Annotated in this window: 198 protein-coding genes, 1 tRNA gene and 1 pseudogene (1 of these 200 only partly in view); 59 read left to right on the top strand and 141 right to left on the bottom strand. The window is 69.9% G+C overall.

Translation table 11 applies throughout. From position 1 onward, the window contains the following. Positions 1-416 precede the first annotated feature (416 nt). From ACYVJS_RS01505 to tyrS, 3 genes are read right to left on the bottom strand one after another with little or no spacing between them, the layout of a single operon-like run. Complete coding sequence (locus tag ACYVJS_RS01505) at positions 417-1,217, bottom strand: alpha/beta fold hydrolase (RefSeq protein ID WP_460737079.1); 801 nt, start codon at positions 1,215-1,217, stop codon at positions 417-419. 16 nt (positions 1,218-1,233) lie between these two features. Beyond that, positions 1,234-2,022 carry a DUF4184 family protein gene (locus ACYVJS_RS01500; protein WP_460737078.1) on the bottom strand — a complete coding sequence of 263 codons (789 nt, stop codon included), beginning with the start codon at positions 2,020-2,022 and terminating at the stop codon, positions 1,234-1,236. A 3-nt stretch (positions 2,023-2,025) separates the two neighbouring features. Further along, the gene (gene tyrS / locus ACYVJS_RS01495) at positions 2,026-3,315 is read right to left on the bottom strand and encodes a tyrosine--tRNA ligase (protein ID WP_460737093.1); all 1,290 of its coding nucleotides are present in this window, start codon (positions 3,313-3,315) and stop codon (positions 2,026-2,028) included. Between the two features lie 103 nt (positions 3,316-3,418). On the opposite strand from tyrS, the gene ACYVJS_RS01490 reads away from it, so the two are divergent. After that, positions 3,419-4,015 carry a hypothetical protein gene (locus tag ACYVJS_RS01490; RefSeq protein WP_460737076.1) on the top strand — a complete coding sequence of 199 codons (597 nt, stop codon included), beginning with the start codon at positions 3,419-3,421 and terminating at the stop codon, positions 4,013-4,015. Positions 4,016-4,021: 6 nt separating this feature from the next. Here the strand turns inward: ACYVJS_RS01490 and ACYVJS_RS01485 are convergent, their stop codons facing one another. The 19 genes from ACYVJS_RS01485 to argC form a co-directional block, all read right to left on the bottom strand. Next, positions 4,022-4,654 (bottom strand): SatD family protein, encoded by a 633-nt coding sequence (locus ACYVJS_RS01485; protein ID WP_460737074.1) that lies wholly within the window; start codon positions 4,652-4,654, stop codon positions 4,022-4,024. A gap of 56 nt (positions 4,655-4,710) precedes the next feature. Then, entirely contained in the window at positions 4,711-5,463 is a 753-nt protein-coding gene (locus tag ACYVJS_RS01480) for a phosphate ABC transporter ATP-binding protein (RefSeq protein WP_460737091.1), read from the bottom strand. 414 nt (positions 5,464-5,877) lie between these two features. Then, positions 5,878-6,726 (bottom strand): sortase, encoded by an 849-nt coding sequence (locus ACYVJS_RS01475; RefSeq protein ID WP_460737072.1) that lies wholly within the window; start codon positions 6,724-6,726, stop codon positions 5,878-5,880. 122 nt (positions 6,727-6,848) lie between these two features. Next, positions 6,849-7,577 (bottom strand): hypothetical protein, encoded by a 729-nt coding sequence (locus tag ACYVJS_RS01470; protein WP_460737070.1) that lies wholly within the window; start codon positions 7,575-7,577, stop codon positions 6,849-6,851. A 1-nt stretch (position 7,578) separates the two neighbouring features. Beyond that, positions 7,579-8,667: a hypothetical protein gene (locus tag ACYVJS_RS01465; protein WP_460737068.1), complete on the bottom strand. Its 1,089-nt coding sequence runs from the start codon at positions 8,665-8,667 to the stop codon at positions 7,579-7,581. A 144-nt stretch (positions 8,668-8,811) separates the two neighbouring features. After that, positions 8,812-9,870 carry a hypothetical protein gene (locus ACYVJS_RS01460; protein ID WP_460737066.1) on the bottom strand — a complete coding sequence of 353 codons (1,059 nt, stop codon included), beginning with the start codon at positions 9,868-9,870 and terminating at the stop codon, positions 8,812-8,814. A gap of 26 nt (positions 9,871-9,896) precedes the next feature. Then, positions 9,897-10,997 carry a hypothetical protein gene (locus ACYVJS_RS01455; RefSeq protein ID WP_460737064.1) on the bottom strand — a complete coding sequence of 367 codons (1,101 nt, stop codon included), beginning with the start codon at positions 10,995-10,997 and terminating at the stop codon, positions 9,897-9,899. A 46-nt stretch (positions 10,998-11,043) separates the two neighbouring features. After that, positions 11,044-13,521 carry a hypothetical protein gene (locus tag ACYVJS_RS01450; RefSeq protein ID WP_460737062.1) on the bottom strand — a complete coding sequence of 826 codons (2,478 nt, stop codon included), beginning with the start codon at positions 13,519-13,521 and terminating at the stop codon, positions 11,044-11,046. A gap of 142 nt (positions 13,522-13,663) precedes the next feature. After that, positions 13,664-16,390, bottom strand: a complete 2,727-nt coding sequence (gene pstS, locus ACYVJS_RS01445) for a phosphate ABC transporter substrate-binding protein PstS (protein ID WP_460737060.1) — start codon at positions 16,388-16,390, stop codon at positions 13,664-13,666. After that, positions 16,390-17,415: a phosphate ABC transporter permease subunit PstC gene (pstC, locus tag ACYVJS_RS01440; protein WP_460737058.1), complete on the bottom strand. Its 1,026-nt coding sequence runs from the start codon at positions 17,413-17,415 to the stop codon at positions 16,390-16,392. The genes pstS and pstC overlap by 1 nt, the downstream gene beginning before the upstream one ends. Before the next feature lie 133 nt (positions 17,416-17,548). Next, on the bottom strand, positions 17,549-19,192 hold the full coding sequence (locus ACYVJS_RS01435) for a protein kinase domain-containing protein (protein WP_460737089.1): 1,644 nt from the start codon (positions 19,190-19,192) through the stop codon (positions 17,549-17,551). Positions 19,193-19,197: 5 nt separating this feature from the next. Further along, complete coding sequence (locus ACYVJS_RS01430; RefSeq protein ID WP_460737056.1) at positions 19,198-19,662, bottom strand: hypothetical protein; 465 nt, start codon at positions 19,660-19,662, stop codon at positions 19,198-19,200. A gap of 135 nt (positions 19,663-19,797) precedes the next feature. Beyond that, positions 19,798-21,228 (bottom strand): argininosuccinate lyase, encoded by a 1,431-nt coding sequence (gene argH, locus ACYVJS_RS01425; protein ID WP_460737055.1) that lies wholly within the window; start codon positions 21,226-21,228, stop codon positions 19,798-19,800. 9 nt (positions 21,229-21,237) lie between these two features. Then, on the bottom strand, positions 21,238-22,326 hold the full coding sequence (locus ACYVJS_RS01420) for a heparan-alpha-glucosaminide N-acetyltransferase domain-containing protein (protein ID WP_460737053.1): 1,089 nt from the start codon (positions 22,324-22,326) through the stop codon (positions 21,238-21,240). A gap of 13 nt (positions 22,327-22,339) precedes the next feature. Next, positions 22,340-23,263 carry an ornithine carbamoyltransferase gene (argF, locus tag ACYVJS_RS01415; protein ID WP_243227244.1) on the bottom strand — a complete coding sequence of 308 codons (924 nt, stop codon included), beginning with the start codon at positions 23,261-23,263 and terminating at the stop codon, positions 22,340-22,342. Beyond that, positions 23,260-24,501, bottom strand: a complete 1,242-nt coding sequence (locus ACYVJS_RS01410) for an acetylornithine transaminase (RefSeq protein ID WP_460737051.1) — start codon at positions 24,499-24,501, stop codon at positions 23,260-23,262. The genes argF and ACYVJS_RS01410 overlap by 4 nt, the downstream gene beginning before the upstream one ends. Beyond that, positions 24,501-25,403, bottom strand: a complete 903-nt coding sequence (argB, locus tag ACYVJS_RS01405) for an acetylglutamate kinase (protein ID WP_243227242.1) — start codon at positions 25,401-25,403, stop codon at positions 24,501-24,503. The genes ACYVJS_RS01410 and argB overlap by 1 nt, the downstream gene beginning before the upstream one ends. After that, positions 25,400-26,557, bottom strand: a complete 1,158-nt coding sequence (gene argJ / locus ACYVJS_RS01400) for a bifunctional glutamate N-acetyltransferase/amino-acid acetyltransferase ArgJ (protein ID WP_460737049.1) — start codon at positions 26,555-26,557, stop codon at positions 25,400-25,402. The genes argB and argJ overlap by 4 nt, the downstream gene beginning before the upstream one ends. Further along, a complete protein-coding gene (gene argC / locus ACYVJS_RS01395) occupies positions 26,554-27,600 on the bottom strand; it encodes an N-acetyl-gamma-glutamyl-phosphate reductase (protein ID WP_460737047.1) in 1,047 nt (348 codons plus the stop codon). Before argC ends, argJ begins: the two co-directional genes overlap by 4 nt. 237 nt (positions 27,601-27,837) lie before the next feature. Between argC and ACYVJS_RS01390 the strand changes: the two genes are divergently transcribed. Then, complete coding sequence (locus tag ACYVJS_RS01390; protein ID WP_460737045.1) at positions 27,838-28,968, top strand: AAA family ATPase; 1,131 nt, start codon at positions 27,838-27,840, stop codon at positions 28,966-28,968. 15 nt (positions 28,969-28,983) lie between these two features. Here ACYVJS_RS01390 and ACYVJS_RS01385 read toward each other — a convergent pair whose 3' ends face one another. The 5 genes from ACYVJS_RS01385 to ACYVJS_RS01365 all read right to left on the bottom strand — a co-directional run bounded on the left by ACYVJS_RS01385 (position 28,984) and on the right by ACYVJS_RS01365 (position 38,020). Then, complete coding sequence (locus ACYVJS_RS01385) at positions 28,984-30,831, bottom strand: YhgE/Pip domain-containing protein (RefSeq protein WP_460737043.1); 1,848 nt, start codon at positions 30,829-30,831, stop codon at positions 28,984-28,986. Continuing rightward, on the bottom strand, positions 30,828-33,704 hold the full coding sequence (locus tag ACYVJS_RS01380; RefSeq protein WP_460737041.1) for an MMPL family transporter: 2,877 nt from the start codon (positions 33,702-33,704) through the stop codon (positions 30,828-30,830). The genes ACYVJS_RS01385 and ACYVJS_RS01380 overlap by 4 nt, the downstream gene beginning before the upstream one ends. A 106-nt stretch (positions 33,705-33,810) precedes the next feature. Then, positions 33,811-36,330 (bottom strand): phenylalanine--tRNA ligase subunit beta, encoded by a 2,520-nt coding sequence (pheT, locus tag ACYVJS_RS01375; RefSeq protein WP_460737039.1) that lies wholly within the window; start codon positions 36,328-36,330, stop codon positions 33,811-33,813. Beyond that, a complete protein-coding gene (gene pheS / locus ACYVJS_RS01370) occupies positions 36,330-37,376 on the bottom strand; it encodes a phenylalanine--tRNA ligase subunit alpha (RefSeq protein ID WP_460737037.1) in 1,047 nt (348 codons plus the stop codon). The genes pheT and pheS overlap by 1 nt, the downstream gene beginning before the upstream one ends. Positions 37,377-37,387: 11 nt before the next feature. Continuing rightward, positions 37,388-38,020 (bottom strand): TetR family transcriptional regulator, encoded by a 633-nt coding sequence (locus ACYVJS_RS01365; protein ID WP_460737035.1) that lies wholly within the window; start codon positions 38,018-38,020, stop codon positions 37,388-37,390. 51 nt (positions 38,021-38,071) lie between these two features. Between ACYVJS_RS01365 and ACYVJS_RS01360 the strand changes: the two genes are divergently transcribed. The 5 genes from ACYVJS_RS01360 to ACYVJS_RS01340 are packed head-to-tail and all read left to right on the top strand — an operon-like array spanning position 38,072 to position 42,164. Continuing rightward, on the top strand, positions 38,072-38,677 hold the full coding sequence (locus ACYVJS_RS01360) for a biotin transporter BioY (RefSeq protein WP_460737033.1): 606 nt from the start codon (positions 38,072-38,074) through the stop codon (positions 38,675-38,677). After that, positions 38,674-39,774, top strand: a complete 1,101-nt coding sequence (locus ACYVJS_RS01355; RefSeq protein ID WP_460737031.1) for an AMP-binding protein — start codon at positions 38,674-38,676, stop codon at positions 39,772-39,774. Before ACYVJS_RS01360 ends, ACYVJS_RS01355 begins: the two co-directional genes overlap by 4 nt. Continuing rightward, positions 39,767-40,891: a thiolase family protein gene (locus tag ACYVJS_RS01350; RefSeq protein ID WP_460737029.1), complete on the top strand. Its 1,125-nt coding sequence runs from the start codon at positions 39,767-39,769 to the stop codon at positions 40,889-40,891. Before ACYVJS_RS01355 ends, ACYVJS_RS01350 begins: the two co-directional genes overlap by 8 nt. Further along, the gene (locus tag ACYVJS_RS01345) at positions 40,888-41,574 is read left to right on the top strand and encodes an energy-coupling factor ABC transporter ATP-binding protein (protein WP_460737027.1); all 687 of its coding nucleotides are present in this window, start codon (positions 40,888-40,890) and stop codon (positions 41,572-41,574) included. Before ACYVJS_RS01350 ends, ACYVJS_RS01345 begins: the two co-directional genes overlap by 4 nt. Further along, entirely contained in the window at positions 41,568-42,164 is a 597-nt protein-coding gene (locus ACYVJS_RS01340) for an energy-coupling factor transporter transmembrane component T family protein (RefSeq protein WP_460737025.1), read from the top strand. Before ACYVJS_RS01345 ends, ACYVJS_RS01340 begins: the two co-directional genes overlap by 7 nt. Before the next feature lie 2 nt (positions 42,165-42,166). Here the strand turns inward: ACYVJS_RS01340 and ACYVJS_RS01335 are convergent, their stop codons facing one another. The 8 genes from ACYVJS_RS01335 to infC form a co-directional block, all read right to left on the bottom strand. After that, positions 42,167-43,078, bottom strand: coding sequence for an amino acid ABC transporter permease (locus ACYVJS_RS01335; RefSeq protein ID WP_460737023.1), 912 nt, complete (start codon positions 43,076-43,078; stop codon positions 42,167-42,169). Then, positions 43,075-43,722 (bottom strand): amino acid ABC transporter permease, encoded by a 648-nt coding sequence (locus tag ACYVJS_RS01330; protein WP_460737021.1) that lies wholly within the window; start codon positions 43,720-43,722, stop codon positions 43,075-43,077. The genes ACYVJS_RS01335 and ACYVJS_RS01330 overlap by 4 nt, the downstream gene beginning before the upstream one ends. Before the next feature lie 69 nt (positions 43,723-43,791). Then, positions 43,792-44,706 carry a glutamate ABC transporter substrate-binding protein gene (locus ACYVJS_RS01325; RefSeq protein WP_460737019.1) on the bottom strand — a complete coding sequence of 305 codons (915 nt, stop codon included), beginning with the start codon at positions 44,704-44,706 and terminating at the stop codon, positions 43,792-43,794. Positions 44,707-44,755: 49 nt separating this feature from the next. Next, positions 44,756-45,544 carry an amino acid ABC transporter ATP-binding protein gene (locus tag ACYVJS_RS01320; RefSeq protein WP_460737017.1) on the bottom strand — a complete coding sequence of 263 codons (789 nt, stop codon included), beginning with the start codon at positions 45,542-45,544 and terminating at the stop codon, positions 44,756-44,758. A gap of 91 nt (positions 45,545-45,635) precedes the next feature. Continuing rightward, positions 45,636-46,436 carry a TrmH family RNA methyltransferase gene (locus ACYVJS_RS01315; RefSeq protein WP_460737015.1) on the bottom strand — a complete coding sequence of 267 codons (801 nt, stop codon included), beginning with the start codon at positions 46,434-46,436 and terminating at the stop codon, positions 45,636-45,638. Between the two features lie 76 nt (positions 46,437-46,512). Further along, positions 46,513-46,899: a 50S ribosomal protein L20 gene (gene rplT / locus ACYVJS_RS01310; protein ID WP_137416599.1), complete on the bottom strand. Its 387-nt coding sequence runs from the start codon at positions 46,897-46,899 to the stop codon at positions 46,513-46,515. Positions 46,900-46,928: 29 nt separating this feature from the next. Beyond that, entirely contained in the window at positions 46,929-47,123 is a 195-nt protein-coding gene (rpmI, locus tag ACYVJS_RS01305) for a 50S ribosomal protein L35 (RefSeq protein WP_055968051.1), read from the bottom strand. Positions 47,124-47,175: 52 nt separating this feature from the next. Next, positions 47,176-47,829 carry a translation initiation factor IF-3 gene (infC, locus tag ACYVJS_RS01300; RefSeq protein WP_243227224.1) on the bottom strand — a complete coding sequence of 218 codons (654 nt, stop codon included), beginning with the start codon at positions 47,827-47,829 and terminating at the stop codon, positions 47,176-47,178. A 242-nt stretch (positions 47,830-48,071) separates the two neighbouring features. Between infC and ACYVJS_RS01295 the strand changes: the two genes are divergently transcribed. Next, positions 48,072-48,449, top strand: a complete 378-nt coding sequence (locus ACYVJS_RS01295; protein ID WP_309736596.1) for a DUF1844 domain-containing protein — start codon at positions 48,072-48,074, stop codon at positions 48,447-48,449. Between the two features lie 15 nt (positions 48,450-48,464). On the opposite strand, the gene ACYVJS_RS01290 is transcribed toward ACYVJS_RS01295, so the two are convergent. Genes ACYVJS_RS01290 through ACYVJS_RS01265 form a run of 6 tightly spaced genes read right to left on the bottom strand, consistent with a single transcriptional unit; the run spans position 48,465 to position 52,752 of the window. Continuing rightward, on the bottom strand, positions 48,465-49,241 hold the full coding sequence (locus ACYVJS_RS01290) for an SseB family protein (RefSeq protein ID WP_460737012.1): 777 nt from the start codon (positions 49,239-49,241) through the stop codon (positions 48,465-48,467). Then, a complete protein-coding gene (priA, locus tag ACYVJS_RS01285; RefSeq protein WP_460737010.1) occupies positions 49,225-49,971 on the bottom strand; it encodes a bifunctional 1-(5-phosphoribosyl)-5-((5-phosphoribosylamino)methylideneamino)imidazole-4-carboxamide isomerase/phosphoribosylanthranilate isomerase PriA in 747 nt (248 codons plus the stop codon). Before priA ends, ACYVJS_RS01290 begins: the two co-directional genes overlap by 17 nt. A gap of 58 nt (positions 49,972-50,029) precedes the next feature. Then, complete coding sequence (gene hisH / locus ACYVJS_RS01280; protein ID WP_460737008.1) at positions 50,030-50,674, bottom strand: imidazole glycerol phosphate synthase subunit HisH; 645 nt, start codon at positions 50,672-50,674, stop codon at positions 50,030-50,032. Then, positions 50,671-51,288 (bottom strand): imidazoleglycerol-phosphate dehydratase HisB, encoded by a 618-nt coding sequence (hisB, locus tag ACYVJS_RS01275; RefSeq protein ID WP_460737006.1) that lies wholly within the window; start codon positions 51,286-51,288, stop codon positions 50,671-50,673. The genes hisH and hisB overlap by 4 nt, the downstream gene beginning before the upstream one ends. Further along, complete coding sequence (locus tag ACYVJS_RS01270) at positions 51,285-52,379, bottom strand: histidinol-phosphate transaminase (protein ID WP_460737004.1); 1,095 nt, start codon at positions 52,377-52,379, stop codon at positions 51,285-51,287. Before ACYVJS_RS01270 ends, hisB begins: the two co-directional genes overlap by 4 nt. Positions 52,380-52,398: 19 nt before the next feature. Further along, positions 52,399-52,752 carry a LysM peptidoglycan-binding domain-containing protein gene (locus ACYVJS_RS01265; RefSeq protein WP_460737002.1) on the bottom strand — a complete coding sequence of 118 codons (354 nt, stop codon included), beginning with the start codon at positions 52,750-52,752 and terminating at the stop codon, positions 52,399-52,401. Positions 52,753-53,001: 249 nt separating this feature from the next. On the opposite strand from ACYVJS_RS01265, the gene lexA reads away from it, so the two are divergent. Together lexA and ACYVJS_RS01255 are read left to right on the top strand one after the other, a co-directional pair. Then, positions 53,002-53,673, top strand: a complete 672-nt coding sequence (gene lexA / locus ACYVJS_RS01260) for a transcriptional repressor LexA (RefSeq protein ID WP_460737000.1) — start codon at positions 53,002-53,004, stop codon at positions 53,671-53,673. 59 nt (positions 53,674-53,732) lie between these two features. Continuing rightward, entirely contained in the window at positions 53,733-55,871 is a 2,139-nt protein-coding gene (locus ACYVJS_RS01255; protein WP_460736999.1) for a dipeptidyl-peptidase 5, read from the top strand. 7 nt (positions 55,872-55,878) lie between these two features. Here ACYVJS_RS01255 and hflX read toward each other — a convergent pair whose 3' ends face one another. Continuing rightward, positions 55,879-57,393 (bottom strand): GTPase HflX, encoded by a 1,515-nt coding sequence (gene hflX, locus ACYVJS_RS01250; protein ID WP_460736997.1) that lies wholly within the window; start codon positions 57,391-57,393, stop codon positions 55,879-55,881. Positions 57,394-57,468: 75 nt separating this feature from the next. Between hflX and ACYVJS_RS01245 the strand changes: the two genes are divergently transcribed. Beyond that, positions 57,469-58,110, top strand: a complete 642-nt coding sequence (locus ACYVJS_RS01245; RefSeq protein ID WP_460736995.1) for a class I SAM-dependent methyltransferase — start codon at positions 57,469-57,471, stop codon at positions 58,108-58,110. Between the two features lie 79 nt (positions 58,111-58,189). Continuing rightward, the gene (locus tag ACYVJS_RS01240; RefSeq protein WP_460736993.1) at positions 58,190-59,404 is read left to right on the top strand and encodes an MFS transporter; all 1,215 of its coding nucleotides are present in this window, start codon (positions 58,190-58,192) and stop codon (positions 59,402-59,404) included. Here the strand turns inward: ACYVJS_RS01240 and dapF are convergent. The 15 genes from dapF to ACYVJS_RS01165 all read right to left on the bottom strand — a co-directional run bounded on the left by dapF (position 59,401) and on the right by ACYVJS_RS01165 (position 74,049). After that, the gene (dapF, locus tag ACYVJS_RS01235; protein ID WP_460736991.1) at positions 59,401-60,258 is read right to left on the bottom strand and encodes a diaminopimelate epimerase; all 858 of its coding nucleotides are present in this window, start codon (positions 60,256-60,258) and stop codon (positions 59,401-59,403) included. The genes ACYVJS_RS01240 and dapF overlap by 4 nt on opposite strands. Positions 60,259-60,267: 9 nt before the next feature. After that, a complete protein-coding gene (locus tag ACYVJS_RS01230; protein WP_460736989.1) occupies positions 60,268-60,714 on the bottom strand; it encodes a GNAT family acetyltransferase in 447 nt (148 codons plus the stop codon). Then, positions 60,711-61,622 carry a tRNA (adenosine(37)-N6)-dimethylallyltransferase MiaA gene (miaA, locus tag ACYVJS_RS01225; RefSeq protein WP_460736987.1) on the bottom strand — a complete coding sequence of 304 codons (912 nt, stop codon included), beginning with the start codon at positions 61,620-61,622 and terminating at the stop codon, positions 60,711-60,713. The genes ACYVJS_RS01230 and miaA overlap by 4 nt, the downstream gene beginning before the upstream one ends. After that, a complete protein-coding gene (miaB, locus tag ACYVJS_RS01220) occupies positions 61,622-63,166 on the bottom strand; it encodes a tRNA (N6-isopentenyl adenosine(37)-C2)-methylthiotransferase MiaB (RefSeq protein WP_460736983.1) in 1,545 nt (514 codons plus the stop codon). The genes miaA and miaB overlap by 1 nt, the downstream gene beginning before the upstream one ends. A gap of 60 nt (positions 63,167-63,226) precedes the next feature. Beyond that, positions 63,227-63,940: a regulatory protein RecX gene (locus ACYVJS_RS01215; RefSeq protein ID WP_460736981.1), complete on the bottom strand. Its 714-nt coding sequence runs from the start codon at positions 63,938-63,940 to the stop codon at positions 63,227-63,229. Beyond that, positions 63,937-64,983 (bottom strand): recombinase RecA, encoded by a 1,047-nt coding sequence (gene recA / locus ACYVJS_RS01210; RefSeq protein WP_460736979.1) that lies wholly within the window; start codon positions 64,981-64,983, stop codon positions 63,937-63,939. Before recA ends, ACYVJS_RS01215 begins: the two co-directional genes overlap by 4 nt. A 226-nt stretch (positions 64,984-65,209) precedes the next feature. Next, positions 65,210-65,431 carry a DUF3046 domain-containing protein gene (locus ACYVJS_RS01205; RefSeq protein ID WP_243227206.1) on the bottom strand — a complete coding sequence of 74 codons (222 nt, stop codon included), beginning with the start codon at positions 65,429-65,431 and terminating at the stop codon, positions 65,210-65,212. Continuing rightward, the gene (locus ACYVJS_RS01200; RefSeq protein WP_137416575.1) at positions 65,432-65,740 is read right to left on the bottom strand and encodes a helix-turn-helix domain-containing protein; all 309 of its coding nucleotides are present in this window, start codon (positions 65,738-65,740) and stop codon (positions 65,432-65,434) included. It abuts the gene before it with no gap. 140 nt (positions 65,741-65,880) lie between these two features. After that, positions 65,881-66,423 (bottom strand): CinA family protein, encoded by a 543-nt coding sequence (locus ACYVJS_RS01195; protein ID WP_460736977.1) that lies wholly within the window; start codon positions 66,421-66,423, stop codon positions 65,881-65,883. Continuing rightward, positions 66,413-66,997, bottom strand: a complete 585-nt coding sequence (pgsA, locus tag ACYVJS_RS01190; protein WP_460736975.1) for a CDP-diacylglycerol--glycerol-3-phosphate 3-phosphatidyltransferase — start codon at positions 66,995-66,997, stop codon at positions 66,413-66,415. The genes ACYVJS_RS01195 and pgsA overlap by 11 nt, the downstream gene beginning before the upstream one ends. A 27-nt stretch (positions 66,998-67,024) precedes the next feature. Beyond that, positions 67,025-69,718 (bottom strand): FtsK/SpoIIIE family DNA translocase, encoded by a 2,694-nt coding sequence (locus tag ACYVJS_RS01185; protein WP_460736973.1) that lies wholly within the window; start codon positions 69,716-69,718, stop codon positions 67,025-67,027. A gap of 56 nt (positions 69,719-69,774) precedes the next feature. After that, positions 69,775-70,269 carry a GNAT family N-acetyltransferase gene (locus ACYVJS_RS01180; protein ID WP_460736971.1) on the bottom strand — a complete coding sequence of 165 codons (495 nt, stop codon included), beginning with the start codon at positions 70,267-70,269 and terminating at the stop codon, positions 69,775-69,777. A gap of 24 nt (positions 70,270-70,293) precedes the next feature. Further along, positions 70,294-71,970, bottom strand: coding sequence for a ribonuclease J (locus tag ACYVJS_RS01175; RefSeq protein WP_243227201.1), 1,677 nt, complete (start codon positions 71,968-71,970; stop codon positions 70,294-70,296). Positions 71,971-72,066: 96 nt separating this feature from the next. After that, positions 72,067-73,044, bottom strand: coding sequence for a 4-hydroxy-tetrahydrodipicolinate synthase (dapA, locus tag ACYVJS_RS01170; protein ID WP_460736969.1), 978 nt, complete (start codon positions 73,042-73,044; stop codon positions 72,067-72,069). A 168-nt stretch (positions 73,045-73,212) separates the two neighbouring features. Next, the gene (locus ACYVJS_RS01165) at positions 73,213-74,049 is read right to left on the bottom strand and encodes an endonuclease domain-containing protein (protein WP_460736967.1); all 837 of its coding nucleotides are present in this window, start codon (positions 74,047-74,049) and stop codon (positions 73,213-73,215) included. Between the two features lie 428 nt (positions 74,050-74,477). On the opposite strand from ACYVJS_RS01165, the gene ACYVJS_RS01160 reads away from it, so the two are divergent. Next, entirely contained in the window at positions 74,478-75,017 is a 540-nt protein-coding gene (locus ACYVJS_RS01160) for an NUDIX domain-containing protein (protein WP_460736965.1), read from the top strand. A gap of 1 nt (position 75,018) precedes the next feature. Here the strand turns inward: ACYVJS_RS01160 and ACYVJS_RS01155 are convergent, their stop codons facing one another. Next, positions 75,019-75,783, bottom strand: a complete 765-nt coding sequence (locus tag ACYVJS_RS01155) for an SDR family NAD(P)-dependent oxidoreductase (RefSeq protein WP_460736962.1) — start codon at positions 75,781-75,783, stop codon at positions 75,019-75,021. A gap of 36 nt (positions 75,784-75,819) precedes the next feature. Between ACYVJS_RS01155 and ACYVJS_RS01150 the strand changes: the two genes are divergently transcribed. Next, positions 75,820-76,311, top strand: coding sequence for a DUF6578 domain-containing protein (locus tag ACYVJS_RS01150; protein WP_460736960.1), 492 nt, complete (start codon positions 75,820-75,822; stop codon positions 76,309-76,311). On the opposite strand, the gene thyX is transcribed toward ACYVJS_RS01150, so the two are convergent. Next, on the bottom strand, positions 76,312-77,052 hold the full coding sequence (gene thyX, locus ACYVJS_RS01145) for an FAD-dependent thymidylate synthase (protein WP_460736958.1): 741 nt from the start codon (positions 77,050-77,052) through the stop codon (positions 76,312-76,314). A gap of 93 nt (positions 77,053-77,145) precedes the next feature. Here thyX and ACYVJS_RS01140 point away from each other — a divergent pair, with 93 nt between their 5' ends. The 4 genes from ACYVJS_RS01140 (at position 77,146) to ACYVJS_RS01125 (ending at position 79,560) form a co-directional block, all read left to right on the top strand. Further along, complete coding sequence (locus ACYVJS_RS01140; protein ID WP_460736957.1) at positions 77,146-77,583, top strand: TlpA family protein disulfide reductase; 438 nt, start codon at positions 77,146-77,148, stop codon at positions 77,581-77,583. Beyond that, the gene (locus ACYVJS_RS01135; RefSeq protein WP_460736955.1) at positions 77,576-78,145 is read left to right on the top strand and encodes a DUF4395 domain-containing protein; all 570 of its coding nucleotides are present in this window, start codon (positions 77,576-77,578) and stop codon (positions 78,143-78,145) included. The genes ACYVJS_RS01140 and ACYVJS_RS01135 overlap by 8 nt, the downstream gene beginning before the upstream one ends. Before the next feature lie 91 nt (positions 78,146-78,236). Next, positions 78,237-78,662, top strand: a complete 426-nt coding sequence (locus tag ACYVJS_RS01130; protein ID WP_460736953.1) for an OsmC family peroxiredoxin — start codon at positions 78,237-78,239, stop codon at positions 78,660-78,662. Beyond that, positions 78,655-79,560, top strand: a complete 906-nt coding sequence (locus tag ACYVJS_RS01125; RefSeq protein ID WP_460736951.1) for a TIGR01777 family oxidoreductase — start codon at positions 78,655-78,657, stop codon at positions 79,558-79,560. Before ACYVJS_RS01130 ends, ACYVJS_RS01125 begins: the two co-directional genes overlap by 8 nt. 3 nt (positions 79,561-79,563) lie before the next feature. Here ACYVJS_RS01125 and ACYVJS_RS01120 read toward each other — a convergent pair whose 3' ends face one another. Further along, positions 79,564-80,010, bottom strand: coding sequence for a hypothetical protein (locus tag ACYVJS_RS01120; protein ID WP_460736949.1), 447 nt, complete (start codon positions 80,008-80,010; stop codon positions 79,564-79,566). Continuing rightward, positions 80,007-80,819 (bottom strand): 4-hydroxy-tetrahydrodipicolinate reductase, encoded by an 813-nt coding sequence (gene dapB, locus ACYVJS_RS01115; protein ID WP_460736947.1) that lies wholly within the window; start codon positions 80,817-80,819, stop codon positions 80,007-80,009. The genes ACYVJS_RS01120 and dapB overlap by 4 nt, the downstream gene beginning before the upstream one ends. Positions 80,820-80,856: 37 nt before the next feature. On the opposite strand from dapB, the gene ACYVJS_RS01110 reads away from it, so the two are divergent. Next, complete coding sequence (locus ACYVJS_RS01110) at positions 80,857-81,327, top strand: GNAT family N-acetyltransferase (protein ID WP_460736945.1); 471 nt, start codon at positions 80,857-80,859, stop codon at positions 81,325-81,327. A 10-nt stretch (positions 81,328-81,337) separates the two neighbouring features. Here the strand turns inward: ACYVJS_RS01110 and ACYVJS_RS01105 are convergent, their stop codons facing one another. From ACYVJS_RS01105 to ACYVJS_RS01095, 3 genes are all read right to left on the bottom strand, one after another. Then, a complete protein-coding gene (locus ACYVJS_RS01105) occupies positions 81,338-81,940 on the bottom strand; it encodes a histidine phosphatase family protein (RefSeq protein ID WP_137416556.1) in 603 nt (200 codons plus the stop codon). Positions 81,941-81,999: 59 nt separating this feature from the next. Next, positions 82,000-83,025 carry an aldo/keto reductase gene (locus tag ACYVJS_RS01100; protein WP_460736942.1) on the bottom strand — a complete coding sequence of 342 codons (1,026 nt, stop codon included), beginning with the start codon at positions 83,023-83,025 and terminating at the stop codon, positions 82,000-82,002. Positions 83,026-83,243: 218 nt separating this feature from the next. Continuing rightward, on the bottom strand, positions 83,244-85,523 hold the full coding sequence (locus ACYVJS_RS01095; RefSeq protein ID WP_460736940.1) for a polyribonucleotide nucleotidyltransferase: 2,280 nt from the start codon (positions 85,521-85,523) through the stop codon (positions 83,244-83,246). 331 nt (positions 85,524-85,854) lie between these two features. On the opposite strand from ACYVJS_RS01095, the gene ACYVJS_RS01090 reads away from it, so the two are divergent. Beyond that, positions 85,855-86,058: a hypothetical protein gene (locus ACYVJS_RS01090; protein WP_460736938.1), complete on the top strand. Its 204-nt coding sequence runs from the start codon at positions 85,855-85,857 to the stop codon at positions 86,056-86,058. Between the two features lie 73 nt (positions 86,059-86,131). Here the strand turns inward: ACYVJS_RS01090 and ACYVJS_RS01085 are convergent, their stop codons facing one another. Further along, on the bottom strand, positions 86,132-87,544 hold the full coding sequence (locus tag ACYVJS_RS01085; protein ID WP_460736936.1) for a cation:dicarboxylate symporter family transporter: 1,413 nt from the start codon (positions 87,542-87,544) through the stop codon (positions 86,132-86,134). Between the two features lie 106 nt (positions 87,545-87,650). On the opposite strand from ACYVJS_RS01085, the gene ACYVJS_RS01080 reads away from it, so the two are divergent. Genes ACYVJS_RS01080 through ACYVJS_RS01070 form a run of 3 tightly spaced genes read left to right on the top strand, consistent with a single transcriptional unit; the run spans position 87,651 to position 90,795 of the window. Then, positions 87,651-88,907, top strand: a complete 1,257-nt coding sequence (locus ACYVJS_RS01080; protein WP_460736934.1) for a sensor histidine kinase — start codon at positions 87,651-87,653, stop codon at positions 88,905-88,907. After that, positions 88,904-89,584, top strand: coding sequence for a response regulator (locus ACYVJS_RS01075; RefSeq protein WP_460736932.1), 681 nt, complete (start codon positions 88,904-88,906; stop codon positions 89,582-89,584). Before ACYVJS_RS01080 ends, ACYVJS_RS01075 begins: the two co-directional genes overlap by 4 nt. Before the next feature lie 44 nt (positions 89,585-89,628). Further along, entirely contained in the window at positions 89,629-90,795 is a 1,167-nt protein-coding gene (locus tag ACYVJS_RS01070; RefSeq protein WP_460736930.1) for an aggregation-promoting factor C-terminal-like domain-containing protein, read from the top strand. An 81-nt stretch (positions 90,796-90,876) separates the two neighbouring features. Here the strand turns inward: ACYVJS_RS01070 and ACYVJS_RS01065 are convergent, their stop codons facing one another. Beyond that, positions 90,877-92,841: a GDSL-type esterase/lipase family protein gene (locus ACYVJS_RS01065; protein ID WP_460736928.1), complete on the bottom strand. Its 1,965-nt coding sequence runs from the start codon at positions 92,839-92,841 to the stop codon at positions 90,877-90,879. A 139-nt stretch (positions 92,842-92,980) separates the two neighbouring features. On the opposite strand from ACYVJS_RS01065, the gene ACYVJS_RS01060 reads away from it, so the two are divergent. Beyond that, entirely contained in the window at positions 92,981-93,574 is a 594-nt protein-coding gene (locus ACYVJS_RS01060) for a DedA family protein (RefSeq protein WP_460736926.1), read from the top strand. Between the two features lie 28 nt (positions 93,575-93,602). Here ACYVJS_RS01060 and ACYVJS_RS01055 read toward each other — a convergent pair whose 3' ends face one another. The 3 genes from ACYVJS_RS01055 to ACYVJS_RS01045 form a co-directional block, all read right to left on the bottom strand. After that, entirely contained in the window at positions 93,603-94,247 is a 645-nt protein-coding gene (locus tag ACYVJS_RS01055) for a CE1759 family FMN reductase (protein ID WP_460736924.1), read from the bottom strand. Beyond that, positions 94,247-95,449 carry an LLM class flavin-dependent oxidoreductase gene (locus tag ACYVJS_RS01050; RefSeq protein ID WP_307325824.1) on the bottom strand — a complete coding sequence of 401 codons (1,203 nt, stop codon included), beginning with the start codon at positions 95,447-95,449 and terminating at the stop codon, positions 94,247-94,249. Before ACYVJS_RS01050 ends, ACYVJS_RS01055 begins: the two co-directional genes overlap by 1 nt. A gap of 111 nt (positions 95,450-95,560) precedes the next feature. After that, the gene (locus tag ACYVJS_RS01045) at positions 95,561-96,460 is read right to left on the bottom strand and encodes an alpha/beta fold hydrolase (RefSeq protein ID WP_460737087.1); all 900 of its coding nucleotides are present in this window, start codon (positions 96,458-96,460) and stop codon (positions 95,561-95,563) included. An 85-nt stretch (positions 96,461-96,545) separates the two neighbouring features. On the opposite strand from ACYVJS_RS01045, the gene ACYVJS_RS01040 reads away from it, so the two are divergent. Continuing rightward, entirely contained in the window at positions 96,546-97,661 is a 1,116-nt protein-coding gene (locus tag ACYVJS_RS01040; protein WP_460736922.1) for an acyltransferase family protein, read from the top strand. Between the two features lie 7 nt (positions 97,662-97,668). Here the strand turns inward: ACYVJS_RS01040 and efeB are convergent, their stop codons facing one another. Genes efeB through efeU form a run of 3 tightly spaced genes read right to left on the bottom strand, consistent with a single transcriptional unit; the run spans position 97,669 to position 101,119 of the window. Beyond that, complete coding sequence (efeB, locus tag ACYVJS_RS01035) at positions 97,669-98,970, bottom strand: iron uptake transporter deferrochelatase/peroxidase subunit (RefSeq protein WP_460736920.1); 1,302 nt, start codon at positions 98,968-98,970, stop codon at positions 97,669-97,671. Continuing rightward, positions 98,967-100,196: an iron uptake system protein EfeO gene (gene efeO, locus ACYVJS_RS01030; protein ID WP_460736918.1), complete on the bottom strand. Its 1,230-nt coding sequence runs from the start codon at positions 100,194-100,196 to the stop codon at positions 98,967-98,969. Before efeO ends, efeB begins: the two co-directional genes overlap by 4 nt. After that, positions 100,193-101,119 (bottom strand): iron uptake transporter permease EfeU, encoded by a 927-nt coding sequence (gene efeU, locus ACYVJS_RS01025; RefSeq protein WP_460737085.1) that lies wholly within the window; start codon positions 101,117-101,119, stop codon positions 100,193-100,195. Before efeU ends, efeO begins: the two co-directional genes overlap by 4 nt. Before the next feature lie 140 nt (positions 101,120-101,259). On the opposite strand from efeU, the gene ACYVJS_RS01020 reads away from it, so the two are divergent. After that, positions 101,260-102,267 carry an isopenicillin N synthase family dioxygenase gene (locus ACYVJS_RS01020; protein ID WP_460736916.1) on the top strand — a complete coding sequence of 336 codons (1,008 nt, stop codon included), beginning with the start codon at positions 101,260-101,262 and terminating at the stop codon, positions 102,265-102,267. Between the two features lie 188 nt (positions 102,268-102,455). Here the strand turns inward: ACYVJS_RS01020 and rpsO are convergent, their stop codons facing one another. Continuing rightward, positions 102,456-102,725: a 30S ribosomal protein S15 gene (gene rpsO / locus ACYVJS_RS01015; protein WP_137416542.1), complete on the bottom strand. Its 270-nt coding sequence runs from the start codon at positions 102,723-102,725 to the stop codon at positions 102,456-102,458. A 149-nt stretch (positions 102,726-102,874) separates the two neighbouring features. On the opposite strand from rpsO, the gene ACYVJS_RS01010 reads away from it, so the two are divergent. The 3 genes from ACYVJS_RS01010 to ACYVJS_RS01000 all read left to right on the top strand — a co-directional run bounded on the left by ACYVJS_RS01010 (position 102,875) and on the right by ACYVJS_RS01000 (position 105,403). Next, entirely contained in the window at positions 102,875-103,099 is a 225-nt protein-coding gene (locus ACYVJS_RS01010) for a DUF167 domain-containing protein (protein WP_460736914.1), read from the top strand. 5 nt (positions 103,100-103,104) lie between these two features. Continuing rightward, a complete protein-coding gene (locus ACYVJS_RS01005; RefSeq protein ID WP_460736912.1) occupies positions 103,105-104,391 on the top strand; it encodes an MFS transporter in 1,287 nt (428 codons plus the stop codon). An 88-nt stretch (positions 104,392-104,479) separates the two neighbouring features. Beyond that, positions 104,480-105,403 carry a DMT family transporter gene (locus ACYVJS_RS01000; protein ID WP_460736910.1) on the top strand — a complete coding sequence of 308 codons (924 nt, stop codon included), beginning with the start codon at positions 104,480-104,482 and terminating at the stop codon, positions 105,401-105,403. A gap of 43 nt (positions 105,404-105,446) precedes the next feature. Here ACYVJS_RS01000 and ACYVJS_RS00995 read toward each other — a convergent pair whose 3' ends face one another. The 5 genes from ACYVJS_RS00995 to ACYVJS_RS00975 all read right to left on the bottom strand — a co-directional run bounded on the left by ACYVJS_RS00995 (position 105,447) and on the right by ACYVJS_RS00975 (position 110,365). Then, the gene (locus tag ACYVJS_RS00995; RefSeq protein WP_460736909.1) at positions 105,447-106,007 is read right to left on the bottom strand and encodes a YceI family protein; all 561 of its coding nucleotides are present in this window, start codon (positions 106,005-106,007) and stop codon (positions 105,447-105,449) included. A 210-nt stretch (positions 106,008-106,217) separates the two neighbouring features. Beyond that, positions 106,218-106,586, bottom strand: coding sequence for an FKBP-type peptidyl-prolyl cis-trans isomerase (locus ACYVJS_RS00990; RefSeq protein WP_137416538.1), 369 nt, complete (start codon positions 106,584-106,586; stop codon positions 106,218-106,220). A 106-nt stretch (positions 106,587-106,692) separates the two neighbouring features. Then, positions 106,693-108,090: an NtaA/DmoA family FMN-dependent monooxygenase gene (locus ACYVJS_RS00985; protein ID WP_460736906.1), complete on the bottom strand. Its 1,398-nt coding sequence runs from the start codon at positions 108,088-108,090 to the stop codon at positions 106,693-106,695. After that, positions 108,087-109,085, bottom strand: a complete 999-nt coding sequence (gene add / locus ACYVJS_RS00980) for an adenosine deaminase (RefSeq protein WP_460736904.1) — start codon at positions 109,083-109,085, stop codon at positions 108,087-108,089. The genes ACYVJS_RS00985 and add overlap by 4 nt, the downstream gene beginning before the upstream one ends. Positions 109,086-109,159: 74 nt before the next feature. Further along, complete coding sequence (locus ACYVJS_RS00975; protein WP_460736902.1) at positions 109,160-110,365, bottom strand: PrsW family intramembrane metalloprotease; 1,206 nt, start codon at positions 110,363-110,365, stop codon at positions 109,160-109,162. Positions 110,366-110,403: 38 nt separating this feature from the next. Between ACYVJS_RS00975 and ACYVJS_RS00970 the strand changes: the two genes are divergently transcribed. Continuing rightward, positions 110,404-111,273, top strand: coding sequence for a fumarylacetoacetate hydrolase family protein (locus ACYVJS_RS00970; protein WP_460736900.1), 870 nt, complete (start codon positions 110,404-110,406; stop codon positions 111,271-111,273). 54 nt (positions 111,274-111,327) lie between these two features. Here ACYVJS_RS00970 and ACYVJS_RS00965 read toward each other — a convergent pair whose 3' ends face one another. From ACYVJS_RS00965 to ACYVJS_RS00920, 10 genes are all read right to left on the bottom strand, one after another. Continuing rightward, positions 111,328-111,798 carry a DUF4190 domain-containing protein gene (locus ACYVJS_RS00965; RefSeq protein WP_460736898.1) on the bottom strand — a complete coding sequence of 157 codons (471 nt, stop codon included), beginning with the start codon at positions 111,796-111,798 and terminating at the stop codon, positions 111,328-111,330. Positions 111,799-111,875: 77 nt separating this feature from the next. Next, complete coding sequence (locus tag ACYVJS_RS00960) at positions 111,876-113,339, bottom strand: aspartate ammonia-lyase (RefSeq protein WP_460736896.1); 1,464 nt, start codon at positions 113,337-113,339, stop codon at positions 111,876-111,878. A gap of 115 nt (positions 113,340-113,454) precedes the next feature. Beyond that, the gene (locus tag ACYVJS_RS00955) at positions 113,455-114,372 is read right to left on the bottom strand and encodes a phosphodiesterase (protein WP_460736894.1); all 918 of its coding nucleotides are present in this window, start codon (positions 114,370-114,372) and stop codon (positions 113,455-113,457) included. A gap of 34 nt (positions 114,373-114,406) precedes the next feature. After that, positions 114,407-114,742 carry a peptidase gene (locus tag ACYVJS_RS00950; RefSeq protein ID WP_137416530.1) on the bottom strand — a complete coding sequence of 112 codons (336 nt, stop codon included), beginning with the start codon at positions 114,740-114,742 and terminating at the stop codon, positions 114,407-114,409. Further along, a complete protein-coding gene (locus ACYVJS_RS00945; RefSeq protein WP_243227161.1) occupies positions 114,742-115,968 on the bottom strand; it encodes an inorganic phosphate transporter in 1,227 nt (408 codons plus the stop codon). The genes ACYVJS_RS00950 and ACYVJS_RS00945 overlap by 1 nt, the downstream gene beginning before the upstream one ends. Before the next feature lie 188 nt (positions 115,969-116,156). Then, positions 116,157-117,281, bottom strand: a complete 1,125-nt coding sequence (locus ACYVJS_RS00940; RefSeq protein ID WP_460736892.1) for a Gfo/Idh/MocA family protein — start codon at positions 117,279-117,281, stop codon at positions 116,157-116,159. After that, positions 117,278-118,228 (bottom strand): sugar phosphate isomerase/epimerase family protein, encoded by a 951-nt coding sequence (locus ACYVJS_RS00935; RefSeq protein WP_460736890.1) that lies wholly within the window; start codon positions 118,226-118,228, stop codon positions 117,278-117,280. Before ACYVJS_RS00935 ends, ACYVJS_RS00940 begins: the two co-directional genes overlap by 4 nt. A 31-nt stretch (positions 118,229-118,259) precedes the next feature. Continuing rightward, positions 118,260-119,084 (bottom strand): carbohydrate ABC transporter permease, encoded by an 825-nt coding sequence (locus ACYVJS_RS00930; protein ID WP_460736888.1) that lies wholly within the window; start codon positions 119,082-119,084, stop codon positions 118,260-118,262. Then, positions 119,084-120,043 carry a carbohydrate ABC transporter permease gene (locus ACYVJS_RS00925; protein ID WP_460736886.1) on the bottom strand — a complete coding sequence of 320 codons (960 nt, stop codon included), beginning with the start codon at positions 120,041-120,043 and terminating at the stop codon, positions 119,084-119,086. Before ACYVJS_RS00925 ends, ACYVJS_RS00930 begins: the two co-directional genes overlap by 1 nt. 13 nt (positions 120,044-120,056) lie before the next feature. Beyond that, a complete protein-coding gene (locus ACYVJS_RS00920) occupies positions 120,057-121,361 on the bottom strand; it encodes an extracellular solute-binding protein (RefSeq protein ID WP_460736884.1) in 1,305 nt (434 codons plus the stop codon). Positions 121,362-121,607: 246 nt separating this feature from the next. Between ACYVJS_RS00920 and ACYVJS_RS00915 the strand changes: the two genes are divergently transcribed. The 3 genes from ACYVJS_RS00915 to ACYVJS_RS00905 all read left to right on the top strand — a co-directional run bounded on the left by ACYVJS_RS00915 (position 121,608) and on the right by ACYVJS_RS00905 (position 126,378). Continuing rightward, on the top strand, positions 121,608-123,098 hold the full coding sequence (locus ACYVJS_RS00915; RefSeq protein WP_460736882.1) for a GMC oxidoreductase: 1,491 nt from the start codon (positions 121,608-121,610) through the stop codon (positions 123,096-123,098). Between the two features lie 47 nt (positions 123,099-123,145). Then, entirely contained in the window at positions 123,146-125,248 is a 2,103-nt protein-coding gene (locus ACYVJS_RS00910; protein WP_460736880.1) for a S9 family peptidase, read from the top strand. 344 nt (positions 125,249-125,592) lie between these two features. Beyond that, a complete protein-coding gene (locus ACYVJS_RS00905; protein WP_460736878.1) occupies positions 125,593-126,378 on the top strand; it encodes a DUF559 domain-containing protein in 786 nt (261 codons plus the stop codon). Positions 126,379-126,448: 70 nt separating this feature from the next. On the opposite strand, the gene ACYVJS_RS00900 is transcribed toward ACYVJS_RS00905, so the two are convergent. The 4 genes from ACYVJS_RS00900 to ACYVJS_RS00885 all read right to left on the bottom strand — a co-directional run bounded on the left by ACYVJS_RS00900 (position 126,449) and on the right by ACYVJS_RS00885 (position 132,812). After that, positions 126,449-127,477 (bottom strand): 6-phosphofructokinase, encoded by a 1,029-nt coding sequence (locus tag ACYVJS_RS00900; RefSeq protein WP_137416521.1) that lies wholly within the window; start codon positions 127,475-127,477, stop codon positions 126,449-126,451. A 118-nt stretch (positions 127,478-127,595) separates the two neighbouring features. Next, positions 127,596-129,743, bottom strand: coding sequence for a DEAD/DEAH box helicase (locus ACYVJS_RS00895; RefSeq protein ID WP_460736876.1), 2,148 nt, complete (start codon positions 129,741-129,743; stop codon positions 127,596-127,598). Between the two features lie 165 nt (positions 129,744-129,908). Continuing rightward, complete coding sequence (locus tag ACYVJS_RS00890) at positions 129,909-130,511, bottom strand: hypothetical protein (RefSeq protein ID WP_460736874.1); 603 nt, start codon at positions 130,509-130,511, stop codon at positions 129,909-129,911. A 72-nt stretch (positions 130,512-130,583) separates the two neighbouring features. Next, positions 130,584-132,812 (bottom strand): heavy metal translocating P-type ATPase, encoded by a 2,229-nt coding sequence (locus ACYVJS_RS00885; RefSeq protein ID WP_460736872.1) that lies wholly within the window; start codon positions 132,810-132,812, stop codon positions 130,584-130,586. Positions 132,813-132,906: 94 nt separating this feature from the next. Between ACYVJS_RS00885 and ACYVJS_RS00880 the strand changes: the two genes are divergently transcribed. Then, the gene (locus tag ACYVJS_RS00880; protein WP_460736870.1) at positions 132,907-134,298 is read left to right on the top strand and encodes an MFS transporter; all 1,392 of its coding nucleotides are present in this window, start codon (positions 132,907-132,909) and stop codon (positions 134,296-134,298) included. Here the strand turns inward: ACYVJS_RS00880 and ACYVJS_RS00875 are convergent. From ACYVJS_RS00875 to ACYVJS_RS00855, 5 genes are read right to left on the bottom strand one after another with little or no spacing between them, the layout of a single operon-like run. Then, entirely contained in the window at positions 134,267-135,223 is a 957-nt protein-coding gene (locus ACYVJS_RS00875; RefSeq protein WP_460736868.1) for a bifunctional riboflavin kinase/FAD synthetase, read from the bottom strand. The two genes, ACYVJS_RS00880 and ACYVJS_RS00875, sit on opposite strands and share 32 nt — an antisense overlap. Further along, complete coding sequence (locus ACYVJS_RS00870) at positions 135,220-135,672, bottom strand: hypothetical protein (RefSeq protein WP_460736866.1); 453 nt, start codon at positions 135,670-135,672, stop codon at positions 135,220-135,222. The genes ACYVJS_RS00875 and ACYVJS_RS00870 overlap by 4 nt, the downstream gene beginning before the upstream one ends. 38 nt (positions 135,673-135,710) lie before the next feature. Further along, the gene (locus tag ACYVJS_RS00865) at positions 135,711-136,079 is read right to left on the bottom strand and encodes a hypothetical protein (protein ID WP_460736865.1); all 369 of its coding nucleotides are present in this window, start codon (positions 136,077-136,079) and stop codon (positions 135,711-135,713) included. Next, complete coding sequence (gene truB, locus ACYVJS_RS00860; RefSeq protein ID WP_460736863.1) at positions 136,076-136,981, bottom strand: tRNA pseudouridine(55) synthase TruB; 906 nt, start codon at positions 136,979-136,981, stop codon at positions 136,076-136,078. The genes ACYVJS_RS00865 and truB overlap by 4 nt, the downstream gene beginning before the upstream one ends. Then, positions 136,981-137,652, bottom strand: a complete 672-nt coding sequence (locus ACYVJS_RS00855; RefSeq protein WP_460736861.1) for a nucleoside/nucleotide kinase family protein — start codon at positions 137,650-137,652, stop codon at positions 136,981-136,983. The genes truB and ACYVJS_RS00855 overlap by 1 nt, the downstream gene beginning before the upstream one ends. 22 nt (positions 137,653-137,674) lie before the next feature. Here ACYVJS_RS00855 and ACYVJS_RS00850 point away from each other — a divergent pair, with 22 nt between their 5' ends. Together ACYVJS_RS00850 and ACYVJS_RS00845 are read left to right on the top strand one after the other, a co-directional pair. Further along, positions 137,675-138,541, top strand: a complete 867-nt coding sequence (locus ACYVJS_RS00850; RefSeq protein WP_460736859.1) for an HhH-GPD family protein — start codon at positions 137,675-137,677, stop codon at positions 138,539-138,541. A 72-nt stretch (positions 138,542-138,613) separates the two neighbouring features. Then, complete coding sequence (locus ACYVJS_RS00845) at positions 138,614-139,111, top strand: flavodoxin family protein (RefSeq protein ID WP_460736857.1); 498 nt, start codon at positions 138,614-138,616, stop codon at positions 139,109-139,111. A 4-nt stretch (positions 139,112-139,115) separates the two neighbouring features. Here ACYVJS_RS00845 and rbfA read toward each other — a convergent pair whose 3' ends face one another. The 5 genes from rbfA to ACYVJS_RS00820 all read right to left on the bottom strand — a co-directional run bounded on the left by rbfA (position 139,116) and on the right by ACYVJS_RS00820 (position 145,701). Then, positions 139,116-139,544 (bottom strand): 30S ribosome-binding factor RbfA, encoded by a 429-nt coding sequence (gene rbfA, locus ACYVJS_RS00840; RefSeq protein ID WP_460736855.1) that lies wholly within the window; start codon positions 139,542-139,544, stop codon positions 139,116-139,118. A 136-nt stretch (positions 139,545-139,680) separates the two neighbouring features. Continuing rightward, the gene (gene infB, locus ACYVJS_RS00835) at positions 139,681-142,440 is read right to left on the bottom strand and encodes a translation initiation factor IF-2 (protein ID WP_460736853.1); all 2,760 of its coding nucleotides are present in this window, start codon (positions 142,438-142,440) and stop codon (positions 139,681-139,683) included. 59 nt (positions 142,441-142,499) lie between these two features. Then, entirely contained in the window at positions 142,500-142,772 is a 273-nt protein-coding gene (locus tag ACYVJS_RS00830) for a YlxR family protein (RefSeq protein WP_460736851.1), read from the bottom strand. 34 nt (positions 142,773-142,806) lie between these two features. Next, the gene (nusA, locus tag ACYVJS_RS00825) at positions 142,807-143,793 is read right to left on the bottom strand and encodes a transcription termination factor NusA (RefSeq protein ID WP_460736849.1); all 987 of its coding nucleotides are present in this window, start codon (positions 143,791-143,793) and stop codon (positions 142,807-142,809) included. A gap of 72 nt (positions 143,794-143,865) precedes the next feature. Next, positions 143,866-145,701, bottom strand: a complete 1,836-nt coding sequence (locus ACYVJS_RS00820) for a lipase family protein (protein ID WP_460736847.1) — start codon at positions 145,699-145,701, stop codon at positions 143,866-143,868. Positions 145,702-145,787: 86 nt separating this feature from the next. Between ACYVJS_RS00820 and ACYVJS_RS00815 the strand changes: the two genes are divergently transcribed. Next, positions 145,788-146,582, top strand: coding sequence for a DUF1206 domain-containing protein (locus tag ACYVJS_RS00815; RefSeq protein ID WP_460736845.1), 795 nt, complete (start codon positions 145,788-145,790; stop codon positions 146,580-146,582). An 83-nt stretch (positions 146,583-146,665) separates the two neighbouring features. After that, positions 146,666-147,277 carry an acetate uptake transporter family protein gene (locus tag ACYVJS_RS00810; RefSeq protein ID WP_460736843.1) on the top strand — a complete coding sequence of 204 codons (612 nt, stop codon included), beginning with the start codon at positions 146,666-146,668 and terminating at the stop codon, positions 147,275-147,277. Between the two features lie 3 nt (positions 147,278-147,280). Here the strand turns inward: ACYVJS_RS00810 and ACYVJS_RS00805 are convergent, their stop codons facing one another. The 3 genes from ACYVJS_RS00805 to ACYVJS_RS00795 all read right to left on the bottom strand — a co-directional run bounded on the left by ACYVJS_RS00805 (position 147,281) and on the right by ACYVJS_RS00795 (position 150,791). Next, complete coding sequence (locus ACYVJS_RS00805) at positions 147,281-149,038, bottom strand: proline--tRNA ligase (protein WP_460736841.1); 1,758 nt, start codon at positions 149,036-149,038, stop codon at positions 147,281-147,283. A gap of 71 nt (positions 149,039-149,109) precedes the next feature. Continuing rightward, complete coding sequence (locus tag ACYVJS_RS00800) at positions 149,110-150,264, bottom strand: hypothetical protein (RefSeq protein WP_460736839.1); 1,155 nt, start codon at positions 150,262-150,264, stop codon at positions 149,110-149,112. After that, a complete protein-coding gene (locus tag ACYVJS_RS00795) occupies positions 150,255-150,791 on the bottom strand; it encodes an RNA polymerase sigma factor (RefSeq protein WP_460736837.1) in 537 nt (178 codons plus the stop codon). The genes ACYVJS_RS00800 and ACYVJS_RS00795 overlap by 10 nt, the downstream gene beginning before the upstream one ends. A 198-nt stretch (positions 150,792-150,989) precedes the next feature. Here ACYVJS_RS00795 and ACYVJS_RS00790 point away from each other — a divergent pair, with 198 nt between their 5' ends. Both ACYVJS_RS00790 and ACYVJS_RS00785 read left to right on the top strand, forming a co-directional pair. Then, complete coding sequence (locus ACYVJS_RS00790; protein ID WP_460736835.1) at positions 150,990-151,676, top strand: GntR family transcriptional regulator; 687 nt, start codon at positions 150,990-150,992, stop codon at positions 151,674-151,676. Then, positions 151,673-152,692, top strand: a complete 1,020-nt coding sequence (locus ACYVJS_RS00785) for a 1-aminocyclopropane-1-carboxylate deaminase (protein ID WP_460736833.1) — start codon at positions 151,673-151,675, stop codon at positions 152,690-152,692. Before ACYVJS_RS00790 ends, ACYVJS_RS00785 begins: the two co-directional genes overlap by 4 nt. Positions 152,693-152,805: 113 nt before the next feature. Here the strand turns inward: ACYVJS_RS00785 and ispG are convergent, their stop codons facing one another. Continuing rightward, positions 152,806-153,936, bottom strand: a complete 1,131-nt coding sequence (ispG, locus tag ACYVJS_RS00780; protein WP_460737084.1) for a flavodoxin-dependent (E)-4-hydroxy-3-methylbut-2-enyl-diphosphate synthase — start codon at positions 153,934-153,936, stop codon at positions 152,806-152,808. A gap of 241 nt (positions 153,937-154,177) precedes the next feature. Between ispG and ACYVJS_RS00775 the strand changes: the two genes are divergently transcribed. After that, complete coding sequence (locus tag ACYVJS_RS00775) at positions 154,178-156,073, top strand: anthranilate synthase family protein (protein ID WP_460736831.1); 1,896 nt, start codon at positions 154,178-154,180, stop codon at positions 156,071-156,073. Between the two features lie 6 nt (positions 156,074-156,079). Here the strand turns inward: ACYVJS_RS00775 and ACYVJS_RS00770 are convergent, their stop codons facing one another. Next, on the bottom strand, positions 156,080-157,375 hold the full coding sequence (locus ACYVJS_RS00770; protein WP_460736829.1) for a M50 family metallopeptidase: 1,296 nt from the start codon (positions 157,373-157,375) through the stop codon (positions 156,080-156,082). A 90-nt stretch (positions 157,376-157,465) separates the two neighbouring features. On the opposite strand from ACYVJS_RS00770, the gene ACYVJS_RS00765 reads away from it, so the two are divergent. The 3 genes from ACYVJS_RS00765 to pflA all read left to right on the top strand — a co-directional run bounded on the left by ACYVJS_RS00765 (position 157,466) and on the right by pflA (position 162,508). Then, positions 157,466-159,076, top strand: coding sequence for a Mur ligase family protein (locus tag ACYVJS_RS00765; RefSeq protein ID WP_460736827.1), 1,611 nt, complete (start codon positions 157,466-157,468; stop codon positions 159,074-159,076). Between the two features lie 245 nt (positions 159,077-159,321). After that, complete coding sequence (pflB, locus tag ACYVJS_RS00760; protein WP_460736825.1) at positions 159,322-161,598, top strand: formate C-acetyltransferase; 2,277 nt, start codon at positions 159,322-159,324, stop codon at positions 161,596-161,598. A gap of 7 nt (positions 161,599-161,605) precedes the next feature. Beyond that, positions 161,606-162,508 carry a pyruvate formate-lyase-activating protein gene (gene pflA / locus ACYVJS_RS00755; protein ID WP_460736823.1) on the top strand — a complete coding sequence of 301 codons (903 nt, stop codon included), beginning with the start codon at positions 161,606-161,608 and terminating at the stop codon, positions 162,506-162,508. On the opposite strand, the gene dxr is transcribed toward pflA, so the two are convergent. Then, entirely contained in the window at positions 162,502-163,590 is a 1,089-nt protein-coding gene (dxr, locus tag ACYVJS_RS00750; RefSeq protein WP_460736821.1) for a 1-deoxy-D-xylulose-5-phosphate reductoisomerase, read from the bottom strand. The genes pflA and dxr overlap by 7 nt on opposite strands. A 4-nt stretch (positions 163,591-163,594) precedes the next feature. Then, positions 163,595-164,551: an FKBP-type peptidyl-prolyl cis-trans isomerase gene (locus ACYVJS_RS00745; RefSeq protein ID WP_460736819.1), complete on the bottom strand. Its 957-nt coding sequence runs from the start codon at positions 164,549-164,551 to the stop codon at positions 163,595-163,597. Positions 164,552-164,661: 110 nt separating this feature from the next. On the opposite strand from ACYVJS_RS00745, the gene ACYVJS_RS00740 reads away from it, so the two are divergent. The 4 genes from ACYVJS_RS00740 (at position 164,662) to dhaM (ending at position 167,931) form a co-directional block, all read left to right on the top strand. Then, positions 164,662-165,453 carry a lysophospholipid acyltransferase family protein gene (locus tag ACYVJS_RS00740; protein ID WP_137416489.1) on the top strand — a complete coding sequence of 264 codons (792 nt, stop codon included), beginning with the start codon at positions 164,662-164,664 and terminating at the stop codon, positions 165,451-165,453. Positions 165,454-165,549: 96 nt separating this feature from the next. Further along, the gene (dhaK, locus tag ACYVJS_RS00735) at positions 165,550-166,545 is read left to right on the top strand and encodes a dihydroxyacetone kinase subunit DhaK (RefSeq protein WP_460736817.1); all 996 of its coding nucleotides are present in this window, start codon (positions 165,550-165,552) and stop codon (positions 166,543-166,545) included. A 7-nt stretch (positions 166,546-166,552) separates the two neighbouring features. Next, positions 166,553-167,191, top strand: a complete 639-nt coding sequence (gene dhaL, locus ACYVJS_RS00730; protein ID WP_460736815.1) for a dihydroxyacetone kinase subunit DhaL — start codon at positions 166,553-166,555, stop codon at positions 167,189-167,191. Further along, a complete protein-coding gene (gene dhaM / locus ACYVJS_RS00725; RefSeq protein WP_460736813.1) occupies positions 167,188-167,931 on the top strand; it encodes a dihydroxyacetone kinase phosphoryl donor subunit DhaM in 744 nt (247 codons plus the stop codon). Before dhaL ends, dhaM begins: the two co-directional genes overlap by 4 nt. Here the strand turns inward: dhaM and ACYVJS_RS00720 are convergent. Further along, positions 167,874-168,911 carry a sugar-binding transcriptional regulator gene (locus ACYVJS_RS00720; protein ID WP_460736811.1) on the bottom strand — a complete coding sequence of 346 codons (1,038 nt, stop codon included), beginning with the start codon at positions 168,909-168,911 and terminating at the stop codon, positions 167,874-167,876. The genes dhaM and ACYVJS_RS00720 overlap by 58 nt on opposite strands. 114 nt (positions 168,912-169,025) lie before the next feature. Here ACYVJS_RS00720 and ACYVJS_RS00715 point away from each other — a divergent pair, with 114 nt between their 5' ends. The 3 genes from ACYVJS_RS00715 (at position 169,026) to glpK (ending at position 173,210) form a co-directional block, all read left to right on the top strand. Next, the gene (locus tag ACYVJS_RS00715) at positions 169,026-170,735 is read left to right on the top strand and encodes a glycerol-3-phosphate dehydrogenase/oxidase (RefSeq protein ID WP_460736809.1); all 1,710 of its coding nucleotides are present in this window, start codon (positions 169,026-169,028) and stop codon (positions 170,733-170,735) included. 119 nt (positions 170,736-170,854) lie between these two features. After that, positions 170,855-171,613: an MIP/aquaporin family protein gene (locus ACYVJS_RS00710; protein ID WP_460736807.1), complete on the top strand. Its 759-nt coding sequence runs from the start codon at positions 170,855-170,857 to the stop codon at positions 171,611-171,613. Between the two features lie 85 nt (positions 171,614-171,698). Then, the gene (gene glpK / locus ACYVJS_RS00705) at positions 171,699-173,210 is read left to right on the top strand and encodes a glycerol kinase GlpK (protein ID WP_460736805.1); all 1,512 of its coding nucleotides are present in this window, start codon (positions 171,699-171,701) and stop codon (positions 173,208-173,210) included. A 60-nt stretch (positions 173,211-173,270) separates the two neighbouring features. Here glpK and ACYVJS_RS00700 read toward each other — a convergent pair whose 3' ends face one another. Next, on the bottom strand, positions 173,271-173,744 hold the full coding sequence (locus tag ACYVJS_RS00700) for an OsmC family protein (RefSeq protein WP_460736803.1): 474 nt from the start codon (positions 173,742-173,744) through the stop codon (positions 173,271-173,273). A 47-nt stretch (positions 173,745-173,791) separates the two neighbouring features. Here ACYVJS_RS00700 and ACYVJS_RS00695 point away from each other — a divergent pair, with 47 nt between their 5' ends. Continuing rightward, complete coding sequence (locus ACYVJS_RS00695; RefSeq protein ID WP_460736801.1) at positions 173,792-174,781, top strand: asparaginase; 990 nt, start codon at positions 173,792-173,794, stop codon at positions 174,779-174,781. On the opposite strand, the pseudogene ACYVJS_RS00690 reads toward ACYVJS_RS00695, so the two are convergent. From ACYVJS_RS00690 to prmC, 18 genes and pseudogenes are all read right to left on the bottom strand, one after another. Continuing rightward, positions 174,772-175,216, bottom strand: a pseudogene (locus ACYVJS_RS00690) (saccharopine dehydrogenase family protein); the annotation flags it as partial. The gene ACYVJS_RS00695 and the pseudogene ACYVJS_RS00690 sit on opposite strands and share 10 nt — an antisense overlap. A gap of 114 nt (positions 175,217-175,330) precedes the next feature. Continuing rightward, entirely contained in the window at positions 175,331-176,869 is a 1,539-nt protein-coding gene (locus ACYVJS_RS00685) for an APC family permease (RefSeq protein ID WP_460736799.1), read from the bottom strand. Positions 176,870-176,901: 32 nt separating this feature from the next. After that, positions 176,902-179,679 (bottom strand): FtsK/SpoIIIE domain-containing protein, encoded by a 2,778-nt coding sequence (locus ACYVJS_RS00680; RefSeq protein ID WP_460736797.1) that lies wholly within the window; start codon positions 179,677-179,679, stop codon positions 176,902-176,904. A gap of 87 nt (positions 179,680-179,766) precedes the next feature. Continuing rightward, positions 179,767-180,537, bottom strand: a complete 771-nt coding sequence (locus tag ACYVJS_RS00675; protein WP_309732513.1) for a PP2C family protein-serine/threonine phosphatase — start codon at positions 180,535-180,537, stop codon at positions 179,767-179,769. A gap of 145 nt (positions 180,538-180,682) precedes the next feature. Continuing rightward, positions 180,683-181,585, bottom strand: a complete 903-nt coding sequence (locus ACYVJS_RS00670) for a DUF5684 domain-containing protein (protein WP_460736795.1) — start codon at positions 181,583-181,585, stop codon at positions 180,683-180,685. Positions 181,586-181,704: 119 nt separating this feature from the next. Continuing rightward, positions 181,705-182,454 (bottom strand): YaaA family protein, encoded by a 750-nt coding sequence (locus tag ACYVJS_RS00665; RefSeq protein WP_460736793.1) that lies wholly within the window; start codon positions 182,452-182,454, stop codon positions 181,705-181,707. A gap of 64 nt (positions 182,455-182,518) precedes the next feature. Beyond that, positions 182,519-182,779 carry a F0F1 ATP synthase subunit epsilon gene (locus ACYVJS_RS00660; protein WP_137416473.1) on the bottom strand — a complete coding sequence of 87 codons (261 nt, stop codon included), beginning with the start codon at positions 182,777-182,779 and terminating at the stop codon, positions 182,519-182,521. 2 nt (positions 182,780-182,781) lie between these two features. Next, on the bottom strand, positions 182,782-184,236 hold the full coding sequence (gene atpD / locus ACYVJS_RS00655) for a F0F1 ATP synthase subunit beta (RefSeq protein WP_460736790.1): 1,455 nt from the start codon (positions 184,234-184,236) through the stop codon (positions 182,782-182,784). A gap of 17 nt (positions 184,237-184,253) precedes the next feature. Next, positions 184,254-185,159 (bottom strand): F0F1 ATP synthase subunit gamma, encoded by a 906-nt coding sequence (locus ACYVJS_RS00650; protein ID WP_460736788.1) that lies wholly within the window; start codon positions 185,157-185,159, stop codon positions 184,254-184,256. 18 nt (positions 185,160-185,177) lie between these two features. Next, entirely contained in the window at positions 185,178-186,818 is a 1,641-nt protein-coding gene (gene atpA, locus ACYVJS_RS00645; protein ID WP_460736786.1) for a F0F1 ATP synthase subunit alpha, read from the bottom strand. Between the two features lie 63 nt (positions 186,819-186,881). Further along, the gene (locus tag ACYVJS_RS00640; RefSeq protein WP_460736784.1) at positions 186,882-187,673 is read right to left on the bottom strand and encodes a F0F1 ATP synthase subunit delta; all 792 of its coding nucleotides are present in this window, start codon (positions 187,671-187,673) and stop codon (positions 186,882-186,884) included. Continuing rightward, entirely contained in the window at positions 187,673-188,233 is a 561-nt protein-coding gene (locus ACYVJS_RS00635) for a F0F1 ATP synthase subunit B (RefSeq protein ID WP_460736782.1), read from the bottom strand. The genes ACYVJS_RS00640 and ACYVJS_RS00635 overlap by 1 nt, the downstream gene beginning before the upstream one ends. Before the next feature lie 28 nt (positions 188,234-188,261). Beyond that, positions 188,262-188,498: a F0F1 ATP synthase subunit C gene (atpE, locus tag ACYVJS_RS00630; protein WP_320435482.1), complete on the bottom strand. Its 237-nt coding sequence runs from the start codon at positions 188,496-188,498 to the stop codon at positions 188,262-188,264. A 40-nt stretch (positions 188,499-188,538) separates the two neighbouring features. Then, positions 188,539-189,363, bottom strand: a complete 825-nt coding sequence (gene atpB, locus ACYVJS_RS00625) for a F0F1 ATP synthase subunit A (protein WP_460736780.1) — start codon at positions 189,361-189,363, stop codon at positions 188,539-188,541. Between the two features lie 114 nt (positions 189,364-189,477). Continuing rightward, complete coding sequence (locus ACYVJS_RS00620) at positions 189,478-189,975, bottom strand: hypothetical protein (RefSeq protein ID WP_460736778.1); 498 nt, start codon at positions 189,973-189,975, stop codon at positions 189,478-189,480. Further along, positions 189,972-191,138 (bottom strand): MraY family glycosyltransferase, encoded by a 1,167-nt coding sequence (locus tag ACYVJS_RS00615; protein ID WP_460736776.1) that lies wholly within the window; start codon positions 191,136-191,138, stop codon positions 189,972-189,974. The genes ACYVJS_RS00620 and ACYVJS_RS00615 overlap by 4 nt, the downstream gene beginning before the upstream one ends. After that, positions 191,135-191,827 carry an L-threonylcarbamoyladenylate synthase gene (locus tag ACYVJS_RS00610; RefSeq protein WP_460736774.1) on the bottom strand — a complete coding sequence of 231 codons (693 nt, stop codon included), beginning with the start codon at positions 191,825-191,827 and terminating at the stop codon, positions 191,135-191,137. The genes ACYVJS_RS00615 and ACYVJS_RS00610 overlap by 4 nt, the downstream gene beginning before the upstream one ends. 66 nt (positions 191,828-191,893) lie before the next feature. After that, positions 191,894-192,799: a peptide chain release factor N(5)-glutamine methyltransferase gene (gene prmC, locus ACYVJS_RS00605; RefSeq protein WP_460736772.1), complete on the bottom strand. Its 906-nt coding sequence runs from the start codon at positions 192,797-192,799 to the stop codon at positions 191,894-191,896. Positions 192,800-192,896: 97 nt separating this feature from the next. Here prmC and cysK point away from each other — a divergent pair, with 97 nt between their 5' ends. The 3 genes from cysK (at position 192,897) to ACYVJS_RS00590 (ending at position 195,915) form a co-directional block, all read left to right on the top strand. Beyond that, positions 192,897-193,835 carry a cysteine synthase A gene (cysK, locus tag ACYVJS_RS00600; RefSeq protein ID WP_274287655.1) on the top strand — a complete coding sequence of 313 codons (939 nt, stop codon included), beginning with the start codon at positions 192,897-192,899 and terminating at the stop codon, positions 193,833-193,835. Further along, positions 193,835-194,410, top strand: coding sequence for a serine O-acetyltransferase EpsC (epsC, locus tag ACYVJS_RS00595; RefSeq protein ID WP_460736770.1), 576 nt, complete (start codon positions 193,835-193,837; stop codon positions 194,408-194,410). Before cysK ends, epsC begins: the two co-directional genes overlap by 1 nt. A gap of 107 nt (positions 194,411-194,517) precedes the next feature. After that, positions 194,518-195,915, top strand: coding sequence for an amidase (locus ACYVJS_RS00590; RefSeq protein ID WP_460736768.1), 1,398 nt, complete (start codon positions 194,518-194,520; stop codon positions 195,913-195,915). Positions 195,916-195,925: 10 nt separating this feature from the next. Here ACYVJS_RS00590 and prfA read toward each other — a convergent pair whose 3' ends face one another. The 9 genes from prfA to ACYVJS_RS00545 form a co-directional block, all read right to left on the bottom strand. Further along, entirely contained in the window at positions 195,926-197,002 is a 1,077-nt protein-coding gene (gene prfA / locus ACYVJS_RS00585; protein ID WP_460736766.1) for a peptide chain release factor 1, read from the bottom strand. Between the two features lie 26 nt (positions 197,003-197,028). Next, positions 197,029-198,969, bottom strand: a complete 1,941-nt coding sequence (gene rho / locus ACYVJS_RS00580; protein ID WP_460736764.1) for a transcription termination factor Rho — start codon at positions 198,967-198,969, stop codon at positions 197,029-197,031. 177 nt (positions 198,970-199,146) lie between these two features. Further along, positions 199,147-200,091: a homoserine kinase gene (gene thrB / locus ACYVJS_RS00575; protein WP_460736762.1), complete on the bottom strand. Its 945-nt coding sequence runs from the start codon at positions 200,089-200,091 to the stop codon at positions 199,147-199,149. Next, positions 200,088-201,173, bottom strand: coding sequence for a threonine synthase (gene thrC / locus ACYVJS_RS00570; protein WP_460736760.1), 1,086 nt, complete (start codon positions 201,171-201,173; stop codon positions 200,088-200,090). The genes thrB and thrC overlap by 4 nt, the downstream gene beginning before the upstream one ends. 1 nt (position 201,174) lies before the next feature. Then, positions 201,175-202,497 (bottom strand): homoserine dehydrogenase, encoded by a 1,323-nt coding sequence (locus ACYVJS_RS00565; protein ID WP_460736758.1) that lies wholly within the window; start codon positions 202,495-202,497, stop codon positions 201,175-201,177. Beyond that, complete coding sequence (gene lysA, locus ACYVJS_RS00560; RefSeq protein ID WP_460736756.1) at positions 202,494-203,891, bottom strand: diaminopimelate decarboxylase; 1,398 nt, start codon at positions 203,889-203,891, stop codon at positions 202,494-202,496. Before lysA ends, ACYVJS_RS00565 begins: the two co-directional genes overlap by 4 nt. Before the next feature lie 118 nt (positions 203,892-204,009). Next, positions 204,010-204,819, bottom strand: coding sequence for an LmeA family phospholipid-binding protein (locus ACYVJS_RS00555; protein WP_460736755.1), 810 nt, complete (start codon positions 204,817-204,819; stop codon positions 204,010-204,012). Position 204,820: 1 nt separating this feature from the next. After that, positions 204,821-206,485, bottom strand: coding sequence for an arginine--tRNA ligase (locus ACYVJS_RS00550; protein WP_460736753.1), 1,665 nt, complete (start codon positions 206,483-206,485; stop codon positions 204,821-204,823). 57 nt (positions 206,486-206,542) lie between these two features. Then, entirely contained in the window at positions 206,543-207,340 is a 798-nt protein-coding gene (locus ACYVJS_RS00545) for a transglutaminase-like domain-containing protein (protein WP_460736751.1), read from the bottom strand. Between the two features lie 91 nt (positions 207,341-207,431). Between ACYVJS_RS00545 and ACYVJS_RS00540 the strand changes: the two genes are divergently transcribed. From ACYVJS_RS00540 to ACYVJS_RS00525, 4 genes are all read left to right on the top strand, one after another. After that, positions 207,432-208,196, top strand: coding sequence for an SGNH/GDSL hydrolase family protein (locus ACYVJS_RS00540; RefSeq protein ID WP_460736749.1), 765 nt, complete (start codon positions 207,432-207,434; stop codon positions 208,194-208,196). Between the two features lie 191 nt (positions 208,197-208,387). Then, a complete protein-coding gene (locus ACYVJS_RS00535; protein WP_460736747.1) occupies positions 208,388-208,651 on the top strand; it encodes a DUF6458 family protein in 264 nt (87 codons plus the stop codon). 4 nt (positions 208,652-208,655) lie between these two features. Then, positions 208,656-209,990: a serine/threonine-protein kinase gene (locus ACYVJS_RS00530; RefSeq protein ID WP_460736745.1), complete on the top strand. Its 1,335-nt coding sequence runs from the start codon at positions 208,656-208,658 to the stop codon at positions 209,988-209,990. Between the two features lie 104 nt (positions 209,991-210,094). Next, entirely contained in the window at positions 210,095-210,703 is a 609-nt protein-coding gene (locus ACYVJS_RS00525) for an HD domain-containing protein (RefSeq protein ID WP_460736743.1), read from the top strand. 32 nt (positions 210,704-210,735) lie between these two features. Here the strand turns inward: ACYVJS_RS00525 and ACYVJS_RS00520 are convergent, their stop codons facing one another. The 3 genes from ACYVJS_RS00520 to ACYVJS_RS00510 all read right to left on the bottom strand — a co-directional run. After that, the gene (locus ACYVJS_RS00520) at positions 210,736-210,903 is read right to left on the bottom strand and encodes a hypothetical protein (RefSeq protein ID WP_460736741.1); all 168 of its coding nucleotides are present in this window, start codon (positions 210,901-210,903) and stop codon (positions 210,736-210,738) included. 486 nt (positions 210,904-211,389) lie between these two features. Continuing rightward, a tRNA-Arg gene (locus tag ACYVJS_RS00515) sits at positions 211,390-211,462 on the bottom strand. A gap of 47 nt (positions 211,463-211,509) precedes the next feature. Continuing rightward, positions 211,510-212,668 carry the 3' portion of a hypothetical protein gene (locus ACYVJS_RS00510; protein WP_460736739.1) on the bottom strand. 128 nt of this gene lie beyond the right edge of the window, so 1,159 of the gene's 1,287 nt are visible here — the last part of the coding sequence; the start codon falls outside the window, past its right edge; the stop codon is at positions 211,510-211,512.

Here is a 212,668-nt window from a genome sequence, read left to right as displayed (position 1 = left end):
AATCTCACCCAGCCGAAGCTGGAACGAGGTTATTTGGCATTTGACAAGTGCACGCTGTTGAGTTCTCAAGGAACGGATGCTCCCACCATCGGACCTCTCGGTCGTCACCATGGGGCAACTATTCGTTTCTCCCGACTCGGCGTCAGATCGGCGCTTCGCTCTTGACAGAGCAGTGGTCCCAAGATCTGGCTCGTGGAGTTCGGGATCCTCATCCTACTCGCATCTGCGACAAGATCTCAAGTCGAGATCTTCAGGATGAGGGGTGGTTCTCCGCTTGAGGGGGCGCCGGGCCTCTCGGCCTCTCCGCTCTTCCCTGTGGGGCGAACAAGTAATAAGTTACGTGGGTTCCGGGCGTCTGCCAACTCGAGCACGCACCCCGGGCGTGTCGCGCGTCTTTCCGCGGTTGCCGACGGGGATCACGCCTCCGTCAGGTACTCGATCGCCGCCGAGCGGAACACCCGCGATCCGGGTGCGTTGAAGTGGTGCCGGTCCGGGATCTCCAGGAACGTTCCGCGCGGCGCGGCGGCCGCCAGCGCGCGGGACCCCTCGATGATCGCGTCCTGCGTTCCCGTGGCGAACAGCACCGGCTGCGTCGGCGCCAGCGCGGGGTCGGGGTCCGCGGTCCCCGATGAGCGCAGTCCCTGCGCGATGGCCCAGAGCGCGCGGAGATCATTGCCCGGCACCCGCTCGGTGAGGGCGATGTAGTTCTGGGTGACGCGGTCGGTGACCGGTGTCCCGTCCTGGATGAGGGCACTCACCTGCTCCAGGTCCAGGCGCGCGAGCGGGACCCCGTCGGGAACACCGCCCAGCACTCCGCGCAGAACACGCTCGGGGAGATCGCGGAGCACCTCCCACCCCACGCGGGCGCCCAGGGAGTAGCCCACGTAGACCGCATCGTCGATCAGGTACGTGTCCATCACGGCCTCGACATCACGGGCGAGCTCGCGCAGGTCGTAGTCACGGGCTTCGTGCGGCTTGTCACTCGCGCCGTGACCGCGCTGATCCAGGCCGACGACGCGGAACCCCGCGCGCTGCAGATCCCGCACCCATCCGGTGCTCACCCAGTTGTCCCGCGTGCTCGAGGCGAAGCCGTGCACCACCACCGCGGTCGGCGCGTCCGACTCCCCCCAGGAGTACGTGGCGATGCGATGGCCCTCCCCCACCATCACGTAGCGGGGCTCGGGCATCTCGGTCAGGGCGGGCAGCGCAGCGGTCACCCCTCGATTCTGCTCCTCATCGCGCCGCGACGCCGCGAGATCGGCGCCAGACGACGACCGCGCAGAGCACGAACGTGCCCGCGGCCCACATCGCGCAGGCCGGCGGCAGCACGCGGTAGGCCAGATGGGCGAAGGTGAACTCGGCCGTGAGGGGACCGTAGACCGCGAGCCCGATCGCCCAGGCCGTCACGAGGAAGAGGGGAAGAGCAGCGATCCACACGACGCCCACCCATCGCGGGGTCCGCGACGGGTGGGGGACACGCGGTCGAGCCCGCAACCACAGCAGTGCCCACACCGCGATGATCGCGAGGCCGATCACGCTGGAGCCGTGCTGGAGCCACTTGATGCCGGCGAGGGGCCCCCAGGGCTCCTCGAGCGCCGGGAAGATGTCCGAGCCCAGCCGCCCCTCGTGCGTGAACGCGTCCCAGGCGATGTGGCTGGCGACGCCGACCGCGAGCGAGGCGACCAGCAGCAGGACCGTGCCCGCGGACGCGCCGAACGTCTCCCGCCAGATGGTACGCACCGGCGCATCCCACGCGGCGGGCAGGCGCTCCGCGAGCGGTCCTGGCGCGAGCTCCCGTGCGGCCGGACGCAGCAGTGCCCGCCACAGCAGCAAGAGCGCGAGCGCCACGAGCGTGGTCACCGGGAGCCATCGGAGGTCATGCGTGAGCCCGTAGGTCACGGGGAGCCCTCTCACGAACAGCGGCAGATCCGGTGTCATCGCCCCCACCGCGATCGCGGCGGGAACGAGCGGCGTTCGCACGAACGGCAACGCCACGACCGCGTGGCTCGGGGTGAACGGCATGGGTCAGCCTCGCGGAACGAGTCCCGCGAGTGTCTTCTTGCCGCGGCGGATGATCGATACGCCGCCGGGAAGGCCGGCACGAATCGTCACCGACTCGTCGGCGACGCGTTCGCCGTCGAGGCTCACTCCGCCCTGCGCGACGGCGCGCCGCGCCTCGCTCAACGAGGAGACGAGCCCCGTAGCTACAAGGGCCTGCGCCACGGTCATGTCCGGCTCGATCGCAGCGTTCGGCAGTTCGTCGATCGCCGCGCGCAGCGTCGACGCATCCAGCGCGGTCAGATCGCCCTGTCCGAACAGCGCCTCGGATGCGGCGACGACCGCCTCCGCCGCCTCGAGCCCGTGCACGAGCGCCGTGACCTCCAGCGCGAGGCGCTTCTGCGCCGCCCGGCGGAACGGCTCTGCCTGCACCTGCTCGGCGTAGCGGTCGATCTCCTCGCGAGTGAGAAACGTGAAGACCTTCAGCCGGTCGACCACGTCGGCGTCGTCGGTGTTCAGCCAGAACTGGTACATCCGGTACGGGCTGCACATCTCGGCATCCAGCCAGACCGCGTTGCCCTCGCTCTTACCGAACTTCGTGCCGTCGCTGTTGGTGATCAGCGGGGTTCCGATCGCGTGGACCGAGACTCCCTCCACACGGTGGATGAGGTCGGTGCCGCTGGTGAGGTTGCCCCACTGGTCGGATCCGCCGGTCTGCAGCACGCAGCCGTACTGGCGGTGCAGCTCCAGGTAGTCGAGCCCCTGCAGGATCTGGTAACTGAACTCGGTGTAGCTGATGCCCGCCTCGGAGTTCAGGCGTGCGCTGACCGCATCCTTCTTGAGCATCGTGCCGACGCGGAAGTGCTTGCCGACCTCGCGCAAGAAGTCGATCGCCGACAGCGGTGCGGTCCAGTCGAGGTTGTTGACGATCCGCGCGGCGTTCTCGCCCTCGAAACTGAGGAAGCGCTCGACCTGTGCGCGCAGGCGCAGGACCCACTCCTCGACAGTCTCGCGGGTGTTCAGCGTGCGCTCGGCCGACGGACGCGGGTCTCCGATGAGCCCGGTGGATCCTCCGACGAGCCCGAGCGGACGATGGCCGGCGAGCTGCAGCCGGCGCATCACGATCAGCTGCACGAGGTTGCCGAGGTGCAGGCTCGGTGCCGTGGGGTCGAAACCGCAGTAATACGTGATCGGCCCCTCGCCCAGCACGGCGCGCAGCGCCTCGGGATCGGTGGACACATGCACGGAGCCGCGCCAGACCAGTTCGTCCCACACGTTCGAGAACGCGGGGTCGTTGGCGGGGGCGGTCGCGCTCACGACGGGCGTAGACACGCCTGCCAGCGTAGCAACTGGCCGGGGCTGCGCCGCCCCTCGGCGCGGGAGCACGGCACGAGTCGGAGGCGACTGGAACACTGACTCCATGTTCACCCTCTCTCCCGAGCTGATCGTCGCCGGTGTCACGAGCCTCGCGCTGCTGCTCGCCCTGTCGGTGGCCCTGATCCTGGTGCTCGTCGCCCGCCGTCGTTCCGCGGACGTCGCCCTCGCCGTGGCCACGGGGCTCGTGCTCGTGGGACTGGTGAGCGTCGTCGTGCTCCCGGTGGAGATCCCCCTGGTCATCGGACTCCCCCTCGCTCTGCTCGGAACGGCCCTCGCGATGACCGGGGGCGACCCGCTGACGCGTCGCATCCTCGACATCGCCACACACGGTCAGGTTCGCGAAGGGGACGCGGGCGGCATCCTCGTCTTCCGATCGCGCACCGGCGACGGTGCGGAGCCGGCGCTCGAGGAAGTGCTGCGAGGAGGCACCACGATCGGCTACCTCGAGCGGCTCGCTGTCGCGCTGTCGTTGCTGGCGGGGTTCCCCGAGGCCGTCGCCGTCGTCGTCGCGATCAAGGGCATCGGCCGCTTCTCCGAACTCGCGACCTCCGCTGCGCGCGAGCGCTTCATCGTCGGAACGCTCGCCAGCCTGCTGTGGGCAGGTGTGGTCGGCGCACTCGTGCGCCTGGCGATCTTCTGAGGCGTCTCACCGCCACTGCGCGAAGCCCTCGACGAGTCCTGCGGCCCCGGACGCGGTCAGCAGCTGCGACACGGCGGACTGCGTGATCTGCTCGCGCTCCGCCAGCTCCCGCTGCGTGAGCCCCATGCATCGTCCGTAGACCAGACGTCGCGCGCGCTCGCCCATCGCACTCACGAGTTCGTCTCGGGCCCAGACGTACGCGTTCGCCAGACGCACCTGCTCACGCACCGCCACGTCCTCGTCCTCCGCGGCCTCGATCCAGGTGCGCACCGCCGGCATCGCGCGCACCTGCTTGGCGTGCAGGGCGTCGATCGCGGCACGGGCCGCCCACCACGCCGGCCCCTCCGCCAGCTCGCCCGCGGCCGCTTCCACGGTGTACACCTCGCCGACACCGACCCCGAAGCGACACTCGAGGCCGTCCGGGAGCGCCAGCGTGATCAGCAGGATGCCTGCCAGAGCCGCGCCGAGGTCCGGGTACTCGCCCTGGAACTCGTCGCCGACGGTCGCGCTCAGCATCCGGTCCGCCAGAGGCAAGTCGGCTTCGACCGAGGCGAAGACGGTCTCGATCCTCCGCTGCGCCCCGGTGCGGTCCGGGAGCGCGCGCGATCCGACGATGTCTGCGGTCACGACCGTTGCCATGCCCGCAACTATAAGCCAATAGCTAATTAATCGCCACAATAAGCATTTAGCTTATTTCACCCGAATCGGCCGTTCACGTAGTCGAAGGTGCGCGGGTCGAGCGGATCGGCGAACATCGCCTCCGTCTCGCCGTGCTCCACGATATGCCCGGGCTGCCCCTGCGACGCCAGGAAGAAGGCGCACTGGTCCGAGACGCGCTGCGCCTGCTGCATGTTATGAGTGACGATCACGATCGTCACCTCCTGAGCGAGCTCCAGCATCGTCTCCTCGATCACACGCGTCGAGGTCGGGTCCAACGCCGAGCAGGGCTCGTCCATGAGCAGGACACGCGGGCGCACCGCCAGCGAGCGCGCGATGCAGAGTCGCTGCTGCTGGCCGCCCGAGAGCCCGCCGCCGGGTGAGCGCAGCCGGTCCTTCAGCTCGGACCAGAGACCGGCCTTGGTCAGGCAGGTCTCCACGAGATAGTCCTTACGTTCGCGATCGGCGCGGATCCCCGTGAGCGCGAGCCCCGCAAGCACGTTGTCGTAGATGGACATCGCGGGGAAAGGGTTCGGTTTCTGGAACACCATTCCGATGCGCTTGCGCGCCTCGACCACCGGGAGTGTCGGCTCATAGATGTCGTCGCCGTCCAGGAGCACCTCCCCCGCGAGCGATGCGGAGGGAACCAGCTCGTGCATGCGGTTCAGAATGCGCAGGAAGGTCGATTTCCCGCATCCCGACGGGCCGATCAACGCGGTGATCCGTCCGGCGGGCATCGTCAGCGAGACGTCCTGCAGCACCTGATGCTCGCCGAACCATGCGGAGATCAGGCGGGCGTCGAGCTGCGCGGGGTCGGCGAACGCACCGGCCGCGAGCCGGGCGTCGGCGAACTCGAGACGCTCGCCCGTCGCGGCCGCGCCCCCGGTGAAGACGATCGCCGAGGGTGCGGGAGCCGCCGCGTTTCCTCGACCGAGCGCGCGGCCGAGGAAACGCGGCCGTTGACGCTGATCGCGACGGGATGCGGGGATCACCTCAGCGGCGAGGACGGAGTCACGGACCACCTCGGTGACCGGTTCATCCGACGCGGAGGATGTCGCTGCCGGAGAAGACGGCGCATCCGCACGATGCGCGACCGGCACGATCTCGGTGACGGTCTCGTCGTACGGCGCCGCGTGGGGCGGCGGGTCGCCCTCGGCCGAGGGCGCGGGGTCGTCGTGAGGTGTCGACATGTGGACGTGCTCCAGTCAGATGAGGTTGGGCAGAAGGACCGCGACCTGGGTTGCGGTGACGAGACCGGCGAGGCCCACGAGCGGGACGAAGACGATCCAGGTCCTGCGCCAGCCGAAACGGCGCAGCGACCAGATGGCGCCGAGCTCCGCCGCCAGGAGGAACTGAAGACCGAAGATCAGCGCCCACACCGTCCGGACGTCGGTGGCCAGCGCCCGATCCTGCAGGGGCAGCGTGACCGAGGTGGTCTGGCGTGCCCCCCGCGGTTTCCCCTCCCCCACGAGCATCGCGTCCACGTACTGCACACCCACGGGGGCGAGAGGGCCGCCGCGAGCGGTCATCAGGATGAGGCGACTCTCACCCGCTCGCGGGTTGGCGGGCGCCGGGTCGCCGGCGTAGCGCGTGCCCATGGTCTCGAAGACCAGCTCCCCCTGCCCGGTCGTCACCGTGAAGCGGTCGCCGGGAGCCAGGTGGGACAGCGACCCGAAGGGGCCGCCGTAGGCGAAGGATCGCCCCATGAGCACGCTGACGCCGACCTGTCCGGGCAGAACGGTGTCGCGCCGGTGTCCGGGCCCGGCCATCAGCGTGCCCCCCGACGTCCCCTCCACGACGACGTCGTGGAGACCGATCTCCGGGATGTCGATGATGGCGACCGGGGCTCCGTCTGCGAGCAGGACATCCTCGAAATCGCCCTCCGAGACCGGCGCCGTCCCGTCTGCGAGTTCCGCGCGGAAGCGGTCCCGCAGTTGCTGCTGACTCGCGTGATACGTGATGTTGCCGATGACGACGATGGTCAGCAGGAACGTCGCGACGACGGTTGCGATCATCACGAGGGTCGCGCGGATGACGGCCTGACGCAGCGTCAACGGAGGCCTCGGCGACCTCGGCGGTCGGCGGGGCATCCGCGGAGGTCTGCCCGGCGGCTTCGCCGGTTCCCGGGGTGGTGCCGGTGGCATCGACGGCTGCTGTGCCACGGCCGCCACCGCGCTCACGCGGCGCCCGCAGCCATGGCTGTCGGAGGAGCGATGACCGTCGTCGCGGTGATCCGCAGGAGCACGAGGGCGAGGGCGATGAGCGCGAGGCCGGTCAGGAGCAGCCACGGCAGGACGTAGACCACCGCGGCGCGGCTGACGGCCGCCGTGTCCTGTCCGTCGATCTGGGAGGGCGGAGTGAGAGTCACGCGCCCGACGACGAAGGGCCACTGCCCCGAGCCGCTCAACGTCGTGGTGACCACGCGGGTCTCCTTCGGCTTGAGCGAGTGGACGCGCACCTGGGCGCCGTCGATGCGCGTGCCGAACGCGGTAGCGAGGCTGAAGTCCGCCGTGGCATCGATCGTCTCCGACGACAGGTTGCGCAGCGTCACCCACAGCTCCGTCGCTCCCTCCAGCGGGTTGAGCGTCGGCCGCGAGGTGCCGCTGATATCGCTGAGGTAGAGACCACCGGCGATCTCCAGGTCGCCTGCTGCCGGAACCGGAGCGGGTGAGTCCGTCGCGACCGCGCTCGCCCCCGATGCCTGCGAGGATCCGGACGACGACCGGCCAACCGGCGGCGCGCTCTGGGCGGGAGCCGACGTCCCCACGACGGGCACGCTGATGCCGATGCCGTCCGCGTCCGCATCCTCTGCGTGAGCGGGGACGGCAATGAGAGAGACGGCGACGAGCGCCGCGCCCACCGCGAGAATGCTGCGCGCCCGGCGACGCAGTCGGGCCGGGGACACGTCAGATCCCCGTTCCGATTGTCTCGCGCTCGGCCGCGGCCCGTTCTGCGTCGGCACGGGTGAACGCCATCCACTCGGCGGCACGCTTGTCGTCGCGCCGACGCCTCCAGCGCAGGTACACCACGAAGAGTCCTCCGAGCACGAGGACGGCGACGAGCACCCACGGCACGGCCCAGAAGCCCGCCTCGCGGTCCACCTGCGGAGCCGGCGGCGCCTCGCCCGTCGCCCCCGTCTGATCGCCTCGCGAGTACAAGGATGCGGTCGCATCGACGTACACGTACTGACCGATCGGACCGAGGTCGTACGTGACGGTGCGGGAGGCCCCCGGCAGGAGCTCGTCGAGGTTCTCGAGCCGACGTTCGATGAGATCCGTGCCGAAGAAGCTCTTCGCCATCAGCACGAGCGTCGGCGCGAGGGCGACGTTGCCCTCGTTGGTGACCGTGAGGGTGACGCTCGCACTGCCGTCGAAGGGGTTGAGCGCCGGCTCGTAGGTCGCCGTCATCCCCGTGATGTTCAAGAGCGACTGGAGGTCGCCGGCCACCCGCACGTACATGCGCGTCCCCACGCGGCGATCCACGAGGATCTGATCGGACGGGGACTGGGATGACACGATGAGCCCGCCGGCGTGGTCGCCGGGGGGCGCGTCAGCCGGAACCTTCACCGAGAAGCGGATCGCACGCGCATCCCCGGGCGCGAGATCGAACTGCATCCGGGTGGAGCCGTCCTCGAGCACGACCCAGGAGCCGGAGTCGCTGGCGGCCGCGTTCGCATCCAGGAGGGCGAAGTCCCCGCTCTCCGTGTTGAAGGCGTCGGTGGCGTACACGGTCACGCGCTGCGCCGTCGTGCCGGTGTTCAGCACGCGATAGCAGTCCGCGACCTCCTGCCCGGGGGCGGCGTCGTAGGTGAACCGCGAGCGACCGTCGGCGGCTCCCGCGTCGTCGCACGGACCTCCGGCGATGGCGTCGGTGTCGTCGGCGTGCGCGCTCGAGGGCGCGACGACCACGAGCAGGCCTGCCGTCAGAAGCGTCGCCGACAGCGCGATGATCGCACGCAGCACAAGGGCACCCGTTCGGGTTCGGGTCTCGAACACGGATCATTTACTCCATATCTGGCTGACCGCCGCACGTCCACGGGGTGAACGCGCGGCGAACAGGGACAAGCGATCCGCCGCGCCCGGGCGAGCCCGGGCGCGGCGGGTGGGGGTGGGGCCCGTCGGCGCCCCACCCCCGGGATCTCACTTCGAGACGACGGTGACCGTCATCGTCGAGGTGTAGGTGCCCGCCGGGGTGCCCAGCGGAGCGGTCAGCGTCAGCGCGGCCGACAGGTCGGTCTTGCCGGTTCCCGCACCCGCGGCCGCCTCGGCGAACTTCGCCCCGGCCGTGGCACCGGTGAGCGCCGACACGGCTGAGACGCCGGTAGCGGTCGAGGTGCTCTTGACGGCGGGGACGATCGCCAACGCGGTGGGATCGATGGTGTTCGACCCGCTCGTGAAGGTCGCCACCGAGGTGTTCACCGTCCAGCCCGGCTTGGTCGCGTAGCGCTCGTCGCTGACCTGGAAGGTCGGCAGCGTACCGGTGGACACCGACTTGCCCGTGTTGTCCAGCGCGGCCGAGCCCAGCGTGGCCTTCTCGCCGGTGGGGATGCTCAGCGAGAGCGCCCCGTCGACGGGAGCCGCCACCGGCGCCTCGATCGCGATCTGGCCCGTGGGATCAGTCGGGTCTGTGGGCGTGGTCGCCTGCGTCGGATACTCGTACGTCCAGTCGGCCGTGCCTGCCGTGACGTGGATGTACGCGAAGGCGCCGAGCCCCACGAACGTCACGCCGTTGTTCTTCGTGTACGCGATACCCATGCTGTAGTCGCCGCCGGCGGCCTTGATGGGCGCGAACGACGCGCCGGGGAACTGGTTGAGCGCCGCAGGAGCCTGCAGGACCCGCTTCGTGCCCGGCTCGAAACCGATGTCGACGCGCGTCGCCCAGTCGGCGATGGACGACTCCTTGCCGCGCGGCGAGATGAAGATGTAGGTCGACTCCGCGTCGGCGGGCGCGTCGGCGAACCGCTGGTCGGGGTCGGTGGCGCTGGGCGCCCCCACGAGTCCGGTCGTGTACTCGAGCTGGGTACCCGAGGGCACCACCACGCCGGTGTCCAGCGAGTAGAGGAAGTAGGGCTCGGGCGTGCCGTTCGGCGTCCAGTCGCCGACGGCCGCGGATGCGGCGCTGGCGCCGAACCCGGCGACGCCGAGTCCGAGCGAGAGGGCAAGGCCGGCGGCCGCGACCTTGGTGATCGAGAGTTTCATGTCGATGTGTCCTTTGGGGTTCGGGCTCAGAGGGTCACGAATGCGAAGAGGGGCGCCGTCTGCGACGGGGCGAGGAATCCGAACTTCTCCTTGACGCGACGGGGGGTGCCCGCAAGGCCGCCGGTGAAGTTGGTGAGGCTCGTGGTCTTGCTCGGGTCGACCAGAGCGGCGAGCGAGGCGTCGTACTTCGCGTCACCGGGGGTGATGCGCGCACGCTCGACGACGAGATACGTGTCGCGACCGAACGTCGTGTTCGCGTAGTACGTGGCGTTGGGCACGGTGCTCGCGCCAGAGCCGGTCACCGCGGTGGTGCCCGACACGGCACTGCCCAGCGAGACACCGGTGGCCGCGGCCACGGTGTTCACACCGGCGGCGCCCGTCACCTGAGCGGTCCAGCTGGCCACCGAGAACGGGATGATCTCGCCCGCGGCCAGCACGGTCGCGTCGTTCTCCGCGGTGGTGTTGCCCGTGTCGATGCCGGCCTTCAGGCTCGGGTTACCGATGGCGCCGAGGAAGAACGAGCGCGTTCCCGATCCGTTCTGCGGCAGGCGGGGGTTCACGGCGACACCGTCGATCGAGGTCAGGGTGCCTTCGTAGATCTGCTTCAGCTGCGCGGCGGTGAGGTTCGCCCAGGCTGCCGTGCCGCCCTTGTAGATGTAGGACACGGCATCCCGGCCGAACGGGATGTAGGCGAGCTTGCCGTCCGCATTCTGGTTGGTGCCCGGGCCGCTCGAGGAGCGGGCGATGTCGACCTGACCCGTGATGGTCTTGCCGTTGTAGGCGGTGCCGGTGATCGAGGCACGCAGCGCCGTGACACCGTTGCCCGAGCCCGAGGGGCGCTGGAAGTAGGGCCCGCCGGACTTCGTCTGGATCTGGCTGCCCGCACCCGTGGAGGGGAACGCGTCGAACGAGCCGATCGTGTCGCCACCGGCGGTCTTGACACGAACGGTCGATCCGGTCACCGAGGTGCCGTTCGCGAGTGCGTTGGCCGCATCCTGGAGGGTGTCGGAGCCGACGAGCACGTAACTGTTGGACACGACCTCGGCGTTCGCCGAGCCCGCCACGAACCCGCCCGCGACGACGACGCCCAGCGCCGCGGTCACGGCAGCAAGCCGCTTGAACTTCATGGTGTTCTCTTTCTGTCGGGTGAAAAGGGTGATGCGGAAGAGAAGGTCAGAGGCGCCGGCGCAGACGGCCGACGAAGGGCACAGCGCCAGCGGCGGCGACGCCGGCCAGCAGACTCATCGGAAGGGCCTGCGTCAGCGCGCCCGTCTCGGGGTCGTCCGGTGTCGCCCCGGCGGACAGCGCCCCCGACGCTGCTCCGGATGCGACGGGATTCGGGGCGGATGCGGGCGGTGCGGCGGGAGCGGGAGCGGGAGCGGAAGCGGCGGCCGGAGCGGGCGCCGCCGGAGCGGGGCTGGCCGTGGGCGCCGGCGCCTTCGCGTCGATGGCATCGGCCGCGGCGAGCGCCTGCGTGCGCCACGCCTCGGGCAACGGTGCGTACCCTTCGGGGAGCTGCCCCTGGAGGTTGCCCGGTGTCTGTCCGTCCTTCACCGCGAAACGGACGAATCGCGCGTAACTGGCCGCCACCGCATCCGAGTTGAGGGACGTGTTCGTCGCCGCGTAGACCGGGATGGAGAGCGGGTATGCATCCTCGTCGGCGCGCACGGCCGCGGAGAACGGGTCGAGAGCGAGAACCTGCGGCTGCGTTGCGGAGGCGGTCATCAGCGACGCGGCCGCCAGGATGCTTGCGGTGTCGGGGGCGACGAACGTTCCCGCGGGGGTGCGCAGCTTCGCGGTGACGGTCTGATAGCGGCGGGCGGACGAGGTGTCCGTCATCGCAATGACCTTGCGGTCACCGACGAGGTCGCGCGCCTTGCGCTGCCACTTGGGCGGCTGCGCGATCGGATCCCACTCCCCCACATTCAGCCCGTCGCCGCGGAGCGCGTAGTAGGCCCCCGAGACGAGATCGTTCGTGTACGGCCGCCATGCGACGGAGTTGAGAACGCGCGGCTCGCCGGCGTAGGCCTCCTCGGGGTCGACCTTCGGGAAGTCGTCGCGCGGCAGTTCGAGCGCGTTGCCGGTCGGGTTGACGTCCGCGTCCGTGGAGGCGTAGGGGTTCACCTTCATCCCCCACGGGTCCGCTTCCCCCGCCAGGAATGCGGCGGCCTCGTCGTCCGCAAGGATGTAGTTCCACACCGCTCGCGCGTAGCCGGAGCGCCCCAGCGGCACCATGAGATCGGCGACCGCCGGGCTCACGATGGCCTGGTCCCGCCAGGTCGGATTGACCGAGAGGAATTCCGGGTCGAAAACGATGTTGCGGGGATTGCGACCGAGATGACTCGTGTCGGCGTTGGTGGGAAGCGCATCCGTGTAGCTGGAGGTGAGCAGCTTCGCCAGCAGACGCGGCGTGAGGTTCATCTCCTCGAACGGACGTCGCGCCGCATCCTGTTCCTCCGGCGGCGCCACAGCTGAGGGATAACGATCGACCGCGAAGGTCACCGCGATGCCGGTGAGCGCGATGGGCGCATACGTGAGCGCATCCACCTCGCCGTCCCGGGGCCGAACGGGCTGCGACGTCAGCGCGAGCGGCGAGTCGGAGACGGTGTTGGCGCTGGCCGCCGCATCCATGTCGGTGGTCGTGATGAGCGTGTAGGCGTCGCCGTCCTCGGCGCCGCAGAGCTCGGGCTGCCAGGACGAGACCGCATCGCTCGCGAGCTCGGAACCCGCGAGCTGCTGCTCACCGACACCGATCGCGCAGTGCGTGCCCACCGGCTGGAAGTCGAGCCGCACGGCGATCCGGTGCTTCCACTGCTCCCAGAACAGCGGAGATGCGGTGTTCGTGCCCGCACCGCGCGGAACGACGACCAGCCAGCACGGTTGTCCGGTGACCGCGCCGTCGGCGCCGGTCACCGCGGCGCCGCAGCCGAGGCCCGGCGACTGCAGGGCGGTCTGCAGCTCGAAGGTGACGGCTCCCGTTCCCGAGCTGTTCGAACCCGCCCAGGGGATCTCGTTGGTCGTGTACCGGGTGAAGTAGGCGTTCTCGTTCAGGTTGACGCCGGGGATCCGCTGATTGTGCTCGTCGATGCTGCGCACCACGTCGGAGACGCCCGTGCTGGCATCGGGAACGGTGCGGAAGGGGATGCCGGTATAGGAGCCGTCCAGCCCGCCCTTGCCGAAGTAGGAGTAGCGGGCATCTTCCGGGGCGATGGCGTCGGCCGAGGAGCGCCCGTCGTCGCGGCGCGCGCCCGGAGTGGCGAAGCCGCCGAACTGGCAGGTGGTCCGAGACGGGAGGTACTCGGCGTCGTCGTTGATGACGTCGCCCCAGCACTGCATGATCTGCAGGAAGTTCTCACCGCCGGTTTGACCGCTCGGCAGGGTGGAAGCCTTGCCGCCGGTCCACGACACCGACACGGCCTGTGCGACCAGGTCGGCGGTCTGCGAGACGGTGACCTTGAGGTCGGGCATCGGCGCGTCGCCGAGGTAGATGTCCTGGTCTCGGGCCGAGACCGTCACGACCGATGACGACGAGGTGTCCTCCGCGCGCGCTGCGCCCGTGACGGCGAGCGAGACCGACAGCACGGCCGCGCAGGTCACGACGCCCGCCGCGACGGATCGCACCCACGTGCGGACGAGTCCGTTTCGGACCACGAGAACACCCCAGTTCTGGCCGCCCCAGCGACCACACCACACGTTAGGAATCCCGTGCGAATCGGCTGTGTCCGCACTGGGAATGACCGGCTCCGCCGGCCGTCGGGTTGCCTTCCGGCAGGTGAACGGCGGGTGCCGCGACTCAGCGGCCGCGCCCCCGTGACCGCAGCAGGAGCGGCGGCGCGAGGAGGGCCACCGCCACGAGGACGACCGCGACGAGCATCCCCGTCTGCGAGGGGCCCCAGCTCTCGGACGCGAGGGTGAACGGTGTCGACACCGCCGTGCCCCCTGCTCCGGAGCCCGAGACCAGGTTGCCGTTCGCGTCGTAGACGGCGTCCGAAGCGGCACCGGCTACCGCGGTTCCTCCCGTCGCAGCCGCGGCAGCCGCACCGGACGCCCCGGCACCGTTGGTGCCCGATGGCGGCGCAGTGCCCTCTCCCGCGCCCGCATTGCTGCAGGAGTCCGCGTTGTAGGGCCCGACATTCGATCCCGGGATGCGGGAGATCTGGTCGAATGCGGCCTTCACGAGATTGTTCGGCAACGGTGAGTACCCCAGGGCGCCCGCCTGCTTCTGCCCCTCGCACACGATGTACTTGACGAATGCGCCGAGCGTGTATCCCTTGCGTTCGGTGAAGATCCCGCCCACCTGGGTCGGCACGATCATGTACGAGTAGCTGGAGAGCGGGTACGCCGAGGGGTCGGCGTTGTTGTAGACGCCGTCGAGGATCTGGGTCAGGTAGTCCGGTGAGGACTGGTCCTCGTTGATGCGCGCCTCACGCAGCGCGATCTCGACGTTCGCCGCGGTCGGCTCGACATAGTTGCCGGAGACGTTCTTGAGCTTCACGACCGGGATACCCGACTTCATGGCGTAGGAGTACTCGACGTACGTGATGGAGCCTTCGCCGTTGGTCGGGTTGCTGACATAGCCCGAGACACCGAGCGAGCCGCTCTGCGCCTTGAAGTTGAAGGACGGAGGGAACTGCGACGTCATGCCGGTTCCCCAGGTCTGCGGGTACTGCGTCGACATCCACTTCGTGAACTGCGCCGTCGAGCCCGAACCGTCCGAGCGGACGACAGGCGTGATGGCACGGTCGGGAAGCACGAGCTGCGGGTTCTCCGCCTGGATGGCCGGATCGTTCCAGCGGGTGATCTGGCCCGTGAAGATCTTCGCGACGATGTCACCGGGCAGCTGCAGATCGGTGACGAGCTTGCCGCCGATCTTCAGGTTGTACATCAGCGACGTGCCGCCGGCGACGATCGGGAGGTAGGCGTAGGGCCGCGTCGAGATCTCCGAGGGCGAACCGTCCTCCGGCTGCGCCTGGAACGGGATCTCGCTGACCGCGAAGTCGACCGTCTCCCGGATGAAGTCGTTGCGGCCCGCTGAGGAGCCCGTGCCGCTGAAGCTGATCGTCATGCCGTAGTTGTTCGCCACGTTGCGGCGCCACTGGTCCAGCGCATTCTGCGACCACGTCGAGCCGGAACCTGAGATGGCGACGTAGGTGTCGGCTCGCGCGGCGGTGGTGCCTCCGAGTGCGAAGGTGCCGACGACGAGTGCGGCGAGGGCGGCGTGCAGAGCACGGCGGCGGGGGCGGTTCACGGGTTCTCCTGCGGGCGGGTGGAGGGCGCCGGGGCGACGGCCTCGAAGTGCGGGGGGGCGACGGACGATGCGCATGAGGTCTTCGCGCGAGCGGCGTGCGGCGCGGTAGCGCTGCCCCTCGGAGAGCACGCCGGCGCCGCGACCGCCGATGAGGCGGGCGATGACGAACAGGCTGAGTACGAGCAGGATGAGCACCGCCGCCGTCCCGAACCCGCGCGCCACCATGTTGGGCTCGGGCGATTGGACGAAGGTGAAGACCTGCAGCGGGAGGGAGATCATCGGCCCCGAGAAGGGATCGGTGTTCATCTGAGCGGTGATGCCAGAGGTGAGCAGCACGGGTGACGTTTCGCCGATTCCGCGCGCCGTGCCGAGGATGACGGCGGTGGCGAGACCGGAGCGGGAGGTCGGCAGGACCACCCGCCACACCGTCCGCCACTTCGACGATCCGAGCGCGTACGACGCTTCGCGAAGCTGGTGGGGCACGAGTCGGAGCACGACGTCGGCCGAGCGGATCACGATCGGGAGCATCATCACGGTGATCGCGATGGATGCGGCGAATCCGGAGCGCTCCTTGGTGATCAGGGTGATGATGGCCGCGTAGACGAAGAGTCCCGCGACGATGGAGGGCAGCGCGGTCATCGCGTCCGAGACGGTGCGCACGAAGCGGGCGAAGCGACCGCCGATCTCGTTGAGGAACACCGCGGTCGTGATGCCCAGCGGAACGGTGATGGCCAGGGCGATGCCAATCTGGATGAGGGTTCCGACGACCGCGTGGGAGATGCCGCCGACCGAGAGCGGATCGAGCGGCCCCGCGAAGCGCATGGTCTCGACGAAGAAGTTGGCGTTCGACAGGGCGGGTACCCCGCGGGCGAGCGTGTAGACCGCGACGAACACGAGCGCGGCGAGCACGATGACGCCCGCGCTGTAGAGGAGGACGGTGACCACGCGGTTGAGGACGGCCAACCGGTCCGCGGTGAGCGAGACGAGAGCGGCGTAGGCGACGATGAACACCACGAACGCCACGGCGATCCATCCCACCGGGCCCGTCAGCGGCGCGATCCAGCCGAACAGCAGCGTCGCCACCGACACGCCGGCCAGCATCGCGCCGATCAGGTCGTAGCCGTCCGAGAGCGAGGCCCGGCCCGGCCGACGCCGCTCCGGTCGTGCCTGATCCGGCTGCGCGATCGGCACACGGGTGCGCGGCTGTCCCGCGGATCGCGCGGTCGCATTCGCCGCATCCCGCGACGCGGCGGTGTCATCGATCAGAGTCATCAGGTGCTCTCCGCTCCGGAGCGTGACCGCGCGACGATCGAGGACGCAGTGAAGTTGATCACGAGCGTGATCAGGAACAGGGCGAGGCCCGCGGCCATGAGGGCCGAGAGCCCGAACTCGCTCGACTCGCCGTACCGCAGCGCGATGAGCGCCGAGACCGAGTTCGACCCGGTCTTCAGCACCTCCCAGTTGATCGTGAAGATGGGCGAGATGATCATGTACACGGCGATCGTCTCGCCGAGCGCGCGACCGAGCCCCAGCATCATGCCGCCGATGATGCCGCCGCGACCGAACGGCAGCACGACGGTGCGGATCATGCCCCAGCGCGTCGATCCCAGCGCGAGGGCCCCTTCGCGTTCGCCGATCGGCGCCTGCGAGAAGGCCTCGCGCATGATCGAGGTCTGCGTGGGCAGCACCATCAGCGCCACCACCATGCCCGCGATGAACGCCGACGAGGTGTAGGCGCTCGCCTCCGTCAGGCGCTGCCCGTCCTCGGTGACGGCGAACACCGGGATCCAGCCGAAGTAGGTGGAGATCCACTGCGCGACGGGAACGGCGTTCTCCTGCAGGAACTGCACGCCCCACAGCCCGAAGACGACGCTCGGGACCGCGGCCATGAGGTCGACGATCGTCACCATGGCCCGCTTGACGCCGCCCGGCAGCGCCTCGCTGATCAGCAGCGCCGTACCCAGCGCCAGCGGGAACGAGAAGACCAGTGCGACGACCGCGATCGTGATCGTTCCGAACAGCACGGCCGCGATGCCGAACGAGCCAGCGACGCCCTCCTGCGGCTCCCAGCGCTGCGTCCACAGGAACGAGAGCCCCGAAGTGCCGAGGGCCTGCCCGCCGCGCGCCGTGAGGAACACGCCCACGGCGAGCATGATCGCGACCGTGGTGCCACCGGCGGCGTAGGCGACAGTGCGGAACACGCGGTCGCCCAGGACCGGTCGCGAGCGCAGCGAGCGTCGCGGAGCGGTCGAGGTGCTCGCGCTGGGCGCGATGACCTCGGTGGTGGCGTCGCTCAACTCTTCCTCCGTCTTTCGGGCAGGCGGAGCCCTCCCCAGGGCTTGGCCGCCAGCATCCCGTCGCGAGATGAATGCTGGATGCTGCGGACATGTCCTGCGGGTGTCGTGCTCCGGTGCCGCGAGTGCCGTCGGTTCACGAGACAGGCGGAGCGAGGGTGGGCGTCGCCGACGTCGACGGCGTGGGCGTGGGCGTCGGCACCGGTGTCGGAGACGGCTCGGGGCGTGCGGCGACGAGCGTGACCGCGTCGCCGAACGGCAGCAGCTCGCCCGCCGAGGGCCGGCTCGCGAGCGCGAGGCCCGCGGTCCCGCGGCCGCTGTACTCCGTGATGGGGCGGAAGCCGGCTGCGACCACCGCCGCCTGCGCATCGACGAGGGTCATTCCCGCCACGGAGGGCACCGAGTTGTTCCCCGTCGCGACGCGCAACGAGACCGGCGAGCCGATCTCGGGCGCCGAACCCTCCGCCGGGTCCGCGCCGAGCACGACGTCGGCCGCCGCGGGGGCGTCGACGCGGACGAGGTCCCCGAGCCGAAGACCTGCCGTCTCGAGCACGCGCGTGGCATCGATCAGAGCGAGCCCTGCGAGCCGAGGCACGACGACCGTCGCGGGCCGAGGCGACACCGTCTCGGTCGTCGTCGGCTCCGGCGTGGCGAGGGCGACGGCCGTGGGGGCGGGGCGCGACGGAGCCGCAGACGGCGCGGAGCCCGCTGCCGCGGAGACGGCGATCACGGCGACCACGCACAAGGAGGCAGCGGCGGCCGCGATCCACAGAGGCCACCGCCCGCGGACCGCCGCGGAGCCCGGCTGCGCGGCGGGGAGGGCGTCGCCCGTCACTGTGCTGCCGGGGGACGCCGGCACCAGGGTGCGGTAGTGGCGGGTCGGCCCTGTCGGCGCCTCGGAGAGCTCGGACACCGCGGAGGAAGCGACGGCCGCGAGGGCCTGCCGCATCCGTTCGGCATCCGGATAGCGATCGGCCGGATCCTTGAGCATCGCCGTGGCCACGACGCGATCGAGGGCCCGCGGCACCCCGCGTCGGCGGGCGGACGGTAGCGGAGGGGCAGCTGTCAGGTGCGCTCGGGCGATCGCTGCCGCATCACCGGCGTAGGGCGCGCGGCCAGTGAGCAGGAAGAACAGGACTGCGCCGACTTGATAGAGATCGCTCGCCTCCGTCACCGGAGCGCCACGGAGCTGTTCCGGCGAGGCGTACGCGACGCTCGCCACCACGCCCTCCACTGCACCCTCGGCTCCCGACAGCAATGCGTCGGTGCCGACGGTGGGCCGCCCGGGAACATCGGCGAGACCGAAGTCCAGCAGCGTGACACTCTTGCCGACGTCGGCGTCTGACGCATCCGGGTCGATCAGGATGTTGGCCGGTGTGACGTCGCGGTGCACCACCGACTGTGCGTGGGCGGCACTCAAGGCGGCGAGCACGCGGTCCGCGATCTCCCGAGCTCGGGAGGGATCCAGCGGTCCGTTCAGCTGGACATGGTCAGTGAGCGTGACCCCCTGAGCGAGCTCCATCGCGATCCAGACCACCGCGGTCCCGTCGTCGGCGACGCCCGCATCCAACACCCTGGCGATGTTCTCGTGGTCGACGGCCCGCGCGGCGTGCACCTCCTCGAAGAAGGCGTCCCAGCGCGCGGGGTCCTCGGCGAGGTGCGGATGCAGGAGCTTGAGGGCGATCATCTCGCCGGTGCGGGTGTCCTCGGCGGCGAAGACCGCCGCGGTCCCGCCGCTGCCGAGAAGCGAACGCAGCCGGAAACGCCCCGCGAGGAGCATGTCGCTCACCGCACGAACTCGGAGGCGGAACCGGAGCGGGACTCCTCCTGCATGGCCAGGAGCAGCCGCACCGCGAGCGCACCGGCATTGCGCGCGACGGAACGGTTCTCGTACCGGCGTGCACCGATCATGATGATCTCCTCGTCGAGGACGACGAACCAGCCGGTGGTACGCAGACCCGGCTCCGGATCGGAGCGGACCCTGAGCCGGTGGGCGACACCGATGAGTCGGGCGACATCGGCGCGCGCCGTCGCCTCGGACGCGGACAACCGGGCGCTGCGTCCCAGTTCGCGGTGGTTCTCCGTCAGAAGGCGCCAGCCGACGACCGTTCCGGCCACGGGGGCGACAGCGTCCGCGACGCGGACGCTGTCGCCATGCATCGCCAGTACATCCGCGACGGCACGCAACCAGTCGACCGCGGCGCGGTGGGACCGCTCCGGAAACCGCGCGTACAGGAAGTGCGCAGGCATCGTCTCTCCTTCGAAGCGCACCTGAGCGCAGGGGCGCGTCCGAAGCGTGGCGGGCGCAGGTCGACGTCCACCGTCCTGCGGGTGAACGACAGAGGTCGAGCGGGCGAGGCGCGGGTTACCGGAGCGCGATCACGCTCAGATGCCGAGCTCGCGCGCGAGCGTCTGCGTGCGAGAGACGAGCTCGCCGCGCTGCTCGGCCACTCGGCGCGGCGACGTTCCGCCGAAGCCGTCGCGGCTCGCCAGCGAGCCTGGCACCGTCAGCACCTCGCGCACGCCCGGCTCCAGGCGCGGCGAGACCGCGGCCAGCATGGCGTCGTCCGCGTCATGGAGCTCGATGCCGCGCTGCTCGCACGCCTGCACGAGCGCACCCGAGATCTCGTGCGCCTCGCGGAACGGCACACCGCGCTTGACGAGCCATTCGGCGACATCCGTCGCGAGCGAGAATCCCTGAGGTGCGAGCTCCGCCATCCGTTCGGTGTCGAAACGCGCGGTGGCGATCATGCCGGCGAACGCCGGCAGCACGAGTTCGAGGGTGGCGACCGAGTCGAAGACCGGCTCCTTATCCTCCTGCAGATCGCGGTTGTACGCCAAGGGCAGCGCCTTGAGGGTCGCGAGCAGACCCGACAGGTTGCCGATGAGACGGCCCGACTTGCCGCGCGCGAGCTCCGCGATGTCGGGGTTCTTCTTCTGCGGCATGATGCTCGAGCCCGTCGAGAAGCCGTCGTCGAGTCGCACAAAGGCGAACTCACGAGTGTTCCAGACGATGATCTCCTCCGCGAAGCGGGAGAGGTCGACACCGATCATGGCCGCGATGAAGGCGAACTCAGCCACCACGTCGCGCGAGCTCGTGCCGTCGATCGAGTTCTCCGCCGGCCGGTCGAGCCCCAGGTGCTCCGCAACCAGCTGCGGGTCGAGGCCCAGCGTGGAACCCGCGAGCGCGCCACCGCCGTACGGGGACACACGCGCGCGGACGCCCCAGTCCCGGAGCCGCTCGAGATCGCGCACGAGCGGCCAGGCGTGCGCCTGGAGATGGTGAGCGAGCAGCACGGGCTGGGCGTGTTGCAGGTGTGTGCGCCCGGGCATGGCCGCATCCGCGTGCGCCTCGGCCTGGGAGACGATCGCGTCGACGAGCCGGACGAGATCGCGGGCGATGACGGCGGCGTGATCGAGCAGGTACAGACGAACGAGGGTGGCGATCTGGTCGTTGCGGCTGCGACCGGCGCGTAGCTTGCCGCCGAGCTCGGGGCCGACCTCGGCGATCAGGGCCTGCTCGAGGGCGCCGTGGACGTCCTCATCGCCCTCGGCGGGCACCAGGCGGCCATCGGCGACGGCCGCGGCCAGAGCGTCCAGTCCCTCGTGCATGCGTCGCGCCTCATCGGCGTCGAGATACCCTGCAGCCGCCAAGGCGGCGGCATGCGCGTGCGAGCCGGCGAGGTCGTAGGGCGCGAGGATCCAGTCGAAGTGCGTGGATCGGCTGAGCGCTGCGAGCTCGGGCGAGGGGCCGGAAGCGAAGCGGCCTCCCCACAGGGAACCGCGATGAGTGGCGTCGTGGGGGGCGTCGTTCACCCGACCAGCCTACCGAGCACGCTCGGCGGCCGTGCGCACGCTGCGGCGCGCGACCCCGGCGAACAGCCGCTCCAGCGGCCCCCGCCCCATCGTCAGCGCCCATGCGGTGCAGCCGGCCACGACGGCGATCGTCAGCGGCCCGAACGGCTGGAGCTCACGGAACTCCCACAGCGCTCCGGTGTCGCCGAGTGCGACCAGAGCCCACACGGCCCAGATGAGCAGCTGGGTCGTGTACGCCGTCAACGGCATGGCCCCCGTCGCACGCAGCGGCAGCAGCAACCACGTCACCCACGTGCGTGCGATGAGCAGGCATCCCCCCAGGACCGCGACCGCGGTGGCCGCGCCACCGATGACCTCGGGCAGGCCGCCCGAGTGGGGGTACGTGCTCAGCGCGACGCTCCAGTAGTCGGACGCGACGGTCATGGGCTCGGCGAGGCCGCCGGCGCCGTACGCGAACAGGGCGGTCCCGACCCCCATCACGACGAGGATCGTCGCGACCCGGACATCGCGCAGATCGGTGCGCCCGAGCGCGAGACCGAGCACCAGAAATCCGATCCACAGCGGGAACGGGTATGCCCAGCCGATGACGAGCGCGACGCTCTCTCCTTCTGGGGTGTCCCAGAACGGCAGCAGCCCGAGCGCCGCCTGGAGGAACGGCATGACCACGAGCAGCGCCGCCGCGATCCCGAACAGAGTCCCCGCGCCGAGCCGCAGGAGCGGCAGCGCGAACAGGAACAGCACGGCGTAAGCCGGGAGGATCACATAGACGGGCACGCCCGTGAGGATCAGCAGGATGCCGAGTACCCAGATGAGTCCCGCCCGCACGAGCAGACGGCCGCGCGCTACGCGCAACCGCTCCCCCGAGACGGGGGAGGTTCCGCCCGTCGTCAGGGCGATCGACACTCCCGCGACGACGGCGAACAGGATCGACGATCGCCCGTTCACGATGTCGAGCCACGTCTGCGGGCGCGTCAGCTCGAAGGGCTCCTCGATCGTCAGCAGGTGGGCGGCGAGCATGCCGATGACCGCGAGACCGCGGGCGAGATCGATCCCGCCGAGCCGGTCGGCTCCGTTCAGCCGCGCCAGCGCCCGCCTCATCCCGCTGGTCCGATCAGCTCTGACGCAGCAGCCAGACCAGCAGCGCCTTCTGGGCGTGCAACCGGTTCTCGGCCTCGTCCCACACCACGCTCTGCGGGCCGTCGATCACGGCCGCGTCCACCTCGTAGCCGCGATCGGCGGGAAGGCAGTGGATGAAAATCGCGCCGGGATCGGCGAGGGCCATCGTCTCCTCGGTCACCTTGTAGGCGCCGAGGTCGCGAAGGCGGGCGAGCTTCTCCTCCTCCTTGCCCATCGACACCCAGGTGTCGGTCACGATGATGTCGGCACCGGCCGCGGCCTCCAGCGGATCCGTGAGCAGGGTGAGCGATCCCCCGGTCTCGGCGGCGCGACGGTCGGCGTCGGCGACGATGTCCTCACGCGGTGCGTAGGATTCCGGCGACGCGACGCGCACGTGCATCCCGGCGGTGACACCCGCAAGCGCGTACGAGTGCGCCATGTTCGAGCGGCCGTCGCCGAAGAACGCGAGGGTCAACCCCTTGAGTTCGCCCTTGTGCTCGCGGATCGTCAGCAGATCGGCGAGAAGCTGGCAGGGGTGGAAGTCGTCGCTCAGTGCGTTCACGACGGGCACGCGGGTGCCGCGCGCCATCTCCTCGAGCCCCGCCTGCGCGTAGGTGCGCCACACGATCGCCGCCACCTGACGCTCGAGCACGCGCGCCGTGTCGGAGGGCGTCTCTTTGCCGCCGAGCTGGCTGTTGGCGGTCGAGATGATCAGCGGAGAGCCGCCGAGGTCGGCGATGCCGACGGCGAACGAGACCCGCGTGCGCGTGGAGGACTTGTCGAAGATCACCGCAACGGTCTGGGGACCGGCGAGCGGCTTCGCCGCCCAGCGGTCCGCCTTCAGCTCCAGGGCCAGATCGAGGATCTCCGCCTGCTCGGCGCTGGTCAGGTCGTCGTCGCGCAGCAGATGACGGGTCATGCGTGGGCCTCCGTGTCGGGCGATGCGCTCTCCAGCAGCAGCGCGTCGGCGACCGTTGCCAGCGCGGCGGAGAAGAGCCGGGTGAACTCGTCGATCTCGACATCGCCGATCGTGAGCGGCGGTGCGATGCGGATCGTTTGATCGTTGGGCGCATTGACGACGAGCCCGTGCTGCTGCGCCGCGGCCACGACCGCCGGCGCGACGGGATGCGTGAGCGCCACGCCGAGAAGCAGCCCCTGCCCGCGCACGCCCTGGATGAGGTCGGACCCGATCCCCGCGATCGCCTCGCGCAGCTGCGCACCGCGTGCGGCCGCGGCCTCGACGAGGCCTGCACGCTCGATCTCCTCGAGCACGGCGCCGGCCACGGCGGTGCCCAGGGCATTCCCTCCGAAGGTCGAGCCGTGCGTTCCGGGGTAGAAGAGGTCGCTTGCCGCGCCGAAAGTGATCAGGGCGCCGATCGGGAAGCCGCCGCCGATGCCCTTGGCGACAGTGATCGCGTCAGGGGTGATGCCGGCGTGCTGGAATCCGAACCATGCGCCCGTGCGACCGGCGCCGGTCTGGATCTCGTCGACGATGAGCAGCGCGCCGTGGCGCTCGGTGATCTCCCGCGCGGCCTCGAGGTAGCCCTCCGGCAGCGGCAGGACGCCCGCCTCGCCCTTGATGGGCTCGACGAACAGGGCTGCGACACGGTCGTCCATCGCGGCCTCCAGCGCCTCGATCGTCGAGTCGAGGAACTCGACGCCGGGCACCATCGGCAGGAACGGCTCCTGCATGGCGGGCTTCCCGGTGAGCGCGAGGGTGCCCATCGTGCGGCCATGGAATGCGCCGTTGAGCGCCAGGATGCGGGGACGATCCGTGCCGCCGTGGAGGCGAGCGAGCTTGAACGCCGCCTCGTTGGCCTCGGCACCGGAGTTGCCGAAGTACACCCGTCCCGTCTCGCCCGCGCCGGACAGGCGCTTCAGCCGGGATGCGAGGGCGAGCTGCGGCGGCGTCGCGAAGTAATTCGAGACGTGAGCGAGACGCGCCGCCTGCGAGGCGACCGCGTCGACGAACACCGGGTGGGCGTGCCCGAGGGCATCGACGGCGATTCCGGCGAGGAAGTCGAGATAGCGTCGGCCGTCCTCGTCCCAGAGGTACGCACCCTCACCGCGGACGAAGAGCGCCATACGGTCGCCGACGTTGCGGACGAGGTCACGTCCGGCGTCGTCCTGCCACGCGGTCACAGTCTGTTCGGCCATCACGCCACCACCTCGGTTCCGATGCCTTTCTGAGTGAAGAGTTCGACGAGCACCGAGTGCGGCACCCGCCCGTCGATGATCGCCGCGGTCGGAACGCCGCCCGTGACCGCGTCGAGGCACGCCTGCATCTTCGGGATCATCCCCGACTCCAGGCGCGGGAGCATCTCGCGAAGCTCCGCCGCCGTCAGGTGCGAGACGAGGGAGTCGCGGTTCGGCCAGTCCGCATACAGGCCCGGAACGTCCGTCAGCACGACGAGCTTCACCGCGCCGAGAGCCACCGCGAGCGCCGCCGCGGCCGCATCCGCGTTCACGTTGAGCGAGTGCCCGACGTGGTCGAGATCGGGCGCGATGGAGGACACCACCGGGATGCGGCCCGCCTCGAGCTGATCGATGATCGGTTGCGGGTCGACCGAGACGACGTCGCCGACGCGTCCCAGATCGTGCTCGACGCCGTCGACGACGACACCACGACGGCGCCCGCCGAACAGGCCCGCATCCTCACCGGAGAGTCCCGTCGCGACGGGTCCGTGCGCATTGATCTTGGCGACCAGCTGCGGGTTGATCTGCCCGGTGAGCACCATGCGCACGACCGTGATCGCCTCGGTCGAGGTCACGCGGTATCCGCCCTTGAACTCGCTCGGGATCGCGAGCCGGTCCAGCATGTTGGAGATCTGCGGGCCGCCGCCGTGCACGACGACGGGCTTGACGCCGACGTAGCGGAGGTAGGCGATGTCGGCGGCGAAGGCGTCCTGCAGCTCGTCGGAGACCATCGCGTTGCCGCCGTACTTCACGACGACGATCTGCTCGCGGTAGCGCTTGAGCCACGGGAGCGACTCGATGAGCGTCTCCGCCTTGGCGCTGGCGGCCGCGGGGTCTGTGTCTTGCAGATCGATACCTGTCATGAGGAGTAGGCGCTGTTCTCGTGGACGTAGTCGTGCGTGAGGTCGTTGGTGCGGATCGTCGCCTCGACGTCGCCGACCTTCAGGTCGACGACGACCTCGGTCGCGCGCGGGGTCAGATCGACCTGCTCGCGGGGCGCGTCGGGGCCGCCGGCGGAGCAGACGCGGATGCCGTTCATCCAGACGTCGACGTCGTAGGGGTCGAAGGCGGCCTGCGTGGTGCCGATCGCCGCCAGCACCCGTCCCCAGTTCGGATCGTTGCCGAAGATCGCCGCCTTGAACAGGTTGTTGCGCGCGATGGAGCGCCCCACCTCCACCGCGTCGTCCTCGGATGCGGCGTGCACGACGCGGATCGTGATGTCATGGCTCGCGCCCTCGGCGTCGCCCTGCAGCTGACGCGCCAGGTCATCGCACAGGGCGACGAGCCCCTCGCGGAAGGCTGCCGCATCCGGCTCGACGCCGCTCGCGCCGCTGACGAGCAGACTCACCTGATCGTTGGTCGACATGCAGCCGTCGGAATCGAGGCGGTCGAAGCTCACGTGGGTCGCGGCGCGCAGGTGCGCGTCGGCGTCGGATGCGGTCAGCACGGCGTCCGTCGTGATGACCACGAGCATCGTGGCAAGACCCGGCGCGAGCATGCCCGCGCCTTTCGCGATACCGCCGATCGTCCAGCCGTCGCCGGCGTACACGCTCGTCTTCGCGACGGAGTCGGTCGTCATGATCGCCCGCGCCGCATCCAGACCGCCGTCGGCGGACAGCGCGGCGACACCGGCTTCGACGCCCTCCAGCACCTTCGCGCGGAACGTCTCGTCGCCCGTTCCGATCAGACCGGTCGAGCACACGAGGATGTCGCCGGGCGCGACACCGAGCAGCTCCGCCGCCTTCTCGGCGGTCTGGTGGGTCGTCTGGAACCCGAAGGAGCCCGTGAAGCAGTTCGCGCCGCCGGAGTTGAGCACCACGGCCTCGACGATGCCGTCGGTGATCACCTGCTCCGACCACAGGATGGGATTGGCTTTGGCCCGGTTGGAGGTGAAGACAGCGGCGCCGACCTTGAGCGGTCCGCGGTTGACGACCACGGCGACATCGGACTTGCCGGTCGATTTCAGGCCGACGGCGACACCGGCGGCCTCGAATCCTGCGGGGGCGGTGACGGTCACGGCGCGACTCCGTTCACAGTGAGCGCGCGATGTTCGGGAAGACCGAGCGCGATGTTCATGGACTGCACGGCGGCGCCCGCCGTGCCCTTGACGAGATTGTCGACGGCGGCGACGACGACGACGCGGTTCGCCGAGCGGTCGATGGCGAGCCCGAGGAGCGCCGTGTTGGCACCGAGCACGTCGGCCGTGCGTGGAAACGCGCCCTCCGGCAGCAGCTGCACGAATGTCTCGTTACCGTAGGCCGCCTCCCAGGCCTCCCGGATCTCGGCGTCGGTGACGCCGGGGGCGATGGGGGCGGTGGAGGTGGCCAGGATGCCGCGCGACATCGGGACGATGACGGGCGTGAAGGAGATGCGCACGTCGCCCAGGGCGCCGGCGCCGACGAGCGCCTGCTGGATCTCCGGGATGTGGCGGTGCGTGCCGCCGACGGCATACGGATTCGCCGTGCCGAGGATCTCGCTCGCGAGCAGGTTCGGCTTGAGGGTCTTGCCCGCGCCGGAGGGGCCCACGGCGAGGACGCTGACGATGTCGCCCGGATCGATGACGCCGGCTGCGACACCCGGAGCCAGGCTCAGCGAGACGGTGGACGCGTTGCATCCGGGAGCGGCGATGCGTGAGGCCCCGACGAGCCGCGCACGCTGCTTCTCGCCGTCGACGAGCAGCTCCGGCACACCGTAGGTCCACGGCTCGTGGAAATCGCCGCCGTAGAAGGCCGCCCATGCGTCGGCGGAGGTGAGCCGGTGATCGGCCCCGGCGTCGATGACCAGCGGCACATCGGCGAGCGCATCGGTGTACTGACCGGACTGACCGTGCGGCAGCGCGAGCACGACGATGTCGTGGCCGGCGAGCACGTCAGGAGTGGTCGGCTGGAGCTCGAGGTGCGCGAGCGAGCGCAGGTGCGGCTGCTGCGAGATCAGCGGCGTTCCGGCATTCGAATGCGCGGTGACCGTGCGGATCTCGACGTCGGGGTGCGCGGAGAGGATGCGGAGGATCTCGCCTCCTGCATAGCCGGACGCGCCGGATACGGCGACCGAATAGGGCATGGGTTCCACCTTAGAGTCTGGGAGCTGTGCGCTCGCGCGCACCGGCGGCATCGGCGACGCCCGCGCACCCGGACCGGTGCGGCACGCATCGCCTAGATTCGGCGGTCTCCCAGACGTCGGCGCACGACCACGCGCTGTGCGCTGTGGAACCGGGCCGAGGACATGCGCCGACGATAGCGGCGTGCGCACCGCATCCGCAACTCGGCGCGCGTCGGAGACTCCCGCCAGACTGGAGCGATGCTGCAGACCATCGCCGTCTCCGGGTACCGCTCGCTCCGCGACGTCGTCGTGCCGCTGGGCGGGCTGACGGTCGTCACCGGCACGAACGGCACCGGAAAATCCAACCTCTACCGGGCTCTGCGGCTCCTCGCGGGGGCCGCCACCGGCGGCATGGTCGAAGCCGTCGCGCGGGAGGGCGGGCTGTCGTCCCTGCTGTGGGCAGGGCCCGAGGACGGCGGGGGTGAGGGCACCGTGCGGCGGGATCCCGTCGCCGTGCAGTTGGGCTTCGCCTCCGACGAGCTCGGGTATCTCGTGGATCTCGGACTGCCGCAGACCGACGGCCGGAGCCTCTTCTCCCGCGACCCGGAGATCAAGCGCGAGCAGGTGTTCGCCGGCGCGGTCGCGAAGCCCTCGACTCTGCTCATCGATCGCCGCCGGGGCGCGACACGCGTGCGCGAGGATGCCTGGATCACGCTGGATCAGACGTTGTCCCCGTTCGAGAGCATCCTCGTCGACCTGGCCGACGGCGATACCGGGCCCGAGCTGCTGTCGCTGCGGCGCACGCTCGCGAACTGGCGCTTCTACGACCACTTCCGCGTGGATGCGGACGCGCCGGCGCGTATCCCGCAGGTGGGCACGCGCGCACGCGCGCTCTCCCACGGCGGGGAGAACGTCGCGGCACTGTGGGCGAGCGTGCGCGAATCGGGCGCGGGCGACGCCCTCGACGCGGAGCTCGATCGCGCCTTCCCGGGGATGCGCGTGCAGATCGACGCAGAAGACGGACGGCTGAGGATGCGGCTTCGCCAGCCCGGGCTGCTGCGCGCGCTCGACGTCGCCGAGGTCAGCGACGGCATCCTGCGATATCTGCTGCTGTGCGCTGCGCTCCTGCCGGCAGCCCCGGGACCGCTCATCGTGCTCAACGAGCCGGAGGCGAGTCTGCACGAGAGCCTCCTGGACCCGCTGGCGCAGCTCATCGTCTCCGCGTCCGCGCGCACCCAGGTGATCGTGGTGACCCACGCCGCCGAGCTCGCACACCGGCTGGCGGACGCGGGCGCCCTGGCCCACCGGCTCGCGCGCACGATCGAGGGGACGTTCGTGGAGGGACAGGGCTTCCTCGACGTGCCCGCCTGGAACTGGGGCGGCCGCTGAGCGGAGCTTGTGGGCTCAGGCGCGGGCAAGAACGGATGCGGCGAGCGCCAGTGCGCGAGCGCGGCGTATCGCGAGCACCGTCGCGAGCGCACCGACGGCACCCCACAGCGCCAACCCGATCGCGGCGTCCAGCACCGCGTGCAGCGAACCTCCCACGAGTGCCTGCGTCCCCTGCAGGGCGAGGCTCAAGGGGAGGCTCGTCAGCGGACCCGTCGCGGCGGGCGTGGTTCCCGGCGCCGACAGCGTGCCCGCCGCGATCACCTGAAGTCCCAGCAGCACGAGCGAGACGATGAGACCGGCGCGTGGAAGGAAGGCGACCAGCCCCTGGTGCACGAGCGCGAACGCGACGGCGGCGACAGCCGTCAGTCCCGCCGCCACCAGCGCACGCTCGGGCGCCACACCCGACAGCGCGACCGCGGCCCAGACGAGGACCGCTTGCGCGAGAGCGACGGTCACGATGACCACCGCCGCGGAGCGCGCGAGTCGCACCGCGGATGCGGAGGAGGTCAGCGCCGAACGAGCGAAGGGCAGCAGCGCGAGCATCACGCCGATCGCTCCGATCCACAGCGCCACCGGCCCGAAAGCGGCCATCGCCGAGGCGACGGCACTGCGGGGTCCGGTCGTCGCCGTGCTGTCGACGCCGATCGGTCTCGCGACCACCTGGGCGATCTGCTTCTGCTGGTCGGTGTCGTACCGGGGAATCGCCGCCTGCGCCGCGTCGAGTCCTGCGGCGAGCTGACCGCTCCCCTGTCCCAAGGTCGCGAGCGCACCGGCGAGCTGACCGTTTCCCTGCGCGAGTCCGTCCGCCCCGGATGCGGCGGATCCCAGCGCGTCCGACAGCCGGCCGAGGCCGTCCGCCACGGGGCCGCTGACCGCCGAGATCGCGCCCGCGCCGACGGCGACGGCGGCCGCGGTCTCCGCATCCTTGCCGAGCGCATCGGCCTGGCCGGCCAACAGTGCCGAGACGCCGTCTGCCGCATCCTTCGTGGGGGCCAACAGCGCCGCGAACTCCTGTTGCTGAGACGGCGTCAACTGCGCCGAGAAGGCGGCGAGCGCGGCGAGGCGGGTCTGCACGTCCTGTTGCGCGGCGTCGGCCACGCCCGCCTCGAGCGCGCGCTCTGCCAGACGCAGTGAGAGATCGCCCGACGCGGCGGCCCCGGCAGCCGTGAGGTCTCCGAGCCCTCGCGCGCCCCTGGGCAGCTCCGAGAGCACACCGTCCATGGTTCGCAGTCCGTCCGCCAACTGGAGCGTGTAGGTCTGCAGCGCGCTTGCACCGCTCTGCGCCTGGGTGAGCCCGCCGGTGATCGCGGAGGCGCCCTGAGCCATCTGGTCCATGCCGGAGCCGATCTGCGACATCGCCGTGAGCGTTCCGGTGACGTACTGCTGGGTGAGCTGGGCCGCGACGCCGGCGGGCAGACTCGCCGACAGCGCCTCGGCGACGATGCCGCCGAGGTAGCCGTGCTGCGTGCTGGTCTGCACCGTCAGCTCCGCCTGCTGCGGCGCGCCGGAGCCGATCGTCATCACGTGCGCCGAGAAGTCGGACGGGATCGTGACGGTCGCGAGCACGTCGCCGTCCGCGAGCGACTCGCTCGCGGTCTGCGCATCGGTGAGCACCCAGTTCACGGAGGGGACCGAGGTGATGAGGTTCTCGGTCAGGAGCTTGCCCGCCGCCACCGGCGTGGGTCCGGTCAGGATCGGGGAGTCCTGGTTGACCAGCGCCACGGGAGGGCGCTCGTCGGCCTGGGGCACGAGGGTCAGCACGATCGCCAGCGGCGCAAGCACGACCAGGATGAGCACAGCGGCGAGCTGCCAGCGCCGCTGGCCGCGAGCGGGGGCGGCGATCATGCTCCACACGGTCGTCATCGACGTCCTCCTTCGCTCGCCGCCAGCGCGAGCGCATCGACGCGGATGACGGGCCTCTCCGGCGACGCATCGAGAACGGCTCCACTGGAGCCGAGGATGATCGTGATGCCCGGCTCGATCGCGCTGACCACGATCTGCGCCAGGGCCTGCGCATCGGCGCGGTCGCCGAGGTCGATCGCCACGAGCGCGAGCCCGCTGGTCGCGGCGACGGCCACATCGGCGGCCCAGCGTTCGGCGTCACTGAGCTGTCCCATCGGCGTCCTCTCACTCACGTCCTGCGCCGACGTCCCCGACACCACCGCCAGCAGTGCGTCGAACGTCGCTGCGGCGCGGATCACCGCGTCGTGCGCCCGAAGAACACCGACGCCGTCTGCGCGGAGGCTTCGGCGCAGGTGCTCCGCCAGCGAGCTCGCGTCTGCTCGTTCGGGAGCGGCGGGCACATACGCGGCCTGGGAGGCGACCGCCGCCCGTTCGAAGGGCAGCACGCGTCCGTGGACGACGAGATCGCCCTCGAGATCCGCCGTACGGCCGGCGACGGCGGCCACGAAACGCGCGGCGACCGCGGCGGTACCCTCCACCAGCACGACCGATCCGCGCGGCGCGGCGACATCGGAGACATCCTCGCCGTCGATCCGAACGCCGTGGGCGAGCACACCGTCGCCTGCGGCCCCGCCGTCCGCACGCCCGGCCAGCCAGGTGCGCTGCGCCCGCATCCGCTCGACGGCCTCGCCCTCGATGTCGGCGTCGGGCAGCACACGGCCGAGCCACGCCGGCAGCCACCACGCCCGATGCCCCAGCAGCGCCATGACCGCCGGGATGAGGGTCATCCGCACGACGAAGGCGTCGATCAGCACACCGGCGGCGAGCGCGGTCGCCAGCGGTTGGATGATCGCGCTGCCTCCCGGCACGAACGAGAAGAACACCGAGAACATGATCAGCGCCGCGGCCGTCACGACCCGGGCCGAGGCGCTGAACCCGCCGAGGACGGCGCCGTGGGCGTCTCCCGTCGTCGCGTACTGCTCCCGCATCCGTGAGACGAGGAAGACGTGATAGTCCATCGCCAGGCCGAACAGCACCGCCATGACGAGGATCGGGAGGAAGCTGATGACGGGACCGACCTTGCCCACCCCGAGCAGATCTGCGCCCCATCCCCACTCGAACACGGCGGAGGTCACACCGAGGGCTGCGACGACCGACAGCAGATACCCCAGCGTCGCCGAGAGCGGCACCGCGATCGAGCGGAACATGATCGTCAGCAGCACGAGGCACAGCCCCACCACGACGATGCCGAAGGGCAGCAGCGCCGCGCCCAGGCGGTCGGAGATGTCGATCGCGAGGGCCGTCTGTCCCGTCACCGCGTATCCGAAGCCGTGCGCGGCGGCGAAGGCGGGCTCGCCATCGCGCAGCCTCTGCACGAGGTTCGTGGTGGCGTCGGAGGAGGGCGAGCTCGCCGGGGTGATGCTGAGGACGGCGAGGTCCACGGCCTCGTTCGTGAAAGCCTTCGAGACGACCGCGACGTCGGGGAGGTCCGAGAAGGCGTCATCGAGCGCGTCGAGCGCGTCTTGTACGTCCAGGGTGGCGGAGATGTCCGCGGTGATGAGCAACGGGCCGTTGAACCCGGGGCCGAAGCCCTCGTCGAGCAGGTCGTAGGCGATGCGCGCCGGCGACGACGGGGGGTCGTACCCCGCATCCGGCAGGGTCAGCCGCAGGCTCAGCGCCGGTGTAGCGACCACCGTCAGGGCGACCACGACGACTCCGATCGTTGCCGCCGGCACCCGGGTTGCGAGCCGCACCCAGGCAGGCGGGCGTGGGAGCCGCGTCCTCGGGCGACGCCGCTCCCGGGGACGCACCGCGCGGCCCAGAACCGCGAGCACCGCAGGCAGGAGCGTGACGGCGACCGCCAGCGCGGCCAGCACCGCGCCCGCCGCCCCCAACCCCATGACGGTGAGGAACGGGATCCCCGCCACGGCAAGACCGAGCAGCGCGATCATGACCGTGAGCCCCGCGAACACGACGGCGGTCCCTGCGGTCGCGATCGCGACGGCGATCGACTCGCGCGCATCCATCCCCTCGGCCAGCTGCGACCGGTGGCGCGAGACGATCAGCAACGCGTAGTCGATGCCGACGGCCAGCCCGAGCATGGTCGCCAGCAGCGGCGCCGTGGACGAGACGGGCGCGAAGGCCGCGACGATGAGGATCGAGCTGGACGCGACGGTCACACCGATGACCGCTGTCACCAGCGGGACGCCCGCGGCCACGACGGCGCCGAAGGTGATCGCCAGCACGATGAAGGCGATCGCCATGCCTGCGATCTCTGTCCAGTCCACACCGCCCGCCGCGCTCGCCACCAGCCCCGAGTAGGCCAGCGTCGCCCCGCCGGATGCGGCCGGCTGCGCGGCCTTCTCGATCGCCGCAACGAGGGCGTCGTCGATATCGGTGGCGGCGACGCGCAGCTGTACGGTGATGAACGCCATCCCGCCGGTGCGCGAGATCTGCGCAGGTTCTCCTGCGGATGCGGGGGTGCTCCCCGATGCCGACATCGCGACGGGACATGTGACGCCCGCCACGCCGTCGACCACGGCGAGGTCTTCGCACGCCGTCGAGATCACATCCGCCTCGGCGGTGATCGTGCTGCCGCTGGGCGCGACGATGACCACGCGCGCGCTCGCGCCGCTCAGCTGCGGCAGGCGCTGCTGCAGCTGATCCAGCGCCTGCTGCGACGGCGTGCCGGGGATCTCGAACGTCGACGCGAGCGTGCCGCCGAGCGCCTGCGCGAGCACGCCGCCCCCGATTGCGAGCACGAGCCAGGTCGCGATGACCGCCCAGCGCGCGCGCACGGCGAAGCGGCCCACGCGGAAGAGAAACGATGACATCCCCAGGCGCCCTTCCCCCGGGCACGCGCATCTCCGCGCGTGCACGTGCTCAGGGTAGCGGCACCGTCCCGGACGCCACGGCATGTGACGCCCGGAGCGACGGTGCTCAGTCGCGCAGGACGGCTCCGAACCGCTCGGCGGCGATCGCCACACCGGCAAGCTTCGCGTCGGTCGCCTCGGCGGAGGTCAGCGTGCGGTCCTCGGCGCGGAAGCGCAGCGCGAAGGTCAGGCTCTTCGATCCCTGATCCACACCCTGGCCGCGGTAGTCGTCCACGAGCCGCGCCGACTCGAGAAGAGCACCGGCTCCGTCGACGAGCGCGGTGCTCACATCCGCGGCAGCGACGTCGGCGGGAACCACGAGCGAGACGTCCTGCGTCGCCGCGGGGTACCCCGACAGCGATGCGGCGACGACGCGGGAACCCGCGATCTCGACGAGGAGGTCGAGGTCCAGTTCGGCGACCGTGATGCGACCCGGCAGATCGGCGGCCTCGGAGACGGCGGGCAGCAGCTCTCCCACATAACCGACGGCGGTGCCTTCGACCGAGACGATGCCGGTGCGACCGGGATGCAGGGCAGCGCGCTGGCCCTGCGCGATCGTCACCTCGACACCGGCTGCGGCCGCGATCACGCGCACCGCGTCGAGCGCCTCGGTCAGGCCCGCGGCCTCCGCAGCGCGGCCCGGCTGCTTGGGTGCGACGGCGCCCGCCACGAGAACGGCCACGTGGCGGCGCTGCGGCGGGATCGAGCCGTCCAGCTGAGCGAGCGTCGCCGCATCCGGGCGCACCGCCAGCGGCGGGACGAACGAGGTGCCGTACGCGACCCCCGGTTCCGGAAGGAAGACGGACCCGGCCTCGAACAGACTCAGATCCACGAGTCCGCGGGCGACGTTGCGGTGCGCGACCTGAAGCAGGCCCGGCACCAGTGAGCGGCGGAGATACGCCGCCTGCGAGTCGAGCGCGTTGGCGAGCTTGATGCTCGGCAGCGACGAGCCGTCGGGGCTGCCGTGGAGATCGTTCTGCTCGCGCGCGACGAACGGGAACGAGGGCGTCTCGACGTACCCGGCTGCGGCGAGCGCGTTGGAGACGCGCCGCCGGCCCTGCTGCGCCGCGGTCCACCCGCGCCCCGAGGGGGCGACCGGCAGCACCGAGGGGATGCGGTCGTAGCCCTCGATGCGGGCGACCTCCTCCGCGAGCGTCCACGCGTCCGTCAGGTCGGGGCGCCACGTGGGCGCATCGACGAACCAGGCCGCGCCGGTGTCGTGCACCGTGGCACCGATCAACTCGAGGGCGGCGACGATCTGCGCGCGCGTGTAGTCGACGCCGATCAGACCCGGCACGAAGTCGTACTCGAGCGCGATCGCCTCTCGCTCCAACTCCGCCCCGAGCGCGGCACCGGTCGCGTCGGCGGTGCCGCCGGCGTACTGCACCATGAGCTCGACCACGCGCTGCGCGGCCGCGTAGGGCACCGCAGGGTCGACGCCGCGCTCGAAGCGGCGTGACGCCTCCGACGGCAGCTTGTGGCGCCTCGCGGTACGGGCGATCGAGACCTGGTCGAAGATCGCCGCCTCGATCAGGACGTTCGTGGTGGCATCGCTCATCTCGGTGGCGGCGCCGCCCATGACGCCAGCGAGGCCGATGGGACCCGAGTCGTCGGTGATCAGCAGGTCCTCGGTGTCGAGCGTGCGGACCGTCCCGTCGAGGGTCTCCAGCTTCTCCCCCGCCCGCGCCCTGCGCACGGTGATCCCGCCGGTCAGCTTGTCGAGGTCGTAGCCGTGGATCGGGTTGCCGAGCTCGAGCATGACGTAGTTCGTGATGTCGATCAGGATGCCGAGCGAACGGATGCCGGCGAGCGTCAGCCGCGTGATCATCCACGGCGGCGTGGGGCGGGAGGCGTCGACGCCGCGCACGACGCGGGCGACGAACTCCGTGACGCCCGCGCGGCCGCGGATCGGGTTCTCGTCGTTCACGGCGAGCGGGAAGCCCGTTCCCGGCTCGTCGATCGGGCGATCGGCGGGATCGCGGAAGGCCGCGCCGGTGGCGTGCGAGTACTCGCGCGCCGCGCCGCGGATCGACAGCGCGTAGCCGCGATCCGGGGTCACGTTGATGTCGACGGCGATGTCGTCGAGACCCAGCAACGAGATCGCATCGGTTCCGACGGGCGCGTCGATGCCGAGCTCGACGAGGCGGAGGATGCCGGAGTGCTCGCTGCCGAGCCCCAGTTCCTTCGCGGAGGCGATCATGCCGTCGGACACGTGACCGTAGGTCTTGCGCGCCGCGATCGGGAAGGGCCCGGGAAGCACCGCACCGGGCAGTGTCACGACGACCTTGTCACCGGGGAAGAAGTTGTGCGCGCCGCAGACGATGCCGTGGATGTCGGCTCCGCCGTCGGCCGCCGTCTCGCCCGCCGGGGCGACGCGCACCTGGCACCAGCGGATCGTCTTGCCGTTGGACTGCGGCTCCTCCTCGAAGGAGAGCACCTCGCCCACGACGATCGGTCCCTGCAGCTCGAAGCGGTGGACGTCCTCCTCCTCGAAGCCGACGCGCACGAAGGCGGCCAGGACGTCCTCGGGAGAGGCCTGGGAGGGAACCTCGACGAACTCACGCAACCACGACAGCGGAACGCGCATCACACCACCATCCCGAACTGCTCGCTGAATCGCACATCGCCCTCGGCCATGTCCCGCATGTCCTGAACGTCGCTGCGGAACATCAGGGTGCGTTCGATACCCATGCCGAACGCGAACCCTGAGTACTCCTGCGGGTCGATGCCCGCGGCGCGCAGGACGTTGGGGTTGACCATGCCGCAACCGCCCCACTCGATCCATCGGGCGCCGCCTTTGAAGGTGGGGTGCCAGAGATCGAGCTCGGCGCTGGGCTCGGTGAAGGGGAAGTAGTTGGCGCGGAAGCGCGTCTTCGCCTCCGGCCCGAACAGCTGGCGCGCGACGTGGTCGAGTGTGCCCTTCAGGTGCGCCATGGTGATGCCCTTGTCGATGACGAGTCCTTCGAACTGGCTGAAGACCGGGAGGTGTGTGGCGTCGAACTCGTCCGTGCGATAGACCCGGCCGGGGCAGACGACGTAGATCGGAAGCTCGCGCTCGAGCATCGACCGCACCTGCACGGGGCTCGTGTGGGTACGCATGACCAGGTGGCGATCGACGGGGTCGACGAAGAACGTGTCCTGCATCTGGCGCGCCGGGTGATCGACGTCGAAGTTGAGCGCGTCGAAGTTGAACCACTCGTGCTCGAGCTCCGGCCCTTCCGCGATCTCCCAGCCCATTCCGACGAAGATGTCGCCGATCTGCTCCTGCAGGAGGGTCAGCGGATGCCGCGCACCGACGCGCGTGCGGACCGGGATCGCCGTGATGTCGACGCGCTCGGCTTCCAGGCGCGCCGCCGTTTCGGCCGTCTCGATCTCCGCCTCGCGGGCGGCGAGCGCCTGGTTCACGCGGCCTCGGGCCTGACCGACGAGCTTGCCGAACTCGGCCTTGCGCTCGTTCGGGACGTCGCGCAGGCGGGCGTTGAGTCGCGCGAGGGGCGAGCCGTCTCCGGCGTGGGCGCTGCGCGCGGTCTTCAGGGCGGCGGAGTCGGCAGCTGCCGCGATGGCGGCCAGGGCCTCGTCGACCGCGGCGCTCACCGCATCGGGCGTGATCTCGTTCTGGGGTGCGTCGGACACGGTGATCGAGTCTACCGGCGCGCTGAGGGCTCCGAAGCGGCAGGGAGATCCGCCCCGGCGGTGATGAGCGTGAGCGCCGCGGCGAAGGGATCCGGGCGCCGGCTCGTCACGTCGTCCGGCGCGAGCGCGGCAGCACGCGCGACGACCCCGAACGCATCGGCGGCGGTGCGCTGCTGCTCGTGGAAGGTGTAGCCGACGACGAAGTGCGTGACCGCGTCCGCCATGACGGCCGCGGCGTGGCCCGCATCCGCATACCGTTGCACGAGCACCAGGTGCAGGGGCGAGTCGACGAGACCGAGCGCAAGAGAACTGGACACGACCTCGGCACCGTCGCGATGCGCGAGCAGCCGGTCGTGGAGGCGCTCCCCCAGTACCCGGGCAGCCTCGCCCAGGCGCAATGTCGCGGCGAGGACGGCACCCTCCGCCACGGGAGCGAGGATGCGGGCACTGACGGCCGCGAGCAGCTCCTGTTTGTTCTCGACGTGCCAGTACAGGGCGCTCGGCTGGACGCCGAGCTCGTCCGCGAGCCGCCGCATCGACAGATCCGGCAGTCCCACGCGATCGAGCAGCACGAGCGCCGCATCCACGACGTCCGCCTTCGAGCGCCGCGGGGCGCGGGAGGAGTTTGAGCCGTCGGCCGTCATGCGGGTACTGTACCTGAACAGTGTTCACATGAACGGCGTTCAGGAGGAAGCATGACCGTTCTCGCCCCCACGGTGCGGCGCCCGCTCGACGCCACCGACATCGCACGCGCCGGCATCTTCGCCGCCGTGATCGCCGTTCTCGGGCTGCCCGGAGCTTTCACGATCTTCGGCGCCGTGCCCATCACCGCCCAGACGCTCGGTGTCATGCTCGCCGGCGCGATCCTCGGGCCGGCCGTCGGCGCGCTCTCGGTCACGGCCGTGATCGTTCTCGTCGCCGCGGGCCTCCCGCTCCTCGCCGGAGGGCGCGGCGGCATCGGGGTCTTCTTCAGTCCCACGGCCGGCTATCTGCTCGGCTGGCTCGTCGGCGTCGTCGTCATAGGTCTCCTCGTGCACCTCGCCGGACGTCGCCCGGTCTGGTGGCGCACCTTCCTCGGCACCCTGGTGGGAGGAGTGCTCGTCGTCTATGCCGTCGGCATCCCGGTGCAGGCTCTCGTCCTGCGCATCGGGCTCGGAGAGGCGGCACTGTCCAGCCTCGTTTTCCTGCCGGGCGATCTGATCAAGGTCGTCGCGACGACCCTGATCGTGGGCGCCCTCGTGCGCGGATACCCACGGGCCTTCCGGCGCCAATGGCGCGCACGCCCGACCGCCGCCGCGTGAGCGCCTTCATCGTTCCGGTCGAGGCACGCGATGCGCTCGCGCGGCTCGATCAGCTGAGACGGTCGGGGCGCGTTCCCCTGGTGCTCGATGAGCGCTGGCCGCCGGAGGTGCGCACCGGCATCCTTTCGCTCCTCGCTCGCACGCCCGCGCCCGCCGGCACGGAGTGGGCAGCTCTCACGTCCGGCAGCTCGGCCGCTCCCCGTGTCGTGGTGCGCACGCACACGTCATGGGCGGACTCCTTCCCGGCGGTGGAGCGGCTCCTGGGCACGCTTCCCGGAGACGTCGTGCTGCTTCCCGCGCCGCCGAGCGCGTCGCTGACGCTCTTCTCCCTCGCCCACGCGCTGGCCGGCGGCCCCGCACCCGCACTCTCCGCCGACAGCTCCCGCGCGACCCTCTTCCACGGCACCCCGACCCACTTCGCCGCGGTGCTCGCCTCGGGCGGCGCACCGATGCTGCGCGCTGCGCTCGTCGGAGGGATGACGCTGCCCGCCGACGTCCGCGCCGAAGCAGAGTCCCGCAGTATCCGCGTCGTGGAGTACTACGGGGCGGCCGAGCTGTCGTTCGTGGCCTACGACGACGACGACGGGCAAGGCCTGCGTCCCTTTCCCGGAGTCGAGGTCGCGGTGCGCGACGACACCATCTGGGCGCGCTCGCCCTACGCCGCGATCGGTTATCTGGGCGAATCCGGTCCGCTGCGGCGCGACGGGGGGTGGGCCAGCGTCGGCGATCGCGGTGCGATGGTCTCCGATCGGCTTCGCGTGTCGGCGCGGGAGGACGACGCCATCCAGACCGCGGGGGCGACCGTCATCCCGTCGGAGATCGAACGGGTCCTGCGCACCCTGGATGGCGTCGCGGACGCTGTCGTCGTCGGCGTGCCCGCGCCCGGTGTCGGTCGACTCGTGGCCGCCCTCATCGAACCCGTGCGTCCCGGCGCCGTGGACGCGGCGGCGCTTCGCGCGGCGGCACACCGCCTGTTCGCGCCGGCCCACCGGCCGCGCCTGTGGTTCGCCGGTACGATTGCCCGCACCTCGTCCGGCAAGATCGCTCGCGCCGAGGTGGAGCGACGACTGGCCTCAGGAGAGGTGCCCCGTGTCTGACGTGCTGATCGTGTCGGCGCGCCGCTCCGCGCTGACCACACGGGGACGTGCGTTGGCAGGGGTGAGCGCCGACCGCCTGGCCGCACCCGTGCTGCGCGCCGCTGCCGACGACGCCGCACGCGCGATCGGCGCACCGTTCGAGGCCGCAGATGTCATCCTCGGCAACTGTCGCGGCCCGGGCGGCAACACCGCCCGCCTCGCCGCGTTGGGCGCCGGTTTGGGCGCGCAGACTCCCGGCGCGACGGTGGACCGGCAGTGCGGCAGCGGACTGGCCGCGGTGATCGAGGCCGCGCAGGCGATCGCCGGCGGCGACGAGCGCCCTCGGCTGGCGGGCGGGGTCGAGAGCGCCTCGACCGCCCCGGAACGACGCATCGACGGCCTCTCCTTCGAGCGCGCGCCATTCGCCCCCGCCGGCTGGCCCGATCCCGACATGATCGACGCCGCCGACGCCCTCGCCCGTCTCGACGGCATCGACCGTGAGCGTCAGGATGCGGCGGCCGCCCGCAGTCACCGACGCGCGACCGCTGCCCGGGAGTCGGGACGATTCACAGCGGAGATCGTCCCGATCGACGGCGTGAGCACCGATGACGCCGTCGGGGCTGCGCTGGCGCTGCTCCCCCGGCTCACTCCCCTGCGTGACAACGGGACCGTGACGGCCGGCACGGCCACGCGGATCGGCGACGGGGCCGCCGCGGTCGCCCTCGTCAGCGCGGCGCGGCATGCACACGTGCCGGGGCTGCTCGTCCGCGCGCACGCCGTCGTCGGTGTCGACCCGGCCTACCCCGGACTCGGCGCGGCACCGGCCATCGAGGCAGCCCTGGCCGCATCCGGTACCGCGCTCGCGGAGGTCGAGGCGTTCGAGATCGTCGAGGCGTTCGCGGCGCAGTCGCTGGCGGTGCTGGGCAGGCTCGGACTCGCCGACGACGACGCCAGGGTGTGCGCCGACGGCGGGGCGCTGGCGCTCGGTCATCCGTGGGGGGCGAGCGGCGCCGTGGCGCTCGTGCGCCTGTTCTCGCGGCTCGTGCGCGCCGGACGCCCCGCCGGGAGCATCGGTGTCGCCGCCGCATCCGTGGGCGGCGGCATGGGGATCGCGATGGTCGTCGAGGTGGTGAGGTGAGCGCCATCCGCCTGGAGCGACTCGGAGTACGACTCGGCGACGTCGATGTCCTCCGCGACCTCGATCTCGACCTCGATGCCCGCACGGTCGCCGTCGTCGGCGACAACGGTTCCGGCAAGTCGACGCTCGCACGCGCGGTCGGCGGACTGGTCCCGCCGACCACCGGAACCGCTGCCGTACTGGGGCTCGACCCGGTCCGCGATGCCGCCGAACTCCGTCGCCGCGTGGCGATCGTCTTCAGCAATCCCGACGCGCAGATCGTCATGCCGACCGTCGCCGAAGACGTCGCCTTCTCGCTGCGCGGGGAGCGGACGAGTCGCGCGGAGCGGGCGGACCGGGTCGCGTCCGCGCTCGCCCGTTTCGGGCTCGCCGACCTCGGCGACCGCTCGGCGCACGACCTGTCGGGAGGGCAGAAGCAGCTGCTGGCACTGTGCGGCGCGTTCGTGCGCGAACCGGAACTCGTCGTCGCCGACGAGCCCACCGCCTATCTCGACGGCCGCAACGCCCGGATCGTGGCAGACCATCTCTTCGCGGACAGCGGGCATCGTCTGCTCCTCGTGACCCACGACCTCGCCCTCGCCGAGCGCTGCGAGGTGGCCGTCCACGTGTCCCAGGGCCGCGTGGTCGCCGTCGGACAGGCGCGGGACGTGGTGCGCTCGTACGCGACCGGCCTCGGATGCTGAGCCTGTACCGACCGGGCACCGGGCCCTGGCATCGGATGCCGGCCGGTCGCAAGACGCTCCTGCTGCTCGTCCTTGTGCTCGTGGTCTCGCTCCTGCCCGCCACGTGGCTCTCGTGCGCGGTCTCTGCCGGACTCGGCCTGCTCTGCTACGCGGTCCCCGGGACGGGATGGACGCAACTGGCGCGCCAGGTCTGGGCGCTTCGACTGCTCGTCGTGATGAGCTTCGTCGGGCAGGTCATCTTCCTCGGCCTGGAGGCGGCGACGATCGGCACGGTGCGCATCGTCTCCGCCATCGTCCTGGCAGCGCTGCTCGCCCTCACGACCCCCGTCACCGCACTGTTGGGCGTCTTCGAACGCGCGCTGGCACCTCTGCGCGTCATCGGCCGGGACCCGGGCCGGGCCGCCCTGCTTCTCGTCGTGGCGTTCGGCGCCGTTCCCACCCTCATCGGCCTGGCGCGTCAGGTTCGTGAGGCGCAGCGCGCCCGAGGCGCGGGTCGCGGCATCCGCTTCTTCGTCGTGCCGTTCCTCGTCGTCGCCCTCAAACACGCCGACGAACTCGGCGACGCGTTGAACGCGCGCGGCGTGCGCTGAGCTCAGAGGGCGCTGGAGTCGTACTTCCCTGCGCCTCGCTGCGCCGCGATGACCTCCGTGTCGGTCGTCGCTCGCCCCACCGCTCCCGCCTGCGGCCCCCGGCCCGCGCGCTGCGAGGAGCGCATGCGGACCTCGACCCACTTGGCGACGCCGGCGAGCACGAGACACAGGGTGATGTAGATCGCGGCAGCCACCATTCCCGCCTGCAGGATCGGTCGGTCGTACTGCGCCTGCGTGCCGATCAGCCGGGCGTAGTAGAGCAACTCGTTGTAGGTGATGATGTAGCCGAGCGCCGTGTCCTTCAGGGTGACGACGAGCTGCGCGACGATCACCGGGAGCATCGCCCGGACGGCCTGCGGGAGAAGGATGAGACGCATCACGCCGGCTTTGCGCAGCCCCAGCGCGTACCCCGCCTCGCTCTGTCCGCGCGGCAGCGACTCGACGCCGGCCCGGATGACCTCGGCGAGCACGGAGCCGTTGTACACGGCGAGCGCGATCACGACGGCCCAGTAGGCCTCGAGGCGCACGCCCACGACGGGAAGCCCGTAGTACAGCAGCATCATGAGGATCAGCACGGGTACCGCGCGGAACAGCTCGATGATCGCCGTGGCCGGCCAGCGCACCCAGGCGTGATCGGACATACGACCCAGCGAGAGGACGAATCCGAGGACGATGGAGGCCACGGCGGCGGCGGCGAACGCGGCCAAGGTGCGGCCCGTTGCCGCGAGGATCTGCTCCCACACCGTCGTGAAGGTGAAGATGTACCACTTCTCGGCGGAGAACTGACCGGTCTCGATGAATCGGTAGACGACGAAGCCGCCGAGGCCGAGGATGACGAGCACGGTGATGACGCCGATGATCCGGTTGCGGATGATCGCACGACGACCGGGCAGATCGTACAGAACGGAGCTCATCGCGCCACCCTCCATCGGTTCTCGAGTCGTCGCTGGACCAGCGAGAGCGCCAGCACCATCACCACGAAGATCGCCGCGACCCACAACAGGACGATGAGCGCGTTCTCGCCGCGCTCGCTGAGGTTCGCGCGGATCACCCCGAGTTCGGCCACCGAGAAGCCGGCGGCAATGGTCGTGTTCTTGAGCAGCGCGATGAGCACGCTCATCATGGGCGGCACCACCGAGCGGAACGCCTGCGGCATGATCACGAGCGTCATCACCTGCCCGAACGTCAATCCGAGAGCGCGCGCAGCCTCCGCCTGGCCGACCGGCACCGTGTTGATGCCCGAGCGCAGGACCTCGGCGACGTACGTGGCGGTGTAAATTCCGAGCGCCCAGATCGCGAGCACCGTGTAGCCGGGGTTCGGCAGATCCAACGCGGGGTATCCGAAGGCGAAGAAGAAGAAGATGACCGTGAGGGGCGTGTTGCGCACGATGTTCACGTACACCGTGCCGACGGCGCGCGCGATCGGCACCGGGGAGACGCGCATGGCACCCACGAGCGTGCCCAGCACGAGCGCGATGAGAGCGCCCGCGAAGAAGAGCAGCAACGTGTTGCGCAGCGCGATGCCCCAGATGTCGAGGTTGTCGACGATCACGTTCATCTCAGAGGTCCTTACCGTGAGCCGGTGAGGGCGGTCCCGCCGGAGAGACCGCCCTCACCTCAGGGTCTGTCAGCTGGCTGCGTCGACCGCGGGCTCCTCGACGGTGATCCCGGACGCGCCGAGGTTCTTGTCGAAGATGGCCTGCCAGATGTCGCCGCCGTCGGTGAACATCTCGTTGATGTGCTCGAGCAGAACGGTGTCGCCCTTCTCGAGACCGACGCCGTAGCGCTCCTCGCTGAACGGCTCACCGACGACCTTGAGCTCGTCCGGGTACAGGGCCGCGTAGCCGATCAGGATGGCCTGGTCGGTGGTGACCGCATCCACCTGGCCGTTCAGCAGCGCCTCGACGCAGGCCGAGTAGACGTCGAACTCGGTCGTGGGCACGCCCGGGAAGTTCGCCTTGATGTTCTGGATGGGCGTGGATCCGGTGGCCGAGCACACGTTGGTGTCAGGCCCCAGATCCGCCTCGCTGGCGATGTCGCTGTCGCTGGCGACGAGCAGACCCTGGCCCGTGATGAAGTAGGGGCCGGCGAAGTCGATCTGCTCCTTACGCTTGTCGGTGATCGAGTAGGTACCGACGTAGTAGTCGATGTCGCCGTTCACGATCGCCTGCTCGCGGTTCGCCGAGGCGATGGGCTGGAAGGTGATGTCCTCCTCGCCGTACCCGAGGGATGCGGCGATCCAGCGGGCGATGTCGATGTCGAATCCGGTGCGCTCGTTGGTCGTGACGTCCAGGAAGCCGAGCCCCGGCTGGTCCTCCTTGACTCCCACGATCACTCCGCCGCGCTCGGTGATGCGGTCGAAGGTGGGGCTGCCCTCGAGCGAGACGTCGCTGGCGGTCTCGAACCAGACCGAGCTCTCGTCGGTGCCCTCCGATCCGCCGGCAGCGCCGCCGGGGGCCGGCGAGCCGCTGTTGCAGGCGGTGAGGCCGAGGGTGGCGACGGCCGCGAGACCCAGAAGGGCGGTCAGTCGTGTGGTGCGCATTTCTCTCTCCTTGCTGTGGGGGGATTGGTGCGGGAGCAACGTGCGGGGGTCAGTGGGTGATGAGCTTCGAGAGGAAGTCCTTCGCCCTTTCGCTCTTGGGGGCGGTGAAGAAGGTGTCGGGCGCGGCCTCTTCGACGATGCGCCCGTCGGCCATGAAGACGACGCGGTCGGCGGCCTTGCGCGCGAAACCCATCTCGTGCGTCACGACGATCATGGTCATGCCCGACTCGGCGAGCGACGTCATGACGTCGAGGACCTCGTTGATCATCTCGGGGTCCAGGGCGCTGGTGGGCTCGTCGAAGAGCATGACCTTCGGCGTCATGGCCAGGGCCCGGGCGATCGCGACGCGCTGCTGCTGTCCGCCGGAGAGCTGGGCGGGGAGCTTGTTCGCCTGATGCGCGACGCCGACGCGCTCGAGAAGCGTCTTCGCCTCGCGCACGGCATCCGCCTGCTTCATGCCCTTGACCTTGATCGGGCCGAGTGTGACGTTCTCGAGGATCGTGAGGTGCGAAAAGAGGTTGAACGACTGGAACACCATGCCGACGTCCGCGCGGAGGGCGGCGAGCTGCTTGCCCTCGCTCGGCAGCTTCTCGCCGTCGATCGTGATGGTGCCGCTCGTGATCGTCTCGAGCCGGTTGATGGTGCGGCACAGCGTCGACTTGCCCGAACCGGAGGGCCCGATCACCACCACGACCTCACCGCGGTTGACGGTCAGGTCGATATCGGTGAGGGCCTGGAAGTCGCCGTAGTGCTTCTGAACGTCGCTGAGGACGACCAGCGGGTCGCCGCGACGCACGGTGATGTTCGAAGTCGGGGGCGCGGCATCCGAAGGCGTCATCTGGACAGACTATGAATCGCCTCAGCGCGCAACCCGACCTCTTGACGGATCTCTCACCGACTTCTAACGTTCGCCCGGTCCGGGCGAGGCGTCAGCTGCGCTGTGCGAAGGCGGACTCGTAGAGGCACACACTCGCGGCGGTTGCGAGGTTCAGAGACTCCGCGCTGCCGTAGATCGGCAGCCGCAGCGCCGCATCCGCGAGCTCGAGCGCCGCATCCTCCAGGCCTCGCGCCTCGTTGCCGAACAGCCAAGCCGTCGGCTGGGCGAGCAGGCCCGCCGCGCGCGCGTCGAGGAGGTCCTCCCCCTTGACGTCCGCCGCGATGACGCGGAGCCCCGCCGCGCGGATGGCGCTGACGGCGGTCTCCAGCTCGCCGGCCCGGGCGAGCGCGATGTGGAAGAGGGAGCCGGTGGTCGCGCGGACCACCTTCGGGTTGTAGGGATCGACCGTGCGCCCGGTCAGCACCACCGCGTCGGCGCCCGCCGCGTCGGCCGCGCGGACGATGGTTCCGAGGTTGCCGGGATCGCGCACCTCCTCGCAGATCGCGAGCAGGCGAGGGCCGGCTGCCAGCACATCGCGCAGCGACGTGGGGAACTGACGGGCGACGGCGACGATCCCCTGCGGTGTGACGGTATCCGCCATCGCCTCGAGCACCGGCTCGGACGTGTACTCGATCTCGAGACCCGCCTCGGCCGCGGCGTCTCGCAGATCCTGGTGCCGCTCGAGGGCGGTCGGGGTCGCGAACAGCTCGACGATGCTCTCGGGTCGGAAGGCGAGGGCTTCGCGCACCGCCTGCGGGCCCTCGAGAAGGAACAGGCCCGTCTCGTCGCGGGCAGCCCGTTTGGCGAGTTTGGCGACGGCGCGAACGCGTGGGGATCGGGGATTCTCCAGCACGTTCCCAGTCTAGGGTGACGCGAGTACACCGAAGGGGCGCCCTCCGCGAGGAGGACGCCCCTTCGGGGTGTTCTGATTACGCCGAGGCCTTGGCGGCGTTGACGTCGGTCGGCAGAGCCGCCTTCGCCGTCGCCACGAGCGACGCGAACGTGGCGGGCTCGTTCACGGCGAGCTCTGCCAGGATGCGGCGGTCGACCTGCACACCCGCGAGGCCGAGGCCCTGGATGAAGCGGTTGTAGGTGATGCCGTTCTGGCGGGCAGCGGCGTTGATGCGCTGGATCCAGAGGCGGCGGAAGTCGCCCTTGCGCTTGCGACGGTCACGGTACGCGTAGACCAGCGAGTGGGTGACCTGCTCCTTGGCCTTGCGGTACAGGCGCGAACGCTGACCGCGGTAACCGGAGGCGCGCTCGAGGATGACGCGACGCTTCTTGTGGGCGTTTACTGCCCGCTTGACTCTAGCCATTTCTTTCCCTTACTTACGTGCGTCGGCGATCAGAGGCCGAGGAGCTTCTTGGCCTGCTTGGCGTCACCGGGAGCCAGGACCTGCTCCTGGTTCAGACGACGGGTGCGACGGCTCGACTTGCCCTCGAGGTTGTGACGCATGCCCGCCTGCTGCTTCATGAGCTTGCCGCTTCCGGTCAGCTTGAAGCGCTTCTTGGCACCCGAGTGGGTCTTCTGCTTCGGCATCTTCTCTTCCTTCGTTGTGACTCCCGCGTGGCGCGGGATCAGGTGTGTGGCCTTATTCGGCCGCGTCTGCGGTGGCAGGCTCCGGGGCATCCCCAGTGCGTGCCTGACGGGCGGCTTCCTTGTTCGCCGCGCGCTGAGCGTTCTGCTCCGCCTTCGCCTCGGACTTGTTCTTGTGCGGGGCGACCACCATGACCATGTTGCGTCCGTCGATCGTGGGGTTCGACTCCACGGTGCCGAACTCGGCGACGTCCTCTGCGAACTTGCGCAGCAGACGCACACCCTGCTCGGGACGCGACTGCTCGCGACCGCGGAACAGGATCATCGCCTTGACCTTGTCGCCGGCCTGCAGGAAGCCCTCGGCGCGCTTGAGCTTGGTGATGTAGTCGTGAGCTTCGATCTTCAGGCGGAAACGCACCTCTTTGAGGACGGTGTTGGCCTGATTGCGACGCGCTTCCTTGGCCTTCTGCGCAGCCTCGTACTTGAACTTGCCGTAGTCCATGATCTTGACCACGGGGGGCTTCGAGTTCGGGGCCACCTCGACGAGATCGAGGTCGGCCTCCTGGGCCAGGCGCAGCGCCACCTCGATGCGGACGACGCCGACCTGCTCACCCGCGGGTCCGACGAGGCGGACCTCGGGAACGCGGATGCGGTCGTTGGTGCGGGGATCGCTGATGCGGAACTCCTCTGACGTAGCGGATGGGGCCACCGGGATGTCGACGACATTCCCGGGCGGAAGAAGACCACGCCACCCGACACGACGCGAAGCGCCGGCTTTCTCGCACCCTGACTGCCCCCTCAGGAGGAGGCGGAGTGCAATGACCCGGTAGCCTGGAGCGGCAAGCGCGGGTGGGATGTGATCCTCTTTCGATCGGAGCAGACGCTCCGGTGCTCGCCCACTTTAGCAGAAAGAGCAACGTGGACTCGACTCCGTACGACCAGGCCGCCGACATCGACGCGCAGGCACGCGCCAACCAGGAGCGCTGGGAGCGTCAGGAGGCCGCGGCGACGGCCGCATCCCGCGACATCGCAGACGTGCCCGCGGTGGAGGTCATCACCACCACCGCCGTGCACCTGCTCAGCGCCGCCGCCGTCAAGGTGGGCCTCGCCGACGACCCCGAGACGCAGACCGACCTCGACGAGGCGCGCAAGCTCATCAACGCCCTCGCGGGTCTGATCACGGCCGGAGCGCCGGAGATCAGCGACATGCACGCACGGTCGCTGCGCGACGGATTGCGCTCGGTCCAGCTCGCGTTCCGCGAGGCGTCGGTGATTCCGGATCCGATCGGCAAGGGTCCCGGCGAAAAGTGGACGGGTCCCGTCACCTGAGCGGATGCGGCCGGCTCAGCGCGACCGGCGGAGCTTGACCGTCAACGAGTCGACGAGCACCGCGATGCGGTCATCGACCGACCAGCGGCGCGCGAGACGGGCCAGTACCGCGTCGAGCTGCTCCTTGTCGAGACCGTCGATGAGGTGCAGCTCGACGATCAGCTCCGGCCCCCGCAGACGCGCGTCGGGGTCGCCCGCGGCGACCGAGAGGTCGAGCACGGCGAGTTCACCGCCGATGCTTTCCTGCAGCCCTGCGAAGACCTCGGGCGACACGGGGCTCGGCTCCCACGGGTGTCCCTGACCGATCGCCCAGACAGCCGGACGACGCAGCACGAACTCCGTCGGCGACCCAGGATCGATGACGATGAGATCGGTGTCGTCGCCCGCAGCCGCGAGTGCGGTGCGGATGCCGTCGGCGGGCACGGGCCTCGCGGACGGATCCCACCGGGCCATGGTCTCGACAGAGGTGAACACCGGAAGCACGCGGCGTCCGTCGGGTCCGGCCACCGTGACGATCGACAGCTCCTGCGTCTTGTCCACGCGCAACCCGCTGGGGGCTGTGCCCTCCTCTCCCTTCTCGGCGATGAGGGGGATCAGCAGGCGCGCACGGCGATAGGCGTCGACGACGGCGACGGCGTCGCCTCCGCCCGCGCGGAAGTCGGTCAGCGCGTCGAGCAGCGCCGCGTCCGCGGAACCGTCGTCACCCGCATGGGTGTTCGGCTGGAATCGGCGCCCCTCCCAGGGAACTCCTGCGGAGTCGTGTCCGCAGCTCTCGTCAGCGCCCTGCGACATCCAGCGCCTCGGCCAGCGTGAACGCGCCGGCGTAGAGGGCCTTGCCCACGATGGCGCCCTCGACGCCCAGCGGCACCAGCTCGCGGAGCGCGGCGATGTCGTCGAGGCTCGAGATCCCGCCCGAGGCGACGACCGGCTTAGGGGTGCGCGCCGTGACCTCGCGCAGCAGTTCCACGTTGGGTCCGCGCAGCGTGCCGTCCTTGGTGACGTCGGTCACGACATAGCGGCTGCAGCCCGCATCCTCGAGGCGGTCCAGCACGGCCCAGAGGTCACCGCCCTCGCGGGTCCAGCCGCGCGCGGCGAGCGTGGTGCCCCGTACGTCCAGGCCGACGGCGACGGCCTCGCCGTAGCGGCCGATGACATCCGCCGCCCACTCGGGGTTCTCCAGCGCCGCCGTGCCGAGGTTGATGCGCGAAGCCCCTGATTCGAGAGCGGCGTCGAGGCTCTCGTCGTCGCGGATGCCGCCCGACAGCTCGACCTGGACACCCTTCACCTGCTTGATGACCCGGCGCATGACGGCGGTGTTGTTGCCGCGGCCGAACGCGGCGTCGAGGTCGACGAGATGGATCCACTGCGCGCCCTGCCGCGCCCACTCGACCGCGGCATCGACAGGGTCGCCGTAGCTGGTCTCGCTACCGGCCTCGCCCTGGGTGAGACGGACGGCCTTCCCGTCGGCGACATCGACCGCCGGCAGGAGGATGAGTTCAGGGGTGGACGCGAAATCGTTCATGGCTCCTCGTGCGCTCGCGCACCCGGCGGATCCCCGGCGTGCGGCACGAGGTAAGAGACTACTGGGGTCGCAGCGTGCTGATCCAATTGGAGAGCAGACGGATGCCCGCAGCACCCGACTTCTCGGGGTGGAACTGCGTCGCGCTGAGCGGCCCGTTCTCCACGGCGGCGAGGAACGGGGAGCCGTGCGTGCTCCACGTGAGCACCGGTTCGGCGAACGGCGCCTGCGGCGGCATCGTCCACTGCTGGGCAGCAAAGGAGTGGACGAAGTAGAAGCGCTCGTCCTCCAGCCCTGCGAACAGGCGCGAGCCCGGCTCGGGCGCGACGGTGTTCCAGCCCATGTGGGGCAGAACCGGCGCGTCGAGCTCGGTGACCGTTCCTGGCCACTCCCCCAACCCGTCGGTCGCGTCCCCGCGTTCGACGCCGTGCTCGAAGAGCACCTGCATGCCGACGCAGATGCCCAGGACGGCACGTCCGCCGGCCAAGCGCCGGCCGATGAGCTCGTCGCCCTTGCTGGCGCGCAGAGCCTCTGCCACCGCTCGGAACGCCCCCACTCCCGGCACCAGCAGGCCGTCTGCATCCTGGATGAGGCCGCGGTCGGCAGTCAGCCGTGCGTCGGCGCCGGCTGCGGCCAGCGCCTTGACGGCGGAGTGGACATTGCCCGACCCGTAGTCGAGGACCGCGACGAGCGGAGCGTCGGTCACAGGGCGCCCTTGGTGCTGGGAATGCCGTCGACGAGCGGGTCGAGCGCCTTGGCCTGGCGGAAGGCACGTGCGAACGCCTTGAACTCCGCCTCGGCGATGTGGTGCGGGTCGCGACCACCGAGCACGCGGACGTGCACCGTGAGCGCGGCGTTGTAGGCGATGGCCTCGAACGAGTGCCGCACGAGGGACCCGGTGAAGTGGCCGCCGATCAGGTGGAAGGCGTACCCCTCGGGCTCACCGTCGTGGACCAGGTAGGGACGACCGCTGATGTCGACGACCGCCTGTGCGAGCGCCTCGTCGAGGGGCACGAGCGCGTCGCCGTAGCGCGCGATGCCACTCTTGTCCCTCAGCGCGGCGCGGATGGCCTGACCGAGCACGATCGAGACATCCTCCACAGTGTGGTGCGCGTCGATGTGAGTGTCGCCCGTGGCCCGCACCGTCAGATCGGTGAGGGAGTGCTTGGCGAACGCCGTCAACAGGTGGTCGAAGAACGGAACGCTCGTCGAGATCGAGCTCTTCCCGGTGCCGTCGAGGTCGAGCGAGAGCTCGATCTGCGACTCGCTCGTGGCCCGGCTGAGCTCGGCAGTGCGGTGAGGGACGGGCTGCGCGGTCATGCCTGCGAGTCTATCGACGCCATGGCAGCCAGGAACGCGGTCGTCTCGGCCTCGGTTCCCGCGGTGACACGCAGGTGGCCGGGGATACCGACGTCGCGGATGAGGACGCCGCGCTCGTAGAGCGCCTGCCAGACGGCCGCGGGGTCGGCGACGCCGCCGAAGAGCACGAAGTTGGTCCACGATTCGTGCGGGCGGTAGCCCATCGCCGCCAGCTCACGACTGATGCGATCGCGCTGGGCGACGATCTCGTCGACCATGCCGAGCATCGTGTCCGCGTGACGCAGCGCCGCCTCCGCCGCCGCCTGGGTCAGCGCACTGAGGTGGTACGGCAGCCGCACCAGACGAAGAGCGTCAACGACGGCGGGATCGGCAGCAAGGTAGCCCACACGCGCACCCGCGAAGGCGAACGCCTTGCTCATCGTGCGGGAGACGATCAGCCGCTCACGCCCGGGCAGGAGGGAGATCGCCGACACGGTGCCCCGCGGGGCAAATTCCTGATACGCCTCGTCCACGATGACGATGCCGCGGCTGGCGGCGTACACCGCCTCGATGACGTCGAGCGTCATCGGCGTGCCGGTGGGATTGTTCGGCGCACAGAGGAAGATCACGTCCGGGTCCGCCTGACGTACCTGCTCCGCAGCGGATGAGGCGCTCAGGCTGTAGTCGTCGGCACGCGTACCGGCGATCCAGCTCGCCCCCGTCGCCCGGGTGAGCAGCGGATACATCGAGTACGTGGGGGCGAAGCCGAAGGCCGTGCGCCCAGGACCCGCGAACGCCTGCAGAACGTGCTGCAGCACCTCATTGGATCCGTTCGCCGCCCAGATCTGCTCCGTCGTCAGCCCGCCGCCCAGATACCCGGCGAACGCCTCGCGCAAGTGCGTGAACTCGCGGTCGGGGTAGCGGTTCACCTGTTCGAGAGCGGCGCCGATCGACGCGAGGATGTCGGCCGCCACGTCAGCCGGGACAGGATGCGTGTTCTCGTTGACGTTCAACGCCACCGGAAGCGGCGCTTGGGGGGCGCCGTAGGGCTTGAGCCCGCGCAGGTCGTCGCGGATCGGCAGATCGTCGAGGCTGATGGTCACGCGGTCCATCGTAGAACCGCGCAGCACCTCACTCGCCCGAGCTGTACTCCGCCGGGATGGCCAGACGCTGACCGGCGCTCACCTGCGCGCCCGGCAGCGTGTTGAGCCGCATGATCGCGTCGACGACGTCACGCGGGTCGTCCTGCGGCGCGACCTCCTCCGCGATCGACCACAGCGACTCCCCCGCCATCACCGTCACCATCTCGAACGAGCCGGCAGCTGCGCCGGGCTCGCGGGAGGCGAGCGCGGATCCACCGCTGATCACACCGACGGCCACCGCCGCGACGACGGGCAGAGCAACGAGCCAGGCGAGCACCCGGCGACCGCGCGCGGTCAGGCGCAGGCGGGTGGCGACGGGGGCGGCGAACTCGATCGTGCTCATGACGACTCCTTCAGGACGGGAAGAGATTCGTACCCGACCCCCCGGCCGGGAGGACCGGGTACGAACTTCTCTTCCGAAGCTATCTTCGATTTACGGTACTGTCAAGTGATCGCACAACCCGCTGAGTTTCGAAGACGACACGCCCTGTCCAAGGACCGGATCGCCGCCGATTCCCGCTACGGTTTGGCTGAGGACACCGAATCACCGACCTCCGACATTCGAACGGAACAGACCCGACGGGAGCGCCGCATGGCCACCAACCAGAAGCCGCAGACCCGCCGGCGCAAGAGCCTCAGCGACAAGCAGCTCGCGATCCTCGAGGTCATCCAGCACTCGATCGCACGCCACGGCTACCCGCCGAGCATGCGAGAGATCGGAGACGCGGTCGGACTGAAGTCGCTCTCGAGCGTCACTCACCAGCTCAACCAGCTGGAGCTCTCCGGCTACCTGCGGCGCGACCCCGGCAAGACGCGCGCCATGGAGGTCCTGATCGATCTGCCCGGCACCGCCGCAGAGAACCCTGCCGATGCGGCACCCGCCGTGGGCGACGCCGCCCTGGTGCCTCTCGTGGGTCGGATCGCGGCGGGTGTGCCGATCACGGCCGACCAACATGTCGAAGAGATCTTCCCGCTGCCTCGCCAGCTCGTAGGCAAGGGCGATCTGTTCATGCTGAAGGTGTCGGGAGACTCGATGATCGACGCCGCGATCTGCGACGGCGACTGGGTCGTGATCCGCTCGCAGCCGACGGCGGAGAACGGCGACATCGTCGCCGCGATGCTCGACGGGGAGGCGACGGTGAAGACGTTTCGGCGCCGTGACGGGCACGTGTGGCTGCTGCCGCGCAACACGGCCTTCGAGCCGATCCTCGGCGATGATGCCGTCGTGCTCGGAAAGGTCGTCGCGCTGATGCGCGCTGTCTGACCCCTCGACTCCTCCTCGTTCGGCTGGGCTGTCGGCTGGCCGCCGCGTAGCGTGGTGACATGACCGCCTCCAGCTCTTACGGTTCCTGGCCGTCCCCCATCTCAGCTGCCGACGTCGCAGGCGCCTCAACCCGCTTCGACGGCGCGCGTTTCGTCGGCGACGAGATCTGGTGGGCCCAGTCGGTGCCCGACGAGGGCGGGCGGATGGCGGTTCGCCGCCGACAGGGCGACGGGCGGACCGGCGACGTCCTTCCCACTCCCTGGAGTGCCCGGTCGCGCGTGCACGAGTACGGCGGCGGCGCGTGGTGCGCCACGGATGACGGCCGGCTGCTGTTCGTCGAGGGCAGCGACCAGCGCGTGTACGCGCTCGATCCCGACGGCGCCCCGATGCCGCTCACGCCCGGGGAGGACGACACGGCGTTCGGCGGCCTCGTGTGGGCCGCGGGGCGTCTGCTGGCAGTGCGGGAGCGTACGGCAGCCTCCGGAGGGGAACGAGCCATCGTGGAGATCGCCCTGGACGGCTCCGGCGCGCGCGTCGTCGCCGACGGGGACGACTTCGTCGCCCAGCCCGCACTGTCTCCTGACGGTCGTCATCTCGCCTGGATCGGCTGGAACCAGCCCGACCTGCCCTGGGACCGCACGCGCGTGCACATCGGGCGGCTGCGCGACGGCGTGGTCGTCGATGCGATGAGCGTGACGGACGGTGCGGCTTCGGCCCTCCAGCCGGTGTGGACCGGTTCCGACGAACTGCTGTACCTCGACGACGCGTCGGGCCGGTGGCAGGTGCAGCGCGTGCGCCCCGACACCGGCGAGCACAGCACCCTCACTCACGACGACGCCGACACCGGCGGCGCGCTGTGGACGCTCGGGATGCGGTGGTTCGCCCCGCTCGAGGACGGACGGATCGTCGCGGTGCGCACGAACGGCGAGGACTCTGTCGTGGTGATCGATCCCGCCGACGGCGCGACTCGCGCCGTCGGTATCGACGGCGCATCCCAGAGCTTTCTCGAGGACGCGCGTGGCACGCGCTTCCTGATCACGACGGCTTCCGCATCCGCCCCGCTCGGGCTCTGGCTCGTGGACGCGGACGGCGTCGCGGCGCCGGAACGGCTAGCAGGCGACGACCTCTCAGCGCTCGAGCCGTGGCTGCCCGCGCCACGCGCGTTGACCGCTGACGGACCCCACGGACCCGTGCACGCCTACTTCTATCCGCCGACCCATCCAGAACGACGCGGACCCGACGACGAGCTCGCTCCCTGCCTCGTGTGGGTGCACGGCGGACCGACCGCCCATGTGGGCCCTGCCGCATCCCGCAAGATCGCCTTCTTCACCAGCCGGGGCATCGGAGTGCTCGACGTCAACTACTCCGGATCGACCGGCTACGGGCGCGCCTACCGTGAGCGGCTGCGCGGCCAGTGGGGCGTCGCCGACGTGGACGACGTGATCGCAGCCGCCCGACACCTCGCCGCGGCCGGTCTCGCAGACCCGGACCGCCTCGCGATCGAGGGAGGGTCGGCCGGCGGTTGGACGGTGCTGTCGGCGCTCACCCGAGGCGAGGTCTTCGCCGCGGGAGTCTCCCGCTACGGCGTCGGTGACGCACGCGCGCTCGCGGCGGATACGCACGAGTTCGAGTCGCGCTATCTCGACGGACTCATCGGTCCTCTGCCGGAGACGGAGGAGGTTTACGTCGAACGCTCGCCGCTGACGCATCCCGAGCGCTTCCGGGTGCCGTTGCTGATCCTGCAGGGCACCGAGGACCGGGTTGTCCCGCCCGCGCAGGCCGAGGCCATCCGCGACGCGCTGCGCCACCACGGCGTCCCGCACGCATACGTCCTGTACGAGGGCGAGGGACACGGGTTCCGACGCCGGGAGACGACCATCGACGCGCTCGCCTCCGAGCTCGCGTTCCTCGGCGAGGTGTTCGGCTTCGCCGCGGACGCGCCCGAGCTTGCGCTCTCGATCGGCGCGTTGCGCGTCGCCGACGGCCCGGACGGGCGGGAGGTGTTCATCGACCGCGAGAATCACACCGCGCATGCGGATCGCGACCTGGGCGTCGTCGTCTCGCGCGAGCTCGTGCGCCCCCTGTTCGCCCGCCCCCGCACCTCGGAGTGGACCGAGACCCTCCGACGGGCCGGCTTCACCGCGACGGCGGACGATCCGGCGCTGTTCGTCCTCCTGCCCGCGCTCGACGGAGAATGAGTCGGGCTCAGGCGAGGAAGTCCTCGAGCCTGCCGGCGAGCGCGGCGCCGACGCGAGCGTGCAGGGCTGTGCCCTCCGCCTCGTGCGTCTCCTCGTAGATCATCCCGTGCTCGTGCACGGCTGAGACCAGGTCGCCGCGATCGTACGGCAGCAGGACCCGCAGCTCGACCTCCGGCACGGGAAGCGCATCCTCGATGACCTGACGGAGCTCGTCGATGCCCTCGCCCGTGCGCGACGAGACGAACACCGCTGAGGGCACGAGGCCCCGCAGCAGGAGCCGCGCGTCGTCGTCGATGAGGTCGGCCTTGTTGAACACGACGATCTCATGCGTGTCGCGCGCGCCCACGTCGCCGATCACGTCGTGAACGGTTGCGAGCTGAGCGGCGGGATCGGGGTGCGAGCCGTCGACGACGTGCACGATGACGTCGGCGTCGCCGACCTCCTCGAGCGTCGAACGGAACGCCTCGACCAGCTGGTGCGGGAGGTTGCGCACGAAACCGACGGTGTCGGTCAGCGTGTAGATGCGCCCGTCCTCGGTCACCGAGCGTCGGACGGTGGCATCCAGCGTGGCGAACAGCGCGTTCTCCACAAGGACGCCCGCGCGCGTGAGGCGGTTCAGGAGGCTGGACTTGCCGGCGTTCGTGTACCCGGCGATCGCCACGGCAGGGATCGTGTTGCGCTTGCGCTCGGCACGCTTGGCGTCACGGGCCGGGGCGAAGTCCCGGATCTGACGACGCAGCTGCGCCATCCGGGTGCGGATGCGGCGGCGGTCGAGCTCGATCTTCGTCTCGCCGGGTCCGCGCGAGCCCATACCGGCGCCGCCGGCGCCGACCTGACCGCCGGCCTGCCGGCTCATCGACTCACCCCAACCGCGCAGGCGCGGCAGAAGGTACTCGAGCTGCGCGAGCTCGACCTGCGCCTTGCCCTCCCGGCTCTTCGCATGCTGGCTGAAGATGTCGAGGATCACCGTGGTGCGATCGATCACCTTGACCTTGACGACGTCTTCGAGCGCACGCCGTTGGCTCGCCGCGAGCTCGGTGTCGGCGATGACGGTGTCGGCGCCGACAGCGGCGACGATGTCGCGCAGCTCCTCCGCCTTTCCGCGGCCGATGTAGGTCGCGGGATCCGGGTGGGGCCGGCGCTGCAGCACGCCGTCGAGCACGACAGCGCCCGCGGTCTCGGCGAGTGCCGCGAGCTCGCGCAGCGAGTTCTCCGCGTCCTCGGTCGCGCCCTGCGGGTGGACGCCCACGAGCACGACGTTCTCGAGCCGCAACTGTCGGTACTCGACCTCGGTGACATCCTCGAGCTCGGTCGACAGGCCGCCGACCCGTCGCAGCGCCTGGCGCTCCTCGCGGTCGAACTGATCGCCGTCGCCGAAGCCGTCGGCGACGGTCGCCGCATCCTGCAGGGCCTGCGCTCCCGCCAGGGGGCCGCGCATCCGTGCGCGAGAGTCCGCTCGCGAGAGCACCCGGTCGACGTCGTCGAGCCGCTGCTCGTCGGTGGACGGGGGTGTTTCTGTCATCGTTTCCTTTCGGGGCGTCTCGCGCCCGATCACTCTAGCCTCCCGCCTTCGGAGACTTACCGCTACGCTTCGTGTATGGGGAGTGACCACTACTTCACCGCGTCACCCGCCAGTCCCGAGAACCTCCGCACCATCCGTGTGACCGTGGCCGGTCGCGACATCGATGTGACGACGGCCGGCGGAGTGTTCAGCCCGGATCGACTGGATGCGGGCACCGCCGTGCTGCTGAGCAACACACCGCCGCCTCCCGCCGGCGGCCACTTCCTCGACCTCGGATGCGGCTGGGGCCCGATCTCGCTCTCGCTGGCGCTTCCGTCCCCGCACGCCACGGTGTGGGCGGTCGATGTCAACCAGCGGGCGCTCGATCTCGTCCGCCGCAACGCGGAGAAGCTCGGCCTCACCAATGTGAACGCTGTGACCCCCGACGATGTTCCCGACGACATCGCCTTCCGCACGATCCGCTCGAATCCTCCGATCCGTGTCGGCAAGAACGAGCTGCACGGCATGCTCGAGCGCTGGATCCCGCGACTGGACGAACGCTCGGACGCGTGGCTCGTGGTCGCACGCAACCTCGGTGCCGATTCGCTTCAGCGCTGGCTCGCCGCTTCCTTCCCCGCGGGCTTCAGTGTGCACCGCACGGCGACGGCGCGCGGCTTCCGGGTGCTCAAGATCCGTCGCCACGGGAGCGAGGTCACCGCTCCCATCCCGTTGCCCTGACGGTGATACGCTCGGCTCACAACGACTGATGGGCTGAGGGCGCAGTTCGGGCGGGGGATGCGCCGATCGGAGTTTCCGCATGCCCTCCCCCACTTCCGTCGGCATCCGCTCGTACCGTGCCCTGCCGCGCATCGCCGGCTGGGACTACCTGGTGGCCACGAGCCTCGGGCGTCTTCCCCTGTCGATGGTTCCGCTCGCCGTGCTGACGCTCGTGACCTCCGCCACGGGGTCCATCGCCGTCGGCGGCTTCGCAGCGGCGGCCGCCGCGATCGGCGAGGCCGTCGGTGCTCCCGCCTCGGGTGCGATCGCGGACCGCATCGGGCAGCGCCCGGTCCTGCTCGCCGGTGTCGTGGTGCACGTCGCGCTTCTGGTTCTCCTGACGTGGGGCGCCGGGCGTGTGCCCGACGGTGGAGCGGTCGCTCTCGCCGCCGGAATCGGGCTGAGCCTGCCGCAGGTCGGCGCGTTCTCCCGCACCCGGTGGCTCTCCCTCGCACCGGACGATCTGCCGACCGCCTTCGCCTTCGAGGGCGTCATCGACGAGATCTCCTACATCTTCGGCCCCGCCATCGTGGGTCTGACCGCCGCGTTCGTGTCGCCGCAGGCGGCCACCCTGCTGGCGGGCGCACTCGTGGTCGCTTTCGCGACGCAGTTCGCCGTGCACCGCACGCACCGAAGCGTCCCGCGGAGGCGACAGGCACCGCCCCGCGCCGCGACCTCCGCCCGGCGCCGCACTCTGCTCGTGACCGCACTCGTCGGCATGCTGGCGATGGGCACGTTCTTCGGTGCGAGCCAGACCGGCCTCACCGCCTTCGCGGAGCGCATCGGCATCCCGGATGCGGGCGCGCTGCTCTACGCGGTCATGGCGGTCGGCTCGGCCATCACCACGCTGTCGATGGTGCTCGTCCCCGAGCGCGTCGGCACCTGGACCCGCTGGAGCGTGGCCGCCTGCGGGATGACCGTGGGCGCCTCGCTCATGCTCGTGGCCGACGACGTCGTGTGGATCGTCGGTGCCGGACTCATCGCAGGCGCCTTCCAAGGCCCACTGCTGCTGACCATCTTCCGGGTCGTGGGCGACGCCGCGGACGAAGGGCGGGCCGGCATCCTGTTGACGCTCACCACGAGCGGCATCGTCCTCGGCATCGCGGCGGGCTCCGCGCTTTCCGGGCTGCTCGCGCAGAACCTGGGTGCCGCCGCGGGCTTCGCCCCTGTGCTCAGCGCCACGCTCGTCCTGCTCATGATGGGCGTGGTCGGTGCTGCGGCCGCCAAGGGTCGAGCGGGCACCGGCTCCCGCTAGGCCAGCGTCACCTCGCCGTGGAAGACCAGCGAGGCGGGCCCCGACAGCAGCACGTGCCCGTCGTGCATGCGCACGCCCAGCGTCCCGCCGGGCACGTCCACGACCCATGCCTCGGGCGCCGCGGGCCCCGCCCAATGGCGCACCGCGAGAGCTGCGGCGGCCACACCGGTGCCGCAACTGAGCGTCTCTCCGACGCCCCGCTCGAAGACCCGCATCCGGATCCCGCCCACGCCGCCCACGACGAGGGGGTCGCTGGGGACGACGAACTCGATGTTCGCACCGGCCGGCGGCGGCGGATCGAGCACGGGCTGCACCGTCAGATCGAGCGCCTCCAACTCGGCCTCGGAGGACAGGGCCACCACGACATGGGGATTGCCGACGTCCACCGGCTGACCCGGACGCGCGACATCCAGACCGCGGGCACGCACGAGCACGTCGTTCTCGTCGACGACCCACTCTCCCAGATCCACCTCGAAGCCGCGTTCGCTGCGCGTGAGCGTCTTGACCCCGGCGCGGGTTCCGATGCGCAGCGGCGCGTCGAGCGACGCGAGGTTCTGGTCCTCGAGGAAACGCGCGAACACGCGCGTGCCGTTGCCGCACATCTCCGCCTTCGACCCGTCGGCGTTGCGGTAGTCCATGAACCACTCGGCGCCGGCTGCAGCAGCATCCGCGCCCTCGGGGATCCGAGCCGACCGCACGACACGGAGGAGTCCGTCCCCGCCGATGCCGAATCGGCGATCGCAGAGCACCGCGATCTGGTCGTCGCTGAGATCGAGCTCTCCGTCGGGATCGGTGAGGATCACGAAGTCGTTCCCGGTTCCGTGGCCCTTGGTGAACGGGAGCGTGCGCGACATTCCGCCAGTCTACGGGCGGGGCAGGGCCGGTTCGTCGGCGATGAGGCGCTTCCCGGTGGCCCAGGTGTCGAAGTCCTCGTATCCCAGGGCCTCGTAGAACCCGCGCGCACGGGAGTTCTCCGGCCGTACCATGAGCTGGACCTTCGGGCACCCCATCGCCGAGAGGCGCTCCTCGGCCTCGCGCACGAGCCGGCGACCGACTCCGCTGTCTCGGTGGGCGGCATCGACCGCCAGGTAGTACAGCCAGCCACGGTGGCCGTCGTAGCCGGCCATGACCGAGCCGCAGACGCGTTCCTCGATCGTCGCGACGAGGAACAGCTCGGGTTGCACGGCGAGCTTGCGCTCGATGTCGCGGTACGGGTCGTTCCACGGCCGGGTCAGCCCCGCCTCGCGCCACAGCGCGACGACCGGCTCGGTATCGGAGGCGGCGAAGGGCCGGATGCGGAGCGTGGTCACCCCTCGACGATATCCGCCGCCGCCGTGGCGGCGGTGACCCGACGAGCCGCCGTGTAGCGGCGGAACCAGGAGACCTGGCGACGGGCGTACCGACGGGTGAGCGCCTGGGTCTGCGCGATCGCCTCGTCGCGACTCAGGCGGCCGTCGAGCTCGCCGATGGCCTGTGCGTATCCGATGGCCCGGCGCGCCGTGACGCCCGCGTCGAGCCCCCGTTCGCGCAGGCCGACGACCTCGTCGAGCAGGCCGTCGCGCCACATCCGCTCGACGCGCGCGTCCAGACGCGGCACGAGGACGTCGCGCTCTTCGTGGGCGACCAACAGATGCGTCCGCGGGTGCCAGAGACGCGGGTCTTCGGGCAGCGCGGCGCCGTGCGTCGTGGCGCCCTGCGCCAGGATCTCGAGCGCCCGTACGATGCGTCGACCGTTGTGCGGATCGACGCGTTCCGCGGTGACCGGGTCCATGCCGCGAAGGCGCTCGTACAGCACTCCGGGGCCGAGCTCTTCCAACTCCGCTTCCAGCGCCGCACGCAGCGTCTGGTCGCGCGGAGGAAAGCGGAAGTCGTACGCGACCGCCGAGACGTACAGCCCCGAACCTCCGACGAGGATCGCGTCAGCCCCGCGGGCGTTGATCGCCTCGATCACCTGCCGGGCGCGCGACTGATAGTCCGCCACGGCGGCTTCCGCCGTCACCTCGAGCACATCGAAGAGGTGGTGCGGGATGCCGCGCCGCTCTGCGATAGGCAGCTTCGCCGTTCCGATGTCCATGCCGCGATACAGCTGCATGGCGTCCGCGTTGACGATCTCGGCCGCCCGACCCCTGGCGCGGAGCTCCTCGGCCAGTGTGAGCGAGATCCCGGTCTTTCCCGTGCCGGTGGCCCCGGCCACGATCCACAACCGGGGCGCGGGCATCACTGCTCCCGACGAAGCGAGGGAAGACCCAGGGAGACCGCCTTCGGGCCGGAGCCCGCGGGCGCGGGCACGCCGCAGGAATCGGCCTCGGCCCGATCCCACGCGTCGCCCGAACGCGTGCGCCGAATCGCGAGCGGGGCGCCGTCCGGCGCATCGGCCAGGAGATGGAAGGGCGCCGCGTGCGTCACCACGACCGAGACGACGTCACCGGGGCGCGGCACCGGCGAGCCTTCGGGGACCTCGAAATGCACGAGCCGGTTGTCTTCGGCACGCCCGGTGAGCCGTCGCGTGGCCGCATCCTTCTTGCCCTCGCCGGCGGATACGAGCACCTCGAGCCGGCGACCAACCTGCTTCTGGTTCTCTTCGAGGCTGATGCGCTCCTGGAGGGCGACGAGGCGCTCGTAGCGCTCCTGCACGATCTCCTTGGGAACCTGCTCCTCCATCGTCGCGGCCGGGGTGCCCTCGCGGATCGAGTACTGGAAGGTGAAGGCGCTCGCGAACCGCGCCTGTTCGACGACCCGCAGCGTCTCCTGGAAGTCCTCCTCGGTCTCGCCCGGGAAGCCGACGATGATGTCGGTCGAGATCGCAGCGTGCGGGATGCGAGCGCGCACTCGATCGAGGATGCCGAGGAAGCGCTCCGAACGGTACGAGCGGCGCATGGCCTTGAGGATGCGGTCGCTGCCGGACTGCAGCGGCATGTGCAGCTGCGGCATCACAGCGGGCGTCTCGGCCATCGCATCGATGACGTCGTCGGTGAAGGCGGCGGGATGAGGGCTCGTGAAGCGGATCCGCTCCAGACCCTCGATCTCGCCGGCGGCACGCAGGAGCTTGCCGAATGCCTGACGATCACCGAACTCCACCCCGTAGGAGTTCACGTTCTGGCCGAGCAACGTGACCTCGATCGCGCCGTCCTCGACGAGCAGACGGATCTCGCTGAGGATGTCGCCTGGGCGGCGGTCCTTCTCCTTGCCGCGCAGGCTCGGAACGATGCAGAACGTGCAGGTGTTGTTGCAGCCCACCGAGATGGAGACCCACCCGCTGTACACGCTGTCGCGCTTGGTCGGCAACGTCGACGGGAAGACATCGAGGGACTCGAGGATCTCGAGCTCGGCCTCTTCGTTGTGTCGCGCGCGCTCGAGGAGCTTCGGCAGCGAGCCCATGTTGTGGGTGCCGAAGACGACGTCGACCCACGGCGCCTTGTCGACGACCGTCTGCTTGTCCATCTGCGCCAGGCAACCGCCCACGGCGATCTGCATGCCGGCATGGGCGTTCTTGCGTGACTTCAGATGCCCGAGGGTGCCGTAGAGCTTTCCGGCGGCGTTATCGCGCACCGCGCACGTGTTGATCACGACGACGTCGGCTTCCGCACCGGGCTCGACGGGGACGTATCCCGCCGACTCCAGCGACCCCGAAAGGCGCTCGGAGTCGTGCACGTTCATCTGGCAGCCGAAAGTGCGCACCTCGTAGGTCCGCGCGCGGCCGTCCGCGTCGTGCGCGGCGGGCGAGGCGGCGATGAGGGTCGGAGCGCTCGAGGGGATCGTCATGATGGGAGCCATTCTACGTTCGCGCGATCGACCGGCATCGCAGCCGTAAGCGGCCTCCGCTCAGTCGAAGCGGGGACCGCCGACGGCAGGACGCCGAGCCTCAGCGAGAGCCTGCCGGGCCGCGGTCATCGCGACCGACGACGGATAGCCGCGGCGAGCGAGCTGACCGACGAGTCGGCGCAGCGCGGCGTCGTCGTCGCGACCGCCGATCGACGTGGCCTTGCGACGCGCGAACTCGAGGGCACGCTCGGCATCATCGTCGCCGACCGCGTCCAGCGCGGCATCGGCCACATCGCGCGGCACGCCGCGGCGCGCCATCGCCTGCGCGATCGCCACGCGCCCTTCGCCCTTCCGGGACACGCCGACGTGCACCAGCTGTTCCGCCAACGCGGCATCGTCGAGGTAGGACAGGCGGAGGAAGTCAGCCACGATCTCCTCGACGGCGTCGCGCGACAGATCGCGCTGAGCCAAGAAGGTGCGCGCTTCACGTTCGGAGAGCGAGCGCGACCGGAGCTTCCTCAGCAACGCGTCGGATGCCGCCTGCACCGCCTCGCCGCCATCGGCGTCGGGATCCGAGGGCGACTCCTCGTCGTCGTCCCGTGCGTCGAAGGCGGACATGCTCTCGTCGGCATCCGGTTCGGGAGTGAAGAACGGCCGCCGCACCCGGGGCGTCGACTCCTCGCGAGAACTCGCGGAGCCAGCCGAACGCTGCCCGAAGAGCGGGATCACCGGGGCGAGGGCGTCCGTCTCGCCCCGGTCGTCCTCGTGGGTCATGCCGGGCGTCGCTGAGCCAGCTCGTCTTCCACCGGCGCCTCGATGACGGGGCCGATGCCGAGCTTGGTCTTGATCTTCTGCTCGATCTCCGCGGCGACGTCGGCGTTGTTGCGCAGGAAGTTGCGGGCGTTCTCCTTACCCTGCCCCAGCTGCTCGCCGTCGTAGGTGAACCAGGAACCCGACTTCTTGACGATGCCCTGTTCGACACCGAAGTCGATGAGGCTTCCCTCGCGGGAAATGCCGGTGCCGAAGAGGATGTCGAACTCTGCCTGCTTGAAGGGCGGCGCCATCTTGTTCTTGACGACCTTGACGCGAGTGCGGTTACCGACCGCCTCCGTGCCGTCCTTCAGCGTCTCGATGCGACGGATGTCGAGGCGGACCGAGGCGTAGAACTTGAGCGCTTTTCCACCCGCGGTCGTCTCCGGCGAGCCGAAGAAGACACCGATCTTCTCGCGGAGCTGGTTGATGAAGATGGCGGTGGTCTTCGTCTGGTTCAGACCACCCGTCAGCTTGCGCAGCGCCTGCGACATGAGGCGCGCCTGGAGGCCGACGTGGCTGTCGCCCATCTCGCCCTCGATCTCCGCCTTGGGCACGAGGGCCGCGACCGAGTCGATGACGACGAGGTCGATGGCGCCGGAGCGCACCAGCATGTCGGCGATCTCGAGGGCCTGCTCACCGGTGTCGGGCTGCGACACCAGGAGCTGGTCGATGTCGACACCGAGCTTCTTGGCGTAGTCGGGGTCGAGCGCGTGTTCGGCGTCGATGAAGGCGGCGATTCCGCCCGCACGCTGCGCGTTGGCGATCGCATGCAGGGTCAGCGTGGTCTTACCGGAGGACTCCGGACCGTAGATCTCGATGATGCGTCCGCGCGGAAGACCGCCGACGCCGAGGGCGACATCCAGAGCGATGGAACCGGTCGGGATGATCTCGACCGGGGCGCGGTCTTCGCTGCCCAGTCGCATGACCGAGCCCTTTCCGAACTGCCGGTCGATCAGGGCGAGAGCCGATTCGAGGGCTTTCTCGCGGTCTGCGGGTGAGGGCATGAGGGTTCCTTCTGCTCGATGTCGGTCGCCTGTAGGCTGCCGCTCCACCCGGCACAGGGTCCGGCTTCGGCGGCAAGGCGTACGTGTCGTTGCGACATCTCCCACGGTAGGCAGGGCCTCCGACATCGCGTCGGAATGCTCCGCATCCGTGGACAGACATCCCTCGGACGCCGTCTGTGCAGAACACTACGCGCGAATCGAACAGATCTTCGACGACACGCCGACGTCACCGACGCGGTTCGAGCCGCCCGACTCCGTATCGCCGCGTCGGCGGGACATCCATCTCTGCGCACAGCGCGAGCCAGACGTCTCGCGTCGGCTCCCCCGCTGCCAACGCCTGAGCGGCCGTGCGGTCGCCGGCCCCGGCGAGCACCAGATCATCGACCAGATACGCCCCTCGCGAGCCGAACTCGTCTCGGACGGCGCGATCGAACTCGCTGCGGCGCATTCAGCGCAGCGAGAGTTCGGGAGAGGCCATCGCGACCAGCTCGTCCGGCACGACGTCCGGGAAGGAGTTGATGCCCTCCAGAACGGACAGCCGATCGGAGACCTCGCGCATGATCGTGGAGATGGGAACATCCAGCGCCTCGGCGACAGCGCCGAGGATCTCGCTCGAGGCTTCCTTCTGTCCGCGCTCGACCTCGCTCAGGTATCCGAGGGCCACACTCGCGCGGCTGGCGACCTGACGAAGGGTACGACCCTTCTGCTGACGGAGCTCACGAAGGACTTCGCCGATCTCATGACGTACCAGGATCATTTCGAGCCCTCCTTTTACCGAATCCGTCGTGCACCGGGTGCATAACGCTACAACAGTGCGTGCGGCCAATCTAATCCCGCGCCGCTGGGTGACGGATGAGAATCGCACAACGTAACCCAGTGGTAACCCGATCTGTTCCCTCAGAGCGCCTCGAGCACCATCCGGAGAGCGCGACGGGCGGTGCGCTGGCGGATCTGTTCCCGGTCACCGTCGAGCTGCAGCAGTTCCACCCGGGTGCCCAGCGGGGTGGAGACGGCGACGAACACGGTTCCGACCGGCTGCCCGTCCGACGAGGTGGGTCCCGCGATCCCCGTGGTCGCGACACCGACGTCCGCCGCGGCACCGCCGACCGCGACCGCCTCGCGCACCCCCTCCGCCATCTGTCGCGCAACCTTGGCCTGGACCGGACCGCCCAGCTCGAGCACGAGCGCATCGACGCCGAGCAGGCTCTGCTTCAGCTCGGTGGCGTATGCGACGATCCCGCCGCGCACGACCTTCGATGCGCCGGCGACCGCGACCAGCTGGCTGCACACCTCGCCGCCGGTCAGCGACTCGGCGATGCCTATGGTCCAGCCCAGCTCACCGAGACGCTGGACGATGTGCTCGGCGTCCGTACGTCGGCCGCCGACGATCGAGGTCTGCTCGTCCAGCACGCTGTCGTCCATGAATCGCTCATCCGACATGGGCGCCTCCCGAACGGCGCGCGCGGCGCCCTCTCACCTCGCTGACGACGTAGTCGATTCCGCTCGCGAGCGTGAGGATGACGGCGATCCACATGGTGATGGTATTCACGACATGGATCCACTCCCCCACGAGGGGAGCGAGCGGAGCGAGCGCCAGCGAGAGCGCCACGGCCTGAGCCACCGTCTTGAGCTTTCCCATCCAGGCCGCGGCGAGGACGTGGTCGCTGACGACCGCGAACCGGTACACGGTGATGCCGACCTCGCGCACCAGCACAACGATGGTGACCCACCAGGGCAGCTCACCGAGAATCGACAGGCCCACGAAGGCGCACCCCGTGAGTGCCTTGTCCGCGATCGGATCCAGAAGCTTGCCGAGGTCGGTGACGATCTCGTAGCGCCGGGCGAGGTAGCCGTCGATGCCGTCCGTGGCGATCGCCACGACGAACAGCACGGTCGCCGCCCATCGCAGCGCACCGCCCTCGCCCGCGTCGGCCAGCAGAAGCCAGAGGAAGACCGGCGCGCACAGGATGCGCACGATCGTGATCGCGTTGGGAAGCTGTCGGGGTACCGCCACGATGCGAGCCTAGCGAGCGGGGAGCGTTCAGTCGCGCCCGGTGAGGCTCCAGGCGTCTTCAGAGCCCTCATCACCGTCGACCACTTCGAGTCCGTCGAACTGCGAGTCGACGGCATCCGGTCCATACCGATCGTCGACGGCCCCTCCGGCGGGCGGGTCGTCGCCGCGGAGACGAGCGAGGACCCCGGGCAGCTGCTCGGGCGTCACCAGCACGTCTCGCGCCTTGGAACCCTCGGACGGACCCACGATCTCGCGCGACTCCATGAGATCCATGAGGCGTCCCGCCTTGGCGAAGCCGACGCGCAGCTTGCGCTGCAGCATCGAGGTCGACCCGAACTGCGTGCCGACGACGAGTTCCGCCGCCGCGAGCAACAGCTCGAGGTCGTCACCGATATCGGCGTCGATCTCTTTCTTCTCGGTGACGGCCGCCACATCCGCCCGGTACTCGGGGCGGGCCTGGCCGGTGACGTGCTGCACCACCTTCTCGATCTCGGGCTCGCTGACCCAGGCCCCCTGCACGCGGATGGCCTTGGACGCACCCATGGGCAGGAAGAGGCCGTCTCCCTGACCGATGAGCCGGTCGGCGCCGGGCTGGTCGAGGATGACGCGAGAGTCGGTGACGCTCGTGACGGCGAAAGCGAGACGCGAGGGCACATTGGCCTTGATGAGGCCCGTCACGACATCGACGCTCGGGCGCTGGGTCGCCAGCACCAGGTGGATGCCGCTCGCACGCGCCAGCTGCGTGATGCGCACGATGGAGTCCTCGACATCGCGCGGGGCGACCATCATGAGGTCGGCGAGCTCGTCGACGACGACGAGGAGATACGGGTACGGCTTCAGCACGCGCTCGCTGCCGGGGGGCAACTGAATCTGCCCGGTGACGACCGCCTTGTTGAAGTCGTCGATGTGGCGGAACCCGAACGACGCGAGGTCGTCGTAGCGCATGTCCATTTCCTTCACGACCCACTGCAGCGCCTCGGCCGCCTTCTTGGGGTTCGTGATGATCGGCGTGATGAGGTGCGGGACTCCGGCATAGGAGGTGAGCTCCACGCGCTTCGGGTCGATGAGCACCATCCGCACCTCGGACGGCTTCGAGCGCATGAGCAGGCTCGTGATCATCGAGTTGACGAAACTCGACTTTCCGGAGCCGGTGGAGCCGGCGACCAGGAGGTGGGGCATCTTCGCGAGGTTGGCGACGACGAATCCGCCGCCGACGTCCTTGCCGACACCGATCGTCATCGGATGCGTGGACTGCAGTGCGTTCTGCGAGCGCAGCACGTCGCCCAGCGTCACGATCTCACGGTCCGTGTTGGGGATCTCGACACCGATGGCGCTCTTGCCCGGGATCGGCGCGAGGATGCGCACCTCGTTGGAGGCGACGGCGTACGCGATGTTGTTGGTGAGCGCGGTGATGCGCTCGACCTTGACTCCCGGGCCGACCTCCACCTCGTACTGCGTGACCGTCGGCCCGCGCGAGAAGCCCGTGACCTTCGCATCGACCTTGAACTGCTCGAACACGCCCATGATGGCGCGCACGACCGCGTCATTGGCCTCGGAGCGCGTCTTCGGTGCCGATCCGGCCGCGAGGGACGCGACCGAGGGCAGAGAGTAGGAGGCCGCAGGAGGAACGCGGTCGCCGCTGCCGCCGAAGCCCTCGATGCCGTCGAGGGTGGGCTGCGGACCGGAATCCCCGTCGTCCTGGAGACCTGCAGCGGCGCGACTGTCCGCGACCGCACGTTCCGCCGCGGCGATCACCGTGGGATCGATGACCTCGGTCAGAGCGTCCGGCGCGCCAGGCAGAGGCGGCGCGGGGCGCGCGGGCTCGAGTGCGTTGTCGAACCCGCCGGGCGGAGGCGTGTCGGTGAACAGCAGCTGGGTGAGATCCTGCGAGCCCGTGTCGCCGTCCGGGTCCTGCTCGCGTCCGGTCTTGTTGCGACGCCACCAGGGCATGGCTTCCGTCGCGTCGTCGTCGCCGGAGCCCGCCGCATCCTTCGCGCGATCGGGCTTCTCGACCTGCTCGTGCCGCTCGGCGCCGAACATCCAGGCATAGAGATCGCCGAGGCGGCGACCGATGCGGTTCGGGGGCGTGCGAGTGAGGATGAGCACGCTGAGCACGGCCAGGAGGGTCAGCACGATGCCTGCTCCGACCGGCGTCAGCAGGAGCGCGAGGGGCTCCCCCGCCATCCAGCCGAAGAGCCCGCCCGCAGTGCTGAGCGCGGGCAGGCCGGACGACGGCTGCGGGCGACCGCCCAGCACATGACAGAACCCCGCGATGGTCAGGATGAACAACGCGAACCCGATACCGATGCGGCCGTTGTCGTGCACGGATGCGGGATGGCGGAACAGCCAGCCCGCCAGCAGAACGAGGAAGACCGGAAGGATGAAGGAGACCCGCCCGACGAGCCCTCCGATGGAGTACGCGCTGATGGCCGCCGACACCTCGGTGCCGATGAAGAACCACTCGATCACGGCGCCGGCGACGGCGAGCAGGACGAGCAGGAACGGGAACCCATCGCGACGCTGATCCTTTTCGAGCGTCTCGGGTCCGAACGTGCGGAACAGCCCACCCGTGAGGTGCGCGAGCCCCATCCAGGCGCGGACGGCGACCGAGGGCCGCTCATCCTCACCCACGTAGCGCTTGGGAGCGGGGTCGGGTTTGCGCGCGCGCGACGAACCGCCCTTCGCGGGGGCGCGACGCGTCGAGGCGGTACTGCGGGCCATGCTCCCACGGTAGATCCGACCCGCGACAGCGGCCGGTAGCCACGCGGCGAAGCTCCTCAGCGCAGACGACGCACCATGGTGTCGCGTCCCTGGGCGGGCGAGGTGACGGCGAAGCCCTCGGAGCGGTAGAGGGTCGCGGCGAAGTTGTCGCGCTCGACGCTGAGGCTGAGGCGCGCGTAGCCCTCGGCGCGCGCCGCCGCCACCAACTGCTGCAACAGGGCGCGCCCGACGCCGTGGGCGCGCCAGAGAGGGCGTACGCCGATCACGAGTTCGGGCACGCCGGTGCCGACGTACCCGAACCCCGGCTCGGTGCGCGGCAGCATCCGGTACCAGGCGGCGCCGATCGCGTCGCCCTCCGGGCTCACGGCGATGAAGCCCGTGTCGCCCGGGCGCTTCCACCCCGAGATGTACCGGGCGTGCTCCGGTGCTGCGAGGACCTCGTGCCGTGGGCGCGCGGCGCCGGGCCGCCAGTTCGCGGCCTCGACCACCATGTCCGCGAGGAAGACGCCGTCCGCCTGTTCGGCGGCGCGGATCCGGAAGCTCGCGGGCATGCCCGGATCATAGCGATGAAGCGCTCAGGCTTCGATCACCAGCGGCACGATCATCGGGCGCCGACGCAGACGCTGGTTGACCCAGCGACCGATCGTGCGGCGGACGACCTGCGACAGCGCGTGCGTGTCCCGCACGCCCGATCCCGCCGCCTCCGCGAGCGCCGCAGCGATCTTCGGTTTGACGTCCTCGAACACCGAGTCGTCCTCGGCGAAGCCGCGCGCGTGGATCTCCGGCCCGGTGATGATGCGGCCCGTCGAGGCGTCGACCACGACGATGACGGAGATGAAGCCCTCTTCGCCGAGGATGCGGCGGTCCTTGAGGTCCGCATCCGTGATCTCGCCCACGGTCGAGCCGTCGACGTAGACGAAACCGATGTCGCGCTGGCCCACGACACGGGCCTCGCCGTCCTTGAGGTCGATGACGGTGCCGTTCTCGGCGAGAATCGTGCGTTCGGCGGGGATACCGGTGTCCTGTGCGAGCTTCGCGTTGGCCATCAGGTGCCGGTACTCGCCGTGCACGGGCAGCACATTGCGCGGCTGAAGGATGTTGTAGCAGTACAGCAGCTCGCCCGCGGCGGCGTGACCGGAGACGTGCACCTTCGCGTTGCCCTTGTGCACGACGTTGGCGCCGAGCTTGGTCAGCCCGTCGATCACGCGGTAGATCGCGTTCTCGTTGCCGGGGATCTGGCTGGAGGCGAGGATCACCGTGTCGCCGGGGCCGGGCTCGATCTCGTGATCGAGGTTGGCCATCCGTGAGAGCACCGCCATGGGCTCGCCCTGCGAACCGGTCGACATGTAGACGATCCGATCGTCGGGCAGATCCCGTGCCTTCTTGTAGTCGATGAGGACGCCGTCCGGCACCTTGAGGTAGCCGAGGTCCTGGGCGATCGTCATGTTGCGCACCATGCTGCGGCCGAGGAAGGCGACCCGGCGCCCGTGGGCGGCCGCGGCGTCGATGACCTGCTGCACGCGGTGCACGTGGCTCGAGAAGCTCGCCACGATCACGCGGCGGGGCGCCCGGCCGATGACCTGGTCGAGCACGGGGCCGATGGAGCGCTCCAGCGGGGTGAACCCGGGAACGTCGGCGTTGGTGGAGTCGACGAGAAAGAGGTCGATCCCCTCCTCGCCCAGCCGAGCGAAGGCGCGGAGGTCGGTGAGGCGGCCGTCGAGCGGCAGCTGGTCCATCTTGAAGTCACCCGTGGCCAGCGCCATTCCGGCGGGCGTGCGGATGGCGACGGCCAGGGCGTCGGGGATGGAGTGGTTCACCGCGACGAACTCGAGATCGAAGGGCCCGACCTGCTCGCGCTGGCCCTCCGCGACCGTGAGCGTATAGGACTTGACCCGGTGCTCCTTGAGCTTGGCCTCTACGAGGGCGAGAGTCAGTCCCGATCCGATGAGGGGGATGTCGTTCTTGAGCTTCAGCAGGTACGGCACGGCGCCGATGTGGTCCTCGTGGCCGTGCGTGAGCACGATGCCGACGATGTCGTCGAGCCGGTCGCGCAGCGGCGCGAAGTCGGGGAGGATCAGGTCCACGCCCGGCTGGTGCTCCTCGGGGAAGAGCACGCCGCAGTCGACGACGAGGATCTTCCCGTCGTACTCGAAGATCGTCATGTTGCGACCGACCTCGCCGAGCCCGCCCAGGGGCGTGACACGCAGCGTCCCCTGATCGAGTGCGGGCGGATCGTAGACAGTGTTGGCCATAGGTACCTCTCCGGATGCGGCCTGCGCCGCATCCGTGTTTCCTGCCCGCTGATGTGACGGAGCGGGCGATGGGGCTCGCCTCGTGGCGAGCGGTTGTCAGCGTGTGGTTCCGTGCACCTTGGGCAGGGCGCCGCCGGCGGCGGCGTTGCGGTCGGGACGGAAGTTGGAGAAATCGGCACCGGGAACGTCGCGCACCAGGGCGAGCTCGTCCTCGATGATGGCGGCCTCCCACTCCTCCGGCCCCACGAGGGGCAGGCGGACGCGGGGGCTGGAGATGCGGCCGAGGCCGTGGAGGATGTACTTGGCGCTCACGGTGCCCGGCACATGCGTCATGACGGCCCGAACGAGCGGCTCGAGACGCTTGTGCTCGGCGGTCGCTGTGGCGAGGTCGCCGCGGTTCACGGCGTCCACGATCGTGCGATACGGCGCGGCGGCGATGTTCGCCGTGACACCGATGAGCCCCGAGGCTCCGATCGCGAGGTGCGGCAGCACGTTCGCGTCGTCGCCCGAGAAGTACATCAGGTCGGTCTGGTTGAGCACCCGGCTCACCTCGCTGAAGTCGCCCTTCGCATCCTTGATCGCCAGGATGTTGGGGTGCTTGGCGAGACGCAGGATCGTCTCGTACTTGATCGGCACCCCGGTGCGGCCGGGGATGTCGTAGAGGATGACGGGCAGATCCGTCGCATCTGCGACGAGGCGGAAGTGCGTGAGGATGCCGGCCTGGGTGGGCTTGTTGTAGTACGGCGTCACGATCATGATGCCGTCGGCGCCGGCCTTCTCGCTCGCCCGGTACAACTCGATCGCGTGAGCGGTCTCGTTCGAGCCGCCGCCGGTGATGATCTTCGCCCGACCCGACGCGACGGCCTTGCCGACCTCGACGAGGCGGAGCTTCTCGGGGTCCGTGAGCGTCGAGGTCTCCCCCGTCGTACCGGTGACCACGATGCCGTCGGCACCGGCGGTGATGACGTCGTCGATGTGCTTCTCGACGGCGGGCCAGTCGACCTCGCCGTCGGCGGTCATGGGAGTGACCAGCGCGACGAGCACCTGTCCGAAGGGGTTGCCCGTGTGCGTCATGTTCCCAGGTTATCGGTTCCCGCCGCCGCGCCCCCACCGCGTTCGTCGCCGACCCGCCTTCTGCGCGCGGCGCGCGGATGCTGCGACGTCTGCACGACCGGTGGTGCTGGTGTGACCTGGTGGCGCCTGTGGGGCGCCGGGAAACCTGCCGGTCGTGCAGACGTCGCGTCACCGTGTCGCGGCGCTCCGCATCCGTGCCAGGGTCGCACTGATCGCGCGCTGCACCCGCGGCCAGTCGTGCACGACCAGCGCATAGTCGAAGCGCAGCGTTTCGTACCCCTGCGCCGCTGCCTCGGCATCGCGCACCAGGTCCTTGTGGCGCATGCTGACCCCGTCGTGATTGAGTCGGCCGTCGACTTCGATGATGAGTCGCCCGTCGACCAGGAAATCGACCACGCCGATGCCGCGGATGAGAACCTGGCAGTCCAAGGTGATGCCGAGCAGCCGCAGACGCAACCTGAGCAGGGACTCGAGACCACTGTCGGCGTCGGGGCGCGCGAGGTCGACGAGCCAGCGGAACCTTGCGGGGAGACTCCTTCGCACCTGTTCCCGATCGGCCCGGTCGATCAGCCCCAGGCGCCACGCCGATTCGAACGCCGTGAAGAAGCTCTCTGCGCCGAGGCAGGCTGCCAACTGGACGAGCGCCTGCACGATTGAGACGACGCCGAACGCGGAGGCACCCGCATCCCGATGCACGATGCATGCGCACGACAGGTGAGGGTGCGACCGACCGTCGGGTCCAAGCCAGACGTGCAGGGTCGGGATCTCCTCCAGCACCCAGACGCCATGGACGCGAAGCGCCGCAGCGCAGGCGAGCTCACCGCCGTGGGCCGCGGCGTCCCGGACATCGGGATGCGCACCGAGCGCGTACACGCCTTTCCGCACGCGCTCGATGGCTCCGCGATCGGCGGCGCGGGCGAGGGCGCTGCGAGATGCGCCGAGCTGAGAGGCCCGGGCGATTCCCCCGAGAGTGCGCAGCCTGTCGGCGATCGTCGCGGCATCCATCCGCCCACCCTCACCGCGGTACGTGGCGCGGGTCGGGTCCCTTCCCCCGAAGCGGGATGACTCACGGGCCGCGCGCGCGTGGGGAGGTGCGGTCGCGCCCGAACTCGCCTCGGCGGGCGCCTGCGACATCTGCACGGCCGGTAGTGCTGAAGGCAACCGGTGGGGCTTCTGGGGCACTCACCGGGCGATCCGCCGTGCACACGTCGCCGCACAGCAGCCGGCACGCCGTGGACCGCGGAGCGCCCGGGGATGACACCGCGCAGCCGGCTTGTCACGCACCCCTCCCCGATGCTGCGACATCTGCACGATCCGTGGTGCTGGTGTCAGGCCATGGGGCGCACGGGGCGGCCGCCGGCCGATCCGCCGTGCAGACGTCGCGGCTCCCGCGGCGACACGGGTGAGGGCGGATGCGGCCGTAAGGTGGCGGCATGGTCTGGTACACGTCCGCAAGCCGCGTCGTCTACGAGAACCGCTGGATCCGGGTGAGGGAGGACGACGTCACGGGTCCCGACGGCGAGGGGATCTACGGCGTCGTCGAGATGCAGCATCCTTCGGTGTTCGTGGTGGCGCTCGACGAGAAGGACGCCATCTGTCTCGTGTCCATCCAGCGCTACACCACCGGACGCTCGTGGGAGCTGCCCTCGGGAGGCAGCGACGGCGAGGATCCGCTCCTGGCCGCCCAGCGCGAACTCGCCGAGGAGACGGGCCTGGTGGCGGCGGAGTGGGAGCACCTCGGCACCATGAACGCGCTGAACGGGATCGCCGTCGCACCCGAGCACGTGTTCCTCGCGCGCGGCCTCTCACCCGCCCCCGACAGCGCGCTCGCCCAGACGGAAGAAGGCATCGACGAGGTCGTCCGGGTGCCGTTCGCCGAGGCACTCGCGATGATCGCGGACGGCCGCATCAGCGATGGCGAGACCGTCGCTGCGCTCGCGTACGCCGGTATCAGGCTCGGGCGTTTCGCCTGAGTCAGCGGCCGCGCCGACCGAGTTTCGACGCGAGCCGGTCGGGGGCGATGCTCGCCAGTGCGGCGAGCGCGCGGTAGCGAAGAGTGGGCACCGACACGGCCCTGCCGCGCGCCGCATCGCGCAGCGACGGGGTGACGACATCTGCGGGGTTCAGCCACATCCAGCCGGCGATGCCCTCCTGACCGGGCGCGAGACCGAGCCGCTCGTGGAAGTTCGTGTGCGTGTAGCCGGGGCACACCGCCGTCACCGTCACACCGCGCTGCGCGTACGTCGCGTCGGCCCAGCGGCTGAACGACACGAGCCACAGCTTCGATGCTCCGTACGTGGAGCGCGGGATGAACGCGGCGATGGAGGCGACGTTCAGGATGCGGCCGCTGCCGCGCGCGAGCATCGGCCCGAGAGCCGCGTGCATGAGCCGCATCGGCACCTCGACGTGCACGGCGAGATGACGCACCTCGTCCTCGATGTCGTTGCGTTCGAAGTCGAGGGGAAGACCGAACCCCGCGTTGTTGACGAGGATCTCGATCGGCCGATCCGGATCCGTCAGCCTATCGACGACCGACTGCCGCTCCCCCGCATCCAGCAGGTCCGCGACGAGCACTTCCGCCGCGACACCGGATGCGGCGCGCACCTCGCGGGCGACCGACTCCAGCGCCTGGGCGTCGCGCCCCACCAGCACGAGGTCGGCGCCGCGCGCGGCGAGCTGCCGCGCGTACTCCGCGCCGAGTCCTGAGCTGGCACCGGTGATGAGAGCCGTCTTCGCCATGGGCCGAGCCTACGCGCCGGCGCCTATCGTGAATCCATGGTGGACGTGCTGCTCTGGGAATGGGAATGGGCGTGCTGCGGCGAGCCGTTCGCGGTGGGCGACCGCGTCGAGTTCGGCGTTGTCGCCGCCGACGACGCGATACGCGCGCTGTGCGCACCTGCGGCGGACCCCGAGTTGGTCGAGACTCACCACGAAAGGGAACCCGAGCTCCACATCTCGGGCATCGTTCGGTCGGTGTCGGGACTCACCGTGGCTCATCGGATGATGCGCGTTCCACGGCAGCCACCGGCGCCGGAGATCACGCGCTTCTCGTCGCCGGGCGCGGAATGGGCGATCGAGGTGCGGCCGACTCCGTATGTGCTGACCTCGGAGCAGCTCATCGGAACCGCGCAGTCGGAGCCTGTCGAAGGCGTCAGCCGCGCCGTCGAGGACGACGACGCCGAGCCTGCGCCCCGTGGGGAGGATCCCGCCGACGGCGACATCCGCCGCCACCTCGTCGGCTACCTCGTCACGATCGACGAGGACTGATCACGGCGCGACACGCCCGTTCGCGTTGAAGGCGGCGTGGGTGAGCGGCATGAGCTCGGTCCAGAACGCTTCCATCTTCTCCGCGCACATCTCGATCTCGCGTTGCGGGAAGGACGGGAAGTGAGTGCCCTCCACCTTGGTGCGCAACGACAGGAAGTTCATGAGCGCGCGGGCGTTCATGGTGACGTACATCGAGGAGTAGATGTTCAGCGGCAGCACGATCCGGGCAACTTCGCGGGCCACCCCGGCATCCAGCATCCGCTGGTACGCCTCAAAGGCCTGGATGCTGGCGGCACGGGTGGCCTCGTCGACCAGCTCGAACTGCTCCTCGGTGCCGGCGAGGAACTCGTACGCGCCGGGCTTGCCCACCTGGATGAGGTTGCGCTCGCGGGCCGGCACATAGAACACCGGACGCAGCTCGCGGTAACGGCCAGACTCCTCGTTGTAGGAGGCCATCCGGTGGCGCATGAACTCGCGGAAGACGAAGATGGGCGCCTGCACGTAGAACGTCATGGAATTGTGCTCGAAGGGCGAGCCGTGACGGTCGCGCATGAGGTAGTTGATGAGTCCGCGATCGCGCGCGGTCGCCTGGTCACCGGACGCGGCGGATTCGAGCGTCTGCTCCCCCTGCGTCGACACGCGTGCGGCGAAGAGCACGTCGGAGTCGGAGGCACTGGAGCGGACGAGCTCGACCGTCACGTCGCTGCGGAACTGGATCTCGGCACTGGACGCGTCACTCACCCCCTCAGCGTATCCCGGCGCTGTGTTACGTACGTGCGTCATCTTCGGCGGATTCGATGCCCTCGCATGCACGCAGGTCTAGCCTGGGATGTCGTGGACCCCCTCATCGCCGTCGCCGTGCTGGCCGCGCTCCTCGCAGCGACGGTCGGCCTCGGTCTCGCCCTGCGCTGGCGTCAGAACCGGCCGCGGCGGGTGGATCCCGACGAGGTGGTGGATCCGGCGCGTCTCGGTGCTCCCGCCCTCGGCGAGGTGGCGACCCTGCTGCAGTTCAGCACCGAGTTCTGCGCGCGCTGCCCCGGCGTGCACCGCACGCTCTCCGAGATCGCCGCCGATCGCGAGGGCGTCGTGCACCTCGACGTCGATCTCACCAACCGCACCGACATCGCCCAGCACTTCCGCGTCCTGCAGACGCCCACGACGCTGATCCTCGACCACCGCGGCACCGTGCGCACCCGGTTCGGCGGAACACCCCGCCGCGACGTGGTGGAACTGGAACTCGCCCGCGTGACCGAGGAGTCGACCCGTGTCTGATCGCTCACCCGCCCGCATCGATGTCCGGGGACCCCGCTTCGCCGCCTCCATCACCGCCGTGCTCCTGCTGATCGCGGTGCTCCTGGGCCTCACCGGGCGTGGCGTCGATCCGACCGCGCAGGCGATCGGATGGTTCGCCTACCAGCCACTGGCCGCCCAGGAGGCTTTCGTGCCGGGGCCGTGGGCGGTCCTTGCGTATCGGGCGGCCGATCCGGGCTTCATCCTGCTGGCCGTAATCGCGGCGCTCTTCCTGTGGGGCGTGCTGTCGCCGCGTACCGCACCGTGGGGCGTGCTGTACCGCAGACTCGTGCAGCCGCGTCTGCAGCCGGCGACCGAGTTCGAGGATCCGAGGCCGCCGCGCTTCGCTCAAGGCGTGGGCCTGTTCGTCACTGTCGTCGGCCTGCTGCTGTACCTCGCCGGCGTGCCGTGGGCGCTGCCGATCGCTGCGGCGGCCGCGTTCGTCGCCGCCTTCCTGAACGCCGTGTTCGGTTTGTGCCTCGGGTGCCAGCTGTACCTGCTGCTCGCCCGCGCGGGCATCATCCGCACCACTCGTCCGGTCTGAGCCCGCACGGCTGTCAAGGCCGAAGCGCACACAAAGACCAGGTGGATACGCTGAGGCCCGAGGGCCGAAACGCGGCCGGAGGGAGATGACCATGAGTGTCACCAGCGAAGCCAGCACCAGCTGGAAGGGAAGCCTCGCGGAGGGATCGGGCGAGGTCGCCCTCGAGTCCTCGAACCAGGGCCCTCTGGCCGTCAACTGGAAGGCGCGCAGCGAGGGCTCGACCTCCGTGACGACGCCGGAGGAACTGCTGGCCGCGGCGCACTCGTCGTGCTTCAGCATGGCGCTCTCCCACGCGCTGACCGAGAACGGTACGCCTCCCGAGAGCATCGAGACGACTGCATCCGTCACGTTCGTCCCGGGCACCGGGATCAGCGGCAGCCACCTCAACGTCAACGCGAGCGTGCCTGGCCTGTCGGCAGAGGATTTCGCCCGCATCGCCGGCGAGGCGAAGACGGGCTGCCCGGTGTCGCAGGCCCTCGCTGGCATCGAGATCACGCTCGAGGCGACGCTTGCCTGAGCCTCGCCACGTCGTCGTCGGCGGCGCGTCCGGCCTCATCGGCAGGGCCCTGGTGGCGTCGCTGCGCTCCGACGGCGTGCGGGTGACGACACTTGTTCGCCGCCCGACGCAGAGCCCGGACGAGGTTTCCTGGCTACAGGATTCAGAACCCCTGGATCCGGCCGCGCTCGAGGGTGCGGATGCGGTGGTGTCGCTCAGCGGCGCGAGCGTGGGCCGGTTCCCGTGGACCCGCTCCTACAAGAGCACGTTGCTGTGGTCGCGCCTCACTCCGACCCGCACGCTTGCTCGGGCGCTGCGGGCGCTGGGCTCGGACGCACCCGCCTTCGTCTCGGCCTCCGCGGTCGGCTTCTACGGGTCGGCCCCCGGGGTGCCGCAGGACGAGAGTTCGGGCCCCGGCGACGGCTTCCTCTCGCGACTCACGGTCGAATGGGAGCACGCCGCCCGAGAGGCCGGCGGCGACGCTCGCGTGACGCTGTTGCGCACGGCGCCCGTCGTGCACCAGCAGGGCGTGCTCAAGCCGTTGCTGCTGCTCACCAAGTTGGGTCTCGCGGGACCGATCGGGCGCGGCACGCAGTTCTGGCCGTGGATCTCTCTGGCCGATGAGGTGGGAGCGATCCGCCACGTCCTGGCCGAGCAGATCACGGGTCCGGTGAATCTGACGGGCCCGACGCACGCCACCGCGAACGACCTCGGCTTCGCCCTGGCCCGCCGCATGAACCGCCCCTACGTCCTCCGTGCGCCCGTCTGGGCCGTGCGTGCGGCGCTCGGAGCCGACGCCACCGAGGCGCTGCTCACCAACGACGTGCTCCTCTCGCCGACAGTGCTCACCTCGACCGGCTACCGCTTCACTCATCCCACGGTGGAGGATGCGGTCGCCGCGGCGGTTCCCACCCGCTGACGCTCAACCGCGGTCGCGCCGCTCCAGCCGGATGGCGGTGCGCACCGCGGCGCGAGCGCGCCGCCGGTCGCCCGATCCGTCGTAGGCGAGTCCGAGCCGGTACCAGGCGCGCCAGTCGTCCGGCGCCTCCTCCACGTCCTGGCGGTAGGCGGGGAACACCGCATCCGCTTCGTCGCGCAACACGCGCCCGCTCGGCCGGGTCTCCAATGCCTCCGTGGGCAGTGCGTCTTCGGCCTCCAGCCGGCGCCCGAGCGCCTGCGCCCGTACGCCGAACCACAGTTCCCTTCCCACGGCCCACACGGCGATGACCGGCAGGACCAGCAGGGCGATGCCCGCGGCGACACCCAGCGGCATCCCACTGGTCAGGAGCAGCCAGGCGCGCTGGCCGACGAACACGGCATAGAGCGCGAACGCCGCCACCATGACGGCGACGCCGATACGCGCACTCATGGAGTCGTCGCGGCGATCTGGCCGGATGCGGCGCCGTCGGTCACCCCTGCGCCCGTACTGCGCGTGCCGGGCAGGCGGATTCCGATGTCGAGGAAGCTGTCGAGTCCCACGTGCACGCCGCGGGCGTCGCGGGCGGCGGCGAGGGCGATGCGGATGCCGGGGACGTACGCCAGCGCCGGCTCGATCGTGTCGTGGACGATCGAGAGAGACTCACCTGCCCCTGAGAGGATGACTTCCTGACGCGCGACGACGCCGGGGCGACGCAGCGAGTGGATCGGGACGCTGGCAACCTGCTGTCCGCGCGCCCGCTGGTCGACGTGCGGTGCCTGCACCGGGCCTGTGCTCTGGCGGGCGGCGGCGATCATCTCGGCCGTGCGCACCGCGGTGCCGCTGGGCGAGTCGATCTTCGTCTCGCGGTGGGCTTCGACGATCTCGATGGAATCGAAGAACGGGGCCGCGGCGGCGGACAGGGCCGAGCCCATCACGGAGCCCAGCGAGAAGTTCGGGATGAACACGACGCCGACGTCCGCCGCATCTGCCAGGGGACGCACGAGCGCGATGCGCTCCGCCGACCACCCGCTCGTGCCCACGAGGACGTTCTTGCCGCGCTCGACCGCCGCGCGCACGACGTCGATGGAGATGGCCGGGACCGACGCGTCGATGACCAGGTCTGCATCGTCGATGGCCTGGATGTCATCGCGCGATGAGAGGGCAGCAACGAGCTCGAAGCCCTCTTCGCCCTCGACCACGCCGCGGATGATGCTTCCCAGCTTGCCGGTTGCTCCCACGATGGCCACACGCGTCGTCATGTCTCCACCCTAGGCGCACCCCGGCTACGCTCGCGGTATGCCCACCCTGCGCGCCCTTCCCGCAGACGACCCCGTCAGTCACGAGCTGCTCACCCTGTACTTCGCCCGTCGCGCCGAGGGCTTCCCCGGCGGCGGATACCGCACGGTCTTCCCCGACCCTGCGGCCTTCGTCGAGCCGAGCGGCGTGTTCCTCGTTCTCTTCGACGACGCCGGCGAAGCGATCGGATGCGGCGGCATCCGTCGCATCGCCGACGGACCCATGGGCGTGCGATACGAACTCAAGCATCTCTTCGTCCGGCCCGAGGCGCGCGGCAGCGGCGGCGGTCGGCTGCTCGTCACCGAGCTCGAGGAGCGCGCCCGGGCCTTCGGGGCAGCGGAACTCGTGCTCGACACGCACCACTCTCTCGAGGCTGCGGGCTCGCTCTATGCGCGCAGCGGCTTCACCGCCATCGAGCCGTACAACGACAACCAGAACGCCACGCGCTGGTACGGCAAGGTGCTCACCTGAACTCAGAGCGTCAAACGGGCGGGACCTCGGGAAGGCCCGTGCGCAGTTCGAACGGCAGGTGGGCCAGGTCGTTGTGGGAGACGAGCGTCCAGGGACGCCCGTGGCGCTGCGCGATGACCGTGAGTCCCGCGTTGGCCTGATTGAGCGTCATCCAGCGCCAGTCGGGCGCGCCCAGCACCTCGCGTACGAACCAGCCGATCACCGCGTTGTGCGTGATGATCAGCTCGTGCACGTCGCCCTGCTTGCGCACGAGGAAGGCGGCGAGGGCGTCGGCCATCTGCGCGCGCCCCGCGTCCACCGCAGCCTCGGTGATGCCGCCGAAGAAGGGCTCGAAGACCGCGGGAGTCTCCTCCGTCATCCCTGTCGGAACGCAGTCGAACAGCAACGAGGAGGCCTCGGGCGTGATCGACGGCATGCGCTCGGCCACCGCGCGGGCCGTCTCGGCGGCGCGCACGAGCGGCGAGTGCCAGACGGCATCGAACGGCACGCCCGAGAGCCGGTCGGCCAACAGCTCTGCCTGGCGGCGGCCACGCGGCGACAACGGTCCGTCGTCGATGCCGTGCTCCGCATCCTGATGCTCGCCGTGGCGGACAAGGTAGATGTAGTGAGTCACGCCTGTCGCTCCGTCGAGTAGGTCGAACGCCTCGTCGGCGTCTCTTCCACCCTAACCCGCTACTCCGACGCGCGCGCGATCTCCGACAGCTGGCTGCGGGTGAGACGGAGTCCCACTCCCTGCAGCACCTCCTCGACGTGAGCGGGCGCGTACGCGTTCGCGATCGGTGCGGCGACGATCCGCTGGGCGAGCAGCCACGCCACCGCGACCGCCGACACCGGCACACCGAACTCCGCCGCCACCATGTCCAGGGCCTTCAGCGTGCGACTGCCGCGCTTGGTGAGGCTGCCGGCCAACTGGGCTGCTCGGACCGAGGTGACGGCCTTGTCGCGCGTACGCCGGGCGCCGGCGAGGAACCCGTGCTCCAGCGGATGCGAGGGCGTCACCGCGACCCCCTGCGCGCCGGCGACGAGTCGAAGGTCGCCGTCGAAGTCCTTGCGGCGCAGCACGTTGTAGGGCACGTCGAGCACCGTGAACCGCGGGAGTCCCGCCGAGGAGAGGATGCGGGCCTCCACGAGTTGCTCGGCGCGGAGGCCGTAGGCGCCGATGGCCCGCACTTTGCCGGCCTCGATCAGCCACTCCAGCGTGGCGAGCGTGTTCTCGAGCGATCCCACTCCGGCGGTGCCGTCGATGTAGAGCACGTCGATGCGGTCGGTGCCGAGACGGACGAGCGAGGCCTCGACCGAGCGGATGAGGTTGACGGGGCCGAGGCCCGGGTGATCGGGATGGGCCCCGACACGGGTCATGAGCACGAGGTCGTCGCGCACGGGGCGCTTGCGCAGCCACTCCCCGATGATGTGCTCGCTGCGCCCGCCCGCGAAGCTGTCGGCGGTGTGCACGGCGTTGCCGCCGCGTTCGACGTACGCGTCGAGGATCGTGTGACTGGTGTCGATGTCGACGTTCCAGCCGAACTCCGCCCCGCCCAGGATGAGCGGGAAGATGCGTTGTCCGCTCTCACCGAGATCGATGCGGATGCCTGCGCCGACGCCGGGGCCCTGCACGGGAATGGGGGCGGAGGGATGCATCTCGGCCACATCCGTGGGCGCAATCGGGTGCGTCGCCGTGCCGATTCCGAAGATTCTCACGCGCACCCCTTCCGCACACTCGTGTCGCGGAACGCGGAAACCGTGGATCTCCCGCGCAGCTCGACGCGTACTTAGACAGTAAGTGAGCGCGCGGTCACCGGATTCCGCCACGGCGACAGATCGATAAACATTGCATAACTCTTTTGTCACGGCTTCTCCGCGAACGGCAGAGGCCCCCGCCGCGATAACGCGACGGGGGCCTCTGCGGCGTTGGGGGATCAGCCCTCTGCGGGAGCCTCCGGACCGGGGTTGGCCGCGTCGCGACCCTCCTGATCGGCAGCCTCTTCGAGCACGGGCTCGAGCGACAGCTTGCCGCGGTCGTCGATCTTCGTGATCTTGACCAGCAGCTTCTGACCCACGCCCAGCACATCCTCGACGTTCTCGACGCGCTTGCCGCCGGCGAGCTTGCGGACCTCGCTGACGTGCAGCAGGCCGTCCTTGCCGGGCAGGAGCGAGATGAAGGCGCCGAAGGTGGCGATCTTCACGACGGTGCCGAGGAACTGCTCGCCGACCTCGGGGTTGGTCGGGTTGGCGATCGCGTTCACCTGGGCGCGGGCGGCCTCGGCCGAGGGGCCGTCGGTCGCGCCGATGTAGACGGTGCCGTCCTCCTCGATGGAGATCTGCGCACCGGTCTCGTCCTGGATCGCGTTGATCGTCTTGCCCTTCGGGCCGATCAGCTCACCGATCTTGTCGACGGGGATCTGCACGCTGATGACGCGCGGCGCGGTGGGCGCCATCTCGTCGGGAGCATCGATCGCCGCGTTCAGCACGTTGAGGATCGTCAGACGCGCGTCCTTCGCCTGGGTGAGAGCTGCGGCGAGCACCGACGACGGGATGCCGTCGAGCTTCGTGTCGAGCTGGATCGCCGTGACGAACTCGCTGGTACCGGCGACCTTGAAGTCCATGTCGCCCAGCGCGTCCTCGGCGCCGAGGATGTCGGTCAGCGCGGCGTAGCGCGTCTGGCCGTCGACCTCGTCGGACACGAGACCCATCGCGATTCCCGCGACAGGGGCGCGCAGCGGCACACCGGCGTTGAGCAGCGACAGCGTCGAGGCGCACACCGAGCCCATGGACGTCGAGCCGTTGGATCCGAGGGCCTCGGAGACCTGACGGATCGCGTAGGGGAACTCCTCGCGGCTGGGCAGCACCGGAACGAGGGCGCGCTCGGCCAGGAAGCCGTGACCGATCTCGCGACGCTTCGGGCTGCCCACACGGCCGGTCTCACCGGTCGAGTAGGGCGGGAAGTTGTAGTGGTGCATGTAGCGCTTGCTCGTCGTGGGGCTCAGCGAGTCGATCTGCTGCTCCATCTTGAGCATGTTCAGCGTGGTGACGCCCAGGATCTGGGTCTCACCGCGCTGGAAGATCGCCGAACCGTGCACGCGCGGGATGACCTGCACCTCGGCGTCGAGCGCACGGATGTCGGCCAGACCGCGCCCGTCGATACGCACACCCTCTGCGAGGATGCGGCCGCGCACGATCTTCTTCGTGACCGACTTGTACGCGGCGGAGAACTCGAGGGTCGCGACAGCGGGCAGCTGCTCCGCCTCGACGGCGGCGACGAGCTCGGCCTTGACGGCATCCTTCACCGCGTCGTCCGCGTTCTGACGCTCCTGCTTGTCGGCGATCTGGTAGATCGGGACGAGCTTGTCGTAGGCCCGCTCAGCGACGAAGTCGTACGTCTCCTGGCTGTAGGGCGGGAAGACCGGGTAGGGCTGGATCTCCTTCGCGGCGGTGTTCGCCACGACGTTCTGCGCCGCGACGAGCTCCTTGATGAAGGGCTTGGCGGCCTCCAGACCCTGCGCGACGATCTCCTCGCTGGGCTTGGTGGCGCCGGCCTTGATGAGGTTCCAGCTGTGCTCGGTGGCCTCCGCCTCGACCATCATGATCGCGACTTCGCCGTCCTCGAGGACGCGTCCGGCCACGATGAGGTCGAAGACAGCCTCCTGCAGCTGCTCGGCCTTCGGGAACGCGATCCACTGGTCGGCGTGCTCGCCGTGACCCGGGATCAGCGCGAGGCGCACACCGGCGATGGGACCCGAGAACGGCAGACCCGAGATCTGCGTCGACAGGGATGCGGCGTTGATGGCCAGCGCGTCGTAGAACTCGCCCGGAGCGATGCTCAGGACGGTGACGACGATCTGCACCTCGTTGCGGAGGCCATCGACGAACGACGGGCGCAGCGGACGGTCGATCAGACGGCACACCAGGATCGCCTCGGTCGAGGGGCGGCCCTCACGACGGAAGAACGAACCGGGGATCTTGCCGGCGGCGTACGAGCGCTCCTCGACGTCGACGGTCAGCGGGAAGAAGTCGAAGCCCTCACGAGGGTGCTTCCCGGCGCTCGTCGCCGAGAGGAGCATCGTCTCCTCGTCGAGGTAGGCGGCAACGGCACCCTGTGCCTGCTGCGCCAGTCGCCCGGTCTCGAACCGGACAGTGCGGGTGCCGAATCGGCCGTTGTCGAGAACGGCTTCGGCGGCGGTGATTTCCGGACCTTCCAAGAGGTCCCTCCTTCTTTGTTTAGGCTCGCCACCCCGTGTGGGCGACGAGCGGACATGCGAAGGAGCAGGGCTGCGGTTATGGGCGCGCGGCATGACTGCAGAGAGCCTGCGCTGGCCACCAGTAGAAGACCACCCGGCGTGCGACACACGACGAGGAACCCACCACAGGGGACCAGCTTCCCGCCGGCCTGCTCCGTGAACTCGTATGGAGTTGGGCGATCGCAGAAAGCGATCCGCCTCAGCCTACCAGTGCAACCCGTTCTCACGCCGGTCGGCGCCGCCTATCGTGGGACGCACACCCGCGACAGCGGAACCGACGAGAGGACAGGTCATGACCCACGACGCCACCCCCGGCTCCCACCGCGACGCCGAGTCGGGCACCGAGCCCGCCGCCACCGGCGAGGAGCAGCTGGTCGAGGACGGCCTCCTCGACGGTGCACCCGAATCCCCGGACCCGCGCGAAGAGGCGCAGCTGCAGGCGCAGCTCGAGCGCGAGATGCGCTTCGACGGCTTCGAGCAGGGCATCGAGGGCTGACGCTGGACGAAGAGGGGCCCCGGCACGCATCGCGCACCGGGGCCCCTCTCTCGTGACTCAGCTCTCTCGTGACTCAGCGGACGGTGGTCGCCATCGCCTTCGCGGCCGCTTCCTCCCGCTCCGCGGCGGGCGCCTTCCCCGCCGCATCCGCACCGTGTCCGCCGGTCAGCGTGGACTCGTCGAAGGGCCGGGCTCCGGAGAGCACCTCGCGCACCCGCGCCTTGTCGATCTGCCGGGTCCAGGTGCCGATCAGCACGGTCGCCACCGCATTACCGGTGAAGTTGGTGACGGCGCGGCCTTCCGACATGAAGCGGTCGATGCCGACGATGACGCCCACGCCGCCCACGAGGTCGGGACGGTAGGTCTGGAGCCCTGCGGCCAGGGTCGCCAGTCCCGCACCCGTGACTCCCGCAGCCCCCTTCGAGGCGATGATCATGAACACGAGCAGGCCGATCTGCTCGGGGATCGACATCGGCGCACCCATGCCCGTCGCGATGAACAACGACGCCATCGTGAGATAGATCGCCGTGCCGTCGAGGTTGAACGAGTACCCGGTGGGCACCGTGATGCCCACGACGGGCTTCGAGACGCCCAGGTGCTCCATCTTCGCGATCAGGCGAGGCAGAGCCGACTCCGACGACGACGTGCCGACGATCAGCAGGTACTCACGACCGAGGTACTTCATCAGGGAGAAGATGTTCACACGGGCCACGGCGTAGAGCAGGGATCCCAGGACACCCGCGATGAAGACGAAACACGTGATGTAGAACGCGACCATCAGGAGGCCGAGTCCGAGGATCGCGGCGACACCGGTCGAACCGACGACGGCGGCGATGGCGCCGAACGCGCCGACCGGCGCAAGCCACAGGATCATGCCCAGGATGCGGAACACGAGCGTCTGCAGGTGGGTGACGGCCGTCATGATCGGCTTGCCCTTCTCCCCCAGGCCCTGCAGCGCGAAGCCGACCAGCAGCGCGATGAACAGCACCTGCAGCACGCTGCCGCCGGTGAACGCCGCGAAGAAGGATTCGGGGACGATGTGCAGCAGGAAGTCGACGGTCGAGGTCGCCTCACCCGTCGCCTGGTAGCTGGAGCCGGACATGTCCAAGCCCTCGCCCGGGTGGATGATGTTGCCGACCACGAGTCCGATCGCCAGCGCGAAGGTCGACATGCCGAGGAAGTAGACCAGTGCAAGACCGCCGATCTTGCCGACGGTCGTCGCCTTGGCGATGGATCCGACTCCCACCACGATCGTGCAGAAGATGATGGGAGCGATCATCATCGTGATGAGCGAGACGAACGCCGTTCCGAGCGGCTTCAGGCCCACCGCGAACTCGGGGAAGGCGAGACCCACCACGGCGCCGGCGACCACGGCGATGATCACCGAGACGTACAGCCAGGTGTGCTTGTCCCATTTCTTGCGACCGGTGCGGCCTGTCAGCCGCGGCAGGGTCACCGTCGTCGTGCGGGGAAGTCGCAGAGCCATCATCGTCTCCTTCTCGATCGGGCCGCCTCATCGTGGCCGCGCTCGTACCCTCGCGCCCGGTGACGGGAGCGGTCGAGTTGTGGTCGTATTGATCACGGAGGATGCGGTGAGACCGACGAAGTTCCCGACGAGCGCTGCGACGCGCCTCTTCCTGCTGATCGCCGCCGCCGCGGTCGCCGTGGCCGCCGTGCTCAGCGCGGTGCTCGTGTTGGACGCGCAGCGCGCGGAACGCGCGGAGGCCGAGCGCGTGACGCAGATCGTCGCGCGCACCCTCGCCGAGGACCCCTTCGTGCTGGACGGCGTCATGTCCGCCGACCCCTCCGCCGTCCTCCAGCCGTTCGCCGAGTCGGTCATGGCCGCCAGCGACCTCGACTTCGTGACGATCATGTCGCCGGACGGGGTGCGCTTCACCCACCGCGACCCTGCGCGGATCGGCGAGCGCTACATCGGAACGATTCCCGCATCCCCCGAGTCGCTGACCGAGGAGCGCGCGGGAACGCTGGGTCCGTCCGTCCGCACGATCGCTCCCGTCACGGACGGCGACGAGGTCGTGGGCTGGGTGTCGGCGGGGGTGACGCTGGGCAGCATCGGCGACGGGATCGCCGCCCGGCTGCCGTTCGCCCTCGCGGTCGTCCTCATCGTGCTCGCCGCGGGCCTGGTCGGTGCCGTTCTCGCGCGCGGGCAGGCGCGACGGGTCACGGGCGACCTGGCCGCATCCGAGATCCGGGACACGCTCTCGAGCGCCGAGTCCATGCGCACGCTCGGTGAGGCGCTGCGCGCGCAGACGCACGAGCACGGCAATCGCATCCACACGGCCGTCGCGCTTCTCGAGATGGACCGGCGCGACGAGGCCATCGCTCTGCTGACGGACTCCGCCCACGCATCCCAGCAGCTCGTCGACCAGGTGACCGCCCGCACCGACGGCGACGCGACCGTGGGCGCCCTCGTGCTCGGCAAGGTGTCGCAGGCGGCCGAGCGCGGCGTGCAGTTGCGCACGAGGATCGACCCCGACGCGCCCCGCTCCGTGCTCACCGCCGTCGACGCCGTCACGGTCGTGGGTAACCTGCTCGACAACGCCGTGGATGCGGCAGCGGCCGGGCCCACCCCGCGCACGGTCGATTTCACGATGACGCGGTCCGGGCGGGACCTGATCCTCACGGTGACCGACTCAGGTGCAGGAGTGCCCGCCGAGTTGCGCGAGAGGGTGTTCGAGATGGGATTCAGCACGAAACCCGCGGGGGCGGAGGGTCGTGGCGTGGGCCTCGCCCTCGTCCGCGACATCGTGACGGCGGCGGGCGGCAGCATCCGCATCGACGACGCGGATCCCAGCCGCTTCGTGCTCGTGTTGAGAGGACGACGATGATCCGGGTCCTCGTCGTCGACGACGATGCGCTGACCCTCGAGCTGCACGGGCAGTACGTCGGCCGCCTGGACGGCTTCGAGGTGAGCGGACTGTGCGCGGGAGCCGGTGCGGCTCTGCGCGCGCTCATCGGCGCAGAGCCCCGCCCCGCCGTCGACCTCGTGCTGCTGGATATGACCATGCCGGACGCGAGCGGCCTGGATGTACTGCGCCGCATCCGCGCCGCCGGCAGCACGGTGGACGTGATCGCCGTGACCAGCGTGCGCGACGCCGACACCGTGCGGGCGACCGCGAGCCTCGGGGTCGTGCAGTACCTCGTGAAGCCTTTCACCTTCGGCGTGTTCCGGGAGCGGCTCGAGCAGTACGCACAGGCCCGCGAACGGCGCACTCCCCGCGGGCCCGCGACGCAGGCCGAGATCGATGCGCTGCTGGGGGCGGGTCGCACGGCTCCCATCCCGGTCACACCGAAGGGCATCTCGCCGGACACGCTGGATGCGGTGGGCCGGGCACTCCGCGAGGGCGACGCGCTCTCGGCCATCGAGGCGGCGCGCCTGCTGGGTCTGTCGCGCGTCTCGGCCCGTCGCTATCTCGAACATCTGGTGGAGATCGGTGCCGCCGAGCGACGTGCGCGCCACGGCCGCCCCGGTCGACCCGAGAGCGAGTACCGCTGGTCGATGTGACCGGTGGGGTTGGTGTGACGCGTGTGACGCAATAGCGTGTCCGCATGACCGTCGAGCGCGCGCCACGCCCTCGGGCGCCTCGCCCGAGGGCTCTCGCCGTCGCCGCTGCGATCGTCGTCCTGCTCGCGGGCGCGGCCGCGCCCGCTCGCGCGGCCGACGCGCCTTCCTGGGACGACGTGCAGAAGGCGCGCAACAACCAGGCGGCAACCGCCGAGCTCGTCGCGCGCATCGACGCCGAACTCGACGCAGCCCAAGAGCGCAGTGCCACCGCCGCCACAGCGGCGCTGGATGCGGCGCGCGTCGCCGAGGACGCCCGCCGACGCGCGGACGAGGCCGCCGGGCGCTCCGCAGCACTCGATGCACAGGTGGTCGCCGCGCAGGCGGAGGCCGAGGCGCAGCGTGCGCACACCGGAGCGCTCGCGTCCTCCATGTATCGCCTCCAGTCCGACGGCCCTCTCGTCGCCCGGCTGCTGACCGCGGCAGATCCCGACGACCTGCTCGACCGTCTCGGCCTGCTCGACACCGTGGGCACGGCCTGGGCCGGCCGCGCGGCGCGAGCGCAGGGGGCGGCGAACGTCCTCGCAGCGCTCAACGATCAGGCCACGCTCGCACGCACCGCTCGCGAAGACGCCGCCACCGAGGCCGAGCGCGCGGCGGCGGACGCGCAGTCGGCCGCGGATGCGGAATCCGCCGCCGTCGTCGAGCTCACCACGCAGGCAAGCACGCTCTACGCGCAGCTGGCGACGCTCAAGGGCACCACGGCCGACGTGGAGCGCCGGTACCGGTTGGCGAACCAGGTCGCGGCGCAACCGGCCAATCCTGCACCCAGTTCCCCTTCCTCCGGCTCACCCGCTCCCCCTGCCCCCTCCGTTCCCTCTCCTGGGTCCGGAGGCGGCGTCGTCGTCGACCCGGGCGGAGCGCGGGAGTACGCGCGCGGGGCGATCGGCGCCTACGGCTGGGGGCAGGACCAGTTCGAATGTCTCGTATTGCTCTGGAACCGGGAGTCCGGCTGGCGCGCCGACGCGCTCAACCCCTCCAGCGGCGCCTACGGGATTCCGCAGTCCCTGCCGGGCGACAAGATGTCGAGCGCCGGCGCCGACTGGCGCACGAATGCCGCGACGCAGATCAACTGGGGTCTGTCGTACATCTCGGGCCGCTACGGCTCCCCCTGCGGAGCATGGGGCCACTCACAGGCCACCGGCTGGTACTGAACCGCGTCTCGACTCGCTCCGCTCGCCCAACGGGCAGGGGGCAGCGGTCATTGAGCGAGCCGCAGGCGAGACGAAACGCCCTCAGGCCGACGAGGAGGCGCGGCGCGAGCGCCCGACCCCGGGCATCTCGACGTAGTCGTCGTGCTTCGCGTCCAGACCGTCACCGGCGGTGCGCCCCCGCATCCGACGCCACAGCCACGGCAGCGCGTCGCGGCGCAGCCAGCCGCCCGCCGAGGGCTCGTCGTCATGCAGGGCGGCATCCAGATCGCCCAGCGCCTCGGCATCCGGGATTCCCAGCACCTCGGCGGCGCGATACGCCAGGAAACGGTGGCCGCGCGAGCGCAGGTGCACCTTGTCGTCGGCCCACATCTCCAGCGCGCCGATCTCGGGCAGTGCCTCCAGATCGAGGAGCATGCATCCGTGCACACGTGCGATGCGGCGCAGCTCGGAGGCGTACTGGGCGAAGCGGCGGGCGAAGAGTCCCGCGGCTCGACGGTGCGGCAGGAACGGCGTCACCAGGAGCACGTCGCAGCCCGCCTCCCGGAGCGCGACGACGCCCTCTTCCAGTTCGGCGGCGAGAGCTCGCGGGGCCGCGCCGTGGCCGACGAGATCGTTCGCCCCCATGAGGATCGAAACGAGATCCGGGCGAAGGTCGAGCGCCCGCGGGATCTGCGTCGTCGTGAGATCGCGCACGCGACGCGAGCGGACCGCAAGATTGGCGTAGCGGAAGGGTTCGCGACCGCGGTGCTGCTGCGCCAGCAGCGGCGCGAGACGGTCGGCCCAGCCACGGTACTGCCCGTGGGGCGCGCGGGAGGTGTCGCACAGGCCCTCGGTGAGCGAGTCGCCGAGGGCGACGAACCGCGCCCATCGCCGCGGCGCGGGAAGCAGCGCCGGCATGGCGGGACGCGTGTCGCCGCGAGCCAGGAGACGGTCGTCGATGCGGCGCAGCTCCCGCGCTTCGTCGTAGTGCCCGAGCAGCTGGCCGTACAGCGACGCCCACGTGCGCTCGGCGACGGCGTCGCGCGCGGCCAGCGAGAACGCCTGTCGCTTCGCGTCGTCGCCGAGGAGGTCACCCACGCGAGCGCGCAGGTCGCCGAGGTCGCCGGGACGGTAGAGCCAGCCGTCGATGCTCGAGCGCACAAGGTCCACGGGTCCGCCCGTGCCCGTGGCGACGACCGGGACGCCGCTCGCGTGCGCTTCCTGAATCGTCTGACCGAAGGTCTCGCTCTCGCCGGGGTGCACGAAGACGTCGAACGATGCCATCGCCTCGGCGAGCTCGTCGCCCGCGAGGTGCCCGAGGAACACCGCGCCAGGGAGCTGTCGCTCGAGCTGCGGCCGGGACGGACCGTCTCCGACGATCACCAGCCGCGCACCTTCGACGCCCGCCAGCGCGGCGAGATCCTCCACCTGCTTCTCCGGGGCGAGGCGCCCGACGTAGCCGATGATGCGCTCGCCCGGTGCCACGCTCCGACGGAACTGCTCGCTGCGACGATCCGGTCGGAACCGTTCGCCATCCACGCCGCGCGCCCACATCCGCAGACGGTCCACGCCCAGCCGCTCCAACTGCGCCACCGACGAGGTGGAGGGCGCGAGGGTGAGAGTCGCCCGACGGTGGAGACGTGCGACGTGGCCGGCGGCGAGGACGGCGGCCTGCGGCATCCGGTAGCGCTCCGCGTAGGCGACGACGTCGGTCTGGTAGATCGCGACGGATGCGGCGTGCAGCGACTCCGCGGCGTTCACGCCCTGCCACCCCAGCACGAAGGGCGAAGCGAGGTGGACGACGTCGGGGCGGAACTCGCGGAGGATCGCCGCGATGCGCGCGACGCGCGCGAAGACGACCCGCACCTGCGGATACGACGGCAGCGGGAGCGAGGCGAGCAGCTCGGTGCGGGAAGCAGCGACCGCGTCGACGGACTCCGTCGAGCGGGGGGCGATCACGAGCGTCTCGTGACCGTCGGCGGCGAGGTGCCGGAGCACCTGCAGGACGGAGCCGGTCACCCCGTTCATGTGCGGAAGGTAGGACTCGGCGATCAGCGCGACTCTCACGAGACCAGGGTGCTCCCGGCGCGGGGCCCGCACGGCGCGAACCCGGGCGGATCGTCGAGAGTTCACCCGATGCACCACGGCTCGTCACCGGACGTGCCCCGTTGGGTCGCCGTTCACCCGCCGCTGCGATGCTTCACGGGTGGCGGAGCCGTTCCTGACCGATCTCGCATCGAGTCCGTGGGCGCTGCCGCTCATGGCCCTGCTGGTTTTCGCCGACGCCCTCCTCGTGGTGATCCCGGGCGAGGTCGCGGTGACCGCTATGGGCGCACTGGCGGTGTCGACGGGGCAGCCGCCGATCGTCGCGGTCGTGGCCGTCGCCGCTGCCGCAGCGTTCGCGGGCGACGCCGCCGGGTACCTGATCGGACGCACGGTCGGGATCGAACGCTGGCGCTGGATGCGCCATCCTCGCGTCGCGGCGGCCTTCTCCTGGGCGCGGGCACGCCTGCACCGCAGCGCCGCGACGGTGGTGTTCACCGCACGCTTCATCCCCTTCGCGCGGGTCGCTGTCACCGTCACGGCGGGAGCCACACGGGTGAGGCCCACGCGGTTCCTGGGTGCCTGCGCGCTCGCAGCGATCGGCTGGGCCATCTACCAGAGCCTGATCGGAGCCGCGGTCGGCGCCATCGTGCCCGGCGGCCCCGTAGTGGCGGTGATCGTCTCGATCGTGCTCGCGCTGGGCCTGGGCTTCACCCTGGACGCGGTCGCCGCGAATCGCGTGAGGGCGCCGCGGTGACGCGGCGCCCTCACGCGATACGGAGAGGTCACTCCCCCGCGAGGCCGCCCAGCAGGTGGCCGAACGAACGACCCTCCCCGAGGTAGTTCGCCGGATCGAACGGATCGGCGTCGACGACCGGGCTGCGACGGGCGACGGCTTCGGCCAGCTCGCGCGCGCCCTTGTCCACACGGCTCGAGAGCGTCGCGACCTGGTCTCCGCTGCCGCCCCAGTCGGCGGAGGCGGCGAAGACACCGGTGGACACCGCATCCGCGTGCAGGTAGGCGAACAGCGGACGGATCGCGTAGTCGATCGCCAGGGAGTGGCGGGCCGTTCCCGCGTTCGCGCCGATGAGCACCGGCTTGCCGCGCAGCGCATCGGGATCGAGCACGTCGATGAACGACTTGAACAGTCCCGAGTAGCTGGTGGAGAAGATCGGCGTGACGACGATGAGCGCGTCGGCCGACACCACGGTGTTGATCATCGTCTCCAGCGCTGTGGGCGCGAATCCGGTGAGCAGGTTGTTCGTGATGTCGTGCGCGAAGTCGCGCAGCTCGAACACGTCCGCGGTGATCTCGATGTCGCGCTCCGCCAGCTCGCGCGCGGTGGCGGCGAGCAGGCGGTCGGCCAGCATCCGAGTCGACGACGGGTTGGAGAGACCTGCCGAGATGACGGCGATACGACGGGTGCTCATCAGGCGCTCCGGGTGGCAGCGGCGCCGAAGGCGGCACCGACCGGCTGCGGGGTGTCCTGGTAGGGCGAACCCGAGGTCAGGTTGTCACCGCGGTTGGCGCGCGGCGTGGCCTGACGGGGCTCGGCGTCGCCGTACATCTTGCGCACGAGGTTCTCGTGGGTGGGCGCGTCCGGCACCTCGGCGGGACGGTTCTTCGCGAGCTCCTTGCGCAGGACGGGCACGACCTCCCCGCCCAGGATGTCGAGCTGCTCGAGCACGATCTTCAGGGGGAGCCCCGCGTGGTCCATGAGGAACAGCTGGCGCTGGTAGTCGCCGAACAAGTCGCGCATACCGGCGTAGCGGTCGATGACCTGCTGCGGCGAGCCGACGGTGAGAGGCGTCATCTGCGTGAAGTCCTCCATCGACGGGCCGTGTCCGTAGACCGGGGCGTTGTCGAAGTAGGGACGGAACTCGTTGACGGCGTCCTGCGAGTTCGCGCGCATGAACACCTGTCCGCCGAGGCCGACGATCGCCTGCTCGGGCGTGCCGTGTCCGTAGTGCGCGTAACGCTGGCGGTACAGCGCGATCAGGCGCTGGTAGTGCTCGGCCGGCCAGAAGATGTTGTTCGCGAAGAAGCCGTCACCGTAGTAGGCGGCCTGCTCGGCGACCTCCGGCGTGCGGATCGAGCCGTGCCAGACGAAGGGGGGCACGCCGTCGAGGGGGCGCGGCGTGGCGGTGAAGCCCTGCAGCGGGGTGCGGAACTTGCCCTCCCAGTCCACGACGTCCTCGCGCCACAGCTTGTGCAGCAGAGCGTAGTTCTCCAGCGCGATGGGCAGACCCTGACGGATGTCCTTGCCGAACCAGGGGTACACGGGGCCTGTGTTGCCACGGCCGAGCATGATGTCGGTGCGGCCATTGGACACGTGCTGCAGCATCGCGAAGTCCTCGGCGATCTTCACCGGGTCGTTCGTGGTGATGAGCGTCGTGGCGGTAGACACGAGCAGTCGCTCGGTCTGCGCGGCGATCGCGGCGAGCGTCGTGGTGGGCGACGACGACCAGAAGGGCGGGTTGTGGTGCTCGCCGAGGGCGAAGACGTCCAGCCCCACCTCCTCGGCGTGCTTGGCGATCGTGATGGTGTTGCGGATGCGCTCCGCTTCGCTCGGGGTGTGACCCGACACCGGGTCCTGGGTGATGTCCGAGACCGTGAAGATGCCGAACTGCATTCCCGGCCAGGTGGTGTTCTCGCTCACGATTCCTCTTCCGCTTCCCGGGTGCGTGCCCGCATCCGTTTCTATGCGATTGAATATATCCCCTATAACGCGTCGGGGTCGAGGTTATTCCCGGCGATCGGATGCCGATTCGTACAGATGACGCAGATCCCTGCTCAGTTGGTGGGGCACCGTCTCGCTCGGCGAATGGCCGGTGTCGTACACGACGGCGTGCGCCCCGATCCGCGACGCGTAGGCGCGGTACTCCGACTCGGGCCAGAGATCGTGCGTGCCCGTGGCGACGAGCTTGGGCAGATCGAGACCTGCGACGGCGGCCGTCACATCCGGCATCGACATCATCAGGCCCACGATGTCCGTCACGCTCGAGCGGCGGGTCAGCGCGAATCGCTCGCGAACGAAGCGCAGGCGACCCGGCGGTACGCGGTTGAGGTTGTTGCGGATGCCCCAGAGCATGAGCCCGGCGCCCGCGCGCGGACCCGCAGCATCCGAGAGGCGCCCGATGCGCTTCACGCCGCGGAACACCTGCCCCGTCGCCGGCGGACAGGTGACGAGCGCGAGGCTTGCGAAGAGGTCCGGTCTGGCCACGAGCGCCAATTGCGCGACGAGTCCGGCGAAGCTGTAGCCGAGCACATGCACCGGTGCGGATCCGGTCTCGAGCACCGCGATCATGTCGTCCACGAACAGCGGGTAGTCGTAGTTCCGGCGAGGCGGTTCGAGATTCTCCGGACCGGCGTCCGCCGACTCGTACTGGCCTGCAAGATCGTAGGATTCCACGCGGTACCCGGCGGCGGCGAGCAACGGCATGACCAGCACGAAGTCCTCCTTCGAACCGGTCACCCCGGGAACGAGCAGAACCCTGGGTCCGTCCACCGGCCCGAGCGACACGCGCGCCAACGCTCCGGACGGCGCCGCCACCGCATCGCGTACGGCGTCCGGCGGGAACAGATGCCAGTCCACGTCGCCGAGGGATCGGTCCTGCCAGGCAGCGTCCTCGCGCACGGCCATCGCCACCCCCTCACCGGTGGCCACACCCTACTGCCTCCCAGACCCCGCGACACGCGGGGCACGCGCACCGGTAGGGTCGCACGCGATGAGCCTTCCGCCGACCCCCGCGCCCGCGCGCCCGAAGCGCCGGGTGCCATTCTGGGACAACGCGCGCTTCGCGTCGATCGTTCTGGTCGTGCTCGGACACGCCACGCAACGCCTCATCTACGACTCGGATGCGGCACTCGCCCTCTATCTCGTGGTCTACGCCTTCCACATGCCGGCCTTCGCCGTGATCTCGGGATACTTCTCGAAGGCGGGCGTTCCCGGTAAGCGCCAGATGGCCCGAGTCGTCACCGACATCCTGCTGCCGTATCTCATCTTCGAAACGCTCTGGACGATCACCAAGTTCTTCGTCGAGGGCGCCGCCAACCCGAATCCCACGAAGCCATCGTGGACGCTGTGGTTCCTGCTCGCGCTCGGCATCTTTCGCGTCGCGCTCCCCTACCTCGCGCTCCTGCGCTGGCCACTGCTGTGGGCGCTGGTGGTCTCGATCGGTGTGGGCTACCTGCCGAACATCGACTCGACGCTTTCGCTGTCGCGCACGATGGGGCTCCTGTTCTTCTTCACCCTCGGCTGGTGGCTGCGCGAGCACGACATCGTCGAGCGCTTCTCGCTGCTGGCCCGCCCATGGTGGAGCCGCGTCGCCGCCGCAGCGGTGCTGGTCGCTGCCGGCGCGGTCGCATGGATCTTCATCGACGTCTGGCGGGCGATCGATCTGCGTACGTGGCTGTTCTACGAGGACGCCTACTCGGATCTCGGCGGCGAGCAGTGGTGGGCCGGCGGCATCCGACTCGCGCTGATGGCGCTCGCCCTGCTGCTGACCGCCGCCTTCCTCGCGCTCGTTCCCAGGCGGGCCGCGTGGTGGACCTCGTTCGGGCAGTACACGATGTACGTGTACCTGCTGCATTCCTTCGTGCTCTACCCGTTCCGGGAATCGGGTGTCCTGCGGGGGCTGGATCCGACCTGGTTCTGGCTGCCGGTCGTGTGCGCCGCGTCCGTGCTCATCGCGCTGGGACTCGCGACGGCGCCCGTGCGCCGCGTGTTCCGTCCCCTTGTCGAGCCGCGCTGGTCGTGGCTGTTCGCCGACCGTACCCTCGCACGTCGCGAAGGACACCGCAGCGACCCGACCGGATCACGCCGCGCTCCCGAGCGCCGCTGAAACGCGCTCAGGCGAAGAGGTCGGCTCCTACGAACGAGCCCTCTCGAACGCCGCCCGGCACCGCCCAGATCCCCGATCCGACGTGGCGCAGGTACTCCGTGAGCAGGTCGCGCGCGAGCGCCTTCTGCACAGTGATGAACTGCTCGGGCGAGCGCTGGTAGGAGAGGAAGAACAGCCCCGCCTCCAGCGCGCCCCGCCCGTCGTTGCCGTCGACGAAGTTGTAGCCGCGACGCAGGATGCGGATTCCGCCGTTGTTGTCGGGGTGGGCGAGGCTGACATGGGAGGCACGGTCGATGCGGGGCGCGCCCGACGCATCCTTCGCCGAGAAGTCCGGCTCGGTGAACTCCTCTCCGCCCGACAGTGGAGCGCCCTCGCGCTTGTCGCGCCCGATCGTGCGCTCCTGTTCCATGAGCCGCAGCCTGTCCCAGGTCTCGATCGTCTGGCGGATGCGGCGGGCGACGAGATAGCTGCCACCGGCAAGCCAGGCCGGGCCCTCATCACCGACCCACACGTGCTCGGCGAGCGCCGCCGCGTCGGTGGCGAGGATGTTGGCCGTACCGTCCTTGAAGCCGAACAGGTTGCGAGGCGTCGTCTGCGCGGCGCTCGTCTTGGACGTACGGCCGAAGCCGAGCTGCGCCCAGCGGATGCGGGCGCGGCCGAACGCGATGCGGCTGAGGTTGCGGATCGCGTGGACGGCCACCTGCGGGTCGTCGGCGCAGGCCTGGATGCAGAGGTCGCCGTCCGAGTTCAGCGGGTCCAGGTCGTCGCCGACGAAACGGGGCAGCGGCCTCAGGAGGTCGGGGCGACGATCGGCGATCCCGAAGCGGTCGACGCCGTCGCGCTCGAACAGTCCGGGCCCGAATCCGAACGTGATCGTCAGTGAGCTCGCGGGAAGCCCCAGCGCCTCCCCGGTGTCGTCGGGCGGGGCCTGGGGCGAGCCGCCCACCGCGCCCGACGCGCTGACATCGAGGCCCTGCGTCATGCGCGATGCGGCATACGACCAGTCCTGGAGGAGCGAGACGAGGTCGTCGCGCGTCAGATCGTCGTCGAGGTCGAAGGCGGCGAAGTGCAGGTGATCCTGCACTTCCGTGGTGATACCCGCCTGGTGATCGCCGAAGAACGCGTGGACACCGTCTGCATCAGCGCCGGATGCGGCGCCCGCGACGGCCGTGGCGACCGCGGCACCGCCGGCCCCGCCGATGGCGAGGCCGGCGGCACCGGCGCCCAGCAGACCGAGCAGACCCCGCCGGCTGAGCCCGGACGGCGCGGCGGCGGGCTCCTGCGGCGCGGCGGGCTGCTGTTCGTTCACGAGAGGACGGTCACCGTCAGACGCGACAGCGGCTCAGCGAGCGCGTTGATCAGATCGGTCAGGGTGCGCTTGTCGGCCTCGGTCAGCGTCGAGTACGCGACGAACGACGTGTCGGCGCTGCCGTACGTGGCAAGCTGCGCCTCGAGATCGGCGTATCCCTTGTCGATGGCCGTCACGAGCTTCTGACCGTCCGCGCCCTTGCTCTCGGCGAAGTCGCGCACGAGCGAGTAGGCCATCTTGGACCCCTCGACGTTGGCGGCGAAGTCGTAGAGATCGGTGCCGCTCCACCAGTCCTCCTCGCCGGAGATCTTGCCGTTCGCGACCTCGTCGAGCAGCGCGATGGCGCCGTTCGAGATGCCGGCGATGCCCTGCGCGTCCAGCGCGCTCACGAACTCGTCGGAGTGGACGTAGTCGTTGAGCTGCGCCACATCCGCAACGAGCTGGGCGGCGTGCTCCGCGCGCTGCTCGGGCGTAGAGGGCGTCCAGTCCTGCCAAGCGGGGGTGGCACCGTCGGCGTTGAGCGCATCCTGCGCGGGGACCCAGAGGTCCTTCTCGATGCGGTGGAAGCCGGTCCAGTCCAGACCCTCGGCGACCGCATCCACCTCGCGGTAGTCGATCTTGGGGTCGAGATCGCCCAGCGACTCGGCGACCGGTTCGATCCGCTCGTAGAAGGAGCGCACCTGCGGGAAGGACGTCCGGGCGGTCTCGTCGTCGCCGGAGGCATAAGCGGCGGTGAAGGCGGCAACGGCCGGGACCAGTTGCTCGACCTGATCCTTCACGAACGCCGCGTACAGCGAGACCGCCTGCTGCTTCTGCTCGGCGTCGTCACCGGAGGCCGCGACCGTGTCGCCGGTGACGGTGAAGCCCGCTCGTCCGACGCCGTCGCCGACCATGCCGGGCTTGCACAGCGTGAAGTAGTTGCCGGGCTGTGCGACGACCGTGAGGGTCCGTGAGGCGCCGGGGGCGATGTTCTCGACCTCGCCGACGATACGCAGGCCGTCTTCGGCGAGCAGATAGAACTCGCTGACCTCGGAGCCCGTGTTGGTGACGTCGAAGGCCAAGGTGCCGCTGGTCGCGGTCGCCGTGGGCAGATCGCACGCGGAGTCGCTCGCCGTCACGGCGAGGGCGTCGGACGCGGCCACGTCGGCCTTGGCGACGCATCCGGCGAGCACGAGCGAGGCGAGGACGAGCGCTGCGGCGCCGCCGATCAGACGAGGAGCTGTCATGGGGTTCCTTGATGTGCGGGAGCGACGGCTTCTTGCGCTCGGTGGGACCGCGGGTGCGAACGCGCACCGCGGAAGAAGAGGGCGCCGACGACGGCGATGTAGACGACCCACGCGATGACCTGCAGCCACGTCATCTGCGGCATGAACCCGACGGTGGCCTGCAGCAGCACGGCGACGGGACCGCCGGGAGCGATGATCGCCGACACGTCGAAGGCCCAGCCGAACGGGAAGCCGGCGAGACCTATGCCCACGACGCCGGTCGCCGCGTCGATCGTGGCGGTGTCGGAGAACGGCCCCGGAAGCACGCCCGCCTCCTGCAGATCGTGCACGCCGTAGGCGAGAACGCCGGCGGCGACGATGATGAGCAGAGCGCCGGTCCAGGTGAAGAACACCCTCAGGTCGAGGCGGATCATCCCGCGCGAGATGAGCGCGCCGAGCACGACGGCCAGGGCGAGCCCCAGCACGGCACCGCCGAGGGCGGCGGGCGCATTGCCGAAGGATTGCACCATCGACCACAGCAGCAGGGTCGTCTCGAGTCCTTCGCGAGCGACGGAGATGAAGCCGATGACGACGATTCCCCACAGCGCCCCGGTCGCGAGGGCACGGTCAATGTCGCCCTCGAGCGCCCGCTTGAGCCCGCGGCCGGCCCGCTGCATCCAGAAGATCATCCACGTGACCATGGCGACGGCGACGAGCGAGAGACCACCGCCGAGGATCTCCTGGGCCTGGAAGGTGAGCTCGTAGGCGCCGAACGTGAGGACCGCTCCGATCACGAGCGAAAGCAGAACGGCCAGCCCGACGCCGATCCACATCCGCGGCAGGACGTCGCGCCGGCCGAGCCGCGAGAGGTAGGCGGCGAGGATGCCGACGACGATGGCGGCCTCGAGGCCTTCGCGCAGACCGATCAGCAGACTCGACAGCACCGGGGATCTCACTTTCTGGTAAGGCTTACCTAAGCCCGGAGCGAGATTACTCCTGTTACGTCCGGGGGCAAATTCCACGCCGCGCGGTAACGCTCAGCAACATTTCTCCGCAGCGCGACGCCGGGACGTACCTTCGGTGCATGAGCACGCCATCCCTTCCCGTCCTCGATTTCTCCCGCTTGTCCGGCGGCCCGGATGCGGTCGCCGCGTTCCGCGACGACCTGCGTCGCGCGACCCATGAGGTGGGCTTCTTCTACCTCACCGGCACAGGCGTCGATGAGCTGGCGCTGCGCCTCGAGAAGGTCGCGCGCGACTTCTTCGCGCTGCCCGATGCCGACAAGCTGGCGATCGAGAATGTCAACAGCCCGCACTTCCGCGGGTACACGCGCATCGGCGGCGAGCGCACGCAGGGCCAGGTCGACTGGCGCGAGCAGATCGACATCGGACCCGAGCGCGAGGCCGTAACCGATCCCACTGCTCCCGACTTCGAACGCCTCACCGGCCCCAACCTGTGGCCTGAGGCTCTTCCGGAGCTGCGCGAGGTCGTGCAGGAGTGGCACGACCGGCTGAGCGAGGTCGCGATCACGCTGCTGCGCCAGTGGGCGCTCGCGCTGGGAGCGGCCGAGGACTTCTTCGACCCCTACTTCGCAGATCCGGGAACGCTCATCAAGATCGTGCGCTATCCGGGCAGCCGTGAGCCCGAGCCGCAGCAGGGTGTCGGCGCGCACAAGGACTCCGGAGTGCTCACTCTGCTGTGGGTGGAGCCGGGCAAGGGCGGGCTCCAGGTCGAGCGCGACGGCGGCTGGGTGGACGCTCCCCCGGTCGACGGTGCGTTCGTCGTCAACATCGGCGAGCTGCTCGAATACGCGACCCAGGGGTATCTCATCGCCACCAACCACAGGGTCGTCTCGCCCCGCTACCCCGAAGACCGCATCTCGGTGCCCTTCTTCTTCAACCCGGCGCTCGATGCCCAGCTGCCCCTCATCCAGCTCCCGCCGGAGCTCGCGGCACGTTCGCGGGGTGTGACCGAGGACCCCACCAATCCGATCTACGCCCGCTACGGCGAGAACGCGCTGAAGTCGCGGCTGCGCGCGCACCCGGATGTGGCGGCGATCCACCACGCGGATCTCCTGGCCGCCCGCGCCTGACCCGCCGCATCCCCCCACTTGACCGCGAGACTGCATTTCCCTTACGAGATCACGGGTAAACACAGTGATCTCGTGTAGAAGATGCAGTCTCGCGGTTCTTGGTGCGGCGGGCGGGGACACAAAAGCGAAGGCCGCCCCACACCGTGGGGCGGCCTTCGAAGAAAGCGATATACGCGATCGCGCTGCGATCAGCGGCGCAGACCGAGACGCTCGATGAGCGAGCGGTAGCGGTTGATGTCGATGTCCTGCAGGTAACCCAGCAGGCGACGGCGCTGACCGACCATGAGGAACAGACCACGACGCGAGTGGTGGTCGTGCTTGTGCTCCTTGAGGTGCTCGGTGAGGTCCTTGATGCGCTGCGTCAGCATCGCGACCTGCACCTCGGGGGATCCGGTGTCACCGGGGTGCGTCGCGTACTCTTCGATGATCGCCTTCTTGACGTCGTTCTCGAGTGCCATAGATGGGATCCCCTCTCTCCTCGTTGCGCGGCGCCCTCCGGCTGATCCGGGGGCTCTCTTTATCCGCGGCCGATCGAACGGCAACCTCCAAAGTCTACCAGCGTTCGGCGCCGACCCCAACCGCTCGCGGCGACGGTACGCTCGCACCCGTGCAGTTCACCGTCCGCGTCAAGCCCGGCAGCCGTCGCGGGCCCCTCGTCGAGACGGATGCGGACGGCGCTCTCACCGTGCACGTCCGTGAGCGCGCGGTCGACGGAGCAGCCAACTCCGGGGTCATCGCGGCCCTCGCTGCGCACCTCGGCGTCCGACGCCAGGACGTCACGATCCGCACGGGTCACGCCGCTCGCATCAAGCGCATCGAGGTCGCCGAGTGAGGCGGATGCGGCTCGCGCGCCACCTGATCGACGTGCGCCCGCTCACCACCAGCGCGCCGTACGCGCGGATGTGGATCGGCTCCACGCTCGCGGGCCTCGGCGGGCAGCTGACGATCGTCGCCGTCATGCTGCACGTCTATGCCCTCACCGGCTCCGATTTCGCCGTGGCCATGGTCGCTGTGGCGGGCCTGGTTCCGATGGTGCTCGCCGGGCTCTACGGCGGGATGCTCGCCGACGCGTTCGATCGGCGCATGGTCGCCCTCGTCGCCGCCTGCATCACCTTCGCCTCCACAGCCCTGCTGGCGGCTCTCGCCTGGTCCGGCGACGAGACCGTGTGGTGGCTGTATGCGCTGAGCATCGTCAACTCCGCCGCGAACTCCGTCGTGATGGCTACGAAGTCGGCCATCACGCCGCGGCTGCTGCCCCGCGAGCTGCTGCCGGCGGCGGCGGCCCTCAACGGCGTCACCGTCGGGATCATGGTGATGGCCGGCCCCGCGCTCGCGGGCGTCCTGGTCGCAACCGCGGGCTACGCCTGGACGTACTCGATCGATGTCGTGCTCATGACCTCGCTGTTCCTCGGCCTGTGGACCCTGCCGAGGCTCCGCCCGGAGGGCGAGATCGTCGGGCCCGGCCTCGACTCCCTTCGTGACGGCTGGGCGTTCCTGCGCCGCGCGCGCAACATCCGGATGCAATACCTGCTGGACATCATCGCGATGACGTTCGGGCAGCCCCTCGCTCTCTTCCCCGGCATCGGTGCCGTGCTGCTCGGCGGCGGGCCGGTGACGACCGGCATCCTCACCGCGGCCGTCGCGGCGGGCGCATTCCTGTCGAGTCTGTTCTCCGGGCCGATCGGCCGGGTGCGACGCCATGGGCTCGGCATCGAGCGCGCGATACAGGTCTACGGCGCTGCGATCGCCGTGTTCGGGCTCGTGCTGGTCGCCGCGGCCTTCGGGTGGTTCGCGGGCGGCGAGGTCAACGTCGTCCTGATCGCCGCCGCCTGCGTGGTGCTCGCCGTCTCGGGCGCGGCCGACAACGTGAGCGCGATCTTCCGGTCGACCATGATGCAGTCGGCGGTGCCCGACACGATGCGCGGGCGCCTGCAAGGGGTCTTCATCGTGGTCGTGGCGGGCGGCCCCCGCATCGGCGCGCTTTACGCCGGCAGCCTCGCGACCGTGACGACGCTGTGGTTCCCACCGCTTCTGGGCGGCATCGTCATCATCGCTCTCGTCGGCGTGCTGGTACGTCTCAGCCCCGGCTTCCGCGCGTACGACGCGCTCCATCCGGTGCCCTAGCAACCGCTCGCTGCCGTCATGCGGCGGCTTTCGGCCATCACATCCGCGACAAGGCCGGAGCGTCTGCGGCCGTCACTAGAGTCGGGGAGTGCTTCCCGTCGTGCGCCCCTCCGCCCCGCCCCACCAGACGGTCATCGCCGTGCAGTTCGTGCTCACCGGCATCATCTGGGGCTCGAGCTTCCTGTTCATGAAGGTCGCGCTCGGCGGGCTCTCCCCCGCCCAGGTCGCATGGTCGCGGCTCGTGCTCGGGGCGGTGACGCTGGGGATCTTCGTGGCCGTCCGGCGGGAGACACTGCCCCGGCGACTCGTGGTGTGGATGCACATGTTCGTGCTCGCACTCTCGTTCTGCGTCGTGCCGTTCCTGCTGTTCTCGTGGGCCCAGCAGCACGTCACCTCGGGTCTTGCGAGCATCTACAACGCGACGACCCCGATCATGACGGCCGTCATGGCCTGGGCCGTGTTCCGCGTCGAGAAGCTGCGCATCGTGCAGATCGCGGGAATCCTCATCGGCATCCTCGGGGTGATGGTGATCATCGCCCCCTGGCAGGGGCTCACCCCCGATCAGAGCCTCATCGCCCAGTTCGCCATCCTCGGCGCCACCGCCTGCTACGGCTTCAGCCTCGCCTACATGAGACGCTTCACGTCCGACAGCGGCATGAGCCCGTTGGTCTTCTCGTTCCTGAACATCGGAATCGCTGCGGTGATCATGCTCGCGCTGACGCCGTTGATCGCTCTCACTCCCGTGCGGCTGGATGCGGCGATCGTCATCTGCCTCGTGCTCCTCGGCTGCCTCGGCACCGGCGTCGCCTACATCTGGAACCAGAACGTGCTCCGCGCCTGGGGTCCCACACGCGCCTCCACCGTCACGTACATCACGCCGGTCGTGGGCGTCGTTCTGGGTGCCGTCGTGCTCGGCGAGACGGTGTCGTGGAACGAACCCGTCGGCGCTCTCGTCGTCTTCCTGGGCATCCTCCTCGCGCAGGACAGACTCCGGCGCCGAGCCCGGACATGACGAGGGGGACGGATGCGGCCGCATCCGTCCCCCTCGTGTGCGATCAGGCCGCGACCGTGCCCTGCAGGTCGAGCTCGATCGTGACGTCCTTGCCGACGAGCACGCCGCCGGTCTCGAGCGCGGCGTTCCAGGTGAGGCCGAACTCCTCACGGTTGATGACCGTCTTGGCCGTCGCGCCCGCCTTGTAGTTGCCCCACGGGTCGGTGCCGAAGCCGCCGAACTCGAGCTCGAACGTGACGGGCTTGGTGACGTCCTTGATGGTCAGGTCGCCGTCCACGAGGAAGTCGCCCTTCTCAAAACGCACACCCGTCGAGACGAAGGTCATCGTGGGGTAGTTCTCGACGTCGAAGAAGTCGGCCGAACGCAGGTGGCCGTCGCGGCCCTCGTCCTTGGTGTCGATGGAGGCGACGTCCACCGTCGCCTCAACCTTCGCCTCGAGCGGGTTCTCCGGGGCGATGATCGTGGCGCTCTTCACACCGAAGGTGCCGCGCACCTTCGAGATCATCATGTGGCGCACCGCGAAGGTGACCTCGCTGTGCGAGGCGTCCAGTGTCCAGGTGCCGGCCTTGTATCCGGGGATCTCGATTGCGTTCGTGTCGGTCATGTTCGCTCCAAAACCAGGGCCGCGCGTTTCGCGGCATCGAGTCCAGTCAACCGCATCTCACGGGAACGTATTCCCCTGAATGCAAAATTCTGACGAGAGTCTTAAGAACTTCCGGTGGACGCGTTTCGTCTCGCTCCGCTCGCTCAACGAACGAACGGCGCGGGCAACGACGAAGGGCCCCGGATGCCCGGGGCCCTTCGAGAGGTCGTGTCAGCCGACCTTCAACAGGTCGATGATGAAGATGAGCGTCTTGCCCCCGAGGAAGTGACCTCCTGCGGGCCCGTAGGCCAGGTGCGGCGGGATCACGAGCTCACGGCGACCGCCGACCTTCATGCCCGGGATGCCGTCCTGCCAGCCCTGGATGAGGCCGCGCAGCGGGAACTGGATGCTCTCGCCACGACCCCAGGACGAGTCGAACTCTTCGCCGGACTCGTACTCGACGCCGGCGTAGTGCACCGTGACGTTGTCGCCCGGCTTCGCCTCTTCGCCGTCTCCGACGATGATGTCGCGGATAACGAGCTCGGTGGGAGCGGGCCCTGCGGGAGCGTCGAACTCGGGCTTCGTGCGGTTGTCAGTCATGCCTCCATCCAAGCACGTCGACGCCGCCCGCGAGGCGCCGCCGACCCTCTTGACAGCGTCCGGCGACGGGTGGATCCTGACATCAGAACAACTCAGCGCTCGGGAGTCACGCAGGCATCGCCGCGGCACCGGGCGCTGAGTCTTTTCCGGCTCGCTCCAGCCGAGCTCCGGAGCGCTCCCGCATCCGTTCGCGCAACGTCGGACCGGCAGGCTCCGCCAGTCGTCCTCGCTCGCGAAGGCGCGGAAGCACCAGCTCCCCGAACGCCTCGACGTCGCGGGTTCCGAAGACCGGCTCGAAGAGGAACCCGTCGAGACCGGTCTGGTCGGCGAGTTCCGCGACCCGGTCGGCGACGTGGTCCGCATCCCCCACGATCCGGAACCCACGTGTGCCCTTGCCACGCAGGTCGTCGAGGATCTGCCGAACGGTCGGCGCCGGCGAACCGTCGCGACCGAGGAAGCGCTCGATGTTGCTCGTGCCCATCTGACCGACGATGCCACCGGCGGCCACGACCTCCGCGAGGGTCTTGTCGGGATCGAGCGTGAGCAGATCGATGCCGGTGTTGCCGGCGTACAGCGCCGCCACGACCTCGTCCGACTGCATACTGTGGAACTCGCGCCAGAGCTGCTCGGCACCGGCCTGCGTCTCGTCCACGATCGCGGTGAGCCCGGCCATGATGCGGATGTCGTCGGGATCGCGCCCCGCCTCGGCGGCGCGGCGGCGGATGTCGGCGACGGCCGCCGCCGTGTGCTCGGGCGTCGTGGCCTGCACGAACACTCCCTCGGCATGGGAGGCCGCGAGCGCGCGACCCTTCGGTGAGGTCCCGGCCTGGAAGATCACGGGGGTGCGCTGCGGCGACGGCGGGGCACCGAAGTATCCGCGCGAGCGGTAGTGCGCCCCCTCGAACTCGGTGCGATGGATGCGGGACGGGTCGATGTAGACACCGGAGTCCGCATCCGCCACCAGCGCATCGTCGTCCCACGAGCGCTCCCAGTAGCTGCGGGCGAGGGACACGTACTCCTCTGCCATCTCGTACCGCGTGTCGTGCGGGACCATCTCGGGGTGTCCGAAGAGCTCCGCGACGGCGTTCTGCGAGGCACCCGTCACGACGTTCCAGCCGATGCGACCGCGGGTGAGGTGATCGAGGGTGCTGAAACGGCGCGACAGCGGGAGGGGATGATCCATCCCCGTCGTCGCCGTCACGACGAATCCCAGCTTCTCAGTCTCGCGGGCGAGAATCGGGATGATGGTCGACGGGTCGAGGCCGGAGAAGTTGATCGCCGCCGACAGACACGCCGCGCTGATGTCGCCGTTCTGCATCGGATAGCCGAAGCCGTCGGCGAAGAAGAGGAAGTCGTACCCGGTACGGTCCATGATCTTCGCCATGCGCACCCAGCGCTCCGGGTCGAGGTAGTCCGCAGCGTCGCAGAGCGGATGCGCCCAGCTGTACGTGCCGCCGACCTGCGGCGCGTAGACCTCGAAGACGCCGAAGTGGAGATTCGTCACAGCGCCTCCCCCAGCCACGCCTCGATGTCGGCCTTCGCGCGCGCCTTGAGCGCGTCCCCGGCGAGGGTCGTCTCGATGGAGCTCCACGCGCACGCGGCGAGCTGGCGGTCCGTCAGACCGATCTGCTCACGCGCGACGACGTACTCGTCGAGGATGCCGGGGCCGAACAGGATCGGATCGTCCGCGTTGATGGAGCACCGCACACCCGCATCCAGCAGCTGCGGGAGCGGGTGACGGGCGAGGTCGTCGATGACGTCCAGCAGCAGATTGGAGGTGGGGCAGGTGTCGAGGCAGATCCCCCGCCGCGCCAGCTCCGCCACGAGCGCCGGATCCTCGATCGCCCGCACGCCGTGCAACACCCGCGCGGCGCCCAGGTCCTCGATGGCCTGCCACACCGATTCGGGACCCACCAGTTCGCCCGCGTGCGGCGCGGATTGCAGGCCCGCGGCGCGGGCGATGTCGAACGCGGGTGCGAAGTCGGCGGCGGGATACCCGCGCTCCTCGTTCGCGAGCCCGAGGGACACGACGCCACGACCCGCGCGGGCCGCTGCCGCCTCCGCGAGGGCGATCGCTTCGGCGAGGGGTTCGGTGCGGTCGACCGTGACCATGAGGCCCACCTCGACGCCGTGCCGTTCGCCGGCGATGCGAACCGCGTCGAGATGCGCGTCCAGCGCCGCCTCGACCGTTCCGAAGGCGGCGAGATAGAGCTGGGGGCTCACGCCGAACTCGACGTACACCGCGCCGTCGGATGCCGCATCCGCCACGGCCTCGTCGATCAACCGCACGAGGTTCTGCGGGTGCGCCAGGACCGCGAGCAGCCCCTGGTACATGTCGGCGAACGCGGTGAAACCGGAGAATCCGGACACCGGTGGGATCTCGACCGACATCTCCGCGGCCAGCTCGGCGAGCGTCGCGGGCCTCATGGCCGCCTCGAGATGGACGTGGAGATGCCCCTTGGGGAGGGCGGCGAGATCGCGGAGGGCCGAGTCGGCCATGAACGCTCCTGACGTCGAGTGAACTGGTCGGTTCACGATAGCGACGTGGTGTTTCGCCGAGATGACGTCCGACGTCAGAGCGCGAACAGGGCGGCGCGAGCGGCGACCGTGCGCTGCAGGAGCGCGGCCTCCTCCGCGCTTGCCCGGGGATCCCTCCCGCTGATCGCGCGCTGTCGCGCCGCCGCCAATGCGGTCGCATCGGCGATGAAGGTGCGCATGATCGGTACCCGGTCGCCCGTGAGCGTGCGCGCCCAGGCGAGAGCGGTACGGCGCCCAGCAGCGGTCGCGAGCATGTCGACTTCCTGCGGGGTGAACCAGCCGACAGCCGCGTACTCCCCCAGTCGCGCCCGCGTCAGGCGCGCCTCCTCGCGCCGCAGGAGCACGATCGCGACGACGAAGACCACGAAGAGGGGAACCTGGAGCACGGCGTACAGCGCGAAGAAGTCGCCCAGGAGGGCTGAGCCGTTCCACAGCGCGTGCAGGGCGATGGCGCCAGCGAGCCCTAGGAGCCAGGGCCCGAGCGCGCCGCCGAGTCGGACGCCGCGGCGAGCGGCGAGGCCCAGCGCGAAACCGGTGACCGCGGTGAACATCACGTGCGCGAAGGGCGAGAGGATGCCCCGCACGAAGAACGTGGCGGACGCCTGCGTGAAGCCGCCCTCGATGAAGGCGCTCGCGAAGTACTGGATGTTCTCGGTGAAGGCGAATCCCGCGCCGATCAGCCCGCCGTACACGATGCCGTCCACCGGCCCGTCGAAGAAGCGCCGGGCGGCGGCGAAGATCAGGAGCACACCGAGTCCCTTGCCGATCTCCTCGACGATCGGCGCCTGCACGACGGACTGCAGCAGGAGCGCGAGCGGTGAATCGCCACGACCGAACGTCAGCAGCAGCACGAGGTCCACGCCGAGGGCCAGCGCCACGGCGGCGATGGCTCCCCAACCGAGCGCGAGGATGACGAGGCCCTTCGGCTCCGGCTCCCAACGGTCAACGATGCGCAGTGCCCAGAGCACGCCCGCCAGCGGCAGCAGCGCGAGGATCCCTCCCAGCAGCGAGGCGACCGGTCCGATCGCCTCCAGGAAGTAGCCGACGAGCACCACGAGCAGGGCCAGGAGCAGGGCACCGACCCAGATGTAGAGTCCCCACGCCCGCCGGACCGGCGCGCCGACGGGCGGCTGCGAGGTCGTGGGTGCCGCAATCGGTGCCGGGGCGGCGTGAACCGGCTGCGCCAGTGCGGAATCGAAGGCCGGCGGGGTGAGCGTCGGGCGGCCATCGGGGGTCGTCATTCCCTCAGCCTACGGTCGCCGCCGGTAGCGTGGAGGGCATGCGCTTCGCCCACCTCCGCACCGCTGCGAATCCGGAGCCGAGACTCGTCGTCGTCGACGAGGACTCCGCTGCCTTCGTCGACGCCCTCTTCCCCCACGCCCCGAGAACACTCGAGCAGCTCATCCTCGGCGGAGACGAGCTGCTGGCGCGCGTGCGGTATGCCGCGGAGTCACCCGAGGTAGAGCGCTTCGGGTTCGCGGGCGCCGAGTTCGCCTCGGCGGTTCTCGCACCGCCCGTCATCCTCGCGGTCGGACTCAACTACGCCGCGCACTCGGGCGAGCTGGGGCTCAAGACCGACCAGACCCCGACAGTCTTCGTGCTGTGGCCGAACTCCCTCACGGGACACGAGCAGACCACGAGCTGGCCGCGCAGCCTCAGCGAATCCGTCGACTACGAGGCGGAGCTCGGTGTGATCATCGGCCGCCCCGCGAAGAACGTCCCGCAGGAGAAGGCCCTGGACTACGTGTGGGGCTACACGGTCGTCAACGACGTCACGGCGCGCGACATCCAGTTCTCCGAGGCGCAGTGGTCGCGCTGCAAGTCGTTCGACGGCTTCACCCCGACCGGCCCGTTCGTGGTGACCGCCGACGAAGTGCCCGACCCGCAGGATCTCCACATCTGGACGGTCGTCGACGGCCACACCGTGCAGGACGCGTCGACCGGGCAGATGATCCGACCGGTGTCGACGCTGGTGTCGCACCTCTCACAATCGGTGACGCTGCTGCCCGGGACCCTGATCTCCACGGGCAGCCCCGGCGGCGCCGGTTACTCTCGCGATCCGCAGATCTTCCTGCGCGACCGATCGACCGTGACGGTCGGCATCGACGGCATCGGCGCCCTGACGACGCACTGCCGCATCCTGGACTGAACGACGATGGCCCCCACCGGCGGGTGGGGGCCATCGTCGTCGTTTCAGATCGACTCAGCCTGCGGGGCAGGACTGCGTCACGCCGTTGATCTGGTAGGAGCCGCCGGGGTTCTCCAGGCAGTACTGCGTCGCCTGGTCGATCAGGCTCACGAAGCTCACGATGAGGATGATCCCCACGATGATCCCGATCACCATCAGGACGGAGCTGACGATGATGGCCCACACCGCGGGAAGGTTGCGCACGCCGGCCTTACGGCTCTGCACGAGCGCGACGATGCCGAGGATCAGACCGATCAGCTGCGCGAAGAAGGCGACGATCAGAGCCACGATGCCGAGCGTCTTGCCCGGCACCGGAGCGCCGGGGTTCGGCTGGTCAGGAACCGGGCCGGCAGCGGGCGGCGCCGTCGGATAGGCCGGCGGCGCCTCTGACGAGGCGGGCGGAGCCGTCGGGTACGCCGGAGGCGCGGCGGGGTAGGACGGCGGGACCGGCGGGGTGTTCTCGGTCGATCCGGTCGGGTCGGTCATGATTCCTCCTGGTTCGGCGCGGGCACGGTGCGCGCTCCGACGCTATCGGCTGCGCCCTGCGCACGCACGGTCGACACTCAGTCCTGGGTCGGAGTCAGGCTCGTATCGATGATCGGGATGGCGGCCGTGATGGCCTCGAGTCCCGAAAGCCGCGCGGGTGAGAGCTGCTTGACCACCTCGTCGCGGGGCATGAGTCCCGCCTCGACGACGAGATCGGCCACGTTTCGACCGGTGAGCAACGCCGTCTTGGCGAGCGCCGCGGCGGCCGCGTACCCGATGAAGGGCGTCAGAGCGGTGATCGCCCCCACCGATGAGCCGACCATCGCTCCCAGGCGATCGTGGTTCGCCGTGATCCCCTCGACGCAATTCACCCGCAGCGTCCACATGGCCTGGCGCATCCACGTGATCGACTGGAAGATCGAATGGGCGATCACCGGTTCGAAGGCGTTGAGCTGCAGCTGGCCGCCCTCGACCGCCATCGTGACCGTCATGTCCGCACCGACCACGGCGAAGGCGACCTGGTTGACGACCTCGGGGATGACCGGGTTGACCTTGCCGGGCATGATGCTGGAGCCCGCCTGACGCGCGGGCAGGTTGATCTCGCCGAGACCGGCCTGCGGGCCGCTGGAGAGCAGGCGCAGGTCGTTGCAGATCTTGGAGAGCTTGATCGCGTTGCGCTTGAGCGACGACGAGAACGACATGAACGAGCCCGTGTCGCTCGTAGACTCGACCAGGTCGTCGGCCGTCGCGAGGTCCAGCCCCGAGATCTCGCGCAGGTGCCGCAGCACGGCGGGAGCATAATCCGGATGCGTCGTGATGCCCGTGCCGATCGCGGTCGCCCCCATGTTGACCTCGTGCAGCAGCCAGGCGTTCTCGCGCAGCCGGTGCAGGTCCTCGCCCAGTGTGGTCGCAAAGCCGTGGAACTCCTGCCCCAGGGTCATCGGCACCGCATCCTGCAGCTGCGTACGACCGACCTTGAGCACGTCATGGAACTCGCGCGCCTTGTCGAGGAAGGCCTGGCGCAACAGGTCGAGCTCGCCCAACAGACTCTGAAGTGTGAGCGAGAGGCCGACCTTGATCGCGGTCGGATACACGTCGTTCGTCGACTGGCTGCGGTTGGTGTGATCGATCGGCGAGAGGTAGGCGTAGTCGCCCTTCTCGCGACCGGCGAGCCCGAGCGCCACGTTCGTGATGACTTCGTTGGCGTTCATGTTGGTCGAGGTGCCGGCACCGCCCTGGATGACGCCGACGACGAACTGGTCGTGGTGGCGTCCCGAGATGACCTCCTGCGCGGCGCGGTCGATGAGCGAGGCCCGCTCCGCATCGAGCACGCCGATCTCCCGATTCGCACGAGCCGAGGCCTGCTTCACCATCGCGAGCGCCACGACGAGATCGGGGTAGACCGAGATCGGGCGCTTGGAGATCGGGAAGTTCTCGAGAGCCCGAGCCGTGTGAATCCCCCAGTAGGCGTCGGCGGGGATCTCGAGGCTCCCGAGGGAGTCGGTCTCGGTACGGGTACGCGTCGTTGCGTGCTCTGGCATGCGTTGTCCTTGTGGGTCGTCGGCCGGTTGCGTGACCGAGCCTAATCGCCGCATCCGTGCACACCACCGGACACGGCGTACACCGTGCGCACGGCACCCTCCGTGGCGGCGAGCGTCAGCGGGGGCGCTTGCGTGAGAACGCGTCGAGCCGCTCCTGTGGGGTCAGCGCCGCCATCTTCGCGTTCCACTCTGGTGTGAAGAAATCGGCCGTCTCGGCGTCGACCACCGGCACGACCGCGTGCGTGACGGTGTCGTCGTAGACGTGCACGAGGTGGAACGACTGCCCCGCATCCATCCCGTTGACCTCGTCCGCGGGGCGCGCGAGATCCATCGTGTAGCACGTGGCGGCCGCCACACTCACGGGTACTCCGGCGAACATGCCGGAGGTTGAGTGGTGGAGATGGCCGGCCAGGATGCCGCGCACGTCGCTGTCGCGGACGACGCTCGCCAGCCGGTGCTGCTCGCGGAGCTCGAGGATGTCGAAGAACGGGATGTGGCTGGGCAGCGGCGGATGGTGCAGCGCGAGAAGCGTCCCCAGCGGGGCGGGCGTTGCCAGCACATCGGCGAGCCATGCCAGCTGCGCATCGTCGATCTCGCCGTGGTGCCAGCCCGGCACGGTGGAATCGAGCACGACCAGACGCAGGCCGTCGAGGTCGTGGACGGCGGTGACGGGCTCGTCGCTCGCCGCAGCACCCAGGAGTTCAGCGCGCAGCGGCGCGCGTTCGTCGTGGTTGCCCGCAACCCAGACCAGCGGCGCGCCCCACCGCTCGGCCGCGGGTTCCAGCACCTCGCGCAGCGCGCGGTAGGCCTCTGGCTCGCCCAGATCGGTGAGATCGCCCGTGCACACCACTGCGTCGGGGCGGATGCGGGTGCGATCGATCGCGGCGACGGTGCGCCGCAGGTTCGCCAGTGTGTCGTAGCGCCCGCCCAGCGCCGCATTGCCGGCGAGGAAGTGCGTGTCGCTCAGGTGGACGATCGTGCGCAGCGCAGGCGGATGCTGCCCGAACTGCACGGCGGCGGATGCGGCACTCATACCGCCACCCTACGGCCCGCCGCCGACGCGGTGATCAGTGGCCGATGACGATGAGCAGGAGTCCCGACAGCACCGCGAGCGCGCAGAAACCGAAGGCTGCGCATGCGACGATGAAAGCCACCCGCTTCTGCGCGTCGGTCAGCGGCGAGCGCTTGGCAGCCTTCGCCGCGGCCTTCTCCGCCTTGGCGCGCTGCTTGTCGGTCATGACGGTGATCGCGTCGGTGAACTCCGCCGGCGCCACCACCGGCGCCCGTCCGGCGCGCACCAGCATCCGGAGTCCGAGCGCGTAGCTTCCCACCACGGCGACGGCGGCGATGAGGGCGGCGAAGAAGACCTGGACGAACGCGAGCCAATCGATCTGGATGTCCATCAGCGCTGTCCCTTCTCCTGACGGGCCCGCTCGCGCTCCAGGCGACGCTGGCGACGCGTGGGCGGCGGGTTGCGCTTGACCTTGACCGCGCGACCGGAGTCGGCGACCTCGCTCATGGCGTTGGCGGCGGTGACCTCGTCACGGCGCGAACGCAGGAAGAGCAGAAGCACGATGATCACGGCCAGGACCGCGTCGATCGCGATGCCCCACGGGCCGAGCCAGGCCACGATGAGGGCCGCCGCCGCACCGACGATCCCCGCGGCGGGGAGCGTGAGCAGCCATCCGATCGTGATCCGACCGACCGTCCGCCAGCGCACCTTCGCGCCGCGGCGACCGAGCCCGGACCCGATGACCGAGCCGGATGCCACCTGCGTGGTCGACAGGGCGAAGCCGAGGGCGCTGGAGGCGAGGATCGTGGCGGCGGTGGAGCTCTCCGCGGAGAACCCCTGAGCCGGCTTCACGTCGGTGAGGCCCTTGCCGAGCGTGCGGATGATGCGCCAGCCGCCCATGTACGTGCCGAGGGCGATCGTGAAGGCGCAGGCGAAGATGACCCAGAGCTGGGGATCGGCGTGGGCCGAGTCCTGCCAGCCGGCCATGATCAGCGCGAGGGTGATGACACCCATCGTCTTCTGTGCGTCGTTCGTCCCGTGCGCGAGGGCGACGAGGGAGGAGGAGAAGATCTGCCCCCAGCGGAAGCCGTCGCGGCCGTCCGGCTTGCCGTCGTAGCGCCGGGTCACAGCGTAGGCGAGCTTGGTCGCGGCGAAGGCGATGACGCCCGCCGTCACCGGGGCGATCAGGGCCGGGAGGATGACCTTGCTGAGCACGACACCGAAGTCGATCGCGTAGGCGCCGATGCCCACGAGCGTCGCGCCGATGAGGCCGCCGAACAGTGCGTGCGACGAACTCGAGGGAAGGCCCAGCAGCCACGTGAGCATGTTCCAAGTGATGGCGCCGATGAGCCCGGCGAAGATCAGCGGGAGGAAGGCTCCGGGCGAGATCTGGTCCTCGCGCACGATGCCGTGCGAGATCGTCTTGGACACCTCGGTGGACAGGAACGCCCCGACGAGGTTGAGCCCCGCCGCCAGCAGTACGGCGACCTTCGGCTTCAGGGCACCCGTCGCGATGGGCGTGGCCATCGCGTTGGCGGTGTCGTGGAAGCCGTTGGTGAAGTCGAAGAAGAGCGCGAGTCCGATGATCAGGACGACGATCAGTGCTGCGGTTTCCACCGTTCGCTTTCGGGGAGAGGGAGAAGGAGGGAGAGCCGAGCGAACGGCGGCGCGAACGAACAGTTCACCGTGAAGTCGGCATTCGTTAACCCGACCACACGGAATCCTTACATCGCCCGCCCTCCCGGTCAACTCAGTGCGCCGGGCGTAACCTCCGACTCGCCCGTTCGATGATCCGGCGCACACGCTCAGTGCGTCGCGACGTCCTCCCAGGAGGCGGAGCGCGCCGAGGCGCGCACCGCGTCGACGATGTCGGCGGCACGCGCGCCGTCGTCAAATGTCGGAAGACCGTCCGGCGCCTCACCGCGCACCGCGGCGTAGGTGTCCGAGACGAACGCGGCGAACGCATCGCCCCACCCCTGCGCGTGCCCGGCCGGGAACGCGTTCAAGCGGGCCTGTGCCGGCGAGGGCTCTGCCTCGGCGCGCCGCAGGATGCTCGCCCCGTTCGTCGTGCCGAACCACACGGTCTCGGGCGTCTCCTGGTCGAAGACGGCGCTGGCCGAGGTGCCGTCGATCTCGAACCACAGCCGGTTCTTACGTCCCGCGGAGACCTGCGACACCACGACGCTGGCGGGAACACCCGAGCGCGTGCGCAACGCGACGATCGCCGCATCCTCTGTTTCGACGCGCGCGCTCGGTCGCTCGGCCGTCGCGACGCCGCCGAAGGCGTGGTCGCTGCCGACGGGACGTTCGGGGTGCGCAAGAGCGAACTGCGCGGAGGCGGCGTCGAAGCGTTCCCCGCTGACGAACTCGACCAGATCGCACCAGTGCGAGCCGATGTCCGCGAAGGCGCGCGAGGCGCCGCCGAGCGCGGGGTCGACGCGCCAGTTCGCCGTGCGCGCGTCCAGCATCCAGTCCTGCAGATAGGTGCCGTGCATGAGCAGGACTCGTCCCAACCCGCCCTGCGCGACCCGCGAGCGGATTTCGCGCACGAGCGGGTGGTAACGGTAGACGAAGGGGACGGTTGCGACGACCCCCGCCCGTCGGGCGAGCGCGGCCAGATCATGCGCCTCGGCCCCGTCGAGCCCCAACGGCTTCTCGCACACCACCGCGACGCCGGCTTCGAGCAGTGACCGCACGTAGGGCGCATGCGTCGCGTTCGGAGTGCACACGTGGACGACGTCCGGGGCGTCGGCCAAGAGATCGTCGAGATCGAGATAACCCCGGCCGCCCCAGCGCTCGGCGGCCTGCGCCCCCCGCTCCGGACGGGAGCCGAGAAGACCCGTCAACCGACCCCCGACCGTGCGGACCGCGCGCGCATGGACCTCGGCGATCATCCCGGTCCCGATGATCGCGACGCGCAGTGCGCTCACGCGGCGAACGTCTGCTCGACCCACGCACGACTGCGACGGGCGCTCGCATCCGGGTCGCCGTGCAACTGATCCACCTCGATGACCAGCCAACCGCCGAAGTCGTCACCGAGCTGCGCCAGGACACCCGGAATGTCGATGTCGCCGCTGCCGGGCTCGAGGAAGAAGGGCTGCGAGGCGACGCGCTCGTACGGGCCGGGGTGCGCCCGGTTCTCGGCGACGAGGGCTGCGGAGTGGTCCTTGATGTGAAGGTCGATGACGCGATCGCGATGACGCGCGACCATCGCGACCGGGTCTATGCCCGCCCACGCGAGGTGGCCGAGATCGAACGACGCCCCCAGGACGTCCGGATCGACCTCGGCGAGCACGGTCTCGATCTCCTCCTCGGTCTCGACCCAGGTGCCGACGTGGTTGTGCAGCCCGGCACGCACGCCCTCGGCACGCAGGATGCGGCCCGCCTCGGCGAGCATGTCGGCCTGCCGCAGGAGCCTGTCGCGGTCGGCGAGGTATCCGACCGCCGCGCGCTCAGACCAGCGCGGCAGCCGGTAGTCGACCATCGGCGCGAGAAAGACCGTGTCAAGGCCGAAGAAGAGCGACTCCTCCGCCTTGCGGCGCACGGGGTTGAACCAGCGTGCCCACTCGGCGCTGCCGGGCGCGATGTCCAACCCCTCGTCCTCCGGCAGCCCGATGGAGGCGTAGCCGGGTGCGACGCGCAGGCCTGCGCGTTCGATCATCGTTGCGTAGCTCTGGAGGGTCTGCGTATCCAGAACCTCCATCATCGTGGCGTCGAATCCGGATGCGGCCACCTTGGCGAGAACCTCGGGGTAATCGGCGACGAACGACGGCTCTCCGTAGCGCCACCGCCCCGTGCTTCCGGGGACGGCGGGATCGGGCGGCAGGTTGGTCCACTGGATGGGGTTGAGGGCGACCTGTGAGCGTCGGATCGTCATGACGGAACCTTTCGAAGCGGAGGGCACGGACTCACTTGAGACCGGTGGCGGCGATGCCCTGCACGAAGTACTTCTGCAGGAACAGGAACAGGATCAGAACGGGAAGCAGCACCACGACCGCACCCGCAAGCAGCACGCCGAACTCGGTCGTCTGGTTGGACTGTGCGGCGACGGCGAGTCCGACGGGCAGGGTGTAGGTGCTCTGCGACTGCGCCATGACCAAAGGCCAGATGAAGGCGTTCCACGAAGCGAGGAAGGTCAGCACACTGACCGTGGCGAGTGCGGGCGCGAGCAGCGGGAGGAAGATCTGGCCGAAGATGCGCAACTCCCCCGCCCCGTCGAGCCTCGCCGCCTCCATGAGGTCCTCCGGAATCGAGTGGGCGAACTGACGGACCACGAACACGGCGATCGGCAGGACCAGCATGGGAAGCGCTATTCCGAATAGCGTGTCGACGAGCCGGAGCTGGACGGCCACCATGAACTGCGGCACAAAGATGGCGACGATCGGAACCATCATGGTGGCCAGGACCAGCGCGAAGACGAACCCGCGGCCGCGGAAGTGCAGCTTCGCGAGGGTGTATCCGGCGAGCGAGCTGAACACGAGGTTTCCGGCGACGACGAGCGCGGACACGACGACGCCGTTCAGGAAGTACTGCCCGAAGCCGCGGTCGAAGAGCGTCGCGAAGTTGGCGAGGTTGCCGAAGGACTCCGGCAGCCACGCACCGGGGTTCGCGGTGAACTCCCCCTGCGTCTTGAACGCGCCGAAGAACACCAGGACGAACGGGATGAGCATCGCGACGCACACGACGGTGATGAGCAGGTAGAGCAGCGCGCTGCCCAGTCGGGAGGTACGCATCAGTGTTTGGGCCTCAGCATCCGGAACTGCACGACACTCACCACGGCCACCAACACGATCAGCACGAAGGAGCCCGCCATGGAGGCGGCGATGTTCCCGTAACCGAACTGTTGATAGACCCAGAGGGAGATCGATCTCGTCGAGTCCAAGGGGCCGCCGCCGGTGAGCAGGTAGGGCTCCTCGAAGATGTTCATGTACATGACGGTGATGAGCACCGTCACCAGCAGAGTCGTCGGCCGCAGCAACGGCAGCGTCATGTGCACGATCCGTCGCCAGGGGCCTGCGCCGTCGATGGCGGCGGCTTCGTACACCTCCTCCGGCACAGCCTGGAGTCCCGCGAGGAACAGCACCATCGCGGTCCCGACGTTCCGCCAGACCGTGAGCATGATCACCGAGGTCACGCCCCATGCCGGGTCCCCGAGCCAGTTGGGCCCCGCGATGCCGATCGCCGCGAGCGCCTCGTTGACCGGGCCCTCGTAGGTGAGCGCGTACTTCCAGATCACGGATGCGGCGACGATGTTCGCGATGACCGGCAGATAGATGGCCGCACGGAAGACGGGGCGCAGACGCCGGATGCCGCTGCCTAGCAGGATCGCGAGGGCGAGCCCGATGCCGATCGTGAGCGGGACACCGACCACGACGAACAGGACCGTGTTGCCTATGGAGCGCAGGAAATCCGGGTTGGCGAACAGCGCCGTGAAGTTGTCGGCGCCGACGACATCGACCTGGAGGGGGTCGCGGATGTCGCGCAGCCCGATGTCCGTGAAGCTGAACGCCAGCGCGAACAGGCCCGGAACGACCGTGAACAGGCCGACGACGATGAGCGTCGGCAGCAGGAAGACCCAGGCCACCAGGCTCTGACGCGGGCGCGCTCGGCGGGTCTGCCCGCTCGGCGCGGCGCTCCCCGAGGGGAGACGGCTCGCGCGCGTCTCCCCTCGGCTGAGTGTGGAACTCGTCATGGTCGTCCGGCGCTCACTCGACGCCGGTGCCGATCGCGTCGGCCTTGGCCTGTGCGGCGGCGAGCACCTCGGCGGGCGTCGCCTGCCCGCGGGCAGCGCGCTCCATCTCGGACCCGAGCATCGCCGAGACCTCCAACCAGCCGGGAACAGCGGGGACCGCGCTCGCCATCGGGATGGCCTCCTTGATGACGGCCAGGAACGGGTCGTCGGCGATCACCGGCTCGTCCCATGCCGCCTCGACGGCGGGCAGGTTGCCGAAGCGCTCGTACCAGGCGACCTGGTTCTCGGGCTGTGACATCCAGCGCACGAGCTTCCACGCCGCATCCGCGTTCTTGGCGTCCTCGAAGACGGCGAGGCTTCCGCCGCCGATCGCCGAGGTGCTGCCGCCGGGGCCGGCGGCGTTGAGCGCGACGCCCAGGTTCTTGCTCGACCAGCCCTCCCCGTTGGCCTCGTCGAGCCAGGACGGGAACCACGGCCCGTTGACATAGGCGCCGATCTGCCCCGACGTGAACCACGGCACGGTGTCGAGGAAGGTCGGGCCGTCCGGCGAGGCGTACCCATCGAGGATCAGGTTCGTGAAGGTCTCCAGCGCTGCGAGGTTCTCCGGGGTGTCGATGGTCCACTCGGTGTGGTCGTCGGAGATCAGCGATCCACCGGCCTGGATGCTGAAGTCGTTGAACTGCTGCGCGGTGTACTCATTCCACTCCACCGAGAGGCCGATCGGGAACTTCACTCCCTGCGCCTGCATGGCCTTCGCGAACGCCGGGTAGTCGTCCCACGTCGCGGGCGCCTCGATGCCGGCGGCCTCGGCCAGGTCCTTGCGGTAGTAGAACGCCTGGGCGTAGGTGTACCAGGGCACGGCGTGCGCGGCGCCGTCGTACTGGGCGGCATCCCACATGTTGGCGAAGAAGTCGCCGCCGTCGACGAGGCCGCCGGGGACGGTGGCGAAGGCGTCGGTGGCGAGCATGCTCGCCTGCGACTGCGACAGCAGGAATGTCGCGTCAGGCACATTGCCCGCGGCGACGGCGGCTGCGACCTTCGTGGCGAACTCCGACTCGGGGATCGAGGTCACGGTGACGGTGACGTCGGGATTCTCCTTCTCGAACTCTTCGAAGAAGGCGGGAAGCGCCTCCCCCTCCGCGCCGGCCGCCCAGAACTCGATGGTGCCGGTCGCGGCGTCGTCGCCGACGACGGTGTCGGAGGCCGCCTCGGAATCGCCGGACGCCCGACCGCATCCGGCGAGGACGATGGCGGCAGTGAGGGCGACTCCTGAGACGAGGAGCGCGCGCCGGAGTGGACGTGAAGGCAGTGCAGACATGGTGGTACGGCCTTTCGGGATGCGGGTGGGTGCGCCCGTGGAGCGGGTGGGGCGCCGGCGGCAGATGCCGAGCCGCGGCCAGGCTATGGTCACGCCGCAAGCCGATCCGGCCGATGTTGACAGAATTAACATCGGCGTCACAGCGGGCAAGAATTCGTTACGAGCACGAAACTTTCTCCACTCATCAGACGTCTTTTGCATCGCAATAGTCGTCTTATACCGATCATCGACATATCTGGAGGATCCGTGGACGCGGACGTACTCATCGTGGGCAGCGGCATCATGGGTGCCGCCGTCGCCGCCGAAGTGGGCCGGCTGCACCCGGGGACGCGGATCACGATCGTCGAGGCGGGCCCCGCGGGAGAGGGCGCCCCCGCACGTCACCTCCACGACTCCGCCGACGCGGGCACCCGGGACGCATATCACGCGCACGTCGCGGCCGGTGTGCAGTCCATGTATGTCGGAGCCGCCACCGCGGGGGCCTTCGACGCTCGCAGCGCATCCGCGTTCGGGCTTTACGACTTCGCTGCACTCGGACACGACGCGACCGAGATGCCCGCAGCCGCAAGCGCGTGGAACGTCGGCGGGATGGGATCCCACTGGACCGCCGCGTGCCCCACCCCCTGGGGCCGGGAGATCCCGGCGGCGTTCGCATCCGAGTGGGATGCCGACTACGCGCGCGTGCGCAGCATTCTGCGGATCGGATCCGACCGCTTCGGCCCGACGCCCGCCGGCACCGCCGTCCTGGAGGCGCTCACGCGGGCATTCGGCGACGTCAGCGCACCCGGACGCGGACCGCAGATCATGCCCATGGGCGTCTTCCGCACCGACGGAGTCGAACGTCGACGCACCGACCCGGGGGTCATCCTCCCGGAACTCGACGGGTCGTCGCAGGCCGTCACACTACTGTCCGGCACGCTCGCGCGGCGCATCCTTCTCGATGGACAGCGCGCCCTGGGACTCGAGGTCGAGGATCTCAGCACCGGCGAGCGCCGCCAACTCCGCGCGGGCCAGGTCGTCGTCGCCGCGGATGCTCTGCGCAGCCCGCAGCTCCTGTTCGCCTCCGGGGTGCGGCCCCGCGCTCTCGGCCGCTATCTCAACGAGCACGCGTTCGTCACCGGAAGGGTCTTCGCGGAGCCGCACCACCTCGGCATCGACGAGGTGCCGCCGCTCGGCGACGGAGAATGGATGACGGACTCGCTCTGGCTGCCGCACAGCGACGACGCACAGCCCTTCCACTGGCAGATCAGTGTCGGACCGCTGTTCTCCGAAGACCTCCAGGAAGCCGTGGCCATGGCCGTCGGCATCAGCGTCTACGTCCCCACCGAGGTCAGGGAGACATCGCGCATCGAGTTCTCGGAAGCGGAGACGGACGCGCTCGGCATGCCGCGCGCCCGCATCCATTACGACTACAGCGAGAGCGACCTGGCCCTCATCGAGCGCGCGACCCGTGAGCAACGGGTGGCCTTCGAGGCCGTCGCGGGGCCGGATGCCGTCGCCAACACGCTCCTGCTGCCGCCCGGCTCGTCCCTGCACTACTCGGGGACGGTGCGTATGAGCGAAGCGGATGACGGCACCGGTGTCGTGAATCCCGACGGCGCAGTGTGGGGCATCGAGGGCCTCTTCGTCGCCGGAAACGGCGTTCTGCCGGGGGCGGTCGCCGCCAACATCACGGCGGCCGGAACGGTCACGGCCGTCCGCGCGGCGCGCGCGATCGTGCGCGGGCTCGACGCCTGAGTCGCTCGTCGCGGCCGGAACCTGCCGCATCCGACTAGCGTGGAACGGTGACCGATTCCGCCATCCCCGCACCCCCGTACGCCGCTCGAGAGGTCCGCGCCCGCTCCCACCACGGCGACGTGTTCGACGACCCGTACGAGTGGCTCCGCGACAAGGACGACGCCGGCGTCGTGGCGCACATCGAGGCCGAGAACGCCTACACCGACGCACGCACCGCGCACCTCGCGGGTCTTCGCGAGCAGATCTTCCAGGAGATCAAGGGACGCACGCTCGAGACCGATCTCTCCGTGCCCACCCGTCGCGGCCAGTGGTGGTACTTCTCGCGCACCGAGGAGGGCAAGCAGTACGGCATCCACTGCCGCGCACCGCTCGCCTCCCCCGACGACTGGACGCCGCCGGTCCCGGAGGGCGCGCTGCCGGGCGAGCAGGTGCTGCTCGACGGCAATGCGGAGGCCGACGGGGAGGAGTTCTTCTCCCTCGGCACCTTCGAGGTCTCCACCGACGGCCGGCTGCTGTTGTACGGCGTCGACACGTCCGGAGACGAGCGATACACGCTGCGCGTGCGCGACCTCGAGACGGGCGCGACGCTGCCCGATGTCATCGAGGGCACGTTCGCGGGCGCTTCGCTGTCTCCCGACGGGCGCTTCGTCGTCTACTCGACCGTCGACGACGCATGGCGGCCCGACAAGGTCTGGCTCCACGAGCTGGGCACTCCCGTCGCCGATGATGCGCTGCTGTTCCACGAGGACGACGACCGCTTCTGGGTCGGCGCCGGCTTCACGCGCAGCGACCGCTTCCTGGTCATCGGCGTCGGCTCCTCCATCACCTCCGAGGAATGGCTGCTTCCCGCCGACGACCTGCGCGGGGCGCCACGCGTGATCTGGCCGCGCCGGGAGGGCGTGGAGTACGACAGCGACCACGCCGTGGTCGACGGCGAGGACGTGCTCTACATCCTGCACAACGATCAGGCGGTGGACTTCGAGCTCGTGCGAGTGCCGGCATCCGATCCGCAGGGCGGGCGCGAGGTCGTCGTGCCCCACCAAGCAGGACGCCGCCTGCTGGGGCTGTCCACCTTCCGCGACTGGGGGGTGCTGGCCTACCGGCGCGAGGGACTCGCGCGACTCGGCATGCTGGACTACGCCGACGGCGCGGTGGCGGAGCTCGAGTTCGACGAGCCGCTCTACTCCGTCGGCACAGCCGGCAACCCCGAGTGGGCCCCTCCCCTCATCCGTCTGGGCTACGGCTCGTTCGTGACACCGTCGACGGTCTTCGACTTCGACCCCGCCACCGGCGAGCGCCTCGTGCGCAAGCAGCAGCCGGTTCTGGGCGGCTACGACGGCGCCGACTACGCGCAGGCGCGCGTCTGGGCCACCGCCCAGGACGGCACCGAGGTCCCGGTCTCGCTGGTGTGGAAGCGGTCGTTCGGGGATGCGGGAGCGGCGCCTCGCCCGGTGCACCTCTACGGCTACGGCTCCTACGAGCACTCCATCGAGCCGGCGTTCTCGGTCGCGCGCCTGTCGGAGCTCGACCGCGGGGTGATCTTCGCGGTCGCCCACGTGCGCGGCGGTGGCGAGATGGGCCGGGAGTGGTACGAGAACGGGAAGCTCCTGGCCAAGCGGAACACCTTCACCGACTTCGTCGACTGCGCCCTGCACCTGATCGATCGCGGCTACACGTCGCCGGAGCTCCTCGTCGCCGAGGGCGGCTCGGCGGGCGGCTTGCTGATGGGCGCCGTCGCGAACCTCGCCCCGGAGTTGTTCGCCGGGATCCTCGCCGACGTGCCGTTCGTGGACGCTCTGACCACGATCCTCGACCCCTCGCTGCCGCTGACCGTCATCGAGTGGGATGAGTGGGGCGACCCGCTGCACGATCCCGAGGTGTACGCCTACATGAAGACGTACTCGCCGTACGAGAACGTGCGCGAGGGCGTCGCGTATCCCCGCATCCTGGCCGTCACCTCGTTCAACGACACCCGCGTGCTGTACGTCGAGCCCGCGAAGTGGGTGGCGCGGCTGCGCGAGGTCGGTGCCGACGCGCTTCTCAAGTGCGAGATGGTCGCCGGCCACGGCGGCGTGAGCGGGCGCTACAACGCCTGGCGCGAGCGCGCGTACGAGCAGGCCTGGATGCTGGACGTCCTCGGCCTCGCCTGACCCGCCGCCCCAACCTCCGGCGACGACCCGGCATGTCCTGCGGCCCGGCCCCGGCATGTCCCACTTCCCGCAGCGCATGTCCCACTTCCCGCAGTTTTCAGCACCGAAAGTTGCGGCAAGTGGGACATGCTGGCCGGGAGGCTCCTCCACAGGCTGGGTGAGAGCCGCCAACGCTGTGCACAGCGCCTGCCCGACGGTCCGGGCACCGGATGCTCGGGGGTATGGCGCCGGCTGATCCTCTTCCCCCCGACCTCCCGCCACATTTCGCGGTCGCGGACGCGGTGGCACTCGGACACTCGCCTCACCGGCTTCGTCGATCAGCTCTGCGCATCCCGTATCGCGGCGTGCGTTCTGTTGCGGATGCGGCCGAGAGAGACGACATCCGTGGACGGTGTGAGGAGTATGCGCCTCGGCTACGGCCGTGGCAGTTCTTCGGAGGTGAAACGGCGCTCGCACTCTACGGAGTTCCTGTTCCCGAATGGCCTCACACCACAGGGATCCATGTCTACGCCCACCGACCCGCGAGAGAGCCGCGCATCGGCAGCGTCATAGGTCACCGTCTTCAGCACCGCGAACCGGCGACGCGCGAGCATGCCGGACTCCCGGTCGAGCATCCCGCACGCGCATGGCGCCAGGCCGCCACCACGTGGCGGGTCGACGACCTCATCTGCGCGGCGGAGTTCCTCGTGTCAGGGCCTCATCCGCCCTCGAGCGCGGCTGAGTTGAGGGGCGAGATCGACGCGATGGGCGACGTGCGAGGCCGCCTCTCAGCCGCCCTGCGAGACGTGCGCTCCGGCGCCCGCTCGCCACGAGAGACGCGGCTGCGTCTGCTGCTCCAGCGAGGCGGCCTCCCGGAGCCCGACATCAACTGGACGCTCCACGACCCGCACGGTCGGCATGTCGCCGAACTCGACCTCGCATACCGGCGTTGGCGTATCGGCGTCGAGTACGACGGGCGTGTGCACGCGGAAGATGCGCGCCAGTTCGCGAAGGACGCCGACCGCTGGGACGCGATCCGCGCCGAGGGCTGGGAACTCGTCCGCATCCTGAATCACCACATGCGGGGCGACGGTCACGTGGCGGTGGCCAAGGTCCGGCAGGCCCTGGAGCGCGCTGGCTGGCGGCAATGATCCACCATCCATGTCCCACTTTCCGCAGGATTCGGCTGCCGAAACTGCGGGAAGTGGGACATGCTCTGCATCAGCCGAAGAGCGCGGCGGCCTCTTCGTAGCGGTACTGGGGAACCGTGTTCAGCTCGCCGAGGGCCTCCGCGAACGGGACGCGCACGATGTCGGTGCCGCGCATGGCGACCATCTGGCCCCACGCACCGTCGACGATCGCATCGGCCGCGTGCAGGCCCAGACGGGTCGCGAGCACGCGGTCGAAGGCGGAGGGGGATCCGCCGCGCTGGATGTGGCCGAGCACCGTCGCACGGGTCTCGATACCGGTGATGCGCTCGATCTCCGGAGCGAGAACCTCGCTGATGCCGCCGAGACGGGGGCGGTTGAAAGCGTCGAGGCCCTTGTCGCTGAAGGCCTCGTCCATGCCGGTGAGCTTGAAGCCCTCCGAGACGACGACGAGCGGCGCACGTCCGCGGTCGTGCGCGCGGCTGACCTGGTCGACGATCTCATCGATAGACATCGGGACCTCGGGGATGCAGATCACGTGCGCGCCCGCGGCGATACCCGCGTGCAGCGCGATCCAGCCCACGTGGCGGCCCATGACCTCGGCGACCATACAGCGCTGGTGCGAGTCGCCCGTGGTACGCAGGCGATCCATCGCATCGGTGGCGATGTTGACGGCCGTGTCGAAGCCGAACGAGTAGTCGGTCGCGCGCAGGTCGTTGTCGATCGTCTTCGGAACACCGAGCACGTTGATGCCGTCGTTGGCGAGGCGGTTGGCCGCGGCCAGCGTGCCCTCGCCGCCGATCGCGATGATGCCGTCGATGCGGTGCCCGTACAGTGTCTTCGCGATGTTCTCGGCGCCGCCGCGGGGACCCTCGTAGGGGTTGGTGCGGCTGGTGCCGAGGATCGTGCCGCCCACCTTCGACAGGCCCTTGACCTCGTGCCGCGTCAGCGGGAAGAAGTCGCCGTCGACCACGCCGCGCCATCCGTCGCGGATGCCGACGAACTCGAGGTCGTAGGTCGTCGTGCCCTTGAGCACGACACCGCGGATGACCGCGTTCAGTCCGGGGCAATCGCCGCCGCTGGTGAGAATACCGATCTTCATGCTGGAGTCCCTGCTTTCCGGGTGATGGTGCTCCGGGGAATGGGGCGACGCTGCCTCACCGACACTATCGCCCCGGAGCCCCCGGGCGCACACCCGGGGCCGTGCATATGGATGCGGGTCAGCCGCCGAGCGCGGACCGCGTCAGGTGCATGAGCGCGGACAGCTGCACGGAGTCGCTCGAACCGGGCTCGACCGCGTGGCCGTCGAGCGCGCGGAGGGACAGCCCCTGCTTGGCGTCGATGAGCTCGGCGATCTTCGTGTCGATCGTGTGCGCGGCAATGATGCGCCACGCCGTGACCGGCTCGTCCTGCCCGATGCGGTGCACCCGGTCGATCGCCTGCGTCTGCTCCGCAGCGGTCCAGCTCAGCTCCGCCAGCACCACGTTGGATGCTGCCTGCAGGTTGACGCCGACGCCGGCGGCGGTCAGGGAGCAGACCGCGACAGCGACCTCCGGGTCGGAGTTGAACGCGTCGATGGCCGCCTGCCGAGCGATGGCCGTCTGGTCGCCCCGCAGCGACACGGTCTTCAGGCCGGCCGCGGCGAAGTGCGCCTCGGCCGCATCCATGACGTCGATGTGCTTCGCGAAGAAGACCACCTTGCCGACCGAGCGCTGCAGCTGCACCGTGTAATCCGCCGCGAGCAGGGCCTTGGCCTGGCCGATGCGGCGCACCATGGTGAAGACGTTCTCGCTGCCGGATGTGGCGGCCTTCGACTCGTCGAGCTCGTGCTGAGCGACCAGGCGCACGATGTCCTCGTCGATCTCGCCGATCGACAGCCCGCGCTCGCCACGGGCCTCGATGATGCGGCGGTACCGCGCCGCCAGACGCTCGCCCAGCTCGTGCTCGGCGTGGCGGATCGAGCGGCCGTACTCGTCGTCCAGCTCGACGGGCAGATCCGCGACGAGCTTGTCGGGAAGATCAGCCGCCACATCGGTCTTACGCCGACGGACGATGCCCATGGAGATGACGGCGCTGCGCGCCTGCGGGTAGAACGCCTTGTCCGCGGGCGTGAGCCCCGTCTCATCCAGCTTGGCCATGAGCTCCGGACCGGGCTTCTCGCCGTTGGTCCAGCCGAGGAAGCGCCAGATCGCGTCGAAATCCTCGACGTCGTTGATCAGGGGCGTTCCCGTCAGCGCCAGCATGAGGGGATTCCGCCGCGCCTCGCGGATGCGGCCGGCCAAGGCCAGCACGTTCCGGGAGCGCTGCGACGTGAGGTTCTTGATGAAGTGCGCCTCGTCGACCACCATGCCGCCCAGGCCGATCGTGCTGAGCCACGACAGATGGCGGTCGAGGACCTCGTAGTTGACGATGAAGACATCGGCGAACGCATCGATGTTCTCGCCGTCGCCCTGGATGACCGTGGCACGCCGCTGCGGCGTCCACCGGTGCACCTCGCGCGCCCAGTTCATCTTGACGACGTTGGGCACGACGACCAGCAGCGGATAGGCGTTCGCGACGGATGCGGCGAGCACCGACTGCGCCGTCTTTCCGAGGCCGGGCTCGTCGGCCAGCAGGAAGCTGCGGTGCCCCTCGCGCACGGCCTCGAGGAAGCGCGACTGGTGCGCCATGACCTCGAGCCCCTTGGGCGAGAGACGGTCGAACTCCGGGACGGGAGGCAGGTCCATCGAGGCCGCTCCCCCGCCGGCGCCCGTCTCGAACGCCTTGTACAGCGGCCCCATGAGCTCCCAGTCGTCCAGACGACGACGCGGGCTGCTGCCGGTGGAGCGCGGGGTCAGATCAGGGGCGAGGAAGGGGTTCGCCATCTGGCGTGCCTCAACCTGCGGCGGCACGACCTGCCGGGAGGCGGCCGCGGCGGGGATCATGGCCACGGGCGTGGCCGGAGCAGCGTCCGTGATGATCAGCTCGTCGGGGGCGAGCTCCGCACCGGACTCCAGCAGCCAGTCGCGCCGCATCCGCTTCGCGACCGGCGAGGTCGCCTGGTCCACTTCGAGCAGCTGGATGAGGGAGGTGTCTCGCGCGGCGGTCTTGGCGAGGATGGTCGCCACGCCGTCGAGTCGCTTGAGCAGCTCGGCGCGCGACGCGTCGCTCAGCGTCGTGTCGGACTTCACGCGGGCGCGTTCCTCGCGCACCAGGAAGGCGATGACCTGGAACTTGACGCGGTTGGTGGGGCCCAGCTTGCCGCGCTGGGCCTTCGCCTCGACCTCGCGCACCTTGCGCGCGAGGATCGGGATGACGGGGGCCTCGTCGTCGCGCTTGGCGGACGAGGACTTTCTACGGCGTTGCGCCGCCGGTGCCGTGGTCGGCATGCTCCTCCTGAGCGTCGGGTCCGCAACGGACCGTCGACCGGTGTTTCGAGTCTCGCGGGCGGCTCGGTGCCGGCTCGTACGCGAGAGAGTCGACCGGGCCTGACGTGGATGCAGGGATCCGGGCCGACGCTGACAGTTTAGAGCATCCCGGGGTGCGGCGCAGTCTCAGCCCCAGAGCGTGGCGGCGATGTCCTCTGTGTACCCGTCCGGTGCGCTCGCGCTCCACGACGTCGCGACCCAGCCGTTGCCGCGCAGGAAGTCCGTTTCGTTGCCGTTCGCGCACAGGATCCCGCCCGAGTTGTCGGAGCAGACGAAGCCCGCGGCGGCCAGCATGTCCTGGATGCGCGGGGCATCGGCGGGATCCACGATCGTCACGCTCGTCGCGAGCGCCGCGCCGGCCGCGGTGCCCCACGTGCAGCGCAGGGTGGGCACACCCGAGTCGATCAGGCCCCGCAGAGATTCGACCTGGGTCGACGCGAGGTCGACGCCTGCATCGTTTAGCGGCAGCAGCTCGGCGTCGAGACGGCTGCGCATCGACGCGGAGTAGAGCGCGTCGCACGAGGCCGGCAGCTCGATCTCCTGCGCCTGCGGGCGGGGCGTCGACGACGAGGACGGCGACGGGGTCGCACCAGAGGTGGATGACTCGGATGGCGATGTCGAGCCGGACGGCGATGGCGTCGTCGAAGGCTCGGGTACGCACGCGGTCAGCGCCAGGACGACCGCGCACAGGCCGATTGCGGCGCCGAGAGAACGGGACATGCGGATCACGACAACCTCCGAGAATGGGACAGCTTCGACACTAGACGGAGCGTCCCGGACTCCCTCGCAGCCGCGCCGTCGTCAGCCGGCCCTGCGCAGCCGCAGGCTGTTGAGCACGACGAACAGGCTGGAGAAGGCCATCGCGGCGCCGGCGATCATCGGGTTCAACAGGCCGGATGCCGCCAGCGGGAGCGCGGCGACGTTGTATGCGAAGGCCCAGAACAGGTTGCCGCGGATGACAGCCATCACCCGGCGACTGAGCCCCAGCGCGGTGCCGACCTGACTGAGCCGCGATCCGGTCAGCGTGATGTCCCCGGCATGGCGCGCGGCGTCCGTTCCCGCCCCCATCGCGATCCCCAGATCCGATGCGGCGAGAGCGGCGGCGTCGTTGACCCCGTCGCCCACCATCGCCACGCGGCGTCCTTCCGCCTTCAGTTGCGTGATCGCGGCGAGCTTGCCCTCGGGGCCGACCTGCGCCCTCACCTCACCGATCCCGACCTCTGCCGCCACCCGACGGGCCACGGGTTCTGCGTCGCCGGTGAGCAGGAGCACGCGCATGCCCGCGTCGGAGAGCTCGGCGACCGCCTCGGCCGCATCCTCGCGCACCGCGTCCTCCAGCTCGAAGACGGCAGCGGCGTACATGCGTCCGTCGTCGAGGGCCCACCCCACGATGACGTTGGTCCCGACGCTGTCCCCGAGGGCGCCGGCGAGCTCGGCAGGCAGCTCGGCCCCCTCAGCCGCGGCGAGCGCGGCGTTCCCGGCGAACGCGCGGACCCCCTCGACCTCGCCGACCACACCACGCCCGGGGACGGCCGCGACGTCGGCGACGACCGGCGCATCCGGGAGGGCGAGCGCGCGGGCGACCGGGTGCTCCGAACCGGCCTCGAGGGCGCCGACGATGCGTCGCGCCCGTGCCTCGTCGACGCCGGGCGCGACCACCGCGCGGCGCACGCGCATCCGCCCGGTCGTGACGGTACCGGTCTTGTCGAGCACGACCGTGTCGATACGCTGCGCGTTCTCGAGAGCGTCGGGTCCGGTCACGAGGATGCCGAGCTGCGCACCGCGACCGGTGCCGACGAGGATGGCCACGGGGGTGGCGAGCCCGAGAGCGCACGGGCAGGCGATGATGAGAACGGCGACGGCCGCGACGAACCCCTCGGCGACCGATCCGCCCGCGAGGATCCATCCGATGAGGGTGAGCACCGCCAGCGCGATGACGATCGGCACGAAGGCGGCGGAGATCCGATCCGCCAGGCGCTGCACGCGACTCTTGCCCATCTGCGCGTTCTCGACGAGTTGGGCGATGCGTGCGAGCCGCGTGTCGGCGCCGACCGCATCCGCCCGTACGCTCAGCGCGCCGCCGTGCACGATGGTGCCGCCGGTGACCGCGGATCCCGGCACGACGGCAACGGGAACAGCCTCGCCGGTGAGCATGCTCTCGTCCACATCCGCCCGTCCGTCGACGACCGTGCCGTCGGTTGCCAGCGTCGCGCCCGGACGCGTGACGAACACGTCTCCCGGACGCAGCGCCTCCAGCGGCACCGTGCGCCCGTCGACGAGCTCCACCTCGGGCACGGTCAGCTCGCCGAGCGCGCGCAGCGCCGCACCGGCCGCGCGGCGCGACCGCTGCTCGATGTAGCGTCCGAGCAGCAGGAAGACCGTGACGGCGGCGGCCACCTCGAAGTAGACGAGCGAGGTGGCGTCGTGCACCGGGCCGATCAGGACGACCTCGTGACGGATGCCCCAACGCCCGGCGGATCCGAACAGCAGGGCCCACAGGCTCCATCCGAATGCGGCGAAGGTGCCGATGGTGATGAGCGTGTCCATGGTCAGCGCACCGTGGCGGAGGTTCGCGAACGTCGCACGGTGGAACGGCCATCCGCCCCACAGCACCACGGGAGCCGTGAGCACGAGCGAAAGCCACTGCCATCCGGGGAACTGCCACGCCGGAACCATCCCGAGCGCGACGACGGGAATCGCGAGGGCGGTGCTGACCATCAGGCGCGTACGCAGGGTGGTGCCCCCGGGCACATCCTCCACCTCATGCACGTGCCCGCCTTCGGCATGGGTGCGCGTGTGCATGGGCCGGACGCGGGCCGTATAGCCGGCCTGAGCGACCGCCTCCACGAGCCGCTCCTCCGGGAGGTCGGCGGGATAGCTCACGTGAGCGGACTCGGTGGCGAGGTTGACCGCCGCCGCCACGCCTTCGACCGCAGCGAGTCGCTTCTCGACCCGCGCCACGCAGCTGGCACAGGTCATTCCTTCGATGTCCAGGACCGCCTCACGGGTGGTGCTGCCGTCATCGTGCATGTTGCCATCCTCCTCGCCCTCCGCAACCATATACCCCCCTAGGGTATTCCGCGACGCGTGCGCGCCGTCGACGGCAGGGCGTAGCGTGTGCAGCATGGCGACCCGTCAGAACATGCCCGCGAGCGCCGGTGTCGTCATCGGCGTCGCCGTTCTCGCCTCCTTCGTGTCGTTCCTCGACGGCACCATCGTCAACGTGGCACTGCCCGCCATCTCCCGGGAGCTCGGCGGCGGCCTCGCGACGCAGCAGTGGGTGGTGGATGCCTACCTCGTGACGCTGGGGGCGTTCATCCTCGTCGCCGGCTCTCTGAGCGACGCCTTCGGACGGGTGCGGATTCTGCGCATCGGGCTCCTGATCTTCGGTGCGTCTTCACTCGCTCTCGCCTTCGCCCCCAGTGCAGGGTGGCTCATCGCACTCAGGGCGGTCCAGGGTGTCGGCGGTGCGCTCCTCGTCCCCAGCTCGCTCGCTCTGCTGACCGCACGCTTCGAGGGCGCCCAGCGCTCCCGCGCGATCGGGATCTGGACCGGGGCGACCACCGTCGCCACCCTCGTCGGCCCCCTCGTCGGCGGCCTGCTCGTCGATCTCCTCTCCTGGCGCTGGGTGTTCGTGGTGACCGTTCTTCCCGTCGTACCCACCCTCCTGCTCCTGACCCGCATCCCGGAGTTGCGTACGCCCGGCGCGCGGATCGATGCGCTAGGCGCGGCGCTCAGCACGGCAGGCCTGGGGGCCTTGGTGTTCGCGCTCATCGAGCAACCTCGACTGGGCGCGGACTCTCCGTGGGTCTGGGCCGGCGCGATCGGCGGCCTGCTCCTGCTGGCCGGATTCATCTGGCGGCAACGCGTCGCGCCGTCACCGGTCATGCCGCTGTCCTTGTTCCGCGCCCGCAACTTCTGGGCAGGCAACCTCACGACGTTCTTCGTCTATGCGGGCCTCTCGCTCAACGGGCTCGTACTGACCATCTACCTGCAGCAGACGGCGGATCTCTCGGCGACCGTGGCGGGGCTCGCATCCCTGCCGCCGACGCTTCTGATGATCGCCTTCAGCTCGCGTGCGGGAGCCTGGGCCGGGAAGCTCGGCCCCCGATGGTTCATGACGGTCGGGCCGGCAGCCATGGCGGCGGGGTCCCTCCTCCTCCTGAGCGTGGGCGAACCATTCGACTACTTCACGCAGGTGCTGCCCGGCATGGTGCTGTTCGGGATCGGCCTGACCCTGACCGTCGCACCGCTGACCGCCGCTGTGCTGGGCTCCGTGACCTCCGAGCGCTCGGGGATCGCTTCCGCGGTCAACAACGCCGTTGCACGAGTGGCGGGACTCCTCGCCGTCGCCGCCATCGGCGTGATCGTCGGCGATGTGCTGGATCTTGCGGGTCTTCACACCGCGATGGTCTTCGTCGCCGTGCTCATGACGGTCGGCGCCCTCGCGTCCGCACTCGGCATCCGAGGCGGCACGGACTCGGCTATGCGCCGAGCATCCGACGCACCTGCGTGACGTCATCCGCCATCTGGGCGATCAGCGCGTCGATGCCCTCGAACGCCACCATTCCGCGCACACGCTGCACGAACTGCACGTCCACCTCGTGGCCGTAGAGATCGATCCCCTGCTCGTCGAGCACGTGCGCCTCGACCTGGCGTGTCGGCACGTCGTCGAAGGTCGGGTTCGTGCCCACCGAGATCGCGGCGGGATAGCGCGTCCCCGAACGCAACCCCGTCGCCTCGTCCACGAGCCATCCGGCGTAGACACCGTCGGCGGGGACGAACCCCTCCAACGACGGGCTCAGGTTCGCGGTCGGGAATCCGAGCTCGCGTCCGCGTTTGAGGCCGTGGACGACCTCGCCGCGCACGGATGCCGGGCGGCCGAGCAGCTTCGCCGCGCCCTCTACGTCACCCTCGGCCAGCAGTTCGCGCACCCACGTCGATGACACCCGTCGCCCGCCGTCGATCGCGCTCACGTCGTCGACGACGCCGACGCTGAAGCCGAACTCCTCGCCGAGTCGTTCGAGCGTTTCCGGGTCTCCCGCTCCCCCACGACCGAACCGGAAGTCGTTGCCGACGAGGACGGCGCAGGTGCCGAGGGGTTCCACAAGGACGCCCCGGACGAACTCCCGCGGCTCCAGGTCCGCCAGCGCAGCGTCGAACGTGAGCACCATCGCTGCGTCGATGCCGGTCTCGGCGAGCAGGCGGAGCTTCTGCGTGACGCCCACGAGGTTCTCCGGGCAACGATCCGGTCGCAGCAGGGCGAGCGGATTGCGGTCGAAGGTGACGGCGACGACTTTGGCCCCGCGCGCCGCTGCCTCGACCTTGGCGCGCTCGAGAAGGACGCGGTGTCCCGCGTGCACGCCATCGAATTTGCCGATCGCGACGACGGACGGCCCGAAGCCTGCGGGAACCTCCTGGGGCCCGTGGAAGACGATCACCAGACGGACCTTTCGACACGGGCGGGAGCAGGCGTGGCCGCCACGCGCCCGGGCCGATGGGTAAACAGCCACCAGACGCCGACGAACGGGAGGATCAGCGGCACGAAGACGTAGCCGGAGCCGAACCAGCTCCAGACCGTCTCCTCCGGGAACAGGTCGTGCCGGAACAGGCTGACGGAGCCGACCACCAGCACCCCGGCCATCTCGAAGACGATGGCGATCCATGCGACGGCGTACCAGAAGCGCGAGTGCGAGAAGATGAGCGCCGCCGTCGCGAGGATGTAGACACCCGCCGAGATCGCCGACAGTGTGAACGCGAGCGGCGCCGCATCGAATCGCTCCACGATCTGCACGAGCGATCGGCCCGTGGCAGCGAGGGCCAGCACCGCGTACACCGCGACCAGCACGCGGCCGAGGCCGGTGATGCGGGGGCGGTTCGCGGGTGCCATGACCTCACAATCCTAGATCGAGGCGCCGCGCGACCGGCTCAGGCGCCGATCCCGCTCCAGATCACCTGCATCCGCCAGACCATCACCGCCACGGACCCCGCGGCCACGCCCATCACGACGGTGCTCCAGCGGCTGCGTTCGAGCAGCGCCCAGAAGACGCCGGCCGGAGGAATCAGCGCCGCGGAGACCAGGTACACCCAGAACTCGAGCGCGCTTCCGGAGATGGGGTTGCCCGCGAGCGGCGAGACGATCGCCACGATGATCTGAGCGATCAGGAGGAGCTCCACGAGAGCGAGCGCGCCGACGCTGAGATCACTGGGGCGCCTCCCCGCCAGTCCCAGGATGGTGCACACGAGCGCCGCGACCGCGGCGATGGCGACCTGCACGAGCGCGAACCAGAGGATCACGACTGTTCCTCCGGCATGTTCATCGCACTCTTGAGGTCGGCGCCTCGACGCTCCAGCACGCCGATCAGGGTGCCGTCCGAGCCGATCGCGGCAGCCGGGGTGGCGGACACCCTCGAAGCGGCTCCGCTGAGGCGCTTGCCGTGGCGCAGATCGCGCGCCTCGTCGTCGCCGACGGTGAGCGTGGGTAGCGCAAGGGCTGCGGCGGCTGCGGGCTCCAACAGGGCCTGGTGGTCGATGTGCTCGAGGTCGACGGCGCTTGCGATATCGAACGCGCCGATGCGGGTCCGGCGCAGTGTTGTGAGATGTCCGCCGACGGTGAGGGCTGCTCCGAGATCCCGCGCCAGGGCGCGGATGTACGTGCCGCTGGAGCAGTCGATCACCGCATCCAGCTCGATAGCGCCGTCGCGGCGACGGACGGCGAGCACCTCGAAACGCGAGACGGTCACGGCGCGCGCTGCGAGCACCACGTCCTCGCCCGCGCGCGCCAGATCGTACGCACGTCGGCCCGCGACCTTGATCGCCGACACCGTACTCGGCACCTGCTCGATGTCTCCCGTCAGGTCGGCGATGCCGGCACGGATCTCCTCGTCCGTCACGGCGGCAAGCCTCGCCGCATCGGAACGCTCCACAACCGTGCCGTCGGCGTCGTCGGTGTCCGTGCTCGCGCCGAGCACGATGGTGGTCTCGTAGGTCTTATCCAGCCCGACGATGTAGGTCAACAGCCGTGTCGCCCCGCCGACGCCGAGAACGAGCAGCCCGGTCGCCATCGGATCGAGCGTGCCCGCGTGTCCGACCTTGCGCGTGTTCAGCGCGCGACGGGTGCGCGAGACGACGTCGTGACTCGTGAGTCCGCCGGGCTTGTCGACCAGGAGCACGCCGGTCGGCGCTGCCTCGCCGGCCATCAGCAGAAATCCCGGAAGACGCGAATCGGATGCGAAGGATCGGTGTTGTCGACGATCGCACTCGCGCGGCCACGCGGGTCGCCGTCCTGCAGATAGAGCTCGAAGCCTTCCCGGTAGCGCGCGTTGGACGCTGCAAGAGCGTCGGGGTCGGTGCCGTCGCGCTCCGCCACACGCGGGAAAGCCACGTCAAGGGGCACATCGAGCCACACCGACCAGTTCCAGACGTCGCGGAGTTCCGGTCGCAGGAGGAAGAGTCCATCGACCACGAGAATCGCGTCGGCGGGCGCTGGTTCGACCTCGACCTCGACCTGACGATCTTCGTCGAGGTCATGCGTGGCCGTCACGAAGCGCGTGCCCGCGCGGAACGGCCGCAGCAGCCGATCGAGCAGCGCGTCGTTGTCGTAGGAGTCGCGGTAGTGTCCCTCAGCGGAGGTGCGACCCCGCGCGTAGCGCTCGGCGCGTGGGCGGTGGAAGTCGTCCGCGGATGCGCGGAACACGCTCGAGCCGTCGTCGCGCAGGACATCCGCGAGCGCATCGGCGAACAGAGTCTTGCCCGCACCGTCCCGACCGTCCACCGCGACCAGCAGCCGGCCTCGACGATGGTGCTGGCGCAGCTCCGCACGCAGCTCCCCGAGCAACGTTTCCTGTTCTTGCGAGATCGGTGGGCGCATGTCTCCAGCCTAGGCTGGAGGGATGCCGGACCTCGCCCCAGCGCTCGTCGCCTGGTACCGCGACAACGCGCGCGATCTTCCCTGGCGCGCGCCCGGATTCGGCGCGTGGGGCGTGCTCGTCAGCGAGTTCATGCTCCAGCAGACCCCCGTGAACCGAGTGATCCCCCACCTGGATGCCTGGCTCGCCCTGTGGCCGACGCCCGCGGCACTCGCGAAGGCGGCGCCGGCCGACGCCGTCCGGCAGTGGGCGAATCTGGGCTACCCCCGTCGCGCGCTGTGGCTGCACCGCGCGGCGGTCGAGATCCGGGATCGACACGACGGCGTCGTGCCGCGCGAGGTCGATCAGCTCCTCGCCCTCACCGGGATCGGCGACTACACGGCGCGCGCGGTCGCCGTCTTCGCGTACGGCGATCACCACCCCGTCGTCGACACCAACACCCGGCGCGTCCTCGCGCGTGCGATCGACGGCCGGGCCCAACCGGGTCCGCCCTCGCGGCGTGACCTGGCGGCGATGGACGCTTTGCTCCCCGCGGATGCGGCCACGTCTGCGGTCGTGAACGCCGCCGCCATGGAACTCGGCGCGCTCGTGTGCACGGCACGCAGTCCACGGTGCACCGAGTGTCCGCTCCGCGCGATGTGCGCATGGCGTGCGACGGGCTATCCCGACACGGGCGACACCCGCCGGCGACAGGCCCGGTATGAGGGCAGCGACCGACAGGCGCGCGGCGCGGTCCTCAAGCAGCTGCGCGAGGCATCCGATCATGCAGTCGCCATCGAAAACGTGGCCGCGGACTGGCCCGACGCCCTCCAACGCGATCGCGCCATCGACTCGCTCGTCGCGGACGGGCTCGCGGAGGCCGTCGACGGTGAGCTCCGCCTGCCGCGCTGAGACTCGGCGCGGCTCTGTTAATCCCGGTCGGGGGGCAGGCGGTCACCGTCCCGTAGGGGTACCGTGCGGGGCGTGGAGACGCTGATCGTCTACGAATCGCTCTGGGGCAACACTCGTCAGGTGGCCGAGGAGATCGCCCGCGGCGCCGGAGAGCGTTCCGACGGGCTCACACTGTGCGCGGTCGCGGACGCACCTTCCTCCCTCGCCCCGTCGCTCGGCCTGCTCCTCATCGGCGCCCCGACCCATGCGTTCACGCTGCCGACACCGTCGAGCCGTGCCGAAGCGCGCTCCCACGGTGCCGCTGTCCCTCACGCGCCGGGAGTCCGCGAGTGGCTCGCCACGGTCGTCGTGGAGAGCCCGCCGGCCCGGGTCGCCGCCTTCGACACCCGTCAGGGTCGATCGTTCATCGTGGGCTCGGCCGCGAGGTCGATAGCGCGCGCGGCCAGGCGCCGTGCGCTCGTCGTGTCCGACACCGCCGATTTCGTGGTGACGTCACGCGAAGGCCCGCTCGAGCAGGGAGAGCTCGAACGGGCCTTCGCGTGGGGACGCGCGTTGACGGCGTCCCGTTGAGAAATCAGTCCTCGTCGTCCTCACTGGAGACGTAGGGGTCGGCGTCACCGGCGTACTGCGCCGATGCCGCCAGCCCTGCCACAGCGCTGTCCCGCTCGCGCGCCTCGCGCAGCAGGTCTTCGATGTGACCGGCGTTCTCGGGGACGCCGTCGGGGATGAATTCGAGCGTGGGCGTCAACCGCACGCCGAGCTTGCGGCCCACCTCGCTGCGCAGCATGCCCGTCGCAGCGGTCAGAGCCGCTGCGGAGTCGAGACGCTCCTGCTCGGAGCCGAGCACCGTGTAGAACACCGACGCGTGCTGCAGGTCGCCCGTCACACGCACGTCCGTGATCGTCACGAAGCCGAGGCGCGGATCGCGCAGCCCCTTCTCGAGCCGCTCGGCGATGAGCACGCGGATGCGGTCGGCGAGTCTCGCCTGCCGTTCACTGGCCATGTCCTTCTTCTCCCTCTCTCAAACCCACCAGCGTGGACTCGGAAACTGCGGAGGACTCGGATGTCCGTCCGAGGCAATCGGGGCAGGGCCCCGTTCTTGCCGAGGACGGACATCCGAGTCCGTAGCAAACGCCGGATCAGCCGCGCGGCTTCTCCACCATCTCGGTCGTCTCGATCTCGTCGCCGATCTGGATGTCGTTGTACTTGCCGAGGCCGATACCGGCTTCGTAATCCGTACGCACCTCGGTGACGTCGTCCTTGAAGCGGCGCAGCGACTCGATCGCCAGACCGTCCGCGATGACGACGCCGTCGCGGATGACGCGGGCCTTCGCGTTGCGGGTGATGGTTCCCGAGCGCACGATGACACCGGCGATATTGCCGAACTTCGAGGAGCGGAACACCTCGCGGATCTCGGCGACACCCGACTGGACCTCTTCGTACTCCGGCTTGAGCAGGCCCTTGAGGGACTGTTCGACGTCATCGATCGCGTTGTAGATGACGGAGTAGAAGCGGACATCGACTCCCTCGCGCGCGGCGCGCTCGCGGGCCTTCGTGTCGGGACGGACATTGAACCCGATGACGATCGCGTTGTCGATCGTCGCCAGGTTGATGTCCGACTCGGTGATCGCACCCACACCGCGGTGGATGATGCGCAGCTGCACGGAGTCGTCGACCTCGATCTTGAGCAGCGACTCCTCCAGCGCCTCGACGGCACCGGACACGTCACCCTTGATGATGAGGTTGAGCGACTCGACCTTGCCCTCTTCGAGCGCGCGGGTGAAGTCCTCGAGCGAGATGCGCTTGCGGGCCTTGGCCAGCTGGGCGTTGCGCTCGGCGGCCTCGCGCTTCTCCGCGATCTGGCGGGCCAGGCGGTCTTCGTCGGTGACGATGAAGACGTCGCCCGCGCGCGGGACGGAGTTCAGACCCTGCACCTGCACCGGGCGAGAAGGCCAGGCCTCCTCCACCGGGTCGCCGTTCTCGTCGATCATGGCGCGCACGCGGCCGTAGGCCGTTCCCGCGACGATCGCGTCACCGACGCGCAGCGTTCCGGACTGGATGAGCACGGTCGCCACCGAACCGCGGCCCTTGTCGAGCTTCGCTTCGATCGCGACACCGCGCGCAGCCTTGTTCGGGTTGGCCGTGAGGTCGAGGCCGGCATCCGCGGTCAGCAGGACGGCGTCCAGCAACTCCTGGATGTTGGTCCCCTGGCGAGCCGAGACGTCGACGAACATGACGTCGCCGCCGTACTCCTCGGCGACGAGGCCGTACTCGGTGAGCTGCTGACGCACCTTGGCCGGGTTGGCATCGGGCTTGTCGACCTTGTTGACGGCCACGACGATCGGCACCTGAGCGGCCTGCGCGTGGTTGAGGGCCTCCACCGTCTGCGGCATGATGCCGTCGTCGGCGGCGACCACGAGGATGGCGATGTCGGTCACCTGCGCACCACGGGCACGCATGGCGGTGAACGCCTCGTGGCCCGGGGTGTCGATGAAGGTGATCGCGCGCTCGATGCCCTCGTGCTCGGTCCACACCTGGTACGCACCGATGTGCTGGGTGATGCCACCAGCCTCACCCGCCACGACGTTCGTCTGGCGGATGGCGTCGAGCAGTCGGGTCTTACCGTGATCGACGTGACCCATGACGGTCACCACCGGAGGACGGATCTCGAGGTCGTCCTCGCTCTCCGCCTCCAACTCGGCCTCGAGGTCGAGACCGAAGCCCTCGAGGAGCTCCTTGTCCTCGTCCTCGGGTGAGACCATCTGGATCTTGTAGCCGAGTTCCTCGCCGAGCACCTCGAAGGTGGCCTCGTCGAGAGACTCGGTCGCCGTCGCCATCTCACCCAGGTTGAACAGGATGGTCACGAGCGTTCCGGGCTGCACGGTGTATCCGCGCAGCGCCTCGAGCTTGTCCGCGAAGTCGGCGATGGAGGCACCGCGACGCAGGCGAATGATCTCGCCGTTGCCCTTCTGGACGTTGACGCCGCCGACGACCGGCGCCGACCGCATCTCGAATTCTTGCCGCTTCGCCCGACGCGACTTGCGCTGACGCGACTTGCCGCCGCCCTTACCGAAGGCACCTGCGGTGCCGCCGCCGGGACCACGGCCACGGCCACCGCCGCCGCCGGGACGACCGGCGAAGCCGCCGCCCGCGGGAGCGCCGGGGCGCTGGAAGCCGCCGGCGCCGCCGGGACGACCGGGACCGCCGGGACGCTGCTGGAACGGAGCACCGGGACGACCGCCGCCACCGGGACGGCCCGCACCGCCCGGACGCGGAGCGCCGGGACGCGGGGCACCGGGACGCGGAGCCTGCGGACGCGGGATGTTGCCGGGCGAGGGGCGCTGGCCCATACCCTGCGCACTCGCGAACGGGTTGTTGCCCGGGCGGGGGCCGGCCGGGCGCTGGCCCATGCCCTGCGCACTCGCGAACGGGTTGTTGCCGGGACGCGGGGCGCCGCCGGGACGCGGCGGGGTTGCTCCGCCGGGCTTGGGAGCCGCACCGGGCTTGGGCGCACCGGGGGTCGCCGCGGCGGGCGTCGCGCCCGACGCGGGTGCGGCGGGAGCAGCCGGTGCGGATGTGGCGGGATCCGCAGGCGCTGTCGGCGCCGGAGCCGGCGTCTCGGCCACCGCCGCAGCCGGAGCCGCGGGGGTCGGAGCCTGCGGGCGCGGTGCCGCAGGGCGAGCCGGGCCCGGACGGGCGCCGCTCGTGGGCTTGGGTGCGGCGGCGGGCGCCGCGACTCCGTCCGCCTCGAGGGCAGCGCGGAGCTTACGAGCCACCGGGGGCTCGATGGTGGATGAGGGGCTCTTGACGAACTCGCCGAGCTCCTTCAGCTTCGCAAGCGCGACCTTGCTGTCGACGCCGAGCTCGGAAGCGATCTCGTGCACGCGTGGTTTTGCCACAATTCTCCTGTCTTGGGGGCCTACCCAGGACAGGGCAGACCGTTAGTCGCGGACGGGTCTCATTTCGAGCCGTTCACTTTGTGTCCATAGCCATTCAGCCGTTTCTCGATGGTCTGCGTGTCAAGCGGGCCTGACACACGCAATGCCCGCACGAACGCACGGCGCCTCAGGGCGGCATCCATGCATTCGGGCGTCTCGTGGACCCACGCGCCTCTGCCCGGCAGTGCCCCACGCTCGTCGATGACGAGCGTGGAATCCACGCAGACCACACGCAGGAGGTCTTTCCGGGGAGCACGCGTGCGACATCCGACGCACGTTCGTACGGGTTCCATCTTACACCTGTCGACCGAGGGGGTCAGGGACGCGTCAGCTCTCCAGGATGCTGTCGGGCTGGATGTCGATCTTCGCTCCGGTGAGCTTGGCGGCGAGCCGGGCGTTCTGCCCTTCTTTGCCGATAGCCAGCGACAGCTGGTAGTCGGGAACGAGCGCGCGGACCGCCTTCGTGGTCTGATCCAGCACGAACGCGGATGTCACCTTGGCGGGCGAGAGGGCGTTGGCGACGAACGTCGCGAGGTCGGCGTGGTAGTCGACGATGTCGATCTTCTCGCCGTTCAGCTCCTCGGTGACGGCGCGCACACGACGCCCCAGTTCGCCGATGCAGGCGCCCTTCGCGTTGATCGACGGGTCGTCGGTGCGAACAGCCATCTTGGTGCGATGGCCGGCCTCGCGCGCGAGCGCGACGATCTCGACGACGCCGGCGGCGATCTCGGGCACCTCGAGCGCGAAGAGCTTGCGGACCAACCCGGGGTGCGTGCGCGACACGGTGATCGCCGGACCCTTCGTTCCCTTCGAGACGCTGGTCACGTAGACGCGGATGCGGGAGCCGTGACGGTACTCCTCGCCGGGCACCTGCTCCTCGGGGGGCAGGATCGCTTCGACGGTGCCGAGGTCGACGTGGACCATGCGAGGGTTCGGGCCCTGCTGGATGACGCCGGCGACGATGTCGCCCTCCTTGCCGCGGAACTCTCCCAGCACGGCGTCGTCCGCGATGTCGCGCAGGCGCTGGTTGATGACCTGCTTGGCGGCGAAAGCGGCGATGCGGCCGAAGTCCTCCGGCGTGCTCTCCTCTTCTCCGACGATGACACCCTCTTCGTCGCGCACGGGGACGAACACTCCGACGTGGCCGGTCTTGCGGTCGAGGTGCGAGCGTGCGCCCTCGGGCAGCTCGCCGCTCGGCGAGGTGTGCTTCGCGTAGGCGGTCAGGATCGCCTGCTCGATGATGGCGACGAGTTCGTCGAAGGGGATCTCCCTCTCGCGCTCGACGGTACGCAGCAGTCCGAGATCGATATCCACGGTGACCTCCTATATTCAGCTCTTCGCGGGGGGCGACGCCGCCGCATCCCCCCTACGTTACCCGATCCGGCCTCATCCGCCGCAGTCGTCGAAGACGCTCTCGGGCACTACTTCGGCGCGCAGCGAGTTCGTCCAGCGCACCAGCGAGGTCAGCATTCCGGAGCGCGGCTGAAGGATGTCCTGATGTCCGCGTCCCGCCACCGGCACGGCGCGCACGCGCTCCCCCGCCTCGCACAGCCTGTCCACGAGGTCGCGCTGCGTCTTCGTCGGCAAGACCTCGTCATTCGTACCCCATGCGATGAACATCGGCGTGTCCCAGGGCCCTGTCGGGACGTTCTGCTCCAGGCGGCGTCCGAGGGCGCCGCGCGTGAGCTCGGCGGTGTCGAACGGGGTGTCCTCGCTCAGCCCCAGCGCCGTCAGCGCCGAGACCATCACACCCGGCTCGCTCAGGCACCGCTGCGTCATCTCTCGGACGAAGGAGCGCGCCCCCGTCGTCACGTAGTCCTCGAGCCGGACCTCCGGGTACGTGTCCGCGTACGGCACGATGACCCAGGAGACGAGCACCGTCAGCATCGCGCCCGCGTCGCCCCCGGTCAGCTCGCTCGCCAGAGCGACGGGGTCGGCGGCGGGAGCGAACGCGGCTGTTCCGAGCACATCGATGCCCGGCGTGTACTCCGGCGCGAGCATGGTCGTCCACAGTGCCGCGTGACCTCCTTGCGAATGCCCCCACACGACGGTCTCGGGCGACAGCACGAGATCTTCGATCTCGCCGGCGGCCAGCACGGCATCCAGTGCCGAATGTGCTTCGCCCGCGCCGATCAGGTAGGGGAAGTCTCCGGGCGCGCCCTGACCGCTGTAGTCGGGGGCGACGACGACCCAGCCGCGGGCCAGCATGCGCTCGAGGGCGGGGATCGCCCACTTCGTCGCCGTGCCGTCGGCGAGGCTCGGCGCGCAACCGCGTGCCACACCCGTCGTGCCGTGGTTCCACAGGAGCACAGGTCGGGGACCGGGCGGCGGGTCGTCGGGGATGATCACCATGCCGCTGCCGACGGCGGGTGCGCCGGTCGATGAGCGCGTCGTGTACAGGATGCGCTGCACCTCGCCGCGGTCGGGCTCACGCCCGCCGTATTCGCCCACGCGGATCAGCTGCCCGTGCCCCTCGGGAACGTGGGCGGGTGGATCGTAGAAGGCGTCGACGACGGGCGCGCCCTCGCGGAGCCAGTCGTTCAGGCCGAAGCCGCCCACGGTGCTGACCACGAGCACGAACGACAACGCGTAGCGGCCCGCCGCGCGGAGGACCCTGCGACGGCGCGAGGGAGCCGTCGGTACCCGGTCCTCGGACTGCACACGCCCCTTCAAGGCGCGGAGGCCGCGGGCGATGAGTCCGATGCCGAAGACGATGGTGCGCACACCGAAGACGACCGCGACGACGAGCAGCGTGACATCGGGCCAGGTCAGCGACAGGACGCCGAACGCGACCTGCGCGCCGCCCCAGACGGCCGAGAGCACGCGGACGCTGACAACGCCGCGGGCGAGCGCGTCGCCGACGGACGCCAGTCCGCCGACGACGAGCAGCACCGCGAGAGTCGGAGGCAACAGCTCGATGCTGCGTCCGAGCCAGACGAGGATGACGATCCCGCCCGCGATCCACAGCAGCGCGATCAGCCGCGTCCACCAGGTGGGTCCGGCGCGCCGCGACACCAGCTCGAGCACGCCGGAGACCACGACGCTCAGCCCGACGTACAGTCCGAGCAGCACGAGGGAGGCGAGCGGACGGATGACGATGAGAAGGCCGAGCACCACGACGACGACGCCGATGAGCAGCACGACCCGCGCGGGCGCCGCATCCAGTAGGCCCGGCAGCGCACTGACCCGCAGTCGGCGGCGCAGCGGAACGTGTTCGGGCATCGGGACATTGTAGGCGCGCGACACCCGCGGACCGGCATGCTCCGCAACCCCTCGGCTCCGGGCGCGCGAGATCGTATCCTGCGTCGATGAGCACCCCGAAGAAGACCGCCCGGCGTCTCGAGAGCGACCCGCGTCTGCGCACGCTCGCGAAGGCGGGCTACGCGGCGACCGGCCTCGTCCACGTCATGCTGGGAGGCATCGTGCTCGCCGTCGCGTTCGGCGGAGACGGGGACGCCGACCAGTCCGGGGCGTTCCGCGCACTGGCGGCCTCACCTGGCGGACTCGTCGCGCTCTGGGCGGTGGCGCTCGCGCTCCTGGCGCTGGCGCTGTGGCACGCGGTGGCCGCGCTCGCGGGTGCGGGCGAGAAGGGCACATGGACCCAGAGATTGTCAGAGGCAGGCCAGGCCGCTGCGTTCGCGGCCCTCGGCATCATCGCGATCGTCGTGTCCGTCGGCGGCCGATCGGATGGAGACGAGAGCATCAAGGAGACGAGCAGCGGAGTCCTGTCGATCCCCGGCGGGCCCTTCATCCTCGGCGCGGTGGGAGTCGGCGTTCTCGTGGCGGGCATCGGGTTCGGCGCGATCGGGGTGCGACGAGGCTTCCGCAAGAAACTCTCGGTGCCTGCCGGAGCGATGCGGGCCGTGGTCGAGACGCTGGGCGTCGTCGGCTACGTGGCCAAGGGCGTCTCGCTCGCGACGGTCGGCGTGCTCCTGGGTGTCGCCGCGGTCCGCGTCGATCCGCAGGAGGCGGGTGGTCTGGACGGCGCGGTGCGGTCCCTCCTCGAGCTGCCCGCGGGCCCGCTCATCGCGATCGCGGTGGGTGGCGGACTGATCGCCTACGGACTGTTCTGCCTGTTCCGCGCGCGATACGCCCGCCTCTGAGACGCGCAGCGCCCGACCACCGTGTTGCCGAGGTCCGCGCGGAGACGGCAAGCTGGCACGATACCCGTCGAACAAGGAGCGAGATGACGTCGTCCCCCACCCTCCGCGGCTACCCGTTCCAGCCGGCGGATCCCGGCCTCATCGGGCTGCTCGGTTTCGTGATCGCGACCCTGACAGCGCAGCTCGCGCACCTCGGACTGCAGGACGAGAATCCGGTGTTCTGGATCGGGGCGGCCTTCGGCGGTGTCGTGCAAGTGACGGCCGGAATGCTCTCCTACTTCATCGGCGACGACTTCCACTTCATCGTCTACAACGCGTTCGGCTGGTACTGGATCGTCGTGCCCGGATTCCTGCTGGGCGAGGAGCTCGGCTTCTTCGAGGTGACCGCGCAGGCGCGCGGACTCTTCTCGCTGATCTTCGCCGTGTTGGCGCTCCTGTTCGCCGTGCCGGGGGCGCTGCACAACCGGGTCCTGCCCACCACCCTGATCTGTGTCGCCGGCGGACTCGGTCTGCAGTCGGCCGGAGCCTTCACCGGCGAGCCGACTCTGGGCTCGCTCGGATCTGTGCTGCTGCTGGCCGCATCCGCCTTGGCGCTCTACATGCTCGTCGAGAAGTTCCTGTGGCGAACGATGCACCGCCGCCTGCTGCCCCTCGGCCGCCCCTGGCTGCGGGACGCGCCAGCGTCCGAGAGCTGAGGCTCAGCCCTCCTGCAGCAGCCGGTACGCCGTTTCGAGCGCGACCTTCTCGCGTGAGCCCGTGCGACGGTCCCACACCTCGACGAGCCCCTCGGCCGCATCACGGCCGACGACGACGACGCGCGGGATGCCGACCAGCTCGGCGTCGCCGAACTTCACCCCGGGTGAGACCTTGGGCCGGTCGTCGTAGAGCACGTCGAAGCCCCGGGACTCGAGCTCGGTGCTGATTCGCTCGGCGAGCTCGAAAACCGCGGCATCCCGGCCCGCCGCGACGACGTGCACGTCGAAGGGCGCGACGGACGCGGGCCAGATGAGGCCCTTCTCGTCGTTGTTCAGCTCAGCGATGATCGCGAGGATGCGGGTCACGCCGATGCCGTAGGAGCCCATCGTGACGGTCACGAGCTTGCCGTTCTCGTCGAGCACCTTGAGCCCCAGCGCCTCGGCGTACTTGCGCCCGAGCTGGAAGACGTGCCCGATCTCCATGCCGCGCGCGAGCGTGACAGGGCCGGAGCCGTCGGGGGCGGGGTCGCCCTCGCGCACGTTCGCGACGTCGACCGTGCCGTCGGCGAAGAAGTCGCGGCCCGCCACGAGCGAGTGCACGTGCTTCTGGTCGATGTTGGCGCCGGTGACCCACCTCGTCCCGTCGACGACGCGCGGATCGAGCAGGTACCGGATGCCGGTGGCCGACTCTTCGCCCAGCACGGCGCCCTCGGGCGACCAGGGCCCGATGTAGCCCTTGACCAGCAGCGGGTGGGCCGCGAAGTCCGCCTCGGTGGCGGGCGCGACCTCGGCCGGCGCGAAGGCGACCTCGACGCGCTTGTCGTCGACCTCGCGGTCGCCCGGGAGACCGATGACGACGAGCTCGCGCGAACCGTCGAGGTGCGTGAGCGCGAGCACCACGTTCTTGAGCGTGTCGGCAGCGGTGTACTCGCCCTCGAGCACGGCGTTCATGTGGTCAACGAGGGTGGCGATCGTCGGGGTGTTCGGCGAGTCGAAGACGACCGGCTCCGGCAGGCCCTCGATCGGACCGGCCTCCGGTGCCGCCGTCGTGTACGCCTCGACGTTGGCCGCATACCCTCCCGCGGAGCGCACGAAGGTGTCCTCACCGACGGGGGTGGGGTGCAGGAACTCCTCGGATCGGGATCCGCCCATCGCGCCCGCATCCGCCTGCACGATGACGTACTCGAGACCGAGCCGCTGGAAGATGCGCTCGTAGGCGTCGCGCTGCGCCTGATAGGAGGCATCGAGCCCCGCATCCGTCGCATCGAACGAGTAGGCGTCCTTCATCGTGAACTCGCGGCCGCGCAGGAGACCCGCGCGGGGGCGCGCCTCGTCGCGGTACTTGTCCTGGATCTGGTAGATCGTCAGCGGGAGGTCCTTGTAGGACGAGTAGAGATCCTTCACGAGCAGCGTGAAGGCCTCCTCGTGCGTCGGGGCGAGCAGGTAGTCGCCGCCCTTGCGATCCTGGAGACGGAAGAGCAGGTCGCCGTACTCGTCCCAGCGGCCCGTGGCCTCGTACGCGCCGCGGGGCATGAGTGCCGGGAAGTGCACCTCCTGCGCACCGGCCGCCGCCATCTCCTCGCGCACGACCGTCTCGATCTTCGCCTTCACCCGCAGCCCCAGCGGGAGCCACGCGAAGATGCCGGCCGCCTGCGGTCGGATGTAGCCGGCGCGGATCAGCAGCTTGTGGCTGGCGACCTCGGCGTCGGAGGGGTCCTCGCGGAGCGTGCGGAGAAAGAACGTTGACAGACGTGTGACCACGATTCCCAGTCTACGGATGCGGCGGGCCGCCGTGAGCGCGACGGTTCACGGCGGCCCGGGTGTCCCGGGCGTCAGCCGAGCGTGGCGTTGAGGGCAGCGAGCGCTTCGGCGGCATGCGCCACAAGCCAGTCCCGCATCTCGTCGGTCTGCTCCATCCCGCTGTTTCCGACGATGAGCAGGTTGTCCCCGCTCTTCACGACCACATCGACTCCGTTCCCTTCCCAGACGAAATAGTTCGGCACGGCGACGGCGCCATCGCTCCCCGACACGTCCACGAGGAGCGCGAACTCCGACCCGGCGATCGCGTCGTACGTCTCGCCGCCGCCGGGGATGACGATGATCGACATGGACTGGTTGTCCGGTGCGACCCAACTGCACGCGTCGAGTTGTGGATGTGCGATCTGACTCGCACGGGTAGGCATCTCGAGCAATGCCATGCCCGACAAGTTTGGTTTGCTCGCGGTGAGGTGGTCGAACCTCGGAGCGATGGCATCGCAGCCGTTCGCTGCCCACCAACTCGGCTGCGGTTCAGCGGGTCGCGAGGCGGGGAATTCCGCGGCATTCTCGCCCAGGATGTCGAAGAGCTCGGCGAACTCCCCGGGGCCGACAGACGGCACATCGACCTCTGCACCCTCGGGAGAGCCCGTCCACTCGATGACGATCCAGTTACCGTCTACGACCGCCGCGGCGCGACACACGCGCCCGTCACAGACCCCCTGCTCGAGAGGTGGTTCTGAAGGTAGGAAGATCACGGCAGGAAGCACCGTGATCTCGGTGTAGCCCCACAGATAGGCATCCGGTACGGCCCAAATGCAGGTGATCCCGCCGCTGATCGTCATCGCAGGGTCAGCCCATCGCGCGGGGACCTGGCGCATCTCGACCCCCATCCACTCGCTCACCTGTGGGAGGGTCAGCATGTTGTCGCAGGAGCCGCCGAACGGTCGGACAGCGCCGCGGTCGAGCGTCGGCTCCGGCTGCGGTTCGAGAGTGGGTGTGGGCGTGGGCGTCGTGGTGGTCTCGATCGGGGTGGCGATCCGGTCCGGGCTGCCGAGCGCGGTCAGCGCGACCGCACCGACGACCGCCGCGACCAGCACGACCGCGGCGCCTCCCGTGATCGCCTGCATCCGACGGCGCCTGGCTGCTCGCATCCGGCCCGCGCCCGCGGTCACCAACGCGCGCAGCTCGTTCTGTTCACCGGCGGAGAGCCGGTCGTCGTTCACGCCCATGACGCCTCCACCTCGGCCATCTCGTCGCGGAGCCTGGCTTTGGCCCGCGACAACCTCGACTTGACAGTCCCGGGCGCAATACCCAGAGCATCCGCGACCTCCCGCTCGGAGAAGCCCTCCAGCACCGACAGCACGACAACGGCCCGCTCCCGCTCCGGCAGCTTCTTCAGTGCGGCAAGCACCCCGCTGTCGTCCGACGTCGCCGGCCCATCGACATGACGCTCGGCCGGCGTCTTCGCCAACAGCGCCCGATACCGCCTGGCCGACCGCTCCAGATTCCGTGCCGCATGAGCGACCGTCACCAGCAGCCACGGCAGCACGGAGCCGTCCACCACATGCACCGCGCCGCGCTTGCGCCACAGCTCGAAGAACGCCACCGCCACCGCATCCTTCGCATCCTCGTGGTCCCCCAACAACCGGAACGCATGCCGGAACACCCGTTCCTGATGCAGATCGAACACATCCCCCAACGCCGACTCATCGCCGGCACGCACGCGTTGCCACACCGCGGCTTCAGCATCTCTCACACTCTGAAGTGTCCGGCATGGTGCGTTCGGTTCCCGAACCGAGCAGATTCATCCGAACCTCGTGACGTGTGCACGGCCAGGTCGCTCATGCATGCCCCACGCGCCCCTCCCGTTCGCATCTGCACCACGCATCGTGCAGACGTCGCAGGACGGCGCGGCGATTTGACCCGGAGGGTGCCGTCGTGCGCAATATATTGCATGCCGATTCCCTCGCAGACCCTTCCGCCTCGGTCATTACTGCGCGACGAGGTCTACGTGCGCCTGCGCGACGCGATCGTCGACGGCACCCTCGCACCCGACGAACGACTGCGCGACACGGAGATCGCCGCGTGGCTCGGAGTGAGCCGCACGCCGGTCCGAGAGGCCCTGCTGGAGCTCGGTCGGTCGGGGCTCGTGCGCGCGCTTCCGGGCCGCTCCACGGTCGTCGCACCGATCGACCCGCCGAGCGTCCGCGACGCGCAGGCGGTCGTCGCGGCCATGCACCGGCTGGCGGTCGAGACGGCGATCCCCCGCCTGACCTCGGACGACATCCAACGGATGCGGCAGGCGAACGCCGCCTTCACCGCCGCGCACGCCGCCGGCGACGTCGAGGCCGCCCTCGCCGCCGACCGTGCGTTCCACGATGTGGCCCTCGCCGCATCCGGAAACGCCGCGGTACGCACCGTTCTGGGACAGTACGAACCCGTGCTCCAGCGCGCAGAGCGGCTGCGCTTCGGCTCGACCGAGGGGCACGCCTCGGCCCTACGCCACGCGCGACTCATCGAGCTGTGCGCGGCCGGCGATGTCGCCGGCGCCGCGGTCCTCGCCGAACAGACCTGGCAGAGCCTCGCCGTCGAGCAGCCGCAGACCCCCGACAGCCCGACACTCGAGGAGCACTCCGCATGAAGCTCGACCAGTTCCCCCGCCACTCGCTCACATTCGGGCCCAGCCCGCTGCAGCACCTGAAGCGTCTCACCCAGCACCTCGGCGGCGCCGAGGTGTGGGCCAAGCGCGAAGACGTCTCCAGCGGACTCGCCTTCGGAGGCAACAAGGTGCGCAAGCTCGAGTACATCGTCCCGGACGTGCTCGCCTCGGGGGCGGACACCCTCGTGTCTATCGGCGGCTACCAGTCGAACCACACGCGCGCGGTCGCCGCCGTCGCCGCCCACCTGGGTCTGAAGGCGCGCCTCGTGCAGGAGAAGTGGGTGCCTTGGGATGACCCCACCAACGACAAGGTCGGCAACATCCTGCTCTCACGCATGATGGGAGCGGACTCGCGGCTGGACGACGCCGGCTTCGACATCGGCATACGGGATTCGTGGCGGCAGGCTCTCGCGGAGGTGGAGGACGCCGGCGGCACGCCGTACCCGATCCCTGCCGGAGCGTCCGAGCACCCGCTAGGCGGTCTCGGCTTCGCCAACTGGGCCTTCGAAGTCGCGGAGCAGGAGCGACAGCTCGGCGTCTTCTTCGACACGATCGTCGTGTGCACGGTGACCGGCTCCACTCACGCCGGCATGATCGCCGGCTTCGCCGCACTGGAGGACCTCACCGGCGTGAAGCGCCGAGTGCTCGGCATCGACGCATCCGCGACGCTCGCCAAGACCCGCGACCAGGTCGGCCGCATCGCCCGCGCCACGGCCGAGCTCATCGAGCTGGGCCGCGACCTACGCGACGACGAGATCCAGGTGCTCGAGGGCTGGGCGGGCGATCTCTACGGGATTCCCGTCGACTCGACCATGGAGGCGATCGCACTGGGCGCCCAGCTCGAGGCGATGATCACCGACCCCGTGTACGAGGGCAAGTCGCTGGCGGGGCTCATCGACCTCGTCGGCTCCGGCGACATCCCGAAGGATTCCACGGTGCTCTACGCGCACCTCGGCGGTCAGCCGGCGATCAACGCCTACCACTCCCTCTGGAGCTGACCCTCTCAGCGGAGCGCCTCGCATCCGTCGCGCGGATGCGAGGCGCTCGTGCGTGTGGAGCGGCCAGCGCACTGGATGCCGGAGGTGCGACTCGGCGACCGGATGCGGGCAGGTCAGGCGGTGACGACCTGGGTCGTGCCCAGCGGAGCGTCGGGGCCCATCTCGGCCGCGATGCGGTTGGCCTCCGCGATCAGGGTCGCGACGATCTCGCTCTCGGGCACGGTCTTCACGACCTCGCCCTTGACGAAGATCTGCCCCTTGCCGTTGCCGCTGGCGACGCCGAGGTCGGCGTCGCGCGCCTCACCGGGTCCGTTGACGACGCAGCCCATGACGGCGACGCGCAGCGGCACGGTCATGTCCTTGAGCCCCTCGGTCACATCGTCGGCCAGCGTGTAGACATCGACCTGCGCGCGGCCGCACGAGGGACACGAGACGATCTCGAGCTTGCGTTCGCGGAGGTTCAGCGACTGCAGGATCTGGTGGCCGACCTTGACCTCCTCGGCAGGAGGCGCGGACAGCGAGACACGGATGGTGTCGCCGATGCCCTCGGAGAGCAGGATGCCGAAGGCGGTGGCCGACTTGATCGTGCCCTGGAATGCCGGGCCCGCCTCGGTGACGCCCAAGTGCAGCGGCCAGTCGCCGCGCTCGGCGAGCAGGCGGTACGCCTTCACCATCACGACCGGATCATTGTGCTTGACGGAGATCTTGAAGTCGTGGAAGTCGTGCTCCTCGAACAGCGACGCCTCCCAGACGGCGCTCTCCATGAGCGCTTCGGGGGTGGCCTTGCCGTACTTCTCGAGCAGACGCTTGTCGAGCGAGCCGGCGTTGACGCCGATGCGAAGCGAGACCCCCGCCGCCGATGCGGCCTTGGCGATCTCGCCCACCTTGTCGTCGAACTGGCGGATGTTGCCGGGGTTCACCCGGACTGCGGCGCATCCGGCATCGATCGCCTGGAACACGTACTTCGGCTGGAAGTGGATGTCGGCGATGACCGGGATCTGGCTCTTCTTCGCGATGATGTGCAGCACATCCGCGTCGTCCTGGCTGGGAACCGCGACGCGCACGATCTCGCAACCGGATGCGGTCAGCTCCGCGATCTGCTGCAGCGTCGCGTTGATGTCGGTCGTCTTGGTCGTCGTCATCGACTGCACGCTGACGGGCGCGTCTCCGCCGACGAGCACCTTGCCGACCCGGATCTGACGGCTCTTGCGACGCGGGGCGAGGATTTCCGGGACGCGCGGCATCCCGAGGTTCACGGCTGGCACGCGATCAGCCTACGCGCCCGCTCCTGTGTGGGGACCGAGGCTTGCGCACGGTCGGCCCGACGTCACCGAGCGGTCATGGATGGATGTGGTACTTTCTCGCCATGCACACGAACCGCACCTGGTGGCACACCGCGTAGGCGGTGTGCGTGTGCGACACGGACCGCCCCCGGGCGGTCCTTCTTCATGAGGCGGCCGCTTTCTGGACGAAGGAACGACCAAGATGGACAACGCCGCCTCCCTGATCAGCGAGCTGACCGCATCCGCCGCGCCGTTCGCGCTCATCGCGCGCGACCCGCAGACCGTCGAGGTGCTCACCGGCGAGGTCGTGGACGTCGAGCTGCTCGCGGACATCCCGCTGCACGACGCCGACGGCACCCCCCGCGAGGTACTGGCGCTCGTGCCGTACCGGCAGGTGCGCGAGCGCGGCTTCGTCTGCCACGACGACGGAGCGCCACTGCGCTGCCTGGTCGTCACCGAGCATCGCTCGCTTCCGCGCACGGAGGTGCTCGCCGCCCTCCCCACGACGCCCGTCCCTCTCGAGGATGCGGGCTTCGACATGTCGGACGAGACGTACGCCGGTATCGTCCGCACCGTCATCGCCGACGAGATCGGCCGGGGGGAGGGCGCGAACTTCGTCATCCGGCGTGACTTCACCGCGTCGGTGACGGCCGACCCGCGCGTCACCGCGCTTACCTGGTTCCGCGCTCTGCTCGAGCACGAGCGCGGCGCGTACTGGACCTTCGCGGTGGTCACCGACGGGCACGTCGCCGTCGGTGCGAGCCCCGAGGCCCACGTGAGTGCCCGGGGCGGCATCGTCACGATGAATCCGATCTCCGGCACCTTCCGTCATCCCGACACCGGCGCGACGGTCGAGACGCTGGCCGAGTTCCTGGAGTCGACCAAGGAGACCGAAGAGCTCTTCATGGTCGTGGACGAGGAGCTCAAGATGATGAGCGCCGTCTGCTCCGACGGCGGACGCATCACCGGCCCGCATCTCAAAGAGATGTCGCGGCTCACGCACACGGAGTACATGCTGCGCGGCTCGTCGCGACTGGATCCTCGCACCATTCTGCGCGAGACGATGTTCGCGCCCACGGTGACCGGTTCGCCCATGCAGAACGCGTGCACCGTGATCGCCCGACACGAGACCGAGCCGCGCGGCTACTACTCCGGGGTCGCTGCGCTGTTCACGCCGACCGCGGATGCGGCAGGCACCGGCCACGACCTCGACGCACCCATCCTCATCCGCACCGCCTACCTCGTCGACGGCCGCCTGCGGGTACCGGTCGGCGCCACGCTCGTCCGCCACTCGGACCCCGATGGCGAGGTCGGCGAAACCCACGGCAAGGCCGCGGGCGTGCTGGGTGCCATCGGCGCCGTCCCCCGCACGCGCGTCGCGGACCCCGACGCACCCGCCGCTGCCCGACCCCTCGCGGAGGATCCGGACATCGCCGCCCTCCTCGCCTCCCGCAACTCCCGCCTCGCAGCGTTCTGGTTGAACCCGCAGGGCGGCTCCTCCGACGGCCCGTTCGCCGGCCGCACGGCGGTCGTCGTGGATGCGGAGGACCGCTTCACGACGATGCTCGCGCACCAGCTACGACACCTCGGTCTCGAGACGACGATCGTCGATTGGAGCGTCGCGGACGCGGCCACGCTCGACGCGGCGGATCTCGTCATCGCGGGCCCGGGTCCCGGCGACCCCCGCGACGATGACAGCGCCCGCATCCGTCGGATGCGCGAGATCGTCGGTGCCCGGCTGGATGCCCGCCGGCCGCTGCTCGCCGTGTGTCTCAGCCACCAGATCCTTGCGGACCGGCTCGGCCTCGCCCTCGCGCCGCTGGCGCGTCCGCACCAGGGCCTGCAGCTCGAGGTGGACGTGTTCGGCGAGCCCGCATCCATCGGCTTCTACAACACCTTCACCGCGCGCGTCGCACCGGGCACGTCGGTCATCGACGGCGCCGAGGTGTCGGCCGATCCGGTGTCCGGCGACGTCTATGCGCTGCGCGGAGACGGGTTCGCCTCGGTGCAGGGGCACCTGGAGTCCATCCTGTCCCGCGACGGGATGCGGACCCTCGAGCGCCTCATCTCCGCCGCCCTGGGAGCGCCAGCGGCCTGACGCCGCTCAGATCAGCGACAGCGGGTTGATCAGATCTGCCAGGATCAGCACGCCGCCCATGACCGCGAGCGCCGCCACGACGACGAATGTCACCGGGACGAGCTTGGTCGCGTCCACCGGGCGGGGAGCGGGTCGGCGGGCGATGCGGGCCCACCACTTCTTGATGCCGTCCCACAGGGCGACGACGACGTGACCGCCGTCGAGCGGCAGCAGCGGCACGAGGTTGAAGACGAACAGCGCGATGTTCAGCGAGCCCAACAGGCCGATGATGCCGGCCACGCGGTTGACGATCGGCGAGGACGAGGACGCCATCTCGCCCGCGATCACGCCCGCACCCACGACGCTGAGCGGACCGTTCGGGTCGCGTTCGGCGCCGGTGACGAGCGTCGAAGCGGTCTCTGCCACCATCACCGGCAGCTTCACGATGATGCCGGCGACGGCACCCACGTTCTCGATCGCCGCCTGGGGACCCGCCCACAGCGGCTGAGCGACCAGTGCGCCGGTGGGGCGCACCCCGATGAAGCCGATCTCCGTGCTCGGGTCGTCGCCCTTGGGAATGGCCGCAGGGGTGATGGTCACCGTGCGCTGCGTGCCATCGCGCTCGATGACGAAGTTCATCGCCCGCCCCGGCGACGCCTGGATGAGCGCGGTCGCCTCCGCGAAGTCGGCGACCGGCTGGCCGTCGATCGAGACGATGGTGTCACCCGGCTCGAGGCCGGCCTGCTCGGCGGGCGCTGCGGAGGAGGCGCACTCCTGGGACGTGGAGGACGCCGGAACGCACTCGCTGAGCGAGGACACGGTCGTCGTCGCCGTCTGCACCCCGATTCCGCTGAAGAGGATCGTGAAGAGCACGATCGCCTGCAGGAGGTTCATGAAGGGGCCGCCCAGCATGATGATGACCCGCTTGTAGACGGGGAGCCGGTAGAAGGTGCGGTCCTCGGCGCCGATCAGCGTCTCGGCGTTGGCCTCGCGGGCATCCTGCACGAGCGTGCCGAAGAAGCGGGACGACACGCGCCGCCGAGCCGCGCGACGGGGCGGTGCGGAGTCCTCTTCGAGCGCCGGCGCGGGCGGGTACATGCCCGCCATCGAGATGTAGCCGCCCAGCGGCAGCAGTTTGACGCCGTACTCCGTCTCGCCCCGGCGACGCGAGAACAGCGTCGGGCCGAAGCCGATCATGTACTGCCCGACGCGCACGCCGAACGCCTTGGCGGGCAGGAGATGGCCGATTTCGTGGAGGGCGATCGAGACGGCGAGGCCGACGACGAGCACCACGACACCGATCACGAAGGCGAGGATCGTCACCGCACCACCGTAGCGGCGACGGCTTTGAGCGAGCCGTGCACGGCCACGGCGAGCCACGAGCACGGACCGCGTCTGATTGAATGGAGCGCCATGTCATCGCCCGCGAATCTGCCCCCGGTCCTGCGCCCAGAGAACCCTCCGACGCGGGCGCTGGGCGACCTCGCGAACCGCTTCGGAGCAGAGGTCCGCGGCGACGCGCGGGGCGTCTCGCTGCACGGGATCACGCTCGCGACCGCCGATCTCCGCCCGGGTGAGGCGTTCGTCGCCCTCCGTGGCGTGAACCGCCACGGCGCGGAGTTCGCGGCTCAGGCGATCGAACGCGGCGCGGTCGCGATCATCACGGATGCGGCGGGCGCCGAGCTCATCGGCGCATCCGCCGTGCCGGTGCTCGTCCTCGAGAACCCGCGCGCGCGGATGGGCGAGCTCTCCGCGTGGGTCTACGGCACGGGCGTCGACGACGATCTCCCGCTCCTGTTCGCCACCACGGGGACCAACGGCAAGACGAGCGTCTCCCACCTCCTCGAGGGCATGCTGTCGCAACTCGGTGTCGTCACGGGGCTCTCCTCCACCGCCGAGCGTCACATCGCCGGCCAGGTGATCGTCTCGCGACTGACCACCCCGGAGGCGTCGGAATTCCACGCTCTCCTCGCGCTCATGCGCGAGCGAGGCGTCGAGGCCGTCGCCGTCGAGGTGAGCGCACAGGCGCTCAGCCGCCACCGCGTAGACGGGATCGTCTTCGACGTCGCCGCCTTCACGAACCTCACCCACGACCACCTCGACGACTACGCAGACATGCAGGAGTACCTCGAGGCGAAGCTCCCGCTGTTCCGCCCCGACCGCGCCCGCCGTGCCGTCATCTCGCTCGACTCGGCCGCAGCGGCCGACGTCGTGGCGCGCTGCGAGATCCCGTTCACGACCATCGCGACGCCCGACATCGCCGCCGACGCCGAGCTCGCCGCGACCGCGGAGTGGCGGGTTGAGATCATCGACGAGCGGCAGGAAGGCACCCGGTTCGCCCTGCACGGCCCTGCCGGCGAGCGCCTCGAAACAGTGGTGCCGGTCATCGGCCGCCACATGGCGGCCAATGCGGCGCTCGCGATCGTCATGATGCACGAAGGCGGCTATCCGTGGCGGCGTCTTGTGGACGCGCTGGACGGCTCACGCATCGATGCCTACCTGCCGGGTCGCACCGAACGGGTGTCGGGAGATGCGGGACCTGCCGTGTACGTGGACTTCGGGCATTCGCCCGACGCCTTCGAGAAGACCCTCGCCGCCGTCCGCCGTGTCACCCCCGGCCGCGTGCTGATGCTGTTCGGCGCGGACGGCGACCGTGACACGACGAAGCGCCACGACATGGGGCGCACCGGCGCCGAGGGTAGCGACATCCTCGTCATCACCGACCACCATCCGCGTTTCGAGGAACCGACCTCGATCCGGGCGACCCTCATCGAGGGGGCTCGCCGCGCACGTCCGGATGCCGAGATCCACGAGTTCTCGCCGCCCGAGCGCGCGATCATCGAGGCCGTCGCGCTGGTCGGCGAGGGCGACGCGATCCTCTGGGCCGGACCCGGTCACCAGGACTACCGCGACATCCGCGGGCAGCGCACGCCGTACTCCGCCCGCGAGCTCGCTCGCCGCGCGCTGCGGGATGCCGGGTGGCCCGTTCCCGAGCCGCGCTGGCCCGTTCCCTACGAGCACTGAACCCGCATCCGTCCGCTCCGCGGCGACTCCTGTCGCGCGCAGGACCTTGGTCCCTGGCGTGCCGAGAACCTTGTTGTTCCCACACAAGGAAGTCAGTGGTCTGACCTCTCTGATTATTCACGGCGTGCACACTCCGAACACCGCCGCAGCCCGGGTCTAGCGTGACAACAGGCCCGCCGGGCGGGCGCCCGACGACGAGCACCACCCCGACGCGACCGGCCCCACGAGGACAAGGAAGCGACATCATGAGCATCGTCACCCCCGCAGGAGTATCCCGCGACGCGCAGGACGCCCAGCCCCAGGCCTGGGACGGCTTCACGGCCGGCCCGTGGCAGGACGGCGTCGACGTGCGCGACTTCATCCAGCGCAACTACACCCCGTACACCGGCGACGGCTCGTTCCTCGCGGGATCCACCGAGCGCACGACGCGCGTGTGGAACACGCTGGCTGCCATGTTCCCCGAGGAGCGCGAGCGCGGCGTCTACGACATCGACCCCTACACGCCCGCCGCCATCACCGCTCACCAGCCCGGCTACATCGCGAAGGACGACGAGCTCATCGTCGGCCTCCAGACCGATGCGCCTCTCAAGCGCGCGATCATGCCCAACGGCGGATGGCGGATGGTCGAGGGCGCCCTCAAGACCTACGGCTACGAGGTCGACGAGACCCTCAAGGCGATCTACACGCAGTACCGCAAGACCCACAACGAGGGCGTCTTCGACGTGTACTCCCCCTCGGTGCGCGCCGCCCGTCGGTCGCACATCATCACGGGCCTGCCCGACGCCTACGGCCGCGGCCGCATCATCGGCGACTACCGCCGCGTGGCGCTCTACGGCGTCGACGCGCTCATCGCCGCGAAGAAGATCGACAAGCTCGGCCTCGACACGACGCCGTTCTCGGAGGACATCGTGCGCGCCCGCGAAGAGCACGCCGAGCAGATCCGCGCCCTGGGCGAGCTGAAGCAGATGGCCGCCTCCTACGGCTACGACATCTCCGGACCCGCCACGACCGCTCGCGAGGCCGTCCAGTGGCTCTACTTCGCCTACCTCGGTTCGGTGAAGGAGCAGAACGGCGCGGCGATGTCGCTCGGTCGTACCTCGACCTTCCTCGACGTGTTCGTCCAGCGCGACCTCGAACGAGGGCTGCTCACCGAGAGCGAAGCCCAGGAGATCGTCGACGACTTCGTGATCAAGCTGCGGATCGTGCGGTTCCTCCGCACCCCCGAATACGACCAGCTGTTCTCCGGCGACCCGACCTGGGTCACCGAGACGATCGGCGGCGTCGGCGAGGACGGCCGGCCGCTGGTGACGCGCACCTCCTTCCGCTACCTTCAGACGCTCTACAACCTGGGTCCCGCACCCGAGCCGAACATGACCGTGTTCTGGAGCGAGCAGCTGCCCGAGGGCTTCAAGAACTTCTGCGCGCAGGTCTCGATCGACACGTCGGCCGTCCAGTACGAGTCGGATGACCTCATCCGCGCCCAGTGGGGCGACGACGCGGCCATCGCCTGCTGCGTGTCCCCGATGCGCGTCGGCAAGCAGATGCAGTTCTTCGGCGCGCGCGTGAACCTCGCCAAGACCCTCCTGTACGCCATCAACGGCGGACGCGACGAGGTCACCGGCGAGCAGATCGCCCCCGAGGAGACGCCCGTCGGCGACGGCCCCCTCGACTACGCCGACGTCGACGCACGCTTCGACCGGATGATGGACTGGCTCGCCGCGACCTACGTCGAGGCACTGAACTGCATCCACTGGTCGCACGACAAGTACGCGTACGAGCGCCTCGAGATGGCGCTTCACGACAAGGACGTGCTGCGCACGATGGCCTTCGGCATCGCCGGCCTCTCGGTCGCGGCGGACTCGCTCTCCGCGATCAAGTACGCCACCGTCACCCCGATCCGAGACGAGCGCGGCATCGTCGTCGACTACCGCACGGAGGGCGTCTTCCCCGCCTACGGCAACGACGACGACCGAGCGGACGCGATCGCCGTGGAGCTCGTCGAGCGGTTCATGGCGAAGCTTCGCCGTTACCCGATGTATCGCAACGCGCTGCCGACGCAGTCCGTGCTGACGATCACCTCGAATGTGGTCTACGGCAAGGCCACGGGGAACACCCCCGATGGGCGCCGGGCCGGCGAACCGTTCGCACCGGGCGCGAACCCGATGAACGGACGTGACACCCACGGGATGCTGGCCTCGGCGCTCTCGGTCGCGAAGGTGCCGTACACGGAGGCCCAGGACGGGATCTCGCTGACGAACACGATCGTGCCTGCCGGCCTCGGCCGCACCGCCGACGAGCGTTCCCACAACCTGGCGGGACTGTTGGACGCGTACTTCAGCTCGAACGGCTACCACATGAACGTCAACGTGTTGAACCGCGAGACGCTGCTGGACGCCATGGAGAACCCCGAGGCGTACCCGCAGCTGACGATCCGGGTGTCCGGCTACGCCGTGAACTTCGTGCGGCTGACGCGCGAGCAGCAGCTGGACGTGCTCTCCCGCACCTTCCACGGGGGGATGTGAGGCACTCATGACCGTGCTGCTGGGCACTCCGCTCCCCCGGGACGCGGTGCAGCTCGATGCTCCAGCCGTGGAGGCCGGCACCACCCGTCGCGGTGGTGCCGGCCTCCACGGCCTCGAGGTCGCCGACATCGACCGCGCGGGGCGTCTCGCCGCGATGCGCTCCGGCGAGCTCGGGTCCGTACACTCCTGGGAGCTGGTGACGGCTGTCGACGGCCCCGGAACGCGCCTGACCCTGTTCCTGAACGGCTGCCCGCTGCGGTGCCTGTACTGCCAGAACCCGGACACCTTCGCCATGAAGGACGGCGTCCCCGTGACCGCGGATGCGGTGCTCGAGCGCCTGCGCAGGTACCTCGGCGTCTTCCGCGCCACCGGCGGCGGTCTCACGATCTCCGGAGGCGAGGTGCTCATGCAGCCCGCGTTCGCCGCCCGGCTGATCCGCGGCGCCAAGGCGATGGGGATCCACACGGCGCTCGACACCTCCGGCTACCTGGGAGCGCACGCATCCGATGAGATGCTCGCCGACACCGACCTAGTCCTGCTGGACGTGAAGTCGGGAGACCCCGACACCTACCGCCGCGTCACGGGCCGCGAACTCGAGCCGACCCTCGAGTTCGGTGAGCGGCTCGCACGCCAGGGCGAAGTTGAGGTCTGGGTCCGGTTCGTCCTCGTCCCGGGCCTCACCGACGAGGTCGACAACGTCGCCGCCGTCGCCCGCTACGCCGCATCCCTGAATGAGATCCGCCCCGGTACCGTCACGCGTGTCGAGGTCCTGCCGTTCCACCAGATGGGTCGCGACAAGTGGCACGAGCTGGGACGCACCTACCCCCTGGAAGACACTCCCGCACCCGAGAAGGAACTCATCGATCGGGTGCGCGCGCAGTTCGCGGCGGAGGGGCTGACGGTCTACTGACCGGACGCTGCCACAGCCGCATCCGCCGCACGACGCGCCCAGCTCTCGGCATCCGCCAGGCCCTCGCGACTCAGCGTCGCGGGGGCCTCGTGCAGATCGACCACGCGACGGACGATGTCGAGGATGTCGAGGAATCCGATCCGTCCGTCGTGGAACGCATCGACGGCCTGCTCGTTGGCCGCGTTGAACACCGCAGGATACGTGCGCCCCGCCTCCCCCACGCTCTTGGCGAGCGCGACCGCAGGGAACGCCGCCTCGTCGAGCGGCTCGAACGTCCACGTCGACGCACGGGTGAAATCGAGCGGTGTGCCGACACCGGTCACCCGGTGCGGCCAGTCCAGGCCTAGCGAGATCGGCAGACGCATATCCGGCGGCGATGCCTGGGCGATGGTGGACCCGTCCACGAACTCGACCATGGAGTGGACGATCGACTGCGGATGCACCACGACGTCGATGTCGGCATAGGGAACGTCGAAGAGCAGATGCGCCTCGATGACCTCGAGTCCCTTGTTCACCAGGCTCGCCGAGTTGGTGGTCACCACGCGTCCCATGTCCCACGTCGGGTGGGCGAGAGCCTCGGCAGGCGTGGCCGTGGCGAGCTGCTCGCGCGTGCGTCCTCGGAACGGTCCTCCGGATGCGGTGAGCACGAGTCGGCGCACTTCGGAGGACTCTCCCGACCGCAGCGCCTGTGCGATCGCCGAGTGTTCGGAGTCCACCGGGACGATCTGGCCCGGCGCGGCGAGGGCGGTCACCAGCTCACCGCCGACGATGAGCGACTCCTTGTTCGCGAGCGCGAGCGTGCGTCCCTCCTCGAGCGCGGCCAGGGTCGGACCGAGCCCGACGGAGCCCGTGATGCCGTTGAGCACGACATCCGCCTCGACGCCGCGGACGAGCGCCTCGGCCTCGACGGCTCCGAGCGCCGTGTCGGCGACGCCGAACTCGGCCGCCTGCGCCTCGAGGCCCGCGCGGTCCGTGCCCGCGGCCAGGCCCGCGATGCGGAAGCGATCCGGATTGTTCCGGATCACCTCCAGCGCCTGGGTGCCGATCGACCCGGTGGAGCCGAGGACGACGACGCGCCGCACGGGATCAGCCCTCGGTCGGCTTGGTGGAGACGATGTCGATGACGAAGACGAGCGTCTCGCCTGCAAGCTGCTGCTGCGACGACCCCGCCTCGCCATAGCCGCACGCCGGCGACATCGACACCAGCACCTGCGAGCCGACCTTCTGACCTTCCAGCGCACGCTTGAAGCCGACGACCACGCCATCGGTGGAGAAGCTCGCGGTCTGGCCGCGGTCGTAGCTCGAGTCGAACGTCGAGCCATCCGACCACTTCACACCCGCGTAGTTGACCTCGACCGTGTCGCCGGCACCGACGGTGTCGCCGTCGCCCTGCTTGAGCACGTCGACGCGAACGCCGTCCTCCGGGGCGGATGCCGGAATGGTGATCGTGGGCTTGTCATCGGTGAAGGTCACGGTGGGCGCCTCGCCCGAGAACGGCTCGGCCTGGCACCACTGCGCCTCGGGCGTCGAGGAGAGGAGATCCACGACGAACACCTGTGCGGCGCTGTTGCTGCTCGCGGGCAGGGTCGCGACGACGCGGGTCCCGGGGGTGGCGCAGCCGAGGACCTTGCCGAGCACGCTCTCCGCGGCGACGGGCTGCGGCTGCACGGGTGTGCCGTCGTAACCAACGGATCCCTGCAGCTGCCCCGTGGCGGCGTCGAAGGCCGACAGCGCGTACGACACGTAGTCGCCCGCGGCGATGGGAGTGCCGGTGCCCTCGGTGATCACGGTGCGCTCGACGTCCGAGATGTCCAACGGAGCGGTGAAGGTCGCGGTCGGCTGCTGACCGAACTCGCCCGACACGGTGACCGCGTCGGAAGCGGCCCCCGAGGAGGCGACGTCCGCGCAGAGATCGGCAGCAGCGCTCGCGGCGGGCGTGGAGGTCGCGTCGGGCGAGGATGCGGCGGAGCATCCGGCGAGCGCGAGGGCGCTGACCGCGAGTGCGGACAGGATGTAGAGCGGACGGCGCACGGGAACCTCCATGAATCGGTGCGGGGCCCACCCATCATCCCGCATCCGCCCATGCCCCCGCTGAGAGGGTCCGACGAGGCCTCATGCGCCGGAGGGAATGGAATCCGCAGTAGCCTCGTACGGTGACAGATGCGCAGAGCCGCGACGCGGAGAACGTCCCCGATCCGCGCGCATCCGAATCCAAGCCGGTTACGGATGTCGGCTTCGCCTACTTCCTCGGGCGCCGCGTCCTGGCCCCGCTGGCGCGCGTCGCCTACCGGCCGCGCATCGAGGGGCGCCAGAACGTGCCGCGCACGGGACCGGTCATCTTCGCCGCGAACCACCTCTCCTTCATCGACTCCTTCGCCATTCCCATGGCAGCGCCCCGCCCGGTGCAGTTCCTCGCGAAGTCGAGCTACTTCGACGGCCCCGGGCTCAAGGGCTGGCTCTCCCGGCAGATCTTCCTCGGGCTCGGGGCGAACCCCGTCGAGCGCGGCGCGGGCCAGGCCGCGCTGGATGCACTCGACCAGCAGAAGCGGATGCTGGAGGCCGGCAAGGCCATCGCGCTGTACCCCGAGGGCACTCGCTCACTCGACGGCAGGCTCTACAAGGGGCGCACCGGCGTCGCCTTTCTCGCTCTCCAGACCGGGGCACCGGTGGTGCCGGTCGGTCTCATCGGCACGAACGAAGCGATGCCCGTGGGGGCGAAGTTCCCCCGCACGAAGCCGCGCGTCACGATCCGTTTCGGCGAACCGCTCGATCTCTCGGCCCATGGTCCCGCCAGCTCCGGACGAGCACGCCGCGCGGCGACCGACGAACTCATGGCGGCGATCCACGCCCTTTCGGAGCAGGAACTGGCGGGCACGTACAACGAGGTGCCCGCGCACGGCGCGATCGAACGCATCAAGCGGGTCCTGCCTCACGAGCGCCTCTGACGGCACACTTTCTCATTCACGGCCTTCGGCACTTGACGCTCGACCCCACCGGGTGGAGATTCAGAGCGTCTGCGAAGCCACAATGAGGAGGCATCCGTGAAGAAGTTCATCAACGACCCGGCCCAGGTACTCTCCGATGCTCTGACCGGCATCCGACTCGCACATCCCGAACTGCGCGTCGATTCCACGAACCGCGTCATCTTCCGCGCCGAGGCGACGCGCCCCGGCAAGGTCGCGCTGGTCTCCGGCGGCGGCTCCGGACACGAGCCCATGCACGGCGGGTTCGTGGGCACCGGGATGCTCGACGCCGCCTGCGCGGGCGAGGTGTTCACCTCGCCGACGCCCGACCAGATCCTGGCGGCCACCGTCGGCGCGGACTCGGGCACCGGTGTGCTGCACATCGTGAAGAACTACACCGGCGACGTCCTCAACTTCGAGATGGCGGCAGAGCTCGCCACCGCCGAGGGCGTGCGCGTCGAATCCGTCGTGGTCGCCGACGACGTCGCCGTGCAGGACTCCACCTGGACGGCGGGACGGCGGGGTGTGGGAACGACGGTGGTGCTCGAGAAGATCGTGGGCGCGGCCGCCGAGGAAGGCCTGGACCTCGACGCCCTCGCCGCCCTCGCCACCCGCGTCAGCGAGAACGGGCGTTCCATGGGCGTCGCCTTGACCAGCTGCACCGTGCCGGCGGCGGGCAAGCCGACCTTCGACCTCCCGGAGGACGAGATGGAGGTGGGCGTCGGCATCCACGGCGAACCCGGACGTTCGCGTGTCGCCCTCGCCAGTGCGCACGAGATCGCGCGCATGCTCGTCGACCCGATCGTGCACGACTTCGGCGACGCGCGCGGCGACGCCATCGTGCTGCTGTCGGGGCTCGGGGCCACTCCCCTGATCGAGCAGTACCTCCTGTACGGCGAGATCGCGCCGCTGCTGACGGAGGCGGGCTTCGACGTTCGCCGCGTGCTCGTCGGCGACTACATCACGAGTCTCGACATGGCCGGCGCGTCACTGACCGTCGTGCGGGCCGACGACGAGTTCGTACGCCTCTGGGATGCCCCCGTCGTCACGCCGGGCCTGCGCTGGGGAGCGTGAGAGCGCGATGACCGCAGCCACCCTCGAGACGCTGGGCGCCTGGATCTCCGGCTTCCGCGACCAGATCGCGCAGCACCAGGCAGAACTCACCGAGCTCGACTCCGTCATCGGCGACGCCGACCACGGCTCCAACATGGCACGCGGGATGGAGGCCGTCGTGGCGGCGGTGCAGGCGACGCCGCCGGCGGATGCGGCCGCGCTGTTCAAGACCGCCGGGATGACGCTCGTGTCGACGGTCGGTGGGGCGAGCGGGCCGCTGTACGGCACGTTCTTCCTGCGTCTCGGGGTGGCGGCGGGCGCCATCGCGGAGCTCGACGCCGCGGCCTTCGGCACCGCGCTGCGCGCCGGCGCGGAGGGCGTGCGCACACGGGGCAAGGCCGAACCGGGCGACAAGACGATGCTCGATGCGATGCTTCCGGCCGTCGACGCCTGGGAGGGGGCGGTGGCGGCGGGATCCGACCTCGCGTCGGCCGCATCCGCCGCGGCCGACGCGGCCGACTCCGGCCGGGACGCCACCATCCCGCTCGTGGCGCGCAAGGGCCGCGCGAGCTATCTCGGCGAACGCAGCGCCGGTCATCAGGATCCGGGCGCGACGTCCACGGCGCTGCTGTTCACGACGCTCCGGGATGCGGTGACGGCCGCATGATCGGCTTCGTCGTCGTCTCCCACAGCCGTCCGCTCGCCGAGGCCGCCGTCGCCCTCGCCACCCAGATGGTCGCCGGGGCGATGCCCCCGATCGAGATAGCCGCGGGCTCTGCGGACGGCGGATTCGGCACGGATGCGGCGGCCATCGCCGCATCCGTCGACCGGCTCGATGCGGCTGAGGACGTCGTCGTGCTGATGGATCTCGGCTCCGCCGTGTTGAGCGCCGAGATGGCGCTCGAGTTCGTCGAGCAACCCGACCGGGTGCATCTCAGTTCTGCACCCTTCGTAGAAGGGCTCGTGGCGGCGGTCGTGCTCGCGGCGACGGGAGCCGACTGGACGAGCATCAACGCCGAGCTCGGCGCCGCCTATGCGCAGAAGGCACGCCACCTGGGGGCGGAGCCAGGGCCCGACGAGTCAGCGCCGGAACCGCCTGTTCCTGTGAGCGAGCCGGCGCCCGGCGGTGACGAGGCGTCGTTCGAGGCGGTCGTCGTCAATCCCTCGGGACTGCACGCGCGGCCTGCGGCCACATTCGTGAAGACGGCGGCGCGCTTCGACGCCCTAGTGGAGATCGAGAACGTCGACGCGGGTTCGGGTCCGGTCTCCGCGGCGAGCCTGCTCGCGCTCATCGCCCTGGGCATCGGGCGCGGAGCGCGCGTCCGAGTGCGCGCGCGGGGGCGCGAGGCTCAGCCGGCGATCGACGCGCTGCGCGCCCTCGTCGAAGACGGCTTCGGGGAGCTCTGAGACGCCCGGGGGCTCATGCGCGACAGGCTCATGAGCCGCCGGGCGACGGTCTCCTCGAGCACGAGGTCGGTGATGAGGCCTGCGGCCAGGGCGCCCTGCAGCGCGTCGATCTTCGACAGACCCGACATGACGCAGAAGCGCCGCGGGATGCGGCGGACGTCGTCGAGATCGGGGCCGCTGGATCGCAGATTCAGCGACGGGATGTCTGAGGATCCGTCAATGCGGTAGAACATCGTCGCACAGTCGCCGACGACGCCTTCCTGCTCGATGAGCGCCAGATCGCGCTGGTCGAAGTAGTCGCCCGAGTAGACGTGCGAGGGAACAGCGGCGCGGGGCGATCCGAGCCCGAAGACGAACAGGCCGACGCGACGCTGCATCTGCAGGACGGCGCGCACCGATCGCTCGCGCCACATCGCCTCCTTCGTCGCCGCCTCGTCGAACAGCGCAGGCACCGGGAAATGGTGCACGGAGGCCGACCACGCCGCGCCGAATCTCGACAGGATCTCGCCCGCGTAGGGAACGCCGAAGGTGTGCCCGTTGGCCGCCCCGTTCATCTGCACCACGTGCGTGTCGTGGGTGCGCTTGGTCGGCAGGTGACGGGCGATCGCCGAGAGCGTCGACCCCCACGCGATGCCGACCGTCATCGAGGAGTCGACGTGCTCGCTGAGGATGCGCGCCGCCGACAACGCGGTGCGGTCCAGACGCTCGGCCTCGCCGATGTGACTCGTGGTGGGCACGATGTGCACCGTGATGCCGAACCGCTCCGCCAGCCTCTCCTCGATCTGGCTGCGCGCCGCGAGCGGAGAGTGGACCGAGATCGACACCAGGCCCGTGTCGCGGGCATGGGAGATCAGGCGCGAGACCGAGGAGCGGGAGGTGTGCATCTCGCGCGCGATCGCCTCCATCGTGAGGTCCTGCAAGTAGTACAGCTGTGCCGCGCGCAATGCGTCGCGCACCTTCATCGACCCGGCCTCCGCCATGATCATCCCTTCGCCCGTTACACCATTCTGCACGTTTGTGCAGAGAACTTGCGACGATGTCCCACTTCCATGCAACCTGCGAAGGTTCCATCGATACGAAAGGTCGACGACGACATGTCGCTCTCCCCCTCGCTGCGGCCCCAGGTCGCACAGATCCGCGACGCTCAGGATCTCGACGTTCTCATCGTGGGCGGCGGGATCAACGGCATCGCCACGCTCCGCGACCTCTCCCTCCAGGGCGTCAAAGCGGCCCTGGTCGAACGCGGAGACTTCGTCTCCGGTGCGTCGAGCGCGTCCAGCCACATGGTGCACGGCGGCGTGCGCTACCTCGAGAACGGCGAGTTCCGCCTCGTCAAGGAGGCGGTCACCGAGCGCAACGCGCTCCTGAAGACCGCCCCGCACTACGTGCGGCCGCTGCCGACGACGATCCCGATCTTCAAGACATTCTCGGGAATCCTGTCCGCTCCCTTCCGACTGCTGGTCACGCATGGGCGCGGCAAGCCCAACGAGCGCGGTGCGCTGCTGATCAAGATCGGCCTCGTGATCTACGACACGTTCTCGCGCGACGGCGGCTCCGTCCCGCGGCACCGTTTCGTGGGCAAGAAGAAGTCGCTCGCCGACTTCCCCAAGTTGAACGAGGGGCTCGCTTACACGGCGACCTACTACGACGCTTCCATGCACGACCCGGAACGCCTCGCCCTGGATGTGCTCTCGGACGGCCTCGAGGACGGCTCCGCGATGGCCGCGAACTACGTCACGGCGATCGGCGCGGACGAGACCGGCGTGCTGCTTCGCGATGAGGTCACCGGCACCGAGTTCACTGTGGCGGCCAAGGTGGTGCTGAACACGTCGGGCCCGTGGACGGACCTCACCAACGCCGCCCTCGGCACCCCGACCCGCTACATGGGTGGCACCAAGGGCTCGCACATCGTGCTCGACAATCCGGAGCTGCTGGCGGCCACCCGCGGTCGGGAGATCTTCTTCGAGCACTCGGACGGGCGCATCGTGCTGATCTACCCGCTCAAGGGCCGCGTCCTCGTGGGCACCACCGATATCGATGCCGACCCCTCCAACAAGGTCACCTGCACCGACGACGAGATCCAGTACTTCTTCGACCTCGTGCGCCATGTGTTCCCGACGATCGAGGTCGATCGGTCTCAGATCGTCTACACGTTCTCCGGCATCCGCCCGTTGCCGCGTCACGACGACACGGCCCCCGGCTTCGTCTCCCGCGACTACCGGATCGTCGACGGCACACTGGGCAAGACGCCGACCCTCAGCCTCGTCGGCGGCAAGTGGACGACCTTCCGCGCGCTGGCGGAGCACCTCAGCACCCGTGCGCTCGAGAAGCTGGGCCGCACGCACCGCGTGAGCACGCAGGGCCTGGCGATCGGCGGCGGCAAGGGCTACCCGATGACACCGGAAGCCCGCCGCGCGTGGGTCGCCGAGCGCAGCGGACGTCACTCGGCATCCCTCGTGCTCAGTCTGCTGGACCGCTACGGCACGCGCGCCGAGGCCGTCCTCGCCGACCTCCCGGCGCAGCCGACCGAGCTCGAGCACGCGCACGGCTACTTCCGCGAGGAACTCGCCTACCTCGCGCGCACCGAGCAGGTCGTGCACCTCATCGACCTGCTGCTGCGCCGCACGGACATCGCCTTCGTCGGCGGGCTCAGCTCGGCCACCCTCCAGGAGGCCGCCGAGGCGATCGCCGAGCCGCTCGGGTGGGACGAGGCCCGCGTGAGCGAAGAGGTCGCTCACGCCACCCAGGTCCTTCGGGAGGACCACCGTATCGACCTCGCGGAGGGCGGACGGCTGGCTTCCTGAGAGAACGTGCGGGCGCGTCCTCTGGTGCGCGCCCGCACACCCGCTCTAGGTTCAGAGCAACCCGATATCCCGCCGCACGAAGGGCGACAGGCGGGCATCACTGAAAGGTCAATGAAGACATGAACGAAGTCAATCTCGGTTTGTACTTCCTCTCCGAAACCGTGGGAACGGCAATGCTGCTGTTGCTCGGTTGCGGTGTGGTTGCGAACGTCGCTCTGGCGAAGACGAAGGGTAACGGCGGCGGATTCCTCCTCGTCAACTGGGGCTGGGGCCTCGCGGTCTTCGCCGGTGTGATCGTCTCGGCGTACTCCGGTGCACAGCTGAACCCGGCCGTGTCCATCGGACTTCTCGTACACGGCGACATCAGCGTCACCCAGTTCGCGATCGCGGTGCTCGCCCAGATGCTGGGTGCCATCATCGGAGCCGTCCTGTGCTGGGTCGCCTACAAGCAGCACTTCGACGACGAGCCCGACCCGGCGAACAAGCTCGGGGTCTTCTCCACGGGGCCGGCGATCCGCTCGTACGGCTGGAACCTCATGACGGAGATCATCGCGACCTTCGTGCTGGTGTTCGTGATCTTCGGATTCCGTGACTACGGCGTCGCCGACATCGGCGTCCCCGGTGGCCTCGGGGGTCTCGCCGCCGTGCCGGTGGCCCTGCTGGTGGTCGGCATCGGAGCCTCCCTCGGTGGCCCGACCGGGTATGCGATCAACCCTGCCCGCGACCTGGGCCCGCGCATCGCCCACGCCATCCTGCCCATCAAGGGCAAGGGCTCCAGCGACTGGTCCTACTCGTGGGTGCCGGTCGTAGGCCCGCTCATCGGTGGAACGCTCGCCGGTATCGCCGCGCCGTTCCTTCTGGGCTTCGTCGCCGCCTGATCCGACCCACTCCCGGGTGGGCGGCGCATCCGTGCGCCCCCCACCCTCCCCACCATCCGAACCAACAGACAAGGAAGTCCATCCAATGGCTGACTACGTCCTCGCCATCGACCAGGGCACCACCTCGACGCGCGCGATGATCTTCGACCGCAAGGGAAGCGTGATCTCCGTCGGGCAGAAGGAGCACGAGCAGATCTTCCCGAAGGCGGGCTGGGTCGAGCACGACCCCGCCGAGATCTGGCGCAACACCCAGGAGGTCATCGGCCTCGCGCTGAGCCGCGCCGACATCACCCGCCACGACATCGCCGCGATCGGCATCACCAACCAGCGTGAGACCGCGGTGGTCTGGGACAAGAACACCGGAAAGTCCGTCTACAACGCGATCGTCTGGCAGGACACCCGCACGCAGTCGATCGTCGATCGTCTGGCAGACGGCGACACCGACCGCTACAAGGACATCGTGGGCCTGCCGCTGGCGACGTACTTCTCCGGAACCAAGATCGTGTGGATCCTCGAGAACGTGGAGGGAGCGCGCGAGAAGGCGGAGGCCGGCGACCTGATCTTCGGCACGACCGACTCATGGGTGCTCTGGAACCTCACCGGCGGCACCGACGGCGGCGTCCACGCGACGGACGTCACCAACGCGAGCCGGACGCTGTTCATGGACCTCGAGACGCTGCAGTGGCGCGACGACATCCTCGCCGACTTCGGCGTGCCGCGCTCGATGATGCCGGAGATCCGCTCCTCCTCCGAGGTCTACGGCAACGCCGAGTCGTCGTCGCTGCTGCGCGAGACCCCCGTCGCCGGCATCCTCGGCGACCAGCAGGCCGCGACCTTCGGTCAGGCGGCGTACGACCCGGGCGAGAGCAAGAACACCTACGGCACCGGGAACTTCCTGATCTTCCAGACGGGTGAGGAGATCGTCCGCTCCAAGAATGGTCTGCTGACGACTCTCGGCTACAAGCTCGGCGACGGCCCGGCGCACTACGCCCTCGAAGGCTCGATCGCCGTCACCGGATCCCTCATCCAGTGGCTGCGCGACCAGCTCGGCATCATCTCGTCCGCGCCCGAGGTCGAGAAGCTCGCCGAGAGCGTCGACGACAACGGCGGCGTGTACTTCGTGCCGGCATTCTCGGGCCTGTTCGCCCCGTACTGGCGCCCGGACGCCCGTGGCGCGATCGTCGGTATGACCCGCTACGTCAACAAGGGGCACATCGCCCGCGCCGCCCTCGAGGCGACCGCCTTCCAGTCGCGCGAGGTGCTCGACGCGGTCAACGCCGATTCCGGCGTCGACCTGACCGAGCTGAAGGTCGACGGCGGCATGACCGCCAACGACGCCCTGATGCAGTTCCAGGCCGACATCCTGGGCGTCCCGGTCGTGCGACCGGTCGTCGCCGAGACCACGGCTCTGGGCGCTGCGTATGCCGCGGGCCTTGCCGTCGGATTCTGGGACAACCTGGACGACCTGCGCGCCAACTGGCAGGAGGACAAGCGCTGGGAGCCGAACATGGATCCCGAGGAGCGCGACCGTCAGCTGCGCCTGTGGAAGAAGGCCGTCACCAAGTCCATGGACTGGGTCGACGACGACGTGCGCTGATTCTCCGAACGTCGAGACGCCCCGCGGGTTCCGACCCGCGGGGCGTCTCCACGCCGACTCTCAGCGGGCCGCCGCGACCTGCGCTTGGTGCCGCACCGGGAAGTTGACCGAGTTCGCGATGAAACACCACTCGTGGGCTGTGGCGTGTGCGGCCTCGGCGGCCGGGATCATCGACGCGTCGGCCACGACCACGCGGGGCTTCAGCAGCACGTCGGTGAAGCGACCCGCCCCCGAGCCGTCGTCGATCATCGTGCCTTCGGCGGCGTCCTCGTACGACACCACGACCACGCCCGCCACGACGCACGCGTGCAGGTACGACAGCAGATGGCACTGGCTGAGGGCGGCCAGGAGCATGTCCTCGGGGTTCCAGCGCCCCGGGTCGCCCCGGAACGGCTTGTCCGCGGAACCCCGCACCTCCGGCTTGCCGTCGATCGTCAGAGTGACGTCGCGGTCATAGTCGCGGTAGCCGCTCGTTCCGGTGCCGCGGTTGCCGGTCCAGAGCGCGTTCAGGCGGTAGTGGTGGGTGCCAGACATGGGCACAGTCTGCCATGGCGGATGCGGGCGCCGACTACGCTGAGAGGATGCCCGAAACGTTCTCCGCCACCGCCGCCGTCGAGCTCGCCGTCGTGGAACGCAGCGGGTTCGTCGAGTCCCGTCACATCGGCTCCGCCGTGGTCCTCGCGTCCGACGGTACCGTGCTCGCCACCCATGGCGATCCCGCATCCGCCGTGCTGCCGCGCTCCACCCTCAAGCCTCTGCAGGCCCTGGCATGCGTGACCGCCGGGGCTGCGCTGGAGGGCGAGCGGCTCGGCCTCGCCACCGCCAGCCACGCGGGAACCGAGAGGCACGTCGCCGTGGTGCGCTCCATCCTGGAGGATGCAGGGTGCACCGAGGACGACCTCGGATGCCCACCGGCCTGGCCCGCCGACACGGCCACCCGCGACGAGATGGTGCGCGATCACGCGACGCGCTCCCGCATCCGGATGAACTGCTCCGGCAAGCACGCCGCGATGCTGCTCGCCTGCCGCGCGACCGGCTGGGACACCGACGGCTATCTGGATCCCGCACACCCGCTGCAGCAGCACATCCGCGAGGTCGTGGAGCGCCTGACCGGCGAGCGTCCGCTCGCGACAGCGGTCGACGGGTGCGGCGCTCCCGTGCCGGCGTTGACGCTCACGGGCCTCGCCCGTGCCCTGCATCGCATGGGGACGTCCTCGGAGCGTTCCCCGTTCGCCCTGCACCGCAGCGCCGCGACACTCATGAGCGCCGTCCGGGAGAACCCGTGGACGATCGACGGCCCGGGCCGCCCGGACACCGTGATCATCGAACGCACCGGCGTGTTCACGAAGACGGGCGCCGAAGGACTCGTCGTCATGGTGGCCCCGGACGGGACCACGGCCGCCGTGAAGATGCTCGACGGGTCCTCGCGCGCCACGGCGACGGTGGGGCTGCGTCTGCTCGAGCGCGCGGGCGCGCTCGCGACGTCCGAGGCGGATGCGGCGCGTCGCGACCTCTCCCTCGCCATTCACGGCGGCGACGCGATCGTCGGCGTCATCCGTCCGACGGTCTGATCTCCCTCCTCGACACCCTTCACAGTCACGGGGTCTGTGCGGTCGAGCCCCGTCTTGTGCAGCACCTGCAGCACCTGGATGAACTCGTCGCCCAGGCCGTACTTGAACGTGACGCGCTTCGCGTTCGTCCAGCGCGGCAGGAGGAGGACTTCCTCGTGCTCCACGTTCACGCATTCCACCGGCCCGATCCCCTCGGGGAAGTCGAGGACCTCCGGCTCCGAGAACGGAGCCGTCGTGTACCGCCCTCGGTCCTTCTCGTAGATCACCGGCGGGTTCAGGCACTCCTCGATCGTCGTCCAGAGGGAGAACGAGGGCGCGAAGTCGTACCCCTCGACGACGAGGTTCGCGCCGTCGCGCACGCCGAGCTCGTCGATCTCATCGAACAGTTCGTCCTGCGCGTAGCGCAGCGAACACGTCCGACAGCCCGGGTTCCACCCGTGACCGATGCCGCATCGGATGCATCCACGTCGCGACGGACGGCGATGCGGGCCGCGGCGGAGCCGACACCTCCGGCGCCGATGACGAGGATACGCATGCTGTTCTGCTGTCTCAGATCAGGCCGCCGTCAACCGAGCGTCCGTAGTCGCCTTCATCCGGGACGAGGACCTCGGTGTCGCGGTTGAGGCTCTCGCCCCGGAAGAACCTCTTCGACCGGGGGAAGAGGAACCACACGAACATCAGGACGACGCCCACGGCAAGCGCGCCGATCCCGATGACGAAGGTTCCACCGATGCCGAACAGGACTGTGTAGCCGTAGTCGACGTCCCACATGTCGATCGCCGACTGGATGAACGCATACGTGAGCATCAGGGCGCCCAGCAGCGGGAGGAGCCCCTTCACCACGAACGCGCCGGTCGAACGGAAGAGCTCCCGCCGGAAGTACCAGACGCAGGCGTATCCGGTGATGGCGTAGTAGAACGCGATCGCGAGCCCGAGCGAGAGGATCGAGTCCTGCAGGATGTTGTCGCTGATGAGCGACATCCCCACGTAGTACACGACCGCGACCACCCCCATGACGAGCGTCGAGAACGACGGCGTGCGATAGACCGGGTGCACGTCCTTGAACCGTGCGGGAAGCGCACGGTAGACCCCCATCGCGAGGGTGCCGCGCGCGGTCGGCAGGATGGTGGTCTGGGTCGACGACACGGCGGAGATGAGGACGGCGACGACGAGCACCCATCCGAAGGGCCCGAGCAGTCCGTCCTTGATGGCGAGGAAGAAGTCGTCGGCGTTGCTCTCGTTTCCCAGCCCCACGCCGTCCTCTCCGAGGCCCGCGTACATCATGGCCGCGATCGTCACCGACACGTAGGTCACGAGCAGGATGACGGTGGTCAGCAGGGCCGCGCGACCGGGCGTGCGCTGGGGATCTTTGGTCTCCTCGTTCAGGGCGAGACAGGTGTCCCATCCCCAGTAGATGAAAAGTGCCAGCAGCACCGCCTCGGTGAAGCCGCTCCAATCCGCGAATCCGAAGGGATTCAGCCACGAGATCTCGAACGGAGTCGGGTTCGGCGCCGTGCCCGCGAAGAACTGCCAGAGCGCTGCCACCACGAAGATCGCGAGTGCGAGGTACTGGATGGCGAGCAGGATGTTCTGGATGCGTTCGCCGATCTCGACGCCGCGCCAGCTCACCCAGGTCATCGCGGCGATGAACGCGACGGCGACCAGCAGGATGCGCCAGTCGTTGTTCTCGAACTCGAGACCGAACAGCGCCCAGAAGTAGATCGAGGCGATCTGGGCGAGGTTGGCCAGCACCACCATCCCGGCGACGGCCACACCCCACCCGCCCATCCAGCCCACCCAGGGGCCGAACGCCTTGGTCCCCCACGTGAAGGTGGTCCCGCAATCGGGGACCGCCCGGTTCAGCTCGCGGTAGGCGAAGGCGATGAACAGCATGGGGACGAAGGCGATGACGAAGGCGATGGGCGCCTGGGCACCCACGGCGAGGACGACGAAGCCGAGCGTAGCCACGAGCGAATACACCGGCGCCGTGGACGCGAGCCCGATGACGGTCGAGCCCCAGAGCCCCAGCGTTCCCGCGGCGAGCCCCTTCCCGTCCGGGCGCTGCAGGTGGATGGGGGTGGTTGTCATGTCCAGACGTTAGGGGTCGGATCCATCGGCGGTCAAGCAATCCGCCGCGCACGGACCGGATCGATGCCCGGCAGCTGCACACGGATCGGCGCGGACCCCTCGCGCACCAGCCATGCTCGCCCCCGCCCGGGAGCGCAGAAGGGCGGCAACGTACGGTCCCCGGTGAGCATCCGGTACTCCGTAGCGCACTCCGCATCCACGAGAAGATCGCCGCGCGAGCGCACCTTCTGCAGCACGGGCCAGGACCGCTGCCACAGTTCGGGATCCGCGACGATCGCGCGCGCGGGACCGGTGTCGTCACGGTCGGCGTCCGAGATGCCGACGACGTCGAGCCCACGGCCGGCGAGGGCCGCCGCGACACGTCGCGCCTGCATGCCGTCGCGGATGACCACGCCGAGCGGCCCCGTGTCACCGGGGTAGGCGGGTGGCTCGGCAACGGTCGTCCGCGGAGGGGCGTCCACCCACGGGATCTGGATGACACGGCCGTCGAGAGCGCCGCGCCCGGCCGGAGCGTGCGGATCGAACAGTTGGGGAACGCCCCCTGCACCGAGGTGGTCGATCTTGCTCGGCATCCGCAGCAGCACCCGCCGCGGGAGAAGATCGGCGATACGTGCGAGCTGACCCATGACCCGACCGCTCGAGATCGCGAAGCGCCGCCCGTGGGCACGCGCGGATCGACACGATCGCTCGATCATGGCCAGCGCGGCGGCCGCGTAGTCGGGCGGGAGCCCGGCCAGGGCCGCATCGAGATCGTCCACCAGCACGAGGGGGTCCGCCGCTGCTTCGAGCTCACACAGCGCGTCCCAGAATCCCTCGGGATCGGCGGGAATCCACCGAGCGGGAGTCTGCGCGGCGAGCGCGGCGAGCGCCGTCGTCCGCCCGCTCCCTGGCCCACCGAGGATCAGGACGCCGGCGTCGCTGTGTTCCAGCCGCGCCGCCCGCTGGCGTTGATTGTCCGGCTCGTCCACCAGCCCGATCACGGGACGCTCGGTGCTCACCGGCACCTCGGACAGCGGCCAGCGCCCCGGAAGCGGGGGCTGCCAGGGGCGCCGCGGCGCGGGCTCGGCGCGGCGATGGGCGCAGATCTTCGCCACATCCGCCGGAGCGGTGCGCGCCACCCGCAGGGCGTGCGGCTCGGCGTCGCCGGCGCGCCGCACGAACGCGGTACCGCGCGACGCGGCGCCCCCCGGAATCTCGGCGGCAGCGTGGGTGCCGATCACGAAGCGGCTGTCGGCGTCGTCGACGACTCGCATGCTGACGCGGAGCGGACAGTTCGCCAGCAACGAATCCCGCACGACCCCCGCGGCACGTTGCGTTCCGAGGATCAGATGGATGCCGAGCGCCCGACCTCGCGCGGCCAGATCGGAGAACAACGTCCCGAGTTCGCGATGTGCGTCCAGGAGCGCGGCAAACTCGTCGACCACCACGACGAGGCGCGACAGCTCGTCGCCGACGTCGGCGACGTCGCGAGCCCCGGCGGCAGCGAGAGCTCGTTCGCGGTGACGGATCTCCGCCCGGAGGCTCTCCAGCGCGCGCTGTGTCGCATGCGGGTCGAGGTCGGTCAGCACACCCGCGACGTGCGGCAGATCCGCGAGCGCATCGAACGCGGTCCCGCCTTTGAAGTCCGCCAACAGGAACGTGACCTCCCGCGTGCTGCGCGTCGCCGCCAACTGCGCGACCCACGTGACCAGCAGTTCGCTCTTACCGGAGCCGGTAATCCCCGCGACGAGGGCATGCGGACCGTCGGCAACGAGGTCGACGACGACCGGCCCGTTCCCGTCGGCACCGATCGCCACCGCAAGACCGCCGCGCACCGTCGGGGGCGTGAGCTCGCTGGCAGCGACCGCTGACGGCAACTCCCGCCGGCCGGGCAGGTCCCGGTACCGCTCCCCCAGTGCCGACGCGAGCTGCGTGGCCTGAGCGGCCGAGAGCACGTCGACGCAGACATCGACCGCGCGCCCGGCGTACTCGAGGCGGGCGCGAGCGATGTCGTCCAGGGTGAGCACCGCCGCGCACCGCGTCGGGAGCGGCTCGTGCGGCTCGACGACGACCACCGCTGCTTCCTCGGGGTCCCGCGCCTGAGCTGCGTCGACGTCCAGATGACACGGAACGCCGGACGCGAGGTGATGTGGCAGTGCACTGGTCCACGCCTCCGCAACCTCGGCCACGACACGGAGCGCACCGGGCGGATGAGCGCAGCACAGCTGCAGCACGAGTGCCCGTGCCACAGCCGACGCGGCGACCCGCGGTCCCCGCACGGCGATTCCCGCGCCGAGCGGAATGGCCACGGGCGCGTCCGAGAGTGTCCCGGCGCGCGCGATCAGGTCTCGCGAGAGCTCGTCGTCCGCCGCACTGACCCTCACGTCGCTGACGACGTCGCCGCGACCGACGACGAGCACCCCGCTGCGAGACGGATGCGGCCGCCACAGTTCGCCGGGGTCATCGAGGTAGCCGTCGAGCGTGGGCGTCGCGCGCAACGCCTCCGAGCGCTCCAGGGCGTGACGCCGATCGATCTCCTCGCGGAGGCGGCTGGCGAGATCCGCACGCATCCGTTGCTGCTCTCGCGCGTCGCGGCGGGCGCCGCGCGAGGCGTCCAACACGCCCGCCACGGCGATGACGGGCCCGAGCAACGCGAACCACAGCACACCTGCGTAACCCGTGACCTGCCAGAGGACGAGCGCTCCCAGCACCGGGGCCAGCGAGGCGAGCCACGGGATCGGCGGGCGGCGTCGAGGCGGATCCGGTGGCGGCAGCGTCAGGTGCGCCGACGACGCAGCGGCGGGGCTGACGGCGGGCTGAGGAGTGAACACCACCTCAGTGTCGGGCGCGGTGGCCCTGTCGAACTCGGCAGGTCCTGCGCGGTGCACGCAACGCGGCGAGGTCGCGTCTGTGGAGAGTCAGTCTGTGCGCGTGACGTTCAGAACGATCACGGTCACGTTGTCGCGCCCGCCGTTCTCGAGTGCGGCGTCCATCATGGCCGCTGCCGCTTCTGCCGGGTCCTCGTGCTCGCGCAGGAAGTGCTGGATGCCGTAGTCCGTGAGCTCCTTGGTGAGCCCGTCCGAGCACACGACGAAACGGTCGCCGTCGAGCACATCGAGCCGGATGTAGTCCGGCCGCACGCTGTCACTGGGTCCCACGGCGCGCGTGATCACGTTTCCGTAGGGGTGATGCTCGGCTTCCTCGGGGCTGAGCCGGCCGGCTGCGACCAGCTCCTGGACGACAGAGTGATCGGTCGTGATCTGCACGAGGGTGTCGTCGCGCAGCAGATACACGCGCGAGTCGCCGATATTCAGGCTCACCCAGTGCGGCTCGCTACCGGTCAGCTCGAGGAACACACCCGTCACGGTCGTGCCTGTGCCGTCGTCTGTGGCCTCGGGGTGCGATGCGATGTCCTTGACGGCCTTCGCGAGCGCCTTCTCGATGGTCTTCGGGGTGACCGAGCCCGACCCCACGACCGCCTCGAGGCGGTTCACGGTGCTGGAACTCGCAATCTCCCCGCCGATGTGTCCGCCCATACCGTCGGCGACGACGAACAGCGGGTACTCGGCGAACACAGCGTCCTGATTGATCTCGCGGCGCCGTCCGACATCCGTCAGAGCCGCCCAGGCGAGCTCGATCGATCCCTGCGGCAGCGGCACAGTGCGCCGCCGGGTCGCAGCCTCGGGCACGCGGTGTCCTTCCATCGGGGGTATGGGCACGCCGATGTCGACGCGGTCCTCACATCCTAACGACTGCGCCCGGCGGATCAGCGCCGGCGGGCCGGATGCGGCGAGCCTCCGTTCGCGGGGAACGGAGGCTCGCTCGAGGACATGGTCAGCCGCGCGGGGGCTCGGCCTCGTCGGATCCGGGTGCCGTCGGCGGAGCCGGCGGCGTGGTGGGCGGTGCCGGCGGGGTCGAGGGGTCGCTCGGTGCCGGCGCGGTCCCTGCGGGAGGCGGGGTGTACGCCGGCGGCGGGTAGGCGCCCGGCTGCGGCGCCGGCGGCGGGTAGGCGCCCGGCTGCGGCGCCGGCGGCGGAGCGTAGGCGCCGGGTGCGGCAGATCCGCCCTGCTGTGCGGGCGGCGGGTACGCGCCGGGCTGCTGCGGGTAGGCACCCGGCTGCTGCGGGTATCCGCCCGGCTGCGCGTAGCCCGCGGGCGGCGGGTAGGCGCCGGCCGCGCCGTATGCACCCTGCGGAGCGGGAGCACCCGGCTGAACCGGGACGCCCGACCATACGACGTTGTCCGCGAGGAAGCTGCGGCTCCACGGCGCGGGCGGGATCTGCGGGTTCCAGCGCGACTTGTCGTACGCCATGATGCCCAGCCAGACGATGCTGAGGAAGATGTAGAGCACGACCCACGCGCCCTCCTTCTGCAGCTTCTGTCCGACGCGGTAGGCCGCCATCACCACGTACACGGTCGCAGCGAGGGAGGGAAGAAGAGCGAAGAACGAGCCGATGTACGGAATCAGGTTCAACACGAAGGTGATGCCGAACAGCACGAGCAGCCACCAGGGGTTGAGATCGCCGAGCTTCACGAACACCATCTCGCGGTACACGGGCACCCAACCGCGCCACTTGCCCTCGACGCCGGCCTTCTCGAAGAGCTTGTTGTAGAAGATCGAAGAGACGACGTAGGCGGCGGCGCCGATCAGAAGAAAGACGCCGAGGAAGGCGAAGAAGATACCCAGCGCGGTAGCGCCGGAGTATCCGTAGTCATAGTTGTACGCATAAGGGTTCACGGGGAATCCTCTCGGGTCAGAGGCATGGTGGCCTCGCGGAACCACCCGTCCCGCGGCTCACATCGTAGCGAGCCTGAGTGTTGCCTGACAGGGGCTTGCGTGAAGTTGGGGATGAACCCTCACACGGTGAGGCGGAGTTCGCCGTTGCCCGCCTCATCGACCGCGATTCCGACGCCCACCGCCCAGCGCAGGAACGCGCCACGGGAGGCGATGCGGGGACGCTCCTGAGCCAGCCGACGCACGAGCGCTCCTTTGGCGTGCTTGTTGAAGTGGTTCAGGGCCCGCACCTCGCCGTCCTCGCCCGCGGTGACGACACGGACATAGGCGGATGCGGACCTCTCCGGAACGGGGCCGAGCGCCACATACGCCTCCGAGCGCAGGTCCAGGATGAAGCGCGCGCCGGCCTCGCCCAGCGCCGACGTCACCGCCTCGGCCCAGTGGCGGCGCAGCGGAGCGATGCCCGGCAGCGACGTGCCCGCTCCCAGCCGGTAGGCCGGAAGCGGATCGAGAGCGCCGACCGGCCCGAAGGGGGCGGAGTGGATCAGCACATGCTCTCCGAGCCACCGTCGCGCCCGCGCCTCTAGGGACGAGGCGTCGAGCGCATCGAACAGCACCCCCGTGTAGCGGTCGACCGCCGGCATCGTGGGCGACGAGCGCAGCGCGGCGTTGACCGCGATCTCTCCCCGCTGGCGCCCGCTCAGCTTGAGGGTCTTCGCCGCCGCGTCTTCGTCGCCGGAGAGCTCCACGAGCGCCGAAACGACGGCCTCGCGTTGCGGCGCCAGCTGCGGCAGCCGCAGATCCGCCGCGTTCCACGGCGCCCCCGCACCACCGGCTCGCTTGGTCTCGGACGGTGGCAGCAGCACGAGCATGGTCACTCCAGGAGAACGACACACGCCGCCCGCGGGAGCGGACGGCGTGTGTGCGGGATGCGGGTCAGGAGACGAGTGCCGCGTTGCCGGCGACGATCGTCACCTGGTCGTGCTCGACCGAGATGAAACCGTCGTGCGCGTTCGCGACGATCTTGTTCCCGCCGGGCTCGGTGATGCGCACCTGGCCCTCGGCGAGGATCGCCAGCACCGGCTCGTGACCGGTCATGAAACCGATCTCGCCCTCGATGGTCTTCGCGATGACCAGGTCGGCCTCACCGGACCAGACCTCGGCATCTGCGGAGACGAGACTCACCTTGAGCGGCATGATCAGCCGTTCTCCTTCTGGATCTGCGCCCACTTGGCCTCGACGTCGGAGATACCGCCGACGTTGAAGAAGGCCTGCTCGGCCACGTGGTCGAACTCGCCCTTGACAATCGCGTCGAAGGACTCGATGGTCTCCTTGATCGGGACCGTGGAGCCCTCGACGCCGGTGAACTTCTTCGCCATGTAGGTGTTCTGCGAGAGGAACTGCTGGATGCGGCGTGCACGCGACACGACGATCTTGTCCTCTTCGGAGAGCTCGTCGACACCGAGGATCGCGATGATCTCCTGCAGCTCCTTGTTCTTCTGCAGGATCTGCTTCACGGAGGTGGCCACGCGGTAGTGGTCCTCACCGATGTAGCGCGGGTCCAGGATGCGGCTGGTCGAGGTCAGCGGGTCGATCGCGGGGTACAGACCCTTCGATGCGATCTCGCGCGAGAGCTCCGTGGTGGCGTCGAGGTGAGCGAATGTGGTCGCCGGAGCCGGGTCGGTGTAGTCGTCGGCGGGGACGTAGATCGCCTGCAGCGAGGTGATCGAGTGACCGCGCGTCGACGTGATGCGCTCCTGGAGCACACCCATCTCGTCGGCCAGGTTCGGCTGGTAACCCACGGCGGAGGGCATGCGGCCCAACAGCGTGGAGACCTCGGAACCGGCCTGCGTGAAGCGGAAGATGTTGTCGATGAACAGCAGCACGTCCTGCTTCTGCACGTCGCGGAAGTACTCCGCCATCGTCAGAGCCGACAGCGCGACACGCAGACGCGTCCCCGGCGGCTCATCCATCTGGCCGAAGACCAGGGCCGTCTTGTCGAAGACACCCGCCTCCTCCATCTCGCCGATGAGGTCGTTTCCCTCGCGGGTGCGCTCACCGACACCGGCGAACACCGACACGCCGCCGTGGTCCTGCGCGACGCGCTGGATCATCTCCTGGATGAGGACGGTCTTACCGACACCGGCACCGCCGAACAGGCCGATCTTTCCACCCTGGACGTACGGGGTGAGCAGGTCGATGCTCTTGATACCGGTCTCGAACATCTCGGTCTTCGACTCGAGCTGGTCGAAGCTCGGCGCCTGACGGTGGATGCCCCATCGCTCGGTGATCTCGACCTGCTCGCCGGGAACGGCGTTGAGGATGTCGCCGGTCACGTTGAAGACCTTGCCCTTGGTGACGTCGCCGACGGGGACCGTGATCGGGCCGCCGGTGTCGCGCACCTCCTGGCCGCGGACGATGCCGTCCGTGGGCTTCAGAGCGATGGCGCGAACGAGGTCGTCACCCAGGTGCTGGGCGACCTCGAGCGTGATCTCCGTCGACTCCTCGCCGATGGTGATCGTGGTCTTGAGCGCGTTGTAGATGTCGGGGATCGAGTCGTGAGGGAACTCGATGTCGACGACGGGGCCGGTCACGCGCGCGACGCGCCCGACGACGGCGACGGACGCCTGATCGGCCGTTGCGGTGGTGGTCATGGTGTCTTCCTCGTTTTCTACTTGCCGGACGCCAGGGCGTCGGCGCCGCCGACGATCTCGGCGATCTGCTGCGTGATCTCGGCCTGACGCGCGTTGTTGCGCAGGCGGGTGTAGTCGGTGATGAGCTTGTCGGCGTTGTCGCTGGCCGACTTCATCGCCTTCTGCGTGGCGGCGTGCTTGGCCGCCGACGACTGCAGGAGGGCGTTGAAGACGCGGCTCTGGATGTACACCGGGAGCAGGGAGTCCAGAACGGCCTCGGCATCCGGCTCGAACTCGTACAGCGGGTAGACCGCCGCCGCGGACGACGACGTCTCCTCGGCCGCCTCGACGACCTCGAGCGGGAGGAGACGCACGGTCTCCGGGCTCTGGGTCATCATGCTGACGAAGCGGTTGTACACGAGGTGGATCTCGTCCACTCCGCCCGCCTCGCCGCCGCGGCGGAAGGCCTCGAGCAGCGTGTCCGCGATCTCCTCGGCGGTCGAGAAGTGAGGCGTGTCCGTGTCGCCCGTCCACTCCGCGGCCGCTTCGAGCTTGCGGAACTGGAAGAACCCGACCGCCTTGCGTCCGACGAGGTAGAACACCGGCTCGCGGCCCTCGCTACGCAGAAGCTCGCCCTGCTCCAGGCCTGCGCGGATGATCTGCGAGTTGAACGCCCCCGCCAATCCGCGGTCGGACGAGAAGATCACGACGGCTGAGCGACGGATCACCTCGGGCTCACGCGTGAGCGGGTGGTCGACGTTCGAGTACGTCGCGACGGCCGAGACGGCCCGCGTCACGGCCTGCGCGAAGGGCGACGACGCGCGCACGCGCGTCATCGCCTTCTGAATACGCGAAGCCGCGATGAGCTCCATCGCCTTCGTGATCTTCTTGGTCGTCTGAGCAGAAGCGATCTTCTGCTTGTAGACCCTGAGTTGAGCGCCCATGATTTACGGCTCCGTACGTCAGCCGCGACGGCCCTTGACGATCTTCTCCTGGTTGATGTCCTCGACCTCGGCGGCAGCGAACTGCTCGTTGCCGGGGGCACCGATGGCCTTGGCGCCACCGGAGGTGAACTCCAGGATGAACTCGTCAGTGACCTTCTCGAGCTCGGCGACGGTCGCGTCGTCGAGCACGTTGGTGTCGCGGAGGGTGTCGAGGACCTGCGTGTTGCGACGCAGGTGGTCCAGCAGCTCGCGCTCGAACTTCAGCACGTCTTCGACCGCGATCTGATCGAGCTTGCCGTTGGTGCCGGCCCAGATCGAGACGACCTGCTCCTCCACCGGGTACGGCGAGTACTGCGGCTGCTTCAGCAGCTCGGTGAGGCGTGCGCCGCGCTCCAGCTGACGACGCGAGGCCGCATCCAGGTCGGACGCGAACATCGCGAACGCCTCGAGCGAGCGGTACTGCGCAAGCTCCAGCTTCAACGTGCCCGAGACCTTCTTGATCGACTTGACCTGGGCGTCACCACCGACACGCGAGACCGAGATACCCACGTCGACCGCGGGACGCTGGTTGGCGTTGAACAGATCGGACTGCAGGAAGATCTGGCCGTCGGTGATCGAGATCACGTTGGTCGGGATGTAGGCCGACACGTCGTTTGCCTTCGTCTCGATGATGGGAAGGCCCGTCATCGACCCGGCACCCAGCTCGTCGCTCAGCTTGGCGCAACGCTCCAGCAGACGCGAGTGCAGGTAGAAGACGTCACCCGGGTAGGCCTCGCGACCCGGCGGCCGGCGCAGCAGCAGCGAGACGGCGCGGTAAGCCTCGGCCTGCTTCGACAGGTCGTCGAAGATGATCAGGACGTGCTTGCCGCCGTACATCCAGTGCTGGCCGATGGCGGAGCCGGTGTAGGGGGCGAGGTACTTGAAGCCGGCGGGGTCGGACGCGGGGGCGGCGACGATCGTCGTGTACTCCATCGCTCCGGCGTCCTCGAGCGCGCCCTTCACCGAGGCGATCGTGGAGCCCTTCTGACCGATGGCGACGTAGATGCAGCGCACCTGCTTGTTGACGTCGCCCGATTCCCAGTTGGCCTTCTGGTTGATGATCGTGTCGATCGCGATGGCCGTCTTACCGGTCTGGCGGTCGCCGATGATCAGCTGGCGCTGGCCGCGGCCGACGGGGATCATGGCGTCGATCGCCTTGATGCCGGTCTGCAGGGGCTCGTGCACGCTCTTGCGCTGCATGACGCCGGGCGCCTGCAGCTCGAGGGCGCGACGACCCTCGGCCTCGATCGCGCCGAGGCCGTCGATCGGGTTTCCGAGCGGGTCGACGACCCGGCCGAGGAAGCCGTCGCCGACGGGCGCGGAGAGCACCTCGCCGGTGCGCGTGACCGGCTGACCGGCCTCGACGCCGGCGAAGTCGCCGAGGACGACGACACCGGCTTCCTTCTCGTCGAGGTTCAGCGCGAGGCCCTGGGTGCCGTCTTCGAACACGACGAGCTCGTTGGCCATCAGGCCGGGGAGGCCCTCGACGTGTGCGATGCCGTCACCGGCGTCGATGACGGACCCGACCTCTGCCGTCGCGGCGCCGGTCGGCTCGTATGCTGCGACGAAGTCCTTCAGGGCGTCACGGATGACGTCGGGGCTGATGGAGATGTCTGCCATTGTCTTCCTTCGGTTCATGGGGCCTCGGCCCCGAAGTCTCCGCCGTTGCGGCGGGAAGTCTTGTCAGCCGGCGAGCCGCTGACGGAGATCGGCGAGACGCGCGGAGACGCTCGCGTCGATGACGTCGTCGGCGATCTGCACACGCAGTCCGCCGACGATCGACGGGTCAATGACCGTGTTCAGCGCCACGTCGGCGCCGTACCGTGCCGACAGGGTCGAGCGGAGCCGCTCACTCTGCGCATCGCTGAGCGGCGTCGCCACCGTGACGGTGGCGACGACTCGGCCACGCTGCGCCGCAACCAATGACAGGGCACGCGTGAGCGCCTGGCGTACACGACGCTCGCGCGGCTGCTGCACGAGGCCGGACACCACCAGGACCGTCGCCGCACTCGCACGACCGTCCAGGAGCTTCTCGACGAGCACACCCTTGGCGGCGTTGTCACCCATGCGCGAGCCCAGGGCGAGCTCGAGCTCGGGGTTCTCGGCGACCGTGCGGGAGAAGCCGAAGAGCTCGCCTTCGAGGTCCGCGTCGGACGCCGCAACGGATGCGGCCCGCACCGCGAGCTCCTCGACACCGTCGACGAGCTCGTCGGCGGAAGACCAGCGCTGCACCACCACGGCCTCCAGCAGCTGCACGGCGACCGAGGAGAACCTCGGACCGAACACGTCCGCGATGACCTTGCGGCGTGCGTCGCCGGCCGCAGCGGAATCGGACACCGCGCCCGCGAGCGCGGACGAGGAGCCGAGGACGCGGGCGGCCTGGAACAGCTCGCCCGCGACCTCGAGATCCACACCGGACGCCTGCCCCAGGGCGGTGGTGGTCACCGCGAGGGCGTGCGTGGTGGCGCTTCCCATTACTGGGCCGCCTTCTCAGAGACCTCGAGCTCAGCGAGGAAGCGGTCGACGACACCCTGAGCGGTCTTGTCGTCGCTCAGCTTCTCGCCGATCACGCCGCCTGCGAGATCGAGAGCGAGCGTGCCGACCTCGGCACGCAGCGTGACCAGGGCGGTCTGGCGCTCGGCCTCGATCTGGGCGCGCGCCTGGGCGCTCACACGGGCGGCCTCGGTCGATGCGGTCTCACGTGCCTCGGCGACGATCTTCTTGCCGTCCTCGCGGGCGACCTCACGGATCTCACCGGCCTCCTTGCGCGCCTCGGCGAGCTGAGCGGTGTACTCCTCGAGCGCGGCCTCGGCCTGACGCTGTGCCTCGTCGGCCTTGGCGATGTTGCCCTCGATCGCGGCGGCCCGCTTGTCGAGGAGCTCCTGCATCCGAGGAAGCACGACGCGCCAGAAGACGAACAGGATGACGACGAAGCACACCGCCGACCAGACGATGTCGTACACCGCCGGGATGAGGGGGCTCGGGGCTGCCGCGCCACCTTCCTCGGCGGCGCGGGCGACAAGAGCGTTCAGCATCCTGTCTCCTTACTTTGGTCGATCGGGCTCAGAAACCGAAGATGAAGCCGGTCGCGATACCGATGAAGGCGAGCGCCTCGGTGAAGGCGATACCGATGAACATGAGGACCTGCAGTCGGCCGGCGAGCTCGGGCTGGCGAGCGACGCCCTCGATCGTCTTGCCGACGACGATGCCCACGCCGATGGCGGGGCCGATGGCGGCGAGGCCGTAGCCGATCGTCGCGACAGATCCGGTCACCTGGGCGAGAACCGTAGTTGCGTCCACGGATGTTTCCTTTCGTTGTGGGCGGCGGGTGCCGTCCCGATCAGTGCTCTTCAGCGACAGCGAGCTGGATGTAGACCGCAGTCAGGATGGTGAAGACGTATGCCTGGAGGAAGGCCACCAGGATCTCGAAGAGTGTGAAGGCGAAGCCGAAGGCGAGCGTTCCGGCACCGAGCAGGGTCCAGAATCCGCTGAGTCCGAACACGAAGAACTGCGTCGCGGCGAAGAAGAGCACCAGCATGAGGTGTCCGACGATCATGTTCATCAGCAGACGCAGGGTGAGCGTCACAGGCCGGATGATGAAGGTCGACAGGAACTCGAGCGGGATGATGATGATGTACAGCGGCCACGGCACGCCCGAGGGCATCAGAGAGTTCTTGAAGAACTTGCCCGGGCTCTTCTTCACACCGGCGTAGATGAAGGTCACGTAGGCGACGACGGCGAGCAGCAGCGGAACAGCGATCACGCTCGTGCCGGCGATGTTCAGACCCGGGATGATGCCCGTGATGTTCATGAACAGGACCATGAAGAAGATGGTCGTGAGAATCGGCAGGAAGCGGTTGCCGTCCTTGCGGCCCAGCAGGTCGTGCGCGATGTTGACCCGAACGAAGTCCAGCCCCATCTCCACGACGCTCTGGAAGCGGGTGGGAACGAGCCGCATCCGTCGCGTTCCGACGAGGAACAGCACAACGAGAACGACGGTCGCCAGGATCTGGATCAGGTTGATCCGCGTGATCGCGAAGGGAGAGCCCTCGAAGAGAATCGCATCGGGGAAGAACTCCCAGATGGACGGCGCATGGAACTCGTTGCCGGATTCCTCGGCAGAGACGATCAGGGTCGCAGCTTGACTAAACAGCGCTTGCTCCAACTTCGGGGCACCGGTCTAAACCGTTGCGACGATGGATGATGTACACCGCGCTCGGGCACTCTGGCGCTCGTGGTCGGGTGCCGGAACAGCCTATCAAACTCCCAGGGTCGCCAGTCACACCGACCCCATCGGACGACCGTCGTCGGTGCGCTCCCCCTCTTCGGGGTCGGTGGGCAGCGTGGTGTCCGATACGTTCGGCAGTCGGCGGCGCATGAGCACGACGACGTCGACCACGAGCGAGGCGATGACGCTCACGACGAGGGCCACGAAGAAGACGCCCGGCACGATCCAGGCCGCTCCCCGCAGAGCGAGCATGACCAGCACGAACACGACGAGCTTCAGGATCCAGCCGCCCAGGACGATGCCGAAGAAGATCGGCACGTACAGCGGGTCCCCGAACCAGCGGTTGGCGATGAGGATGCTGCCGGCGGTGATCCCGAGGAAGACCGCCGAGATCAGCACGCCGACCAGCGCGCTGATCAGTCCCTCGACGCCCGCGACGAGCAGCCCTCCGACGGCGCCGGCGACCAGCAGCACGCCGATCACGGCGGCGAACCACAGCAGGGCGGTACGCAGGAAGGGTGTGCTGGAGACGGGTGTGGCAGCGCTCATGGTGTTTCCTCGGCGATCTCGTCGGGGGCGGTGGTGGATCTCGAACGGCGGGCGGGAAGGAAGGTGACGACCAGGCAGGCGGCGACGCCCACCACGCCGAAGGCCACGCCGATCCAGTACTGGCCGAACCAGTCCTCGCGGGTGGCGATGTACATCAGCAGGAACGTGATCCCGATGATCGCCGTCCATGCGTAGAAGATCAGCACGGCGTCACGGTCGGAGTGGCCCATGTCGAGCATCCGGTGGTGCAGATGCTTGCGATCGGGAGAGAACGGGGACTTGCCCGCCCGCATCCGGCGGAACACCGCAGAACCGAAGTCCAGCAGCGGCAGGATGACGACGGCGATGGGCAGCAGGATCGGGATGAAGGCGCCCAGCAGCTGCGAGCGGCCGAGCTGGTCGGGATCCAGCGCCGCCGGCGGCAGGTTGCCGGTGATCGACACGGCGGAGGTCGCCATGAGCAGGCCGAGCATCAGGGCGCCCGAGTCGCCCATGAACATCTTCGCGCGGTGCCAATTGAAGGGCAGGAACCCCGCGCACGCGCCGACGAGGACCACGGCGATGAAGGACGACAGATTGAAGTACGTGCTCGCACCGACATCGCGGGTGAGGACGTATGCGTAGACGAAGAAGATCCCGTTGGCGATCAGACACACCCCCGCCACGAGGCCGTCCAGCCCGTCGATGAAGTTGACCGCGTTCATCACGATGACGATCGAGAACACCGTGAGCACGATGCTCATCCAGCTCGAACCCACGGTGACCCCGCCGATGGGCAACGCGTAGATCTGGATGTGCCCGAACCAGGCGATGATGCCCGCCGCGACGAACTGGGCGCCCAGCTTGATCATCCAGTCGAGATCCCAGAGATCGTCGGCGATGCCGACGATCACGATCAACAGGGTCGCGGCGAGGATCGAAAGGGTCGGCCACGGATCGATCCAGAAGATCGAGAAGAACGGGTTCGTGGAAGAGATGGCGAAGGCGGCGACCACCCCGAGGAACATCGCGATCCCACCCAGGCGCGGCGTCGGGCGGGTGTGGACGTCGCGTTCACGGATCGCCGGGTGGAGTTTGTACCGGATGGCGACACGCCAGACCGTCCACGACAGCGCGGCCGTGATGAGCGCCGTGACAACGGCGATCAGCAGGTACTGCGTCACGCGGAGTCGCCCGCGCCCTCATCCGGCTCCGGCTCGAGCCGGTCGCCCAGGATCTCCAGAATCTGGGACCGGTCCACAGCGCCGTAGCGGAGGATGCGGGCGTGTCCCGTGCCGCCGAACGCGAGCGGCGTCGCGTCGAGGATCGTCGAGGGCACCCCGTGATCGCTCGCGCCGTCGTCGAGGTACACCGAGACGCTGTCGCCGAGCATTCCGAGCGCGGCGTGCGCGTCGATCGCGGCGGGCTTGCCGGTGAGATTCGCGCTCGAGACGGCCAGCGGGCCGGTCTCCTCGAGGAGCTCCAACGCGAGCCGATGCGCGGGCATCCGCACGGCGACCGTGCCTCGGGTCTCCCCCAGGTCCCAGGACAGCGAGGGCTGAGCGGGCAGGACGACCGTGAGCCCGCCGGGCCAGTGCGCCTCGACGAGTCGTTCGACGGGCTCGGGCAGGTCGCTCACGAGCGCCCGGACGGTCGACAGACCCGCGACGAGCACGGGCGGAGGCTGTTGGCGTCCGCGGCCCTTCGCCGCGAGCAGCGCCGCGACGGCAGAGGGGCTGAACGCATCGGCGGCGACGCCGTAGACGGTGTCGGTGGGCATGACGACCAGCTCGCCGCGCGCGATCGCCTGGCGGGCTGCACGCATACCGGCCAGCAGCTGCGACTCGTCGCGGCAGTCGTAGAGAGGGGACATGGCGGCTCCATTCTACGTGCGAGGCGGGTGCCGACCGAGGCGCGGGGCGGCGCTCGTGTCGCGAGATCAGGGTCGGATGGCGGTGGTGGCCCGGTCACGCAGCGTGAGGTCGGGGTGCGTCGCGGCCGATCGCCATCCCGCCGCAGTGAGAACCTCGCGAACGGGCGCTCCCTGCACCTCGGCGTGCTCGATGATGATCGTGCCTCCGGGGTGCAGCAGCCGCAGCCCGACGCGGGCGAGTACACGCACGACGTCGAGGCCGTCCTCGCCGCCGTACAGCGCCTGCGGCGGATCGTAGAGGCGAACCTCCGGGTCCCGCGGAATCGCCTCCGCGGGGACGTACGGCGGGTTCGACACCAGGACGGAGACGCTCCGATCGAGTTCGGCGAACGCGTCCGCCAGATCGGCGAAGACGAGCCGAGCGTTCGGCGCGTTCACGCGGGCGAAGTTCTCCTTGGCCCAGATGAAGGCGTCGACGGAGTTCTCCGCGGCATGTACCCGTGCGTGCGGGACCTCGGTCGCCATCGCCAGCGCGATCGCGCCGGATCCGGTTCCGAGATCGACCGCGACCGGCTCCGGCGATGCGCTGGCACCCAGTGCGTCGATGGCCAGCTGGGCGACCATCTCGGTCTCGGGGCGCGGCACGAACACGCCCGGACCGACGGAGAGCTCGAGATGCCGGAACGGCGCCACGCCCGTCAGATGCTGCAGCGGCTCGCGCGCCGCACGGCGCTCCACGAGGCGCATGAGGCGCTCGAGCGCGTCGGTGTCGATTTCGGCCGCGCGGATGGCGGCGGCCTGCACCTCGCCGCGCCCGACCTTCAGCACGTGGGCGATAAGCAGCTCCGCATCGACGCGCGGGTCGACGATGCCGGCGCGCGCGAAGCGCGCCGAGACGTCGCCGAGGACGACGTCGATCCGCGAGGCCGCAGGCGCGTGGACGTGCTGATCGGAAGGCGTGGAAGGGCACATGAGCCCGCCCAGCCTACCCGCTGCGTCATACTCGGCCTCCGGCGGGATTGCTCCCCTAGGCTGGGCGCACCTCGTCCCCGACTCGAAAGGTCGCGTCATGCCCGGCATCCACTCCGACATCACCTCCGCGTTCGGCGAGACGCCTCTCGTGCGTCTGAACCGCGTGACGGAGGGCGTCGACGGCGTCGTCCTGGCCAAGCTCGAGTTCTACAACCCCGCCTCCAGCGTGAAGGACCGCCTCGGAATCGCGATCGTCGATGCCGCCGAGGCATCCGGCGAACTCAAGCCGGGCGGAACGATCGTCGAGTCCACGAGCGGCAACACGGGCATCGCCCTCGCGATGGTGGGAGCCGCCCGCGGCTACCGCGTCATCCTCACGATGCCCGCCTCGATGTCGAAGGAGCGCCGCATCCTGCTCAAGGCCTTCGGCGCCGAGCTCGTGCTCACCGACCCCACGAAGGGCATGTCTTTCGCGGTCGACGAGGCCAAGCGCATCGTCGCCGAGACCCCCGGTGCCGTCTGGGCCCGCCAGTTCGAGAACGAGGCGAACCCCGCGATCCACCGCCGTACCACGGCCGAGGAGATCCTGCGCGACACCGACGGCAAGGTCGACTACTTCGTCGCGGGCATCGGCACGGGCGGCACGATCACGGGTGTCGGCGAGGTGCTCAAGGAGCGCGTGCCGGGCGTGAAGATCGTCGCCGTCGAGCCCGCCGACTCCCCCATCCTGACCAAGGGACACCCGGGGCCCCACAAGATCCAGGGCATCGGACCGAACTTCGTCCCCGCCATCCTCAACCGCGACATCATCGACGAGGTCATCGACGTCGAGTTCGACGACGCGATCCGCGTGGCTCGGGAGACCGCCGCCAAGGACGGCGTGCTCGTGGGCATGTCCAGCGGCGCCGCGATCTGGGCTGCCCTCCAGATCGCCGCACGCCCCGAGGCCGCCGGCAAGAACATCGTCGTCATCATCCCGTCCGCGGGCGAGCGTTACCTCACCACGGCGCTGTTCGAAGACCTCCGCGAGGACTGATGCCGGTCGCCGTGGTTCGCCGCATCCGGGAGGACATCGCCGCCGCCCGGATGCGCGATCCCGCCGCGCGCGGCGGCATCGAGATCGCCCTGCTGTACCCCGGACTCCACGCGATCTGGGCGCATCGCGTCTGGCACGCGCTGTGGCGTCGACGCCTGCGCTTCGTCGCACGGGCGGGCTCGCAGGTCACGCGATGGCTCACGGGCATCGAGATCCATCCCGGTGCTCGGATCGGGCGCCGCTTTTTTATCGATCACGGCATGGGCGTCGTGATCGGCGAGACGGCGGAGGTCGGGGACGACGTCATGCTCTACCACGGCGTCACCCTCGGCGGCCGCCAACGCGAAGGGGGTAAACGGCACCCGACCCTCGGCGACGGTGTCGCGGTCGGCGCCGGCGCCAAGATCCTGGGGCCCGTGCACATCGGTGCGCACAGCGTCGTCGGAGCCAACGCCGTGGTCACACGTGACGCCCCCGCCGACAGCGTGCTCGTGGGTGTGCCGGCGAAGGCACGGCCGCGGGGGCGCGGCGAAGACACCCGTGCGCTGCTGACCGCGCCCGAGTACTCGATCTGACCCGCGACGTCCGCACGGCCCACTCGGGCTTCGACGCCGCATCCGCCTCACCGGAGCGCTCCCGCCCCACCGATCGTGCACATGTCGCAGCACCGTACGCTCGGAGCATGAGCGAGCTGCACGAGTTGTCCCTCGTCGAGCTGGCGCGGATGCTGCACGGCGGCGAACTGGACCCGCTCGATCCCACCCGCCACTACCTGTCGCGCATCGCCGCGCGCGCGGACCTGGGTGCGTTCGCCGAGGTCACCGCCGGTGCCGCGCTCGAGCGTGCGGAACAGCTCGCCCGCGCCACGGTGCGCGGTCCCCTCTACGGCGTCCCCCACGCCGACAAGGATCTCGTGGCGCGCGCCGGCGTCCCCACGCGCTACGGCTCCCGCTCGCGCGCGGATCACGTCCCGAACGCGTCCGATCCGCTGGCTATCGCCCTCGACGCCGCGGGCGTCGTGAACGTCGGCAAGACGGCGACGAGCGAGTTCGGTCTGACCGGCTACACGGAGCCTCTGATCGGGCCACCGGCGCGCGATCCCTGGAATCCTGCGAACGGCGCCGGCGGCTCCAGCGGCGGCGCGGCGGTCGCCGTGTCCGCGGGTCTGCTGCCGGCCGCCGTGGGCTCGGACGGCGGCGGTTCGATCCGCATCCCCGCCGCGACGGTCGGCGTCGTGGGTCTCAAGCCGTCACGGGGTCGTCTGCCGATCGGCTCGGGTCTGGACTCGCCCGACCAACTCGCGGTGACGGGGCCCCTCGCGCGCAGCGTCGCCGATGCCGCCTTCCTGTTCGACGTGCTGGCGCAGCTCGCGCCGTACCCCTACGCGACCGCGGCGCCCGGATCGGGCAGCCTCCTCCATGCTGTGCGACGGATGCCGCAGCCGGTCCGGATCGGGGTCACGACCGTCTCCCCGTGGGACGATGACGAGGACATCCGCCTGGACCCCGATGCGCGCGAGGCGGTCGCGCGAGCCGCGACCTGGCTCACCGGCGACGGACACAAGGTCGAGGACGTACTGTGGCGCCCGCAGGGCTACGCCGCCATGTTCCGCCGACTGTGGCGTGTCAGCGCCGCGCGGATCCCACTGTCGGACACGGACGAGGATCTCGTCGAACCGCTGACCGCGTGGCTGGTGCGGGAGGGGCGCCGACTGTCGGGCATCGAGACGCTGGAGACGCTGAGCGCCGCGCGGGCGTTCGAACGTCAGACCGTCGCTGCCTTCGCGCCGTACGACGCGGTCCTAATGCCCGCCCTCGCGCAGTCGCCGCGCCCGGTGGGCTGGTACGACGGGCACGAACCGCTGCGCACCTTCGCGCTCCAGGTGGAGTACGCGCCGTACTCGAGCTTCGTCAACGTCGCGGGGCTGCCCGCCGTGACGCTGCCCGTGACCGTCACCGAATCGGGGCACCCGGTGTCGGTGCAGCTCGTCGGACGTCCCGGCGGCGAAGCAACAATCCTGTCGCTCGCGACGCAGCTCGAGGACCGCCGCGGCGCGCTGCTGCATCCGCCCGTCTGGTGACGCAGAGCGCTCACTCTCCTGCGAGCGCCGCCAATCGCGCCTCTTCGTCCGCCGCGATGGCGGAGTCGATGATCGGTCCGAGAGCCCCGTCCATGACCTGGTCGAGGTTGTAGGCCTTGTAGCCGGTGCGGTGGTCGGCGATGCGGTTCTCGGGGAAGTTGTACGTGCGGATGCGCTCGGAGCGATCCATGCCCCGGATCTGCGAGCGTCGCGCATCGGATGCGGCGGCATCCCGCTCCTCCTGCTGCTTGGCGAGCAGGCGGGCGCGCAGCACCCGCATCGCCGCCTCGCGGTTCTGCAGCTGGCTCTTCTCGTTCTGCATCGAGACGACGATTCCCGTCGGCACGTGGGTGATCCGAACAGCCGAGTCGGTCGTGTTGACCGACTGGCCGCCGGGGCCTGAGGACCGGAACACGTCGATCTTCAGATCGTTCTGATCGATCTGGACCTCCTCCGGCTCGTCCACCTCGGGGAAGACGAGAACACCCGTCGTCGAGGTGTGGATGCGGCCCTGCGATTCGGTGGCGGGAACCCGTTGCACGCGGTGCACACCGCCCTCGTACTTCAGGTGGGCCCACACACCGGCGGCAGGATCGGAGCTCGTGCCCTTGATCGCCACCTGGACGTCCTTGTATCCGCCCAGGTCCGACTCGTTGCGCTCGAGCAGCTCGGTCTTCCACCCCTGCGATGCCGCGTACTGCACGTACATGCGCAGCAGGTCCGCCGCGAACAGTGCGCTCTCGGCGCCGCCTTCGCCGGCCTTGATCTCCATGATCACATCGCGCGCGTCATCGGGATCGCGCGGGATGAGCAGGCGTCGCAACCGCTCCTGGGCCGCGTCACTCTGCTCCTCGAGGGCGGGAACCTCGTCGGCGAACGCCGCATCCTCGCCCGCGAGCTCACGAGCCGCTGCCAGGTCGTCGACAGCGCCCTGCCACGCCTCGTACGCGTGGACGATGCGGGAGAGCTCGGCGTAGCGCCGGTTCACCCGCTTCGCCCGCGCGGCGTCGGCGTGCACGGCCGGGTCGGAGAGTTCCTCCTGGACCGCCCTGTGCTCGTCGAGGAGTCCGCGAACGGACTCGAACATGCCGGAATCGGACACGGCCGACGGGATCAGCGGATGTTGTTCTCGTGACCGTGCGAGTGCCCGCCCGAGGCCGGAGCCGGGATGGACTTCTGCATCTGCACGAGGAACTCGACGTTCGACGACGTCTCCTTGAGCTTGCCCAGCACGACCTCGAGGGCCTGCTGCGGGTCGAGACCCGCCAGTGCGCGCCGCAGCTTCCAGGTGATCTTCACCTCGTCCGCCGACAGCAGCATCTCTTCGCGACGCGTGCTCGACGCGTTGACGTCGACCGCGGGGAAGATGCGCTTGTCGGCGAGCTGACGGCTGAGTCGCAGCTCGCTGTTGCCGGTGCCCTTGAACTCCTCGAAGATGACGTCGTCCATCTTCGAGCCGGTCTCCACGAGCGCGGTCGCGAGGATCGTCAGCGAGCCGCCGTTCTCGATGTTGCGCGCGGCGCCGAAAAAGCGCTTGGGCGGATAGAGGGCGGCGGCATCGACACCGCCGGAGAGCACCCGACCGCTCGTCGGTGCCGACACGTTGTACGCGCGGCCCAGGCGGGTGATCGAGTCGAGCAGCACGACGACGTCCCGGCCGAGCTCAACGAGACGCTTGGCCCGCTCGATGGCGAGCTCGGCGACCGTGGTGTGATCCTCGGCGGGGCGATCGAAGGTCGAGGCGATGACCTCGCCCTTCACCGTGCGCTGCATGTCGGTGACCTCTTCGGGGCGCTCGTCGACGAGCACGACCATGAGGTGGACCTCGGGGTTGTTGTGCGCGATCGCGTTGGCGATCTGCTGCAGCACGATCGTCTTGCCCGCCTTGGGAGGCGCGACGATGAGGCCGCGCTGGCCCTTGCCGATGGGAGCGACGAGATCGATGATGCGCTGCGTCAGCTTCTCGGGCGCGGTCTCCAGGCGCAGACGCTCCTGCGGGTAGAGCGGGGTGAGCTTACCGAACTCGACGCGCTCGGCCGCATCCTCGACCGAGAGGCCGTTGATCGCGTCGACCTTGACCAGCGCGTTGTACTTCTGACGACCCGGCTGCTCGCCCTCGCGGGGCTGTTTGATCGCGCCGACGACCGCGTCGCCCTTGCGGAGGTTGTACTTCTTGACCTGGCCGAGCGAGACGTAGACGTCGCTGGCACCCGGCAGGTAGCCGGTCGTACGCACGAACGCGTAGTTGTCGAGCACGTCGAGCACGCCGGCGATCGGGATGAGGACGTCGTCCTCGCCGATCTCCGTCTCGAACTCGTCGTTCTGGCCCTGACCGCGACGCTTGTTGCGCTGGCGCGCGCGACCGGACTGCTGCTCGTCGTCCTCCGCGGCCGCGGGAGCGCCGTTCTGGCTCTGGTTCTGCTGGCCGTTCTGACCGTTCTGACCTGCAGCGCCCTGCGCGTTCTCACGACGATTCCGGTTGCGGCTGCGACTACGGCTGCGGCTACGGCTGCTCTGCTCGCCTTCGGCGTTCTGCTCGCCCTCGGCGCCGGACGCGTTCTCGCCCGAGGCATCGGCGGCGGGTGCCGTGTCGGCTGCCTCGGCGGGCGCGGTCTCGGACTCCGCCGGCGCGGCATCCGTCGACGCGACCTCGGCGGCGGCTTCCGGAGCCGCCGGCTCGGCAGCGGCCTCGGCGGTCTCAGCCGGGGCCTCTTCGGAGGCGGCAGCGGACTTGCGTGCGCGGCGCGGAGCCTTCTTGGCCGGAGTCTTCGCGGCGGGCGCGTCGGCGGCGGCTGCGTCGTCCGCGGCGGGGGCGGCTTCGGCGGGTGCCTCGGCGGCCGGAGCCTCGGATGCGGCGGGCGCCTCCTCGGCGGCCTCGACCGCAGCGGCGGCATCCTCGGCGGGCGCCTCGGTGCTCTTGGCGCGGCGGGGGGCGCGCTTGCGCGGGGCCTTGACCGGGGCATCGGCGGCGGGCGCCTCGGCGGCGGGGACGGCCTCGGCGACGGTGTCGTCGACGTTGGCGTCGGTGGACTGGATCTCGGAGATGGACTCCACGAGTACTCCCTTGATGAAACGTGTGTCAGCGCGTGACCGCACAGAAGGCCCAACAGACAGGCATTCGTCTACACCCAGCGCATGCTCGGGATACGCGCGACCGCATCGCGGGGATGTGTCGCGGGTATGAGTGCAGGGGTCACGCGGCCGGTTCGCAGATTGCGACGGAGGCCAGATTCACGTCAGTGACGTGGCACCCTCCGCGTTGTCCCTCACTGTACCACCCTTGAAGTCGACCGCGAGCATGAGCGCCTCCCACGGAGTGTCCGCGTGCGCGGCGACGAGCTGGGCGGCTTCCAGCCGGCGTCCGGGGCCGTCGGCGAGCACGAGGACGGACGGTCCCGCGCCCGAGACGACCGCCGCGAACCCCTCCCGACGCAGCGCCTGCACGAGGCGATCCGTCTCGGGCATCGCCGCCGCGCGATAGCTCTGGTGCAGCTTGTCCTCGGTGGCGGCCATGAGCAGCTCGGGGCTCTGCGTCAGCGCCGCGATCAGCAGCGCCGAGCGCGAGACGTTGAACACCGCATCCGCTCGCGAGAACTGGTCCGGCTGCAGGCCGCGCGCGACAGAGGTCGACATCGTGAACTCGGGCACGAAGACGATCGGAGACACACCGCGGTGCACGAGCAGCTTCTTGTGCTGCGGACCGTTCTCGTCGACCCAGGCGATCGTGAGACCGCCGAAGAGCGCGGGTGCGACGTTGTCGGGGTGGCCCTCGAGCTCCGTGGCCAGCCGCAGCAGCGTGTCGGCATCGAGATCCGCGTCTCCCTCGAGCAGTCCCTTGGCGGCCAAGAGCCCCGATACGACGGCGGCGCCGGAGGAGCCCATCCCACGCCCGTGCGGAATGACGTTGCGCGCGCGTAGGCGCAGGCCCGGCATCGGAAGACCCGCATCCGCGAAGGCGTAGGCGATGGCGCGGACGACGAGATGCGACCCGTCGCGCGGCACCTGCTCGGCGCCGGCGCCCTCGACCTCGATCTCGAGCAGGCCCGGCTCGAGGGCTTCGACCTCGAGCTCGTCGTAGACGCTCAGCGCCAGGCCGAGCGTGTCGAATCCGGGCCCGAGGTTGGCGCTCGTGGCGGGCACGCGCACTGTCACCGCGCGGCCCACGGCGACCGTCATTGAGAGCCCTGCGGGGCGAGCTCCAGCACCGAGGCGACCTCCGAGACGGAGCTGTCGACGACGGTGGGGGCGACCTCGCCGCCGGACGCGTCACGCAGGGCCCACTGCGGGTCCTTGAGACCGTGGCCGGTGACGGTGAGCACGACGCGGGAACCCGCGGGGATCACTCCGGCCTCGGCGCGGTCGAGAAGACCCGCGACGGAGATCGCGGATGCGGGCTCGACGAAGACACCGACCGTCTCGCTCAGCAGCTTCTGCGCGGCGAGGATGCGGTCGTCCTCGATGGCGCCGAACCAGCCGTCCGTGGCGTCGCGCGCCTCGAGGGCGAACTGCCAGGAGGCGGGGTTTCCGATGCGGATGGCGCTGGCCACCGTCTCGGGGTTCTTTACGACCTCGCCCCGCACGAGCGGTGCGGAGCCGGCGGCCTGGAGTCCGAACATCCGCGGCACCTTGGTGGAGACGCCGCGCTCGGCCTCCTCGGTGTAGCCGCGCGTGTATGCGGTGTAATTGCCCGCATTGCCGACGGGGACGATGTGGAAGTCGGGGGCATCGCACAGCTGGGAGACAACTTCGTAGGCGGCCGTCTTCTGACCGTCGATGCGGTCGGGGTTGACCGAGTTCACGAGGTGCACCGGGTAGTTCGCGGCGAGCTCGCGCGCGATCTCCAGGCAGTCGTCGAAGTTGCCGCGGATCTGGATGAGCTTGCCGCCGTGCGCCACGGCCTGACTCAGCTTGCCCATCGCGATCTTGCCCTCGGGCACGAGCACGGCCGCGGTGATGCCGGCGTGCGCCGCGTAGGCGGCGGCCGATGCCGAGGTGTTGCCCGTGGAGGCGCAGATGACGGCCTTCGCCCCGTGCTCCACCGCGCGCGAGAGCGCCACCGTCATGCCGCGGTCTTTGAAGGAGCCGGTCGGGTTCATGCCCTCGAACTTGACCCAGACCTCGGCGCCGGTGCGGTGCGACAGTGCCGGTGCCGGGATCAGCGGGGTGCCGCCCTCGCCGAGGGTGACCACCGTGGAGGCGTCGGTCACGCCGAGGCGGTCGGCGTACTCGCGGAGGACTCCGCGCCAGAGGTGTGCCATATCAGTCTCCTTCTACCCGCAGGACCGAGACGACCCGCTCGACGACGTCGCTGTCCGCGAGTCGGTCGACCGTGTCGCTGAGATCCTGCTCGCGTGCTTTGTGCGTTCCGATGACCAGGCGTGCCCGGCCCGAATCTGCGCCGTCCTCGGCGATGACCGTCTGCTCGACCGTCGCGATCGAGACGTGCCCCTCGCTCAGGGTGCCGGCGATGTGCGCGAGCACACCCGCCTGGTCGCTGACCTCGAGCGTGATCTGGTAGCGCGTCTGCGCGTGGCCGATCGGCAGGACCGGCAGGTTCGCGCGCGTGGACTCCCCCACCCCCACGCCTCCGGCGATGTGGCGACGCGCCGCGGACACGACATCGCCCAACACGGCGGATGCGGTCTGCACCCCACCGGCGCCGGCACCGTAGAACATGAGCGAGCCGGCCGCCTCCGCCTCGACGAAGACGGCGTTGTTGGCACCGTGGACGCTGGCGAGCGGGTGCGAGCGCGGCACCAGCGCCGGGTAGACCCGGACCGAGATCGCCTCGCCCGTGGGCGAATCCTGGCCGGTCAGCCGTTCGCAGACCGCGAGCAGCTTGATGACGTAGCCGGCGTGACGAGCCGCATCCATCATCTGCGTGGTGATCGCGGTGATGCCCTCGCGGTGCACCGATTCGAGCGGGACGGCGGTGTGGAACGCGAGCGAGGCGAGGATCGCCGCCTTCTGCGCGGCGTCATAGCCCTCGACATCGGCGGTCGGATCCGCCTCGGCATAGCCGAGCGCCTGCGCCTGCGCCAGGACGTCGGCGAATTCCGCTCCCTCGGTGTCCATGCGGTCGAGGATGTAGTTCGTGGTCCCGTTCACGATGCCCATGATGCGCTGCACGCGGTCGCCGGCGAGCGAGTCGCGCAGCGGACGGATGATGGGGATGGCGCCGGCCGCCGCCGCCTCGTAGTAGACCTGCGCGCCGACCTGATCGGCGGCATCGAAGATCTCGGAGCCGTAGGTCGCCAGCAGCGCCTTGTTGGCCGTCACGACGTCTGCGCCGGAGTTGATCGCCTGCAGCAGGTGGGTTCTCGCCGGCTCGATGCCGCCGATGAGCTCGATCACGATGTCGGCGCCGACGATCAGCGACTCGGCATCGGTCGTGAAGAGCTCCCGCGGAAGGTCCACGTCGCGCGGGGCGTCGACATCGCGCACCGCGATACCGGCGAGCTGGAGGCTCGCTCCCGCGCGGTCCGCAAGCTCATCGCCGTGCTTGAGCAGGAGAGCTGCGACCTGCGACCCGACGGCACCGGCTCCCAGCAGAGCGACGCGGAGGTGGCGATGGTCGATCATGAATCACCTTTCTGCGCGAGGACGGCATCGCGGGCGAGAAGGTCGTCGACCGTCTCGCCGTGCACGATGACACGCGCCTCGGCGTCACGCACCGCGACCACCGGGGGCCGCGGCATGTAGTTGTAGTTGCTCGACAACGAGAAGCAGTACGCACCGGTGGCCGGCACCGCCAGTAGGTCGCCGGGGGCGACGTCGGCGGGGAGGTACTCGGCGTTCACGACGATGTCGCCCGACTCGCAGTGCGAGCCGACCACGCGCACGAGGGCGGGAGCCGCGTCGCTGACCCGGGAGGCGATGCGGGCGGAGTAGTCGGCGCCGTAGAGCGCTGGACGGGCGTTGTCGCTCATCCCGCCGTCGACGCTGACGTAGGTGCGCACGAGACCGTCACCGAGGGCCACGGGCTTGACCGTTCCGACCTCGTAGAGCGTGACACCGGCGGTTCCGACGATCGCGCGTCCCGGCTCGAAGACAAGGGTCGGCACGGGCACGTCGAGGCGCGCACACGTCGCGGCGACCGCATCCACGATGGCATCCGCGAGCTCCTCGATCACGGCGGGCCGCTGGTCGCGCGTATAGGCGATGCCGAAGCCGCCGCCGAGGTTGAGGACGTCGAGACCGCCGAGCTCCGCGTGGAGGGCGACCAGACGCTCGGCGGATGCGGCGAAGCCCTCCGACCCGAAGATCTGGGAACCGATGTGGCAGTGCAGCCCGACGAGCTCGACGCCGGGAATGGCGCGCAGAAGAGCGGCCGCCTCGCGGGCGCCGTCCAGGGAGAAGCCGAACTTCTGGTCTTCGTGCGCCGTGGCGAGGAAGTCGTGGGTCTCGGCATGGATGCCCGTGTTGACGCGGATCAGCACCGGCTGCCTGCGGGAGGCGCCGTCGGTCACGGACGCGAGACGGACGATCTCGTCGACGCTGTCCACGATGATCGTGCCGATGCCGATCTCGACGGCACGTGCCAACTGGCTCGCAGACTTGTTGTTGCCGTGCAGGCCCAGCAGCGCAGGGTCCGCACCCGCGGCCAGTGCCACCGCGAGCTCGCCGGGGCTCGCGACGTCGATGCGCAGCCCCTCCTCGAGGACCCACTGCGCGAGCGCCGCCGACAGGAACGCCTTGCCCGCGTAGTAGACGCGCGCGTCGGCTCCGTGGCGGGCCGCGGCCCGCTGGAAGGCCGCCAGAGTGCGGCGGGCCCGGCCGCGCACCTCGTCCTCGTCGAGCACATAGAGAGGGGTGCCGAAGCGTGCGGCGAGCTCGCCCGCATCCACGCCGCCGATCTGAAGTCGCCCATCGCGGCGGGAGGCCGATGCGGGCCACACGACGGGCGCGAGGTCGTTCGCATCATCCGGCACGAGGAGCCACTCTTCGGCGGCAGCGCGGTCGTGCGAGGAGGACACTACGAGACCCAATCGGTGGTGAAGGGCGGCGGGATTCTCAGCGGCGGCGGAGCCGTCACGACACCCGACGCGAGTCCCTTGAAGTCTAGGGCACCGCCCATGCCGCTCCCGCCATGCGTCAGGCGCAGCTGCCCTTCTCCCTCGCACCGGCATCGGTCAGCAACTCGCCCGCGATGTCGAAGTCGGCCGCGAGCCGATCGCCCTGCACCGCGACCTGGCTGAGGGTGAGGCCGCGAGGGAGATACTGCGCGACGCACACCCGGTATCCGGCGAGCAGAGGATCGGCGACGGAGCCGAACTGCGCGCGCAAGCCGTCCGCGGTCACCTCGGCACCCGCGACGCTCAGCGACACCGGGGTCAGCACGAGCTGCCCATCCGCTGACGACGGGGTGAGCGACACGTCCACCGGCACCGCGACACCGAACACCGACAGCTGGGAGGAGGCACTGACGTCGGGCTCGGCGATCGTGAGGCCGTCGACGGACACCGGCGCAGCCTCGGCCAGCAGCGGTCGCAGCTGCTCGGCGTTCAGGGACACCGTGGCCTGACCGGAGCCGAGCGTGAAGGGAGCGCGGATGCCGAGATCGTGAAGGGTCACCGACACGTTGCCGGTGAAATCTCCGATGGTCACGTCGTCGGCGGAGATGCGCACCTGGCCCACCTCGCCCAGCGCAAGATCCAGCAGCAGCGAGGGATCGGCGACGTCCACATCGATCTGCTGGTCGGAGGCGAGATCGAGCCGCGAGACGAGCTGCTGCTTGACGGCCTTCGTCACGAGGTCGCGCGCCACCCACTCCCCCGCGAAGAACGCGGCGACGATGAGAAGCAGGACCACGAGCACCGCGAGGAGCCACGGCCACCGGCGGCGCCGGCGCGCCGTGCGGGGCGCGTCGTCCTGGTCGTCGAACAGCCCCATCACCTCGCTCATGTCACATCCGCTCGGGCGCGCTGACGCCCAACAGGTCCAGCCCGTTGCGCAGGACCTGGCCGGTCGCGTCGTTGAGCCAGAGACGCGTGCGGTGCAGGTCGGTCACCTCGTCGTCGCCGAGCGGGATCACGCGGCAGTTGTCGTACCAGCGGTGGTAGAGCCCCGCGAGCTCCTCGAGGTATCGGGCGATGCGATGCGGTTCGCGCAGGTCGGCGGCGAAGGCAACCAGCCGCGGGAACTCCTGCAGCGCGCCCAGCAGCGCGGACTCGGTCTCGTGGGTGAGCAGTTCGGGGGCGAACGCTGTGCGCTCCACTCCGGATGCGGCGGCATTGCGCGCCACGTTGTGGGTGCGCGCGTGGGCGTACTGCACATAGAAGACGGGGTTGTCGTTCGTGCGCTTCTGCAGGATCTCGGGGTCGAGTGTGAGCGGAGAGTCGGCGGGGTAACGCGCCAGCGAGTACCGCAGGGCGTCGGTGCCGAGCCAGGCGCGCAGGTCGTCGAGCTCGATGATGTTTCCGGCGCGCTTGGACAGACGCGCGCCGTTGATGGAGACGAGCTGGCCGATCAGCACCTCGATGTCCTTCTCGGGGTCGTCGCCCGCCGCACCGGCGAGCGCCTTGAGCCGGTGGACGTAGCCGTGATGATCGGCGCCGAGCAGGTAGATCTTGTGGGCGAAACCACGATCGCCCTTGTTGAGGTAATAGGCCGCATCCGCCGCGAAGTAGGTGTATTCGCCGTTCGAGCGACGGATGACGCGGTCCTTGTCGTCGCCGAAGTCCGTCGTGCGCACCCAGATGGCGTCGTCCTGCTCGAAGACATGCCCCTGCTCGCGCAGGCGCTCCACCGCCTCGTCGACGAGACTGGGCGACCCGGCGTGCAGCACCCGCTCGGAGTACCAGACGTCGAAGTGGACGTTGAACTGTTCGAGAGAAGCCTGGATCTCGCCCAGCTGCAAGGCGTACGCGAGCTCGGTGGTGAATGCCAGCTGCTCCTCGGGCGAGGCGAACAGCACGCCGCCGGGCTCGCCGTTGAAGTCCGCCGCGCGCACGCGCTCGGCCAGGTCCTGGATGTAGGCGCCGACGTAGCCGTCCTCCGGAGCGGGCTCGCCCTTCACCGCAGCGAGCACGGAGCGGCCGAAGCGCTCCATCTGCGCGCCCGCGTCGTTGATGTAGAACTCGCGCACGAGGGTGGCGCCGCTCGCCAGCAGCAGCCGGGCGATGGCATCGCCGAGGGCTGCCCAGCGGGTGTGGCCGATGTGAAGCGGGCCCGTCGGGTTCGCGCTGACGAACTCCAGGTTGATCGAGTTGCCGCGCTGGGTGGTGTTGGAACCGAACGCCGCGCCCGCCTCGACGATCACGCGTGCGAGGGCGCCGGCGGCCGCCGCATCCAGACGGATGTTGATGAACCCGGGACCGGCGATCTCGACGGAGGCGACGCCGGCAACCTCGCCGAGAGGGCCCGCGATCTCCGCTGCCAGCTCCCGCGGGTTCGCCCCCACCTGCTTCGCGAGCTTCAGGGCGATGTTGGACGCCCAGTCGCCGTGGTCACGATTCTTCGGACGCTCGAGGACGATGTCCGACACCGCCACCTCGACGCCGGGGCGTCGCGCCTCGACGATCGGTGCGACGACGGCGTGCAGGGCTGCGGAGAGCTGTTCGGGATCCATAGGCGTCCCATTCTACGTTCGTCGGCAGCGGCGCCCCGGGCCGCGCGGGCCGCGCGCTCAGGACATCGACACGAGCGACGCGTGGTCGTCGACGGGGCCGGGAGCGTCCTGCACCGTCGCGTCCACTTCGAGCCGCTCCAACCCCACGTATCCGCCGTGGTAGCTCAGGAACGCGCAGTCCGCCGCATCCCGGCCCGTGGCGATCCGCACGAGCGAGGAGCGCGGGGCCAGCCGGGTGGCATCGACGACGCTCCATTCGCCCTCGACGAGCACCTCGGCGACGGCGTGGAAGTCCATGGGATCGAGCTGCGGCGCGTAGCAGGCGACATACCGCGCGGGCACGTCCATCGCGCGCAGCAGCGCGATGACGAGATGGGCGTAGTCGCGACAGACGCCTTGCCCGCTGGCGAGGGTCGTGACCGCGCTGTCGGTACCGAGACTCATACCCGGGGTGTAGGTGACGCTCGTGGCCACGAACTCGGAGACGGCCTCCACGAGAGCTCGACCGCTCAACCCGCGGAACAGTCGCCGCGCCGTCGCGAAGACCTCGTCGGACTGGGCGTAGCGGCTCGGGCGCAGAGCCGCGATCGTGTCGATCTCCGTCGTCGCAGGCTCAGTCCCCGGTCCGACGACCGCCTCGTACCGCACCTGAAGGGGCCCTGCCCCACCGGTCAGACGGTGCAGGCGGTTCCCGACCGCGTCCACGAGCTCCCTCGGCCGCGCCTCGCGCCCGTCCTGCACGACGCTCAGTCGCTCGCTCACAATGCCCGCCGATCGTGCCACCGCGATCTGCAGGATGAGGTCGACGGAGGAGCCCAATTCGAGGTCGAGTTCGGCTCTCACAAGGCGCTGCACCGGCCCATCCTCGCACGCGCATCGAGGGCCGAGGGCCGCCCCCATCCGGCTCCCGCACCCGCAGCGGGCCCTCGCGCCGTACGCTCGTGTCATGACCCGATCCGCCCGGCTTTCGCCGCGCCGCACGATCGCCGTGCTGGCTGTGCTGGCGGCGTTGATCGCGTGCATCTGCGCACTCGCGTTGACGCGTCCCTGGGCGGCCGGGGCACTGCCGGTCAGTCGAGCGGATGCGGGTGGCACTGCGCCCGCGCCCGTGGCGGCGATCTCGCTGCCCGAGCATCCTCGGATCCTCGTCTTCGGCGACTCCTGGACCTATGGTTCCGCCGCCTCCGCGCCCACGCTGGGCTACGCGTACCTCCTGGGTCCCCTGATGGACGGCGAGTCGAGTGTGAACGGGTCACGAGGCAGCGGCTACCTCGTTCCCGGCATCGACGGCGGCACCTTCTCCGAGCGCATCGCCGAGCTGGATGCGTCCGCCGAGCCGGATCTCATCGTCGTCCAGGGCTCGATCAACGATCGAAAGGTCCCGCTCGACGGCTACGACGACGCTGTGCGGACCGCGTGGGATTCGCTCGCCGCACTGTACCCCGATGCGCAGATCGTCGTTCTCGGACCGGCTCCCCAGATCCTCCCCGTGGAAGCGGCGACCGCAGAGATCGACGAACGGCTGAGGCTGGCAGCGGCCGCGCACGGCTGGCCCTACATCTCCGCCGTCCGGGACCAGTGGATCACGCCGGAGAACTACGCGTGGATCATCGACACCGGACCGGTCGGACGAAATCACCCGACGACCGAGGGCCACGCGTACCTGGCGGAGAGGCTCGCCACGGCGCTCGAGGGTCTGCGCGCCGACTGAACCTTCCTGTCCGGCCGGACATTATGCACCCTTTCGCCAGGCAGGACCACCGGAGCTCTGAGAGCCCGTCCGCTGGCTATCGTGAACGCCGGGGGCACGGCGACCCGCCGCGCCCGTACCCGAGCGCCGGCCCCACCGCCGCCGTCCGGGAATCCACCTATCGGGCAGGCCCCGGGGCAGGAGTCGTGAACATGGGTATTGGAAGCGGAATCGCGCTGTTCGTGATCGGAGCGATCCTGGCGTTCGCCGTCAACGTCGACCTCGGCGGCTACGTCAACCTGAGTCTCATCGGGTACATCCTGATGGGCGCGGGGGTTGTGGTCTTCCTGATCAGCCTCATCCTCGTCATGCGTCGCCGTTCGAGCGTGTCCACCTCACACACCGCCGTCGACCCCGCCAGCGGTGAGCGCGTCACGACACGTCGCACCACGGACAACGGCGAACCTCTCGCCTGAGTACGTGTCCGACATCCTCGACGCCGTCCCCGCGGGGACCGGCTCACTTCTCGCCGGCCGCTACCGCCTGATCGAGCGCGTCGGCAGCGGCGGCATGGGAACGGTCTACCGCGCCCGAGACGAGCTGCTCGGCCGCGATGTCGCGGTCAAGCTCTTCCACTCGGAGCAGGGGGACGGCGTCGAGGAACGTCGGAAGGTCGGCGAGGCGACCATGCTCGCCTCGCTCTCGCATCCGTGCCTGGTCACCCTCTTCGACGCGCGCATCGGTCCCCAGACGCCGAGCTATCTGGTCATGGAGTACATCGCAGGTCCCACCCTGCGTCAGCGTCTCTTGGAGGGACCGCTGGAGCTCGATGAGGCGGCCGTGATGGCGAGCGATCTCGCCGCGGCGCTGGAGGCGGTGCATGCAGCGGGTATCGTGCACCGCGACGTGAAGCCCTCCAACGTCATGCTCCGCGCCCGGGGTCGCGCGGCGGCGGGCCGCATCGGCTATCAGGCCGTACTGGCGGACTTCGGCGTCGCCCACCTCGTGGACTCCACGAGGCTCACGACACCCGGCGATGTCATCGGCACGGCGGCCTATCTCGCCCCGGAGCAGGTCCGCGGTCACGCACCGGTTCCCGCATCCGACGTCTACTCGCTCGGTCTGCTCCTCATCGAGGCCGTCACCGGCCGCCATCCCTTCGCCGATGCGCCGGCCGCCAGCATGCTGTTGGCTCGGCTCAGCCGTCAGCCCGACGTGCCGGCGGGAATCGGCTACGCGTGGCGCTCCCTGCTCACCGCGATGACGGTGCACGATCCCGCTTCCCGCCCGAGCGCGGGTGAGGTGCTCGAGCGTGCGCGCGCTCTCTCCGCCTCGCCGGCGACCGCCACGACGCTCCCCCTGGATGAGGCGCTGCTCGTCGCGACATCACCGATCGCGCTCGCGACTCCCCCTGCGCAGATCACCGAACCGCTCGCCGACCCGCTCCCGGTCTCGCCGACTCGTCGACCCCGACGCCGCCGCGCGACCGTGGCGCTCACGGCCGCTGCCGGTGTTCTCCTCGTCGGGGCCGCCGCGGTGGGCATCACGAGCGCGCTTGCCCCGGCACCGGTGGCCGAGGAGTCCGTCGTCCCCGCGCAGGTGAACACCATCCCTGCCGACGAAGGGTCGGATCAGACACCCGCGGAGACGGTGGATTCCGGCGACCAGGCCGTGCCACCGACCGATACCGACGCTCCGCAGCCGGAACCGGTCACCGATCCGCAGCCAGGGCCGGCGTCGGAGAACGGGTCGAATCGCGGCCCCGGCAACAACAACGGCAACGGCAACGGGCCCGGCAGCGGCAAGAAGCCCTGACGGCGGAGGAACGCCACATTCCGACGTCATCCCGCCGACCTCGATAACGGGGACCGATGAGGCGAGACGCGGTGCTCGACACTGGGTGAGAGACGAGGAGTCCCATGCCCTACGACATCGACGAGCTACTGCGTCCCCCCTCCGCCACCGCCGCGCTCGCTCTCGAGACGGCCGAACGGTGGTGTTCCCTCGCGGTGCTGCGGCACAGTCTGCGCTCCTGGGTGTGGGCGCGTGCGCTCGCGGATGCGGAGGGGCTGGATTATGACGCGGAGCTGCTGTTCGCCGCCGCCGCGCTGCACGACATCGGCGTAGCGGAGCCCTTCGACGCGCACCGGGCACCGTTCGAGGGTGCCGGAGGCGCGGCGGCGTGGGTGTTCGCCGCAGGAGCGGGCTGGCCGATCGAACGCCGCGTCCGGCTGCAGGAAGTCATCGAACGCCACATGTGGGTCGAGGTCGATCCGGCCGTGGACATCGAGGGCCACCTGCTGGAGGTGGCCACGAGCCTGGATGTCGCAGGCGTGGGCTCGTCCCGGTGGGATCCGCAACTGTTGCGCGCCGTGACCGAGCGACTGCCGAGAGCGGAATTCGCGGCCGAGTTCGACACGGCGATCCGCGATCAAGGCCGACGTAAGCCCGCGTCGGCTGCGGCACGTCTTGCGCAGAGCGGCCGCATCGCCGACGGCGAGCGCACCTGGCTCACCCTGACTCGCTGACCTGGCGTCCCCGGACTGCCTATGCCGGGCGGTCAACCGGCCTGCGCGAAGGGGCTCGACGCATCGATGATGCGCCGCAGCGAGACCGCCTCCCATCGATCGAGCGCGCTCGATCTGGACGAGTGCCGGATGCGGCGGCGATACGCGGCGAGCGCCGCATCCGCCGCGCGCAGACGTTCGGCGCATGGGCTGCTTCTCATCGCCGCCGACCTTCGCGTCCCCCAAGCGGCCGACAGACAGCTCGCTGCCGGCAGCGTAACGTCGCAGGCATCGGGGGGGTCGGGTGGATTCGAGGCAGCGAGGCGTCACCACGACGACGCGCTCACAGGGGTGGCGCGAGATCACAGCCGGGCTCGTCTGGGCCTCGATCGGATTGTGCGTCTTCGCTCTCTGGCAGCTGTTCGCCCGGGAGTTCGGTGCCGCCGTCGGCACGGCTCTGCATTCCCCACCCGCCCGGGAGAGTCGCGTCCCGTCCTTCTGGGGCTTCGTCGTCGTGACAGCGGTACTTCTGGTGTGCGCCGTCGGTGCCCTCGCAGCGCGGCGCTGGCTAGCCCTGCCGATCGCTCTGCTGCTCGCTTTCGGCGCGGGCACGATCGCGTTGGGCATGTATCCGCAGGTCGCGCCGTTCGTCTTCGGGCGTGAAGAAGGCCCCGATCCGCGGAGGGACCGAGGCCTCTTGTACGCCGTGCCCCCGGAGGGATTCGAACCCCCGACCTACGGTACCGGAAACCGGCGCTCTATCCCCTGAGCTACGGAGGCGTACCGATCGAGACTATCACCGCCGGCTCCGGCCCCGTGACGACGGGTCAGGGGTATCCGCGAGTCCACAGACCGTAGACGGCGAAGAACTGCAGGACGACGAGGGCGATCAGGATGCCGTTGCGTGCGCGCTTGGAGGCGGAGAGCCGTTCGTGCGCGAGGAGCGGAGACATCGGCATCAGCAGACGGAACGTGCTGGCCTGCGGCAGGAAGACGCCGAAGATGTAGAGCCCGTAGCTGAGCCCGTACGCCGCGACCACGATTCCGAGCTTGCGCACCGGCCGCGACCAGATCAGCATCGCGAAGCCGACCATGAGCGCGAGCACCAGCAGCCAGCCGAAAACGCCCAGGTACTCGCCCATGAAACGGAACCAGGGGGTCAGGGGCATGAACTCGCCATTGCCGACGAACGGACGCCACCACGCGGTCTCCGTGAGCAAGTAGGCGTGAGGGGTCCCGGTCCACGCATCCGCGATCCACGACCATGCGAACCCGGCGAGCGCTGTGACACCGCCGGCGACGAGCAGCCCCGCCACTTCGCGGCGGGGGAACGGATCGATCCTCCGGCGCCACCAGCGCACGACGAAGACGATGCCAAGCGCCAGCGCGAGAGCGAGGGCACCGGGTCGCGTGAACGCCGCGACCAGCGCGATCGGAGTGATCCACGCGTACTTGCGTTTGACCGCCAGCAGGAGCGCCGCGAAGGTCAGGGTGAGCACCAGAGATTCCGCGTACGCGATGACGAACACGAAAGACAGCGGCGCGAAGGAGAAGAAGATGACGGCCCACTTCGCCTGGCGTGGCGAGGTCACCGCGCGCAGCAGCAGGAACAGCAGCACGGTCGCGGTAGCGCTGAAGAAGATGCTGAGTCCGATGCCGGCCGCACGCCAGTCCGAGCCGACGATGTCACCGACCACACGTTCCAACCACGGGTAGATCGGCAGGAAGGCCCAGTCGTTCTCGAGCACGTTGCCGTTGGGACCGATGGGGATGACGGGCGGATACCCGATCAGCGAGATGCGGCCGTACCTGTCCGCGTCCCACCCCGTCAGGAAGGCAGCGAACGTGACGACAGGTCGGTCCTGCGCGCCGAAGCCCCACCCTGCGGCCGTCGAGACCAGGTACCAGAAGAGCAGGAAGGCGAGGTTCACGCCGCGCGCGATCGCCCAGTACCCCATCACCTGGGCGAGCTCGATCCGCCTCACC

It is taken from the genome of Microbacterium neimengense (assembly GCF_054782995.1).
Note: the sequence above shows the minus strand (reverse complement) of the source record. Positions and strands in the feature narration are given on the sequence as shown.

Coding starts and splice junctions, on each gene's coding strand:
- argB (WP_243227242.1), bottom strand. CDS start 25,403: ATGACAGGTATCGATCTGCAAGACACAGACCCCGCGGCCGCCAGCGCC.
- ACYVJS_RS01430 (WP_460737056.1), bottom strand. CDS start 19,662: ATGCCTGCGCACTTCCTGTACGCGCGGTTTCCGGAGCGGTCCCACCGC.
- ACYVJS_RS01070 (WP_460736930.1), top strand. CDS start 89,629: ATGACCGTCGAGCGCGCGCCACGCCCTCGGGCGCCTCGCCCGAGGGCT.
- ACYVJS_RS00695 (WP_460736801.1), top strand. CDS start 173,792: ATGCCCGAAACGTTCTCCGCCACCGCCGCCGTCGAGCTCGCCGTCGTG.
- ACYVJS_RS01075 (WP_460736932.1), top strand. CDS start 88,904: ATGATCCGGGTCCTCGTCGTCGACGACGATGCGCTGACCCTCGAGCTG.
- ACYVJS_RS01055 (WP_460736924.1), bottom strand. CDS start 94,247: ATGAGCACCCGTCGTATCGCCGTCATCTCGGCAGGTCTCTCCAACCCG.
- dapB (WP_460736947.1), bottom strand. CDS start 80,819: ATGACGACGCGTGTGGCCATCGTGGGAGCAACCGGCAAGCTGGGAAGC.
- atpD (WP_460736790.1), bottom strand. CDS start 184,236: ATGACCACCACCGCAACGGCCGATCAGGCGTCCGTCGCCGTCGTCGGG.
- ACYVJS_RS01390 (WP_460737045.1), top strand. CDS start 27,838: ATGCTGCAGACCATCGCCGTCTCCGGGTACCGCTCGCTCCGCGACGTC.
- ACYVJS_RS01120 (WP_460736949.1), bottom strand. CDS start 80,010: ATGAGTGCGCGTATCGGCGTCGCCGTCATGGTGGCGGCGTTCGCGCTC.
- ACYVJS_RS00685 (WP_460736799.1), bottom strand. CDS start 176,869: ATGACAACCACCCCCATCCACCTGCAGCGCCCGGACGGGAAGGGGCTC.
- ACYVJS_RS01460 (WP_460737066.1), bottom strand. CDS start 9,870: ATGAAACTCTCGATCACCAAGGTCGCGGCCGCCGGCCTTGCCCTCTCG.
- ACYVJS_RS00565 (WP_460736758.1), bottom strand. CDS start 202,497: ATGATCGACCATCGCCACCTCCGCGTCGCTCTGCTGGGAGCCGGTGCC.
- ACYVJS_RS00895 (WP_460736876.1), bottom strand. CDS start 129,743: ATGCCGACCACGGCACCGGCGGCGCAACGCCGTAGAAAGTCCTCGTCC.
- ACYVJS_RS01040 (WP_460736922.1), top strand. CDS start 96,546: ATGAGCCTTCCGCCGACCCCCGCGCCCGCGCGCCCGAAGCGCCGGGTG.
- ACYVJS_RS00785 (WP_460736833.1), top strand. CDS start 151,673: ATGAAGCTCGACCAGTTCCCCCGCCACTCGCTCACATTCGGGCCCAGC.
- atpA (WP_460736786.1), bottom strand. CDS start 186,818: ATGGCAGACATCTCCATCAGCCCCGACGTCATCCGTGACGCCCTGAAG.
- hflX (WP_460736997.1), bottom strand. CDS start 57,393: ATGACAGAAACACCCCCGTCCACCGACGAGCAGCGGCTCGACGACGTC.
- lexA (WP_460737000.1), top strand. CDS start 53,002: ATGGCCACCAACCAGAAGCCGCAGACCCGCCGGCGCAAGAGCCTCAGC.
- ACYVJS_RS01005 (WP_460736912.1), top strand. CDS start 103,105: ATGCGGCTCGCGCGCCACCTGATCGACGTGCGCCCGCTCACCACCAGC.
- ACYVJS_RS00850 (WP_460736859.1), top strand. CDS start 137,675: ATGCCGGACCTCGCCCCAGCGCTCGTCGCCTGGTACCGCGACAACGCG.
- ACYVJS_RS00820 (WP_460736847.1), bottom strand. CDS start 145,701: ATGCCCGAACACGTTCCGCTGCGCCGCCGACTGCGGGTCAGTGCGCTG.
- ACYVJS_RS01240 (WP_460736993.1), top strand. CDS start 58,190: ATGCCCTCCCCCACTTCCGTCGGCATCCGCTCGTACCGTGCCCTGCCG.
- ACYVJS_RS01490 (WP_460737076.1), top strand. CDS start 3,419: ATGTTCACCCTCTCTCCCGAGCTGATCGTCGCCGGTGTCACGAGCCTC.
- ACYVJS_RS01205 (WP_243227206.1), bottom strand. CDS start 65,431: ATGCGCCGCAGCGAGTTCGATCGCGCCGTCCGAGACGAGTTCGGCTCG.
- ispG (WP_460737084.1), bottom strand. CDS start 153,936: ATGCCGCGCGTCCCGGAAATCCTCGCCCCGCGTCGCAAGAGCCGTCAG.
- ACYVJS_RS00920 (WP_460736884.1), bottom strand. CDS start 121,361: ATGTCTGCACTGCCTTCACGTCCACTCCGGCGCGCGCTCCTCGTCTCA.
- pflB (WP_460736825.1), top strand. CDS start 159,322: ATGAGCATCGTCACCCCCGCAGGAGTATCCCGCGACGCGCAGGACGCC.
- ACYVJS_RS00935 (WP_460736890.1), bottom strand. CDS start 118,228: ATGACGATCCGACGCTCACAGGTCGCCCTCAACCCCATCCAGTGGACC.
- ACYVJS_RS01340 (WP_460737025.1), top strand. CDS start 41,568: ATGCTGAGCCTGTACCGACCGGGCACCGGGCCCTGGCATCGGATGCCG.
- ACYVJS_RS01290 (WP_460737012.1), bottom strand. CDS start 49,241: ATGTCGCAGGGCGCTGACGAGAGCTGCGGACACGACTCCGCAGGAGTT.
- ACYVJS_RS01245 (WP_460736995.1), top strand. CDS start 57,469: ATGGGGAGTGACCACTACTTCACCGCGTCACCCGCCAGTCCCGAGAAC.
- add (WP_460736904.1), bottom strand. CDS start 109,085: ATGGCCGACTCGGCCCTCCGCGATCTCGCCGCCCTCCCCAAGGGGCAT.
- ACYVJS_RS00975 (WP_460736902.1), bottom strand. CDS start 110,365: ATGACGACCCCCGATGGCCGCCCGACGCTCACCCCGCCGGCCTTCGAT.
- ACYVJS_RS01500 (WP_460737078.1), bottom strand. CDS start 2,022: ATGCCGTTCACCCCGAGCCACGCGGTCGTGGCGTTGCCGTTCGTGCGA.
- epsC (WP_460736770.1), top strand. CDS start 193,835: ATGCCGGTCGCCGTGGTTCGCCGCATCCGGGAGGACATCGCCGCCGCC.
- ACYVJS_RS00810 (WP_460736843.1), top strand. CDS start 146,666: ATGACGTCGTCCCCCACCCTCCGCGGCTACCCGTTCCAGCCGGCGGAT.
- ACYVJS_RS01435 (WP_460737089.1), bottom strand. CDS start 19,192: ATGCTCCTCGCGGGGCGTTTCCGGCTGCGTTCGCTTCTCGGCAGCGGC.
- ACYVJS_RS01380 (WP_460737041.1), bottom strand. CDS start 33,704: ATGTCATCGTTTCTCTTCCGCGTGGGCCGCTTCGCCGTGCGCGCGCGC.
- ACYVJS_RS01110 (WP_460736945.1), top strand. CDS start 80,857: ATGCCCACCCTGCGCGCCCTTCCCGCAGACGACCCCGTCAGTCACGAG.
- ACYVJS_RS01215 (WP_460736981.1), bottom strand. CDS start 63,940: ATGACCCACGAGGACGACCGGGGCGAGACGGACGCCCTCGCCCCGGTG.
- rbfA (WP_460736855.1), bottom strand. CDS start 139,544: ATGGCCAGTGAACGGCAGGCGAGACTCGCCGACCGCATCCGCGTGCTC.
- ACYVJS_RS00950 (WP_137416530.1), bottom strand. CDS start 114,742: ATGGACATCCAGATCGATTGGCTCGCGTTCGTCCAGGTCTTCTTCGCC.
- ACYVJS_RS00880 (WP_460736870.1), top strand. CDS start 132,907: ATGGCGACCCGTCAGAACATGCCCGCGAGCGCCGGTGTCGTCATCGGC.
- ACYVJS_RS00855 (WP_460736861.1), bottom strand. CDS start 137,652: ATGCGCCCACCGATCTCGCAAGAACAGGAAACGTTGCTCGGGGAGCTG.
- dapA (WP_460736969.1), bottom strand. CDS start 73,044: ATGACGCACACGGGCAACCCCTTCGGACAGGTGCTCGTCGCGCTGGTC.
- miaB (WP_460736983.1), bottom strand. CDS start 63,166: ATGACGATCCCCTCGAGCGCTCCGACCCTCATCGCCGCCTCGCCCGCC.
- ACYVJS_RS01325 (WP_460737019.1), bottom strand. CDS start 44,706: ATGCGCACCACACGACTGACCGCCCTTCTGGGTCTCGCGGCCGTCGCC.
- cysK (WP_274287655.1), top strand. CDS start 192,897: ATGCCCGGCATCCACTCCGACATCACCTCCGCGTTCGGCGAGACGCCT.
- prmC (WP_460736772.1), bottom strand. CDS start 192,799: ATGTGCCCTTCCACGCCTTCCGATCAGCACGTCCACGCGCCTGCGGCC.
- ACYVJS_RS01365 (WP_460737035.1), bottom strand. CDS start 38,020: ATGACGGCCGACGGCTCAAACTCCTCCCGCGCCCCGCGGCGCTCGAAG.
- rpmI (WP_055968051.1), bottom strand. CDS start 47,123: ATGCCGAAGCAGAAGACCCACTCGGGTGCCAAGAAGCGCTTCAAGCTG.
- ACYVJS_RS01130 (WP_460736953.1), top strand. CDS start 78,237: ATGAGTGTCACCAGCGAAGCCAGCACCAGCTGGAAGGGAAGCCTCGCG.
- ACYVJS_RS00960 (WP_460736896.1), bottom strand. CDS start 113,339: ATGCCAGAGCACGCAACGACGCGTACCCGTACCGAGACCGACTCCCTC.
- efeO (WP_460736918.1), bottom strand. CDS start 100,196: ATGACAGCTCCTCGTCTGATCGGCGGCGCCGCAGCGCTCGTCCTCGCC.
- ACYVJS_RS01385 (WP_460737043.1), bottom strand. CDS start 30,831: ATGACGACCGTGTGGAGCATGATCGCCGCCCCCGCTCGCGGCCAGCGG.
- ACYVJS_RS00590 (WP_460736768.1), top strand. CDS start 194,518: ATGAGCGAGCTGCACGAGTTGTCCCTCGTCGAGCTGGCGCGGATGCTG.
- ACYVJS_RS00970 (WP_460736900.1), top strand. CDS start 110,404: ATGCGCTTCGCCCACCTCCGCACCGCTGCGAATCCGGAGCCGAGACTC.
- rplT (WP_137416599.1), bottom strand. CDS start 46,899: ATGGCTAGAGTCAAGCGGGCAGTAAACGCCCACAAGAAGCGTCGCGTC.
- rpsO (WP_137416542.1), bottom strand. CDS start 102,725: ATGGCACTCGAGAACGACGTCAAGAAGGCGATCATCGAAGAGTACGCG.
- ACYVJS_RS01045 (WP_460737087.1), bottom strand. CDS start 96,460: ATGGCCGTGCGCGAGGACGCTGCCTGGCAGGACCGATCCCTCGGCGAC.
- ACYVJS_RS00995 (WP_460736909.1), bottom strand. CDS start 106,007: ATGACCGACACGAACGCAATCGAGATCCCCGGATACAAGGCCGGCACC.
- ACYVJS_RS00885 (WP_460736872.1), bottom strand. CDS start 132,812: ATGCACGATGACGGCAGCACCACCCGTGAGGCGGTCCTGGACATCGAA.
- ACYVJS_RS00700 (WP_460736803.1), bottom strand. CDS start 173,744: ATGTCTGGCACCCACCACTACCGCCTGAACGCGCTCTGGACCGGCAAC.
- pstS (WP_460737060.1), bottom strand. CDS start 16,390: ATGACTCTGATCGATGACACCGCCGCGTCGCGGGATGCGGCGAATGCG.
- ACYVJS_RS01420 (WP_460737053.1), bottom strand. CDS start 22,326: ATGAGGCGGGCGCTGGCGCGGCTGAACGGAGCCGACCGGCTCGGCGGG.
- ACYVJS_RS01155 (WP_460736962.1), bottom strand. CDS start 75,783: ATGGCGAAGACGGCTCTCATCACCGGTGCCAGCTCAGGACTCGGCGCG.
- ACYVJS_RS00800 (WP_460736839.1), bottom strand. CDS start 150,264: ATGGGCGTGAACGACGACCGGCTCTCCGCCGGTGAACAGAACGAGCTG.
- ACYVJS_RS01185 (WP_460736973.1), bottom strand. CDS start 69,718: ATGGCCCGCAGTACCGCCTCGACGCGTCGCGCCCCCGCGAAGGGCGGT.
- thrB (WP_460736762.1), bottom strand. CDS start 200,091: ATGACGGTCGCCGTGGGCCGCGCGGTGACAGTGCGCGTGCCCGCCACG.
- ACYVJS_RS00815 (WP_460736845.1), top strand. CDS start 145,788: ATGAGCACCCCGAAGAAGACCGCCCGGCGTCTCGAGAGCGACCCGCGT.
- prfA (WP_460736766.1), bottom strand. CDS start 197,002: ATGTTCGAGTCCGTTCGCGGACTCCTCGACGAGCACAGGGCGGTCCAG.
- dapF (WP_460736991.1), bottom strand. CDS start 60,258: ATGTCGCGCACGCTCCCGTTCACCAAGGGCCACGGAACCGGGAACGAC.
- argC (WP_460737047.1), bottom strand. CDS start 27,600: ATGCCCTATTCGGTCGCCGTATCCGGCGCGTCCGGCTATGCAGGAGGC.
- ACYVJS_RS00555 (WP_460736755.1), bottom strand. CDS start 204,819: ATGAGCGAGGTGATGGGGCTGTTCGACGACCAGGACGACGCGCCCCGC.
- ACYVJS_RS00930 (WP_460736888.1), bottom strand. CDS start 119,084: ATGCGTACCTCCCGACTGGGCAGCGCGCTGCTCTACCTGCTCATCACC.
- ACYVJS_RS01150 (WP_460736960.1), top strand. CDS start 75,820: ATGGTGGACGTGCTGCTCTGGGAATGGGAATGGGCGTGCTGCGGCGAG.
- ACYVJS_RS01165 (WP_460736967.1), bottom strand. CDS start 74,049: ATGGATGCCGCGACGATCGCCGACAGGCTGCGCACTCTCGGGGGAATC.
- ACYVJS_RS00540 (WP_460736749.1), top strand. CDS start 207,432: ATGACCCGATCCGCCCGGCTTTCGCCGCGCCGCACGATCGCCGTGCTG.
- pheT (WP_460737039.1), bottom strand. CDS start 36,330: ATGCGCGTTCCGCTGTCGTGGTTGCGTGAGTTCGTCGAGGTTCCCTCC.
- pflA (WP_460736823.1), top strand. CDS start 161,606: ATGACCGTGCTGCTGGGCACTCCGCTCCCCCGGGACGCGGTGCAGCTC.
- ACYVJS_RS01195 (WP_460736977.1), bottom strand. CDS start 66,423: ATGTCGGATGAGCGATTCATGGACGACAGCGTGCTGGACGAGCAGACC.
- ACYVJS_RS00990 (WP_137416538.1), bottom strand. CDS start 106,586: ATGACTGACAACCGCACGAAGCCCGAGTTCGACGCTCCCGCAGGGCCC.
- ACYVJS_RS00745 (WP_460736819.1), bottom strand. CDS start 164,551: ATGGAGGTTCCCGTGCGCCGTCCGCTCTACATCCTGTCCGCACTCGCG.
- ACYVJS_RS01265 (WP_460737002.1), bottom strand. CDS start 52,752: ATGAGCACGATCGAGTTCGCCGCCCCCGTCGCCACCCGCCTGCGCCTG.
- ACYVJS_RS01160 (WP_460736965.1), top strand. CDS start 74,478: ATGGTCTGGTACACGTCCGCAAGCCGCGTCGTCTACGAGAACCGCTGG.
- dhaM (WP_460736813.1), top strand. CDS start 167,188: ATGATCGGCTTCGTCGTCGTCTCCCACAGCCGTCCGCTCGCCGAGGCC.
- ACYVJS_RS00925 (WP_460736886.1), bottom strand. CDS start 120,043: ATGACGAGTTCCACACTCAGCCGAGGGGAGACGCGCGCGAGCCGTCTC.
- ACYVJS_RS01200 (WP_137416575.1), bottom strand. CDS start 65,740: ATGATCCTGGTACGTCATGAGATCGGCGAAGTCCTTCGTGAGCTCCGT.
- hisB (WP_460737006.1), bottom strand. CDS start 51,288: ATGACCGCGCAGCCCGTCCCTCACCGCACTGCCGAGCTCAGCCGGGCC.
- ACYVJS_RS00900 (WP_137416521.1), bottom strand. CDS start 127,477: ATGAAGATCGGTATTCTCACCAGCGGCGGCGATTGCCCCGGACTGAAC.
- ACYVJS_RS00710 (WP_460736807.1), top strand. CDS start 170,855: ATGAACGAAGTCAATCTCGGTTTGTACTTCCTCTCCGAAACCGTGGGA.
- miaA (WP_460736987.1), bottom strand. CDS start 61,622: ATGCCCGCGCCCCGGTTGTGGATCGTGGCCGGGGCCACCGGCACGGGA.
- ACYVJS_RS01320 (WP_460737017.1), bottom strand. CDS start 45,544: ATGACGCCTTCGGATGCCGCGCCCCCGACTTCGAACATCACCGTGCGT.
- ACYVJS_RS01175 (WP_243227201.1), bottom strand. CDS start 71,970: ATGGCCAACACTGTCTACGATCCGCCCGCACTCGATCAGGGGACGCTG.
- ACYVJS_RS00635 (WP_460736782.1), bottom strand. CDS start 188,233: ATGCTGAACGCTCTTGTCGCCCGCGCCGCCGAGGAAGGTGGCGCGGCA.
- glpK (WP_460736805.1), top strand. CDS start 171,699: ATGGCTGACTACGTCCTCGCCATCGACCAGGGCACCACCTCGACGCGC.
- ACYVJS_RS01455 (WP_460737064.1), bottom strand. CDS start 10,997: ATGAAGTTCAAGCGGCTTGCTGCCGTGACCGCGGCGCTGGGCGTCGTC.
- ACYVJS_RS00720 (WP_460736811.1), bottom strand. CDS start 168,911: ATGGCGGAGGCCGGGTCGATGAAGGTGCGCGACGCATTGCGCGCGGCA.
- ACYVJS_RS00775 (WP_460736831.1), top strand. CDS start 154,178: ATGGACAACGCCGCCTCCCTGATCAGCGAGCTGACCGCATCCGCCGCG.
- ACYVJS_RS00715 (WP_460736809.1), top strand. CDS start 169,026: ATGTCGCTCTCCCCCTCGCTGCGGCCCCAGGTCGCACAGATCCGCGAC.
- ACYVJS_RS01330 (WP_460737021.1), bottom strand. CDS start 43,722: ATGAACGTGATCGTCGACAACCTCGACATCTGGGGCATCGCGCTGCGC.
- ACYVJS_RS00765 (WP_460736827.1), top strand. CDS start 157,466: ATGTCATCGCCCGCGAATCTGCCCCCGGTCCTGCGCCCAGAGAACCCT.
- ACYVJS_RS00830 (WP_460736851.1), bottom strand. CDS start 142,772: ATGGAACCCGTACGAACGTGCGTCGGATGTCGCACGCGTGCTCCCCGG.
- ACYVJS_RS00790 (WP_460736835.1), top strand. CDS start 150,990: ATGCCGATTCCCTCGCAGACCCTTCCGCCTCGGTCATTACTGCGCGAC.
- argF (WP_243227244.1), bottom strand. CDS start 23,263: ATGACCCGTCATCTGCTGCGCGACGACGACCTGACCAGCGCCGAGCAG.
- ACYVJS_RS00870 (WP_460736866.1), bottom strand. CDS start 135,672: ATGGCACCCGCGAACCGCCCCCGCATCACCGGCCTCGGCCGCGTGCTG.
- recA (WP_460736979.1), bottom strand. CDS start 64,983: ATGCCCTCACCCGCAGACCGCGAGAAAGCCCTCGAATCGGCTCTCGCC.
- ACYVJS_RS01090 (WP_460736938.1), top strand. CDS start 85,855: ATGACCCACGACGCCACCCCCGGCTCCCACCGCGACGCCGAGTCGGGC.
- ACYVJS_RS00520 (WP_460736741.1), bottom strand. CDS start 210,903: ATGAGAAGCAGCCCATGCGCCGAACGTCTGCGCGCGGCGGATGCGGCG.
- ACYVJS_RS01485 (WP_460737074.1), bottom strand. CDS start 4,654: ATGGCAACGGTCGTGACCGCAGACATCGTCGGATCGCGCGCGCTCCCG.
- ACYVJS_RS00550 (WP_460736753.1), bottom strand. CDS start 206,485: ATGGATCCCGAACAGCTCTCCGCAGCCCTGCACGCCGTCGTCGCACCG.
- ACYVJS_RS01085 (WP_460736936.1), bottom strand. CDS start 87,544: ATGGCTCTGCGACTTCCCCGCACGACGACGGTGACCCTGCCGCGGCTG.
- ACYVJS_RS00660 (WP_137416473.1), bottom strand. CDS start 182,779: ATGCCGCTCAAGGTGAGTCTCGTCTCCGCAGATGCCGAGGTCTGGTCC.
- ACYVJS_RS00535 (WP_460736747.1), top strand. CDS start 208,388: ATGGGTATTGGAAGCGGAATCGCGCTGTTCGTGATCGGAGCGATCCTG.
- ACYVJS_RS00525 (WP_460736743.1), top strand. CDS start 210,095: ATGCCCTACGACATCGACGAGCTACTGCGTCCCCCCTCCGCCACCGCC.
- ACYVJS_RS00965 (WP_460736898.1), bottom strand. CDS start 111,798: ATGACCGACCCGACCGGATCGACCGAGAACACCCCGCCGGTCCCGCCG.
- thrC (WP_460736760.1), bottom strand. CDS start 201,173: ATGGCACACCTCTGGCGCGGAGTCCTCCGCGAGTACGCCGACCGCCTC.
- truB (WP_460736863.1), bottom strand. CDS start 136,981: ATGGCCGGCGAGGCAGCGCCGACCGGCGTGCTCCTGGTCGACAAGCCC.
- ACYVJS_RS01020 (WP_460736916.1), top strand. CDS start 101,260: ATGAGCACGCCATCCCTTCCCGTCCTCGATTTCTCCCGCTTGTCCGGC.
- ACYVJS_RS00620 (WP_460736778.1), bottom strand. CDS start 189,975: ATGAGCGCTGCCACACCCGTCTCCAGCACACCCTTCCTGCGTACCGCC.
- ACYVJS_RS00650 (WP_460736788.1), bottom strand. CDS start 185,159: ATGGGCGCTCAACTCAGGGTCTACAAGCAGAAGATCGCTTCTGCTCAG.
- ACYVJS_RS00640 (WP_460736784.1), bottom strand. CDS start 187,673: ATGGGAAGCGCCACCACGCACGCCCTCGCGGTGACCACCACCGCCCTG.
- ACYVJS_RS01180 (WP_460736971.1), bottom strand. CDS start 70,269: ATGCCCGCGAGCTTCCGGATCCGCGCCGCCGAACAGGCGGACGGCGTC.
- dhaL (WP_460736815.1), top strand. CDS start 166,553: ATGACCGCAGCCACCCTCGAGACGCTGGGCGCCTGGATCTCCGGCTTC.
- ACYVJS_RS00955 (WP_460736894.1), bottom strand. CDS start 114,372: ATGAGTGCCGCATCCGCCGCCGTGCAGTTCGGGCAGCATCCGCCTGCG.
- ACYVJS_RS01255 (WP_460736999.1), top strand. CDS start 53,733: ATGACCGCCTCCAGCTCTTACGGTTCCTGGCCGTCCCCCATCTCAGCT.
- ACYVJS_RS01050 (WP_307325824.1), bottom strand. CDS start 95,449: ATGCAGTTCGGCATCTTCACGGTCTCGGACATCACCCAGGACCCGGTG.
- ACYVJS_RS01410 (WP_460737051.1), bottom strand. CDS start 24,501: ATGGCCGAACAGACTGTGACCGCGTGGCAGGACGACGCCGGACGTGAC.
- ACYVJS_RS01360 (WP_460737033.1), top strand. CDS start 38,072: ATGACCGTTCTCGCCCCCACGGTGCGGCGCCCGCTCGACGCCACCGAC.
- ACYVJS_RS01270 (WP_460737004.1), bottom strand. CDS start 52,379: ATGGACCGCGTGACCATCAGCCTCGACGATCTGCCGATCCGCGACGAC.
- ACYVJS_RS00610 (WP_460736774.1), bottom strand. CDS start 191,827: ATGTCCCCTCTCTACGACTGCCGCGACGAGTCGCAGCTGCTGGCCGGT.
- ACYVJS_RS01335 (WP_460737023.1), bottom strand. CDS start 43,078: ATGAGCTCCGTTCTGTACGATCTGCCCGGTCGTCGTGCGATCATCCGC.
- priA (WP_460737010.1), bottom strand. CDS start 49,971: ATGAACGATTTCGCGTCCACCCCTGAACTCATCCTCCTGCCGGCGGTC.
- ACYVJS_RS00665 (WP_460736793.1), bottom strand. CDS start 182,454: ATGCTCGTGCTGCTGCCACCGTCCGAGACCAAGCGAGCCGGTGGTGCG.